Consider the following 230686-nt stretch of genomic DNA (forward strand, 5'->3'; position numbering starts at 1 on the left):
GCCCACGCGCTGCTTCTGGCCGCCTGAAAGCTGCCATATGCGCCGCTCGGCAAACTCTGCAAGGTCGACCAGGGCGAGCATCTCGCGGGCTCTGGCTTCACGTGCCGCGCGTGGCACGCCGGCCAGTTCCAGGCCGAAGGCGACATTGCCCAGCACGTTCTGCCAGGGCAGTAGGGCATCATCCTGAAAGACCACGCCACGCTCGGCCCCTGGCCCCTGCACGGGCACGCCGTCGAGCGTGATGCGTCCCGCGCTGGGGCTGACGAATCCTGCGATCAGGTTCAGCAACGAGGTCTTCCCGCTGCCCGAGGGCCCAAGCGCCACCAGCAACTGCCGCGGCCCTACGCTCAGGGTGATGTCGGCCAGCACCGGGCTCGCGGCACCAGGGTACTGTGCGCTGATGCGCTCCAGTTCGAGCAAGGCCATGTCAGGCTCCTGTCATTGGCTGCAAATTCAGTGGGGGAGGTACTGGGCACTGACGTAGGGGCTGTAGTCCGGCAGTACGGCCTCGACCTTGCCTTGCTGCTTGAGGAACGTGGCCGTGTCGGTCAGGGCCTGGGTAGTGGGCGCACCCAGGGCGCTGGCCTGGTCTGCGGCCAGCGGGTAGACGTTGCCTTGCAGCAACACCGGGATGTCCGAAGGCTTGGCGCCGGACAGCTTGGCCAACTTGGCGACGTTGTCCTGGTTCGCCAGCCAGGCTTGCGGGTCCTTTCGGTAGTCGGCATACGCCTGCAGGGTGACCTGCGCGAAGGCCCTGACCACGTCGGGGTGCTTGGATGCGAAGTCCTTGCGCACGATCCAGGCGTCGAAGGTGGGGGCCCCCGCCTTGCCCAGCTCGCCCGAGGTGATCAGCACCTTGCCGGTTTCCTTCGCCACGCCCAGCGCAGGGTCCCAGACATAGGTGGCGTCGATGTCGCCACGTTTCCATGCCGCGATGATCGCGGGCGGTGCCAGGTTCACGATCTGCACCTTGGCAGGATCGATGTTCCAGTGCTTGAGTGCTGCCAGCAGGCTGTAGTGCCCGGTTGACACGAAGGGAACAGCGACTTTTTTGCCCACAAGATCCTGGGGTGTCTTGATTTCATCGCGCACCACCAGCGCTTCGCCGGCCCCGATCTGCGTGGCGATCAGGAACGTCTCGATCGGCAGCTTGCGCGTTGCGGCGGCTGCCAATGGGCTGGAGCCCAGATAACCAATCTGCACGTCCCCACTGGCAACGGCGGTGATCACATCGGCACCATTGTCGAACTTGCGCCAGTCGATACTGGCTTTGGTCGCCGTCTCGTAGTCGCCATCGACCTGCGACACCTTGGCAGGATCGACCGTCGTCTGATACGCCACGGTCAAGTCTGACGCCTGGGCCATCCAGCTGGCGCCAGCAAGGGCTAAGGTACTGAGAATTCGCAGGGTGCGGTGCGGGTTCATGGTGAGCTCTCATCGGGTAAAGGATGCATGAGCTAAGGCTAATTGATCTAAAAAACTAAAAATAAATAACTTTTAAGAATTAGCTTAGCGCGTGTTTGGCACCCTTGGTCGATGCTTGACCACGCGCAATGGCAAAATCAGCCGACGCTGCTAGGCTCAGCGTCCCTATAGATCCAATTGGAATGAGGTTATGAGCAAACGATTGCAAATAGCCGGGGGTTATGAGAAACCCACTTGCTACAACAAAATGCAGTAATGGTTCCTTACATATTCCTTAAAAGTCTTACCGATTCACAAAACAGTCATTTTGGATTTATAGGATTGTCATTATCCTGTAGCGCAGGTTGGCGCCTTAGACCAAAGTCGCGAAACGTTTAGAAATGATTGACTAAAGGGTCACGCTTTGGGACTAAATCGCCCATCCACGGTGAGCGGGGCAACAGACCCGGCCGCCTGAGATACACAAAAATTAGAACGTAGAGGAGCAAAGCATGTACAAGTCCAGCCTGGCCATGGCCGTGGCACTGGGTGTTCTCGCCCAACAAGCAGGTGCTGCCGGTTTCGTTGAAGACAGCAAGCTGTCGGTCAGCTCGCGCACCATGTACTTCAATGGCGACAACCGTGACGGCGGCGCCGACAACCGTGAATCGGGCCAGGGCTTCAAACTGGATTACCTGTCCGGTTTCACCCAGGGCACCGTTGGTTTCGGTGTAGACGCCCAGGCTCTGTGGGGCATCCACCTCGATGGCGGCCGTGGCAAACACCCTGACAACAGCAGCTTCTTCCCAAGCGATTCCGACGGCTCCGCCGTCAGCCAGTGGGCTCGCCTGGGTGCCAACGCCAAGGCCAAGTTCTCCAAGACTGAAGTCCATTACGGCAGCGCCCTGGCGCCTAACCTGCCGATCCTGGTCTCCAACGATGGCCGTCTGCTGCCGCAGACCTTCGAAGGTGGCACCCTCCAGTCGAAGGAAATCGACAACCTGACCATCAACGCCGGTCAGCTGACCCACGCCATGGGCCGCGCCTCGAGCAACCGCACCGGCCTGTCGGTCAACGGCGCCTTCCGTGACAGCAACAAGTTCCGCTATGGCGGCCTGGACTACAAGCTCACTCCAGACCTGACCCTGCAGTACTACTACTCGAACCTGGAAGACTTCTACAAGCAGCACTTCCTGGGCGCTACCCACGTCTTCAAGATCGCTGACGACCAGTCGTTCAAGACTGACCTGCGCTACTTCAACAGCAGCAGCGATGGCCGTAACGGTGACTCGGGCTACACCTTCAACAACAACGGCGGCTTTGCCAAGACGCCTGGCGAGGTCGACAACAAGACCTGGTCGGCAATGTTCACCTACACCCTGGGCGGTCACTCGCTCATGCTCGGTCACCAGCGCGTCAACGACGACGGTGGTTTCGTCTGGTTGAACCAGGGTAGCGTGCGCAAGGACGGTTCGCGTTCCTCGCTCGAAGGCGCCGGCGGCGCCAGCTTCTACCTGTTCACCGACAGCATGATCAACCAGTTCGCCAAGGCCGGTGAGAACACCACATTCGGTCAATACGCCTACGATTTCGCGCGCCTCGGCGTACCGGGCCTGAAGGCTTCGGTTTCCTACCTCAAGGGTGAAGACGGCAAGAACGCCAGCGGCAATGGCCACTTCAGCGAGTGGGAACGTGACGCCCGGATCGACTACGTCATCCAGGAAGGCACGTTCAAAGGCCTGGGTGCGAGCCTGCGCCACGGTGTATACCGCGGCACCGGTGAAAGCTCGTTGGCCGATCAGGACCAGACCCGTTTCATCGTGAACTACACTTACAATTTCCTGTAAGCCGTAGCCACATTAAAGAGCCTCGCCTGATGCGAGGCTTTTTTGTGACCAAAATTTGTTATGCATAAAAAGCATTAACAAAGCTTTATTTATTCTTTTTAAGTTTGAAGAAATTCAGGCACATTCATTCCACAGGCACCCCAGCACAGGAGCTGCATCCCATGAGCCTCAAACTCGGCGATATCGCCCCGGATTTCGAACAGGATTCCAGCGAAGGCAAGATCCGTTTTCACCAATGGCTGGGCGACAGCTGGGGCGTGCTGTTCTCGCACCCTGCCGACTTCACCCCGGTGTGCACCACCGAATTGGGGCTCACGGCCAAGCTCAAGGATGAATTTGCCAAGCGCGGAGTCAAGGCCATTGCACTGTCGGTCGACCCGGTCGACTCGCATCACCGCTGGATCGACGACATCAACGAAACCCAGCAGACCGTGGTCAACTTCCCGATCCTCGCCGACGCCGACCGCAAGGTGTCCGATCTGTACGACCTGATCCACCCAAATGCCAGCGATACCCTCACCGTACGCTCGCTGTTCATCATCGACCCGAACAAGAAAGTTCGCCTGACGATTACCTACCCCGCCAGTACCGGGCGAAACTTCAACGAGATCCTGCGGGTCATCGACTCGCTGCAATTGACCGATTCGCACAAGGTCGCCACGCCAGGCAACTGGCAAGACGGCGACGACGTGGTGATCGTTTCTTCGCTCAAGGACGAAGAAGAGATCCGGCAACGCTTTCCAAAAGGCTACAAGGCGGTCAAACCCTATCTGCGTCTGACGCCTCAACCGAACCGAGCGTGAATACTGTGTTGCATAGCGCTTAGCCAAGCAGGGATTTTCGGGCCGTTTCGACGGCCCTTTTTTTTTGACCAAAAAACCGACCAGTAAATACCTAAATCGAATAAATAAAGAATTAAATATGATTTATAGATATATAAAGATGCTGATAATGTCGTCCTACCGTAACCCAAGGAAGCGCAGCAATGCTGGTCGTATTAATCGGTGGTAGCCCAAGTCCTCGCTCACGCTCAGGCGTGTTGCTCGAACGTTCGCGGCAGTGGCTCGAGCACCGTGGCGTTGAAGTCGTCACCTTGCAGGTGCGCGACTTTCCTGCCGAAGACTTGCTGCATGCCCGCTTCGACAGCTCGCACGTGCAGCACTTCCAACAGTTGGTGGCCCAGGCCGATGGCCTGATCGTTGCCACGCCGGTGTACAAGGCTTCGTTCGCTGGCGCGCTGAAAACCCTGCTTGACCTGCTGCCCGAGCGCGCATTGGCCAACCGGGTAGTACTGCCCATCGCAACGGGCGGCAGCATTGCCCACATGCTGGCCGTGGATTACGCCCTCAAGCCCGTGCTGTCGGCTCTCAAGGCCCAGGAGACCCTGCAAGGGATCTTTGCCGACGACAGCCAGATCGCCTATGCCGAAGGCAATAAGCCGGCCCAGCTGGCGCCTGCCCTCGAAGAGCGGCTGCACGACTCGCTGGAAACCTTCTACCTGGCCCTGGCCAGGCGCCCGCGCCCGGTAGCACCCGGTGTGCTCAATGATCGCCTGATCAGTGCTCGCTGGAGCATCTGATCCGGCAAACCCGCTGTATCACCTTACTCGCCCGTCAACGAGGCAAGCAGGTGCAACCCGAACCCCATCGCACAGGAGAGCGCCATGCGCACAATCTTCTTGCGTCGTGGTCTGGTCGCCCTGTTTGCGGCGGCTGTGTCCCTCGGCGCCATCACCCAGGCACAGGCTGAAACCCTGCGCATCGGTTATCAGAAATACGGCACCCTGGTGCTGCTCAAGGCCAAGGGCACGCTGGAAAAGCGCCTGGCCGAGCAGGGCGTGCAGGTGCAGTGGACCGAGTTCCCCGGCGGCCCTCAGCTGCTCGAAGGGCTGAACGTCGGTTCTGTCGATTTCGGCGTGACCGGCGAAACGCCTCCGGTATTCGCACAGGCCGCCGGGGCCGATTTGCTGTACGTGGCCTACGAGCCTCCCGCACCTCACAGTGAGGCCATCCTGGTGCCCAAGGACTCGCCGATCCAGTCGGTGCAGGCACTCAAGGGCAAAAAGGTCGCCCTCAACAAGGGCTCCAATGTCCATTACCTGCTCGTACGGGCACTCGAAGACGCAGGCCTGAAGTACACCGATATTCAACCGGTCTACCTGCCCCCGGCCGATGCGCGCGCAGCGTTCGAGCGTGGCAGTGTCGATGCCTGGGTGATCTGGGACCCGTACCAGGCCGCCGCCGAGCAGCAGCTGCAAGCCCGCACCCTGCGTGACGGCCAGGGCCTGGTAGACAACCATCAGTTCTACCTGGCCACGCGCAGTTATGCGAATCAGCACCCGGCCGTCATCAATACCGTCATCGAACAGGTACGTGCGGTCGGTGAGTGGTCGCAGGCCAACCCGCAGGAGGTCACCGACCAGGTCGCTCCGCTGCTTGGGCTCACGCCGGACATCACCCTGACGTCCGTCAAGCGCCAAGGCTACGGCGCAGCGCCCTTGACGCCGGACGTAGTGGCGGCCCAGCAGAAAATCGCAGACACCTTCCAGACGCTCAAGCTCATACCCAAGCCGCTGCGCATCAAGGACGTGATCTGGACACCCCCGGCCAAGGTTGCCAGTGCACCTTGATTGATCTGCCCGTGCCGGGCCTTCCCCGGCTCAGCTATCCCTTAGGAGACAACTCCAATGAGCCTCAACATCTTCTGGTTCCTCCCCACGCACGGTGATGGCAAATACCTGGGCACCGCGCAAGGCGCCCGGGCGGTCGACCATGGCTACCTGCAGCAGATTGCCCAGGCGGCCGACCGCCTGGGGTTCGGCGGCGTGCTGATACCCACCGGGCGCTCCTGCGAGGATTCCTGGCTGGTGGCCGCCTCCCTGATTCCTGTTACCGAACGGCTGAAGTTCCTGGTAGCCCTGCGCCCTGGGATCATCTCGCCGACAGTCGCCGCGCGGCAGGCCGCCACGCTCGATCGCCTGTCCAATGGCCGGGCGCTGTTCAACCTGGTAACCGGTGGTGATCCGGATGAGTTGGCCGGTGACGGCCTGCACCTCAATCATCAGGAGCGCTACGAAGCGTCTGTCGAGTTCACCCGCATCTGGCGCAAGGTGCTTGAAGGCGAAGAAGTCGACTACGACGGCAAACACATCCAGGTCAAAGGCGCGAAGCTGTTGTACCCACCCATCCAGCAGCCTCGTCCACCGTTGTATTTCGGTGGTTCGTCCGAAGCCGCCCAAGACCTGGCTGCAGAGCAGGTCGAGCTGTACCTGACCTGGGGCGAACCGCCCAGCGCGGTGGCTGAAAAGATCGCCCAGGTGCGCGATAAGGCAGCTGCTCAAGGGCGCGAGGTGCGGTTTGGCATTCGTCTTCATGTGATCGTGCGCGAGACCAATGCGCAAGCGTGGGAAGCGGCTGAAAAACTGATATCCCATCTGGACGACGACACCATCGCTCGCGCCCAGGCATCGCTTGCCCGTTTTGACTCGGTAGGGCAGCAGCGCATGGCCGCGCTGCACAATGGCAGCCGCGACAAGCTCGAAGTCAGCCCCAACCTGTGGGCTGGGGTAGGCCTGGTTCGCGGAGGTGCAGGCACTGCGCTGGTGGGCGATGGCCCGACCGTCGCCGCACGGGTCAAGGAGTATGCCGCCCTGGGCATCGACACTTTCATCTTCTCCGGTTACCCGCACCTGGAAGAGTCATACCGGGTGGCCGAACTGTTGTTCCCGCACCTGGACGTACAACGGCCTCAGCCTGCCACCGGCGGCGGCTACGTGAGCCCGTTCGGCGAGATGGTTGCCAACGACATCTTGCCCAAGTCCGTGGCCCAGCGATGAGGGGTACTGTATGAGTCGCAAAGCCTCGAATACCGTGACAGAGCGCTTGGCGCCCTGGGCGCTGCCGGTACTGCTGCTGGCCGCGTGGCAACTGGCGGTCAGCGCTGGCTGGCTGTCAACCCGCATTCTGCCAGCGCCAAGCGCCGTACTGTCAGCCGGCGTCGACCTGGTACGCAGTGGAGAGATCTGGACGCACCTGGCCATCAGCGGCTGGCGTGCCGGGCTGGGCTTCGTGATCGGTGGCAGCATTGGCCTGGTGCTGGGCTTCATCACCGGGCTGTCCAACTGGGGCGAGCGCCTGCTCGACAGTTCGGTACAGATGATCCGTAACGTGCCGCACCTGGCCCTGATCCCGCTGGTGATCTTGTGGTTCGGCATCGACGAGTCGGCGAAGATCTTTCTGGTCGCGCTGGGCACGCTCTTCCCCATTTACCTGAATACCTACCACGGGATCCGCAATGTCGACCCGGCCCTGGTGGAAATGGCGCGCAGCTACGGGCTTTCGGGGTTCAGCCTGTTTCGCCAGGTGATCCTGCCCGGTGCCTTGCCTTCGATACTGGTGGGCGTGCGCTTCGCACTGGGCTTCATGTGGCTGACCTTGATCGTCGCCGAAACCATTTCGGCCAACGCCGGCATTGGCTACCTGGCGATGAACGCCCGGGAGTTCCTGCAGACCGATGTGGTGGTGCTGGCCATCGTGCTGTACGCCGTGCTCGGCAAGCTCGCCGACCTGGCTGCCCGTGGCCTTGAGCGTGTGTGGCTGCGATGGCATCCGGCTTATCAAGTTGCCAGGAAGGAGGGCGCATGACCGTGCTCAAGGACAATCCGCCACACCTGCTGCGTGGCATTCCATTGGCCGCCAAGGGCCTGCTTAAAACCTTCGGCTCGCGCGAGGTGCTAAAAGGCATCGACCTGCATGTCCCGGCCGGCCAGTTCGTCGCCATTGTCGGCCGTAGCGGTTGCGGCAAAAGTACCTTGCTGCGCCTGCTGGCTGGGCTCGACCAACCAACGGCAGGGCAACTGCTGGCAGGTGCTGCACCGCTGGACGAGGCACGGGAAGAAACCCGCCTGATGTTCCAGGACTCGCGGCTGCTGCCGTGGAAAAAGGTCATCGACAATGTGGGGCTCGGCCTGTCCGGCGATTGGCGTGCCAGGGCGCTGGATGCGCTGGAGGCAGTGGGCCTGGCCGACCGCGCCAACGAATGGCCCGCAGCCCTCTCGGGCGGCCAGAAGCAGCGCGTTGCGCTTGCCCGCGCACTGATCCACCAACCGCGTCTGCTGCTGCTGGACGAACCGCTAGGTGCGCTGGATGCACTGACGCGCATCGAAATGCAGCAACTGATCGAGCGCCTGTGGGGCCAGCATGGTTTCACCGTGCTGCTGGTGACCCATGACGTCAGTGAAGCGGTTGCGGTGGCAGATCGCGTGATCCTGATCGAGGACGGCGAAGTCGGGCTCGACCTGACGGTCGACCTGCCACGGCCACGACCGCGCGGTTCGCACCGCCTGGCCGCGCTTGAAAGCCAAGTGCTCAACCGAGTCCTTTCTGCGCCGGGCACTGCGCCCGAGCCGGAGCCTGTTGCCCCCCTGCCCACGCAGTTGCGTTGGGCGCACTGAACCCCCAGAAGCCATCGAAAAGGAAACACCCCAATGACCATCAAAGCCATCAACGTCCGTAATCAGTTCAAAGGCACCGTCAAGGAAATCCTCGAAGGCCCGGTGCTGTCGGAAATCGACGTCCAGACCGCCTCGGGTATCGTCACATCGGTCATCACGACCCGCTCCGTACGTGAACTGGAACTGCAAGTGGGCAGCGAGGTGATTGCCTTCGTGAAGTCCACCGAGGTATCCATCGCCAAGCTGTGATCAAGCACGGGGCCGCCTTGCGGCCCCTCAGTGCGAACGCTTGACCAGAAAAGGTGGCAGGTACAAGCCCAGGTAGGCTTCGAATACCCGCTTGCCTTCTTCGGCCATGCGCGGGGTGATGGTCTCGTGCAATTGCATCGACCGGGCATACACCCGATCGCTCAATTCCATGGCCAAGGCGAACACATCCACATCCGCAGGCATCACCGGCAAGTGAAAGTGCTGGTCGAACAACCTGTGCATCAGGGCGCCGAGCTCCATGTCGTGCTGCCGGTCAGCCTGCATGACCTCGCTGAGGCCATGCTGCGCCAGGATCAACTGCCGCGCAGCGGCATCCTCGTTGTAGATATCCAGCATGCGTTGCTCGATCAACCGCGACAGCTCATGCCAGCGGGTGAGCATGCTGCTGTCGATCGGCGCGCCAAGCGCCTCGCGGAAAACCCTGTGTACATCGGCAGTCAGCGCTTCGAGCAGCGCAGGCACGCTGGCGAAGAAGTGGTAGACCGATGACGGCGGGATTTGCGCGCGCTCGGCCACGCTGTAGATCGACAGGCCAGCCATCCCGCCCTCGGCCAGGAGCTCGCGGGCAGCTGCCAGGATCGCTTCGATCCGGGCCTGGCTGCTGGCGCGTGGCTTGCGCGCTGGGATGCCGCGGGTCATCAGTTGCTGATTGCCAGGATACTGGCCTGGTAGGCGCCCACGAAGGTATCGAACTCGCCCACTTCTTCCTGTTCCAGCTGCGACTGTTTGGCCAGGGACTCGCGCGCCAGCGTTTCGAAGGCCTGCTGCTGGTCGGGGCTCAGGGGCTGCTCGCGCAGTGTCTGGGCGTGGAGACGGCTTTGTCGCAGCGAGAACGCGATGAAGCTCTCATCATGCTCGGTCATGCGCGCCAACACCTGGGCCGATGGGGTCAGCTCGGGGTCGTCGACCTTTGCCTGCTGGGCTTGCAGGGCCTTGGCGTGCTCATCCCCGCCCTGGGCCTGGTCGAGCAGGTCGGCCAATTGAGCGATCTGAGCAATCAGCTCGCTGGCCCAGTCCTTGAGCGGCACAGGCTGCCCATCACGCTGCAACTTCAGGCCTGGACGCCGGCCTTCTTTGACCACACTCAGGAAATTGCTGGTGCACTGGCTGCATTCGTTGTTGTTGAGCTGTGGGCTATCGTCCAGCGCGCAGAACAGCAAAAACGCATCGAGAAAGCGTGCTTCGGTGAGGTCGATGCCCACTGGCAGGAGCGGGTTGATGTCCAGGCAGCGCACCTCCACGTACTGCACGCCGCGCGAGGTGAGCGCCTGGATTGGACGTTCGCCGGAGTAGGTCACCCGCTTGGGACGGATGTTGGAGTAGTACTCGTTCTCGATTTGCAGAATGTTGGTGTTCAGCTGTACCCACTCGCCATCGACATGGGTGCCGACCTCCACATAAGGTGGGTACGGCGTGCCTACCGCCTTGCGCAGGCTGTCGGTGTAGCTGGACAGGTTGTTGTAGCAGGGCGTCAGGCCCGCCTGGGCATTGCTCTGGTAGCCCAGGTCGCTCATGCGCAGGCTGGTGGCGTAGGGCAGGTAGAGGGTGTCGCCATCGAGCTCTTCGAGCTGGTGGGCGCGGCCCCGCAGAAAGCCCTTGTCCAAGGCGGGCGAAGCGCCGAACAGGTACATGAGCAGCCAGCTGTAGCGACGGAAATTGCGGATCAGGGCGATGTACGCGGCCGACTGATAATCCCGTTCGTTTTCAGTGCTGCCTTCGGCTTCGCGCAGCAATGGCCACAGGGCCTCGGGCAGCGAGAAGTTGTAATGGATGCCGGCAATGCACTGCATGGTGCGGCCGTAGCGCAGGGCCAGGCCCTTGCGATAGACATGCTTGAGCTTGCCGATGTTGGAAGTGCCGTACTCGGCGATGGGAATGTCTTCTTCAGCCGGCAGCGAACACGGCATCGACGGGCTCCAGAGGTACTCGTCGCTCAACTTGGTGTAGACGAACCTGTGGATCTGCTCGAGGTTTTCCAGCACCGCAGCGGCGTCAGGCAGCGCCGGGGTGATGAATTCAAGCAATGATTCGGAGTAATCGGTGGTGATCTGTTCGTTGGTCAGCGCCGCGCCCAGTGCTTCGGGGTGCGGTGTCTGGGCCAGACGGCCACTGTCTGTCACGCGCAGGCATTCGCGCTCAATGCCGTGCAGACACTGCTTGAGCAAGGGGAGATTATCGCCGAGCAAGCTCAGGCGGCGGTTGAGGAGTGTGCTCAAGATGTATTCCTTCACGCGTCAGTCGCCCCAATATGGGGGTAGAGATGACGGTCTACAAGGGTAGGGGGAAGGGAACGGGCGTTGTCGCCTGGTTTACCGCGGCCCCAGCAGTGCGCGCGCACTGCCGAAGTTACCGCAGATAATGCTTTGTGAGCTAGAGCGCGACGAAGGTTCCTTGCGCCTTGGCAACCAGCTTGTCGTCCTGGACTACGTCAGCGTCGACCACCAGCGTGCGTCTGCCTGCGTGCAGCACCCGAGCGGTGCACAGCACCTCGCCATCGCTGACGGCGCGCAGGTAGTTGATCTTGCATTCGAGGGTGACGCTCTGCTGGTCGAAGCCGTGGCTGGACGAGCAGGCCAGCCCCATGGTGATGTCCACCAGGCTGAAGATCGCCCCGCCATGAAGCTTCTGGCCACGGTTGCGCAGGTGCGGCGCCACCGCCAGGCTCACCTCGGCAACGCCCGCTTCCAGGCGTTGCAGGCTGCAGCCCAGCAATTGGCTGAAGGCGCTTTGCACGTACTCGGGTGCCACGTCCATCACTTCTTCTTCAACTGCTTGGCGTTGGCGAACAGGGCAGCCATGGCGTTGTTGGCCGGCGCTGCAGTGGCGGTCTCGCGCTGACGGGGCGCTGGCTGCTGACGGCCACCCCCCTGGCCACGTCCGCCACCCCGGTTGCCTTCGACCTTCTCGCCCGGCGTATCGCTCATGCGCATGGACAGGCCGACACGCTTGCGCGGGATGTCCACTTCCATGACCTTGACCTTGACCACATCGCCGGCCTTGACCGCTTCGCGTGGGTCTTTGACGAACTTTTCCGACAGCGCCGAGATATGCACCAGCCCATCCTGGTGCACGCCGATGTCCACGAAGGCGCCGAAATTGGTGACGTTGGTCACTACGCCTTCCAGGATCATCCCAGGCTCCAAGTCCTTGAGGTCCTCGACCCCGTCCTGGAAGGTGGCCGTCTTGAACTCCGGACGCGGGTCGCGGCCAGGCTTGTCCAGTTCCTGCAGGATGTCGGTCACCGTGGGCAGGCCGAAGGTTTCGTCGGTGAATTTCTTTGGGTCCAGGCGCTTGAGGAAGCTGCTGTCCCCGATCAGCGAGCGGATGTCCCGGTCGGTGTTGGCGGCGATGCGCTGCACCAGCGGGTAGGCCTCGGGGTGAACGGCAGACGCGTCCAGCGGGTTGTCGCCGTTCATCACGCGCAGGAAGCCTGCGGCCTGCTCGAAGGTTTTTTCACCCAGCCGGCTGACTTTCTTCAAGGCTGCACGGGTGGCGAACGGGCCGTTGGCATCGCGATGGGCGACGATGTTCTGTGCCAGGGTCGTGTTCAACCCCGAAATACGCGTGAGCAGGGCGACCGACGCGGTGTTCACGTCCACGCCAACGGCGTTCACGCAGTCCTCGACGACGGCGTCGAGGCCGCGTGCCAGCTTCACTTGCGACACGTCGTGCTGGTACTGGCCCACGCCGATGGACTTGGGATCGATCTTGACCAGCTCGGCCAGTGGATCCTGCAGACGACGGGCAATCGAGACCGCGCCACGGATCGACACATCCAGATCGGGGAATTCCCGGGCCGCCAGCTCCGATGCCGAGTACACCGAGGCGCCGGCTTCGGAGACCATGACCTTGGTGATCTTCAGGGCAGGATACTGCTTGACCAGGTCAGCCACCAGCTTGTCGCTCTCGCGGCTGGCGGTGCCATTGCCGATGGCGATCAGCTCGACCGAATGCTTGGCGCACAGCGCAGCCATTACCGAGAGCGTGCGGTCCCATTCGTTCCTGGGTGCATGGGGATACACGGTGGTGTAGTCGAGCAGCTTGCCGGTGGCATCGACCACGGCGATCTTGCAGCCCGTGCGCAGGCCAGGGTCGAAGCCCAGCGTGGCGCGCGGGCCAGCGGGCGCTGCCAGCAGCAGGTCATGCAGGTTGTGGGCGAAGACGTTGATCGCCTCACCCTCGGCATTGTCGCGCAGTTCACCGAACAGGTCGGTCTCCAGGTGGGTGTAGAGCTTGACCTTCCAGGTCCAGCGCACCACTTCACCCAGCCATTTGTCGGCCGCGCGGCCACGGTTCTCGATGCCGACGTGCTCGCCGATCATCAGTTCGCACGGGTGCAGGGTACCCGGCAGCTCTTCGCCCACTTTCAGCGAAGCGCTGAGTACACCTTCGTTGCGCCCGCGGAAGATCGCCAGCGCGCGGTGCGACGGCGCGCTGCGCAGCAGTTCGTCATGGGCGAAGTAGTCGCGGAACTTGGCACCTTCCTCTTCCTTGCCGGGCACCACGCGTGCGCTGAGCACCGCTTCCTGCTTCAGGAAACTGCGCAGTTTGTCGAGCAGGGCTGCATCTTCGGCGAAACGCTCCATGAGGATGTACTTGGCCCCCTCCAGCGCAGCCTTGACGTCTGCCACGCCCTTGTCGGCGCTGACAAAGCGCGCCGCTTCGCTTTCCGGGACCAGGGACGGGTCGGCGAACAGGCTGTCGGCCAGCTCGCCCAGACCGGCTTCCAGGGCGATCTGGCCCTTGGTGCGGCGCTTTTGCTTATAGGGCAGGTAGAGGTCTTCGAGGCGCGTCTTGGTGTCGGCCAGCTTGATCTCGCGCGCCAGTTCCGGCGTCAGCTTGCCTTGCTCCTCGATGCTGGCAAGGATGCTGATGCGACGCTCGTCGAGCTCGCGCAAGTAGCGCAGGCGCTCTTCCAAATGGCGCAGCTGGGTGTCGTCCAGGCTACCGGTCACCTCTTTACGGTAACGGGCGATGAAAGGCACGGTAGAGCCTTCGTCCAACAGGCCCACGGCCGCCTCGACCTGTTGTGGGCGTACGCCCAGTTCCTCGGCGATACGGCTGTTGATGCTGTCCATGTAAACCACCTGACGTTCTTGAATACGGAGTCGCCGGTGGGCCTTTCGCCCGACGGCGCTGGATGAAAGCGGCGCATTATACCCATCGCAAACAGCTTGCGGTGATGGCCTGGCGCCAGTTGGAAGTGGCGTCCCGGGAAAAATCTGCTAACAATGCTCACGGCACGCGTTGTAGCGGCTACGCCATAATGCGCAGCGATACCAGAGGAGTAATTCATGACCGGCACGCCAACTACCGCTGAAGGTGAAAAAATTCTGATCGTCGATGACGATCCAGGGCTCAGCAGCCTGCTTGAACGTTTCTTCACCAGCAAGGGTTATCGTGCCCGCGCGGTCCCCAACACCGAGCAGATGGACCGCCTGCTCCAGCGTGAAGTGTTCAACCTGGTGGTGCTCGACCTGATGCTACCGGGCGAAGACGGCTTGTCCGCCTGCAAGCGCCTGCGCCAGCACAACAACCAGATTCCCATCATCATGCTCACGGCCAAGGGTGACGAGCTCAGCCGCATCAAGGGCCTGGAACTGGGCGCCGACGACTACCTCGGCAAGCCATTCAACCCCGACGAGCTGATGGCCCGGGTCAAGGCCGTGCTGCGCCGTCAGGCGCCTTCGGTACCCGGTGCGCCGGGCAGCGAGGACGAGTCGGTCACCTTCGGCGACTACGAGCTGTCCCTGGCCACCCGCGAACTCAAGCGTGGCAACGAAGTGCACATGCTCACCACGGGTGAATTCGCTGTGCTCAAGGCCCTGGTGATGCATGCCCGCGAACCGTTGACCCGCGACAAACTCATGAACCTGGCACGCGGGCGTGAATGGGATGCGCTGGAGCGCTCCATCGACGTACAGATCTCGCGCCTGCGCCGCATGATCGAACCAGACCCGTCCAAACCGCGCTACATCCAGACGGTATGGGGTGTGGGCTATGTGTTCGTACCGGACGGAAACGCCGGCAAATGACGCTGCTGCCTAGATGAAGACGCCGCTGTGGTTTCCGCAGAGTTTCTTCGCGCGCACCTTGTGGCTGGTGCTGATCGTCGTTCTGTTCTCCAAGGCGTTGACCCTGGTCTACCTGCTGATGAACGAGGACGTCTTGGTCGATCGCCAGTACAGCCACGGCGTGGCATTGACCTTGCGCGCCTATTGGGCGGCCGACGAAGAAAACCGTGACCAGATCGCCGAAGCGGCAGGCCTGATCCGGGTGACCGGTGCAGGCGTACCCGAGGGCGAGCAACACTGGCCCTATAGCGAGATTTACCAACGGCAGATGCAGGCCGAGCTTGGCGAGGACACCGAGGTACGGCTGCGTATCCATGCGCCGCCTGCCTTGTGGGTCAACGCGCCCAGCCTGGGCCCGGGCTGGTTGAAGGTGCCGTTGTACCCCCACCCGTTGCGCGGGCAGAAAATCTGGAACGTGCTGGGCTGGTTCCTGGCCATCGGCTTGCTGTCCACCGCATCGGCCTGGATATTCGTGCGTCAATTGAACCAGCCGCTCAAACGCCTGGTGTTCGCCGCGCGCCAGCTTGGCCAGGGGCGCAGTGTGCGCCTGCCGGTCAGCGACACGCCCAGCGAAATGACCGAGGTGTACAAAGCCTTCAACCAGATGGCCGAAGACGTCGAGCAAGCCGGGCGCGAGCGCGAGTTGATGCTTGCCGGCGTGTCCCACGACTTGCGCACCCCGCTGACCCGGCTGCGGCTTTCACTGTCCCTGCTCGGCAGCGACAGTGAGCTGAGCGACGACATGGTGCGCGACATCGAAGACATGGACGCCATTCTCGACCAGTTCCTGGCGTTCATTCGCGACGGGCGTGACGAACCCCTTGAAGAAGTCGATCTTGCAGCGTTGGTGCGTGAAGTGGTTGCACCCTACAACCAGCCCGAGGAGCGTGTTCGGCTGTGCCTGGAGCCCATACCGCCGTTTCCAGTGCGCCGGGTATCGCTCAAGCGCATGCTGGGCAACCTGATTGGCAACGCCCTGCACCATGCGGGCAAGGGCGTCGAGGTTGCAGCCTATGTCTCGGGGGATGAAAGCGCCCCGTACGTGGTACTGAGCGTGCTTGATCGGGGGGCAGGGATCGACGAATCCGAGCTCGAGACCATCTTCAACCCGTTCATTCGGGGTGACCGTGCGCGAGGCGGCAAAGGCACCGGGCTGGGCCTGGCCATCGTCAAGCGAATTGCCGCCCAGCATGGCGGAAACGTCGAACTGCGCAATCGTTCCGGAGGCGGTATCGAAGCGCGGGTACGGTTACCCTTGGGGTTGCTGTTGCCGCGCAACGCTGTCTGACTGCAAGCTTGGCCTGGCGTGCTTCCAAGGGGCGATCAGCCCCCGAGGAAGCCGGCGGGCCTGGCAGGCGGCCAGCGGGGTGATCAGCCCTTGCCCTTGGTCCGGGTCTGGTTGGGCCCGCCGTTCTTCTCCAGGTGTTCGAAGATCATGCCGGCGACGTCCTTGCCGGTAGTCACCTCGATGCCCTCCAGCCCCGGTGACGAGTTCACCTCCATCACCAGTGGGCCGTGGTTGGAGCGCAGAATGTCGACCCCGGCCACGCTCAAGCCCATCACCTTGGCTGCACGGATGGCCGTCATGCGCTCTTCCGGGGTGATCTTGATCAGGCTGGCAACACCACCACGGTGCAGGTTGGAGCGGAACTCGCCCGGTTTGGCCTGGCGCTTCATGGAGGCGATCACCTTGTCACCCACCACAAAGCATCGGATATCGGCACCACCGGCTTCCTTGATGTACTCCTGCACCATGATGTTCTGCTTGAGCCCCATGAAGGCTTCGATCACCGATTCGGCCGCCTTGGTGGTTTCGCACAGCACCACGCCAATGCCTTGGGTGCCTTCGAGGACCTTGATCACCAGCGGGGCGCCGTGGACCATCTGGATCAGGTCCGGAATATCATCGGGCGAATGGGCAAAGCCGGTGACCGGCAGGCCAATGCCACGGCGCGACAGCAATTGCAGCGAGCGCAGCTTGTCGCGCGAGCGTGCGATGGCGACCGATTCGTTGAGCGGGTACACCCCCATCATTTCGAACTGGCGCAGCACAGCGCAGCCATAGAAAGTGACAGAGGCACCAATGCGCGGGATGACTGCATCGAACCCTTCCAGTGGCTTGCCGCGGTAGTGAATCTGCGGCTTGTGGCTGGCGATGTTCATGTAGGCCCGCAGGGTATCGATCACCACCATCTCGTGACCACGCTGGGTACCGGCTTCGACCAGGCGGCGGGTGGAATACAGACGCGGATTACGCGAAAGCACAGCGATCTTCATGCAGCACCTGTCAAGGTAGTGTGGGTGGCCGGAAAGGCAGGTTTGTCTTGTACGTACTTCAGGCCCGGATTGACGACCAACTGGCCGTGAATCAGGGCCTTGGAACCCAGCAACAGGCGGTAACGCATGCTCTTGCGGCAAGCCAGGGTAAATTCGACTGCCCATACCCTGTCACCCAGCGCGAGCGTGGTGCGAATGACATAACGGGTTTGGGCGTGGCCATTGGAGCTTCGGATGGTTTTCATGCTCACCAGCGGCGCCTCGCAGCGGCGGTGACGCAATTGCACGATCGAACCCAGGTGCGCAGTGAATCGGACCCACGGCTGGCCATTGCGTTCGAAAGGTTCTATCTCGGTGGCATGCAGGCTGGAGGTGCTGGCGCCGGTGTCGATCTTGGCGCGTAACCCTGCCACGCCCAGCTCGGGCAAGGCTACCCATTCCCGCAGGCCAATTACAGTCAGATGATCAAATGTCTTCACGAAACGCACCCAGCGGATGAGAGAGTGAACTGTAAGCATGGCGGGGAATTTTTGCATCCGATGCTTACGGTAGTACAGTTCCCCCAATCACGGAATTCGAGGTATCGGGATGGCACAGAAAGTCGAAGATGACGACAAGGTTCGCCTGGACAAGTGGTTGTGGGCAGCGCGTTTCTACAAGACGCGTGCGCTGGCCAAGGCGGCCATCGAAAGTGGCAAGGTGCATTGCCGTGGTGAGCGATGCAAACCGGGCAAGGAGCCGCGGGTGGGCGATGAATTCGTCCTGCGTACAGGCTTCGACGAGCGCACGGTGGTGGTAAAAGCGCTGTCGGCGGTGCGCCGCGGTGCGCCTGAAGCGCAGGCTTTGTATGAAGAAACCGAAGAAAGCGTGCGCCGGCGCGAGCAGGCTGCGGCGCTGCGCAAGGCCGGTGCCACTGGTGTCACCACCGATGGGCGGCCGACCAAGAAGCAGCGCCGCCAGATACATCAGTTGCACGGAAGCTTCGAGTAGCTGTGGCCGCATGGCGGCCCAGGCCTCAGCGCAACACGGCCATTCGGCCGACCAGCGGCAACCTGCCCAACAACCTGAACAGCGGAGCGGTCCAGCGCACCAGCGCAGCACTGCTTCTGGCCGCCAGGGGCGTATACAGGCTCCAGCCCAGTGCCAGCACCGCCATCAACAGGCCGCCGATGTAGTCATCCTGGCCCCAGTGTGCGCCAGCGACCAGGCGTGGCAGCATGAACACCACAGCCAGCCCCCAGATCACCAGGTACTGCCCGACGCGGCGGCTGAAGACGCTCATGAACAACGCCCAGATGAGCAATACCGAGGCATGATCGCCCGGGAAGCTCTTGCTGGAGCGGTCCTTCAGCTCCCAGGTTGCCTCCAGGTGTGGGTAGTAGTCGCTCAGGTGAACGGCGCCATCGAGCATCATCGACGGGCTGTTGTGTTGCCAGCCGGCCGCGTCGACCCACTTGGAAAACAGTGCCCGAATCACCACTAAGAGCAGTAGCGTGACCAGAAAGCCGAAAAATGCCTGGCGAACCTGGGCAGCCTTGAACACCCAGTCGCCGCGGATCAGCGTGGCCAGCAGGATCAGGCCGACGACGATGTCGAACGGGCGCAGGCTGCCGACGGTCCAGATGTAGCGCCAGGCAGTGTTTTCAGCCAGCGGTGCATTGAGGCTGTGGAACAGCCATTCGTCGAATGCCAGGCACAGCATCTGGCCAACAGGCCATAACCAGAAACACAGTAGTGCGATGGGCAGTAGCGTACAGGCTACCAATGGCCCCCAGGACCACCTCGCTTGGAACAGTGGTCGATTGTCCATAAGATACCTCGATCTCCTAACGGGAATGAGCGCCCGAAACGCTCGACGACGGGATTGCAAATCCCGGCAATTATCTTGTCATTATTTTCAGATAGCCAGACAACCATGAGCGATTTGCCAGATACAGATTTCACCCAACGTTTCATCTTCGACGAGCGCGATGTGCGCGGCGAGTGGGTGTCTCTCGATGACAGCTACGCCGCGGTTTTGGCGCGTCACGAGTACCCGGCGCCGGTCAAGACCTTGCTCGGCGAGCTGATGGCCGCCACCGCGCTGCTGGTCGGTGCCCTCAAGTTCGACGGCCTGCTGATCCTGCAGGCGCGCTCGGCAGGGCCTATCCCCTTGCTGATGGTCGAGTGCTCCGGGGACCGCGACATCCGTGGCATGGCCCGCTACGAGGCCGACCAGATTGCAGCCGATGCCACCCTGTCCGAGCTGATGCCAGGCGGGCACCTGACGCTGACCATCGATCCGGTCAGGGGCCAGCGCTACCAGGGCACTGTCGAACTAGACGGCGCCGACCTCTCGGAATGCTTCACCAACTACTTCGTGCAATCCCAACAGCTGAACACGCGTTTCTGGCTGCACGCCGAGGCCGGCAAGGCCCGTGGTCTGCTGCTTCAGCAACTGCCGCGTGACCGTCAGCCTGATGACGAGGAACGTGAGGACAGCTGGCAGCATGTAGTGGCCCTGGCCAAGACCCTCAAGCCGCAAGAGTGGGAGGAAGCCAACGAAACCCTGCTTCACCGCCTGTACCACGAAGATGCCGTGCGGCTGTTCGACATTCAGCCCCTGCGCTTCAATTGCAGCTGCTCGCGCGAGCGTTCCGGCAATGCGCTGGTAAGCCTGGGCGAAGCCGATGCCAAGGCGCTGGTGGAGGAATGCGGCGGTACGGTGGAGATCGACTGCCAGTTCTGCAATGAGCGGTATTTCTTCGATGCCAGCGATGTCGCACAGCTCTTTGCGGGCGGCGGCACGGACTCTGCCTCAGAAACTCTTCACTGAAACGTTTCACTACAGGAGATTCTCCTGTCGAATTGCGCAAAAGCTCGGTTCTGACAGGAGGGGCCTACTTTTTTTGGGCGTTTCTGGCATAATCCGGCCACTTTTTTCGCTGTAGTAGTTTTTCTGAAACGACTACAAAACGTTTGGAGCACTCGGCCTCGGGCCGGATGGGGTATCTCATGACGCAAGCCAACAACACCGTGTACACCGACCTGAGCGTCGATGAGCTGGTAAAAGAAGCGCTGCAACGCGGTGAAGGTGTACTAGCCGACACGGGTGCACTGGTCGTGGAGACCGGCCACCGTACCGGCCGTTCCCCGGCTGACCGTTTCATCGTCGAAGAACCTTCCACTCAGGACGCCATCGCCTGGGGCCCGATCAACCGCAAGTTCCCGGCCGACAAGTTCGATGCCTTGTGGGACCGCGTCGAGGCGTTCAACAACGCCCAGGATCACTTCGTTTCCTACGTCCACGTAGGGGCGGCGGCCGAGCACTACCTGCCGGTCAAGATGACGACCCAGACGGCCTGGCAGAACCTGTTCGGTCGTTGCCTGTTCATCAACCCGGAGCAGTTCAACCCGGCTGGCCGTGGCGAATGGCAGATCCTCAACGTCGCCAACTTCGTCTGCGAGCCTGAGCGTGATGGCACCAACTCCGATGGTTGCGTGATCATCAACTTCGCCCAGAAGAAAGTGCTGATCGCTGGCATGCGTTACGCTGGCGAAATGAAAAAAGCCATGTTCTCGGTACAGAACTTCCTGCTGCCGGCTGCCGACGTACTGCCAATGCACTGCGCGGCCAACATCGGCGAAGAGGGTGATGTCACCCTGTTCTTCGGTCTGTCCGGCACCGGCAAGACTACGCTGTCGGCTGACGAGAGCCGTTACCTGATCGGTGACGACGAGCACGGTTGGGGTGAAGGTGTCGTCTTCAACATGGAAGGTGGCTGCTACGCCAAGTGCATCGACCTGTCCGAGAAGAACGAGCCGGTCATCTGGAAAGCCATCAAGCATGGCGCCGTGCTGGAAAACGTCGTGCTCGATGCCAACAAGCACGCCGACTACAGCGACGTCAGCCTGACCCAGAACAGCCGCGCCGCCTACCCGTTGGAGCACGTGGCCAAGCGCTCCGAGGCGAACCTGGGTGGCGAGCCGAACGCGGTCATCTTCCTGACCTGCGACCTGACTGGCGTACTGCCTCCCGTGTCGATCCTGAACAACGAGCAGGCGGCCTACCACTTCCTGTCCGGCTACACCGCGCTGGTCGGCTCCACCGAAATGGGCTCGGGCGGCGGCATCAAGTCGACCTTCTCCACCTGCTTCGGCGCGCCGTTCTTCCCGCGTCCTGCTGGTGAATACGCCGAGCTGCTGATCAAGCGCATCAACGGCTTCAACTCCAAGGTCTACCTGGTTAACACCGGCTGGACGGGCGGTGGCTACGGTGTGGGCAAGCGCTTCAGCATTCCGACCACCCGTGCCGTGATCGCTGCCATCCAGAGCGGCGCGTTGGTCGGTGCTGAAACCGAGCACCTGGACATCATCAACCTGGACGTACCGAAGTCGGTACCAGGCGTCGAGACTGACCTGCTCAACCCGCGCACCAACTGGGCTGACAAGGCTGCCTACGACGAAGCCGCCAAGGGCCTGGCCAACCTGTTCATCGAAAACTTCAAGAAGTTCGATGTGTCCGATGCCATCAAGGCTGCGGGTCCTCAGCTGTAAGCTGAAGCAGGTTGTAGTAAAAAAGCCGCCCTTCGAGGCGGCTTTTTGCTGGGAGCTTCAAAAAGGTTGGTTCGGTCAAACGGCTCATTTTCTGATTCACTGTGTCCATCCAATGTGAAACCGCGAGCCTGCCCGATGATCCAGCCTCCTCAGCGCACTGCCTTTTCTCACGTGCATCCGATCCTTACCCGCGCGCAAGACAACGACGTCAACAGCCATATCGCCGGCTCGACCGTGCATGCTTATTTCGAAACGTCCATTCAGGCCTTTTTGATTGAGCAAGCCGGACTGGATCTGCGCGACGGCGCATTGGCGGCGTTCGTGGTCAGCTCGGCGGCGGACTTCTATGCCCTGCCGGGCTTTCCGGACGTACTGGAGGTTGCGCTGGGTGTGACGCGTCTGGCTGGGAGCACCGTGGAGTACCGGCTGGCGCTGTATCGTCCTGGTGAAGCCCAGGCTTGTGCGGCGGGTACGGTGGTGCAAGTGTTCATCGACCGAGCCAGTGGCCAGCCGGTTGCACTGCCGGCGCAGTTGGCGGCCAGGTTAGCGGCGCTTGCAGAGCAGGCCCCATGAAAAAAACCCGCCTCAAGGCGTAATGCTGTTCATTTAGGGCCGCTCCGCGACCCATCGCGGCACAAGGCCGCTTGTGTCTTGATTAGAGATTAGAATCTGGAGTGAGAGCGGTGAATGGCAAGCTGAAGGCCGCAGGTGCCTTGAGCACGAGTGGGAGCACAAGCTGCCATTCACCGTTCCACTTTGGCGAGAGCCCGAACAGTTGGACGCGGCTCTGATCTCGAATCACAAGCGTGGGCCAAGCCAAAGTCCTCTCACAGTGTTGAGTTTAGGAGATTTAGGCGATGGTTTCCTACCTGGGTATCGATGTTTCTAGTCTTTCGCTTGATGCTGCGGTACGGCCTCAGGGCACCAGACTTCATGTAAGCAATGATCCGGCGGGATTCGAAGCGTTGCTCGATGGCCTTTGCGGTCTCAGCATAAAGCGTGTTCTGCTGGAGGCCACAGGTGGCTATGAGCGTAATATCCTGAGGTTCTTGCAGGACGCGGGCTACAAGGTCATACGCGTCAATCCCAGGCGAGCCCGAGCGTTCGCAGAATCCATCGGAGTCAAAGCCAAGACCGACGCCATCGATGCCGAAGTACTGGCCCACTACGCTGAGGTCATTCCAGACCAGCCCACCCTGCGGATCAGCCCGGAGCGTGCGCTGTTGCGAGAATTGCTGCAGCAACGTGATCGGCTGGTTCAGCAGCGTGATGACGACCGCAGGCGCCTGAAACAGGCGCAGTTCAGCGCGGTGTCCGACTTTCTGAAAGCCAACCTTCAGCACTTCAAGTCGCAGATCAAGCTGATTGAGCAAGCGATCAGCCAGCAAACGGAAGCCCTGAAAGATGAACGGGTTACTCAGCTGGTCCAGGTCAAAGGCATTGGGCTGGTAACGGCGGGCAAGCTGATAACACTTCTGCCAGAACTGGGGCGTGTAGAGTCCAAAGAAATAGCCTCGTTGGTCGGGGTGGCGCCTTTTAACCACGACAGCGGAAAATCCGTGGGCAAACGCTCTATCTCGGGCGGGCGGTTTGAGGCCAGGCGATCGTTGTATATGTCATGCCTTGTGACGATAAAGTACAACCCAGCACTCAAGGCTCGTTATGAGGCGCTGCGCGGACGCGGAAAAGTTGCCAAGGTCGCCCTCGTAGCCTGTATGCGGGTATTGATCGTACGGCTCAATGCCATGCTAAGGACGGGCAAGCCTTGGCTTGATCTGGTCTTGCCACAGCCTATGCGGACCTAGAGCAGGAAGCCGACGTAATTCATACAGGAGCGGGCTTGCCCATCAATCCAATACCGCGCTGGATGGCACGGGCTTCGCCCGTGGCCGCGCGACAAGCGCGCCCCCTGGGGGGGCGGGCTAGATTTTAAATAAATCGGGCAAGACAGTTGCTCCCACAGTGACTGCGTGACGCTTGAGTTAGCGGGCTCACTGGGCATCGTGGGAGCGGCCTTTGTGCCGCGATGGGCCGTGAAACGGCCCCAACACGCTTAAGTGAACAGCATTACGCCTCAAGACGGGGTCTTTGCGCAGCGGTTACCGCTGACCCATCAAGGGTGGCGATGACGGCCGTGCTTGCGGTGGCCGTAATGGTGACCACGGTCCCAGTGACGGCGGTCGTCGTAGTCGCGGCGGTAGCGGCGATGGTCGCGGCGATCATCCTGATCAGCCTTGTTGCCCATGTAGTTGCCCAAGGCACCGCCGGCGCCGCCGCCAGCGGCTGCACCGATGTAGCTGCCGGTGGAGCCGCCAACGGTACGGCCCACCACGTTGCCGCCTGCTGCGCCCAGCGCACCGCCGATGGCCGCTTCGCCACGCTGACGTTTGTCGGCGCCCACCGCACTGCCGGCGGCGCCGCCCAGGCCTGCGCCTATGGCGCCGCCTGTGCTACCACCGATGGACTGGCCTACGACTGAGCCCAGTACCCCACCCAATGCGCCGCCAATGCCGGCCTCGGTGGAGCCGCCTGCCATGGCAACGCCGCTGAGCAAGCTGAAAGACAACAACAGAATCGAGGAGTACTTCTTCATTCAAGAGAGCCTCAGAGTGATGACGAGGCGAATGTGCTTCTATCTGCAGCCAGTGGCAACGAATATCCGACGAATTGCACGGGTTGTACACAATTCGTCAACTCATTGATTTATAAGTGAAACTTTGTATTTTTTTTGCGGTCCTATGCTCTTGTGACCCAGCCCTGCTCCTGTATTGGACCAGGGCTTTTTCATTCAGAGTATTCGCCCGTCGTCCTCTGCGCGTTCCAGTTTGATCGCAATGAACTTGGACGTGGGTGTGTGACTACCCTCGCCAATGCTCTCCAGCGGTACCAAAGGGTTCACTTCTGGATAATAGGCCGCTGCCTGCCCTGCAGGTATGTCGAACGCCAGCAGAGTGAAGCCGCGCACGCGGCGTACATGCTCATCTCCCCACAGTGAAACGATGTCGACCTTCTGGCCAGGCTCAAAGCCCAGCCGAACAATGTCGGCTTCGTTGGCGAACAACACGTCGCGCTGGCCGCGTACGCCTCGGTAACGGTCATCCAGGCCATAGATGGTGGTGTTGTACTGATCGTGCGAGCGCATCGATTGCAGCACCAAGTCCGGCACCTGGCCGCTATTACGTACACGCTCGTCGATCAGGGAGTCTGGCAGCAGGTTGGCCTTGAAGTTGGCGCGGCCATTGGCCGTGGCCCACTCGCGCCGGGCGGCGCTATTACCCAGGTAGAACCCCCCAGGCTGGCGCATGCGCTGATTGAAATCAGCGAAGCCTGCAATAGTGTCGGCGATCAGGGCTCGAATGCGGTCGTAGTCGGCCACCAGCCATTGCCAGTCCACAGGGTGTTTGCCCAGGGTGGCGGCAGCGATGCCAGCGATGACCGCAGGTTCGGACCGCATCTGCCGGGACAGTGGCTTGAGCTGGCCGTTGGAGCCATGGACCATGCTGAACGAGTCTTCGACGGTGACCGCCTGAGGCCCGTCCGCTTGCATATCGATATCGGTGCGGCCCAGGCAAGGCAGGATAAGCGCCTGCTTGCCGTGAACCAGGTGGCTGCGGTTGAGCTTGGTGCTGATGTGCACGGTCAGTTCGCAGTTGCGCAGCGCCCGCGCGGTGCGCTCGGTGTCAGGTGTGGCCTGGGCGAAGTTGCCGCCTAGCCCGATGAACACCTTGGCGTGCCCCTGGAGCATGGCATGGATGGCTTCGACGGTGTTGTGCCCGTTCTTGCGCGGCACCGGGAAGCCGAAGCGCGCTTCGATGGCGTCGAGCAGGGCGGCAGGCGGACGCTCGTTGATACCCATGGTGCGGTCGCCCTGCACGTTGCTGTGACCGCGAACCGGGCACAATCCGGCCCCTGGCGCGCCGATGTTGCCCCGCAGCATTTGCAGGTTGACCAGTTCCTGGATGGTCGGCACCGAGTGACGGTGCTGGGTGATGCCCATGGCCCAGCACATGATCACGCGCTGGCTACGGCAATACATGCGGGCGGCCAGTTCGATGTCTTCGAGTGCCAAGCCCGACTGCTGCTGGATATGCGCCCACGGCGTGGCATCGACCACCGCCAGGTAGTCGTCCAGGCCGTGCCCGTGCTCGGCGATGAAGGCGTGGTCGAAGACCGCCGGCTCGCCCTTGGCTTGCGCTTCACGCTCCCATTGCAGGGCGAACTTGGCCATGCCGCGCAGCATGGCCATGTCGCCACCCAGCGCCGGGCGGAAGAACGCGGTATTGGTGGGGCGGTCGCTGTTGGTCAGCATCTCCAGCGGGTTTTGCGGGTGCTGGAAGCGTTCCAGACCACGCTCCTTGAGCGGGTTGATGCACACCACCTGCGCACCGCGTTTCACCGCATCGCGCAGCGGGTCCAGCATGCGAGGATGGTTGGTGCCCGGGTTCTGGCCCCAGACGAAGATGGCATCGGCGTGCTCGAAATCCTCGAACGTGACGGTGCCCTTGCCCACCCCGACGCTCTGCCCCAGCGCCACACCGCTGGCCTCGTGGCACATGTTCGAGCAGTCCGGAAAATTGTTGGTGCCGTAGGCGCGCACGAAGAGCTGGTACAGGTACGCCGCTTCGTTGCTGGCGCGCCCGGAGGTATAGAACTCGGCCTGGTCAGGGCTTGCGAGCTTGTTCAGCTCTCGGCCGATGAGGGCGAACGCGGCGTCCCAGCTGATGGGCTGGTAGCGATCACTGGTGGCGTCGTACACCATCGGTTCGGTCAGTCGGCCTTGGTACTCCAGCCAGTAGTCGCTTTGTTGCAACAACGAGGTAACGCTGTAGCGGGCGAAGAAGGCGGCGTCCACGCGGCGTTTGGTGGCTTCCCAGTTGACGGCCTTGGCGCCGTTTTCGCAGAACTTGACCATGCCGCTTTCGGGCGAGTCGCCCCAGGCGCAACCCGGGCAATCGAAGCCACCGTTCTGGTTGGTCTTGAGCAGGGCGCGGATGTTCTTCAGCGGGTTGTCGCTGCCAACCCAGGCTTTGGCCACGCTGCGCAGTGCACCCCAGCCGCCGGCAGGGCCGTGGTAGGGCTTGTAGCGAGGGGAAGAGGCTGGGGCGTTTTTCGGAATAGGCTGGTACGAGGTCACGGCTGTTACGACTCCGCCGCCGGGCTGTAGACCCGCGGTGCGCTGTGTTTGGGCAAATGAATGAGGTTGAGGTTGTGCCTGCGTGCCCATTGCAGGGCCAGGCCCGTTGGTGCCGACAGGCTGACCAGGGTCTGGATGCCGGCGCGCAGTACTTTCTGGATCAGTTCCAGGCTGCAACGGCTGGTGACGATGGCCAGGCCTCCGTCGCTGTCGATGCCCTGGCGCAGCAGTGCGCCAATGAGCTTGTCGAGGGCGTTGTGCCGGCCAATGTCTTCGCGGCCCAGCAGCAGTTCGCCATGGCGGTCCATGAACAAGGCCGCATGCACGGCGCCGCAGTGCTGGCCCAGCGGCTGGAAAGCGTCGATGCGCTGGCGCAGGCCGACCAGCCACTGTGCAGGCGGCAACGGGGCGCCGGGCAGCTTGGCCAGGTCCGGCAGCGCCTGCTCCAGGGCTTCGACGCCGCACAGGCCACAGCCGCTGGTGCCGGCCAGCTGGCGGCGTTGGTTCTTCAGGTTCCAGAAAGCGCGGCTGGAGATTTCCAGGTCCGCGTACATCGACGCGCCACTTCCCGACAGTTTGACGTCGTAGATTTCGGCGGTGCTTTCAACGATGCCGCTGCCCACACTAAAACCAACGGCAAAATCTTCCAGGTCGGTCGGGCTGACGAGCATGACGGCCTGGTTCAGGCCGTTGTACACGATCGCCAGGGCGACTTCTTCGGCCAGTGGCGTGCTGCCAGGCTGGCCATCGCCGAGCTGGACGTAATCATAGGTAGTGCTGGCGGCGGGCAGGGCTAACGGTAACGAGGCCGCACAGAACGGTGGTTTGCTGTTCATCCAGGCGTGCTCTTGATCGGCGATTGGGCGCCGGCTTACTGAGGCTACAAGCCTAGGCTTGCCCGCCGGCGACGTCTAATTGCTAGGGTCTATGCCGTGATAGACCGCGTCGATAGGTCGCAGTGCGATGACTGACTGAGTCATGGCCTAGACTTCACTGTCCAACGGTTTCACATCAACAAGGAGAGCGTCATGAGTCTATTCAGCTTTGTGAAGGAAGCAGGCGAGAAGTTGATCGATCTGCTAACCCCCGGCAATGCCAAGGCCGAGGAGCAGTTGAAAAAGCACGTTGAAAACGTCGGGTTGGGTAACCCCAACATCACCGCCACCGTGGAAGGCGACACAGTCACCCTCAAGGGCGAGGTAGCGAGCCAGGAAGAGAAAGAGAAGATCATTCTGGCAGCCGGCAACATTGAAGGTGTGGCCAGCGTCGACGATCAGATCACCGTCACCGGCCCAGTAGCCCAGGCTGCGCGCTTCGTGACCGTGGAGAAGGGCGATACCCTGAGCGCCATCTCCAAGCGGGTGTACGGCGATGCGAACAAGTACCAGAAGATCTTCGAGGCCAACAAGCCCATGCTGTCGGATCCGAACAAGATCTACCCGGGCCAGGTGTTGCGTATTCCCGAGTAACGGGTAAGCCTGTCTATAGGCTTGTCACCGCAACCCGCGCCCATGGCGCGGGTTTGCGTTCACAGTCCGTGCAGCAATTCCCGATAGTCCTCGACAGCTGCGAACTCTGCGGTATCCCGAGGCTGCGCCTGGCTGTCCGGCTGACGCACCGCCAGCAAGTGGCCCACGCCGAATTGCCGGGCACTGCGCAAGATGGGCAATGTGTCGTCGATGAACAGGCTGCGGGCAGGTTCAAAGCCGATATCGGCTTGCAAGGCATCCCAGAACTGCGGGCTTTCCTTGGGAAACCCATAGTCGTGGGAGCTGATCATACGGTCGAAGTAGGGTGCCAGTTCGATGCGCTCGAGTTTGAGCGACAGTGAATCGCGGTGTGCATTGGTGATCATGATTACCCGCTTGCCTGCCTGGCTGATCGCAGCCAGAAAGGTATCGGCATCGGGTCGCAAGGCGATCAGGTCGGCGATTTCGCGCTTGAGCTCGCGGATCGGCAAGCGCAGCTCACGGCTCCAGAAGTCCAGACAGTACCAGTTCAACGTGCCGGCGTTGCGCTCGAACAGCGGTTCGAGTTCCAGCTGCGCCATCGCCCGGCTCACGCCGTGCAGTTCTGCATAGCGCTGCGGCAGGTGCTCCAGCCAGAAGCGGTTGTCATAGTGCAGGTCGAGCAGTGTGCCATCCATGTCCAGCAGGACGGTGTCGATGGCGGACCAGGGAAGAACAGGCATGGGAAACTCTCGTTCGGTCGGCAAGCCACGGTATAGTAACCCGTTCACGCCAAGGAGCCCCCCATGCGCCAGAAACCTACCGTCCTCAGCCGCGAAATCGTCGCCAGCAGCCGCCTGTTCCGAGTCGAGGCCGTCGAGTTGCGGTTCAGCAACGGCGTGGAACGCACCTACGAGCGGCTGGTGGGCCGGGGCAACGGTTATGGCGCGGTGATGATCGTGGCCATGCTCGATGCCGAGCACGCGGTCCTGGTCGAAGAGTACTGCGGTGGAACTGACGAATATGAACTGTCCCTACCCAAGGGCCTGATCGAGCCCGGCGAGGACGTGCTGGCGGCAGCTGACCGAGAGCTCAAGGAAGAAGCCGGCTTTGGTGCACGGCAACTGGAGCACCTGACCGAGCTTTCCCTGTCTCCGGGCTACATGAGTCAGAAAATCCAGGTGGTGCTGGCCACCGACCTGTATGAGGAACGGTTGGAAGGCGATGAGCCGGAGCCGATGGGCGTGGACAAGGTCAACCTGCGGGAGCTGTCGGCCTTGGCCATGCACCCGCAGTTCAGCGAAGGTCGCGCGCTGGCTGCCTTGTACCTGGCCCGTGACCTGCTGATCCAGCGCGGGGTACTGGCACTATGAACGATCAGCAATTGATGCAGGGCGTGGTGGCGTTGGCGCTGTCGGCGGGCGAGGCGATCCTGCCGTTCTGGCGCGCCGATGTGGCCGTCGTCAACAAGGCCGACGACTCGCCTGTCACGGCTGCGGACCTGGCTGCACACCAAGTGATTGCAGAGGGCTTGCAGGCTCTGGCCCCGCACATTCCCGTTCTGTCCGAAGAAGACTGCGATATCCCACTGGTGGAGCGCCAGAAGTGGCGCCGTTGGTGGTTGGTCGACCCGCTCGACGGCACCAAGGAGTTCATTGCCGGCAGTGAGGAATTCACAGTCAACATCGCCTTGATCGATCAGGGCGAGGTGGTGTTCGGGGTGGTATCGATGCCCACTTCGGGGCGTTGCTATTTCGGCGGCAGGGCCCTGGGTGCCTGGCGAGCGGAGCGGGGTGAAACCGCGCAGGCCATCCAGGTGCGCGCCACCCCGCCTGCCGGGTCGCCTTTCACCGTGGTTGCCAGCCGCCGGCACTCCAGCCCTCGGCAAGAGGCTTTGCTGAACGGGTTGGGTGCTGCGGTGGGGCCGCTTGATTTGGTTTCGGTGGGCAGTTCGCTGAAGTTCTGCCTGTTGGCCGAAGGCAGCGCCGACTGCTACCCGCGTTTGGCGCCGACCTCCCAGTGGGACACCGCGGCTGCTCAGGGTGTGGTCGAAGGTGCCGGGGGCGAGGTGATCGAGGTCGACGGCCAACCCTTCCGGTATCCGGCGCGCGAATCGCTGCTCAATCCCTACTTCCTGGCCCTGCCGGCGGGGGCTGGTTGGCGAGAGGCCTTGCTTGCGCTTGTTTGATTCACAAGAGTCAGTGCGGCGTTGGGTGTTGAAAACTGCTCATCGTTTGAGGGCCGAAAGGGCCGCTAAGCGGCCTTAGATGCTCGCCTTCACACAAGACTGACAGTTGATCACTCGCGATCACCCCGCCGCTCACCTGTGCAACACATACTGCCCGCTGAACAGCACCGCCACTTCATCACTGCCCACGTTGCTCACTGCCGTTTCCAGCGTCAGCCGTGCCCGCCCACGCCGTTGATACATTGTCAGGAACCGCGACCAGGCCTTCTCGTCCGGTGCAGCGCAACTGGCCACGGCGGCGCCGGTAACCGGCAGCGGATAGCTGATCTGCCCCTCTTGAATGACGATATGCCCATCATCGATGCCCAACTCCTGTAGCCGCAGGTGCAACCAGCCCCAGCCGGCCAGGACCGCGGCGCAATAGAGGCTGCCACCGAACATGGTGTTCTTGTGGTTGACGTTGGCGGCCAATGGCAGTTGCAGGCGCAGGGTATGCCCTTGCCAGTCCAGCACCTCCAGGCCCATCTCCCGGGTCAGTGGAATATCGCCGTGAAGCACTGTCTGCAGCGGGTGAATCGGCTTGCTCATCAACGGGTTTCCTCATGGTCGTCGTGGCCACCGCCACCGCCCTCGAAACTCAGGCCATGCTTGCGTAACTTGTCGTGCAGCGTCTTGCGTGGAACACCCAGCGCTTCGGCCAGGCTACGCAGCGAGCCATGAGGCTGGGCCAACTCGGCAGTGATCAACGAGCGCTCGAAGTGCTCCACCTGCTCGCTCAGGTTGCCGGTGACGGGGGCGGGCGCGTTGGTTGCAGGCGGCGCCTGGCCATCGAGTGCCAGCTCCAGCCCGAGGGCAAAGCGTTCGGCCGCGTTTTGCAGTTCGCGCACATTGCCCGGCCAGTCATGGCGCAACAGCAAGGCCCGTTGCGCAGGTTGCAGCGCGTGCGGCCCCAGGCCATGGCGCTGGCTGGCCGCATCGGCGAAATGCTGGAAGAGCATCAGGATGTCGTCGCCACGTTCGCGCAGCGGTGGAATACGCAAGGGCGCCACGTTCAAGCGGTAATACAAGTCCGCACGAAAACGGCCCTGATCGGCGGCCTGGCGCAGGTCTTCCTTAGTGGCGGCGATGATGCGGATATCCAGCGGTATCAGCTGATTGCCACCCAATCGCTCGACGACGCGCTCCTGCAGCATGCGCAACAGCTTTACCTGCACATCCAGGCTCATGCTTTCGATTTCATCAAGGAACAACGTACCGCCATTGGCGAATTCGAACTTGCCAATGCGGCGTTTTTGCGCGCCCGTGAAGGCGCCAGGCTCATGACCAAACAGCTCGCTCTCGACCACCGATTCGGCCAAAGCGCCAGCGTTGATGGCCACGAAGGGCCCGTCCCGGCGGCTCGACAGGTCGTGCAGGGCGCGGGCGACCACTTCCTTGCCAGCCCCGGTCTCACCCAGGATCAATACGTCCGCTCGCGTGCCGGCCAGCGCGCCGATCTGCTCGCGCAGGCGCTGCATGGCCGCGGACTGGCCTACCAGGCGCGTGGCCAGTTGCTGGCGGTCGCTCAAGGCCATGCGCAGGCTACGGTTCTCCAGCACCAATTGGCGCAGTGCCAGGGCGCGGCGTACGCTGTCGAGCAGGGCGTCGCTGGCGAAGGGCTTTTCCAGAAAGTCATAGGCACCGGCGCGCATGGCTTGTACCGCCAGCGGGACATCGCCGTGCCCGGTGATCAACAGTACCGGCAGTTCGCTGTCCAGGCCATGCAGCTGCTCGAGCAGCTGCAGGCCGTCGATGCCCGGCATACGGATATCGCTGACGACAACCCCCGGCCAATCTGTTGGAATGCGCTCGGCCAGGCCGTGGGCATCGGCCAGTGCCACGACCTTGAGCCCGGCCAGGTCCAGCGTCTGGCTCAGGGCTTGGCGCAGGTGTGCGTCGTCGTCGACCAGGATCACCTGGGCGCGGCTGTCGATCAGTGTCTCGGGGCTCATGCCGAAGAATCCTCTGAATTGGGCAAGGTGGCACCCGGCGGGGCTACACGCATTTTCAAGGTCAGCACCGCACCGCCCTCGGGGTGGTTGGCCAGCAACAGTTCTCCCCCCAGGGTGCGCATCAGGCTGTCACAGATGGCCAGGCCCAAGCCCAGCCCCTGGGTGCGGGTCTTGGTGGTGAAAAAGGGCTCTCTGGCATGCTCCAGTGCCTGACGGGTGAAGCCGGGGCCGTTGTCGCGAATGGAGAGATAAACGCAATCGTCCTGCTGCTCTGCACTTATCCACAACCGGCGCGGGTTGGCCTTCTCGGTCAGCGCGTCCAGGGCATTGGCCAGCAAGTTGCCCAATACCTGACGCAGGCGGGTTTCGCCCGCCTGTACCCAAAGCGTCGCTTCAGGCAGGTCGCGCACCAGCTCCACCGCCATTGCCCGGCGACGTTTGGCGAGCAGGGCCAGGGCATCGTCCAGGGCCGGTTGCAGGGCTACGCTTTCCGGCGCGTGGCGGTCACGGCGGGCAAAGGCGCGCAGGTGGGCAATGATCGAGGCCATGCGCCCGGTCAGTTCGCCGATCAGTTTCAGGTTGCCGCGCGCGTCCTCGGTACGTTGATGGTCCAACAGGATCTCGGCGTTTTCCGCATAGCTGCGAATGGCTGCCAGGGGCTGGTTGAGCTCATGGCTGATACTCGCCGACATGGTGCCCAGCACCGACAGCTTGCCTGCCTGCACCAGTTCGTCCTGGGCCCTCACGGCCTCCTGCTGGGCATTTTCGCGTTCGAGCACGGCGCTTTTGAGGCGCGCGTTGAGCCCTTCGAGGTCGGCGGTGCGCTCGGCCACGCGCTGTTCGAGCTGCTGACGACCACGGGCCTCGAAGTCGATGCGGTCCATATAATGACGGCGCCGCTGCATTACCAGGCCAGTCAGCAGCACGATGACCAGCAGAGCGCCGGCACCGATGGCCGTGACCGTCTGCGCGGAGCGGTCCACCAGGATGCGCGGCGCAAGGATGCTGACCTGCCAGCCGGTCTCTGGAATGGCCCGGGTCTGGGTGATCCAGGCATCGTCACTGATCACCAGCGGCTGGGGTGCCTGGGTCGGGTACGGCTGGATGGCGATGATGGCCTGGCGCTCAGCCGCGGTCAGCGGACGGGTGGCGCGAAAACGCCACTCCGGGCGTGACGTGAGGATGACCACGCCGTTGTGATCGGTCAGCAGCAGTTGCTCGGGCGTGCGGCCCCACAAGGTCTCGGTATGATCGAGGTCGACCTTCACCACCAGCACACCGACGATGCGTTCGCCGTCGCGCACGGCGGCGGCAAAGAAATACCCCCGCTTTGCAGACGTGGTGCCCTGGCCGAAGAAACGACCGAGGTGCCCGGCCATGGCTTCGTTGAAGTAAGGGCGAAATGCGAAGTTACGCCCCACGAAGCTGTCGTGTTTGTCCCAGTTGGACGCCGCCAAGGTGTTGCCGCTGACGTCCATGAGGTACATCACCTCGGCGCCGGTCTGCTGCACGATGTTTTTCAGCAGGCGGTTGGCATTGGTGACCGCCTCCAGGCGGAACGGATCGGCCAGCACCCCGCGCAAGGCCGGCAAATCGCCAAGGATCTGCGGCAAGGTTTCATAGCGGTGCAGCGTCCCCAGCAGGTTGGCGACATAGAGGTCGAGGGTCTGCCGGTTCTGCGAGGCCAGTTCTTGCCGGTAATAGCGCTCGGCCAGGTGATGCAGCGGCCATAGCAGCGGCACCAGGCACAGCGCCAGTAAGGCCAGGCTGCGCCAACGGGGGCGGCGAGGAGGGGTGTTCTTGGCGATCATCACATCATTGCGTCAGAAAAGTCTGATGTAATTATGCGCTAGTTAAGGCAGCACTTGTGCTTCTGCCCACGACACGCCCACCTTGTCCTTGTCTGACAGCACAGGCGGCTGTTGCAGGCCCCAGTCAATGGCCAGCGTCGGGTCGTCCCAGCGGATGCAGCGGTCAGCCTGGGGATTGTAGTAGTCGGTGGTCTTGTACAGAAACTCCGCCGAATCGCCCATCACCGCAAAGCCATGGGCAAAGCCTGCTGGGATCCACAACTGACGATGGTTTTCCGCCGACAGGTGCACCGCCACCCACTGGCCGAATGTTGGCGAGTGCCTGCGCACGTCCACGGCCACATCGCGGATCTCGCCCTGTACCACGCGCACCAGCTTGCCTTGGGTATTGGCCACCTGATAATGCAGCCCACGCAGCACGCCCCGGCCGGAGCGCGAGTGGTTGTCCTGGACGAACTCGACCTCGGCGCCGGTCAGCCGGGCAAACTCGCGGGCGTTGAAGGACTCGAAAAAAAAACCTCGGCTGTCGCCGAAGACCTTGGGTTCGATGATCAGCACTTCGGGGAGGGCAGTGGGTATCACGTTCATCGGGAAACACTCTGCAGGCTATGCGTTATGACCCTAGCTGGCAGACGCGTGCTTGTCCTGTCCAGAAGAGCGCCCGACAACGCTCTGAACACTGCTAGGGTTAGGTTGCGCACGACGAGCGTCACGTATTTGCCGATTATTATCGAAATATAATCCGTATATTATGCGCCTGCTCGAACGCTATTCTGTTTAAAGATGGATTTATATCGGTTATAAACGCTTTTTACGCCCACACCCTTCCGGGCAGGGCCATGACAGAGGTCAACGATGAAAACCCTCACTTCCACGCCACGTGCCGATGGTTTCCACATGCCCGCCGAATGGGCCCCGCAAACCCAGGTCTGGATGGTCTGGCCAGAGCGGCCGGATAACTGGCGACTGGGCGGTAAGCCGGCGCAGGCGGCCCATGTCACCTTGGCCAAGGCGATCGCGCGCTTCGAGCCGGTCACCGTGGGCGTCTCGGCGGGCCAGTATGAAAACGCGCGTCGCCTGCTGGACCAGCCCAACATCCGGGTCGTTGAACTGGGCAGCGACGATGCCTGGGTGCGTGACACCGGCCCCACCTTCGTGGTCAACGACAACGGCGAAGTGCGTGGCGTGGACTGGGATTTCAACGCCTGGGGTGGCTTCGAGGGTGGACTGTATGCACCGTGGAACCGGGACGAGGCATTGGCTGGCAAGGTGCTGGAGATGGAGCGCTGCCAGCGTTATCGCACCGAAGGGTTCGTGCTCGAAGGCGGCTCGATCCATGTGGACGGCGAAGGCACGGTGATCACCACCGAAGAGTGCCTGTTGAACCACAACCGTAATCCGCACCTGAACCGCGAGCAGATCGAAACCGTGCTGCGCGACAACCTCGCGGTCGATACCGTGGTGTGGCTGCCGGACGGCCTGTACAACGACGAGACCGATGGCCATGTCGACAACTTCTGCTGTTACGTGCGCCCTGGCGAAGTGTTACTGGCCTGGACAGATGACGTGAACGACCCCAACTACGCGCGCTGCCACGCGGCCATGGAAGTGCTGCAGACCACCCGCGACGCCAAGGGGCGGGCCTTCGTCGTGCACAAGATGCCGATTCCCGGGCCGCTGTACGCCACCGAAGAAGAATGTGCCGGCGTCGACCAGGTGTCGGGCAGCCAGGAGCGTGACCCTTCGGTGCGTCTGGCAGGCTCGTACGTCAACTTCCTGATCGTCAACGGCGGCATCATCGCGCCGAGCTTCGACGACCCGGCCGATGCCGAGGCCAAGGCCATACTGTCGAGCATATTCCCTGATCACGAGGTGGTGATGATCCCTGGACGGGAATTGCTGTTGGGTGGCGGTAACATCCATTGCCTGACCCAGCAGCAGCCGGCGCCTGTGCACCGTTGATGGTTCGTGGCGCGTGGTGAGGACGAGCACGCGCACAACCGCCCAGCGACGCCTGGCACCTGCAGTGGCATAGCTTTTGTATTGTTTTTCAAGCAGATAGCCTGATGTAACCGGGTTACCTGCTTGTAACACTACTTGCGTAGGTTAGCTGCTCACGGGCCAGGAGTACGTGTAGAAATGAATGCAGCAAGTGAGTCGGCATTGCGCCCATTGGCAATAGACCAGGCATCGCTCGAGCGTTTGGCGACGTGGTTGAAGCACCATGGAAGCAGCAGGGTCAGGACGACCGACCCACGACGGCTACTTGCAGGGCGCTACCCTGAAGGACTGATCAGCGAGGCGGAGTTTCATGCGTTGATGGCGGTGTGGCGTTAGCCGCGACCCAACGTTGCTCAAACCCTGTACCACACTGGCAGGGGCAGCCCCGCAAAGGCTGCCCCTGCTGACGTTCAGAAGCTGTAGGTGCCTGTGACGACCAGGCTGCGGGGGTCGCCGACCTGGATCTGCGCTGCACTGGTCGCCGAACTGTAGTATGTCCGGTCGGCAATGTTGCTCAGCGCCGCCCGCACATCCCACGCCTGGGTGCGATACCCGGCCAGCGCATCCCAGCGGCCATAACCTGGCAGCACCGTGGTGTTCTGGTTGTCGGCATACCGCTGACCGACCAGCGTCAGGCCTGTTTCGGCGTACCAGCCCAGTTCTGGCTTCCAGGTGACGAACAGGCTGGCGTTACGCTTGGCCACGTCATTGATCCGGTTACCTTGCTGGCCGTTGTTGTCCTTGACGATGGTGGCATCCTGCAAGCCAACCCCGCCGCGCACGTACCAGTTGCCGATCACATTGCCCGTGGCGGTCAACTCAATGCCGCGCGAGCGCTGAAGGCCGCTGAGCAAGGTGATTTCCGGATTAAGCGGGTCGCGGGTACGACGGTTGTAAAGCTCCAGTTCATAGACCGCCAGGGTGGTGGTCAGGCGCTGGTCGAACCAGTCGCTCTTCACGCCAACTTCCTTTTGCCGGGTCAGCTCGGGTGCCGTCTCGTTGCTGTTGCCCGGGGCGCCCGGCGTGATGCCGATCAGGCCACCGCCTACCGGCGAGAAGGTCTTGCTCCATGATGCGTAGAACGAGTGATCCTGCGACGGGGTGTACACGATCCCTATGCGAGGGCTGGTGGTCCGGCTGCTCTGTTTTTCGGTCAGGCTGCGCACCTTGTTGGTGGTCTCCACGTCGAATTCATCGAAGCGCACGCCTGCCAGCAGCTGCCATTGATCGTTCAGGCGAAGCTGGTCTTGCAGGTACAGGCCACGGCTTTGCACCACGGTGTGGTTGTTGCTGGACATCACCATGCGACCGTTGTGCTGCTTGCTCCGGTCAGGGTCGTACAGGTCCAGCGGCGGCACGGGCCGCCCGCCGGCGTTTGCCGCAGCCGCGGTATACAAGGTAGGGTCGCGGCGTTGGCTGCCGAACTCCAGGCCCAGCAACAGCGTGTGCCCCAGGCCTAGTGTGTCAAAGGTGCCTTCGGCTTCCAGGGTGTTGAACAGGTTGCGGGTGTTCAGGTCCTGCTGCCAGCGCTGACGCGTCACCGTGCCATTGCTGGGGTTATAGGCGGTGGGGTAGGTGTTGTCGAATTCGCTGTCGAGCTTGAACAGGCTCAGGGTGTGACGCAGTTGCCACGCATCGTTGAGCTCGTAGTTCAGGCGTGAGCGCAAGGACTGCGCCCGGTCATCGATGAAGTCACGCTGTGTATCGCCGTAGGTCGTGCTGCGGCTGACGTTCGCCGGGCGGCCATCGACGCCGGGGATACCGCGGTCCGGCGTGCGGTTGAAGCGGCTGTACTCGTATTGCACCAGCCAGTTCAGCTGCGGCGTGACCTGCCAGCTGACCGAGGGTGCGAACAGCTGGCGGCTACCGTCGATACCGTCACGGAAGCTGTTGTTGTCCTGGTTACCCATGTTCAGGCGCAGGCTGACCGTGTCGCTGGGGTCTGCGCTCAGGTCGGCATACAGGCTGCGCAGATCCTCGCTGCCTGCCCGTGCCTCCAGGGTAGAGCGACGGCCTGCCTCGGGCGCCTTGCTGATGCGGTTGACGATACCCCCCTGGCCGCCCCGCCCATACAGCACGGCCGCCGGGCCTTTGAGTACATCGACCCGTTCGATGCTGTGCAGGTCGCGGATGTACTGGCTGTCATCGCGCACGCCGTCCAGATAGAAGTCATTGCCGGCTTCGAAGCCGCGAATGCGTACGCTGTCGAAGCGCGTGTCGGCACCACTGCTGACGTTGGGGATACCCTCGAGCGCTTTGCCCAGCGTGTCGCTGCCGTAGTCCAGCACCTGCGACGTCTTTATCGTATCCACCGCCTGCGGCACGGAGCGCACGGCAGTGGCGGTTCGAGTCGCGGTACCGACCTCACGCACCCGCGGGTTGTCTTTTTCCCGCTCGCTTTCGGCGGTGACGGACAGCTCAGGTAGGGTGGTGGTGGCAGCGCTTGTGGGGCTGGCAGCCAGCAGGCATGAAATGGAGAGCGTGATAGGAGCGAGGCGAGAAGGGGCAGGCATGGCGCACGTTTGACCGAGCAATAATGAAGGTGCGAATGATAATGGGTGCTATTTACTAATGCTCGCCTATTCTGAGCCCTGGATTTTTACGTTTGTATCACTTTGTAACTAATTACGAAGGCCTGCCAAGGGAACTTGTCGCTGTGATCAGGATGAGTTTTCCATATCAAGAAGGAATATCCTCCTACAGCTTTAGTTCTAAAGAAAATGCCTCATGAGCGCTCGGTTTTTAGTTATATCAACCTGAATTTCACGTTTTTTTGACATTTGTAATCGCACGCCGCTAGGATTCGGCCACGCCTGCTGGCCAATCCGTTTGGCCATGCTGTTGCCAGGCCGGCCGCGTTTACCGGCAAAGGGGCTTTTGGCAGAACCTGCATAGCGTCGAACCTACGAAGGGGCGTTGGTTCATGGCGTCATTACGCAGCGCGTTTTCGATCAAGAAATAAGGAAAATAACATGTTGAATACCAGGATCAGCCTGGTCGCCCTGGCGATGATCGCCGCGACCCAGGCCCAGGCCAATGACCAGGCCGCCAGCAACGGCTTCATCGAGGACAGCCACGCCAACGTCCTTCTGCGCAACGCCTACATCAACCGTGACAAGAAGCACGGCACCGATGACCAGATCGAGTGGGGCCAGGCATTCATCGGTAACTTCTCGTCCGGCTTCACCCAGGGCACCGTCGGGGTCGGCGTCGATGCATTCGGCCTGTACGCCTTGCGCCTGGACGGCGGCAAGGGCCACAACGGTGGTGGCGGCGTCGACTTCTTCAAGCCGCACGACACCACCAATGCCGATGGCAATGCCCGTTCGCCGCACAACCTGGCCCGTGCCGGTGCCGCCGTGAAGTTCCGCATTTCCAACACCGTGCTCAAGTACGGTGACCAGATGCCCGCCCTGCCAGTGCTCCAGTACGACGATGCGCGCCTGCTGCCGGAAAGCTTCACCGGCACCCTGATCACCTCCAAGGAAATCGAAGGCCTGGAGCTGAACGCCGGTCGCTTCACCCAGGAAGCGCGCAAGAGCGCCGAACGCCGCGATGGCGGTGGTCTGAAGTCGATCAACGTGTTGGGCGGTAGCTACAAGTTCAACGACAACTTCACCGCGTCGCTGTACACCGCCGACACCGAAGACGTGATGAAGAAGCACTACCTGGGCTTGAACTACGTCTACGCCATTGCCGAGAACCAGTCCCTGACCCTGGACTTCAACGGCTACAAGTCGAGCATCGACAACAAGTACGTGCGTGAAGCGGGCCTGAACGGCGACTCGAACACCATCTGGAGCCTGGCCGCCACCTACGCCTACGGCGCCCACTCGTTCACCCTCGCTCACCAGCGCAGCACCGGCAGTACCGGCTACAACTATGGCTGGTACCAGAACCAGGGCGGCGTGGGTGATGGTGGCTCGACCATCTTCCTGGCCAACTCCTACTGGTCCGACTTCAATGCCGAGGACGAACGTTCCTGGCAGCTGGGCTATGGCCTGGACTTCGGTGCCTACGGCATCCCTGGCCTGACCTACAAGCTGGCCTACGTGGTGGGTGACAACATCAACACCCGCAATGTCGCCAACCCACAGGGCTTCGGCGAAGGCAAGGAGCGCGAGATCTTCAACCAGATCCGCTACGTGGTACAGGAAGGCCCTGCCAAGGACCTGTCGGTCAAGCTGCGCAGCTCGTTCCTGCGTACCAACAATGCCGTGCGCCAGAACGGTTACAACGACGACGGCAACGAAGTCCGCGTATTCGTCGAGTACCCGATCAGCATCTTCTGATCCGGTCACCCACGCAGGTCACCTTCGCACCGCGTGCGCCGCTGGCCTGAGCCTACGGGCTGCCCGTCTCTAGACAGGCAGCTCAAGGGTCACGCGCAACCCGCCCCCCTCACGGTTGCGCACCCGCAATGCCCCCCCATGGCTGGTCATGATTCGCTCGACGATACTCAGCCCCAGCCCATACCCGCCGGATGCCTGGTTACGCGAGCTCTCGCCCCGTACGAACGGTTCGGTGACGGTCGCCAGCAGGTGCGGCGCAATGCCTGGGCCTCGATCCTCGACGTGAACCAGCACCCGTGCCCCTACGCGCTCCACCGACACACTCACCTGACTGGCATAACGCAATGCATTGACCAGCAGGTTTTGCAGGCAACGCTGCACCATCAGGGCATCGACGCTCACCACGCCGCCATGGCCGTGCACGGGTATGGGTTCGTCGGCAGTGGCCAGCTCGGCGCACTGGCGTATCACCAGGCGATCCATGTCGACCGGTTGCAGGTTTTGCTGTTCGCCCGCACGCAGGTAGTCCAGCACCTGGCCGATCATGTCGTCCATCTGGGCGATGTTCTGCCGCAAGCGCTGCCGGTGTTCGTCGTCGGGCATGCGTTCCAGGCGTAGGCGCATGCGCGTCAGCGGGGTGCGCAGGTCATGGGAGACAGCAGCGAGAAAGTAAGCCTTGTCGTTGACCATGGCGATCAGGCGCTGCTGCATGGCGTTGAAGGCTTGCGCGGCCTGACGAACCTCATCGGGACCATCGAGCGCCAGCGGCGGTTGTTGCAGGTTGCTGCCCAGCGCCAGCGCCGCATCCGCCAGGCGGCGTAGCGGACGCAGGCACAGGCGCACGGCAATCAGGCACACCACCAGCACGGCGACAATGCGCAACGCGTACACCCGCAGCAGGTAGTCACTGATCAGCAGCCAGGCGGATTCACCGCTCCAGCCCTGCAGTTCCTGCCCGTCGATGGTCAGCCAATGCCCGTCTGCCAACGGCACCGCAAACTGAAGATGGGCCTGGGCGGTGCGCAGCCCGAACAGGCTGCGCCAGACGATCGGCTGGCCCAGTTCGTCGGTCAACTGCACCTTCATCAAGCGCACCTGCGGCTCATGGCCAAGCTCGTATTTCAGTGCCTGATGAAGCAGCAACTCGACCCGTTTGCGCCCGCGCCGTTCGTCCTGCTGCAGTACGGGCAGCTGCTCGGCGCAGCGCAACTGGTAATGGGCCGGCACCTTGAGCACGCCGGCATGACAGCTGGCCTGCTGGATGAGCGGTGCACTGCGCGCCGCAATCAAGCGCACGGGGGCTTCGAACACCTGGGCGAAGCGCACATCGAACCAGATGCTGCTGGACATCAACTGAATGGCCAGGGTGCCGCCCACCATGATCAGCATCAGCTGCCCGAACAGCGTGCGCGGCCACAGTCGGCGAGCCCAGCGCATGTCAGGCCGTGGCCTGGGTCTGAGCAATGCTCAGCAGATAACCTTCGTTGCGGATGGTGAGGATCTGCGCCACATCGCCAGGCGCATGGCGCAGATGCTGGCGCAGGCGGCTGACGCACATGTCGACCGAGCGATCGTCCGGCAGGTGGTCGCGGCTGAAGGCACTACGTGTCAACTGGTCGCGAGACACCACACGGTTGTTGGCTTCGAGCAGTTCGCGCAGCACCCGATAATCGGAGCGCGGCAAGGTCAAGGTCTGCCCGTCGGGGCGGGTCAGCAGGCGCTTGATGTGTTCCAGGCGAAAACCTGCAAAGACATGGGCTTGGACCTGGGTTGGCTCCTGTACGGCAGCCTCCAGCCGATGGGGCCTGCGCAGCACGGCCTTGATCCTGGCAATGAGTTCCCGGGGTTCGAAAGGCTTGGCCAGGTAATCGTCGGCCCCTACTTCCAGGCCAATGATGCGGTCCAGTGCACTGCCCTTGGCCGACAGCATGATCACCGCCAGCCCCGGCAGGGCCTGCAACTGACGGCACAGGCTCAGGCCATCTTCACCGGGCAGCATCAGGTCCAGCACCACAAGGTCCACCTTTTGCCGCGCCAGGTGCTCGTGCATCTGCTTGCCGTCGGCCGCCGCCAGTACGACGTAGCCTGCATCGGTCAGGTAATCGCACAGCAGCTCGCGAATCTCGTCGTCGTCATCAACAACCAGCAGGGTTGTGCTCATCTGAAAAAACACCTGTGAGGCGGGCGTCGTCAACGCCCGTTACGTTGCATTACATCCCCGTACATGTCGGGTGTAGAGCCCGGAGGACTGATCCCTAGAATCCTAACAAAAAATCATCTGCAAATACGAAGCCTTCCCAAATGAATCCCTCAAGCATCGCCAACACCTTCACCGCGTTCACCTGTGGCGGGACCCGCCTCAAGCCAATTGCCTTCTTCGTCGGCCTCGCCATCAGCGGTGGTGTCATGGCCGCCGACAGCGCACCTCTGGTGCTCGATGCCACGCAAATCGAAGACAGTGCCCTGCTGCCCCAGGACGATGCCGGCCAGCTGGGCTACACCGTCGAACGCACGCGCAGCTCCACCGGCCTGGCGCTGACCCCACGGCAAACGCCACAGTCGGTCACCACCATCACCCGCCAGCAGATGGATGACCGCGCCATCCACAGCATCGAGCAGGCGCTGGAAACCACCCCCGGGGTAACCGCCAGCAAAGCCGAAGTGGGCGGACGCACCGATTACCGCGCCCGTGGCTATTCCATCACCAACTGGAAAATCGACGGCCTGCAGGCACCCGGCGCGTCCGACTTCAGCGGTAGCGGCAACGCCCTGAACATGGACCTGTACGAGCGCATCGACATCGTGCGCGGTGCCAACGGCCTGCTCGGCGGAACCGGTGACCCGTCCGCTACCATCGACCTGATTCGCAAGGCGCCCACCCGCACCTTCGGCGGCAGCGCCTATGCCACCTACGGCAGCTGGGACAAACGCCGCCTGGGCGCCGACCTGAACCTGCCGCTGTCCGAAGACGGCCGCCTGCGCTCGCGTTTCGTGGTGACCCAGCAGGACGCCAACTCGTTCCGCGACTACCAGTCCGACCGTTCACGCGCGGCCCTGGCCAACTTCGAGTTCGACCTGGACGACGCCACCACCCTAGGTGCCGGCTATCAGTACGAGTACAACAAGGTGGTGGGCGGTGGCTGGGGCGCGAACATCCCCATCTGGTACCGCGACGGCAGCAAGACCGACCTGCCACGCAGCTCCAACCTGGTACCGAGCTGGAGCTTTGGCGAGTACACCACCCGCACCGCCTTCGGCTCGCTGGTGCACCGCTTCGACAACGACTGGTCGCTGGACCTGAAGGCATCCCAGAGCACGACCGATGCCCTCAACCACCGAGGCCTGGGCAAGGTCAACTCGGCAGGGCGCGGCCGGTTCGGCGGCTACTGGAATCAGGACGGCAGCGGCGCGGTGCTCAACGGCCTGCACAGCTCGAGCGACACCACCCAGCAGTCGGCGCAGATCGACCTGTCCGGCCCGTTCCAGTTGTTTGGCCGTACGCACCAGGCCATGGTCGGCTACAACGACAGCCGTAGCGTGCAGTGGTCCCCGGAATACCGCTGCAGCATGGTCGGTGGCGGCAAGGCCACCGATCCAGTGGTGGGCTGCTTGTTCCGCGCCAACAATGGCCTGCCCATCAGCGACTGGCGCAATGGCGTGGACGGGGACTATGCCATGCTGGCTTCGCAGACCGGCAAGCACAGCAAGACCACCACCCGCCTGCAAGGCATGTACGCCGCGACCCGCCTGAGCATCACCGACCCACTGTCGGTGATCCTGGGCGTGCGCACCACCGACTACTCGGCCATCACCCGCAGCGTGGATGCCGTGCGCACCAGCCAGGAAGAAAACGGCGTTGTGACTCCCTACCTGGGCGCGGTCTACGACCTCAACGACACCTACTCGCTGTACGCCAGCTACACCGACATCTTCAACCCGCAAACCCAGGAAACCAGTGCCGGCAGCCGGGTCGAGCCGATCCGTGGGCAAAGCTACGAGACGGGCATCAAAGGCGCCTGGTTCGACGGTCGCCTGAACGCCTCTGCGGCGTACTTCCGCACCAAGCAGGAAAACAAGGCCGTGCTGGACGGCGGCCTGTCGACCCCGACCGGTGGCGATGCCTACAAAGCAGGCTCAGGCCAGGAAACCGACGGTATCGACCTGGAAATCGCCGGCGCCCTCACCCCGGACTGGAACGTGTACGCCGGCTACACCTACCTGCACTTCCGCCGCGTTGACAGCGACGGGCGCAGCGACCCTTCGCACCTGTTCAAGGCCTCCACCACCTACCACCTCAGCGGCCCACTCGACCGCCTGACGGTCGGCGCCGGCGTTACCGCGCAGTCCAATATCCGCGCCCTTTCCAGCCCGGCGGGCCAGCCCGTCAACGGCGTGAGCAGTGGTGCCACCGACGTGAACTGGTCCGGCTACGCCATCTGGAACGCCATGGCCAAGTACCAGGTGACCGACGACACCAGCGTGACCCTCAATGCCAACAACCTCTTCGACAAGCACTACTACACCCGCTACGGGTTCTATGCAGGCGCCGTATACGGTGACCCGCGCAGCCTGTCGCTGACCGTCAACACCAACTTCTGATCCACGTTGCAAGCACGAACACCTCACCCGCGCCCGGCGGATGAGGTGGTTCATGCAGGGCTGAGGGCGTGGTCAGAGGGTGGGGGCTTCGCGTTATCCACAGCGGGCGGCTCGAACCTGTCATCGAAGCTGTCCCAGCCCTCGCCGAACAGCTCCATCGGGTGCATGGTCCGGTCGGCACCATTGCCGCATGCCAGCGCCTTGGCTGGGCAATACAGATCGCAGCCCCAGCAAATGCGCTCGGGGTGGCTGGGGTGCTTCGGGAATTTCTTGGCCATGAGGTGCCTCCGGCAGGCGGTACATGACCTGAGCCTAACCTTCGCAGCGCTATTCGAGTTGACCGAAGTCAAACACCAGCCAATGGCATCCTGATCATCGCCTGACCGTCTGTCCCCAGAAAATTGGCAGAAACTTCTACGTCGCTTGCCTATATAGCGTAATGTGGGCGTCCCGATCCGTGAACTGTTACAGCACAAGACCCCACTAAGTCATTAGCGGGGCGATGACGCGTCGCTCAACGGCACCTTTCTGTAGGGCTTCCCTCAACTATTCTCAGCAAGGACTTGAACGGATCGTGACAGCTCAGCATGACGTTGAACGGTATTGGGGAGAGGTATGACCCTGCAAAAACGTAACAACGTCCAGGTTGCCGGAGCCGGTGACGTGACCCTCGTTCTGTCCCATGGTTTCGGCTGCGACCAATCCATGTGGCGGCTGCTGCTCCCGCACTTTCTCGAACGCTTCCGGGTCGTGACCTACGACTTGGTCGGGGCGGGGCACTCGGACCTGAGTGCCTACAAGCACGACAAGTACTCCACGCTGTGGGGCTACGCGAGCGATCTCAACGAAATCATCGACGAATACGCCCAAGGCCCGGTCATCGTGGTCGCCCACTCGGTCAGCGCCATGATCACTGCCCTGGCCGAGCGCCAGCGGCCAGGCCGCCTGATGGGGCTGGTCATGGTGGGCGGCTCGCCCTGTTACGTCGACGACGAGGCGTACACCGGCGGCTTCACCCCCGATGAAGTGCACGACCTGCTGACCACCCTCGACGAAAACTACCTGGGTTGGTCCAGCTCCATGGCCCCCGTGCTGATGGGGACCCCCGGCCAGCCGGCCCTGGAGCAGGAACTGGCCAGCAGTTTCAGCCGCACCGACGCCCAGATCGCCCGGCACTTCGCCCGCGTGATCTTCCTGTCCGACCACCGCAAGGACGTGACAGGCCTGCAGCTGCCCACCCTGATCGTGCAATGCACCGGGGACCCCGTCGTGCCTTTGGCGGTAGGCAACTACCTGCACGCCGTCATGCCCAGCAGCCAGCTGAGCATCATCGAGAACATGGGCCATTACCCCCAGCTGAGCGCGTCAGGCGCTTGTGCGGCCGCGATGGACCAATTCTTCACCCACCTTGGCCTCGACCATGGATAACACAGCGCTGCTGTCCACCCAGGCCTTCTTCGAGCACGCCCCCTGTGCCCTGGTGGTGATGGCGCCCGACGGCACCCTGGTGCGCTGCAACCAGACACTGGCCGACTGGCTGGGGTACGACAGCGCCACCCTGCACGCGATGAGCTTCGACCAACTGCTGCCCGCCGACGGCCGCGTGTTCCTGCTGACCCACTGGGGCCCACTGCTGAACATGCAGGGGTCGATCTCCGAAGTGAAGATCGCCCTGCGCCACCGCGACGGCCGCAAGCTGCCCATGCTGCTCAGCGGCGTGCGCCGCGAAAGCGATGACGGCATCCGTTACCATCTGGCGCTGTTCAGCGCGCTCGAAAGCACCAGCAGTGGCAAGGCTGCCCTTGAAGCCATGCAACGCGCCGAAGAAATGCTGGCGCAGAAGATAGAAGCCGAAAGCGCCCTGCAGCGCGCCCAGGCTGAACTCGCCGCCGCCTACCAGGAAGTCCAGCGGCGTGCCGTCTTCTCCGAACAGATGGTCGCCATTGCCAGCCACGACCTGAAGAACCCCCTGACCGCCATCCAGATGGCCGCGTCCATGCTCAAGCGCGATCTACCAAGCGACCGTGCTCGGCGCTTGTTGGCGGGCATCGATACCTCGACCGAGCGCGCGCTGCGCATGATCGTCGACCTGCTCGACTTCGCCTCGGTCAGGCTCGGCCCCGGCATGACCATCCGCCGCGAGCCAGTGGACCTGGTGCGTGCCGTGGATTATTCGGTGAGCGAGCTGAAGGTGGCCTTCCCTGATGCACAGATTCGGCATTACGCCCGCGGTTGGCGTGTGGTGCAGGTCGACCCGGATCGCTTGCAGCAGTTGATGGGTAACCTGGTGGCCAACGCTGTCGCCTATGGCGACCTTCGCTATCCCATTACCGTGACCACGGATTTCTCGGATGACGGGGCGGTGGTGACTGTGCATAACCATGGTGCTGCAATCGATGACGCGCTGCTGCCCACGTTGTTCGAGCCGATGACCCGAGGCAGCGATTGCCAGGACACGGTCCGGTCGGTGGGGCTGGGGTTGTTCATCGTGAAGAAGATCGCCGAGGCGCATGGGGGGAGTGTGAATATGTGCTCGGATGGGGTGTTGGGTACCCGGTTTGAGGTTTGGTTGGGGTGAGGGGCCTTGGGCAGGTGCATTCAATTCGCCGGGAATCCTAACCCGTATCTTGCGTAAGCGCCGTCCCATACGAGCAACCCCCCCAACACCGCATCCGGAACCGAGCGAATCCCAAGGTAGGAGCGGCCTCGCGCCGCGATGGGCTGCAAAGCAGCCCCAGCAATCCCGAACCTACACAAAAAATCCCCGGGATGACCGGCAAGCTCGATACCCCGTCCGAGCAAATAAGTCACGTGGCTGAATCTGAGTAAACTTTTAGGCGTATTCCAGCCCCAGCTCTGAAATTCTGGCTATCGAAGAAACGACTCAGCCTGCAACGGCATAGGCTTCCGTCAGCTTGTCTCCCCACGCCACTTGCCATGAGCTAAGAATTAAGTCACTGTAAAGACCATTGTCATTACAGCGAGCAACCCACCATGGCCTCCATCAACGTCCGCATCGACGACGATCTCAAAACCCGAGCCTATCGTGAGCTTGAGCGCTTGGGCGTGACGCCCTCGGAGCTCATGCGTCAGGCATTACAGTACGTGGCCGAGCGTGGACAGCTACCGTTCAGGCCTGTGCTCATGACGGAGGAGGATGAAACGCTGCTGGCGACCGTTCGCGAGCGCCTTGCCGATCCTCAGCGAGTGCGGGTTTCTCTGGATGACCTATAGCCTTGAGTTCGATGCGAGAGCGCTGAAGGAATGGCAGAAGCTTGGGGATACGATCCGGCAACAACTCAAGAAAAAACTCGCCTCGGTTTTGCTTAATCCCAGAGTCGAAGCGAACCGGCTACACAGCTTGCCGGATTGCTACAAGATCAAGCTGCGCAGTAGTGGCTACCGATTGGTCTATCAGGTGATTGATCAGGAGGTTGTTGTATTTGTGGTAGCTATCGATAAGCGCGAACGTGCACAGGCTTATCACAAGGCGGCCGAGCGAGCCTTGAGTAAAAGGCCATGACGAAAAAACCCGCTTGAAGGCGATTTTTTGAGCTTCCAAGGCATTCGGTAGAAATCGATGGAGCTGGATATGGTGCGGCACCAGGAGTCGAAAAAATCCATAAATATTTGACTTACATCAGTATTATTTCAAACCTTAAACTCACTATCTCTAAACGTACCCTTATGTGCATGCTCGATCTTACAAGGTAAATAGTGTGCTAAACTGAGAAATATTCAAATCTGCAAAGGGAGTTTGTCATGGTCCACCTACCAGGTGGGCGCGTTCATCTATTTAGGGTACATGATAAGCGTATATAAGAACATCGCCTTCTGAGGCCGAATTTAAACTGCAAACGCCCGAGCTTTATAGTTTGTTTTCTACTGATTTCCAATCGGTTAACTTGTGGGGTAAGAGTATTGGTATTAACTGGGCGTTGTGTTAGATCGCAGTAGTGTAAAGTTAAATTTTCATGGGCTCGATCTATATTTCTAGTTTGCATCAGCATTTAGCGTGGATTATTCGAAAAATAGGTGGTGGCAAGTCTTTTTTTGTCGGCGGAAGAGCACGTTTTTCTAATGGGGTGAAAGTAGTAACTCCGGGTAAGCGCATTACCGAAATAAGTACGCCATCCTGTTCTGAGATCTCAATGGAAGTATTGTCTTGGGTGCTTGCATGCAGGAGCTCTCCAGGGTTGATATAAATGATAAACCACCAACTATCACCTCGTCCGGGCCTCCGAGCAAAGTCTCGAGCCTCACTAACACGATCGGAGATTGCGATGTTATAAAAATGTTTGCCCAATTGTTCGAGTCCAATTTTCAAAAGCATTCGGACTACTGCCAGTGGCTCTGTGACTTCGGCTATCAGGTGAAATTTTGAAGTCTGGCCTTGTTCAATAGAAGTCCTAACTTGATCGTTTTGCGGATCAAGCTCAATGACTCCAGAGGTAGTGGAGGACTCTATTTGTCCGAGCTCGGTATCCATCCTAACGAAGCGTCCTTTCTTTGAGGGTATTCCGTTCATCAAGCGATAGACGATGAACGGGAAGCTTTGGAGAGCCTTAGACTCAACTTTTTGTCCGAAGTATTGATTACATCTATCGCAGGATACGCCTGGCCTGCCCGTCGGTGCATTTCTTCCACCTAGCGACTCAGGGACAATATGGGCTATAGACGACGAGGCATCATTGCTGCCGCAGAAAATACATGAAAGAGAGCCCGACATTTGCTTCCCCAGAAGTGCAGATGGATGCCTAATTAGATAATTTGTTCGAGTGACAAGGAGTTACGAGTTATTTGAGGATCCATAGTATTAATCAAGCCTAAGAAAATCAAGTTTATAGTGTATGGAGGGTGTCTAAGGTTTTTAGTTGTTCGTGTTGGGTCAGATGTGTGCACAGACAAGCCAGGAAGTATTTTCAATTTTACCCTATCCCCTATCCCCTATCCCCTATCCCCTATCACAGCTATTGCTTATAGCATAAATCTTGGTTAATTCTGTGAGTGCAACTATACTGGTAAAGGTTGTTGAGGCTGAGTGTGTGCCGACCTTATGGTCGGCATCAATGATAATTTGGTGATAAAAGTTTTGGAGTGGTTATGACGGTATTCGTGGCAGGGGTTCATGGAGTGGGTAAGAGCTTTCTCTGTGAACGGTATTCGAATGAGACATCAGTTGTACATGAAAGTGCAAGTGGGCTAATACGTAAAGAGCTAGCGATGGCGGATTGGAGTGTTGACAAAAAGGCCAAAAAAATTGAAGAGAATCAACTGGCTTTGAGGCATGCTGTTCAGAAAATTATCAAAGGAGGGCAGGCGTTGGTTTTGGACGGGCATTTTGTTCTAATCAATGCTGATTCAAATTTTGTTAAGCTGGAAGCTTCCGTTTTTCAGGGTTTAGAAATTACAGGTGTGGTGGTTTTGGAGGCTGATGTTAATACGATACAGTCACGCCTCGCTGCTAGAGATTCCTCGAAAAGTGCAGTTGATGTTGGACTGTTTTTAGAGCACGAGAGAGCGCAAGCTCGGAAAGTTTGTCACGAGCTTGGTGTTCCCTTTAAGGTTTTGTATCAGCCTGATTTCCTTGAGTTTTCAACAGTGGTCACCACTTTTTTGAAGTCTGGCTCGATGAGCGAATAAAATTGTCATTGCGGCTCATTTATCTTTATGTTTCAAACCCGAGCTTTGCCCTAAGTAGTAACTTCCCAAGATTCTCTTTGATTTCAAATATGGATTGTGGTGGATGCTCTCTGAAGATGCCAATCTCTTGCAGTTCAGATAAGCTGACAGGTGGGTCAATGTATCCTGCTAACAAATAATTTATGACCTTAATGGGATTTTCTTTAGATGCTTGCCAGCTTTCAAGTTCTTGTTCGCTGTACACAGATCGTCCGCCGGATAAAGTCATCAGTTCTTTTGTTGAATTTGCATTTGCAAGTTCTTCAAAAATTCCAACGGCAGTAATTGACTGGGACGGTTCATGTTTTGATTTGCTTTTGTAAAAAAATAGAAGTGATCCAGGTTCGCCGAGTTTTGATTTGGCCCGGCAGAGATAAACTTTTCTTATAGTATTGCCGGGGCGATTCGGCCCACCAATTAGCCCAGAGCTCTCAAATAGGTCGCCTTGAGGATCATACTTTAAATCAGGATACAACGTGTCGTGATAGCTCTCTTTAATAGGTATGCCAAACGCTCTCACGCCAGCGTCTGATACGAAGCGCGGATAGTTAATCTTGGCCGTAGTGAAAAGGTCCTGCCCCGCCTCGCGAGAGAGCCTGGTTTGGGAAAACCGCTTTTCGTAGATGAGTTCGCCATCTTTTTTTGTTGCAGTATTTTGAAAGCCGTAGTATTCGAGTAAATCAATAAGCGAGTTTTGAGTTTTATATGTGGTAACGTATACCAGGTCGTAGGCATTTTTCTGAGCAAACCAAAATACTTTTTTTAGTAATAGCTCACCAAGTTTGACTCCTCTGCTTTCGGGACGGACCTTGAACGTACAGATTTTTAGTATTTTATTGGCAGTTAATGTTGCATCCGTGTTGTCTGAGGTTTCATCCTTCCTAACGACTAAACCTGCTATGCTTTTTGTGCTGTAGTCTGAAACAATCCAGCATTGCCTATGTTCCCGAACACATTTTTCTTTCCACCATTGATCGAAAGGGGCGTAGTCTTCTCTCAGGCTGTCAAATATTTTATCGCTTAAAGGTATTGTATTTGCTGAAACTTCTTCTACAAAGCGTACAGGGCTTTCTTTTGGCTCAAACGTAGTTTGCAACAGGTCTACGGCGTCGGCAATATGAAGGACACGCCTGCCTAACTCTGATGAGTGACGTCTCGCTCTTTCATGCAGACCTCTATCTTGAGTTACCAAGAAGTCTGCTGCGCCAATATGCAATGAATGTAATAGAGTGACATCTACTACATCATTTGGCCTTCTGATTTTTCCGAACTCATCGCCAAGTGCGCTTGCATCAAAGCCACGGACTTTTTCGATGTGGCTGAATTTTTCAAGCTTACTTGCCGAGATGTTGCGGCGCTCGATGTTCTTGTCGCGCGCTATATCATCCTTTGCGGCTGCATGAATGAAGACGCCAACCTTGTTTTTTGTCGCTAGCTGTATAAATGTTGAAAATACAGGTTGAACAGTTTTGTTGTCTTCTAGGCCGATTACAATATTAGTATCAATTAGATATATTTGTCTGTTCATCCATGAGGGCCCTGCGCATTTCCTGCTTGGCATAAATAAAGGACTGAGGAGGGGTGAAGTTAAACCGCTCTCTGAGTTCCTTAAGATTCATTGGGGTCTGAAATGTTCGTGCATTTGTTAGCTCGAGTGCAAATCCCTCGGTCAAACCTTCAAAGTACACCTCGAAATCATGTTTCTTAATTAGTGCGGATTTTGAGTATTTCTTCCATATGTTTTGAATTGGAAGTTTAATGATTTCGGAAATTTCTGCGCACCCAACAATCGCCATTACAGGTGATGTTGAGTAAATGTATATCTTCGTCCCTTTCGCTGTGGATAGGGGGAATCGTCTACGAAGCTCTACGGTTTTTTGGCCTTTTAAGATTTTTTCTGAGTATTGCGGGTGGATACTTATAATTAGATCTTTGGTCGCTGATGCCGCTGGCTCGTCGCTACTGAATATCGGTAATATCAACTGCCTGTTAGAGTGTTCTTTTATATCAAGCTCTCCGCGTAGGCGAGCGGATACGTCACTGTCAGCACTGAATGCCGCCTCAATTCGTAAAGATGCGCCGAGAGTTTCAACGTACTTTTTTAGGGAGGAGATTTGGACGTCGCCCCGTGCTTCTATTTTTGAAATGGCCGCCTGACCAATTCCTAGCTTCTCTGCCATTTGGAGCTGAGTGTATCCGACAGCCTCTCTCAGGCTTCTCAACGACTGGCCTACAACCCTTCCGGCATCATGCTCTTTGCCGTATACGGCAGCGATCACTTTAGTTTTTTGAGACATATCAACCTCCATACGCGGAGTGGACCTTACCAACAGTCAACATTCCCTTCAAGGAATATCTTCGTTCTCCCCGAGCAGAGCTTCGTCAGGCTTCGCTTCCTCTGCCGTGGCGAGAGATCCATGCCTTTGCGCTATATCTTGACGACCGTTGGTCGCCACTGACGACTCGTCTGTGAACGTCGCATCGGGTCATTTTCGATCCTTACGGTGAGGATCAGATCCTTCTACAGATGGAAGGACCATGATGCGTTCAGGCGTCTAGCCAATAGCCGAACAGTGAGCAGATAGTAGTACCGCGTTGCCTCACTTCGTCCAGCGAGACAATGCTCTAGAAACCAAATTAGATGCTTTCGCCGCCAAGTCCAAGGCGTTTCTCGCTGCCAGCGGTTTGCAATCTCAGCCTGTATGATTTTCGCCTGCCGCACATGACGTTGCCGGGTTGCGTACGGGCCGGTCAGCACCCCGCTCAAGAACAGCTCCATGTCGAATGGCTTACTCATGTCCGGCTACCAATGTAGGCGGCGACCACGTCGATCCGCCCGTGCCCCAGCTCGCAGCTGATTTGCCACCGGGCCTCACGATCAAGGTTCCTATCTACCTGGCAACAAAGGCCGCCGTTGATTGGCGCGGGATGTTGGGTGATCTGCTCGTAGCGCTCACACGCATACGCCGCTCGTAGCTCATGGAAGCCTTTGAGGTCGTGTGCATGGAGGATGTCACGCGCAGGGCGCATGATCTGTCGCAGAAGATTCAGGTAGCTTTCGTGTGGCGCAATCAGGTTGCGGCTACTCGCAGGCGACACCTGCCGTGCAAACCTAAGTGCCTCGCGAATATGTTCGTCCACCGCAATCCAAAGTGGTGCCAAGGCGCCGGCGCGGCCGCCTCTGGTGCCATCTTGAATATTGATCCTGCCTAGGTCTTCAGCTTCACGGCTCAGCCGTGGTAGGTCAGCCAAGATGGCCTCCCGCAATCGCATGCCAGTGGATCGCGCCAACAGAACGATTGCGGCGGCCCGTAGCTGATGATCGCGGCAAAGCGCATCGACGATCTGCTTAACCTGTTCGCGGTCTTGGCCCTGCGGCACTGAGTGGCGAATACCGGTGCGCTGCATACCCAACGCCTTGCTCGGACTGGTCAATTTCACGCACTGATCACCGCGAAGCGCTGCCATGGTCCTGTTAACGCTGGATAGCCGGTTTTGTGCGGTGCTTACGGCGAGGTCTCCGCGCCCAACCACGTCGCGCAGGTGCGCTGCATAGTCGGCCAACACCTTCCGATCAATCTGCCGCGCATCGTTGATACCCGGCCCCCGCTCGGAGCGGCACCATTTGACGAATGCCTGCCACCGATCACAGTGTGCCTTAAACGTGCCGTAGTGGCCGCCGCCGAACATGTCTTTCAGCGCTTGCGGCCCTGCGTAGCTCAATTGCCTGCCGTAGCCGAAATTGCGGCCATCGCGTCTACCCACCAATGCCATGTCAGTCACCTCATCATCCGATCTCCGATCTTCGCCCCACGTCATCCCGCCAAGAATGTTGAGTGTTATCAGGGATCAAGGCCTCTGCGACCTGTGGGGATGTCCTCTAACGCGGGACTGGCGGCTCCTTACGTCCGGGAGCAAGGGCATCTCATGATCTGGCCTCCTGAGCACCGTTACCGGTGGGCTGGCGGAGGCCGCATTGGCTGACGAGACCAGTGCCGCGAGATCCTGAGCCGGGTGAACACAGCGATGCGATGACCGGGGCATGCCTGACTGTCAGTCAGGTGCAGTCCATTCCATGGTCTGCGGCACCATCACCTGCATGGCTGTTGCTGGTGGCATCGGCGTTTGTCACGCCAATTATCACAAGGGGAACTGCGGCTGAGCCATGTGTGATCAGGGCTGCAGCAGTGTCAGGAGCGCCCGTCTCTTTCCAGTGAAAGAGACGGGCGCAGGTTGGCGCACGCGAAATGGCCAAGCGAATAAGTTGCTGCTGAGCAGATGGGTAGGGTGGTTGCCGCAGGACCAACGATATTGAGTTGGCATCCATCACATGGGTAGTGACCGTACGAGCTGCCGGACGCGAATTGTACTTGCGGGTGAACCACCGCGGGAGCAGCGTGCCCTTTAAGGTTCGGGTCACCTGGGGTGCTGTCATCGACAGCTCTTGCGGCTCCCGGTCTACGCTTGTGGACAATATTCGTCAAGCGGCGCGATATCAGGGATTTAGCGCCTGTGCATAAAACTATCCCCCGGTGGACATCAGTGGTTTTCCACAGACGTAAGCTGTGCCAGCAGTTTTTTCTTAGGTATGGTCCTTTCAAACGGGACGGCTTTGCAGCCCCGTTTGAAAGGACCCGCGCGGAGGAGCTTCATGCGGTGCTGTGGATAACTTCACAGTGAGTTGAGGTGGTGGTGCGGCGGGTTACTCGGTTCTCTTGGCACTGCGAAGGCGCGTGACGTTCTCGCCCGTCTGCTTGGCAAACTCATGCGGCGTTACATGGTCCTCGCGGTTCGCCTCCAGAAACCGGCTTCACCAGGTCATGATCATCCGGCGCTCTTGGAGGAACTCGGTCTTGTGGGTATAAGCGGCCCGTACGTTGTAGCGTTCCTTGTGACTCATCTGCCGCTCGATAGCCGTCTCCGACCACAACCCGGACTCAACCAGCGCACTACACGCCATGGCTCGGAACCCGTGGCCGCAGATATCCACCTTGGTGTCGTAGCCCATCGTCCTGAGCGCGGCATTCACCGTGTTCTCGGACATCGGTTTCCACGGTTTGGCATCTCCCGCGAACACCAGGTCGAACTTGCCCGTGATCGCGTGGATTTGCTCAAGCAAGGCCACTGCCTGCGGCGATAAGGGTACAACGTGAATGTCTCCAGCCATTTTCGTACCCCTTGTGGAAAACGGTACGCCGTCGAGCGCCGGGCGAGTGTCGGGGATCTCCCAGATGCCGCGATTGAGGTCGAACTCGTTCCAGCGGGCGAAGCGCAGCTCACTGGAGCGTACGAACAGGTGCAGCGACAGCATCACGGTAAGGCGTGTGAGTGGACGACCTTTGTAGTCGTCGATGCGTGCTTGCAGCTCTGGCAGCCGCGATAAGGGTAGTGCGGGTCGATGTGTAACCCGTGGTGCTCTGATCGAGCCGTCGAGGTCGTGAGCCGGGTTCGCGGTGATCAGCCGCAGCCGTTTGGCTTCGCGCATGATGCTTTGCAGGTAGTTCTTGATTCTGAGCGCCACGTCGATGGTGCCGCGCTTCGTCACGGCTTCCAGTGGCTGCATGAGGTCGTGGGTGTCCAACTCAACGATTGCCCTGGCACCGAGCTAAGGGAATACGTGAGTCTTCAACCGGCTGAGCACAGTCTTGGCGTGGCCCGGCGCCCACTTGGGCACCATCCCGACATACCAATCGAGCGCAACGCTTTCGAAGGTACGGCCATTGATTACGGCCTGCACCTTGGCCTGTTGCTTGGACTGGATAGGGTCAATGCCGTTGGCGAGCTGCTGTTTGAGCTCGAAGCGCTTGCGGCGAGCGTCAGCCAGCCCGACCACTGGATAATTGCCGAGTGAGGTCAGGCCCTCGCGGCCATCGGGCTTCACGTACCTGAGCCGCCAGCCTTTGCGACCGTTGGGCTTCACGAGCAGGTAAAGGCCATCGCCGTCAAAAAGCTTGTACTCACGTTCGCGAGCCTTTGCAGTGCGGCAGGTGTTGTCGGTAAGGGGAGCCGTTGTGCGAGCCATAAGGGTACTTTCCAATGTCGAATTGGAAGGTATCCTTAAAAGTACCCTTATTAGTGCTGGCTACCCTCGGAATCCGACGGAACGCCAAAACGAAAAAACCCGCCAAAAGGCGGGTTTTTCGGGTGTTCCAGAGATTTTTAAAGCTTTCTATGGAACCTTGAATGGTGCCGGCACCAGGAATCGAACCCGGGACCTACTGATTACAAGTCAGTTGCTCTACCAGCTGAGCTATACCGGCAATGGGGCGTCATTATAACGATCGTTTGGCGTGTGTAAACCACTTCCTTGCGATTGTTTGAAAATGACCTAACTCACCGACCCAAAAGGGAAATTTTCTTACCAGCCGCGGTGGAGGGTGGTGACGTTTGGTTCGGTCTTGCCGGGGTTGAAGAACAGCTTGTCGTTGTCGCAACCGCGCTTGCGGCAGGTGTTGTCGGCGCGCAGGGGTAGACCTCGGTCGCCGCCCAGTTGCATGCCGGGGTGGTTCCAGCCGAGGTTGCCGGGGGCGGGGTGCGAGGGGCCGCTGGCGCAGGCGGTGAGGGCCAGGGCGAAGGCGAGCAGGGCGAGGGGCTTGGCTTGGGTCACGAGAGTCAGGTCCGTTGTCGAATCTGGCGCAACGCCAGATGGCCGCAGGGCTGGCAGGCAGCGCGCGACGTCACTTTTTAATGATTTGGGGGGCGCATGATACACGGTTGTGGGGGCGGGGATTAGGGGTGGGATGTTGCGGGGAGTGTGCGGTGGGTCATGGAATTGGAAGTTGAGTGGGTTTTTGGGGGAGGCGGGGGTGTGTGGGGCTGTGGATATGGGGTTTGGGGTGGAGTTACTGGGGCCGCTTTGCGGCCCATCGCGGCGCGAGGCCGCTCCCACACCGGGATACGTTGGGCTGGAGTTTTGTGTTTGATTGATGGTACGGGATGAGTGGTTTGTAGTCTGAGGGCCTTGGTTTTGTAGGAAATGTCTGGACTCTTCTGCTGGAGGCTTCTGCAAATTTACGTATCGGACGTATCCTACGCGCTCTGCCGAAGTATCGCCGTTGTCTGGGAAATACCTCACGGATACCTTTGCCCCGTCGCTCTGGCGACCGGGTGTGAGAACCCGACTTCGAATAAGCGCTACCTGCAATGGTGGCCGTGCGCGGGCAGGCTTTGGTCTGGCCGGGGTTCCTTATTCACTCGGTTTCTCACCCTGCGTACGGCTGCCACCCTATCCGTGAGAAGGTCTGCGTGGCGGCTCCTGTTTTCGAATAAGGAACCAAGCCATGGACACGAGCAATTCGGACCCTATCACCACCGCAGGCGTAGAAACCTTCCTCCAGGCCGGCACCCCGCCCGTAAACCTCCTTCGCGTACAGCCCGGCATCCCGGTGGATGCTGCGTACGAGCACGTCTCCATCCTGATGGGTTACATCAAGCACCTGGTGCGTGAGGGGGACATGGAGGATGACCACAAGCTGCTCGGTGCGGCGGATTACCTCTGTGACATGGCCAACGCTTTGCTGAATGACATCGAAATCGCCAAAGGCAAACGCCACTAGCCAACCAGAACCTCGGCGGCATGGATGACAAGGGGCCAGGGTGCCAAGCGGATAGACAAACCGTTCTCAGGCACCCGCCCAATGCTTTCATCACTGCTCAAGGAAAACAGACTTCGGAATTTCAAAGCCACACGCGAGTACTGAAGCATTCACAGTTCCGGCATGGCAGCTCGATCCCCTACGCACCAAACGTCTCTGAAATCAACAAAAAATCGCCCCTGAAAAATTGCTTATGCACAAGCGGCATCGAATGTTTGTGCCAATGGCATAACCCCGCCCGCAATAAACCAAATTTGCGCAAATGCCTGTTTTTGCTGGTCTTGAACGTCATTTTGGAATAAGCCAATCCGTCCGAATGGCCCCGTACACCAACAGGTAACCCCAAGCTTGTTCACAGACTTATCCACAGGCTTTTCTGCGGCTATCTGTCGCGCTCGGCGAGGATCATCAGGTTGCGTGGGGTGAGGGCATAGTCGCAAAACACGCCCAAACGTACGTCATAGCCCTGTTCGGTCAAAAAAAGGGCACGGTCCAGTGCCAGCCAGAGTTCGAGTGGGCGGCGGAAGAGGTTGCGCAGGCGTTCGAGGTTGCGTACCTGCGCCAGGCGATTCCATCCTGCCGATTCCAACGCCGCCCAATCGATATCACCATCCAGGTCCAGTTGCTTGAGCGCAGCCAGGTCACGGCAATACTGCTCGAAGGGCTTGGCCAACCAGGCCACCGGCAGCGATGGCGTGGGCAGGTAGTGGTCGGTCTGGCGCTGCTGGCGTTGCAGCAGGTCGAAGCCCAGGCGGCGGGCCATGGACGTGTCGCGCTGGCGGCGTACGCGGGCGCCGGCGGTGACGGTTTCGCTCAAGGGCAGGCCAAGGTCATCCAGCGACAGGTGCAAGGCCGAGGCGCGGGCAGCTGTGGATAACGCTTGGTACTGGGCGGTGGCAATGCGGTTGTAACAGCATGGGGCCACGGCCAGTTGTGGGCAATGTTGCTGGCTGGCCAGGCGCAGCAGCTGGACATGCAGGTCGCCGCAGGCGTGCAGGGCGACCACGCTGGTGTCTGCATCCAGATGCTCGGCGCTCCCAGGGGCCATCACGTCCTGATGGATGTGTTGCACGGGCAAATGGTGATGGGCACTGAGCGCCTCCCCGGCAGCCACCAGCGCCGTGTCGTACTCCAGGCAGGTCAGGCGCTGGCCGGGGTGCAGCAAACGCCGGCCCAGGTGGCCTTTGCCCGAGCACCAGTCCAGCCAGTGGCGCGAGGGCGCGCGGAAGGCGAGGTGACTGGCGAAGGCTTCGATCTGCTGCCATTTGCGGCCGGGTACATTGACGTCAAGCCGGTGAGCGGCGGCGGGGAGCGCACAGGTGGGCAGGGCACCCAGCGCGCTGAGCGCCTGGGCGGCATCAGCCAACTGTGGATAAGGTGCGGGCAGTGCGTGTGGGTCGATGTCACCTTCGGCCTCGGCCAGGCTGCTTTGACGCAGATGCCGCGCAAGTTCCGGGTAGGTGCTTTCCCAATCCAGGTGCAGATGGGTGAACGGCCTGGGTTTCCACAGCGCCTGATGCTCGGTCAAAAACCGGTCAAGCGCCTGAAAGCGTTCGAGCAAAAGGTGGCTGTGGAGGGAGGTAGGCATTGGGAGCGCTGTCGATAAAGGGTGGTCAGGCCTTGCTGCCGGCTGAACCCGCTTTCACCCAGCCGGGTAAAACGGGCCAACCGGCTGCAGCCGGTAACGGATCAGCGCCCTTGGCAGGCGTCCACGCGCAACCAGCGCTCCAGCAGCTTGAAGCCCTGCACCAGCATGAACGAGATCAGCAGGTAGAACAGGCCAGCGGCGAAGAAGATCTCCACCGGCAAGTACGTGCGGGCAATGATGGTCCGCGCCATGCCGGTTAGTTCCAGCAGGGTGACCGTACTGGCCAGCGCGCTAGCCTTGAGCATCAGAATCACTTCGTTGCTGTAGGCCGGCAGGCCGATGCGGGCAGCCCGGGGCAGCATGATGTAGACCAGCGTCTTGGCCCGGGACATGCCCAGCGCACGCGCAGCCTCGATTTCGCCCTTGGGAATGGACTGCAAGGCGCCGCGCAGGATTTCGGCGATGTAGGCGGCGGTGTGCAGTGTCATGGTCAGCACGGTGCACCAGAACGGGTCGCGCAGGTACGGCCACAGCGCGCTGGCGCGCACGGCGTCGAACTGGGCCAGGCCGTAGTACACCAGAAACAGCTGCACCAGCAGCGGGGTGCCGCGGAAGAAGAAAATGTAACTGAACGGCACGGCGCGCACGTACCAGTGCCGCGAAGAGCGGGCGATACCCAGCGGGATGGCCAGGATCAAGCCGGCCACCACCGCGATGGCCACCAGCTCCAGGGTCAGGGTGGCGCCCTGCGCCAGGCGCGGCAGCCACTTGATGATCACTTCCCAGTTCATTGTTCGGCCCTCGCGAAGCCGCGAGCGGCGCGTTGTTCCAGGAAATGCATGCCGGTCATGGCAATGACGGTCAGGCTGAGGTAGATGCAGGCCGCCACCATGTAGAAGGTGAACGGCTCCTTGGTCACGGTCACGCCAATCTGGGCATGGCGCATGATTTCCTCAAGGCCGATCACCGACACCAGCGCGGTGTCCTTCATCAGGATCATGAACAGGTTGCCCAGGCCGGGCAGGGCGATGCGCCACATCTGCGGCAGGATGATCCGCGACAGGATGCGGCCCTTGGACATGCCCAGCGCCAGCCCGGCTTCGCGGTGGCCTTTGGGGATGGCCAGGATGGCGCCCCGGAACACCTCGGTGGCGTAGGCGCCAAAACACAGGCCCAGGGCAATGACGCCTGCGGCAAAGGCGCTGAGCTCAAGGCCTGGCATGTGCAGGGCTTCGCCCAGGGCGTTCATCAGGCCCACGGTGCCAAAGTAGATCAGCAGCACCCACAGCAGTTCGGGAATACCCCGTACCAGGGTCGAGTAGAAACCGCCAAGCCACTGCAAGGGCTTGAGCGGGGAAGTCTTGGCCAGGGCGCCGAGCAGGCCCAGCACCAGCCCTAACAGCAAGGCGCACAGCGCCAGTTTTACGGTCATCAGGGTGCCGGCCATCATGGCCGGACCGAATCCGTGCAAGTCGATATTCATGGGCAGGTCATTCTAGGGAGAGGCGCGCCACCGGGGCGCGCCAATCGGGGCGGATCATTCGATGCTGAACGGGAAGTACTTGTCGTTGATCTTCTTGTACGTACCGTCGGCCTTGATTTCGGCCAGGGCCTTGTTCAGGTCGTCGCGCAGCTTGGTGTCACCCTTGCGCACGGCGATACCGATCTTGTCGCTGTCCATCACTGGCTCGCCCTTGAACTCGTAGTTCATGCCGTCCTTGCTCTTGAGCCACTCGTACTGCACGTACTTGTCGGCCAGGATGCCGTCGATACGGCCGGAAACCAGGTCCAGGTAGGCGTTTTCCTGGGTGTCGTACAGCTTGATGTCCACACCGCTGTAGTTGTCTTCCAGGTAGGTGCCGGCCAGGGTGGCGCGCTGGGTGCCGATGACCTTGCCCTTGAGCGAGTCCTTGTCAGTCTTGAAGTCGACGTTCTTCGGTGCGATGAACTGCAGCTTGTTGGAGTAGTACGGGTCGGTGAAGTCCACCGCCTGCTTGCGCTCGTCGGTGATCGACAGCGACGAGACCAGGAAGTCGAACTTCTTGGCGTTCAGGGCCGGAATGATGCCGTCCCAGTCGGAGGTGACGACCGAGCACTCGACCTTCATCTTGGCGCACAAGGCATCACCAATGTCCTTGTCGAAACCGACGACATTACCGCTGGCGTCCTTGTTGTTGAACGGTGGGTAGGCGGCTTCGATACCCATGCGCAGTTTTTCCGCGGCCATGGCATTGGCCGACATGACCAGGGTGGCAGCGGCTGCCAGGAGAAACTTCTTGTAGGTGTGCATGTATTGCTCCGTTAGCGGTGGCTGGACATGAATTGCTTGCAACGCGCCGAGGTCGGGTTCTCGAAGACCTGCTGCGGCGATCCCTGCTCTTCGACCAGGCCCTGGTGCAGGAAGACCACTTCACTGGACACCTGGCGGGCAAAGTTCATCTCGTGCGTCACCAGCAGCATGGTACGGCCTTCTTCGGCCAATGCGCGGATAACGTTAAGCACTTCCTGGACCATTTCCGGATCGAGGGCCGAGGTGGGCTCGTCGAACAGGATGACCTTGGGCTTCATGGCCAGGGTACGGGCAATGGCGGCGCGCTGCTGCTGGCCACCGGACAGCTGGGCGGGGTAGCTGTGACGCTTGTCGTAGATCCCCACCTTGTTGAGCAGCGCTTCGGCTGCCTCGACGGCCTCGGCCTTGCTTTGACCAAGTACGCGGCGTGGGGCCTCGATGATGTTGTCGAGGATCGACATGTGCGGCCACAGGTTGAAGTTCTGGAAGACGAAGCCGATTTCGCTGCGCAGTCGGTTGATCTGGCGGTTGTCGGCAGCCATCAGGTCGCCGTTCTTTGCGGCCTTGAGCTTGAGGGCTTCACCGGCCACGAGGATTTCGCCCTGGTGCGGGTTTTCCAGCAGGTTGATGCAGCGCAGCAGGGTGGACTTGCCGGAGCCGGACGACCCCAGAATGGAGATCACGTCACCGTCGCGTGCGGTCAGCGAAATGCCCTTGAGAATTTCCTGCTCGCCATAACGTTTGTGCAGGTTGCGGATTTCCAGCGCGGGCGTGGCCTGAGCCATGTGCGGTCCTCATGTGTTCGGGTGCGTTCCCAGCTGTTGGCGGCCTTCCTGGCGTGCGCCAAGCTAGCATAGCGGCATTATGACGGCCAACAGGGTCGCCGGGCACTCTGGGCATTGGTGGGGCAGTTTGTCGCATCGTTGCAGCGCAACGTCGCGCAGATGTCCACAAGGGAGGTTACCCGGCACCAGAGCCATGATGAAAAAAGGCGCGATGGTGCCAGTTTTGACGGTCTCAGGGAAGCGCTTTCGGACCATGTGCCCGTCAAACCTGACTGTCCGGGCAGCCTGTCGAGGCGGCCCGGTGCAGCCTTTTTTACCCCCGCCGCGGTCCAGGGTTGTACCGAAGGGTTGCGCCCTGTTTGCCTTGTGATGGTGCGCAGGTGTTACCGAGGGGCACCTTTGGTGCATTTGTAAGTGAGTATTTCGGTAATGAGCGCTTTTGATGGCTAATCGGCCATTTAATGGCCCTTTTTGCCGTGGCCCCCGCCGTTGTTGGCTTCGGGCGTGGTCTTGTCGAGTGCGAGTAGCACATGGCGCGGTTATTGCCAGTGTCCAATCAATGGTTGCCGCTGTGCATGCTCCAGACGCGAGCCGTGCTTGCGCAACCGATGTGATCTACTCCTTGCAAAGGTAGTTTTATGAGCGGCAACAATTCCAATGACCTCGCTCAGGGGCTTAAACAACGGCATGTGACCATGCTGTCCATTGCTGGCGTCATCGGCGCAGGCCTGTTCGTCGGTTCCGGACACGCCATTGCAGCGGCGGGCCCGGCGGTACTGCTGGCTTATGCCGCCGCCGGTACGCTGGTGGTGCTGGTCATGCGCATGCTTGGTGAAATGGCGGTGGCTTCGCCCGACACCGGTTCGTTCTCCACCTACGCCGACCGTGCCATCGGGCGCTGGGCCGGCTTCACCATCGGCTGGCTGTACTGGTGGTTCTGGGTGTTGGTGATTCCACTTGAGGCCAACGCCGCTGCAGCCATCCTGCATGCCTGGTTCCCGGCCGTTGACCTGTGGGCGTTCTCCCTGCTGATCACCTTGGCACTGACCGTGACCAACCTGTTCAGCGTGAAGAACTACGGTGAGTTCGAGTTCTGGTTCGCCCTGCTCAAGGTGCTGGCCATCATCGCGTTCATCGTGGTCGGTTGTGTGGCCATGTTCGGCCTGGTACCCAACAGCCAGGTCAGCGGTGCCAGCCACCTGTTCGATACCCAAGGCTTCATGCCAAACGGCCTCGGCGCCGTGCTGGCTGCCATGCTGACGACCATGTTCTCGTTCATGGGCACCGAGATCGTCACCATCGCCGCTGCCGAGTCCAAGGACCCGGGCAAGCAGATCAGCCGTGCCACCAACTCAGTGATCTGGCGTATCTGCCTGTTCTACCTGGTGTCGATCTTCCTGGTCGTGGCGCTGGTGCCATGGAATGACCCGGCGTTGGCCGAAGTCGGTTCCTACCAGACCGTGCTCAGCCGCATCGGTGTACCCAACGCCAAGCTGATCGTCGATATCGTGGTACTGATCGCCGTGACCAGCTGCCTGAACTCGGCGCTGTACACGTCCTCGCGCATGTTGTTCTCGCTGAGCAAGCGTGGCGATGCCCCGGCCATGGCCCAACGCACCACCAAGGCGGCTACCCCTTACGTGGCGGTGCTGCTGTCCACTGCGGCGGCGTTCCTGTGCGTCTTCGCCAACTTCCTTGCGCCAGCCCAGGTCTTCGAGTTCCTGCTGGCAAGCTCCGGCGCCATCGCGTTGCTGGTGTACCTGGTGATTGCCGTTTCGCAACTGCGCATGCGTGCCAAGCGCGAGGCCAGTGGTGAGCAGATCGCGTTCAAGATGTGGCTGTTCCCAGGGCTGACCTGGGCGACCATCGCCTTCATCGTGGCGGTACTGGGCGTAATGGCACTGCGTGAGGACCACCGCATCGAGATCATCGCGACGGCACTGCTGAGCATCGCCGTGGTGGCTGCGGGGCTGCTGGTGCACCGCAAGCGCGAAGCCGGTGGACGGGCAGCGGTGGCCAAGTAAGGCCGCCACTCCATTTGCCTGCGTGCAGGGCCGGCCATCGCGGCCGGTCCAGCGCCTCGGCAAGGCCGCTCACGCAGGTATTCGGTCGTCTTTAGGAGCGGGGCAAGTCGGCTGTTTCCAAGCCGTCAGCCCGGCCACCCTAATCAACCAAACTGCTTCTGCTGTTGCTGCTGCTTGGCTACCAGCTCGGACGCAGCCAGGTAAGCCTCCTGGAACTCATCGCTTTCCAGCCACGCCATGGTCGTGTCTTCGTCCGCGCCATCGAGCCATGCACGGTAGGCGTTGAATACCATCACGATATAGTCGGTCGCGTGTTCTTCCTTGTGGCCCTTGAGCACCAGGGCCAGCAGCGGGTCAACCAGGAACACCGAGATCATCGGCACCAGGCCGCCTTCCTGGGCTTCCTTCATCTTCTTGAACAACGGGTCGTAACTGGCCGACGCCATGGCCTTGTCGAACACCTGCTCGACGCTGGCGCTATCGCCTGCGCTGGCCTTCACGGCCTGGCCGCTGCGCACCATGCGGTTCTGCTTGGCCTTGGTGGCGGCGCGCTTGGCGCGTTTTTGTTGCTTGCTGGAGGTGGCCATGGGCAATCCTTGGGTGGGGCTTGAAAGTGCGCGTATTGAAGCGCAGTTGCCCGCGAAACCCAAGTGCCATGCACGCAGCGCCGGCTGTCAGCTGGCGATCGCGTCGTCCTCCTCGAACCCGCGCGATGCCCGCCCGACCAGCAGTGGGTCCGGCGCGTAGGCCACGCTCAAGTCCTTGTCCGGGTAGTCCAGCGAATGCAGGAAGTGGCGGATGCAGTTGATGCGCGCACGCTTCTTGTCATCGGACTTGATCACCGTCCACGGCGCGTCGGCGGTGTCGGTGTGGAAGAACATGGCTTCCTTGGCGGCGGTGTAGTCGTCCCACTTGTCCAGAGACTTGATGTCGATGGGCGACAGTTTCCAGTGCTTGAGGGGGTCGTCCCGGCGCGAGATGAAGCGGCGCAGTTGTTCCTCGCGGTTCACCGAAAACCAGTACTTGAACAGCAGTATGCCGCTGTTGCACAGCATCCGCTCAAGGTCCGGCGCCTGGCGCATGAACTCCAGGTATTGAAGGGGGGAGCAGAAATCCATCACCTTCTCGACGCCCGCGCGGTTGTACCAGGAGCGGTCGAAGAACACCATTTCCCCCGCCGTGGGCAGGTGCTGCACATAGCGCTGGAAATACCACTGGCCTTTCTCTTGTTCCGACGGCTTTTCCAGCGCAACGATGCGAGCGCCCCGGGGGTTCAGGTGCTCCATGAACCGCTTGATGGTCCCTCCCTTGCCTGCAGCGTCACGCCCTTCGAACAGAATCACCACCCGCTGGCCGGTTTCTTTCACCCAGCTTTGCACCTTGAGCAACTCGATCTGCAGGGCGTGCTTGGCCCTTTCGTACTCTTGTCGACGCAGGCGCTGCGGGTAAGGGTAGCCGGATGGCAAGCGCGCCGATGTGCTGTCTTCGCTGCTGCCCTTGGGAGCGCTGGCCACTTCAAGTGCGGTCGGTGCCTGGCTGATCGCGGTGATGGCCGGTTCGGGTTTGCGCGGGCGGGGGCGGCGAGTGCGGGGCTTGGCCGTGGGGGTAGCCTTCTTGGGGGGTGGGGAAGTCTGGAGAGGGGCGTCGTCGCTCATGGAGGTCCTTGCAAGGTGGTTCGAATGTTCACCTTGAATGCTAAGGACCACAGGGCGCTGGCTCTTTGATGTTGATCAACCCGGCCGGGATGAGTGCTGCTGACCGAAGGCTACCCACGACGAAGGGCGACCCACCAGCACTTTTCGACAGGCAACAAAAAACCCGCACTGGGCGGGTTTCTTGTGTCGCTTCGGGTAACTTTGCAACCACCAGAAGCTGAAGGTGGTGCCCAGAGACGGAGTCGAACCGCCGACACGAGGATTTTCAATCCTCTGCTCTACCGACTGAGCTATCTGGGCGACGAGGTGAATTAAATAGACTTTCAGACCGCTCGTCAACGACTTTTTGAAAAAAATATTAAATTAATTCCGTCGCTTACGTGCCCCCGGGTCATTGCGAGGGCGGTACGTAGCCTTCTGCCTGAGCGTATTCTTCGCCAGCGAAAAACTTGTCCATCTCGGCCTGGAGGAATTTGCGGTCCTCGCCATTCATCATGTTCAGGCGCTTTTCGTTGATCAGCATGGTCTGGTGCTTCTGCCAGTCGGCCCAGGCCTTCTGCGAGATGTGGTCGAAGATGTCCTGGCCCTTGGCCCCTGGATAGGGTGGGCGGTCCAGGCCGGGCAGTTCTTCGTTGTACTTGCGGCACATCACGGTGCGGGTCATCAGGCATCTCCTGCAATCAGTTCGTCGGCTGCGCGTTTGAGCAGCTTCTTCACCGGGGCGGCCAGGCCCAGGCGCGGTGGGGTGGCCAGGTTATACCAGAGCCAGTCGGCCTCGACCATGTGCTCGCCAACCGGGTCGACGTGCACCAGCCAAGGCTCGATGGCCAGCTGGAAGTGGCTGAAGGTGTGGGTCAGGTTGTCCAGGGCGCGGCTGCGGCCCAGGCGCAGGCCGTGCTGGTCGGCCAAGTCGTCAAGCTGGGCGATGTCGTCGAGCTCCGGCAAGCTCCACAGCCCGCCCCACAGGCCACTGGACGGGCGACGGTACAGCAGGATGGCGCCGTCGTCGTTGGCCAGCAGCGGCATCAGCGTGCGCCGCTGGGGCAGCGCCTTGCGCGGCTTGGGCTCGGGGTAGCGGGTTTCTTCGCCGTGCAAGTGCGCCTCGCAGCCGCGCCGGACCGGGCAGAGCAGGCAGGTGGGCTTGCTGCGGGTGCAGAGCGTCGCGCCCAGGTCCATCATCGCCTGGGTGTAGTGGTTGGCACGAACCATGGGCGTGAAACGCTCGGCAGTGGCCCACAGCTGGTTGGCCACCTTCGGCTCACCCGGGTAACCGGCCTGGGCGGTGAAGCGCGCCAGGACTCGTTTGACGTTACCGTCCAGGATCGGTGCACGGATGCCCATGCTGATGCTGGCGATGGCCCCGGCTGTAGAGCGGCCGATGCCGGGCAGCTCGGTGAGCTGCTCGACGCTGCGCGGAAACACCCCGCCATGCTGCTCGACCACGATGCGTGCAGCCTTCTGCAGGTTGCGGGCGCGGGTGTAGTAGCCCAGGCCCGTCCACAAGTGCAGCACCTCGTCCTCGGGCGCCTCGGCCAGCGCTTGCACGGTCGGCAGCGCATGCATGAAGCGGTCGAAATAGTTCAGCACGGTGCTGACCTGGGTCTGTTGCAGCATGATTTCAGACACCCACACCCGGTACGGGTTGATGCCCTGTTGCCAGGGCAGATCGTGCCGGCCGTGCGTGTCGTACCACTCCAGCACAGCGCTGGAAAACTGCTCGGGTGTCATCGCTTGAACAGCCCCTTGAGCGCGTCTTTGAGTTCCGGGCTCACTTTGTCTCCGAGTTTTTCATCGAGTTTTTCGTCGATCTTGTCTTTGAGGCGGTTGCCTGCGAGTTTGGCGGCGACCTTGCCCATGCCGTCCTTGTCCAGACGGCAGGCCTTGGCGCCCAGCTCCAGCGGGCCACGGCAGCGCAGCGGCACTTCCACGCCCACGTAGCGCTCGTTGACCTGGCAGGCCGGGTCGGGCATGGCCCGCTGATCGCCCTCGACGATAACACCCACGTTGTAGTCCATGCCCAGTACCCGCAGGTCCACGTCACCATGGCCGTTGACGGTCAGGCCTGGAATTCGCACCTTGAGGTCAGGGTTGCTGGCCACGCCATTGCGAATCACCACGCTGCCATGCAGCGCCTGGAACGGGGTGTCCTTGCCGCGCGGCTCGCCGCTGAGCGACTTGCGGTTGAGCGTGGCAATGGCCTGGCACAGCTGTTGTTCGAGGTTGGCGTTGACCAGCACACCGTCATTGATGGTGAAGTTGGCCGTGCCGTTGAGCGTGTCCACCAGCGCTTTCTGGCTGTTGCCGGTGGCGGTCAGGTCGCTGGACAGGGTCAGCAAACCCTTGACCGGCGGCGTCTTGTCCTTGTCGTCGGTCTTGATGAAATGCTCGACGGGTACTCGCTGGATGCGGGTGTTGACCCCCAGCTGTGGCACGGCGGGGCGCACGTCGACCGTACCCTTGGCCTCGAACGTGCCGTTGTACAGGTCACCGCGCAAGGTTTGCAGGGTCAGTAGCCCACCCTGGCCATTGGCCGTCAGGCGGGCGTTGCCGATGGGCAGCTTGTCCAGCGTCAGCGAACCGAAGCTCAGGTCTGCCTGCAGGTCGAGGGCGCGCAGACGGTCCACCGGCAGCAGTTTGTCAGTGCTCCAGGCGCCCTGGGTGGGGGCGTCGGGCAGGGGTGTGCTGCCTGCACCGGCCACGGCACTGGCTTCTTGCTGCTGTACCTGGGCCTTGCGCGCAGCAGTGGCGCCCTTGGCCTCTTCGCTCTTGGCCGGCAGGTACCGGTCTGCATCGAAGCTGTCGCCCTTCAGTTGCAGGCGCAGGGCTTGCTTGGCGAAATCTTCAACCGCCACGCGTCCGGTGAAGGTGCTGCTGTCCAGTTTCACCGACAGGTCTTCCAGGGCGATGCTGGCAGGCGTGCCTTGCAGGCGCGTGACCAGCTCGAGCTTGCCGAATGCAGCCGGGTCCTGAGTGGCGGGCAGCGGGTGGCCGATACCGTCCAGGAAGGTACGCAGGTCGAACTGGGCAATGGACAGGCCGCCACTTAGCTGCGGCGTCTTGTCCAGCTCGCGCAGGTTGAGTTCGCCCAGGGCGCGCAGCTGGTTGGCCGACAGTTTCAGGCCGTTCCATGACGCCACGTTGGCGGCCTGGTCGAGCAGCAACTGGCCCTGGGCGGCGAAGGTTACGGTCTTGCCGCCAGTGGGCTCTCCAGAGGTTTCGCCCGACAGGCGCATGTCTTCGAAGCTGTAGCGCTTGAGCGCACGATCCAGACGCAGCTCGCCGGCCACTTCGGTGCGCGCCTTGATGTTGGGCTGGCTGGCGCTGATGAATGCGCTGGCCTTGAGTGGAATAGTGGCGCCTTCGTGTACCGCGCCGGTGCTGAGTTGAATGCTTTCGGCGTTGTAGCTGACGCCGCTGCGTGCGTCGGTGTACTGCACGCGTGCGTTGTTCACGGTCAGGCTGTCGATATCGAGCTTGACCGGTCGGTCTGCGTTGGCAGTGCCGGAGCGCTGATCGGTGGTTTCGGGGCCTTGCGCATTGCCTGGTGCAGGGGTTTCGCCCTCGGCCGACGCAGGCAAAGGCTTGCCGATATCCTCCCAGTTGCCATGCCCTTGTTCGTCACGGGTCAGGATCAGGTTCAGCCCTTCGACGCGCACATCACTCATCTGCACCTCGCGGCGCAGCAGCGGCAGCACCCGCACCGACAGGCCCAGCATCTGCAAGTCGGCAAACGGCGCCTTGGGCGCATTCAAGGTGGCGATGCTGGCGTCATGCAGCTCAAGCCCCAGCCATGGGAACAGGCTCCAGCCAATGTCGCCGTTGAGAGTCAGCTCCACGTGAGCCTTGTCGCGCGCCAGCTGGCGAATCTCGTCTTTGTAGTCGTTGGGATCGAACAGGTGGGTCAGGGCAAAGCCCAGCGCCACGATGATCAGCAACAACCCGAGAAGCCCTAGGCCCAGGATTTTGCCGAACGCTTTCATGGGCGAGTCCTTAACTATCGGAATGTGAATTCAAGCGCGAGAGTATAGCGCCGCAGCGGCCGTCCCTGCTGATTCGGCTGGATATACCGGCCATTTCCCACGTGCTCAGTAGATGCTACGGCTTTCGACAGCGGTGATCTTGGCAGTTCAGAAAGATCGGCTACAGCGCGTTACCGTTTCAGCCGAACTAAAATAGGCGATATCAGATTGCTTTCATGTGATCGGATACTGCTACCCTTGCGCCGCTTTGCCTGCCTCCACAACTTATAAAAAAGGATCATCCCCATGAGCCGCACCATGACGGCGGATGCCTTGGCCAGTGCGCCAGGCTTCCTCTCCAAGGAACGCATCATCGCCCGGCCGGGCTTCAACCGCTGGCTGGTGCCTCCGGCTGCTTTGGCCATCCACCTGTGCATCGGCATGGCCTATGGCTTTTCGGTGTTCTGGCTGCCGTTGTCTCAAGCTTTGGGCATTACGGCGCCAGTGGCATGCGCGCCAGACATGAGCTTCGTCGCCCGATTGTTCAGCGCCGAGTGCGACTGGCCCATTTCGATGCTCAGCTGGATCTATACCCTGTTCTTCGTCTTCCTCGGCTGTTCGGCCGCCGTGCTGGGCGGCTGGCTGGAACACGCCGGCCCGCGCAAGGCCGGGCTGGTCTCGGCGCTGTGCTGGTGTGGCGGCATGCTGATCTCCGCCATCGGGGTGAAAACCCATCAGCTGTGGCTGATGTGGTTAGGTTCCGGCGTGATTGGCGGTATTGGCTTGGGCCTGGGGTACATTTCGCCCGTGTCCACCCTGATCAAGTGGTTCCCGGACAAGCGCGGCATGGCCACCGGCATGGCCATCATGGGCTTCGGCGGCGGTGCAATGGTGGGTGCACCGTTGGCCACGGCGCTGATGGGTCATTTTGGCAGCGCGCAAGAGGTGGGCGTGTGGCAGAGCTTCGTGGTCATGGCCGCGATCTACTTCGTGTTCATGACGGCCGGCGCCTTGGCCTATCGCATTCCGCCCACCGGCTGGAAGCCTGAAGGCTGGACCGCGCCGGCCAAGAAGGCGGGCAACGGCATGGTCACCGATCGCCATGTGCACGTCAGCGTAGCCTGGAAAACCCCACAGTTCGTCCTGGTCTGGCTGGTGCTGTGCCTGAACGTGTCGGCCGGTATCGGCATTCTCGGCATGGCCTCGCCGCTGTTGCAGGAAGTGTTCGCTGGCAAGTTGCTGGGCAATGAACTCACCTTCAGCCAGCTCAATGCCGCGCAATTGGCGCAGATTGCCGCCATCGCGGCGGGCTTTACCGGCTTGTTGAGCCTGTTCAACATCGGCGGGCGGTTCTTCTGGGCGTCGTTCTCCGACTACATCGGGCGCAAGAATACCTACTTCGCCTTCTTCGCCTTGGGCGTTGGCCTGTACAGCCTGATCCCGAACATGGGTCACCTGGGCAACGTGGCGCTGTTCGTGGCGGCGTTCTGCATCATCCTGTCGATGTATGGCGGTGGCTTCTCCACGGTACCCGCCTACCTGGCCGACCTGTTCGGCACACAGATGGTTGGCGCCATCCACGGGCGTCTGTTGACAGCCTGGGCGGCCGCCGGGGTGCTGGGGCCTGTGTTGATCACCTACCTGCGCGAATCTCAATTGGCGGCTGGCGTTGAACGTGCGGCAGCGTACGACATGACCCTGTACATCCTCGCCGGCCTGTTGGTGCTGGGCTTCATCTGCAACGTGCTGATCCGCCCGGTGGCCGACAAGTACTTCATGTCCGATGCGCAACTGGCCGCCGAACGTGCGTTGAGCCACGACAAGGGCGCTGACGGCGCGCGGTCCCTCGAGTGGAAGGCTGCGCCTGGCAGCCTGCCGCTGGTGCTGTTGGCCTGGGCCGTGGTGGTGGTGCCGTTGGCCTGGGGCGTCTGGGTGACCCTGCAGAAGACCGCCGTATTGTTCCACTGATCCGGGCTGGTCGAAGCCTTGCCACGGGGCCGTCGCGCCTGGCTCCGTGGCGTCGATGCTACCAGCACGTGCGACAGGGCCGCGTTGAGTGGCGGCCCTTCGGATACCCCACAAGCGATCCCCTGCTCCTGGTTGTATAGACCTGTAGTGGTATTCGAGCCCGTCATTGCTGGGCTTGCCATCTATCTTGCGCGTTCCAAGCAGCGGCCATCTGCGCCTATAATGCAGCCCTTTCGCCTAATGATTTTGCGGAGCTGGTGATGGTCGAACGTAAGGCTTCCGTCGAGCGCAATACCCTGGAAACCCAGGTCAAGTGCTCGATCAACCTCGATGGCAGTGGCAAGGCCCGATTCGATATCGGCGTGCCGTTCCTTGAACACATGCTGGACCAGATCGCTCGCCATGGGCTGATCGATCTGGATATCGAGTGCAAGGGTGACCTGCATATCGACGATCACCATACCGTCGAGGACGTCGGTATCACCCTGGGCATGGCGTTTGCCCAGGCCATCGGCGACAAGAAAGGCATCTTCCGTTATGGCCACGCCTACGTGCCGCTGGACGAAGCGCTGTCACGCGTGGTCATCGACTTCTCCGGCCGCCCTGGCTTGCAGATGCATGTGCCTTACACCCGTGCCAGCGTAGGCGGCTTCGACGTCGACCTGTTCCAGGAATTCTTCCAGGGCTTCGTCAACCACGCCCTGGTCACCCTGCACATCGACAACCTGCGTGGGCACAACACCCACCACCAGATCGAGACCGTGTTCAAGGCCTTCGGCCGCGCACTGCGCATGGCTGTTACCCTCGACGAGCGCATGGCCGGGCAGATGCCGTCCACCAAAGGGTGCCTGTAAATGCAGACGGTAGCGGTAATCGACTATGGCATGGGCAACCTGCACTCGGTAGCCAAGGCGCTCGAGCACGTCGGCGCCGGCAAGGTACTGGTCACCAGCGATGCAGCGGTGATCCGCGAAGCGGACCGGGTGGTGTTCCCAGGCGTTGGCGCCATTCGCGACTGCATGGCCGAAATTCGCCGCCTGGGCTTTGACAGCCTGGTGCGTGAAGTGAGCCAGGATCGCCCGTTTCTGGGCATCTGCGTGGGCATGCAGGCACTGCTTGAGCACAGCGAAGAAAACGACGGCGTCGACTGCATCGGCCTGTTCCCGGGCCAGGTGCGCTTCTTCGGCAAAGGCCTGCAAGAAGAGGGCGAGCACCTGAAGGTGCCGCACATGGGCTGGAACGAAGTCAGCCAGAGCGTCGACCACCCCCTGTGGCACGACATCAGCGACCGGGCGCGTTTCTATTTCGTGCACAGCTACTACATTGCCGCCGGCAAACCCACCCAGGTGGTCGGGCGCGGTCACTACGGCGTCGATTTCGCCGCGGCGCTGGCTGATGGTTCGCGCTTCGCGGTCCAGTTCCACCCGGAGAAGAGCCATACCCATGGCCTGCAGCTGCTGCAGAACTTCGTGGCCTGGGACGGGCGCTGGTAAATGAGCCGTTCGAAGACCAAGGCGCCGATCCTCACGTTGGCCCCCGAGCAGGAGCGTGAAGCGCTCGATACGCTCAAGCGCTTTCTCGAAGACCGTTTCGAGCTGGAGCTGGGGTCGTTCGAAGTCGCCGAGGTACTCGAACTGTTCACCCATCACATTGCACCCCATTACTACAACAGGGCGATCGCCGATGTTCAGCTGCACCTCAAGGAGCGGTTCGAGAGCATCGAAAGCGATCTGTGGGCGCTCGAGAAGCCCTGAAACCCCAAGAACGGACAGGTTCCCAAGATGCTGATTATCCCCGCTATCGATCTGAAGGACGGTGCCTGCGTGCGTCTGCGCCAGGGCCGTATGGAAGATTCCACGGTATTTTCCGATGACCCGGTGAGCATGGCCGCCAAGTGGGTCGAGGGCGGCTGCCGTCGCCTGCACCTGGTCGACCTCAACGGTGCCTTCGAAGGCCAGCCGGTCAACGGTGAAGTGGTCACCGCCATCGCCAAGCGCTACCCGACCCTGCCGATCCAGATCGGTGGCGGCATTCGCTCGCTGGAAACCATCGAGCACTACGTCAAGGCTGGCGTCAGCTACGTGATCATCGGCACCAAGGCGGTGAAGCAGCCTGAATTCGTGGCCGAGGCCTGCAAGGCCTTCCCCGGCAAGGTCATCGTCGGCCTGGACGCCAAGGACGGTTTCGTCGCCACCGACGGCTGGGCTGAGGTGAGCACGGTGCAGGTCATTGACCTGGCCAAGCGCTTCGAGGCCGATGGCGTCTCGGCGATCGTCTACACCGACATCGCCAAGGACGGCATGATGCAGGGCTGCAACGTGCCCTTCACCAAGGCCCTGGCAGAAGCCACGTCGATACCGGTAATCGCCTCGGGCGGCATTCACAACCTGGGCGACATCAAGGCACTGCTACAGGCCAATGCGCCTGGCATCATTGGCGCCATCACCGGCCGTGCCATCTATGAGGGCACCCTCGACGTCGCCGAGGCCCAGGCCTTCTGTGACACCTACCCGAGCATTGGCCAGCGCTAAGCATCTGCGGCAAGGGGCCCGTTCGGTGCGTATCCCTTGCCGCCCCAAGCTTGCAGTTGCTTCCCAGGAGCCCTCTCATGGCTTTAGCTAAACGCATCATCCCTTGCCTGGACGTGGACAACGGCCGTGTGGTCAAGGGCGTCAAGTTCGAGAACATCCGCGATGCCGGTGACCCGGTTGAAATCGCCCGGCGCTACAACGAGCAGGGTGCGGACGAAATCACGTTCCTCGATATCACGGCCAGCGTTGACGGCCGCGACACCACGCTGCACACCGTCGAGCGCATGGCCAGCCAGGTCTTCATCCCGCTGACCGTCGGTGGTGGCGTGCGTACCGTGCAGGACATCCGCAACCTGCTCAATGCCGGTGCCGACAAGGTGTCGATCAATACTGCCGCCGTGTTCAACCCGGAATTCGTGGGCGAGGCCGCCGACCGTTTCGGCTCGCAGTGCATTGTCGTGGCCATCGATGCCAAGCAGGTATCCGGCCCTGGCGAAACGCCGCGCTGGGAAATCTTCACCCACGGCGGACGCAAGCCGACCGGTTTGGACGCGGTAGAGTGGGCCAAGAAGATGGAAGGCCTGGGCGCGGGCGAGATCCTGCTGACCAGCATGGACCAGGATGGCATGAAGAACGGGTTCGACCTGGGCGTGACCCGTGCCATCAGCGATGCGTTGAGCATCCCGGTGATCGCCTCGGGCGGGGTGGGTAACCTTCAGCACCTGGCCGATGGCATCTTGCAAGGGCATGCCAGTGCCGTGTTGGCTGCCAGCATCTTCCATTTTGGGGAGTACACGGTGCCTGAGGCCAAGGCCTATATGGCAGCGCGCGGAATCGTCGTTCGCTGACCCGAAAAAAAAGGGGCTGCCAGGCAGCCCCTTTTGCTGATCAGCCCTGCTTCACTTCGCGCATGGGCTTGCCTTTGACCGGCGCGTCGTTGGCCACGTAGTACTTGGCAGTGCTGCGCGGCAACGGCTTGCGACCACGGATCTTGTCCGAGATTTTCTCGGCAATCATGATGGTGGTGGCGTTGAGGTTGCCGGTGATGATGATCGGCATGATCGACGCATCCACTACACGCAGGCCCTGCATGCCATGCACGCGGCCTTCGCCATCGACCACCGCCATGTCGTCGGTACCCATCTTGCACGAGCAGGATGGGTGGTAGGCGGTTTCGGCGTGCTCACGGATGAATTTGTCCAGCTCTTCATCGGTCTGCACATGCGCGCCTGGGCTGATTTCGCGACCGCGGTACGGGTCCAGCGCCGGCTGGGCCATGATTTCGCGGGTCAGGCGAATACCGTCACGGAATTCTTCCCAGTCCTGCTCGGTGGCCATGTAGTTGAACAGGATGCTCGGGTGCTGGCGTGGGTCCTTGGACTTGACCTGCACGCGGCCGCGGCTAGGCGAGCGCATCGAGCCCATGTGCGCCTGGAAGCCATGTTCCTTGACGCCCTTGGAGCCGTTGTAATTGATGGCAACCGGCAGGAAGTGGTACTGGATGTTCGGCCATTTGAATTCAGGGCGCGAGCGAATGAAACCGCCGGCCTCGAACTGGTTGCTGGCCCCGATACCGGTACCGTTGAACAGCCACTCCGCGCCGATGGCCGGCTGGTTCCACCACAGCAGCGATGGGTACAGCGATACGGGCTGGGTGCACGCGTACTGAAGGTACAGTTCCAGGTGATCCTGCAGGTTTTCGCCAACCCCTGGCAGGTCGTGAACGACCGGGATGTCCAGGCTTTCGAGCAGGGCGCGCGGGCCTACACCGGAGCGCTGCAGCAGTTGCGGCGTGGCGATGGCGCCGGAGCTGACGATCACTTCCTTGCGCGCGCGTGCTTCGACGCGCTCTTCGCTGTCGCCCACCAGGTAGCTCACACCAATGGCGCGCTTACCGTCGAACAGTACGCGGTCGCTCAGGGCGTGAGTCACGATGGTCAGGTTGGGGCGTTTCTTGGCCTGGTCCAGGTAACCGCGGGCAGTGCTGGAGCGGCGGCCATTCTTGGTCACCGAACGGTCCATCGGGCCGAAGCCTTCTTGCTGGTAGCCGTTGAGGTCTTCGGTGCGCGGGTAGCCGGCCTGTACGCCAGCTTCGACCATGGCGTTGAACAGCGGGTTGTTACCCGCCTTGGGCGTGGCCACGCTCAACGGGCCGTCGCCACCGTGATAGTCGTTGGGGCCGATGTCGCGGGTTTCGGCCTTGCGGAAGTACGGCAGGCAGTCCAGGTAGGCCCAGTCTTCCAGGCCTGGCAGCTCAGCCCAGCCATCGAAGTCCAGGGCGTTGCCGCGGATGTAGCACATGCCGTTGATCAGCGAGGAGCCACCCAGGCCCTTGCCACGGCCACATTCCATGCGGCGGCCGTCCATGTGCGGCTCCGGGTCGGTCTCGTAGGCCCAGTTGTAGCGACGGCCTTGCAGCGGGAAGGCCAGGGCGGCTGGCATCTGGGTGCGGAAGTCGAAGCGATAGTCAGGGCCGCCCGCTTCGAGCAGCAGTACGGTGGTGCCTGCGTCTTCGGTAAGGCGAGTAGCCAGGGTGTTACCGGCAGAGCCGGCACCAACGATGATGTAATCGTATTCCATGGGGAAGCTTCCTCCGGAAGCAGTTGCGCGTCTGGCGCTGCACCTGGGTGCAGCCTGGCCTCACGCGCAAATGGATGAGTGCTGCAAGGGCCGGTCGGTCAACGACCGGCGCTGTCCTGCAGCATGGGCTGGCGTGCTACGGGCGGTCAGAAGACCGACGCGTAGTCGCCCAGCTCGACCTGTACCGACTTGATGCGGGTGTATTGGGCCAGCGAGCTGATGCCGTTCTCGCGACCAACGCCCGATTGCTTGTAGCCACCCACCGGCATTTCGGCTGCGGACTCGCCCCAGGCGTTGATCCAGCAAATGCCCGCTTCAAGCTGGTGGATGATGCGGTGGGCACGGTTCAGGTCGTTGGTGCACACGCCGGCTGCCAGGCCGTATTCGGTGTCGTTGGCGCGGCGGATCACTTCTTCCTCGGTCTCGTAGCTGAGGATGCTCATGACCGGGCCGAAAATCTCTTCCTTGACGATGGTCATGTCGTCGCGGCAATCGGTGAACACGGTCGGGGCCACGAAGGCACCCTTGCCGAAGTCGCCTTCGGTCAGGCGCTCGCCGCCACACAGTACGCGAGCACCTTCTTCCTTGCCCTTGGCGATGTAGCCCAACACGCTTTCCATGTGCTGGAAGCTGACCAGCGGGCCGAAGTTGGTGTTTTCATCTTCCGGGTTGCCGGCACGGATGCGCGCCACGCGCTCGAGAATCTTGGCTTCGAAAGCGGCCTTGTGCTCGGCTGGGATGAACACGCGGGTACCGTTGGTGCACACCTGGCCCGAGCTGTAGAAGTTGGCCATCATGGCGATGTCGGCGGCCTTGTCCAGGTCGGCGTCGGCGCAGATGATCAGCGGCGACTTGCCGCCCAGCTCCATGGTCACTTCCTTGAGCGAGGAGCTCGAGGCGCTGGCCATGACCTTCTTGCCGGTGGTGGTGCCGCCGGTGAAGGAGATCTTCTCGATGCGCGGGTGCTCGGTCAGCCAGCTACCGACTTCGCGGCCGCTGCCGGTCAGTACGTTGAACACGCCGTCCGGCAGGCCGGCCTCGGTGTAGATCTCGGCCAGCTTGAGGGTGGTCAGCGAAGTGACTTCCGACGGCTTGAAGATCATCGCGTTGCCGGCAGCCAGGGCCGGTGCGGATTTCCACAGGGCGATCTGGATCGGGTAGTTCCAGGCACCGATACCTGCGGTCACGCCCAGCGGTTCGCGGCGGGTGTAGACGAAGGACGATTCGCGCAGCGGAATCTGCTCGCCTTCGATGGCAGGTACCAAGCCTGCGTAGTATTCCAGTACGTCGGCGCCGGTTACGATGTCGACGTAGCGTGTTTCGGAGTAGGACTTGCCGGTGTCCAGGGTTTCCAGCATGGCCAGCTCGTCGTTGCGTTCGCGCAAGATGTCCACGGCGCGGCGCAGGATGCGCGAGCGCTGCATGGCGGTCATGGCCGCCCACACTTTCTGGCCGCGCTCGGCGCTTTCGACAGCCTTCTCGACGTCAGCTTCGGTGGCGCGTTGCACGTGGGCAAGCACTTCGCCGGTAGCCGGGTTGATGGCTTCGAAGGTGGCATCAGTGCCAGCGTCGACATAACCGCCATCGATGTAGAGTTTTTGCGTTCCGAAACGGGCCATAGTGTCCTCGCAAGTGCAATGTGTGAGTAGGCCGGGCGTCACGCTCCTGCCGTGCTGGCAGAGGCCGTGCGCCGTTTTTCAGCAGCGGGGTCGGTGCCCAGTGTGTGCTGCTTGGCCAGTTGTAGATCCATGTATTCGTAAGCGATCCGTATCGCCTGGTCAGTGTCGAAGGCATCCCCCGACAAGGCGCCACGCAGCCACAGGCCGTCGATCAGGGCCGCCAGCCCGCGGGCTGCCTTGCGTGCATGGTAAAGCGGCAGCACGCGGCGAAACTGGCAACACAGATTGGAGTACAAACGGTGGTCATTGATCCGTTGCAATCTGTGCAGATCGGGCTGGTGCATGCTGGAAGCCCAGAAAGCCAACCAGGTTTTCATCGCCGGGCCATTCACCTGGCTGGCATCGAAGTTGCCCTCGATGATCACTTTCAGGTGGGCGCGCGGCGCATTGTCCGTCAACGCCTGGCGGCGCGCTCGCACGCCTTCGTTGAGCATGCTCATGATGTAACCCATCGTCGCTGCGATCAGGCCGTTCTTGTCCCGAAAGTAGTGACTGATGATGCCGTTCGACACGCCGGCCAAACGGGCAATGAGCGCAATGCTGGCGTCCCCCAGACCGACCTGATCGACCGCCTGTAGCGTGGCTTCGATCAACTGCTGACGGCGGATGGGTTGCATACCGACCTTGGGCATCTTGCTTTCTCCTCAGGTCTGCCAGCAGACGACAAGCGTCTGACTCGGCGAAGACCAGTCTATTTTGTTTTGATTGAACGTTCAATCAATAAAGAATAAGCTCTGCGACAATTTGTGCCATTGACAGCCCATGTGGCGGCGCCAGCGGCATCGATTAAAACCTTAGGAAATCGCGCAAACCCAGGGCCGGCAAGGCTTGTACGGGGGCGATCGATAAAGGACGCAGACGCCGTCGCAGCGTGAACAACCTGCGACATGCCTCAGGATCGGGCGATATCCCTGTGACCAATGCGCGCATGTGCAACCGTGCGCAGCAGTTTGAAGCGGTGGTAACGGCGTATGTGTTGCAGCGGATCGGTTCGAAACCGCGATTCCCAGGGTGCTTTTATAACACCTGATGCAGTGGGGGTATTCCACCAAATGCTCAGGAAGACCGATTAGCCTCCACTGCCGTTCTGCCCGGAGCCTTCTTGCAATGAGTTCTGCCTCACTAACCAAACCCCCCGCCGAGAGGGTACGGGTCAACCGCGTGGTGTTCTACACCTCGGCGCTGATGATCCTCGTTCTGACTGCCTTGCTTATCGCTGTTCCTGAAACTGCCGGCCGCGTACTGGGCGTCGCCCAGCAGTGGCTGACGCGCAGTTTCGGCTGGTACTACATGCTGGTGATCTGCGGCTACTTGCTGTTCGTCATCTACCTGGCGTTTTCCGACTACGGCAAGCTCAAGCTGGGCGGCAAGGAAGATCAGCCTGACTTCAGCTATGGCGCCTGGGCCGGCATGCTGTTCTCGTCGGGCATCGGTATTTCGCTGTTGTACTTCGGCGCATCCGAGCCACTGGATCACTATTTCAATCCGCCCGAAGGCACGCCGGCCAGCCTGGAAGCGGCGCGTCAGGGCCTGCAACTGACGTTCCTGCACTGGGGCCTGCATGGCTGGGCGATCTACGCCCTGGTGGGCTTGGCCGTGGGGTACTTCGCCTACCGTCACAACCAGCCGCTGGCACTGCGCTCGGCACTCTATCCACTGGTAGGCGAGCGCTGGGTCAAGGGCGCTGCCGGCAACGCTGTGGATATCTTCGGCATGTTCGTGACCCTGCTGGGCCTGGTCACCAACCTCGGGATCGGCTCGATGCAGGTCGCATCGGGGCTCGAATACCTGTTCGGCATGGACCACAGCAAGACCAACCTGCTGGTAGTGATCCTGGTAATGGCTGGCGTTGCCACGGTGGCGGCGGTCTCGGGTGTGGAAAACGGCATCCGCCGCCTGTCCAACCTGAACATCGCGCTGTTCAGCGGGCTGCTGATCTTCGTACTGCTGGGCGGCCAGACCCTGCACCTGCTCAACGGCTTCGTGCAGAACGTGGGCGACTACCTCAACGGCATCGTGCTGAAAACCTTCGACCTTTATGTGTATGAGGGTGAGTCGGGCAAGTCAGAGCGCTGGTTGGGCCTGTGGACAGTGTTCTATTGGGCCTGGTGGATTTCCTGGGGCCCGTTCGTGGGGATGTTCATTGCCCGGATCTCCAAGGGCCGTACCGTGCGCCAGCTGGTCAGCGGTGTGCTGTTGATCCCGCTGGGCTTCACCCTGGCGTGGCTGTCGATCTTCGGCAACACAGCCTTGGACCTGGTGATCAACCATGGCGCCGTCGAACTGGGCAAGACCGCCCTCGAGCAGCCGTCCATGTCGATCTACCAGCTGCTGGAATATTTCCCGGCCGCGAAGATCGTGATCGGCGTGGCCGTGTTCGTGGGCTTCGTCCTGTTCCTGACCCCAGCGGATTCCGGCGCAGTCATGATGGCCAACCTGTCGTGCAAAGGCGGCAAGGTCGACGAGGACGCCCCGCACTGGATGGTGGTGTTCTGGTCGGTGATCATCACCCTGGTCACCATCGGCCTGTTGTTCGCCGGCAACTTCGAAGCCATGCAGACCATGGTGGTACTGGCAGGCCTGCCGTTCTCGGTGGTGCTGGTGCTGTTCATGTTCGGCTTGTACAAGGCCATGCGGCAGGACGTGGCCATGGAGCAGGAGCGGGCCGAACTGGCCGCACGTGGCCGTCGAGGCTTCAGTGAGCGCCTGACCCAGCTCGAACTGCAACCGACCCAGGCTGTGGTGCAGCGCTTCATGGACAAGCAGGTCAGCCCTGCGCTGAAGGATGCTGCGGCTCAGTTGCAAACCCAGGGCTTCGACGTCGAGACCCGGGTCGGCCAATCGCGCAACATGATGGGCCTGCGGGTGATGATGGAAGAAGGTAACCCCTTCGTCTATGAAGTCAGCCTCGACGGCTACATGGCTGCACCGACAGAAGCCCCGGTCGAAGGTGAGCCCGAGGTACGGCAACGCTTCTACCGTGCCGAAGTGTATTTGCACGACGGTAGCCAGGAGTATGACCTGATGGGCTTTGCGCCTGAACAGATCGTGCGCGATGTACTGGACCAGTTCGAGAGCCATCGGCAAGTGTTGGGGCGGGTATACAGCTGACGCTTGGTCCTGGCCTAGCAATATGTACGGCCGATGACCACACGTGCGTGGCTACGGTGGGTCTCCCGATTCAAGGAGGCCCACCATGCCCACCGCTCGAGCCGCTTCATACGACCTCAAAGCCCAGGTCAACGCGCAATTTTCAAGCAGGCCTACATTACGGCAAGTAGCCAGCCGGCAGATCATGGGTCTGCTGATCGAGCACTACCCCCTGATCGCCGTCCATCGCCCCACGCTCAAGGATGCCAACCAGCTGAGCCTGGTCAGAGCTAACCCCGATGGGCAAAGCGTATCGACCCTTCCGCTCGTGGACGAGATCCTCAAGGCAAAGCTGCACAACCGGGTGCTGGACTTCGCGCCAGTGGCCAATTTCAACCAGTATCTGCTGCTCGACGGCAAACATTTCTTCGCCATCCCAGATCCGTTCGAGACAGCAGAGGGCGATCAAATCGATCTCTTCGCTCTGCAACCTGCCTTCGAAGACCTGCTGCTTTTACTGGATGGCTACTTCAACGCGGCGCAGGTCGAGTACTGGCGTGCTGTCGGCAGCATGGGGGTCAGCCGTGACCGCTGGCTGCAACTGGTCTTGAAGACGGCGCTGCTGCACAACCTGTCACTTCAAGGCTTGAGCGCTCGGCAGCAGGCATGTTTGCGTGGACTCTTGGGCAGCCCCAGTGAGCGGCCGACGGTGTTCATGGTGGAGATGACCCGCCCCTATCAGAACACCACCGTTAGCCGATTCCTGCCCGATCTTATCGTGCAAGGGCAGTGGGATGAGGGTGAGACAGTGCTGTGGTGCAAACCGTCCGGCGTGGTCTGGGCGTTCGACACGCTGGATGAGTTCGCGCAGGCCCTGCAGCAGGAATATCCCGGCCTTGTGGACGAGCTAGAGATGGCCTGGCATCGGCATGAGCTTGAAGGGGATCCCTTTGCGCAGCAAACGGCCATGATGCAGGAACTCATGCTGGGGCAAGTGAACGACCTGTACAAGGCGCCATTGACCGACGTCACGCAGTTGGAAAACGGCTACTTTGCATTGAGCGATCCTGCGCAATGGTTCATCGAAGGTTATGTCGACCCGTCCGATTTCAAGAAAGCGCCGGTAGGTGTATTTCGGGTGGCAGCAGCCGATAGCTTCGCTTGCCAGAGCGCCTTTTTCGAAATTGGCCTGGCCCAGGCCGACTCGGACGGGGAAGGGGCACTGTCCGGGATTCTCGATCTTCACAGCTACACCTGTCAGCAATTGCGAAAGCAGCTGTTGCAGGACCATCCGATTGATGCCAATTACTTTCCCGATGATGTGCTTCTGGAATTGAGCACTGCCTACGGGGTTCCTGGCGGGGCAGGTACGGGCGCCGGCGACGGCGTTGTGGAAAAGCGCACTATCACGTTGACGGAGTTTGCCATTGGTAACCTGAGTTCGCTCGGGCAAGCGACCATCACCGCCATCGGCCACCGTGAAGATCAGCTGATCATGGATTGGTTGACCGTTGATTACCTCAAGCAGCTTGTCTGGCGAGTAGACATCGGTGCCACTTACCCAGCGTATGTGGTCACCCATCTCGACGACGCGCAGCGCCAACCTGAGCGGGTCAAACGCTTCGCAGGAGAATGGCGAAGCGCATTCCTCAATAGCGCCTTGCTGGCGAAATTGACGCAACAGTTGAGCGAAATCGGCCTGCAGGCTATTTCCGATTATTGCGGCGGTAGGCTGGACGCAGCGCAACCGGCCAGCACACTGATGCCGTTCGCATTGCGACGTGCGCCGGACAGTGAGCAATACGATCGGGTGCATGGCATGTATGTCCTGGTCAATCAAACCCCAGGGACCGTTGTGCTGTACAGGCCCCTCTACGGCGGGAAGGCCGTGCTGGAATTCACCAGTACGGACGCTTTGATGGCTCAGGTGCGCGACGATGCTGAGCTGCAGACCAGCATCCTTGACTGGCTCACGCCTGAAGTGCGCCCGGTCTACGACCACGGCGGCTTCAGCGAGCCTCATCTGGGGCATTCGATCATCGATACCTCGATCTTGCCCGGGCGTGTAGCGCCTGCTCAGTTCTGGGCCAAGCCTTGGTTGGATGCTGTCGATCTCAAGCTGTACAGAGCCAACCGCGATTTGCTGGTCGATTTGGCCGAGCGCAGCTCGGTTTCCAACGCAGAAAGCCAGTGGGCGATTCTCACTCAAGGTGCCTGGTTGCTGTTCGATGTCGCTTCTATGGTGGTAACAGGGCCCGTCGGCGCCATAGCCTGGATGGTCCAAACGCTCAATGCCGCGGCGGCCGACGAAAAAGCCATCCGAGAAGGTACGGCGTTCGAGCGCTCGGCTGCCATTGTGGATATCGTGCTCAACCTGGTAATGGCACTGGGGCATGTGTTCGGACCAAAAACTGCCGCCAAGCCGGTAGAGTTACCCGATGCCATACGCCCTTCAACGTTGGCGCCGGGGTCGACACTCCCAGTGCTGGCCGATGCCGATATGCCCACGCAAGGCAAAGTCTACCTTCCTGGGCCGGTCACCAAGCCGCAGGCGATCATGGATTTCTCCTTCTCTGGTGGGGAAGGGTTCAATGCCTTGCCGGCCGAAATGCGCAGCAAGGTCTTGGGGTTGCGCGTTCAGATCGATCTGGAAGAGCACTCGCCCGCTTCCAGCGGGGAGGCCGCAGGTCTTTACACGGTCGATGGGCAGCGCTACGCAAAAATGCTGATGGGCACCTTTGCTGTATCGGTTGATACCGAAGGTGTGCGGATCGTTGATGCGCAGGGCCAGCCTGGCCCGTGGTTGAGGTATGTGGGGGGAGCGTGGCGTATCGACTCGGGCCAACGCTTGCTCGGCGGTATGCCCAAGAGCCGTCTTCAGCTTGTGCGCGAAGAGAACATGCGCCGCGAAGAGAGCATGCGTGAAGAGGATGCGCGCTTGACGTATGCGCGCGAAACATTGGCCGAGACCTATGACCGACATGCTTCGGAAGTGGATAAGACCACCGAAAAACTTGAGGAACTCGAGCGAGTCGAAACGCCCGATGCACAGCAGCTAGAAATGATCAGTCTATTGCGCCAAGTCAGAAGGGGGCAGCGCCAGTATGTGTGCAAAGACCTGGACGCACTCATCAAACACGACAGCGAGCACGACGCTCTGCTCATGTCGGGCGGATCGGTAAGACCTTCCAGTCAGCTCGTCTCGACCACGGTAGCGTATCAACGCAGTATTATCCGACGTGGCCTGTTGAGGTCCTGCGAGATGTATTACAACTTGCTGGCGGATATGATCAATGAGGAGTCCATAGACGCACAGCTTGAGGAAATCGCAGTCCTCCCTACCACTGAGCAGGAGCAGCAACGCTACAAGCAATTGACCGCCTCGCTCGAACGCGTGACGCAGTGGGCCAAAGACATGCTGGCCTTGGCCGCTAAACTTGATCCTCTACTTGAGAGCACCCGAGCCGACAATGACATTGTGTTCCAGGACGAGGATGGCAAGAGCGAAAACAAGCATCTTGAACTGACCCGAATCATTCAACAGCGCCAATTGAACGCCATTGATCTTGAGTTTCGACTGCTTGAAGACCTTGGCGAACTGTCAGTTGATCGTCTCCGGGGCGCCTCTGAAAAGCAGATCAACGAGTACAACGAAATGTTGGTTGGAAAGGCACTCAAGAGTGCGGGCAGTGCACATGGTGAATTGGCTGGCAGTAGCCTGTCTGGCGAAGAGCGAGTCGCTGTGCTCAATGACGTGATCGATGCGTACGAAGAGACCATTGGCAGGGCGCAATACCTGGCCGGCGCCAAACCTGAAGCTATCCGGCTCGATAAGCTCCAGCAGTATCTGGAAGAGCTACGCCGGTTGAAGCTGTTGGCCAACGAGGAAATGCAGGCCAATCTTCGTGAGGTCGAGCAGACCAAGACCTCTGCACCACGCGCTCCCGTCTATGCGCCGCGCGGCGGTGTGCGTCGAATGGTCAGGACCCAGCAGGGACGTAACGTTGTGGGTGTCGAGAGCGTCGACGACGCAGGCCTGCCCGTGGTGCAGCAAGTGGACAGTCATGCGAAGGTGTTGCGAACCTTTCGCCGGCAGAATAGCCAGTGGCAAGAGATCGAGCCCTTAGGCACGACCGAGCATTCGCCTGGCCCTGCCATAAGGCTAAGCGAACTGCGCCGACAAGCGCAGAAGCTGATCGATGGCGTTGATGCCACGGTTGCGATGGCAAGGAAATTTTTCGCCAAGAATGAGCCCCTGGGATTGACCACGATTGTCGACCAGCACGTCAAAGACCTCGAAAACAATCTGGCGCTTTTGCCCCGAACGGATGCCGAGAGTGCGTTGAGAGGGCGAATCGAGCATGCAATCACCGAGCTCGAAGACCATCGTCAGGAGCTGCTCAAGACGTATTACCTGACCTGCAAGACCCCTACCTTGAACGCGCTCAAGTTCCTTCACGGACTGGGTGAGATCAGCATTAGTCAAGCCGATCGCAGGGTGCCGTTGGGGGCAAACGATTACTTGGACACCTACGAGATCAAACGGGCGTCAGGCAAGCCTATCTGGGAGGCTCACTTTCACTACCCCGCCGTCGACACGCCGGATCGAGAATTTTCTCGAGGGCATCTGAAATTGTGGGAGCAGCGCAGGCTTGGGCATCAAGCCGTGTTGCGGGCCGCGAAGAAACAGGAAGTGCTCTCCATCTACCGTGGCCAGCTACGCAAAGGCGATGTCGAGGGCATCATTCCATTCGGGTAACGCTGTTGACTGTGATGGCCTGTGCTCTGCTCGCCGCCCGGGGGGCAGGGTCCAGACGTCACCGACGTGCCTGCGCTGGCATGAAGGCACGCGCTCGACTCGCTTCGCAGGCCCGCACGCGACGCCGCTCAACGATTGCTGTAACGGCCTTGCTTGCCGTGGGCGGGCATGGCCAGGTTGCTTCGTTCGGCAATCATCTGTTGCAGGTTGATCAGCTTCACACCCTGTCGCGCGAGGGTGGGTAGCTCGCGCTCCAGCACTTCGAGGGTTTGTGGATACGGGTGGCCAATCAGCACCGCTGACCCCTGCTTGCGCGCCAGGGCGATGCCTTGGTGCAGTTGGCGCGTGATTGCCTCTGGCGTGCGCTCGTCATCCAGAAACACATCCCTGGACACGTTCGCCGTACCCTGTGCCTGAGCTTGTGCCGCGGCCACGGTCGCGGCGCTAGTGCGGCTGTCGACGAAGAACAGGTCGCGTCGCTGTAGCTCGCCCATCAACCAGGTCATGGCGTCGCGTTGTGCAGTCATACGGCTGCCCATGTGGTTGTTCACACCAGCGGCATAAGGCACCTTGGCCAGGGCTGCATCAAGACGCCTGGCAAGCTCGGCCAGCGGCACGCCGGGGTGCCAGGCATAGGGCCCGGTGGCCGGGTCCATGGGCATGTGCAGGATGACGGTTTTACCCGCCTTGTGCGCTTGGCGGGCGAAGTCGGTGGCATGCGGGGTGTCAGGCATGATGGCCATGGTCACCGGCCCCGGCAGCGCCAGGGTTCGGCTGTCGCGTTCGGGGCTCTGACCCAGGTCATCGATGATGATGCTCATGTACGCCTGGCCGGTGGGCGCTGCGTGCGCCACGCCCGCCACCAGCCCGATCAGCAGATACAGCAAATAACGCATGGGTGGCTCAGCTGCCTTTGGTGATGTTCAGGCCCTTGAGCAGACTCAGGGCCTGGCTCAGCTGGAAGTCGTTGTCCTGGGGCCGCTCCTTGCGCTTGCTGCTGCCTGTGGGGCGGTCGGCGCCACCATTGCCGTTGCCCAGGTGCCCTTGCAGGTCGGCTTCCTTGAAGTTGTCGTTGTCCGCTTCGGCCGTAAGCTTGGCCTGGCGGACCTCGATGTCCGGCACAATACCCTGGGCCTGGATGGAGCGACCGTTGGGGGTGAAGTACAGGGCAGTGGTCAGTTTCAGCGCACGGTCGTTGGCCAGTGGCAGCACTGTCTGGACCGAGCCCTTGCCAAAACTGTCGGTGCCCATCAGCACGCCGCGCTTCTGGTCCTGCAAGGCGCCTGCGACGATTTCCGAGGCCGAGGCACTGCCGCCGTTGATCAACACCACCAGTGGCACACCTTCGCTGGCATCGGCGGGGTCAGCCGAGAAGCGCAGCTCGGAATTGGCGATCCGCCCTTTGGTGTACACGATCAAGCCCTTGGTCAGGAAATGGTCAGCCACTTCCACCGCCGACTGCAACACGCCCCCCGGGTTGTTGCGCAGGTCCAGGATCACGCCACGCAGCTTCTTGCCGTTGTCCTTGCGCAGCTTGGCCAAGGCCTTGCCCACTTCGTCGCCGGTCTTGACCTGGAACTGGGTGATGCGGATGTAGCCGTAGTCGTTCTCAAGCAGCTGGCTCTTGACGCTCTTGACCTGAATGACTGCACGGGCCAGCGTCACATCGAACGGCGTACCCCCGTCGCGCACCAGCGTCAGGGTGATCTTGTCGCCCACCTTGCCGCGCATCTTGTCCACGGCTTCGGTCATGGTCTGGCCACGTGTCGGTGCGCCGTTGATCTTGACGATCAGGTCCCCCGCCTGGACACCTGCCTTGGACGCCGGCGTGTCATCGATGGGCGAGACGACCTTGATGAAGCCGTCTTCCTGGCCGACTTCTATGCCCAGACCGCCAAATTCACCACTGGTACTTTCCTGAAGCTCCTGGAAATCTTCAGGGCCCAGGTAGGCCGAGTGGGGATCAAGGTTGCTGAGCATGCCCTTGATGGCGTTTTCCAGCAGGGTCTTGTCATCGACAGGCTCGACATAGGCCGCCTTGATGCGGTCCATGACTTCAGCGAAAGTGCGCAGCTCTTCAAGCGGCAGCGGCGCCTTGGCCGTTACCTCTGTGGCCGGCACGGCTGCCGCCTTGGTCGGCTCTGCGGCAACGGCCAGGGGTGCGCCGACCGCCAGGGCGATGGACAGGGCCAGCTGGGTAAGACGGGGCGAGTGCAGCATGTCGAACGAACTCCTGATCCTGTAGACGCTCCCTTCGGAGCATGGGCACAGCACACGCTGCGCCACATAAGTTTGACTAGCCGCGGCACCACTGGGAGGGGTCGGAAGGCCGGCCCTGCTGGCGGATGGCGAAATACAGACCGGCAGCCTCCTGGCCACCACTGTCGCCGACTGTCGAAATGGCTTCGCCTGCCTTGACGACGTCACCGGCGCTCTTGAGCAGGCTCTGGTTATGGCCATACAGGCTCAGGTAACCATTGCCATGGTCGAGAATGACCAGAAGACCGGCGCCACGCAACCAATCGGCGAACACCACACGGCCTCCATGGACAGCCCGCACCTGGGTACCGGGGTTGGCACTGATCATCACCCCGTCCCACTTGGCGCGTGAATCACCGCCGCGGGCATCCCCGAAGCGTGCCAGCAATCGACCATTGACTGGCCATGGAAGTTTTCCGCGGGAAGCAGAAAATGCACCGCCATAACTGGCACCGTCGCTCGAAACCATGGGCCCGAGGGTCGCGCGGGCCTTGCGAGGTGGCTCGACCGGCTCGGGTGCCTTGTCCCGGGCTGCGGCGGCGAGTGCCTCTTGCTGGCGGCGTTTTTCCGCTTCCTGCTGGGCCAGCAGTGCGCGTTGACGAGCCTGCTCGGCTTCACGCGCCTGGCGGGCCAGGGTTTCCTCGATGGTCTTGAGCACCTTGGAGAGGTCGGCCTGGTCCTGCTCGCGGGCGCGCAACTTCTGGTCGCGGTCTTTCACATCGCCGTTGAGTTTGGCCAGCACCTCGCGGCGCTTGCCCCGTTCGACTTCCAGCGCCTGACGGCGGGTGTCGAGGTCGGCGCGCTGGGCCAGCAATTGCGCTTGTTGACTGCCGATGTCGCGTTCCACACCGGCCAGTTGGCGCAAGGTGTCATTGAAGGCGCGCAGTTGCTCCAGGCGTGCCTTGCTGAGGTAATCGTAGTAGGTGAGCGTTCGCGCAAATTTTTCGGGGTTCTGCTGGTTGAGCAGCAGCTTGAGGTATTCCTCACGGCCGTTCTGATAGGCCGAACGGGCCTGAATGGCGATCAGCCGCTGTTGTTCAACGCGGGCGCTCTGGAGTTTTTTTTTCTCGGTATCAAGGCGCTCCAGCTCGCCTTCGGTCTTTTTTAGTTGCTGCTGCAGGGCCTCCACCTGCTTTTCCAGGTTGCCGATGTCGGTTTCGGTGGCCTTTAGGTCTTTCTGCACACCTGCCTTTTCTTCCTGGAGCTTGCCCAAGGTTTTCTTGAGTTCGGCGATGTCCTGGCGGGTGGCGTCCAGTTGCTGCTGGGTCTGTGCCCGCTCATCGGCGAACGCCGGGGTGAGCAGGCAAGACAAGGCGAGAAGGATCAGGGCGCGAAGCATGGGTTTGGCATACCGGGGATGGAGACTGGCCTAGTATGAATGAGCGGCAGGCTGCACGCTACACGCCACAGGAAGGGGCCGTGAACCGGCACGTGCTTCGTGTGGCGTGTGGCATGACCGTCAGGCGTCGATCAGGATGGAAGTGCCTGTCATCTCGGCAGGCTTCTCCAGCCCCAGCAGCTTGAGCATGGTCGGTGCCACGTCTGCCAGCACGCCGCCTTCGCGGACCTTGAGGTTGCGCTTGCCTACATAGATGAACGGTACTGGCTCGGTGGTGTGCGCGGTGTGCGCCTGGCCGGTGGATTCGTCTTCCATTTGCTCGACGTTGCCATGGTCGGCCGTGATGAGCGCTTCGCCACCGACCTTTTCAAGCGCCGCGACGATGCGGCCCATGCAACCATCCAGGGCCTCGACGGCCTTGACTGCCGCATCGAACACACCGGTATGGCCAACCATGTCACCATTCGCGTAGTTCACCACGATCACGTCGTGACGCTGCTGCTCGATGGCTTCGACGATACGGTCGGTGACCTCGGGCGCGCTCATTTCCGGCTGCAGGTCATAGGTGGCGACCTTGGGCGATGGGATGAGGATCCGCTCTTCACCTTCGAATGGCTCTTCGCGCCCGCCCGAGAAGAAGAAGGTGACATGCGCGTACTTTTCGGTCTCGGCGATGCGCAGTTGGGTCTTGCCGTTGTTCGCCAGGTATTCGCCCAGTACGTTGTGCAGGCTGGCCGGCGCGAAGGCGGCCGGCGCCGGGATCTTGGCCGAGTATTGGGTCAGGCCGATGTACGCCGCCACTTTCGGCAGGCGCGCGCGCGGGAACTCGTTGAAGTCAGGCTCGACGAACACGCGCGACAACTCGCGGGCGCGGTCGGCGCGGAAGTTCATGAAGATCACCGCATCGCCATCTTCGACCTTGACGGGCTCGCCGATGCGCGTGGCCTTGACGAACTCATCGCTCTCATCGCGGGCGTAGGCTGCTTCAAGGCCGGCCAGGGCAGTATCGGCAGTGTATTGCGCGTCACTGTCGACGATCAGGTTGTAAGCGGCGCTCACCCGGTCCCAGCGGTTGTCGCGGTCCATGGCGAAGTAGCGGCCGATGAGGCTGGCGATGCGGCCTTTGCCCAGCCGGGCGAAGGTGGCGTCAAGCAGCTCGATGGAGGATTGGGCGCTGCGCGGCGGGGTGTCGCGGCCATCGAGGAAGGCGTGCAGGTAGATTTTTTCGGCACCACGCTGCGCAGCCAGCTCGGCCATGGCAACGAGGTGGTCCTGGTGGCTGTGAACGCCACCGTCGGACAGCAGGCCGAGAATGTGCACGGCCTTGCCAGCGCCCGCCGCCGCATCGACCGCACCCGTGAGCACCGGGTTGGTGAAGAACTCGCCGTCACGAATGGCCTTGGTGACGCGGGTGAAGTCCTGGTAAACGACGCGCCCGGCGCCCAGGTTCATGTGGCCGACCTCGGAGTTGCCCATCTGGCCATCCGGCAGGCCGACATCCATGCCCGAACCGGAAATCAGGCCGTGCGGCTGGGTAGCCTGCAAGCGGTCGTACACCGGCGTGTTGGCGGCGTGGATGGCATTGTATTCAGGGCTTTCGCTGTAACCGAAGCCGTCCAGGATGATCAGGACCAGGGGTTTGGGCGTACTCGTCATCAATCAAACTCACGGTTGTTCAAAGATGATAAAGACACGCATTTTAGGGCAAATGCGCCGAGTATGGGCGAATAATCGTCCTCGAACCCGACCGGTGCACCCATGCGGCAATGTGTAACGGCGCTTGATCGGCGCTCCGGTCAGGCTTTGGTGGCACCGGGCTGGTGTGTATACTGGCCGGCATTTTCAATCGCGTGGAACACCCCAGATGGTTGCTAACCTGATTCAATTCGCGACAAACCACTACCTCCTGGTGGCGATCTTCGTCGTTCTGCTGGCGGCCTTGCTGGTCAACGAAATCCGCCGTGGCGGGCAGAGCCTGAGCAATGGGCAACTCACCGCCCTGGTCAACGCCGACAAAGGGCTGGTGATCGATATCCGCCCGGCCAAGGAATATGCTGCCGGTCACATCGTCGGTGCGCTCAGCATCCCCCAGGACAAGCTGGCCACCCGCATGACCGAGCTCGAAAAGCACAAGGACAAGACCCTGATCGTGGTGGACGCGATGGGTCAACATGCCGGCACCGTGTGCCGCGACCTGCTCAAGGCTGGTTACAACGCTGCCAAGCTCAGCGGTGGCGTTTCCAGCTGGAAAGCCGACAACCTGCCTTTGGTGAAGTGATATGAAGCCTGTCATCGTCTATTCCAGCGACTACTGCCCCTACTGCATGCGTGCCAAGTACCTGCTCCAAAGCAAGGGTGTGGCATTCCAGGAAATCAAGGTCGATGGCAAGCCGCAGGTTCGCGCTGAGATGACCCAGAAGGCCGGCCGCACCTCCGTGCCGCAGATCTGGATCGGCAGCACCCACGTCGGTGGCTGCGATGAACTGCATGCCCTGGAGGGCGCCGGTAAGCTCGACGCACTGCTGGCCGACTGATTTTTGCACTGCATTCCCAAACATTAGGATAAGGATCTGCCATGACTGACCAACAGACCACCGGCGCTGCTGCAGAAGACAACAGCCCTCAGTTCTCGATGCAGCGCATCTATGTGCGTGACTTGTCGTTCGAAGCCCCGAAAAGCCCGCAGATCTTCCGTCAGACCTGGGAGCCGAGCGTCGGGCTGGACCTGAACACCAAGCAGAAGGCCCTGGAAGGTGACTTCCACGAAGTGGTGCTGACCCTGTCGGTGACGGTCAAGAACGGTGACGAAGTCGCCTTCATCGCCGAAGTGCAACAGGCGGGTATCTTCCTGATCAAGAACCTGGATGCCGAGTCGATGAGCCACACCCTGGGTGCGTTCTGCCCGAACATCCTGTTCCCGTATGCTCGCGAAACCCTGGACAGCCTGGTGACCCGTGGTTCTTTCCCGGCCCTGATGCTGTCGCCGGTCAATTTCGACGCGCTGTATGCGCAAGAAATGCAGCGTATGCAGGAAGCCGGCGAAGCACCCACCGTGCAGTGATCGCCCGCTTCACCAAAAGCGCCCTTAGTGGCGCTTTTTGTTTGTCTGGCGTACAGCCTCACGCCGGCAGGTCCCGTAGGGCATTGCGCTGCTGCCTGACGCTAAGTCAGCTACCGGCAAACCCGTTCTGACGCCAGGCTTCGTATACCGTCACAGCTACCGTGTTGGACAGGTTCAGGCTCCGGCACCCGGGGCGCATGGGCAGTCGCAGTCGTTGTTCGGCGGGCAGGCTGTCCAGCACATCCGTCGGCAGGCCGCGGCTTTCGGGGCCAAACAGAAATGCGTCGCCAGGCTGGTAGGCCACTTCATGGAAAGGGTGCGAACCCTTGGTCGTGAAGGCGAAGAGCCTTGGCTGGCCCAGGCTTTCCAGGCAGTGCGCCAAGCTCGGGTGGCGCTTGAGCGTGGCATACTCGTGGTAATCGAGGCCTGCGCGGCGCAAGCGCTTGTCGTCCAGTTCGAAGCTGATGGGCTCGATCAAGTGCAGCGCGCATCCGCTGTTGGCGCACAGGCGAATGATGTTGCCCGTATTGGGTGGAATTTCGGGTTGAAAAAGGATGACGTGAAACATGCACGGCTCCAAGCATGAAGATGGTGAGCATTCTACCCCTGAACCGGACGTGCGATCGAAAGCCTTCCCCAGGGTGATGCTTTCACTGGCAATCGTGGGCGTGATGATCGGTTTGATGATTGGCCGTCTGACCGCGCCCGTGGAGCGCGAGCTGCAGCAGGTGAGCGTGGCGCAAGATGGGTTGGTGTTGTGGTTCAACGCAGAACCCAAGCTGCATGGGGAGAACGTGGAAGGTACCGTGGCGTTGCTGTTTCAGGCCAAGGGCCGCCCCCAGCGAGGGCAGTTGACCGTGCGTGGCAAGCCGGTCAGCTGGCGGGTGCAGGACAGCCAGGAGGGCCTGCTGTTGACGGTGGTGGCTGCGCGTACGCTGCAGGGCCACTGGTCCAGTGAAGAAGTGTCTGGACGCTGGCGGGTGCAGGTGGACCTGCGCGAATAAAAGAGGGGATTCCCGGCCTGCCTGTACCAAGGTCCCCGAAACGTGTGCGTGAGCGAATAAAAGAGGGGTCACCTGGCCTGCCTGTACCAGGGCCCCCGAAACGGATGTTATCTGTCCTGTTGCAGGTGCCGTGCCAACTTCTGAGCCCCGCTATAACAGGGTGAAAAGGGGAAAACGGCCAGTGTTTGCGGCCATTTGTGCCTTCGGGCGGTGCGTCTGGCACAGAAACGGTGCAACCATGCGCCTAAATGAAAAAGGGCCGCGAAGCGGCCCTTTTCAGGTGTTCTGCAGTCGTCTACGCCTGGTGGTCTTCACCTTCCTCTTCATCACCACCGGCTACGTTCATGCCTAGTTCCTTGATCTTGCGCGTCAAGGTATTGCGACCCCATCCCAGCAACAGTGCCGCATCTCGGCGCCGCCCGGCAGTGTGCTTGAGGGCCGTCTCGATCATGATGCGCTCGAAACTCGGAACGGCGCTGTCAAGCAGGCTGGTCTGCCCGCGCGCCAGTGCCTGGTCCGCCCACTGGCGCAGTGCTTGCTCCCAGTTGGTAACCGGTGCGGCATCCTGTGGCAGGTTCAACAACTCAGGTGGCAGGTCGCCGATCAATACCTCACGGCTCGAAGCCATTACCGTGATCCAGCGGCAGGTGTTTTCCATCTGTCGCACGTTGCCCGGCCATGGCAGGTTGCGGATGAACTCCTCGGTCTCTGGCTTGAGTACCTTGGGTTCTACCGATAGCTCCTGGGCCGCCCGGGCCAGGAAGTGGCGGGCAAGGGCGGGAATGTCTTCACGGCGGTCCGCCAACCGAGGGATATGAATGCGGATGACGTTCAGGCGATGGAACAAGTCCTCGCGGAACTTTCCGGCCTGCACCAGCGCTTCTAGGTTCTGATGGGTAGCAGCAATGATGCGCACGTCGACCTTGACCGGAATGTGGCCGCCTACGCGATAGAACTCGCCGTCGGCCAACACACGCAGCAGGCGCGTCTGGGTATCGGCCGGCATGTCGCCGATCTCATCGAGAAACAGCGTGCCGCCGTCCGCTTGTTCGAAGCGCCCTCGACGCAGGTTGGCCGCGCCGGTGAAAGCGCCTTTTTCATGGCCAAACAGCTCCGACTCCATCAGGTCCTTGGGGATCGCCGCCATGTTCAGGGCGATGAAGGGGGCGGCTGCGCGCGGGCTGTGCCGATGCAGCGCGTGGGCGACCAATTCCTTGCCCGTACCGGACTCGCCATTGATCAGCACGGTGATGTTGGAATGGCTCAGACGGCCGATGGCGCGGAACACCTCCTGCATCGCCGGCGCTTCACCGATGATTTCAGGGGTGCGCGCCAGGTTTTGTGGCACTTCCAACCCTTGCTGCTCCTGGGCGTGCTGGTTGGCACGCTTGACCAGGGCAACCGCTTCATCCACATCGAAAGGTTTGGGCAAGTACTCGAAAGCACCGCCCTGGTACGACGCCACGGCGCTGTCCAGGTCCGAGTGCGCGGTCATGATGATGACCGGCAGGCGCGGGTGCTGGTCGCGTATCTGCGCCAACAGCTCCAGGCCACTGGAGCCAGGCATGCGGATGTCGGAAATGATCACGTCTGGCTGCTGACGGGCCAGTCGGCCCATGACGCCCTCGGCGCTGTCGAAGCTCTGGGTGGTCATCCCTTCCTGTTGCAGGGCTTTTTCAAGGACCCAGCGAATGGAGCGATCATCGTCGACGATCCATACGGTTTCACTTCGGCTCATGAGGCGGTGGCTCCTTGTTCCAGGGGCAGATAGATAGAGAAGGCGGTGTGACCTGCGTGGCTTTCACACTCGATCAGCCCCTGGTGCTGACTGATGATGTTTTGGGTAATGGCCAGGCCCAGGCCGGTACCGTCCGGGCGACCACTGACCATGGGATAGAAAAGGGTGTCCTGCAGCTCGGCAGGGATGCCGGGGCCGTTGTCGATGATCTCGACGCGCGCCACCAGGCGATGGCGCACGTGACCGATGGTGAACTGGCGCAGTGCCCGGCTGCGCAAGGTGATGCGGCCCAGGCGCAGCTCATTTTGCGAGCTGATGGCCTGCATGGCGTTGCGCACGATGTTGAGCACAGCCTGGATCATCTGTTCGCGGTCGATCAGCACGTCCGGAAGGCTAGGGTCATAGTCACGCGCCAGGGTGATGCAGCCCTGGCTCTCGGCCTCCACCAGGCTGCATACCCGCTCCAGCACCTCGTGGATGTTGGTCATGGCCAGCGATGGCAGCTTGTTCGAGCCCAGCATGCGATCGACCAGGTTACGCAGGCGGTCAGCTTCTTCGATGATCACGTTGGTGTAATCGCGCAAGCTCTCTTCGGGTAACTGACGCGCCAGCAATTGTGCTGCACCGCGGATGCCGCCCAAGGGGTTCTTGATCTCATGGGCCAAGCCGCGCACCAGCATCTTGGTGGTCTCCTGCTTGCTTAGCTGGGCTTCTTCCTTGGTGATGCGCAGGAGGCGATCGCGTGGGTGGACCTCCAGCAGCAGCAGGGTCTGGCTCAGGTGCAGGATCGGTGTAACGGCATAGTCCACCGTGATGGTCTGCCCCGTCAGCGAGGTCAACTGGGCTTCACGCTTGGTAAAGGGGTGTGCCTGCTCCACGGCCTGGCGCAGCGAGCTCAACGCTTCGGTGGACTCGGTGAACAGCTCGCTGATGAACTGCCCGTGGCTGCGCTGGCCACTGACGGCCAGCAGCATTTCGGCGGCCGGGTTCATGTATTCCAGCCGCAGCTCGGCGTTGAGCAGCAGCGTGGCCGTGGTCAGGTTGTCCAGAAGCAGACGGTGTTGTGCATCACTGATGGTCATGGTGCGGCGTCGACCTCTTTCGGTGCTTGCTGGCAAAGGAGCCGCGCTGTGCGCGACACATCCAGTGGTTGCTGTTGGTCTGGAAATGCAAGAAACAAACCAAGGCGCCGAAAAGAGGCAGATTCGACAGGATCCTGTAACTTTTCGCCCAGATTCGCACCAGAAGACGCTGCATTAACGTTTCAGGTGCTTCATTTTGGAATAAATAACGGTGCAACCAGGAAATTGCTGCACCATTTTGGAGCATAGGGCTTTTACGAGGGATCGCAAAGCTGGCCAGTTGCCCTGATCATGCCCTGCTTCATCAGCGGTGCATTTGGCCGGCTTGCAATAGCGCTAGCCACGCGCTGCGCACAGGCCCGCCCGTCCTGACGCCTGAATGCCGCAAGCTGTTCAAGCAATTGATTTTCGAGCCTGTCCAGCTGCGGGCGAATGACCGTTTGCAGGTCCTCCCGCAGGTGGTGCGGCGCTTGTCCTGCCAAGCGCCATTGGTGCAGCAGGGTGTACTGCACAAGCTTGTTGGCTTCCATCTGGTCGGCAAAAAAGGCTTTGGTATCGTGCGGGGCCAGGCCAAACACAGGTGCAGCCACCTGCACGCGCATCAGGACCTCTTGCTCGCGTTCAGTGGCTTGCACGGGTTGCCCTTTGTCCCACTTGTGCAAGGCAACGGCCTGCGCAATGGCCAGGCGCTGCTCAATGGTAGCTAACAACGGCTCAAGAGCAGGGTGTTGCGGTGCAGCAGCAGTGCAGCCAGTCAAGCTGAACGCTGTAAACAGACAAAGCAGTCGATTGCGCATACAGGGTGCCTCCTAGGGATGGAGGTCTGATTCTGAGAGGGATGGGCAACTCACCGAGGTAGGTAACTTCCGAAATGCCTGAAGTCCAAAACGCAAACGGCCTCCCAAGGGAGGCCGTTTCGATCCAGTCATCGGCGCCAGGCGCCGATCAGATCAGCAGCTGTAGTACAGCTCGTATTCCAGCGGATGGACGAAGGTACGGACCTTGATTTCTTCTTCGCTCTTGAGCTCGATGAACGCGTCGATGAAATCATCGGAGAACACGCCGCCCTTGGTCAGGAACGCACGGCCCTTGTCCAGCTCTTCCAGGGCTTCCTTCAGGCTGCCGCACACCTGTGGGATGTCCTTGGCCTCTTCAGGCGGCAGGTCATACAGGTTTTTGTCGGCTGCATCGCCTGGGTGGATCTTGTTCTGGATACCGTCCAGGCCAGCCATCAGCAAGGCCGCGAAGGCCAGGTACGGGTTAGCCGATGGGTCTGGGAAGCGCGCCTCGATACGGCGGGCTTTCGGGCTGCCGACATAAGGGATACGGATCGAAGCCGAACGGTTGCGTGCCGAGTAGGCCAGCATCACGGGTGCCTCGAAACCTGGGACCAGACGCTTGTACGAGTTGGTCGACGGGTTGGTGAAGCCGTTCAGGGCCTTGCCGTGCTTGATGATGCCGCCGATGAAGTACAGGGCGGTGTCGGACAGGCCGGCATAGCCTTCACCTGCGAAGGTGTTCTTGCCGTCTTTCCAGATCGACATGTGCACGTGCATACCCGAGCCGTTGTCGCCGTACAGCGGCTTCGGCATGAAGGTAGCGGTGCGGCCGTAGGCGTCGGCAACGTTGTGCACGACGTACTTGAGGGCCTGGACTTCGTCGGCCTTCTTCACCAGGGTGTTGAACTTGACGCCGATTTCGTTCTGGCCGGCAGTGGCCACTTCATGGTGGTGCACTTCGACCAGCTGGCCCATCTCTTCCAGTGCGTTGCACATGGCAGTACGGATTTCGTGGTCGTGGTCGAATGGCGGTACTGGGAAGTAGCCACCTTTGACGCCTGGGCGGTGGCCTTTGTTGCCGCCTTCGATATCGGCACCGGTCATCCACGAGCCTTGCTCGGAGAAGATCTTGAACATCGAGCCGGAGATGTCCGACTGGAACTTCACTTCGTCGAAGATGAAGAACTCAGGCTCCGGGCCGGCGAACACGGTGTCACCGATGCCAGTGCTCTTGAGGTATTCCTCGGCGCGCTTGGCGATCGCACGTGGGTCACGGTCGTAGCCCTGCATGCTCGACGGGTCGACGATGTCACAGGTAATGATCAGCGTCGGCTCTTCGGTGAACGGGTCCAGAACGGCAGTCTCGTCTACCGGCATCAGGATCATGTCGGAGGCTTCGATGCCTTTCCAGCCAGCGATGGAGGAGCCGTCGAACATCTTGCCGACTTCGAAGAAGTCTTCGTCCAACGCATCACGCGCCGGCATGGTCACGTGGTGCTGAGTACCTTTGGTGTCCGTGAAACGCAGATCAATCCACTTGACGTCATGATCTTTGATGAGCTGAACCGACTTCGACATGTTGTCCTCCGGATGGTCTAGGGCACGGTTGGCCGCCGCCCTGGAAAAAGGGTGTTGCCGGGCGCGGATAGTCGGCCAAGCTTACCTGCCTCACAAGGGAGCAAATTGCATGCCAGTGCCCGAAAATGGCGAGGTCGGGACAGAAGGGGGCGTTTGTGGGCATCTGGCTGGGGCTGCAGGGAGAAATGTGCACCCTTACGATGCGATTTTTTTAATTGTCGCACCAATAAGGTGCATTGGGTCGAATGGCGTTGAATGGGATCGTACTCGACGTATTAGGCCGACTGGATGCAATGGGCCGTCTGCTCAAGATCACAGATACCGCCTTCAAGCCCCGACGTGCGGTGTCTCAAGTTGGCTTCCTGCATTTTTCTGCAAGCTTCTGCTCAAAAGTTGGTCAAATCCTGAGCAATTTCCGATATAATTCGCGCCCCTCATTTTCGGCAGGCCCTGCGCGCGCTGTAAACCAATGAAACTTATCGTCAAAGTCTTCCCAGAGATCACCATCAAGAGCCGGCCGGTGCGCAAGCGCTTCATCCGTCAGCTCGCCAAGAACATCCGCAACGTGCTCAAGGATCTGGATCCTGAGCTCGTGGTCGATGGTGTCTGGGACAACCTCGAGGTAATCACCCGCATCGAGGACGAGAAGGTTCAGCGCGAGATCGTCGAGCGCCTGACCTGTACACCGGGTATTACCCACTTCCTGCAGGTCGAGGAGTACCCCCTGGGCGACTTCGACGACATCGTCGCCAAGTGCAAGCAGCACTTCGGCCACCTGCTGGCCGGCAAGCACTTTGCGGTGCGTTGCAAGCGCGGTGGGCACCACGACTTCACGTCGATGGACGTCGACCGCTACGTGGGCAGCCAGCTGCGCCAGCAGTGCGGTGCGGCCGGCATCACGTTGAAGAACCCGGAAGTGCTGGTACGCATCGAAATCCGCAACCAGCGCCTGTTCGTGATCCACAACCAGCACCAAGGGATTGGCGGCTACCCGCTGGGCGCCCTGGAGCAGACCCTGGTCCTGATGTCCGGCGGGTTCGACTCTACCGTGGCCGCCTACCAGATGATGCGTCGCGGCCTGATGACGCACTTCTGCTTCTTCAACCTCGGCGGACGTGCCCACGAACTGGGCGTGATGGAAGTGGCACACTTCCTTTGGAAGAAGTACGGCAGCAGCCAGCGCGTGCTGTTCATCAGCGTACCCTTCGAGGAAGTGGTCGGCGAGATCCTCAACAAGGTCGACAACAGCTACATGGGCGTCACCCTCAAGCGCATGATGCTCCGTGCCGCGGCGCGAATGGCCGAGCGCCTTGAGATCGACGCGCTGGTGACTGGCGAAGCCATATCCCAGGTATCCAGCCAGACCCTGCCGAACCTGTCGATCATCGACTCGGCCACCGACAAGCTGGTGCTGCGCCCTCTGCTGGCGACCCACAAGCAGGACATCATCGACCAGGCCAACGCCATCGGTACCGCCGATTTCGCCAAGCACATGCCCGAATACTGCGGCGTGATTTCGGTGAACCCGACTACCCATGCCAAGCGTCACCGCATGGAGCACGAAGAAAAGCAGTTCGAGATGCAGGTACTCGAGCGCGCCATCGAGCGCGCCAAGTTCATCTCCATCGACCATGTGATCGATGAGCTGGGCAAGGACATCGAGATCGAAGAAGTGGCCGAGGCATTGCCGGGCCAGATCGTCATCGATATCCGCCACCCCGACGCCCAGGAGGACGAGCCTCTGGCGATCGACGGTATCGAAGTCCAGGCGCTTCCGTTCTATGCCATCAACAGCAAGTTCAAGCACCTGGACCCCACGCGCCAGTACTTGCTGTATTGCGACAAAGGTGTGATGAGCCGTCTGCACGCACACCACCTGCTCAGTGAGGGACATGCCAATGTGCGTGTTTATCGTCCGGCATAAGACGCCAGGGCTGTATGGCGGCAGCATCCGCCATCGCCCTCCCGACCTGCGGGCCCGCTGAGCCTCAAACGTACTTATTCGCCGCCTACACTGGCGGCAACCGAATCCTCTGATCGAGATACAGTTGTGATCGAAAATCTGCGTAACATCGCCATCATCGCCCACGTTGACCATGGCAAAACCACCCTGGTAGACAAACTCCTGCGCCAGTCGGGCACGCTCGAGCGTAACGAGCTCAACGACGAGCGCGTGATGGACTCCAACGACCAGGAAAAAGAGCGCGGCATCACCATTCTGGCGAAGAACACCGCCATCAACTGGAACGGCTACCACATCAACATCGTCGACACCCCCGGCCACGCCGACTTCGGTGGCGAGGTTGAGCGTGTGATGTCGATGGTCGACTCCGTGCTGCTGCTGGTCGATGCCCAGGACGGCCCGATGCCACAGACCCGCTTCGTGACCAAGAAGGCCTTCGAAGCTGGCCTCAAGCCAATCGTGGTCATCAACAAGGTCGACCGCCCGGGCGCGCGTCCTGACTGGGTTCTGGACCAGATCTTCGATCTGTTCGACAACCTGGGCGCCACCGATGAGCAGCTGGACTTCAAAGTCGTCTACGCCTCGGCCCTGAACGGCATTGCCGGCCTGGACCACACCGACATGGCCGAAGACATGACCCCGCTGTACCAGTCGATCATCGACAACGTACCTGCGCCTTCGGTTGACCGTGACGGCCCGTTCCAGATGCAAATCTCGGCACTGGACTACAACAGCTTCCTGGGTGTGATCGGCGTTGGCCGCATCGCCCGTGGTCGCGTCAAGCCGAACACCCCGGTTGTCGCCATCGACACCAATGGCAAGAAGCGTAACGGCCGTATCCTCAAGCTGATGGGCCACCACGGTCTGCACCGCGTCGACGTTGAAGAAGCCCAGGCTGGCGACATCGTCTGCATCAGCGGTTTCGACGAGCTGTTCATCTCCGACACCCTGTGCGACCCAACCGCCGTCGAAGCGATGAAGCCACTGACCGTTGACGAGCCAACCGTGTCCATGACCTTCCAGGTCAACGACTCGCCGTTCTGCGGCAAGGAAGGCAAGTTCGTCACCAGCCGGAACATCAAGGACCGTCTGGACAAGGAACTGCTGTACAACGTAGCCCTGCGCGTTCAGGAAACCGATTCTCCTGACAAGTTCAAGGTATCGGGCCGTGGCGAGCTGCACCTGTCGGTGCTGATCGAAACCATGCGTCGCGAAGGCTTCGAGATGGCCGTGGGCCGTCCGGAAGTGATCATTCGTGAAGTCGACGGCGTCAAGCAAGAGCCGTTCGAAAACGTCACCATCGACATCCCTGAAGAATCCCAGGGCAAGGTCATGGAAGAGATGGGCCTGCGTAAGGGCGACCTGACCAACATGGTTCCGGATGGCAAGGGCCGTGTGCGCCTTGAGTACAACATCCCGGCCCGTGGCCTGATCGGCTTCCGTAACCAGTTCCTGACCCTGACCAACGGTGCAGGCATCCTGACCTCGATCTTCGATCGCTACGACACCATGAAGTCGGGCCAGATGTCCGGCCGTCTGAACGGTGTACTGGTGTCGGTCGAAACCGGCAAGGCCCTGACCTACTCCCTGGAAACCCTGCAAGCGCGCGGCAAGCTGTTCGTCGAGCACGGTCAGGAAATCTACGGTGGTCAGATCATCGGCCTGAACAGCCGCGACAACGACCTGGGTGTGAACCCGACCAAAGGCAAGAAGCTCGACAACATGCGTGCTTCGGGCAAAGACGAAGTCATCGCCCTGGTACCGCCAGTGCGTCACACCCTGGAACAGGCCCTGGAATTCATCCAGGACGACGAGCTGTGCGAAGTCACGCCGAAGTCGATCCGTCTGCGCAAAAAGATCCTGGACGAAGGCGAGCGTACCCGCGCTGCCAAGAAAGCCAAGAACTGAGTTAGCTCAGGCTGAATGAAAACGCCCCCGGCCGAAAGGCCGGGGGCGTTTTTGTTTGTCTGGCGACTCGTTGTCCTGTCGGTGGCCAGCTAGGCTCCAGCGGTATGCAAATACCGACAGGTTATCGACCCCTATTGGGTCTTAGCGCCCAACCACCTTCGGCTTGTACGCACAATACCCCGGCCGTGGCCCGACCTTCGGATGGTTGCGGCAGGTGTCGGGGCGCTTGTCATAAATGGTGCACAGGCGGCTCTTACGATCCAGGTACATGCAATCGTCGTTGCTCATGCGCGTCAGGGTGAAGATGCCCGACTTCTGGTTGAAGCGCTCGATGATGCCTTCTTTCTGCAAACGCTTGGCCACGTTTTTAGGCGGCTCGTCTTTTTCGAATTCATCCACCACGCCGATGCGGATCAGGTCCTTGATCTTGACCTCCACCGGCAAGGTACAGCAAGTTGAATGGCAGCCGCCGCACATGTGGCTGGCATAGCGCTGCCAAGTCTCCAGGCGGTCGACTTCGGCAGCGGCGATCAGGGTCGTTTTCATCGTTTTATGAGGCGGATCACGGTATAGGGCGCGCGATGATACCGGAATTGCTCAATTTATGAACAATTTTATGATCGGTTGCATGCGGCCACGCAAATACTCGAACACTGGTGATTGCGGCCGGTCGAAGCGTCTAGGCTCAACATTTGCTTTCTGCTCTTGTCCATTTGCCCCGAGGATGACGCATGTCCCAGGAACCCAAAGCGCGTGACGCTGAAGTCGCGGATTTTCGCGCTGCAGTGCTGGATAAACTTACCTATGCCGTCGGCAAGGACCCGGAGCATGCTTTCGACCATGACTGGTTCGAAGCCATCGCCCTGGCTGCGCGCGACCATATGGTCGATCACTGGATGGACCATACCCGGCAATCCTACCGACGCAGTCAGAAGCGGGTGTATTACCTCTCCCTGGAGTTCCTGATCGGTCGGCTGCTGTATGACAGCCTGAGCAACCTGGGCTTGCTGGACATCGCGCGCGACGCGCTGGATGGCCTGGACGTGGACCTGGAGCGCATTCGCTTGCTTGAGCCCGACGCGGCGCTGGGCAACGGCGGTTTGGGCCGGTTGGCAGCGTGCTTCATGGAAAGCATGTCAACGCTGGGCATTGCCGCGCATGGTTACGGTATCCGCTACGAGCACGGTCTGTTCCGGCAGGCCATGGTGGACGGTTGGCAGCAGGAACAGACGGAAAACTGGCTGGATTTCGGCAACCCATGGGAATTCGAGCGGGCCGAAGTCATCTACCCCATCAGTTTTGGTGGCAGCGTCGAAACGGTCAGCGACACGCATGGCAACCAGCGCCAGGTGTGGTCTCCCAGCGAAACCGTCCGGGCGGTGGCGTACGACACGCCGGTCGTTGGCTGGAGAGGCTCCAGCGTCAATACCTTGCGCCTGTGGCGTGCACGGGCGCTGGAGGAACTGCACCTGGAGCGCTTCAACGCAGGGGACCACCTGGGCGCCGTTGCCGAGGTGGCGCGCGCCGAAAGCATCTCCCGCGTACTGTACCCGGCCGACAGTACCGAGGCTGGCCAGGAGCTGCGCCTGCGCCAGGAGTACTTCTTCGTGTCGGCATCGCTGCAAGACCTGCTGCGTCGGCACCTGAACATGCATGACAGCTTGCTCAACCTGCCCGACGCGGCGGCTATCCAGCTCAACGATACCCACCCCTCCATCGCCGTGGCCGAGCTGATGCGGTTGCTGGTCGACGAACATCAAATCCCCTGGGACACCGCCTGGGAAGTGACCGTGGGCACCTTGGCCTACACCAACCACACCTTGCTGCCCGAGGCCCTGGAAACCTGGCCGGTGGCCCTGATGGAGCGCATGCTGCCCAGGCACATGCAGATCATCTACCTGATCAACGCCTACCATATCGATTCGTTGCGTGCCAAAGGCATGCATGATTTCGACCTGCTGCGTGCCGTGTCCTTGATCGAAGAAGACAACGGCCGGCGGGTGCGCATGGGCAACCTGGCGTTCCTTGGCTCGCACAGCGTCAATGGCGTATCGGCGCTGCACAGCCAGTTGATGAAGAGCACGGTCTTTTCCGAGCTGCACAAGCTGTACCCCCAGCGGATCAACAACAAGACCAACGGCATCACCTTCCGCCGCTGGCTCTATCAGTCCAACCCCCAACTGACCGGCATGCTGGTGGAGGCGTTGGGCCCCGAGCTGCTGGACGACCCTGAGCGCCTGCTGACCGGGCTGGTTCCGTTCGCCGACAAAGCCAGTTTCTGCAAGCAGTTCGCAGCGCAGCGGCTGCACAGCAAGCGTGCATTGGCGAGCATCATCCAAGATCGCGTGGGCGTTACGGTGAACCCGGAAGCGATGTTCGACGTGCAGGTCAAGCGCATCCACGAGTACAAGCGGCAACTGCTCAACCTGCTGCACACCGTAGCGTTGTACCAGGCTATTCGCCACGACCCGGGTACGCACTGGGTACCCCGGGTCAAGATCTTCGCGGGCAAGGCAGCGGCCAGCTACCATCAGGCCAAACTCATCATCAAGCTGACCAACGACATCGCCCGGGTGGTCAACAACGATCCCACCGTGCGCGGCCTGCTCAAGGTCGTGTTCCTGCCCAATTACAACGTAAGCCTGGCCGAAAGCATCATCCCGGCGGCGGACCTTTCCGAGCAGATATCCACGGCCGGCTACGAGGCCTCGGGTACCAGCAACATGAAGTTCGGCCTCAATGGCGCCCTGACCATCGGCACCCTCGATGGCGCGAACGTGGAGATGAGCGAGCAGGTCGGCCCCGACAACATGTTCATCTTCGGCTTGACGGCGCAGCAAGTGGAAGCGCGCAAGCGCGCCGGCGATTTCGGCGCCTCGGCTGCCATCGCGGCCTCCGGGCGCTTGAACGACGTGTTGCAGGCCATCCGCAGTGGTGTGTTTTCCTCGGACGACCCTTCGCGTTACACCGGTCTGATCGATGGCCTGATTGGCTACGACCGCTTCATGGTCTGTGCCGATTTCGATGCCTACTGGGACGCTCAGCAGCGGGTGGAAGACCTGTGGCACAAGCCGCAGCAGTGGTGGCGTATGGCAGTGCTGAACACGGCACGCATGGGCTGGTTCTCGTCGGACAGGACCATCCGCGAATACGCGACCGAGATCTGGAAGGCGCTGGACTGACACAGGGCAGGCCAGGTGGGCACCGCCACCTGGCTCGTCGACGTTGCCAGCAGCAGCGATCACAGGCCGCCCGGCGCCAGCATGGGGCCGGGCAGCCCTGTGCCGACCGTCGGCCTGGCGAGCGCTGAACTCCCGATCCATTGTGCCGTCTGACAGCCGTGGCGAGTCTCATCGCTCGCTAGCCCGCCGCTCTCCCTGTAAACTGCGTGGGTTTTCCATCCCCAATCCTGTTGGAGCCATACATGTCCCGCGTTACCCTGAGTCGCTATCTGATTGAGCAGACCCGCAGCAACAATACCCCTGCCGATCTGCGCTTCCTGATCGAAGTGGTGGCGCGTGCGTGCAAGGAAATCAGCCATCACGTGTCCAAGGGCGCCCTTGGCGGTGTGCTGGGCAGCATGGGCACCGAAAACGTCCAGGGCGAAGTCCAGAAGAAGCTGGACGTCATCTCCAACGACATCCTGCTCGAAGCCAACGAATGGGGCGGTCACCTGGCCGGCATGGCGTCCGAGGAAATGGACAACGCCTACCAGATTCCGGGTCGCTACCCCAAAGGTGCCTACCTGCTGGTCTTCGACCCGCTCGACGGCTCCTCCAACATCGACGTCAACGTGTCTGTCGGTACCATCTTCTCGGTACTGCGTTGCCCTAACGAGTACCTGAGCCAGAACGAAACCCTGAACGAAAATGCCTTCCTGCAGCCGGGCACCGAGCAGGTTGCGGCCGGCTACGCCATCTATGGCCCGCAGACCATGCTGATTCTGACCCTGGGCAACGGCGTCAAGGGCTTCACCCTGGACCGCGAACTGGGTAGCTTCGTGCTGACCCACGAGAACATCAGCATTCCGGAAACCACCGCCGAATTCGCCATCAACATGTCCAACCAGCGTCACTGGGAAGCCCCGGTACAGCGCTACGTGGGCGAGCTGCTGGCAGGCGAGACCGGCCCGCTGAAAAAGAACTACAACATGCGTTGGATCGCCTCGATGGTGGCCGACGTACACCGTATCCTCACCCGTGGCGGCCTGTTCATGTACCCGCGCGATGCCCGTGAGCCGAGCAAGCCGGGCAAGCTGCGCCTGATGTACGAAGCCAACCCGATGTCGTTCATCATCGAACAGGCCGGTGGCGCGTCCACCAACGGCTACGACCGCATCCTCGACATTCAGCCAGAGAGCCTGCACCAGCGTGTGTCGGTGATCCTGGGCTCGAAGGAAGAGGTTGAGCGCGTCACCGCCTACCACAAGGAGTAAGTCATGCTCGCACCTTGGCAGCCTTTGCTGGAATGGTGGTTCGGTTGGGGCACCAGCGCCCAGGCCGTGGCTGACGAGAAGAGCGCCCAATGGTTCGGCAAGCATCACGACGCCGAGGCCCAGGCGCTGTTCGGTGAGCTTGTCGACCAGGCCTTGGCAGGTGGGCTCGACGAGTGGCAGCAGAGCCCTCAGGGCTGGCTTGGGCTTCTGCTACTGCTCGATCAGCTGCCACGCATGATCTACCGCGACACGCCACGTGCGTTCGAGGGTGATCGGCGTGCGCAAGTGGTCGCCCTGCAGGGGTTGCAGAAGGACTGGGATTATCAGTTGCTCCCGATCCAGCGGGTATTCGTGCTGCTGGTGCTCGAGCATGCCGAAGTGCTGGACTGGCAGAACATGTCCGTCGAGCGCTACCAGGTGCTGCTTGACGAGCAACCTGAAGCCAACCGTCGGTTGTTCGAAGGCTTCCTGGATTATGCCCAGCAACACCAGCGGGTAATCGAGCGGTTTGGCCGGTTCCCGCACCGCAACCTCGTGCTGGACAGGCCCAGTACCAGTGAAGAGATGGATTTTCTGCTCGAGCCGGGTTCCAGGTTCTGAAGCAGCCCTCTACGTCCAATGACTGAGGCCGCCCTCCATGGGCTAATGCGATTGACTTGACACCATTGGGGCCGCACAGCGGCCCCATTAGTGTCTGCTGTTTCAGACCCGGCCCAGGCACGTAAAACCCCATATTGAACACACCAAGCCCCGGGCGGCTCATTCGAATAAGTCATTTTCCCGATCAGCGGTAGCGGTCTTGGGCAGGTCCAACAGGGAACCTGGGAGGCATTTTCCCGTCGAAGGGCACTGCAGGCCACTCGCCTGCTCCCTCGTTCAGGAGTGTCTTCATGTCGTTGCGTTCCCTCGCCCTGTTGTCGCTGTGTGTCGTGCTCGCCGCCTGCAGCAAGATCAATCAGGAAAACTATTCCAAACTCAAAGCCGGCATGAGCAAGGCCGAGGTCGAGCAATTGCTCGGCACGCCGACCGAGTGTTCTGGCGCCTTGGGCATGAGCAGTTGCACGTGGGGGGACGAGCGGAGCTTCATCAGCGTGCAGTACGCGTCGGACAAGGTCTTGATGTATTCGGGGCAGGGTCTCAAATGAGGGCTGCCGGTCTACTGTTGGGCCTGTGCCTGACCCTCTTGCTCGGCGGGTGCGCGGGGTCGATGAACGACCCGCTTGCACCGAAGACCGCGGGGCAGGTGGATCTCAAGCGTTACCAGGGCAAGTGGTACGAGCTTGCACGCTTGCCCATGCGCTATCAGGCCGGCTGCGAACAGTCGGAGGCCCATTACAACCTCAAACCCGATGGGTCATTCGGTTTGCTGAACCGCTGCCGCACCCTGGATGACGAGTGGCTGCGTGCCGAAGGCCGTGCCTACATCGAGGCGCCAGGGCATACCGACAGGCTGTGGGTGGAATTCGACAACTGGTTCACACGGCTGGTCCCTGGCGTAGCCAGGGGCGAATACTGGATCTTGTATGTGGACGAGCGCTACCGCACCGCGGTTGTCGGCAGCCCGGACCGCAAGTACTTGTGGATTCTGTCACGCACGCCCAGCTTGCCGGCCTGGGAGCGCGAACACTTGCTGGCCAAGGCCCGCCAGCAGGGCTACGACACCAGCCGGTTGATCTGGCGAGCTTCCGACCAGCAGATCGTCAAGATGCACTGAGTGGGTTGCAGGCGTGGTGGGCGGAAGCGAACGTCATGCCTACCCGGGGCCTGCTGTAGCGCCTCAGCTCGAATCGCGGCCGCCGCTAAGCGGCCTTGATAGGGTCATCCCAAAAGCTGCCGCAGTACCTGAGCGAATGCCGCGCGGCTTTGCTCCTCTTGCAGGTGATGGCCTTGGCGTACCACCCATTGGCCATTGACCATCACGTCGCGAACCTGCCGGTCACCGCCGGCAAACAGCCACCGATTGAGAATGCCATCACCGTCGGCCATGGCGATGTAGGGGTCCTGATCATCAAGCACCAGCCAGTCGGCGCGCTTGCCTACAGCCAGTTCGCCAATGGGCTGACCCAGCGCCTGTGCACCCCCTGCCCACGCAGCGTCGAGCAAGGTGCGCCCGACCATCGGTTGGTCGCGGCGATGCAAGCGGTTGCGTCGCTGGTCGCGCAGGCGCTGGCCGTACTCCAGCCAGCGCAGCTCTTCAACCACGCTTAGCGAGACATGGCTGTCCGAACCAATCCCCAGGCGCCCGCCCTGTGCCAGGTAGTCCGTGGCCGGGAAAATGCCGTCGCCCAGGTTGGCTTCGGTCGTCAGGCACAATCCCGCCACGGCGCCGCTGCGGGCCATGGCTGTCACTTCGTCCGGCTGGGCGTGTGTGGCGTGCACCAGGCACCAGCGCTCGTCCACGGCCACGTGCTCATACAGCCATTGCAAGGGTCGCAGGCCGCTCCAGGCCAGGCAATCATCGACTTCCCGTTGCTGCTCGGCAATATGAATGTGCACCGGGCATTTGTCGTCACTGGCCGCCAATACCTCGGCGATCTGCCCAGGCGTCACGGCCCGCAGCGAGTGAAAGCACAAGCCCAGCCCCTGCGCCGGTTGCGCGGCCAGCAGCGGCGCCAATTGCGCCTGCAAACGCAGGTAGTGGTCGGTGGACTGGATGAACCGGCGCTGGCCATCGCTTGGCGTTTGGCCGCCAAACCCTGCATGGCTGTAGAGTACCGGCAGCAGGGTCAGGCCGATGCCGCTCTGCGTGGCCGCTGCGCTGATCCGGCGAGACAACTCGGTCGGGTCTGCATACGCATTGCCTGCCTGGTCATGGTGCACGTAATGGAATTCCGCCACCGCGGTATAGCCCGCTTTGAGCATCTCGATGTAGAGCTGGCGGGCGATGACCTGCAGCTGCTCAGGCGTGATCTGCGCGACCAGCCGGTACATGAGGTCGCGCCAGGTCCAGAAGCTGTCATTGGGGTCGCCGACGACCTCGGCAAGCCCGGCCATGGCCCGCTGGAACGCGTGGGAGTGCACATTCGGCATACCGGGAAGTAGGGGGCCCGCCAGACGCTCTGCGCCGTCGGCGCAAGCGCCGGCTTCAATGCGTGTCAGGAACCCGTCCGTACCGACGTCTAAGCGCACGTCTCGGGCCCACCCCGTAGGCAACAAGGCGCGTTGGGCAAAATAGGCGGGCATTGCAAGCTCCTGTTCTTGTTAGCTTGTATATACATATACAGGCGTTTGCCTGCCGGGTAAACTCCGGCAAGCTAACGCTCATTTCTTATGCACAAGGATTTCTGGCCGTGCCGACACCTCCTGCCAACGCGCTGGTTGCCCCCATGGGCGAAGGCCCGGCGCCGCTGTACGCGCGGGTCAAACAGATGATCAAGCAGCACATCGACGACGGTAGCTGGCCGCCGCATCACCGTGTGCCCTCGGAAAGCGAACTGGTCAGCCAACTGGGCTTCAGCCGCATGACCATCAATCGCGCCCTGCGCGAGCTCACAGCCGAGGGGCTGTTGGTGCGCATGCAAGGTGTCGGCACCTTCGTAGCCGAGCCCAAAGGCCGCTCGGCGCTGTTCGAAGTGAACAACATCGCCGACGAAATCGCCGCACGCGGGCACCGGCATAGCTGCCAGGTCGTGGTGCTTGCCGAGGAAGCTGCAGGTTCCGAGCGAGCGCTGGCCTTGAACATGCGCGAAGGTCAGCGGGTATTTCATTCACTGATCGTGCATTTCGAGAACGATACCCCGGTGCAGATCGAAGATCGCTACGTCAATGCGGCCGTGGCGCCCGAATACCTTCTGCAGGACTTCACCCGTCAGACGCCTTATGCCTATCTGTCCCAGGTAGCTCCGCTGACAGAGGGCGAGCATGTGGTCGAGGCGATTCTGGCAGAGCCTGAAGAATGCCAGCTCCTGCAAATCGAACGCGGCGAGCCATGCCTGCTGATCCGCCGCCGTACCTGGTCCGGGCGCCAGCCGGTCACGGCCGCGCGCCTGATTCACCCCGGTTCGCGCCATCGCCTGGAAGGACGTTTTGGCAAATGAGCCGATTGCATGTGTTGCAGGCGCGGGACTATCCGCGCATGCCCTGGAAAAACGGCGCTGGCTTCACCGAGGAAATCGCCCGTGACCACGGCAACGGCCTGGACGGTTTTGGCTGGCGCTTGTCGATTGCCGATATCCAGGCGTCGGGCGCTTTTTCGAGCTTCGCCGGCTACCAGCGGATCATCACCGTGCTGCAGGGCGATGGCATGCGTCTGTGGGTAGACGGCCAACTCAGCCGGCCGCTGCTGCCATTCGACGGGTTTGCCTTCGACGGCGCAAGCGAGGTCGATTGCCACCTTATCGGCGGGCCGATTCGTGATTTCAACCTCATCTACGCACCGCAGCGCTATCGGGCGCGCTTGCAATGGCTGGAAGGTTTCAACCGTTTGCACACCTCGGCCTCGACCGTGCTGCTGTTTGCCGCCAGCCAAGCGGTAGAAGTGGCGGCGGGGCACCAGGCCCTGCAATTGGGGCGTCATGACTGCCTGCAACTGGAAGGTAACGAAGCGTTGCTGGCGTTGGACGTACAGGGGCAGTGCTGCCTGATCGAACTCGATCCCCGTTGAGCTGACCCTGGGCTGGCATCGCTTGCGGCGTCAAGGTCTGCGAATTTCACTTGTCCATGCTTGTACATACAAGTAAAGATGTGTTTGTATTGTTCCACGACACATCTGCTGCAGCCGACCGCAAAGGACATTCCCGTGACCGACAACAACAAATACCGTGACGTTGAAATCCGTGCCCCGCGTGGCAATACGCTCACTGCCAAAAGCTGGCTGACCGAAGCGCCACTGCGCATGTTGATGAACAACCTCGACCCGCAGGTCGCCGAGAACCCCAAGGAACTGGTGGTGTACGGTGGCATCGGCCGGGCCGCGCGCAACTGGGACTGCTACGACAAGATCGTCGAAACCCTGACCCGTCTGGAAGACGACGAAACCCTGCTGGTCCAGTCCGGCAAGCCGGTCGGCGTGTTCAAGACTCACAGCAACGCACCACGCGTGCTGATCGCCAACTCGAACTTGGTCCCTCACTGGGCCAGCTGGGAGCACTTCAACGAGCTGGACGCCAAAGGCCTGGCCATGTATGGCCAGATGACCGCTGGCAGCTGGATCTACATCGGCAGCCAGGGCATCGTCCAAGGCACTTACGAAACCTTCGTCGAGGCGGGTCGCCAGCACTACGGCGGCAGCCTCAAGGGCAAGTGGGTGCTGACCGCAGGTCTGGGTGGCATGGGTGGGGCCCAGCCATTGGCCGCGACCTTGGCCGGGGCTTGTTCGCTGAACATCGAGTGCCAGCAAAGCCGTATCGATTTCCGCCTGCAAACCCGCTACGTCGATGAGCAGGCCACTGACCTGGACGATGCCCTGGCGCGCATCGCCCGTTACACCGCCGAAGGCAAGGCTATTTCCATCGCCTTGCATGGCAATGCGGCCGACGTATTGCCTGAGTTGGTCAGGCGCGGGGTGCGGCCAGACATGGTCACCGACCAGACCAGCGCGCATGACCCGCTCAATGGCTACCTGCCCGCCGGCTGGACGTGGGAGCAGTACCGCGACCGCGCACAGACCGACCCGGTGGCCGTGGTCAAGGCTGCCAAGCAGTCGATGGCCGTGCATGTACAGGCCATGCTCGATTTTCAGCAGCAGGGCGTGCCCACCTTCGACTACGGCAACAACATTCGCCAGATGGCCAAGGAAGAAGGCGTGGCCAATGCGTTCGATTTCCCAGGTTTCGTGCCGGCTTACATCCGTCCACTGTTCTGCCGGGGCATCGGCCCCTTCCGCTGGGCAGCGTTGTCCGGCGAAGCCGAAGACATCTACAAGACCGATGCCAAGGTCAAGGAATTGATCCCCGACGACGCCCACCTGCACCGCTGGCTGGACATGGCCCGCGAGCGCATCAGCTTCCAAGGCTTGCCGGCCCGCATCTGTTGGGTAGGGCTGGGGCTGCGGGCCAAGCTGGGCCTGGCGTTCAACGAAATGGTGCGCAGTGGCGAGCTGTCGGCACCGATCGTGATCGGGCGCGACCATCTCGATTCGGGCTCGGTCGCCAGCCCCAACCGCGAAACCGAAGCCATGCGCGATGGCTCCGATGCGGTCTCCGACTGGCCATTGCTCAATGCCCTGCTCAATACCGCCAGTGGTGCCACCTGGGTGTCGCTGCACCATGGCGGCGGTGTCGGCATGGGCTTCTCCCAACACTCGGGCATGGTCATCGTCTGTGACGGCAGCGACGAGGCGGCGGCTCGTATCGCTCGCGTGCTGGCCAATGACCCAGGCACCGGTGTCATGCGTCACGCCGATGCCGGTTACGCTATCGCCATTGAGTGCGCGCAAGCGCAGGGGCTGGACCTGCCGATGATCACCGGCTGATCACCTCCCTCTGCAACGCACCCCACAAGGGTGATACTCGACAACAAGAAGAGGCGGGCTGGCGCTGCCGGTCATGCCTCGCGAACTGGAGTAGCAACGTGACCGAACTTACCCTCAAGCCCGGCTGCCTGACCCTGGCGCAACTGCGCACTGTGCATGCAGGCCCTGTACGGCTTCAACTCGACGCCAGCGCCGGCCCGGCCATCGATGCCAGCGTGGCCTGCGTCGAGCAGATCATCGCGCAGGACCGTACCGCCTACGGCATCAACACCGGTTTCGGACTGCTGGCGTCGACCCGTATCGCCAGCCACGACCTGGAAAACCTGCAGCGTTCGCTGGTGCTGTCGCATGCCGCCGGGATCGGTGCGCCGCTCGATGACGCGCTGGTCCGATTGATCATGGTGCTGAAGATCAACAGCCTGAGCCGCGGCTTCTCCGGTATTCGCCGCAAGGTCATCGACGCGCTGATCGCGCTGGTCAACGCCGAGGTCTATCCCCACATCCCCCTCAAAGGCTCGGTCGGCGCCTCCGGTGACCTCGCGCCGCTGGCCCACATGTCCCTGGTACTGCTGGGCGAGGGCAAGGCGCGCTACAAGGGCCAGTGGCTTGCGGCTACCGAGGCCCTGGCCATCGCCGGTCTTGAGCCGTTGACCCTGGCCGCCAAAGAGGGGCTCGCCCTGCTCAATGGTACCCAGGCCTCCACGGCCTATGCCCTGCGCGGGCTGTTCCATGGCGAAGACCTGTTCGCCGCCGCGGTCACCTGCGGCGCGCTCAGCGTGGAAGCCGCCCTTGGTTCGCGCTCGCCCTTCGATGCCCGTATCCATGCAGTGCGCGGCCAGCGCGGACAGATCGACACCGCTGCCTGCTTCAGGGCCCTGCTGGGGGACACCAGCGAGGTATCGCTTTCGCACCAGAACTGCGACAAGGTCCAGGATCCTTACTCGCTGCGCTGCCAGCCACAAGTGATGGGCGCCTGCCTCACCCAACTGCGTCAGGCTGCCGAGGTACTCGGCGTCGAGGCCAATGCCGTGTCGGACAACCCTTTGGTGTTCGCCGCCGAAGGCGATGTGGTTTCCGGCGGTAACTTCCATGCCGAGCCGGTGGCGATGGCCGCCGACAACATCGCCCTGGCCATCGCCGAAATGGGCGCACTGAGCGAGCGCCGCATCTCGCTGATGATGGACAAGCACATGTCCCAGTTGCCGCCCTTCCTGGTGGAGAACGGTGGGGTCAACTCGGGCTTCATGATCGCCCAGGTCACCGCCGCCGCACTGGCCAGCGAGAACAAGGCCCTGTCCCACCCGCACAGCGTCGACAGCCTGCCGACCTCCGCCAACCAGGAGGACCATGTCTCAATGGCCCCGGCTGCCGGCAAGCGCCTATGGGAAATGGCTGAAAATACCCGGGGCGTGCTGGCGATCGAGTGGTTGGGCGCCTGCCAGGGCCTGGACCTGCGCAAGGGGCTCAAGACCTCCGCCAGGCTCGAACAGGCGCGCCAGGCATTACGCCGTGAAGTGCCGCACTACGACCGCGACCGGTTCTTTGCACCGGACATCGAAAAGGCCGTGCACCTGCTGGCCGAAGGCAGTCTGACCGCGCTATTGCCAGCGGGCGTGCTACCAAGTCTGTAATGCGCTCGGGGGCCTTTGGTGGCGGCCCCCGTATCTCACGACCACAAAAACAATTCAAGGACGTGACATGCAACCTGCACAAGGTCTCAAGCGCGGGCTGACTGCCCGCCACATTCGTTTCATGGCCCTCGGCTCTGCCATCGGTACCGGCCTGTTCTACGGCTCGGCATCGGCCATCCAGATGGCCGGCCCGGCGGTATTGCTGGCCTATCTGATCGGCGGCGCTGCGGTATTCATGGTCATGCGGGCATTGGGCGAAATGGCCGTACACAACCCCGTGGCCGGCTCATTCGGTCACTACGCCAGCACCTACCTGGGCCCCATGGCCGGCTTTATCCTCGGCTGGACCTATGCGTTCGAGATGGTCATCGTCGCCATCGCCGATGTGACGGCGTTCGGCATCTACATGGGCTTCTGGTTCCCAGAGGTCGCCCGTTGGACATGGGTGCTGGGCATCGTCTTGGTCATCGGTGCGCTCAACCTGTGCAACGTCAAGGTATTCGGCGAACTGGAATTCTGGCTGTCCTTGCTCAAGGTGGGCGCGATCGTGGCCATGATCCTGGCGGGCCTTGGCATCATGGTCTTCGGCTTCAGCCAGGTGGGCAGCGGGCAGGCCGTGGGCGTGGGCAACCTGTTCGAGCATGGCGGTTTCATGCCTAACGGTGTCGCCGGGTTGATCGCCTCGTTTGCAGTGGTCATGTTCGCCTTTGGCGGCATCGAGATCATCGGGGTGACCGCAGGCGAGGCCAAGGATCCGCAACGGGTGATTCCCAAGGCGATCAACGCCGTGCCCCTGCGCATCCTGCTGTTCTATGTGCTCACCCTGTTCGTGCTGATGTGCCTGTACCCCTGGCCGCAGATTGGCAGCCAGGGCAGCCCTTTTGTGCAGATCTTCAGCAATCTGGGGATCGGCTCTGCGGCTGCGGTGCTGAACGTGGTGGTGATCTCTGCGGCCGTTTCTGCCATTAACAGCGATATCTTCGGTGCGGGCCGCATGATGTATGGTCTGGCCCAGCAGGGGCATGCCCCCAAGGGCTTCAGCCGGCTGTCCAGGTATGGCGTGCCGTGGATGACGGTGGTGGTGATGGGGGCAGCACTGCTGGTTGGGGTACTGCTCAATTACCTGATCCCTGAAAACGTGTTTCTGCTGATCGCCTCGATCGCTACCTTCGCCACCGTCTGGGTCTGGCTGATGATCCTCATCACTCAGGTGGCGATGCGGCGGCGCATGAGCCGTGAGCAGATGGCCGAGCTCAAGTTCCCGGTACCGTTCTGGCCCTGGGGCCCGGCATTGGCCATCGCCTTCATGGTCTTCGTCTTCGGTGTGCTTGGCTATTTCCCGGACACCCAGGCGGCGTTGTTGGTCGGCATGGTCTGGCTGGTCTTTCTGGTGGCGTCCTACCTGTTGTGGTGCAAGCCGCGCACAGGGCAGGGCGCGTCGGTGGCCGAAGCCGCCGAGTTGCATCGCTAGCAAAGGAGAACCTGCATGAAAACCCTCTGGCAACACTGCCACGTGGCAACCATGGCCCAAGGCCGTTATTCGATCATCGAAGACGCCGCCATCGTGACCGGTGGTGGGCGGATCCTGTGGATCGGCCCACGTGCCGACTGGCAAGTCGAAGGGACCGAGCAGACGGTGGACCTGGGCGGCACTTGGGTGACCCCCGGGCTGATCGATTGCCACACGCACGCGGTATTCGGCGGCAACCGCAGCGGCGAGTTCGAACAGCGGCTGCAAGGTGTGAGCTATGCCGAGATCGCCGCGCAGGGCGGGGGCATTGCCAGCACCGTGAGGGCCACCCGCGCCGCCAGTGAAGACATGCTGTTCGCCAGCGCCCGGCAGCGCGTCCGGGCGTTGATGCGCGACGGTGTGACCACCCTGGAGATCAAGTCCGGTTACGGCCTGGACTTGGTCAACGAGCGCAAGATGCTGCGTGTAGCCCGGCGTCTGGGTGACGAGCTGGGTATCACGGTTCGGGCCACGTGCCTGGCGGCTCACGCCTTGCCGCCGGAATACGCCGAACGCAGCGACGACTTCATTGCCCACATCTGTGATGACATGCTGCCGGCATTGGCAGCAGAAGGGCTGGTGGATGCGGTGGATGCCTTCTGCGAACACCTGGCCTTCTCACCCGTCCAGGTTGAACGCCTGTTCATCAAGGCACAGCAACTGGGTTTGCCGGTCAAGCTGCACGCTGAACAATTGTCTTCCTTGCACGGCTCCAGCTTGGCCGCCCGCTACCAGGCACTGTCGGCCGATCACCTGGAATTCATGACAGAAGAAGATGCCGTGGCCATGGCAACGGCTGGCACCGTGGCCGTCTTGCTGCCCGGCGCGTTCTACTTTCTGCGCGAGACCCAAGTTCCGCCGATGGAGGCCCTGCGTCGGCACGGCGTGAAAATCGCCCTGGCCAGCGACCTGAACCCGGGCACCTCACCGGGCCTGTCACTGCGGCTGATGCTGAACATGGGCTGCACCTTGTTCCGCATGACGCCGGAAGAGGCCCTCGCCGGTGTCACCACCCATGCGGCGCAAGCGCTGGGCATGGGAAGCAGCCATGGCACTCTTGAAGCGGGCAAGGCCGCCGACTTCGTTGCCTGGCAAATAGAACGCCCTGCCGACCTGGCCTACTGGCTTGGCGGCGACCTGCCCAAGCGCGTCGTGCGCGGCGGCCATGAACTGGATATCTGAGCGAGGCGAGATGGACAAGGTACTGAGCTTTCACCAGGGTCAATTGCCGCTGTTGATCAGCATTCCCCATGCGGGCCTGAAGCTGACCCCGGCAGTGGCCGATGGCCTGGTCGATCAGGCGCGCAGCTTGCCCGACACGGACTGGCACATTCCCCGTCTGTACGATTTCGCCCAGGCGCTGGGCGCCAGTGTACTGACGGCCGAGTATTCGCGCTTCGTCATCGACCTCAATCGCCCAGAGGACGACAAGCCGCTGTATGCCGGGGCCACCACGGGGCTTTATCCGGACACGCTCTTTGAAGGTGAACCTTTGTTCAAGGAGGGGCTGGCGCCAAGCCCGGCAGAGCGCAAGCACTACCTTGAGCACATCTGGCACCCTTATCACAGGGCAATCAGGCATGAGCTGGCACGTTTGCGTGAGACGTTCGGCTATGCCCTGCTCTGGGACGCCCATTCCATCCGCTCGCACATTCCTCGGTTGTTCGACGGCAAGCTACCGGACTTCAACCTCGGGACCTTCAATGATGCGAGTTGCGACCCCAGCCTGGCCCAGCGGCTAACGCACGTCTGTCAACAGGCGCACGGTTACGATCATGCGCTCAATGGGCGCTTCAAGGGCGGGCACATCACCCGTCATTACGGCAACCCAGCCGCGCACGTTCACGCCGTCCAGCTCGAGCTTGCGCAAAGCACCTACATGCTAGAGCGTGAACCTTTCAGCTACCGTGAAGATTTGGCAGGCCCCACCCAGACGGTGCTCAAGCAGCTTCTGCAAGCACTGCTAGCCTGGGGCCAGGCGCATTATCGCAACTGAAGGCAATCGGCCAGGCAGCGCGGGGTATGCGCGCCGCCCGGTCAATCGTCAGCCTTTGGCGACCTCCTTGAGCGTGAGTTCGCGCAGCAGTGCCTGCTCCTCGAGTTCCCGATCCATCTGCAAGCCTTGTTGCAAGATCACCTCTTCCTGCAGCGAATGGCTGGTGTTGGCCAGTTCCAGTACCCGCTGGCGGTACCGGTTTTCAACCTCCTCGAACCGCTCGGCGTATTCACCGCGAAGGCGCTGGGTCCAGTCCTGGTTGGACAGCAGATAGTCGATGAACGCTTCGCTGTGTTCGCGCTTGCGCACGTGTTCGAGCACGCTCGAAAGCTCATCGGCCGCCAGGTTGGCAGCACTTCGGAAACGCATGCGGTCGGCGATGGGCAGCTCGAGTTCCTTGGCCAGTTCGCGGCGATAAGCCAGGCGCACCGAAACCAGATCCCCCGGTATCGAGCGGTGCTGGGCAAGGTGTTCGAGTTCCTCTACCCGGAACAGCTGCAACAGCCTTTGGCGCATCTGCTGCAGGCTATCTCCTGCATCGATCACGACACGTTGATGCATCAGGTACAACTCGATGTTGTTGAACGCCTGAAGCGCGCCGTCATGACAGGTTTGTGCGCCATTTTCGTCAGGCAGCGCCGCTACAGCGATGCTTTCCAGCAATGGCCGCTCGGTCGGGTTGCTGACCGCCGCGACCAGCATCAGTCGCACCCGTTCGCAGAACCTGCCCCGAGTAGCGGGCTCCACGTAAGGGGCTGCGTTTTGCAGACGGCCCACCAGGCGCAGCAAGTCACTGCCTGCAAGCGCGTCCCAGCATACCTGCAGGGATTCATTTTGCAGTGCATTTCCCAACATCCACGATTCCATCCGTGGGGTATCGTCACCGGACACCGGAAAGTGCGGGTGGTCCAGAGAGCCATCACTGGAACCATCGGTGAGCAGGTCGGTGGGAATGTCCAAGGCGAAGGAGAAGCTGTGATGGCTGTCGGAAAACGTGCGGACCCGCTGGATGGTTTCGGCTGGCAGCGGGTTGTCCAACAGGGACACAGAAGAAATCGGAATGGTGCTATCCAGGTTCGACAGGACACGGTCCGGCAGTTCGGTGATGTTGTTCGAACTGAGGTCGAGCAACTCGAGCGGCAGCAACAGGTCGCACCAGTGCGGCCAGCCCTGCAGGTCCATGTTGCTCAGCACCAGGGACTGGAGATTCGCTGCAAGCTGTGCAGGAACACGATTGATGGTGCCCACCCGGTTGCCCGAAAGGTCCAGCGAAGTAAGGTGGGCCAGGCGGCCAAAAATCTCGAACATAGGCTCATCGATTTCCAAACCCATGTTGCGCAACTCCAGGTACTCCAGCTCCGGCAAGCGCAGCAAGGCGGTAGGCAGTGTCGATTGCGGCGCTTGATGACCGTCTATGGTCAGGCGCGTGATACCCGGAAACCGACTGAGCAGCTCATCAAGCTGCGCAGTCGTGCCTCGCAAGCGGGTCAAGGCCAAGGCGCGAACACGCTCGCCAAAGAAGGGGGGCAGGCGCCTCGGGAAGTGCTCGATCGATACGTCTTCCAGATGCAGCCTGAGGTATCGATGGCCCTGTTCCTGATATGTCCAGAAATCATTGATCGCCGTTTCAATGCGTTGACGCTCGGCCAGGGCGGTTTGTGTCAGGGGGTTGCTGGAGCTCGATGCCTGCGCCCAGCCCTCCAGCGCTTCTCGTACCTGCGAGCGCTCGGTGCGCAGGCGCGTGATTCCCTCGATAAGCGACGGCGGCTGGTCCACGCGAATACCAGAAGTATCCAGCTGCTCGTTCATGAGCAAACGCTGCACGTGAATTTCGTTGATCGGGTTGCCTTCAAGGTTGATGACCGGCGGGAGTCGCAGTGATTCGGCTTCGTGCAGCAGGAACGATGGCAGCGTGAGCAGGTTATTGGCGCGCAGGGACAGCTCACCGATGCGGCTCAAGGCATCGCTGTCGATGCCCATCGGCCATTGCGACAGATGCATGCGGTCGAGCCCGAGGTAATCGAGTGTGAGCGCGTGGAAGCTCGGACGGTTGCCTTGTGCCAAGCGATTTCCGGAAAGGTCCAGATGACGCAGCTGCCGGGCACCGGTGAGCATGTCCAGGTCACCGGAGGACAAGGCAATGTTCTGGTTGGTCAGTACCAAGCGCTGCAGCTGTGGCAGGTTTTCCAGAATGGTGGGAATGCTGAATATGAATGCCGAGGGTGTTGCCCGCGGTGTGTAGGGCCGGTCAATTTCCAATGCCTGGAGTTGCGGCATCTGACGGAGCAGGCGTTGCAGCAAACGCTCGTTCTGCGCCCAGCTGGCCATCGCGCCTGAGGGCAGGTCATAGAGGGTCAGGCTGCGCACTCGCTGGTAGAAGAACTCGGGTAAGTTCAACGGAATATCGGCCAGAGAGATCAGCGCCAGGCGTAACACGGACGTGCTCCGGTCGCCTTCGTCCAACGCCGTGTCATACCAGAACTGCACGATAGCCTCGCGCAACGCATCGTAGTTGCGTGCTGCCGCATCGGTCGACGGCGAAATGGCCTCGCTCCAGTCATCGAGCCTGCTTTGCAGTTCGGTGCGCTGCTCGGCCAAACGTTGCAGGTGTTCGAAAATCTGCAGGCGCGTGCGGCCACTGCTGGCCAGCGTATTGATCACCTGATCGGCAGAGCGGCCGGTACGCTGCGCCAACTCCAATGCCTCGACCTCTGCAAGGAGCTGCGAATAAGAGACCGCATGGGCTTGCGGGCCACCGCCGCTCAGCGGATACCCCAGGCGGCCCTCGGCAAGGCGCATGGGTGACCGATAGCCGGGGCGCACCGGCCGCATGCCCAGGGCCCTGCGCAAGGCTGGGCGAGGCAGCAACGGACTTTCCTGCATCAGGTGCCGCAGGGCCGCAGCGTCAGCCGCGCCGAGTTGTGCCATGACGTCTGGCAGCGCCTCGTGAAGCGCGGTAAAGAGGTCCGGGTGTGCCGTTACCAACCGAGATGACTCGGCTTGATCCTGGACGATGTACCCTGCAGGGGCATGGATGATGGTTACGCAGGGGTTACCTTGCTTGGGGCCGATTGCCTCGGCTTGAGTGGGCCAGAACCCACCTCGCAGGATTTGTAGCCTGGTACCGGTAGGCCATTGCCTGAGTGTCGGCAAGGTATGCAGCACGAGTCGATCGCTGTCCCAGCTCTGAGCCCCTACCAGAAACAGCCCCTCGTAAGCCCGCGCCAGACGGACCTGTTGCAGATAAACACGAATTTCCTCGCTCAGGCGTAGCGGTACCCTACCGCTTGCCAGCAGGCCCCGTTCGTTGGCAGTCGCGCTGCGTACCAGCTCGTCGGCAATGGCGGCTGGAAGACCGGGGTATGCCCGCATGACCGGTTCGGCGTCGGGTAGCTGGGCCGATGCCATGCGCCTGTAGGCTCTGAAAAATTCGGTTGAGCGGTTTGCCGTGACGGGCAACTGGCTGATCGACTGGTCAAGCTTGAACCGCTGGAGGGTGTCTTGCAGCAACGCCGGCAATCGCTCGCTCTCCACCAGCGCCCTGCGCAAGGTATCTTCGTCCGTGTCACTGATCTGCAGCATCCGTTGCAGCGTCGGCTCATCGAAGTCAGCACTCAGGTGCCCCATTCGTTGCAACAAGGTCGAACCTGTCCAGGTAGCGGGGCGGTCGGTGACCTGTATCCACGCGCCAGCGCCGTTGTAGCGCAGCGGTGGCTGATAGCGATGCTCGCCCCGTGGGTGCTGCAGCCGGTATTGGCCAGTGTCGGCGTCTGACACGACCTGATACTGGCGACCCTGCAGCACCAGCCGTTGCTGACCCTCATGCAACAACAGGCCCCGCTCATCCGGTGCCAATGACTGTGGCAGTGGGTCCTGGATTTGATAGGGCGTCAGATCAGGTTTCCACAGGCTTACCTGCCCATCAGGCATGTCCACGTCTTCCAGCTCTTCGATGAATGACGGGGTCTCGACGGGAATGCGCGCACCACCCGATTCGTCGTCGGGTTCTTCGACGATGGGTTCGTCGCCCCCTGGGATTTGCGGCGCGCCTTTGAGCGCATGGCCGGCAGCTGTCAGCGCAGCCATGACCGCCACGTTCTCGACGACATCGATCAGGTAATCGTAAGCTGTGTCGCGCTCGTCTGCCTCCCAGGCTTCGATCCCCTCATACACCTCATGGGCCAGCTGGATGATGCCCACCAAAAGCATGGCCTCCCCAAGGCCAGGCACGAAGAAGCCGGCGATGTTCAATGCCAGTAACGCGCGCCCGGCAATGAGCTCGCGGTGAGCCTGGGCCGTACGCCGGTCCACGATCTGGGTTGGGACAGCGTGGAAGAGCACGTCCTGTTCATGACGTTCCACCTTGCGAAAGGCCATGAGCCCCTGGAACGCGTGGGTGAAAGGCGTTTGAACGGGGTAGAGCCTGGCATGTGGATCGCGTACGGGCTCGTGCAGGCCGCGGGTACTCCAGCCCGGTGGTGTCAGACGCGCTTGCAGGCGCTGTCGAACCATCCCCTTGTCGCGCTCGGGCACATGCTTGTCCAGGTAGCCCATGTCAGCCTGGAGCCGATCCCGCAGTGCGTCATGCATGGCCTGCGTATCGGCGAACGCCTTGAGGGGTGTTTCCTCGTCGTCGGGGATATACAGCGCAATGCGGCTATCGGCACCCGATTGCCTCTCGATGACCACTACTCCCGTCAGTACGCAGCCCCAGAGTTGCAGCTCGCTGAACCTGAACCCCGACGCGAGAGGATCCAGCTTTTGATCGAGCGGTACTTCCAGCGCGGCGGTGTAGAACGTCTCGCTGATATCGCCCTTCAAGCGAGCGTAGTGCAGGGACTGTCGCCAAGCCGATTCCTCCGCCCGCCCCAGTGTTTGATACACCTCCAGGGCCACCTCGTCCGCACTGCGGTCAGCCGTTGCGGCCGGGTAGTAGATTGCGTGTATCAGGTCGTGATATTTCCCACCAATGTCCAACGTCCGACACAGGTCGGCGAAGGCTTCTGCCGGGATGTCCAGTGCATTGGTGATAGGCACGGTGCCCATGAAACGCCGGTGGTCGAGAATCACCGATTTTTTCAGGAGCCCATCGGGTGCATCCATGCCACCTTCAACGGCGGCGGACGCCTCGAAGTTATGCAGGGCTGCCTGAAGCAGTGAACGGGTCGCCCGCTCCACGGCCTGCCGCCCGTCCAGGGCGTTGTGCTCCTCGATCAGGCGCGCGTCCACCAGGTAGCTCTTGTCGACATCGACCTGTAGACCAAAGCGTTCGGCAATGGCTTCGGTCAACGCCTTTCTGGCATAGATCTCCAGCTCTGCAACCTGCTCGAACAGCGCCGCGACCTGCGCTTGGTGCTGACGGTGCTGTGCGTGTTCGATGCTCCAGGCACGCGCGACGGCCGGTTGCTCCGTGATCGCTGACGCCAGCCAGGCAGGTGCCTGCCGCCAATTGCGCATGGCCTGGTGCGTGTGGGTCGGGCTTTTTTTCAGCCACTGGGGGATGCGCTTGGCAATGGTGGAGTAATGGACACCTTGTGGGGGTAGGGTGTCGCTGGTGGGTGTTGGCATTTAGCAGTCCTCTGCACGATGAGGTGAAGGACTCTGTAGGGCCGGGGAAGGAGAAAGGAGGTAGATATATCTGCCCGGCAACTGTACCGGGCCAGGCATGGAGTTGATGTACAAGCATGCTCTGCGCTCAATTCAGGTTTATGATGGCTCACGGTCGAACAACCTTCACACGGAGTGCGCAATGCAGACCCTCTACCCGCAGATCAAACCCTACGCCCGGCACGATCTGGCCGTGGAAGCGCCACACGTGCTGTACGTCGATGAAAGTGGCTCACCCGAAGGTTTGCCAGTGGTCTTCATTCACGGCGGCCCGGGTGCAGGCTGCGACGCCCAGAGCCGGTGCTATTTCGATCCCACCCTGTACCGCATCATCACCTTCGACCAGCGCGGCTGTGGCCGCTCCACCCCCCATGCCAGCCTGGAAAACAATACCACCTGGCACCTGGTGGAGGACATGGAGCGCATCCGTGAACACCTGGGTATCGACAAGTGGGTACTGTTCGGCGGCTCATGGGGCTCCACGCTCGCGCTGGCCTATGCCCAGACTCACCCCGAACGCGTGCATGGTCTGATCCTGCGCGGCATCTTCCTGTGCAGGCCCCAGGAGATACAGTGGTTCTACCAGGAAGGTGCCAGCCGCCTGTTCCCCGACTACTGGCAGGACTACATTGCGCCCATCCCACCGGAGGAGCGCGGCGATATGGTCAGCGCGTTCCACAAGCGCCTGACCGGCTCCGACCAGATTGCCCAGATGCACGCGGCCAAGGCATGGTCCACTTGGGAGGGCCGCACGGCCACACTGCGGCCCAACCCCCTGGTAGTGGACCGGTTCTCCGAGCCGCAGCGGGCCTTGTCCATCGCCCGCATCGAATGCCACTACTTCATGAACAACGCCTTCCTGGAGCCGAACCAGCTGGTGCGCGACCTGCCCAGCATCGCCCACCTGCCGGCGGTGATCGTGCACGGGCGCTACGACGTGATCTGCCCACTGGACAACGCTTGGGAACTGCACCAGGCGTGGCCGAACAGTGAACTGAAGGTCATTCGCGATGCCGGGCATGCCGCATCCGAGCCGGGCATTACCGATGCTCTGGTGCGCGCAGCCGACCAGATGGCCAGGCGCCTGCTCGACTTGCCACTGGAAGAAGCATGAAGGGCCTGCTGCAACGGGTGCGCAACGCGCGGGTGGAAGTGCAGGGCCAGGTCATCGGCGCTGTCGAGCAAGGCCTGCTGGTGCTGGTGGCCGTGGAGCCGGACGACACCCGCGAGCATGCTGACAAGCTGCTGCACAAGCTGTTGAACTACCGCGTGTTCAGCGATGAGCAGGGCAAGATGAACCTGTCGTTGAAAGAAGTGGGGGGCGGGCTGCTGCTGGTCTCGCAGTTCACATTGGCGGCCGACACCCGCAACGGCATGCGCCCCAGCTTTTCCACGGCGGCGCCGCCGGCCTTGGGCGCCGAGCTGTTCGACTACCTGGTGACGCAAGCCAGAGACCGCCACGCCGACGTCGCTACCGGTCAGTTCGGTGCCGACATGCAGGTCCACCTGGTCAATGATGGCCCTGTAACATTGCTGTTACAAATTTAAGGTTAAAAAAAGCCGCTTTCTTGAATAAATAAGCGGTTCTATACCATAAATAGTTGTTGCAGCCTGATGCGTTGTCACGCGACCTGCTGGATAATCGCGCGCTGCATGAGGCCTGCGTTCGCAGGTCCGTTTCACTCTGACTCGAGCATTGTCCGTAGCCGTTTGGGGAATCATTACGCCCTTACGGGGTCCGAACAGTGCTCGCCAACCCGGCATTTGTCGCTGGCCGTTGGTTTCATGATCTGTTTTCGGCGAGGGTTGCTCGTGATTGTTAGTCCCCAAAAAGCATCAAGAATCCCCGGCGTCAGGCTGCGCAAGGCGCTGATGGCCAGCATGGCAATCGTTGGCCTGATGAGCGCGGGCCAGCTGTGGGCATTCAATCTTGACGATGTTGCAGCCAAGGCAAAGGATCTGGCCGGCCAGAAGTACGAAGCGCCCAAAAGCAACCTGCCGGCCGTGTTCCGCGACATGAAGTTCGCGGACTACCAGAAGATCCACTTCCTGCAGGAAAAGGCCGAGTGGGCCAACGACAAGACACCGTTCAAGCTGTCGTTCTACCACCAGGGCATGCACTTCGATACGCCGGTGAAAATCAACGAAGTCACCGCCACCAAGGTCCAGGAAATCAAGTACGACCCGAGCCGCTTCGAGTTCGGCGACGTGCCGCATGATGCCGATGCCACCAAGAACCTGGGCTATGCGGGCTTCCGCGTGCTGTACCCGATCAACAAGGCCGACAAGCAGGACGAAATCATGACCCTGCTTGGCGCCAGTTATTTCCGCGTCGTGGGCAAGGGCCATGTGTATGGCCTGTCGGCCCGTGGCCTGGCCATCGACACGGCGCTGCCTTCGGGCGAAGAATTCCCACGGTTCACCGAGTTCTGGGTCGAGAAGCCACAGCCGGCCGACAAGCACCTGGTGATCTACGCGCTGCTGGACTCCCCGCGCTCAACCGGCGCCTACAAGCTCACCCTGCGTCCGGGCAACGACACGGTCGTTGACGTGCAGTCGCGCGTGTACCTGCGCGATCATGTCAGCCGCCTGGGCGTCGCGCCGCTGACCAGTATGTACCTGTTCGGCCCGAACCAGCCGTCCAAGGTCCTCAACTACCGTCCTGCGCTGCACGATTCCGAAGGCCTGTCCATCCATGCCGGCAACGGCGAGTGGCTGTGGCGCCCGCTGAATAACCCCAAGCACCTGTCGGTCAGCAATTTCAGCGTCCAGAACCCGCGCGGCTTCGGTCTGATGCAGCGCCAGCGCGCCTTCAGCGACTATGAAGACCTGGATGATAACTACCAGAAGCGCCCAAGTGCCTGGATCGAACCCAAAGGCGACTGGGGCAAGGGCTCCGTCGACCTGGTGGAAATCCCGACGGCCGACGAAACCAACGACAACATCGTTGCTTTCTGGAGCCCGGAAAAGCTGCCCGAGCCTGGCGAGGCGGCCGAGTTCGCCTACCGCCTGCATTGGACCATCGACGAACCCAAGTTCCAGGCGCCTGAGTTGGGCTGGGTCAAGCAGACCCTGCGCTCCACTGGCGACGTCAAGCAGTCCAACCTGATCCGCCAGCCTGATGGCAGCGTGGCTTTCCTGGTCGACTTCGCGGGCCCGGCACTTGCCGCCCTGCCTGAAGACACCCCGGTGCGCAGCCAGATCAGCGTGGGCGACAACGGTGAGGTGGTCGAGAACAACCTGCGCTACAACCCTGAAACCAAGGGCTGGCGCCTGACGCTGCGTCTGAAGGTCAAAGAAGCCAACAAGTCGACCGAAATGCGTGCAGCGCTGGTGCGCGATGTGCCCGTAGAGGCTCCAGCGCCTGCCACGGACGCCAAGCAGGACAAGGCGTCTGCCAAGCATGCCAAGGCCGAGAAAACTGCCAAGGCCGAACAACCTGCCGCCGACGCGGCGCCCACCGCCGAGGCTGCGGCCACCACCGAAAAGGTGCTGACCGAAACCTGGACCTATCAGTTGCCTGCCGATGAGTAACTCGAGCCCAAAGCCGGTATCGCTTGGCGAGTACCTGGCCCACCTTCCAATGAGCGATGAGCAGCGCGCGGAACTGGCCAATTGCGCATCGTTCAGTGAGCTGCACCAGCGCCTGGCGGCCAACTCGCACGCCAGCCCAGCCGAGGCCGTGCAGGCCTCGGTGGGCTCGCGCCTGACGGTCGGCACCGCGGGTGAACTTGAAGAGGCCGAGATGCTCGGGGTGGACGGTAACGGGCGCCTGTGCCTGAAGATCGCGCCGCCCATCACCCGTACCAAGGTCGTTCCCGAGCCATGGCGTACCAACCTGCTGGTGCGGGTATGGCGGCGCCTGACCGGGCGTACCAACGCACCGCAGCCACCCAAGCGTGAGTTGCCGGCGGCCCGCTGGCGCACTGTCGGCTCGATCCGCCGATACATCCTGCTGGCGCTGATGATCGGGCAGACACTGGTCGCTGGCTGGTACATGAAGAGCATCCTGCCCTATCAGGGCTGGTCGTTCGTCGATCTGGACGAAATCTTCGCGCAGCCGATCTGGGATACGGTGGTGCAGGTATGGCCGTACGCCTTGCAGACGTCCATCCTGATTCTCTTCGGGATTCTGTTCTGCTGGGTGTCGGCCGGCTTCTGGACTGCCCTGATGGGCTTCCTTGAGCTGCTGACCGGGCGCGACAAGTACAAGATTTCCGGCAGCAGTGCCGGCAACGAACCCATCGCGCCCGATGCACGTACTGCGCTGGTCATGCCGATCTGCAACGAAGACGTGCCGCGGGTGTTTGCAGGCCTGCGTGCAACGTTCGAGTCGGTAGCAGCCAGCGGTAACCTGGACCGTTTCGACTTCTTTGTGCTCAGCGACACCAACGACACCGACATTGCCGTTGCCGAGCAGCAGGCATGGCTGGACGTGTGCCGTGAAACCAAGGGGTTCGGCCGTATCTTCTACCGCCGTCGCCGGCGTCGGGTGAAGCGCAAGAGTGGTAACCTCGACGACTTCTGCCGCCGATGGGGCAGCGAATACAAGTACATGGTGGTGCTGGACGCCGACAGCGTCATGAGCGGCGAATGCCTGAGCAGCCTGGTGCGCCTGATGGAGGCCAACCCTGATGCCGGCATCATCCAGACCGGGCCCAAGGCGTCGGGCATGGATACCCTGTATGCGCGCATGCAGCAGTTCGCCACGCGCGTATACGGCCCATTGTTCACGGCCGGCCTGCACTTCTGGCAGCTGGGTGAGTCGCACTACTGGGGGCACAATGCGATCATTCGCATGAAGCCGTTCATCGAACACTGCGCATTGGCGCCATTGCCAGGCAAGGGTGCGTTCGCTGGGGCCATTCTTTCCCACGACTTCGTCGAAGCCGCGCTCATGCGCCGCGCCGGTTGGGGCGTATGGATCGCCTATGACTTGCCGGGCAGCTACGAAGAACTGCCGCCCAACCTGCTCGACGAACTCAAGCGCGACCGTCGCTGGTGCCATGGCAACCTGATGAACTTCCGGCTGTTCCTGGTCAAGGGCATGCACCCGGTGCACCGTGCCGTGTTCCTGACGGGTGTCATGTCCTACCTGTCTGCGCCGTTGTGGTTCCTGTTCCTGGTGCTGTCCACGGCGTTGCTGGCGACCAACACCCTGATGGAGCCCCAGTACTTCATCGAGCCGTACCAGCTGTATCCGCTGTGGCCTCAATGGCACCCGGAAAAAGCCGTGGCGTTGTTCTCCACCACCATCGTGCTGCTGTTCCTGCCCAAATTGCTCAGCGTCATCCTGATCTGGGCCAAGGGCGCCGTCGAGTACGGCGGGCGGATCAAGGTCACCTTGTCGATGCTCATGGAAATGCTGTTCTCCATGTTGCTGGCGCCGGTGCGCATGATCTTCCACACCCGCTTCGTGCTTGCCGCGTTCCTGGGCTGGGCCGCCACCTGGAACTCCCCGCAGCGCGACGACGATTCCACACCCTGGAGCGAAGCGGTCAAGCGTCATGGTCCGCAGACCTTGCTGGGCGTGGCATGGGCAGGTCTGGTAGCCTGGCTGAACCCCAGTTTCCTGTGGTGGCTGACGCCGATCGTGGGCTCGTTGATGCTGTCCATTCCGGTCTCGGTCATTTCCAGCCGTACCCGCCTGGGTCTGGCCGCCAAGGACGAGAAGCTGTTCCTGATTCCTGAGGAATACGCCACACCGCAGGAGCTGCTGGCCACGGACCAGTACACCCACGAGAATCGCTGGCACGGCCTGCGCGACGGTTTTGTGCGCGCGGTAGTGGACCCGCGGCAGAATGCTCTGGCGTGTGCCATGGCCACTGCCCGGCACGGTCAGGCAGCGCCCATCGAGGCCATGCGTGCCGAACGCATCGTCAAAGCTCTGGAAGTTGGCCCCCATGGACTCGACCTGGGCACGCGCCTGGCATTGCTGAGCGACCCCGTGGCGCTGACCCGCCTGCACGAGCAGGTATGGTCGCAGCAGCACGCGGCATGGATCGATGCCTGGCGCGCCTCGATCAAGGGCGACCCGCATTCACCGTTGTTGCCGCTGCATCCTGAACATGAGGGTCAACCGGCACTCGCAGGCTCCTGACCTGCGCCATTGGCGGGCCAGCCCGTTCCGACCTACCCTGCAGCCGACGTTTGCAGGGTAGCGCCGGACTGGGTTGGCCCGCGACGCTTTTACCCTTCGGGCCGATTTAGGCCAACAAAGTCCCCCCCGATGCTATATCGCCAGCGCGCCATGCGTTAGCATCCCTCTCCGATAGCTCATGGCGGCCCGCACGGCCGTACCAATAAGAAAACGCGCTACTTCTACTTTCAGGGGACTTGGTGATGTTCAAGAAATACCTTTCGCGGCTGCTGGTGGGCATGACCGCTCTGGTGGCGGTGTCCGCCGCCCAGGCCGGGGCCATCGACGAGGCCGTCAAGCGTGGCACGCTGCGTGTGGGCATGGACCCGACCTACATGCCGTTCCAGATGACCAACAAGCGTGGCGAGATCATTGGTTTTGAGGTCGACATCCTCAAGGCCATGGCCAAGTCGATGGGCGTCAAGTTCGAAGCGGTATCCACCGCCTACGACGGCATCATCCCCGCCCTGCTGACTGACAAGTTCGACATGATCGGCAGCGGCATGACCTTGACCCAGGAGCGCAACCTGCGCCTGAACTTCAGCGAGCCTTTCATCGTCGTGGGCCAGACCCTGCTGATCCGCAAGGACCTGGCCGGCGAGATCAAGTCGTACAAGGACCTGAACAACGAGAAGTACCGCCTGACCTCCAAGCTGGGTACCACCGGCGAGATGGTGTCCAAGAAGCTGATCGGCAAAGCCAAGTACCACGGCTATGACAATGAGCAGGAAGCGGTCATGGATGTGGTCAACGGCAAGGCAGACGCCTTTGTCTATGACGCGCCGTACAACGTAGTGGCCGTTGAGAAGGCCGGTGCTGGCAAGCTGCTGTTCCTCGAAGAACCCTTCACCTACGAGCCGCTGGCCTTCGGCCTGAAGAAAGGCGACTACGACAGCATCAACTTCATCAACAATTTCCTGCACCAGATCAAGCATGACGGGACCTACGATCGTATTCACGACAAGTGGTTCAAGAACAAGGACTGGCTCAAGGACATGGAATAAAAGGCAACTTCAGGCCGCAAGCTGCAGGCCGTAGCCAGTGACCGACCTTGTGGGGTCGGCTACAGGCTGCGGCTTGCGGCTTGCGGCCTGCCGTTTTCCGGAGTATCCAAAGTGATCAAACACAAGAAGGCCCAGTGGCCCTGGCATGGGCTGACTGCACTGGTCCTGGTAGGCCTGGCCGTCAGCCTGTACATGGCGACCTCGATGATTTCCTACGAGTGGCGCTGGAACCGCGTCCCTCAGTATTTCGCTTACCAAGCCGAAGACGTACAGCGCGCGACCGACTATGGCACCGTGCAGGAAATCGTCATCTCCGGTGATGAAGCCCGCGTCACCCTGAAGGATGAAAGCGGGGAGCTTCAGGTCCTGGACGTGGCCAAGGACAGCCTGCAACTGAGCCGCGGCGACGATGTGGCCGAAGGGGACCAGATTGGCGTGACCCGGCACTGGGCCGCAGGTCCACTGGCCTGGGGGTTGTGGACCACCCTGTGGATTTCGGTGGTGTCCGGTGCGCTGGGGCTGGTGATCGGGCTGGTGGCCGGCCTGTGCCGGTTGTCGACCAACCCGACGCTGCATGACCTGTCGACCGTGTATGTCGAACTGGTGCGCGGTACGCCGTTGCTGGTTCAGATCTTCATCTTCTACTTCTTCATCGGCACGGTCCTGAACCTGTCCCGGGAGTTCGCCGGTGTCGCCGCCCTGGCGCTGTTCACAGGCGCCTATGTGGCCGAAATCGTGCGTGCTGGCGTGCAGTCCATCGCCAAGGGGCAGAACGAAGCGGCGCGCTCGCTGGGCCTCAATGCCGGCCAGTCGATGCGTCACGTGATACTGCCCCAGGCATTCAAGCGTGTACTGCCGCCGCTGGCCGGTCAGTTCATCAGCCTGGTCAAGGACACGTCGCTGGTGTCGGTGATCGCCATTACCGAACTGACGAAAAGCGGACGTGAAGCCATCACCACCTCGTTCTCGACCTTCGAGATCTGGTTCTGCGTGGCAGGTTTGTACCTGCTGATCAACCTGCCGCTGTCGCACATTGCCAGCCGGCTCGAGCGGAGGCTTGCGCAAAGTGATTGAAGTCCGTGACCTGCTCAAGGTATTCGACACCCGTGGCCATGTGGTACGGGCGGTCGACAACGTCACCACGCACGTGGCAAAAGGCGAAGTGGTCGTGGTCCTCGGCCCTTCGGGCTCTGGCAAGTCGACCTTCTTGCGTTGCCTCAACGGCCTGGAGCATTTCGATGAGGGCCATGTGGCCATCGCCGGCCTGGATCTGGCGCACCCCAAGACCGACATCAACGCCTATCGCCGCGAAGTCGGCATGGTGTTCCAGCATTTCAACCTGTTCCCGCACATGACCGTGCTGGAAAACCTGTGCCTGGCGCAGAAGGTGGTGCGCAAGCGCAGCAAGGCCGACCGCGAGGCCAAGGCTCGGGCCTTGTTGCAAAAGGTGGGGATCGCGGAGAAAGCCAACGAGTATCCGTCACGGTTGTCGGGCGGTCAGCAGCAACGGGTCGCGATTGCCCGCGCGTTGGCCATGGACCCGAAAGTGATGCTGTTCGACGAGCCCACCTCGGCGCTGGACCCGGAAATGGTAGGGGAGGTGCTGGATGTGATGAAGACCCTGGCCCTGGAAGGCATGACCATGGTCTGCGTCACCCATGAAATGGGCTTTGCACGAGAAGTGGCCGACCGCGTGCTGTTCTTCGACCATGGCAAGCTGCTGGAAGACTCGCCGCCCGCGGAATTCTTTGCCGCACCGAAAGACCCACGTGCGCAGGCGTTTTTGCGGCAAGTGCTCTGAAAGTGAAGGCTACCCTCGCGCAGTGGGTAGCCTTCGGATTGTGCGCTACAGGGCTCCCAAACCAAGCGCTCAGATGTTGAACCGCCTTACCATCCCCCGCAGTTGCTGCCCCAACTGCTCCAGCTCACCACTCGATGCTGCAGTCTGTTCGCTGGCTGCACTGGTCTGATCGGACGCATCACGCACATTCAGCACGCTGCGATTGATCTGTTCGGCCACCACGCTCTGCTGTTCGCTGGCCGTGGCAATCTGCTGGTTCATGCCTTGGATGCTCGAGACCGTCCCTGTGATCTGGCTCAGCGCATCGCCTGCCCTGCGGCTCAACTCCACGCTTTGCTCTGTGAGGTTCTTGCTGCTGTCCAGCAAGCGCGTGACTTCGTCGGTGCCGTTGTGCAGGCTGTCGATCAGTTGACCGATTTCTTCGGTGGCGGTGGAGGTGCGCTGGGCCAGGCCGCGCACTTCATCGGCCACTACCGCGAAGCCCCGCCCGGCTTCACCCGCCCGCGCCGCCTCGATCGCGGCGTTGAGTGCCAGCAGGTTGGTCTGTTCGGAGACCGACTTGATCACGTCCAGAATACTGCCGATGCGCTGACTCTCGCCGGCCAGATGCTGCATGGCTGCCAGGCAATGGTCCATCTGCCCGGACAACTGTTCAATGCGGCCAATCGCTTCGGTCACCACCTGATCGCCCACCTGCGCCTGTTGGTCGGCATTGGTGGCGGCCATCGATGCCTGCTCTGCGTTCTGCGCCACCTCCTGGACCGTGGCGCTCATCTGGTTCATGGCAGTGGCAACCTGGTCGGTTTCTTCTCGCTGCTGGCTGATGCGCACCTTGGTGTCTTCGCTGCTGGAGGCCAGTTGCGACGCGGCTTGCGAGAGTTGCCCGACACCGTGGTCGATGCCGCCGATCAGTTCGCGCAAACTTATCGTCATCTCACGCATGCTGGCCTGGAGCTTGCCCATCTCGTCGCGGCGCTGCACCGGTTCGACCTGGCTCAGGTCCCCTTTGGCGATACGTGCCGCCACATCCAGGGTCTGGCGCAGCGGTTGGGTGATCTGCAATGTGATCAGCCACCCGGCGATCACACCGACCACTAGCGCCAGCAGCGCCACGGTGGTCAACAGCGAGCGGGCGGCCAGTGCTTCCCTGTCGCGTTGTTCGACTTTGCGCTTGCCAAGCTCCAGGCTCACCGAGCGCAACTCGTCGCCGCGGCGCTCCATCGTGTTTTGCAGTTGCTCGGCCTTGACGGCGACCTGGCGGTACTGGTCCAGGGTCGCGCGGTATCGAGCCAATTCGGTGCCTGGTTGCTCGATCACCGTGCGCGGCAGCCCGAGAGGCGCCAGGCCCTTGACCAGTTGAGCCAGGCTGGTACTTGCGGCCTCCAAGGCGCTTTCACCGACTTTGGCGAAGTCTTCGACAGGGGAGAAGGTGTAGGCCGGTACCAGGCTTTGCTGGTTGGCGCTCTCCACATGCCGGCTCAGTGTGTCCATCATGCCCAGCACGTTGGTCTGCTGCCCATCGGCAGGCATCTTCAACAGGGCCTGGGTTTCAAGTTCATCGATGGCCGTGCTGAGTTTCTGCCCCTGAACGAGCAGGGCCTGGCGCAAGGTGGTGCGGCTGTTGGCAGTGCGCTGCAGTTCGGCAAAATCATCGCGCAATTGCTGCAGCAAACCCAGTTTTTCGGTCAGCATCTGCCGTGACTCTTCGACATTGCTGCGCTGCTGCAGCGTAGTCAGCATGTTGCTCAATTGCTCGAGGATGCGGCCGATCCGAGTCTTGCTCTGCTCATCGTCGAGCACACGGTACGTGATGCGCTCAGCGCGCAGGTCCTTGGTCAGGTCATTGATTTCGCCAATTTCACTCAGTTGCTGCGAACGAACGATGGCGCCGTCCAGGGCGCGCCAGCCACTGATCGTGGTGACCAGCGTGAGCAGCAGGACCACGGCGAAACCGAGGGCCAACTTGGCGGCGACGCTGATGTTGCCGAGCTTGCGGTTGAGGTAACCGAGCATGGGGATTCTCCGTGCAAGTGGAAGGAATGAAGAGCACGCGCAATGCGTGCAAGCCATCCCTGCCCATCGGCGGAGGACCTGTAGGACTTGACCTGAAACCCGCGTAGGAAAATTCGGACCATATGGTCAGATCTTTTACGGTTACATAAGCCTTTCGAGCGCAACCGCACGTCTTTCAAAGAGGCTGCGTGGCAGCCTCAGTCTGAATGCGCCGATTGACCGGCACTGTCATTGGTCGTGTCGACAGGCCTGCCCGTCAGAGCTTGAAACGCCTCACCAAACCCTGCAAATGAGTGCCTAGGCGTGCCAGCTCCACACTGGAGCTGGCAGTCTGTTCGCTGGCCGCCGAGGTCTGGTCGGAAATGTCCCGTACGTTGATCACGCTGCGGTTGATCTCTTCGGCCACCGCCGTCTGCTCCTCGGCTGCCGTGGCGATCTGCTGGTTCATCGCCTGGATGGAGGAGACGGTGCGGGTGATGTTTTCCAGCGAACTACCTGCACGGCGGGTCAGTTCGACGGTGCTGTCGGTGAGTTGCCGGCTGCTGTCCATCACGCTCGCTGCGCGCTGTGTGCCGCTTTGCAAACCGGCGATCAGTTCCTCGATCTCCTCGGTGGATTGCTGTGTGCGTTGTGCCAGGCTGCGCACCTCGTCAGCCACCACTGCAAACCCGCGCCCGGCTTCGCCTGCACGGGCCGCTTCGATCGCCGCGTTGAGCGCCAGCAGGTTGGTCTGCTGGGCCACCGACTTAATCACATCCAGTACGCTGCCGATCTTGTCGCTTTCACCCTTGAGCTGGCTCATGGCCTCGCTGGAGTTGGCCACCTCGCTGGCCAGCCGCTCAATCTGCGCCACCGCTTCGCTGACCACACGATCGCCCTCACGGGCCTGCTGGTCGGCCATGACGGCTGCTTCCGAGGCCTGCTCGGCGTTGCGTGCCACGTCGTGAACGGTCGCTGTCATCTGGTTCATCGCCGTGGCAACCTGGTCTGTCTCGACTTTCTGGTTGGTAACGCCTGCGCTGGTCTGCTCGGTCACCGCCGAGAGCTCTTCGGCGGCACTGGCAATCTGGGTTACACCATCGCCGATGCCGCCAATCAGCTCGCGCAGGCCTTGGGTCATGCGCTGCATGCTGGCCTGCAACTGGCCAAGCTCGTCTCTACGCAACGAAGGTTCATGCAGGGTGAGGTCGCCGTTGGCCACCCGTTCAGCTCCACGCAGCGCCTCGCGCAGCGGCAGGATGATCTGACGGGTGATCACCCAGGCCGCCAGCAGGCCCAGCAAGACGGCCAGGCCAGTGGCCAACCCCAGCAACGCTTTTGCCTGGGCAGCGGCGGTGTCACGCACCTGGGTCTGCGATGTGGTCATGGCCTGGCTGGTCTGCATCAAGGTCACGCCTTGATCGGCCATTTGCTGCAACGCCTGGGCGCTGGCGCTCTGCGCTTCGCCGAACTGCATCACGGCGTCGCGGTAGCCGCCCATGGCGGTACTGGCGTCGGTCAGGCCGGCGGCGAATTCGGCAGGCAGCTTGGCGGGCAGCCCTCGCAACTCGTCCAGCGCCTGGTCGATGGCCTTGAGTGCGGTCTGCTGATAATCGGCATTACCGCTGTAGGTGTAACCACGCACCTGGAATCGCGCTTGCTGGAGCAGGCTGTTGACGGTGACGGCATATTGGTACTGGGTGATATCGCCCGCTTGAAGCAGGCGCTGCTGAACGCGCCCTACCAGTTCGACTGCCTTGTCCGCGCTGTCCCCCAGCACGCCGCGGCTGGCCTCGCGTCGCACATTCGCCTGCTTGAGCTGCGCGAAGGCCTGCTGGTAGGCCGCTACTGCATCGCGCTGCTGTTCGAGTCGCTGGTGATCGGCGGGTTCGTCGATCTGGCCGAGCATCAGCTGAACCTGACGATCCAGAGTGCCAAGCGCCTTCTCCATCTCACCGATCGAGGCGTCGTCGCGCTGGCGCTCATAATGCTGACGTGCAATGCGCAGCTCCTGGGCGTACTGCTGGATGACCGAGATGTTGCCCAGCTTGTCACCCCTGGCTGTGATGCTGTTCATGCCGTGCCAACCGGTCAGGGTGATGATCAGCGTCAGCAGCAGTACCAGGCCAAAGCCCAGCGCCAGTTTGCGGGTTACACTCACGTTGCCCAAAAGCTGGGCTAACCATCGATTCATAGAAACTCCCTGGCGGCTTGGCAGCACGATTCGTTGTTGTTGCCAATGCCATCGGCCAGGGAAGCGGAAACTTGATGGGGAAAAGCTGACCAGGTCGTCAGAATATGCGTGAGAGCAAGGCCGTGACGGCCGTTTCCACACGCAGGATGCGCGCACCTAGCTGCACCGGGGCCAAACCCGCCTTGCCCAGCAGATCGACCTCGTAGGGGATCCACCCGCCTTCCGGGCCAATGGCCAAGGTGACTGGCTGTTCTACAGCGCGAGGGCAGGCAGGATAATCACCTGGGTGACCAACCAGCCCAAGGGTGCCTTCAGCGATGGCGGGCAGACGGTCCTCGACGAACGGCTTGAAGCGTTTTTCGATGATGACTTCCGGCAGCACCGTGTCACGTGCCTGCTCCAGCCCCAATATCAGGTTTTCACGGATGACGTCGGGCTGAAGGAAGGGGGTCTGCCAGAAGCTCTTTTCCACCTTGTAGCTGTTGAGCAGGATCAGGCGAGGCACCCCAAGGGTGGCGACGGTCTGGAACAGCCTGCGCAGCATCTTGGGCCGTGGCACCGCCAGCACCAGGGTCAACGGCAGCTTGGCCGGTGGCGCCTGGTCGAAGCTGACGTGAAGCTCGGCTTCATGACGCTCCAGGCGCTGCACCGTCGCCAGGCCCATCAGGCCGTTGATGCGGCCTACGCGCAGGGTGTCGCCGACGGCGACCCCGTGCACATCCTGCATATGGACGAAGCGCCGATCAGCCAATACGACGCGGTCGGCCGCGATGAAATCGGCCTCCTCCAGCAGCAGCAGGTTCACGACTGCGTCGCGGGTGGTTGGTCTTGATCATCGGCAGGCTGTTCGTCGCTGCCACGCTTGCTAATCAGGCTGCCGCACAGCACGCCGACCTCGAACAGCAGCCACATGGGGACGGCCAACAGGGTCTGGGAGAAGATGTCCGGAGGCGTCAGCACCATGCCGACCACGAAGCAGCCAATGATCACGTAGGGGCGGATCTTCTTCAGGTACTTCACATCGACCACGCCAATCCAGACCAACAGCACCACGGCCACCGGAATCTCGAAGGCCACGCCGAAGGCGAAGAACAGCGTCATCACGAAGTCCAGGTAGCTGGCGATGTCGGTCATCATCGAGACGCCCTCGGGCGTTGCGCTGGCGAAGAAGCCGAAGATCAACGGGAAGACCAGGAAATAGGCAAAGGCCATGCCGGCGTAGAACAGCACGATGCTCGACATCAGCAGCGGTATGGCGATGCGCTTTTCATGGCGGTACAGGCCCGGCGCGATGAAACCCCAGATCTGCTGCAGAATGAAGGGGATCGCCAGGAACAGCGAAACGATCATGGTCAGCTTGAACGGCGTCAGGAAGGGCGAGGCCACGTCGGTGGCAATCATGGTCGCATTGGCGGGCAGATGATCACGCAGCGGCGCCGAGACCAGGGTGTAGATCTGCTGGGCGAAGGAAAACAGCCCGGCAAAGATCAGGAAGATGACGGCAACGCAACGCAGCAAGCGGGTGCGCAGTTCGGTCAAGTGCGAAACCAGCGGCATGGGCTGGTCGTGTTCCGGATTCTCGCTCATGGGGCTCGCGGCGGCTCGGGCGGTACGGGAGTAGGGTGCGCAGTGGCATCGGTTTCGGCTGATGTGGCTGGCAGGCCGGCAGGCGGCTGCACGGTTGCCGTGGTCACCGGAGGCTGGGCAGGCGGCGCATTGGGGTTGAGGATGCGCTTGGCCTGCTCTTCCATGTGCATGATGTGCTCGTTGTGCAGCTGGCGGCGGATGTCATCGGCGCCGATTTCACGCTCGACTTCCATCTTGATGCTGTTGAAGCTGCGTTTGAGCCGACCGATCCACAAGCCTGCCGTGCGGGCGGCGCCCGGCAGGCGCTCGGGGCCGAGCACCAGCAGGGCGACGAGGCCGACGAGCAGCAGCTCGCTGAAACTGATGCCGAACATAAGTCAGTCTTTCCGCTGCGGCTCTTGGACCGGTTGGGCCTGGCCTTCGATGGTGTGGCCCTGGCTGGCTTGGGCGGTGGTGTGCACCGGTTGCACAGGGGGTACGGGCTGGGCCGGAGGAGGGGTAGGTTCAGCTGGCTTGGTTTCCTCTTCGTTCATGGCCTTGCGAAAGCCCTTGATCGATTCGCCCAGGTCGCTGCCCAGGTTCTTCAGCTTCTTGGTGCCGAACACCAGCACGACCACGACCAGCAGGACGATCCAGTGTTTCCAGTCAAAGATACCCATTTCGTACTCCCGAAAATTGTGTGAAGGTCACCGGGCGTCAGCCCTGAACATACATCAGGCCGAAGGCTGGCGGGCGGCTTTTTCGTCATGGCCCGACAACCCGAAGCGCCGGTCGAGTTCATCGAGCACGGCCTGCGGGTGCTGACCCAGGGCGCTGAGCATCACCAGGCTGTGAAACCACAGGTCGGCCGTCTCATAGATGACGTCGCTGCAGTCCTTGCTAAGCGCAGCATCCTTGGCGGCAATGATGGTTTCGACCGACTCTTCGCCGAGCTTTTCCAGAATCTTGTTGAGGCCCTTGTGGTACAGACTGGCCACATAGGAGCTGTCCGGCGCTGCCTGCTTGCGTTCTTCGAGCACGGCGGCCAGCCGGTTGAGGGTGTCACTCATGTCAGTGTCCTGCGTCGTAGATGGCGTGCGGGTCTTTCAGAACCGGGTCGACGGTGGCCCATTGGCCATTCGAATAGACGCGGTAGAAGCAGCTTTCCCGGCCGGTATGGCAGGCAATGTGGCCCACCTGTTCGACCATGAGGATGATCACGTCGGCGTCGCAGTCCAGGCGCATTTCGTGAAGCTTTTGCACATGGCCCGACTCTTCGCCCTTGCGCCACAGTTTGCCACGCGAGCGCGACCAATAGATGGCGCGTTGCTCAGCAGCGGTCAACGCCAGTGCTTCACAGTTCATCCACGCCATCATCAGCACGCGTCCGGTCTTGTGGTCCTGGGCGATGGCAGGCACCAGGCCATCGCTGTTCCACTTGATCTCGTCCAGCCAGTCTTTCATCGTCGACTCCAAAACGGGCCCGTCTGCGTCGCGGGCCTTTTGCGCTAGTGTGCCAGCCACGGGCGCGGCTGGCTATTGGCGCACGATCAGGTAAAGGCCTGCGGCCAGCATCAACCAGGCCGGCCACGCAGTGGCTGCCGCCAGGCTACCGGCCTGCAGGGCGACACCGCCCAGGATCACGCCCCCGCCCAGCAAGCCGGCACCGAGCAGGCGCAGGGCCCAATGATCGCCATGTCGGCGCTCGGGCATCTTGGGGTCGTGCAGGTGCGGTTGCGACAGGCGTTCGAGCAAGTCCCGGGTCATGTTGGCCAGGTGAGGCAACTGCTCAGCCTGGCTGTGCAGGTTGCCCAGCAACGCCTTGGGGCTCATGCGCTGACGCATCCAGCGCTCAAGATAAGGCTTGGCCGTGCTCCACAGGTCCAGCTCGGGGTACAGCTGACGCCCCAGGCCTTCGATGTTGAGCAGGGTCTTCTGCAGCAGCACCAGTTGAGGTTGCACTTCCATGTTGAAGCGGCGCGCGGTCTGGAACAGGCGCATCAGCACCTGGCCGAAGGAAATGTCCTTGAGGGGTTTTTCGAAGATCGGCTCGCACACGGTGCGAATGGCCGCTTCGAACTCATTGACCTTGGTATTGGCCGGCACCCAGCCCGAGTCGATGTGCAGCTGGGCGACGCGGCGATAGTCGCGCTTGAAGAAGGCAATCAGGTTGCGCGCGAGGTAATCCTGGTCTTCATCGGTAAGGCTGCCGACGATGCCGCAGTCGATGGCAATGTATTTGGGGCTCCACGGCTTGACCGTGCTCACGAAGATGTTGCCCGGGTGCATGTCGGCGTGGAAGAAGCTGTCGCGAAACACCTGCATGAAGAACACTTCGACGCCGCGTTCGGCCAGCATCTTCATGTCGGTGCGCTGATCGGCGAGGGTGGCCATGTCGGTCACCGGTACGCCATAGATACGCTCCATCACCAGCACTTTCTGCCGGCACCAGTCCCAGTAGACCTGGGGCACGTACATCAGCTCGGAATCCTCGAAATTGCGCCGCAGCTGGCTGGCATTGGCCGCCTCGCGAAGCAGGTCGAGTTCGTCGTAGATGGTTTTTTCGTAATCGCCGACAACGTCCACCGGGTGCAGGCGGCGTGCATCGGCAGAGATGCGTTCGGCGCCCTTGGCGATCAGGAACAGCCAGGCGATGTCGGCAGCGATGATCGGCTTGAGCCCCGGTCGGACCACCTTGACCACCACTTCTTCACCGCTTTTCAGGCGTGCAGCGTGCACTTGCGCCACCGATGCGGAGGCCAGGGGCTCCACGTCGAAGCGGCTGAACACCTCACTCACCTTGGCCCCAAGCTGGGCTTCGATCAGCGCCACGGCCTTCTGCGGATCGAACGGCGGTACGCGGTCCTGCAGCAGCATCAGTTCGTCGGCAATATCGGTGGGCAGCAAGTCGCGCCGGGTAGACAGCAGCTGGCCGAACTTGATGAAGATAGGCCCCAGGTCCTGCAGCGCCATGCGCAACCGCGCACCGCGGCTCAGCTCGGAGGCCCGACGCGGCAGCCAGCGCCACGGCAACAGCAGGCGCAGGCTCATCAACCACCAGGGCAGAGGGTAGTCGAACAGCAGGTCATCGAGCCGGTAGCGGATGACGACGCGCTGGATGCGGAAAAGGCGGCGGAAGGCGAGCAGCTTCATGCGTTATCGCTGGAATCAAGGGATCGGGAAAGGCGCAGGATGCGCGCCTCGAGGCGTTCTGTATCGACCTTCATGGCATCGAGTTCGCTGAAGGCGGCCTCGGCTTCGCGCTTGCCTACCAGCGTACGCGATTCTTCCGCCAGGTACTCGGACAGGCTCTGGCTCAAGCGCGCCAGGCCTTGGCGGGTCCAGCGGGTGCGCAGGCGAATGTGCCCTGCGATCAGGGACGTGGGCACCGGGCCCAGCCACTTCTGCAGCTCATGCTCCCAGTCCAGCTCGAGGTCCTGGAGAATGCCGAACAGATCGAGCAGGGCCGCGGTGTCGCCATGCAATTGCACCTGTGGGCTGTGCAGGACTGCTGTCTTGTCCCGCGATAACGCCAGGTGTGCCAGGCTCGCTGCCGGTGCACGCAGCCGACAGTCGACCTCGCCTTCCCAGGCACTGGCCAGCATCAGGCCCTGTTCGTCGGGCAGGATGAAGACCTGCATGGCCGGTTGGCGGCAGTCGATCTCGATGACCTTGCCTTCCAGCGCCGCCAGCCTTGGCAATGCCGTGCTGTCCATGCGCAGGACGCGGTTCAGGCCATGTTCGGCGCTGGCGAGCAGACCGGCCATGAGCATCAGGGCTTGATCCCCCGGTGCACGGCCACGATGCCGCTGGTCATGTTGTGGTAGGTCACCCGGTCGAACCCGGCTTGCACCATCATGGCCTTGAGGGTTTCCTGGTCAGGGTGCATGCGGATCGATTCGGCCAGGTAGCGGTAGCTCTCGGAGTCGTTGGTGATGAGCTTGCCGGCCAGGGGCATGAAGGCGAACGAATAGGCGTCGTAGGCCTTGGACATCAGCTTGTTGGTCGGCTTGGAGAACTCCAGCACCAGCAGGCGGCCGCCCGGCTTGAGCACGCGCAGCATGGAACGAATGGCGTCTTCCTTGTGGGTGACGTTGCGCAGGCCGAAGGCGATGGTCACGCAATCGAAATGGTTGTCCGGAAACGGCAGCTTCTCAGCGTCGGCCTGGACGAACTCGATGTTGCCGGCCACGCCACGGTCCAGCAGGCGGTCGCGGCCGACCTTGAGCATGGACTCGTTGATGTCGGCCAGCACCACGTGCCCGGTCGGGCCCACCAGGCGCGCGAACTTGGCTGCCAGGTCGCCCGTGCCGCCGGCGATGTCGAGCACACGGTTGCCGCTGCGAACGCCCGACAGCTCGATGGTGAAGCGCTTCCACAGGCGGTGCATGCCGCCGGACAGCACGTCGTTCATCAGGTCGTATTTGGCCGCCACCGAGTGGAACACTTCGGCGACTTTGCGCGCCTTCTGGCTCTCAGGCACGTCCTGGTAGCCAAAATGGGTCGTGGGTTCGGCGTGGTCGCCTTTGCGCTGGTCGTTCATATCGCTTCACCGAAATTAATTGACGCCATTCTAGGGCGAACGAGCGGATTTGTCTTGGCGGGGTGTACCGCCAGGCGGGGGCGGGCATAATGTCGATTATGTCTACATGTTCAGGAACACCCGCATGACCCAGATCAGCGTCGAACGCAAACACACCCTTGGGCGCGACGCCGCCCGTGCCAAGGCCCAGGCGCTGGTGGATCGCCTCAGCCGCGAGTATGACCTCAAGGCCTCATGGGATGGCGACCGCGTCGATGTGGCACGCAGCGGTGCGAACGGCAGCGTCCACATCGGCCAGGACAGCATCCGTGTCGATCTCAAGCTCGGCATGATGATGTCGATGATGAGCGGCACCATCAAGGGCGAAATCGAACGGGCGCTGGACAAGGCGCTTGCCTGAATCTGGACACCGGCCATTCGGCCCGGTTCGCCGGGTGATGGCGAACGGGGCGTTTCAGGTGGGCTCGGCAAGAAATTTCATGATGACCGGCGCGATGGCGTGCGGCCGGGTGATCAGAAACAGATGACCATCATCGATGATGTGCAACTGCGCGTTGGGAATACGCCAGGCCAGCAGACGCATGTTCACCAGCGGAATCAACGGATCGTCATCCCCGGCCAGCACCAGGGTGGGCTGGCGGAGCTTGTGCAGCCAGTGGATGCTGGTCCAGCCAACTGCTGCGAACAGTTGCCAGTAATAACCCAGCTTGCCAGCCGAGCGTGCCGTGGCCGCGTGCTTTAGCGCCAGGTGCGGATCCCGGCGAAACCCGCCGCCATACACCAGCGGCGCGATGCGCATGACATGCGCCGGGTCTACGTACCGGCGGGGGCTGGCCATGCTCCACAGCACCTTGGGCTTGCCAGGCACCATCACCGCCCCTGCCGCCGTGGCGGCCAGGATGAGTTTTCGGCAGCGCTGCGGGTAGTCATGGGCGAATTGCTGAGCCAGCCCACCTCCCCACGACACACCGATGACGTTGACCTGGCCGTAATTTAGCGCGTCGAGCAGCCGAGCGGCGAGCCGGGCAAGCCCTGAAAACCGATAGGGCCGCTGCGGCGTGGATGAACCGCCCACACCCGGGGCATCGAAGGCGATGACCTGCAGGTCGGGGTCCAGCGCCTCGATGAACGGAAATATCAGCTCGAAGTTGGCCCCGATGCCGTTGAAGATCAGCAAGGGCGCCAGGGTCGACTGACCTGGCCGCACGACGGTACGGATGGACAGGCCATCGAGCTCGACCGTTTTGAACACGTAGGGTGACGGCATGCGCATGGCTCCTGGAGCAGGTAGACGCCTTGGCACCGCGCAGGTGGCCACGGCGCAGGGGTTCAACGCTGGTGCACGTAGCGGCCTGGCGCAGACTCGGCTGCAGGATGACTGGGGCACCCCAGGTGGCCCGGCGCCTCGATCAATGCCCCGGCCCGCTCGACCAGCCAGCCCTGCCAGTGCAGCCACCATGAATCGACATGCCTGACGGCGTCCTCTTGCCACGCCAGCGGATCGTCATGCTGGCCACCGCCGGCCTGAAAGCGCGCCTTCGGGTTGCCTGGCGGGTTGATGATGCTCTGGATGTGCCCGCTGTTGGAGAGCACGAACTCGACCTTGCCGCCGAACAGTCGCGCCGAGCGGTAGCAAGCCTGCCAGGGCGTAATATGGTCGGCATTGCCCGCCACGCTGAAGAGATCGCACTTGACCTGCTTGAGGTCGATGGCGGTACCGCAAACGGTGATGCCACCGGGACGGGTGAGCGGATTGCCCCTGTACATCTCGATCAGGTCGGCATGGAATGCGGCGGGCAAGCGCGTGGTGTCGTTGTTCCAGTACAGGATGTCGAACGCTGGCGGCTCGTTGCCGAGCAGGTAATTGTTGACCCAGTAGTTCCAGATCAGGTCGTTGGGACGCATCCAGGCAAACAGCCGGGCCAGATCGCTGCCCTCGAGCACCCCCGCCTGCTGGGATTGACGCTTGGCCGCATCCAGCGCCTGGTCGTCGACGAACAACGCCAGCGCGTTGTCGAGCGTGGCGTCCAGCACGCTGACCAGCAAGGTCAAGGCATTGACCTTGGTTTCATGGCGCGCCGCAAGGTGGCCCAGCAGCGCGGTGCAGGTGATGCCCCCTGAGCATGCACCGAGCATGTTCAGGGTCGCACTGCCGGTGATGCTCAGCACGGCGTCCACTGCCTCGCCCAGTGCTCGCACATAGGTGGACAAGTCCCAATCGCGCTGCGCCCTGGTCGGGTTGCGCCAGCTGACCATGAAGGTCTGTTGGCGGGCGTCCAGGCAGAAGCGCATCAGGCTTTTTTGCGGGCACAGATCAAAGATGTAGAACTTGTTGATCTGTGGGGGCACCACCAGTAATGGCCGTTCATGCACCTGCTCGGTGAGGGGGCTGTACTGGATCAATTCCAGCACCTCGTTACGGTACACGACCGCGCCGCGACTGCTGCCCAGGTCCTTGCCCACCTCGAAAGCATCCATGTTCACCTGGCGGGGCATGCCGCCGTTGTGGACCACATCCCTGGCCAGGTTCGACAGGCCATCAAGCACGCTTTTGCCGCCGGTCTCGAAGAAACGCTTGAGTGCGGCAGGATTGGACAGGTTGTTGGTAGGCGCCAATGCTTCGGTCATGAGCTGGATGACGAACTGCCCACGGCTGATGTCCTCAGGGGGCAGGTCACTGCTGCTGATCCACGCCTGGAGTTCGTTACGCCATGCCAGGTAGCCTTGCAGGTAGCGTCGGTAAAGCGGGTTCTGTGACCAGGTCGGGTCGCTGAAGCGGCGGTCATCGCTGGCAGGGGCGAGGCTCGATTTGCCCAGCACCACATTCTTCAGTTCGAGCCCGAAGGCAAGCGCGTGCTTGGCACTGTGCAAGGGCTGGCGTACGGCCTGGCGCAGCACGGTCTGGGCCGTGCCCAACAGGTCCTTGCGTTGAACGCCGACCATCGGGTTCAGGCCCGCGGCGCGTTGCGGGGCCTGCTGCTGATCTTCATTGTTTTTGTTACTCATCCGCGACGCTCCGTTGTCTGAGACGAGTACCGGCTGCCGAGGGGTGCACCGACGTGTCCCCGATACCGCTACTCGGGTAATCCGTGACCACGTCCTGCACTGCTACGGGCGATCAGGCGCCTGCCGCGCCATGCTGGTAAATGGCCACCTCTATTGGTTACCCGAGTTTCAGGCGCGAAGCAACCTGGCGCTGTCGTATGTTCCTTTCACTGTCAGTTGGGTCGGCATGGCGGGCGAAGGCGTTAGCCAGGAGAACAGTTAAAGCATCAGCTTGACCACGGATTCCGAAGGGTCTCGCGTCTTGCCGGCCTTGTGCAGTGCCTCAAGGTATTCGGCCCACAAGACGTCCTGACGCAGACACAACTGTTCCAGGTATTCCCAGGTGAACAGACCACTGTCATGGCCATCGTCGAAGGTGAGTTTCAGGGCGTATTGCCCAGCCGGTTCCAGCCCGACGAGGCCGACGTTGACCTTGCCAAACTGCAGGATGGGGTTGCCGTGCCCCTGGACTTCGGCCGAGGGGGAGTGCACGCGCAGGAATTCGGCGGGCAGGTGGTAGACCTCATCGGGCCCATAGGTGAGGCGCAGGGTCTTGGAGGCTTTGTGCAGGTTGATGGCGGTAGGCATGCGAGCCATGGGCGTGATCTCTGTTTGAGTTACACACCGCACGCTACCCGCTGCACGAAATGCTCGCCAGCTTCTTGAGCAAAAAACCTGTTTCGCCAGGCTGCAAGCGTCGCACGGGGCGCTTGCAGCCTGGCGCGGGCCCGTTACAGGATGTAGCGGGACAGGTCTTCGTTCTGGGCCAGCTCGCCCAGGTGGCTGTTCACATAGGCTGCGTCGATCTGGATCGGCGCTTCGTCATGGGCACTGGCCAGGTCGCCGGCGCTGAACGACACCTCTTCGAGCAGGCGCTCAAGCAAGGTGTGCAGGCGACGGGCACCGATGTTCTCGGTTTTCTCGTTGACCTGGTAGGCGATTTCGGCCAAACGCTTGATGCCATCCTCGACGAACTCGATGTTCAGCCCTTCGGTCTTGAGGAGTGCCTGGTACTGTTCGGTCAGCGAGGCATGCGGCTCGCGCAGGATGCGCTGGAAGTCTTCCGGGGTCAGGGCCTTGAGTTCCACGCGGATCGGCAGACGACCTTGCAGCTCAGGCACCAGGTCGCTCGGCTTGCTCAAGTGGAACGCGCCCGAGGCGATGAACAGGATGTGGTCGGTCTTGACCATGCCCAGCTTGGTGTTGACCGTGCAGCCTTCGATCAGCGGCAGCAGGTCGCGCTGTACACCCTCACGGGAGACATCGGCGCCGCCGACATTGCCGCGCTTGGCGACCTTGTCGATCTCATCGATGAACACGATGCCGTGCTGTTCGACCGCTTCCAGCGCCTTGGCCTTGAGCTCTTCTTCATTGACCAGGCGACCGGCTTCTTCGTCGCGCACCATTTTCAGCGCTTCGCGAACCTTCAGCTTGCGCGACTTGCGTTTGCCCTTGCCCATATTGGCGAACAGGCTCTGCAACTGGTTGGTCATTTCTTCCATGCCAGGGGGCGCGGCGATTTCGACGCCCACGGCATCGGCCACCTCGATTTCGATTTCCTTGTCGTCCAGCTGGCCTTCGCGCAGGCGCTTGCGGAACAGCTGGCGGGTATTGGAATCGGAACTGGTCTGGGCGGCTTCCTCGCTGAAGCTGCTGGCCCGTGCCGGTGGCAGCAGGGCGTCGAGGATGCGCTCTTCGGCGGCATCCTCGGCGCGGTGGCGCACACGGATGATTTCCTGCTCACGCAGCATCTTCAGAGCAGCGTCGGCCAGGTCGCGGATGATGGATTCCACATCGCGGCCCACATAGCCCACTTCAGTGAACTTGGTGGCTTCGACCTTGAGGAACGGGGCATTGGCCAGCTTGGCCAGGCGCCGGGCGATCTCGGTCTTGCCCACGCCGGTGGGGCCGATCATCAGGATGTTCTTGGGCGTCACTTCGGCGCGCAGCTCGGCAGGGAGCTGCATACGGCGCCAGCGGTTGCGCAGGGCGATGGCCACGGCGCGCTTGGCGTCGTCCTGGCCGATGATGTGACGGTTGAGCTCGTGGACGATCTCGCGGGGGGTCATGGACATGATCAATAGGGTCCTCGTACGAATGATTCAGCGTGGAAAAGCCCCGTCACCGAGACGGGGCGCCAAAGCAGCTGATCACTCGGCCAGGTCCTGCTCCTCGATGGTCAGGTTGTGGTTGGTGAACACGCAGATGTCACCGGCGATGTTCAGCGCGGTCTCGGCGATTTCGCGGGCCGAGAGGTCGGTCTTGTTCAGCAGTGCACGGGCTGCGGCCTGGGCGTAGGCGCCGCCGGAACCCATGGCGATCAGGCCGTCTTCGGGCTCGACCACGTCACCGTTGCCGGTGATGATCAGCGAGGCATCCTTGTTGGCCACCGCCAGCATGGCTTCGAGGCGGCTCAGGGAGCGGTCGGTACGCCATTCCTTGGCCAGTTCCACGGCCGCGCGGATCAGGTGGCCCTGGTGTTTCTCCAGTTGGCCTTCGAAGCGTTCGAACAGGGTGAAGGCATCGGCAGTGGCGCCGGCAAAGCCCGCGATGACCTGACCGTGGTACAGGCGACGCACTTTCTTGGCGTTGCCTTTCATCACGGTGTTGCCGAGGGATACCTGGCCGTCGCCGCCCATGACGACTTTGCCATTGCGGCGGACTGAAACGATGGTGGTCAAGGGAGAGTCTCCACGCAGCGGGGCGAAAATGCCTGTTGCAAACTCATATGGGGGTGCAGGACGGGATTTCAACCGCGGGGGATGAACGGTTCGAGGGGTGGGGGTTCAGAATGGGTGACGAGGTTTTTGTGCCAGGTATGGCGAAACACCCTATGGCGAAACACCTCGATGCGGTAAGCGGCAGCCCAGGATCCTGGCTTCGCAACCCGTAGGTTGGGGCCGCGGTATTCCTACCCCACACACAGATGCCACTCAATCAGGTCAGCAAGCTCGAAGCCATGAAGTAAAACGACTGAGCAGCTCCTCCGAACGCTCTTCGCAAACCCTGCCCGTGAAAGCTGGTCGGCATCTAATCGATGAGGAAGTTTTCAGGTTGAAAACTCCCTAACGAATATTTAAGGGCAAAACGCCAGTACGCGATAATTAAATAATTAAGTAGCAATACCTTGCCAGAAGATTGCATGGTTTGAGGAACGAGTGCAGGTCTGCATATGGGGTATATCTGGGCGGGACGAGGGGTTAGGATTTGAATGTGTCAGCAAGTACATGATCCCTTGATAAGCACGGAGTGTTAACATGTCAGAGCTCGCTGCTGTTAAACAAGATCTGGAACAAGCCAAGGATATACTCGACTCAGACCCTTTCGCAGGTCGAGATTTCTTCTGGGAACAGCATAGGTTTGCCAGGGATGGATATTTGAAGATCAATCATCTGGTTGATGCAGGTGTGCGTGACCGTATTGCTGAAGATGTAAAGTTCTTATTGGCAAACTTCTCCAAGCGCCGAGATTTTCTAATCGAGTCGACAGGTAATACACCGCGTTACTTGAGCAATGTACCTCAAGAAAAGATCGAGGCTCATGGGCGATACATTCCGCGTGCCTATCGGTCTCGTTACCTGATGAGCTTGATTGCTCATATAGTCAAGGAGGAAGTCATCCCGACACCATGGAAATGGGATAACTTTATCATCAACAACCAGCACAAGTCAGGCGATACGCACGGCTGGCATTGGGGAGATTACCCCTACACGATCATCTGGATTGTCGATGCACCGGCACTCGAGGCTGGTGGCTTGCTGGAGTGTGTGCCCCACACCAATTGGGATAAGCAGAACCCCCGCGTAGAAAATCTGCTGGTGGAAAACAAGATCGATTCATACTTCCATCTCACTGGTGATGTCTACCTACTCAAAGCTGACACCACACTGCATCGAGTCAAACCACTGACCCAAGATGTTAGCCGTATCATTCTCAACACTACGTGGGAAAGAGCGAGAGACAAGGATCGGAAAGTCGAGCATGAGACGTTTGTCTTCCGGGACTGAGTGTGAGGGTCTGTGCATGACCAAGTTCAAGTATTCCCACACAAACCTGGTTGCCTCCGATTGGAAAAAGATAGCAAAATTTTACATTGATGTCTTTGGCTGTGTTCCAGTTGGCCCCGTTCGTCGACTTTCAGGGCAGGCGGTGGCAGATGGCACCGGCTTGATCGAGCCGGAGATCGAAGGTGTTCATCTTCGGTTACCCGGCTACGAGGAGGGCGGTCCGACACTGGAAGTCTTCCAGTATCGCCGCTGCCGTGACGAACCGGAAAAATTTGCCAATTCATGTGGATTTACCCATATCGCATTTGAAGTTTCTGATTTGGAGACTGCTTGCGCCAAAGTAATCAGCGCAGGTGGGTGGCTGCTAGGAAGATTGGCGAGTCAACCTGTCGAGGGAGTGGGGGTTTGCACGTTTGTATATGTTCGTGACCCTGATCGGAACATTATCGAAGTCCAAGGCTGGGAGACACCATGACACGCAAACTTGCACAGTTCGATTTGGTAAAACCCAAGTTCGCCAAGGGGGACGCCAGAATGGAAGAGTTCTATTCCTCTGTCGGGTATGTGAACCGCCTAGCGGAACAGCATCCGGGATTCATTTGGCGCGAGAGCGATGAGGACCAGCCGCTGCTGGATCAACTGTGGGGTGAGGGCTACTTGTACACGCTCTCGCTTTGGCGAGATGTCGAATCGCTCAAGGACTTTCTCTATAACACTCCGCATAAGACGCTCATGCGCCGTGGGGGGGAGTGGTTCGACCCCATCTCCCGACCCCGTGTGGTGTTGTGGTGGGTCGAAGAGGGCCATGTCCCGACCCTGCGGGAGGCCCATGGGCGTCTCACACGCTTGTACGAAGTTGGTCCGTCTCTGCATGCTTTCGACCTGCGCTCCAGTGGGTTACCAACCGTTCTGTACTGAGGAAGTGCACATGACCCAATTGGCTCGTGATACGCAACAGCAACTCGCCGACTATTACCGCTGCTTTCTCGGCGATCCGGCACAGCTTGTGGCCGCGCAACAATCAGTGAGGTCATCCCGCAAGATCGTGGAGTTTCTGGAAGATGAGTGGACCGTTGCCGAGGAGCGTCTGGTTGATCGGCGCGAGCTGCCCGCCACGCGAGAGGCGTTTCTTCCGTGGTACCTGATGTGCGAAAAGAAGATCAATGAAGATATTCGCTTCTTCGTAGACTTCCTACGCTTTCAGGCCAGTGTGGAACAAGTCGCTTACTACATCTGCATGGAGGAAATGGTCGATGGCTCATTCGACGATCTGATGGCCTTGGCCCAGCTGGGTATGCCAATTCGTTGCAAGATGATCGCTGCGGAAAACTATTGGGATGAAATGGGTAATGGCGACTTCGCCGCCGTGCATACCACGATGTTTCGCACCTCGTCTAGCTACATGCGGGATGTGTTGGTCAATGCGGGAATCAATGTTGAGGCACCTCCTCTCGAATGCTTGATGAACGGCAACATCTTGCTTATGTGGGCCATACGCCGTGAGTACAACATGCGCCTTATTGGAGCGATGGGCCTAGTGGAGGGGTCGGCGCCGGTACGCTTCGGTGCCACCACTGCGGCGATGGAGCGCTTGGGCTTGCCGAAGGATGTGATCGCCTATCACAAGGCCCATATCAGCATCGATACGCGACATAGCGCTGCCTGGTACGGAACAGTGTTAGAGCACTACGCGACGGGTGGCGAGGATGTGGTGCGCGAGCTCTCGTTGGGCGTGATGATTCGCTACAACGTCGCGCTGCGGTATTACCACTTCATGTACAAAACCATGCGGAGTCTGGGATGAGTGCTCAACGACAAACGGTGGTCGTCATCGACCCGATCAGTTCGGGTCGGCGTTATGGACTGAATATTCGCAACAAGGGATACCGAGCGTTGGCGCTGGTTACTCGCAAGCAATTTCCGGGACGTCTGCATAAGCTGCATGGCGTCGATGGTTTCGACGAGGTGGTGCATGTAGAGAGCTTAAAGCAGGCTAAGGCCAGCATGGCAGGAAGGGAGGTGCATGCGGTCATCCCTGGTTCCGATTCGGCATTGCGAATCAGTGACCGTTTGGCCGCTCATCTGGGGTTGGTCGGGAACCCTGTCCAAACCTGTATGGCCCGGATGAATAAGTTTGAGATGAAGCTTCGATTGCAACACGAAGGCGTTCCGGTAATACCTGCGTTCAAGCTGACTATGGATGAATTGGCCAACGGATATGATCCGGGTGTTGCGTTCCCCGTGGTGGTCAAACCAACTCAGGGTACGGGAGCGAAGAATGTGAGGGTCTGTGAGTCCTTGGGCGACATTTACAGGGCACTGGCGGCTATCGAAAGTGATGACGAGCCTGGAGGGCAGGAGGAGAGGCATGCACTGGTGGAAGCGTATATCGACGGCCCTGAATACTTCATCGTTACGGCGAATCTGGGAGTGGCGGCGCGACAGATTCTCTGCTTTGCAGAGTACGAAAAGATCCGAATCGGCGACTGCCCTAGCGTTTATCGCAATATTCGATCCCTTTCGCCCGTAAGCGATCAGGCGCGCCAGGCATTTGCCTACCTATGCGAGGTCAACTCTGCTATCGAGGCCAACATTGGCATCAACGATATTGAGTTCAAGATCAACTCGTCAGGACACTTCATCATTGAACAGAACGGTCGCCTGCCTGGGGCGAATGTACCTTCACTGATTGAGTTGTGCACCGGGTTGAATTGCTACGACCTCAACATCGATATCTACCTGGGGCATGCGCCACTCACCTTGGCAGTTCCGCACTACAACAGGCATTTTTGTATCTGTTGCCTGATTTCTGAACAGAGCGGCAAGGTGACGGAGATTGAAGGCATTGAGTTGGTCAAGGAGCTCGAGTCATTTCATGAGCTTGCCTTTCTCGTGGCGAAAGGCGAAGTCATTGAGGCGACACAGGACTTCCTATCGACCTGGGGTTTTGTCTACCTCATCCATAAGGATCCTGACGTCCTGCGTAGGCATGCGGAAACTGTCCATGAGTGTATGAAGCTGGCGCTTTCCTAGCCAAAGGATTGATGGCAGGTCTTAGGTGAGGGGAAAGCCATGTCGAACTGGATAGTGCTGGTGTGTCTGATTTTGCTTGCCTGTGCAGTCTGCGGGCGTCTGGCAACGATGCTTGGTCAGAGTCGAGTAATTGGGGAGATCGTTGCCGGTATAGTGCTGGGCCCCACGTTGCTGGGAACTTGGTTTCCACAAGTGTCGGCAAGAGTGCTGACACCCGAATCGATGGATGTTGTTCGAGCGCTTGCCGAATTGGGGCTGATTATGCTGATGGTTGAGGTGCCTTGGCATGCCGCAGGAGGCGGAAAACACCCCGGAGAGCAGCGTGCGTCGGCCTTGATCGCAAGCTGTGGAATTGTGTTGTCGTTTTTTCTGGGGTGTGTCGTGGGCGCTTGGTCAAAGGCGTCCATCGCACCAACGCAGCCTTATTGGCCGTACGTGATCTTCTGTGGTGTCGCAATGTCAGTGACTGCACTGCCTGTCTTGGTGAGGATTATCCAGGAGCATGGAGGCATTGATGAGCAAGCGAGTCGATTGGCGCTCTCGGCGGCGGTGTACACCGATGTGTTCGCCTGGTGTGCACTGGCGCTGGTCCTGACTTTGCACATCAGTGGTGCGGCAGGCCCGTTCAAGAGTCTGTTCAGGCTAAGCGGTCTCGCGGTTTATGCCAGCCTGACGGTCCTGGTTCTCCGTCCTTGGCTGAGAAACCGGATTAGCCACACTGCGCTGAGTGAACGCTCCCGTGTCGCGACTGCCTTTTTTTACTGTCTGCTATCAGCGCAGGTTACCGCGATGCTCGGTTTCCACTAGGCTATCGGTGCGGTCATGGCGGCGTACGTGTTTCACGATCTGTTCTCGATGGAGCATGCATGGCGTCGATGGATCGGCAGATTTGCTCATCTGTTTCTTACTCCGATCTTCTTTGCCTGCTCGGGTATCCAGGTTTCGCTGAGCGCTTTGAATGAGCCAACCCTCTGGCAGTGGCTGTTGTGGTTCCTGCTGGGGGGTACGGTTGGCAAGGTGCTGGGCTCATATATCGGTGCAAGAATATATGGATTGAAATCAATTGATTCCATTGAGGTTGGGGTGTTGATGAACACGAAAGGCCTCGTGGAATTAGTACTGCTTGGTGTAGGACTTCAGGTGGGAGTGTTGTCTGAAAGTTCCTACAGTGTTCTGTTGATGCTGGCCCTTGCTTCGACAGTGTTAACTAATCCGTTAATTTCGCTTTTGAGTAAGTGTTCTGGCAAGAATGCCGTCGTGGATAAAGCGCCGTCGCGTAGAGGTGTTTGATTTTTGGCGTGAGTCCGATTATCGTCTGGAGCAGCGTAGGAGCACTCATAATAAGGAAGGCTGCTTTGGACGTATTAATGGGTTTGTTAGCGGCGGTATGTTGGGGGGCGACAGACTTTTTGGTTGGCGTTAACGCTCGAGCGGTTGGGGTAAAGCGGGCGGTGTTTTTCGGGCAGTGTTTAGGGCTTTTATTAATGGGCATGATTGTTGTAATTTCAGCCAGTCAGTGGGAGAAGCTCATTTCTGCGCCCTGGCGTGCGATAGGGATGGGGGTAGTTGCTTCTTTGTGTACTGTGGTGGGAGCACTCGCGCTGTCGAAATCTTTTGCTATCGGCAAAACTGCGGTTGTAGCACCTTTGGTCACCTCCTATGGCGTTTTCACCACACTGTTGGCGTGGCTGAGCGGTGATGCCCTGTCAGTCTGGCAGGTGAGTGGTATCTTCGTTTGCTTCTTTGGGGTTTTACTGGCCAGTCGCAGTGATCATGGAGGTGATTTCGAACGCAAGACCACCAGCACGACCTCAGTAGGGTTCGCTTTGCTGGCGGCCATGCTTTACGGCATGAGCTTCTGGATTCAGGGCAAGTTCGCCTTGCCGGTTCTGGGCCCTGTGAACATGCTGGCGCTGGGCTATGCAGTGGGGGTCATGTTCCTCATTCCTGAGGCTTTCAGGCTGCTGCGGCACCGCGCAACGATCAGGTTCAAGACCTTTGGCTCCCTATGTGGCGCCAGCCTGTTCAACCTAGGGGGATTCTCCGCTTTTTCCTGGGGAGCACTCAGTGGTTCGGTTTCTGTTGTTACCGTGATCAGCACCCTGTCGGGCGGGATTGCCGCGGTTCTGGGGTATTTCTTTTACCGCGAGCGGCTGTCGGCCATTCAGCTTGGCGGGATCAGTCTGGTGTTGTTAGGGGCTGTGCTTCTACATCTTTATGGTTGAGATTTTTCGACGATACAGACGATTGCGGCGATTTTTGGACTTTTGGGGGCCCAATGCCAAGGGCTTATGTTTTCGTTGTTGGTCTGTAGATATGAGTGGTCATAATAATGGACTATCGAGGCTACCTTCCGAAAAGCCATGTGGATATGTTGCCCTGCATGGCGGCTTTTGCAGTTGTTGTAGAAACGGGGAGTTTTGTTCATGCATCAGCCCGTCTAGGTTTGACCGCGTCAGCAGTCAGCAAACAAGTGTCCAAGCTTGAGAGCGCCCTTTCGATTCGATTGCTGGAACGCAGTACGCGTAGGTTGAAGGTTAATGCCGAGGGCGCGCAAATATATTCGCACTGTAAAGAGTTGCTGGAATCTTCGGCCAATGTATTTAGGTTGAAGGAAAGCTTTCTCGAAAGCCCGCAAGGGCTTATTCGTATCGCGGTGCCGCGCTCATTGTATGGAAGATGTCATCAACTAATCCCAGGTTTTCTAGAGCAATATCCGGATATCAATGTTCAGCTCATTTCCAATGAGGGTGCGTTGGACTTCATCGCGGAAAGCATCGACATCGGCATCAGGATTACCGACGCTCCACCGCTGGGGTTGGTAGCGCGTAAGTTGTTCCCTGTCGACTTTGTGGTCTGCGCTGCAGATAGCTACCTGGAAAAGTACGGTCGTCCGGTCCACCCTTCAGCGTTGGTGGAGCACAGTTGTATACCTTTTTCCGATACCAGCGAGATCCAAACCTGGAAGTTGGCATCGGTGCAAGGGGTTTATGAAGTCAGTGTTTCAGGACGCTACGTTTCAGACAGTCCAGAAGCTGTGCTGAATGCCACCCTCTCGGGTCTTGGTATTTCCTGTCTGCCTGCCAGCCTTGCCGGTGAAGCAATTGCCGCCAACGACCTGGTGAAAGTGCTGCCCGAGTGGAAGTACGTGGGGGCGTTGCAGGGGATGGCTTGGATCCTCCATCAACCTGGGCGGCATGTATCACAGAAGATCAAGGTGATGGTCGATTACTTGGTCGGCGCATTACGAAGTACAGGTCGAGCATAAGGGATCACAGGGTTTGGAGGGGGCGTGATGACGACAACGATAGCCGGATACTATTGTGAAAAATGTTGGTATGTATACGATCCTGCACAAGGCGATCCGGAACATGGCATCAAGCCGGGTACGGTATTCGAAGACATTCCGCAGCAGTGGCGCTGTCCCGATTGTGGCCTGAGCAAGGAGGCTTTCGTCCTCAGGAGCGATGGGCCGCACAGCGGCCCCAACGCTACAAGCTGTAAAGCTGAAACCCTAAACCGCAACACAACTCATTGATCGGCCGGCCCCTGGCTCACGCCTCGTGACAGACGCGCCCATCGACCAACGTATAGCGCACAGCACCCGGCAGGCAGTGCCCGATGAACGGGCAGTTGTCGCCACGGGAGTACCAATGCTCACCCGCCACGGTCGAGGCCTGTGGATCGAATACCACCAGGTCAGCCGCTGCCCCCACCTGCAACTGGCCAGCCGGCAGCCGCATCGCTCCAGCAGGACCACAGGTCAGGCGCGCCAGCAACGTGGGCAGGTCGAGCAAGCCATCCTGTACCAGCGTCATGGCCAATGGCAGCAACACTTCCACGCTGCTGATACCCGGCTCCGTGGCGCCGAACGGGGCCAGCTTGGCATCGCGCTCATGAGGCTGGTGATGGCTGGCGATCGCCTGGATCACGCCGGTTTTCACCGCCTCGCGCAGGCCATCGCGGTCGGCAGCGCTACGCAGTGGCGGTTGCACGTGGTACAGGCTGGAAAATTCACGCAGCGATTCGTCGGTCAGGATCAGCTGGTACAACGCGACATCGGCAGTCACCGGCAGGCCAAGGCTTTGCGCCTGGGCGATCAACCGGGCGCCACGGGCGCTGGTGATCTGGGTGAAGTGAGCGCGAACACCTGTCTGCTCCACCAGCAGCAGGTTGCGCGCCAAGGCCACGGTTTCGGCAGTTTCAGGGATGCCGGGCAAACCCAGGAAGCTGGCCATGGCCCCTTCGTGGGCAAGGCCGCCCTGGGCCAGGTCGCGGTCCTGGGAGTGGAACACCACCGTCAGGTCGAACGTGGCGGCGTACTCCAGCGCACGGGCCAAAGTGCGGTTGTTGGGTATTTCCTTAAGGCCATTGCCAAAAGCGACGCAGCCGGTGTCGCGCAGGCCTACCAGTTCGGCCAGCTGCTCCCCCTCCAGGCCCTTGGTCAGCGCACCGATCGGGTAGACCTTGCTGTTGCCCGCCTCGCGGGCGCGGTCCAGGATCAGCTCGGCCACTGCCGAGGTGTCCAGGGCCGGGCGGGTCTGCGGCGGGCAGCACAGGCTGGTCACGCCGCCGGCCACGGCCGCGCGGGTCTCGCTGGCGATGGTGCCTTTGCGGCTGTAGCCGGGCTCGCGCAGTGACACGCCCAGGTCCACCAGGCCAGGGGCGACGACCAGGCCATCGGCCTGAAGGGTGCGGCTGGCAGCAAAGCCAGCGGGCGCGGCGCCCATGGCGGCAATGCGGCCACCCTCCAGGTGCAGGTCGGTGACCTGGTCAAGGCCGCTTTGAGGGTCGATGACTCGGGCGCCAAGAATGCTGATGCTCACTGGGCGATCTCCTGGTCGAGTTGACGTTGTACGTTTTGCCCGCTCATGGCCATGGACAACACGGCCATGCGCACGGCGATCCCGTAGGTAACCTGGTTCAGGATCACCGAATGCTTGCCATCGGCCACGGCCGATTCGATTTCCACCCCACGGTTGATCGGGCCGGGATGCATGACGATGGCGTCCGGCTTGGCGCCTGCCAGGCGGGCGGTGGTCAGGCCGAACAGACGGTAGAACTCGCCTTCGCTGGGCAGCAGGCCACCGGTCATGCGCTCACGTTGCAGGCGTAGCATGATCACCACGTCCACATCCTTGAGGCCTTCTGCCAGGTCGGTGTACACCTTCACGCCATACTGCTCGATGCCGACGGGGATCAGGGTTTTGGGGCCGATCACGCGAATGTCCGGGCAACCCAGCGCCTTGAGCGCCAGCATGTCCGAACGCGCCACGCGCGAATGAAGGATATCGCCGACGATGGCAACCGATAGGTTCTCGAAGCCGCCCTTGTGACGGCGAATGGTGAGCATGTCGAGCATGCCCTGGGTCGGGTGCGCATGGCGGCCATCACCGCCGTTGATCACGGCAACCTCCGGGCACACGTGCTCGGCAATGAAGTGCGCCGCGCCCGAATCCGAGTGGCGCACCACGAACATGTCGGCCGCCATGGCTTCAAGGTTGCGCAAGGTATCGAACAGCGTCTCGCCCTTGCTGGTCGAGGAGGTCGACACGTTCAGGCTGATCACGTCGGCCGACAGGCGCTGGGCGGCCAGCTCGAACGTGGTCCGGGTTCGGGTCGAGTTCTCGAAGAAGACGTTGCACACCGTCTTGCCACGCAGCAGCGGCACTTTCTTCACGGCGCGGGCGCCGACTTCCAGGAAGGAATCGGCAGTGTCGAGAATTTCGGTCAGCAGTTCGCGGGGCAAACCGTCAAGCGAAAGGAAATGGCGCAGCTGGCCCTGATCATTGAGCTGCAGCGGGCGCTTGGCGTCGATTGGCGTCATCGCGGGGGACTCTTAAAGGGCGGTAGCGGGGGCGAGGTCCTGGCGCTCGAGGGCGAGCGGCGTGGGTCCGGTCAATTTTACCCGTTCATGGGCCGCCAATGACAAGGTGGCGCCGAGCACATTCGGGCGGATGGGCAGCTCGCCTGCATCCAGGTCCAGCAGGCAGACCAGGGTGACGCTGGCCGGACGGCCATAGTCGAACAGTTCGTTGAGGGCGGCACGAATGGTTCGACCGCTCATCAGCACGTCGTCTACCAGCACCAGGTGCTGGCCTTCGATTTCGAACGGCAGCTCCGAGGGGCGCACCTGCGGGTGCAGGCCATTCTGGCTGAAGTCGTCTCGATAGAACGACACGTCAAGCGTACCCATGGGGCTGGTGTCGTCCATGGCCTGTTGCAACGCCTGGGCCACCCACACACCGCCGGTGCGAATGCCGATGTAGCGTGGCTCGGCGATGGCGCGGCGGGCCAGATGGGCGCGAAGGTCGACAGCCATCTGCCGGATCAGCGCGGCAGGATCAGGTAGGCTCATTGCAGGTTCCTCGGAAGGGTGCGCCGGAGGCATCCGGCCGCGAAGATGATCAGGTATTGGCCTCCAGCCAGCTTTGCAGCAGCAGGGCGGCGGCGATAGCGTCGACCGGGTTGTCCCGGTACGTGCCGCGCTGGCCGCCACGGGCCATGCGCTCACCCTTGGCCTCGAACGTGGTCAGGCGTTCGTCATGGGTATGCACCGGCAGGTTGAAGCGCCCATTGAGGCGGCGGGCGAATTTTTCGGCGCGGGCGCTCATGTCGCTGGGGGTGCCGTCCATGTTCAGCGGCAGGCCGACGACAATGGCGTCAGGTTTCCATTCGGCGATCAGGCGCTCGACCTGGGCCCAATCCGGCACGCCATTCTGGGCGCGCAGCGTACACAGTTCACGGGCCTGGCCGGTGACCGCCTGGCCGACGGCAACGCCAATCTGCTTGGTGCCATAGTCGAAGCCCAGCAGCAGCCGGGGTGCGGCAAGTGCGTCGGCCATCAGGCGTGGCCCGCTTGGCTGGTCAGCAGGTGAAGGTTGATGCCAAGGCTTGCGGCCGCCGCTTCCAGGCGCAGCTCGCTGGTCATGGCAAACAGGATATCCGGGTCGAACGCACAGTTGAGCCAGGCGTTATCGGCCAGTTCGGCCTCCAGCTGGCCCGCTTCCCAGCCGGCGTAGCCCAAGGTGATCAGGCTCTTTTCCGGGCCCACGCCTTCCGCGATGGCGAACAGCACGTCCTGGGACGTGGAGAGCGAGAGGCCCTGGAGTTCCACCGTGGCCTGGTAGCTGCACTCGCTGGTGTGCAGCACGAAGCCGCGGTCGGTCTGCACCGGGCCGCCTTGGTAGATGGGCACCTGCAGGGTGCTGGCCGACGGGGTTTCGTCCGGGCGCAACTGCTCGAGGATGTCGGCCAGGTTCAGTTCCTGCGGCTTGTTCACCACAAGCCCCATCGCGCCATGAGCATTGTGCTCGACGATGTACGTGAGGGTCTGGGCGAAGTTCGGGTCGGCCATGTGCGGCATGGCGATCAGGAACTGGTGCTTGAGGTAGCTCGGCGTGAGGTTCTTCATGGGGGATAGTGTGGCGCCACCCGGCCACAGCTGCAAGCGTGCCGGCTCAGTTGCTGGACAACCGATCGCCTCTGGCGAAGCGCCAGGTGCGGATGATTTCCAACCGGTCGTACTCGGCCAGGTCACCGGTGAACGGTGCGAACGGTGCAGCCAGGCGCACAATGCGCTGGGCCGCCTGGTCCAGCACGGGCTGACCGGAGGATTCGAGCACCAGCACTTCGTAGAGTGACCCGTCGCGGTTGATCGAGACCATCATGCGCAGGTTGCCGTAGATCTGCTGCCGGCGTGCCTCGTCCGGGTAGTTCAGGTTGCCCACGCGTTCGACTTTCTTGCGCCACTCCTCCTTGTACCAGGCGCCCTTGTCGCGCATGGTCGAGGCCGCATTCAGGCGATGGATACGCGGGCGCTTGGCATATTGCTGCTGCTCATTGGCAAGCTCGGCTTCAAGGCTGGCGATCTGGCTGGACAGCTGCGAGCTGTCGAACTCCCGCACGGGCGTGCTCGGCTTGGGCTGGGGCTTGCTTTCCCGGGGCTTGGGCTCGACCTTCTGGGCCTTGGGGGCCTTGGTCGCGACCGCCGACTTCTGTGGAGGCGGCGGTACCTCGGGCCTGGCGGCAGGAGGCGGCGTGATCTTGTTGATCTTGGTGTCCTGGAAAGGCGCAAGCTCGGTGGTCTTGGGCACGGCCTTCTTGTCCAGGGTGCCGCTGCCTTGCTGGTTGTCCTGCGCCTGGAAATCAGCCTTTTCCGGCGGCTTTTCGCTCTTGAACGTGGCCAGGGTGATGTCCATGGTGCGGCTGATCTGCGCCGGCTTGACCACGGTAAAGCCCACTCCGAGGATCAACGCCAGGTGCACCAGCGCCGCCAGAAACAGCGTGAAGCCCAGCCTGTCCACCGGGCGAACGCGGGGCGGCAACAGGTCGGCGGGGATGTCAGCGGGCAGCGTCATCAGGTATCCAGGGGCATCGTCGAGCTACAAACGGCACGCGACAGTCAGCAGAAGCACGGGGCGGCCGTGCCGGGCTTGCAGCCTGTCGCTTGCGGGTGAGCATGATACCCCACGCCAGCCCGTTACCGAATGTCCGTGGTCAACGCGCCTTGAGCTGGCGATCAATGGCATCCATCAGCTGGCCGCCGATGTCGGTGCCGTAGGCGGCGTCGATTTCGCGGATGCAGGTGGGGCTGGTCACGTTGATTTCGGTGAGGTAGTCGCCGATCACGTCCAGGCCGACGAACAGCAGGCCTTTCTCGCGCAGTGTCGGGCCCACCTGGGCCGCGATCCAGCGGTCGCGCTCGCTCAAGGGGCGTGCCTCGCCGCGACCACCGGCTGCCAGGTTGCCACGGGTTTCGCCGCTGGCCGGAATACGGGCCAGGCAGTAGTCGATCGGCTCGCCGTCGATCATCAGGATGCGTTTGTCACCGTCCTTGATCGCCGGCAGGTAGGCCTGGGCCATGATCTGTTGAGTGCCCAGCAGGGTCAGGGTTTCGAGGATCACCGACAGGTTTGGGTCGCCCGCCCGGTGACGGAAGATCGACGTGCCGCCCATGCCATCCAGGGGCTTGAGGATCACATCGCCATGCTCGGCGGCGAATGCGCGGATGATGTCCGGGCGGCGGCTGACCAGGGTAGGCGGGGTGCACTGCGGGAACAGCGTGGCGAACAGCTTTTCGTTGCAGTCACGCAGGCTCTGGGGGCGGTTGACCACCAGCACGCCTTCGCTTTCGGCCTGTTCGAGCAGGTAGGTGCTGTAGACGAATTCCAGGTCGAAAGGCGGGTCCTTGCGCATCAGGATCACGTCCAGTTCGGCCAGGGCGCTGTCCTGCTCCTCGCCCAGCTCGAACCAGCGGGCCGGGTCTGCGAACACCGTCAATGGGCGCATGCGCGCACGGGCCTTGCCTTCGCCTTGATACAGGTCGCGCTGCTCCATGTAGAACAGGCTCCAGCCGCGTGCCTGGGCAGCCAGCAGCATGGCCAGCGAACTGTCCTTCTTGTAGGAGATGGACGCAATAGGGTCCATGACAATGCCGAGGCGAACGCTCATGGGGTGGTTCCTCTTGGCGGCGTGGCCGCGATGGATCGAAAGAAAAGTGGCTCAGGGTGGCGCCGCCAACGCCGCCGGTCAAGGGGCGCGGCAGATGGAATGGCTACCCGGACTGTGCTAAAAATGCAGCTTCAAGCCTTTGGCTACACGCCTCAAGCGAAAAGCGGCCATGGGCCCATGGGGCTTTCCTGTCGCGTGCCGCTTGCACCATGCAGCTCAATTCCCCCGGGTAGGCGTCTATGGAACAACCCCTGAAAGTGATGGTGATCGACGATTCACGCACCATTCGCCGCACGGCGCAGATGCTGCTCAGTGAGGTGGGCTGCGAGGTCATCACTGCCAGCGATGGCTTCGATGCCCTGGCCAAGATCGTCGATCACAACCCGGCCGTGATCTTCGTCGATGTCTTGATGCCGCGCCTGGACGGCTACCAGACGTGCGCGGTGATCAAGCAGAACAGCACCTTCAAGGACGTCCCGGTGATTCTGTTGTCGTCGCGCGACGGTTTGTTCGACAAGGCCCGCGGGCGTGTGGTCGGTTCTGATCAGTTTCTGACCAAGCCGTTTACCAAGGAAGAACTGATCGAGGCAATACAGGCCCATGTGCCTGGGTTTGCCACAGCCCAACAAACAGCACCCTGACCGTGCCCTGCCCTGGCACGGTCTTACGAATCCTGATGGGGAACCAGTATGGCCCGCGTTCTGATTGTCGACGATTCGCCGACAGAAATGTATAAGTTGACCCAATGGCTGGAAAAGCACGGGCACGAGGTACTCAAGGCCAATAACGGCGCCGATGGCGTGGCCCTTGCCCGGCAAGAGAAGCCGGATGCAGTGCTCATGGACATCGTGATGCCAGGCATGAACGGCTTCCAGGCCACTCGCCAGCTCAGCAAGGACCCGGAGACCAAGGCCATTCCGGTCATTGTGGTGACCACCAAGGACCAGGAGACCGACCGCATCTGGGCGACGCGCCAGGGCGCACGTGACTTCCTGACCAAGCCCGTGGAAGAAGATGCGCTGGTGCAAAAGCTCCAAGAGGTGCTGGGGGCTTGACCACACGCCCGCAGGGGGCGTCGCTGACCGCCTTCGAACTGTTGCTGGATATCGATCGCCGCTGCCGGCTGCTGGTGGCCGACCAGCCAGCTTCGGGTGACAGGTTGCAGCAGTGGAGCGGCATCGGTTTTCGTGTAGCCGGGCAATGGTTCGTCGCCCCCATGGGCGAGGTGGCCGAAGTGCTGCGTGAGCCCCGCAGTAGCCGAGTACCCGGTGTACAACCCTGGGTATGCGGGGTGGCCAATCTGCGTGGCCGGCTACTGCCCGTGATGGACCTGGGCCGTTTCCTCGGCCTGGGCAGTGCCGTGCCAGGCAAGCAGCGCCGCGTCCTGGTGCTCGATCACGAGGCGCTTTTCGTTGGTCTGCTGGTGGACGAAGTGGTGGGCCTGCAGCACTTTGCTATCGACAGCCTGCAACCTGCGCTGCCAGTGACCGATGCTGCCGGGCCCTTCGTTCAGGGGCGCTTCGAACGCGACCACGACTACTGGGCGATCTTCAGCCCCTTTGCCCTGGCCCAGGCACCGGGCTTTCTCGATGTGGCGTTATAGGACCTTGCAAACGTGAACCAGCCTGCTCCCCCCGTCACCGCCACCACCGTGAGCCCCCGCACCCGCAGCATTGCGCAGATCACCGTGCTGTTCCTGATCCTGATCCTCTCGATCATTCTGCTGTTCGCCAATTTCGCCTACCTCAACACCCAGTCCAACTACGACAAGCAGTACATCGGCCATGCCGGCGAGCTGCGCGTGCTGTCCCAGCGCATTGCCAAGAACGCCACTGAAGCGGCTGCCGGCAAGGGTGTGGCCTTCAGGCTGCTGTCCGATGCGCGCAACGACTTCGAGCGTCGCTGGGGCTACCTGCGCGAAGGCGACAAGGCCACTGGCCTGCCCGCAGCGCCACCCTCGGTGCGCGAAGAAATGGAAGCGGTGCGCGATGACTGGGAGAGCCTGCGCAAGAGCACCGACACCATCCTGGCCAGCGAACAGACCGTGCTGTCCTTGCACCAGGTGGCGGCAACCCTGGCCGAAACCGTCCCGCAGTTGCAGGTCGAATACGAAAAAGTGGTCGAAATTCTGCTGCAAAGTGGCGCCCCGGCCAGCCAGGTCGCCGTGGCTCAGCGCCAACTGCTGTTGGCCGAACGTATCCTGGGGTCGGTCAATACCGTACTGGCCGGCGATGCGGCGGCGGCGCAGGCCGCCGATGCCTTCGGCCGTGATGCCGGCCGCTTCGGCCAGGTGCTCGAGGGCATGCTCAAGGGCGACGCTGGCATTGGCGTTACCCGTGTCGAGGACGCCGATGCCAGGGCGCGGCTGGCGGAAATCGCCGAGCTGTTCCAGTTCGTGGCCGGCTCGGTCGATGAAATTCTCGAAACCTCGCCGGAGCTGTTCCGGGTGCGGGAGGCGGCCGGCAGCATCTTCAGCCTGTCGCAGACCTTGCTCGAGGAAGCCTCGCACCTGGCCAACGGGTTCGAAAACCTGGCCAGCGGGCGCACGCTCGATACCGTTGGGGGGTATGCACTGGGCTTGTTGGCGCTGGCCTCGATCATCCTCATCGGCCTGGTCATGGTGCGCACCACCAACCGTCAGTTGCGTGAGACCGCCGAAAAGAACGAACGCAACCAGCAGGCGATCATGCGCCTGCTCGATGAAATCGAAGAGTTGGCAGATGGCGACCTGACGGTGACCGTGTCGGTGACCGAAGACTTCACCGGCGCCATTGCCGACTCCATCAACTATTCCGTCGACCAATTGCGCGACCTGGTCGCCACCATCAACCACAGCGCGGTGCAGGTCGCCTCGGCGGTGCAGGATACGCAGAACACGGCCCGCCAGTTGGCCAAGGCATCCGAGCAACAGGCCGAGCAGATCAGCGAGGCCTCCGAGGCAGTCGGGGACATGGTCGAGTCGATCGACCGTGTTTCGGCCCATGCCTACGAGTCGGCCAAGGTCGCCGAGCGGTCCGTGGCCATTGCCAACAAGGGCAATGAGGTGGTGCACAACACCATCGATGGCATGAACAACATTCGCGAGCAGATCCAGGACACCGCCAAGCGCATCAAGCGCCTGGGCGAATCGTCCCAGGAGATCGGCGATATCGTGAGCCTGATCGACGACATTGCCGACCAGACCAATATCCTGGCCTTGAACGCCGCGATCCAGGCCTCGCTGGCGGGTGAGGCAGGGCGGGGGTTCGCCGTGGTCGCGGATGAGGTCCAGCGCCTGGCCGAGCGCTCGTCCTCTGCCACGCGGCAGATCGAAGCCCTGGTGCGGACCATTCAGGCCGACACCAACGAAGCGGTCATTTCCATGGAACAGACCACGGCCGAAGTCGTGCGCGGCGCCAGGCTGGCGCAGGACGCCGGCGTGGCGCTGGCTGAGATCGAAGGGGTTTCGCAGAACCTTGCCGACCTTATCCACAGCATTTCCGATGCGGCCCAATTGCAGACGTCCTCGGCGGGGCAGATCTCACACACCATGGCCGTCATCCAGCAGATCACCGCCCAGACGTCCGCAGGTTCCAGCGCCACCGCCGACAGCATTCGTCACCTTGCGCGCATGGCCAGCGAGATGCGCCGTTCGGTCTCCGGATTCACCCTGCCGGCACCTGCCGAGCCCCATTGAGAAATGCCCATGTCCACGCCCATGCCCGGCCCCATTGCTGGCCCTGCCCGCCACGATACCGTGGGCCTGGCCTGGACCAAGGCTGCCCTGCTCGATTGCCTGGGGCAGGGGCGCCAGGCGCTGGAACGTTTTGCCGGCGAGCCTGAAGACCTGTCGTTACTCACCTTCGTGGCGGACAACCTGCACCAGGTACACGGTTGCCTGGTGATGCTGGAGTTGCCTGGGGCAACGCGCCTTGCCCAGGAGCTGGAGATGCTCGTGACCGACCTGGCCAACGGTAAGGTCACCCCGCGAGGCGACTGCCTGGGGGCGCTGTTCAAGGGCCTGGAGCTGTTGCCTTCCTACCTGGAACGTCTGCGCGGTGCACGCCATGACTTGCCACTGGTGATGTTGCCGCTCCTGAACCAGCTGCGTGCCTGCCGGGGCGCGGAACCGGTGGTTCATGGCCGCCTGCTCGGCAATGCAGGCCAGCGTCTGGCAGGTGCCCAGGACCTGGCGAACCTTGACGTGTCATTGGGCAACTGGCGCGAGCAGTTGCAGGCTGGGGAGGGCCGCGACGCGCTAAGGTCGGTAGTGGCGGCATTGTGTGACGACCTCATGCGCATCAAGGACCGCCTGGACCAGTTCGTGCGCAGCGACCGGCAGCACAATGAACAACTGGAGGTGTTGCTCGCGCCCCTGCGCCACGTGGCCGATACCCTGGCCGTGCTGGGTTTCCAGCAGCCGCGTCGGGTCATCATCGATCAAGTGATGACGCTGCAAGGGCTGGCCGAGGGCGATCGGGCCGTGGATGACGCGGTGCTGATGGATGTGGCGGGGGCCTTGTTGTACGTGGAAGCCACGCTCAACGGCATGGTCGGGCCACTCGAAGAAGGGGGGGAGCCAGGCCTGCCGGGCGCCGATGTCGCCGAGATTCGCCTGGTCGTGCTGCGAGAGTCGCTGAACGTGTTGCAGCAGGCCAAGGACCTGATGGGCGATTGCCTGGAGTCGGGCTGGCCCCGTCAGCACCTGCAGGCCTTGCCAGGCTTGCTCCAGCAGGTGCGCGGCGCCCTGGCCATGCTGATGTTGCCGGCCGCTGCCGAGGTGTTCGCGCGCTGCACGGTGTTTGTCCAGGGCTGGGTACAACAGGCGCAGGCCGACCCCTCGTCCGAGGAACTGACGCTGCTGGCCGAAGCCTTGAGCGCTGGCGAATGCTATCTGCAATGGCGCGTGGCCGACCCGCTGGCCGACGCTCAGCGCTTCATCGTCATGGCTCGCGAGCGCCTGGGGGCGTTGGGCGTGCACTGTTCCACCGTTGAAGAGCATGCCGATCTGGAAGAGGCGGATGGCCTTCAGGACGAATTGCGTGGCGTATTCATCGAAGAAGCCCAAGCATTGCTTCAGGACATTGAGCGGCACTGGTTGACTTGGCGTGCCGACCACCAGCAGCACAACGCGCTGATCGAAGTGCATAGGGCATTGCATACGCTCAAGGGCGCAGGCCGCCTGGTGCATGCCCAGGCGTTGGCAGAGCTGGCCTGGGCCGCCGAGCACTTGCTCAACCGTGTGCTTGCCGGCCGCAACGTGCTTGGTGCGGACGGGCAGATGGCGCTTGAGCAAGCGTTCGCGCAACTGCCCGAGGTGCTCGCCGACTTCGCCGCGGGGCACCTGCCGCATGTGAGCGCCGTACAGCAACTGGTGGGCCACCTGCATGCCCTTGCCGAGCGCGACCTGCCAGCCGCGGCCAGCGCGCAGGGGCTCGACCCGCAGTTACTGGACATCTTCCGTGGCGAGGCCCAAGGCCACCTGGCCAGCCTCGACGGGTTCCTGGCAAATGCCCAGCACGGCGTCCCTGTAGACGACGCCCTGCAGCGGGCCTTGCACACCCTCAAGGGCAGTGCGGCCATGGCCGGAGTTGTGCCCATCGCCGAACTTGCCACCGTGTTCGACCGACTGGTGCGCGAGTACAAGGCGCACGACCTGCTGCTCGATGAAACGGAGCTGCACTGGCTCAAGTCCGCCGCCTCGATGTTCGGGCAGGGCCTGGCGCAGTTATCCACCACCCCGTTCGAGCCACTGCCTGGTGCGGCCCAATTGATCGAGCAGGTCGAGTTGGCCATCGATACGCGCATCGCCGCCCTGGGCGGCGATGCGCATGCCTCGACCGGCAACGCCCGCGACCCGCAACAGGTCGCAGCTTTCCTGTCGCAAGCCATGGATCGTTTGCTGGACGCCGAGTCGTTGCTGGCCGACTGGCAGCGGCGCCCGGCTCAACGGGCGGCCTTGGAGACACTGCTCGATGACATGACCGAGCTTGCCCATGCCGCCCATTCGGCCGATCTGTGGCAGGTCGATGAGGTGTGCGAAGCCTTGCTGGACCTGTACGGTGCAGTGGAGGAGGGCAGCCTGCCTGCCGATGCGCAGTTCTTCACCCATGCCCAGCACGCCCACGAGGCGCTGCTGGACATGCTCGACGAGCTGGCTGCCGGCCAGGACGTCGTCCCGCGTACGCCGCTGGTGGCTCGCCTGCGCGAACTTCAGGGGCAAGGGCTTGCACCCGATGCCACCGGGCGCGTGGGCCTCGACAGCGTCACACCGCTGCACCCGGACATGGACGTGCAACTGATCGACACGCCAGCCCCAGACCTGGCCCTCGACCCCGCGCCAGTGCCGCCGTCACAAGCTCCGGAAAGCGCCGGGGAAGAGCTGATGGAGGTTTTCCTCGAAGAAAGCTCGGACATCGTCGAGAGCGCCGCTGCAGCGCTGGCGCGATGGCAGGCCGACCCGCGCAGCACGGTGGAGGTGGACAACCTGATGCGCGACCTGCACACCCTCAAAGGGGTGGCACGCATGGTCGAAATCGGCCCCATCGGTGACCTGGCCCATGAGCTGGAATTTTTGTACGAGTTGCTCGCGGCAGGGCGCCTGCCACCGAGCGGGGCCCTGTTCTCGCTGTTGCAGAACTGCCACGACCGCCTGGCGCACATGCTCGATGCGGTGCGCCTGGGGCAACCGCTGCACGCCGCCACGGCGCTGATCGATTACATCCGCAACTTCAGCAGCGCAGGCCTGACCGACAGCGCGGCCGGCACCAGCCCGGTCGAAACTGCCGCCAGCGAAGGTCCGGCAGTAACCCCCGAGCGAGTGCCGGGGGACATGGTCAAGGTCGATGCCGAATTGCTGGACGACCTGGGCAACCTGGCCGGTGAGCACTCGATCATCCGTGGACGCATCGAGCAGCAGGTCAATGACGCCCAGTTCACCCTCAACGAAATGGAAACCACGCTCGAGCGCATGCGTGACCAGCTGCTGCGCCTGGATATCGAAACTCAGGGGCGGATCTCCAGCCGCCAGCAGCTGGAGGGCGATGTCTATGAAGACTTCGACCCACTGGAAATGGACCGCCACTCCCAGCTGCAGCAGTTGTCGCGGGCGCTGTTCGAGTCGGCCTCGGACCTGCTGGACCTGAAGGAAACCATGGCCCAGCGCGCCCAGGAAGCCTACGGCCTGCTCCAGCAGCAGGCGCGGGTCAACAGCCAGCTTCAGGAAGGCCTGACGGCAACGTTGATGGTGCCTTTCGAACGCCTGGTGCCGCGCTTGCAGCGCGTGGTGCGGCAGGTGGCGAGCGAGCTGGGCAAGCAGGTCGAGCTGGTGGTGGGCAACGCCGAGGGCGAGCTGGACCGCAGTGTGCTGGAACGCATGGTGGCGCCGCTTGAACACATGTTGCGCAATGCCGTCGACCATGGCCTGGAAAGCCGCGAAGCCCGATTGGCTGCGGGTAAGCCTGAGCAGGGCACGATCCACCTGAACCTGCTGCACGAGGGGGCGGACATCGTCATCGAGATGACCGACGATGGCGCCGGCGTACCCCTACAAGCCGTCCGACTCAAGGCGATCAAGCGCGGCCTGCTCGACCCGCAGGCACAGCTGAGCGACCACGAGATACTGCAGTTCATCCTCAGGCCGGGCTTTTCCACGGCCGAAAAGATCACGCAGATCTCAGGGCGAGGCCTGGGCATGGACGTGGTCCACGAGGAGGTCAAGCAGTTGGGCGGCTCGATGACCATCGAGTCGGCCCAGGGCAAAGGGGCGCGTTTTCAGATTCGCCTGCCGTTCACGGTGTCGATCAACCGCGCGCTGATGGTGCACCTGGGCGACGAGCAGTACGCCATCCCGCTCAACACCATCGAAGGCATCGTGAGGGTACCGCCCGCTGAGCTGGCAGGTTGCTACGAGCAGGAGCCGCCGCGCTACACCTACGCAGGCCATCAGTACCAGCTGCGCTACCTGGGCGAGCTGGTGCAGGGCGCGCCGCGTCCTACGCTGCTGGGCCAGAGCGTGCCGCTGCCCTTGTTGCTGGTGCATTCACAGGAGCAGTCGTTCGCCATTCAGGTCGACAGCCTGTCGCCCAGCCGGGAGATCGTGGTCAAAAGCCTGGGCCCGCAGTTTGCGGCCGTTGCCGGCCTGTCGGGTGCAACGCTGCTGGGGGATGGGCGCGTCGTGTTGATTCTCGACCTGTTGGGGCAATTGCGTGGCCAGCAACGGCGGCTTGCTCGTTTGCCTGGAGGCACGCCGCGTGGGTTGCTGCCGGCAGCGACCCCGGACCGCACCTTGCTGGTGATGGTGGTAGACGATTCGGTCACGGTGCGCAAGGTCACCAGCCGCCTGCTTGAGCGCCATGGCATGAGCGTGATCACCGCCAAGGACGGGGTGGATGCCATGGCGGTGCTGGAAGGGCACCGGCCCGATGTGTTGCTGCTGGATATCGAAATGCCGCGCATGGACGGTTTCGAAGTGGCGACCCGCATTCGTCAGGACGCCCGCCTCAAGGCGCTGCCCATCATCATGATCACCTCGCGTACGGGGCACAAGCACCGCGACCGAGCCATGGCCATCGGGGTCAACGAATACCTCGGCAAGCCTTATCAGGAGTCGGTCTTGCTGCACAGCATCCTCCGGTGGAGCCAGTCCCATGCTTGAACTGATAGCCGGGCAGCGCAGCAGCCTTACCGGGCTGTTGCTGCCATTGGGCGACCGTACGTTGGTGCTGCCCAATGTGGCCGTAGCCGAACTCAGTGGGCTGCGCAATGTAGCGTGTCAGCGCGGTGACCTGCCCTGGCACCTGGGCTGGGTCGACTGGCGCCAGCAGCGCTTGCCCCTGATCGGCTTCGAAGCGGCCTGTGACAGCCATACGCCCTGTGGAGAACGGGCCCGTGTGGTGGTGCTCAACGCACTGGGCGACACGGGGTTGCGTTACCTGGCCTTGTTGCTGCAAGACATACCGCGCTCGTGCAAGCTCGACAGCCAGCTCAACTACGTTGACGTGGCGTTGGCACCCCTTGAGTTGGCCGCTGTCCAGGTAGGGGATCAGGTGGCGCGCGTGCCTGACCTGGTCGGGCTCGAGCGCCTGGTCAGGGACGCACAGCGCAGCGGCAGGCTGCAAACGCCGGGTTAGAGCGTGCCGCCGGTACGCGTCGAGTGTCGTGGCTGAAACTAGCTGGGTTTCGAAAGGTCTTTAAGTGCATGTATTACGGTGAACGCTTCAATGCCTGGACCCACTTGGTGGGTGCGTTGCTGGCAGGCCTCGGTGCCCTCTGGCTGATCATCGGCGCCATCTTGCAGGGGGACCCCTGGAAGATCGTCAGTTTCTCCATCTACGGTGGCACGCTGCTGTTGCTGTACAGCATTTCCACGCTGTATCACAGCACGCGAGGGCGGGCGAAGGTGATCATGCGCAAGCTCGATCACCTCTCCATCTACCTGCTGATCGCCGGGAGCTACACGCCCTTCTGCCTGATCAGCCTGCGCGGGCCCTGGGGCTGGAGCCTGTTCGGCATCGTCTGGGGGCTGGCCGTACTGGGCATGTTGCAGGAAATCAAGCCCCGCTCCGAAGCACGCGTCTTGTCCATCGTGATCTACGCCGTGATGGGCTGGATCGTGCTGGTCGCGGTCAACCCGTTGCTGGAGGCGCTGGGTACGGCCGGTTTTGCCTGGTTGGCCGCAGGGGGCGTGTTCTACACCGTGGGCATCATATTTTTCGCATTCGACCGGCGCTTTCGCCACTGGCATGGCATCTGGCACCTGTTCGTGATTGCCGGCAGCCTGATGCATTTCGTGGCAGTGTCGCACTACGTGCGCTGATGAACCCAGCCTGTGAGCAGCCTCTGCTCCCCTGAGAAGGCTTAGAAATCGCCCCAGAGCTGTTGCGCCACCGAAAGGGCTACCACCGGCGCAGTTTCAGTGCGCAATACCCGCGGGCCAAGGCGCGCTGCATGAAAGCCCGCTGCCTTGGCCTGTTCGACCTCGGGTTCGCTCAAGCCGCCTTCGGGACCGATCAGAAAAGCCAGGCTTGCCGGTCTGGCATGGCTGACCAGCGGTTCGGCCACCGGGTGCAACACCAGCTTGAGCTGCGCCTGGGTTGCGGCCAGCCACTCAGTCAAGGTGATGGGTGGGTGGATGATCGGCAGGCTGGAGCGGCCACACTGTTCGCAGGCGCTGATCGCCACTTGCCGCCAGTGGGCCAGGCGTTTGTCGGCACGCTCGTCCTTCAGGCGCACCTCGCACCGCTCGCTGACGATCGGGGTGATTTCATTGGCGCCCAGCTCAGTGGCTTTCTGGATGGCCCAGTCCATACGCTCGCCCCGCGACAGCCCTTGACCCAGGTGCACCTGCAGGGGGGAATCGGCCTGGCCAGCGAATGCCTGGTCCAGGCTCACACGCACGGCCTTCTTGCCCACCTCCAGCAACTGCCCACGGTATTCCTGGCCGCTGCCGTCGAACAGCTGCACGGGGTCACCCGCCGCCATGCGCAATACGCGGCCGATGTAGTGGGCCTGTGCCTCGGGCAGGTCGTGTTCCCCAAGGCTCAGGGTAGCGTCGATGAAAAAGCGGGACAGTCTCATGGGTAAGCTCTGAAAAGGTAAGGACAACCGGAAGGCCCGCGCTGGCATGACGCATGCGCAGCGCAGGTTCCGGCGCGGTCGAAGGCCTGGCCTTCGCCCCGTAATCAGCCCGGATCGCGAAAATCCGGGTGGAAGGTGCTGGGCACCGTCACGCAGGTGCTGTCGCGGGTGGCGATGTCGATGCCTTCGCTGGCCACTTCGGCCAGGAAGTCGATCTGTTCGGGCGTGATGATATACGGTGGCAGGAAATACACCACACTGCCCAGCGGACGCAGCAGCGCGCCACGGGTCAGGGCATGCTCGAACACTTTAAGGCCGCGTCGCGCCTGCCAGGGGTAGGGCACTTTGCCGGCTTTGTCCTGGACCATTTCGATGGCCAGGACCATGCCGGTCTGGCGAATCTCGGCCACGTGGGCATGGTCGGCCAGATGCGCGGTGGCGGTGGCCATGCGCGTGGCCAGCGCCTTGTTGGCCTCGATCACGTTGTCCTGCTCGAAGATGTCGAGGGTGGCCAATGCGGCCGCGCACGCCAGTGGGTTACCCGTGTAGCTGTGCGAATGCAGGAACGCGCGCAAGGTGCGGTAGTCGTCATAGAACGCCTGGTACACCTTGTCGGTGGTCAGGCAGGCGGCCAGGGGCAGATACCCCCCGGTCAGGGCCTTGGACAGGCACAGGAAGTCCGGGCGAATACCTGCCTGCTCGCAGGCGAACATCGTGCCCGTACGACCGAAGCCAACCGCGATCTCGTCATGGATCAGGTGCACGTCGTAGCGATCGCAGGCTTCGCGCAAAAGCTTGAGATAGACCGGATGGTACATGCGCATGCCACCGGCGCCCTGGATCAACGGCTCGATGATGACCGCGCTGATCGAGGCATGATGCTCGGCCAAGGTCTGCTCCATGACTTGGAACAGGGTGCGCGAATGCGCCTCCCAACTGACGCCCTCCGGACGCAGGTAGCAATCGGGGCTTGGGACTTTCAGGGTGTCGAGCAGCAACGCCTTGTAGGTTTCGGTGAACAGCGGGACATCACCGACGGACATGGCCGCGATGGTTTCACCGTGATAGCTGTTGGTCAGGGTGACGAACCGCTTCTTGTCCGGCTTGCCGACGTTCTGCCAGTAGTGGAAGCTCATCTTCAGCGCCACTTCGATGCACGAGGAGCCATTGTCGGCGTAGAACACCCGGTCGAGCCCAGTCGGTGTCATGGCCACCAGGCGTTCGGACAGCTCGATCACAGGCTGGTGGCTAAAGCCTGCCAGAATCACGTGCTCAAGCTGGTCGACCTGCTCCTTGATGCGCTGATTGATACGCGGGTTGGCATGGCCGAACACGTTGACCCACCAGCTGCTCACGGCATCCAGGTAGCGCCGGCCCTCGAAATCCTCGAGCCACACGCCTTCCCCGCGCTTGATCGGTATCAGCGGCAGTTGCTCGTGGTCTTTCATCTGGGTGCAGGGGTGCCAGAGGACCTTGAGGTCGCGCTGCATCCACTGATCATTGAGGCCCATGAGCATTTCTCCTGGCTTGGCGGCGTGGGGGCGTAAGCCTAAGCAATGGCACGGGTGAGAACAACCCGCCAGAAAATGTCATTTAGCCAGACCACTTGATGTCACTACGCTGGCAGCCCTGGCAGCGGTGACGTATTCTAGCGCCTCTCTCGGGGCATCCCGCCTCTCTCTGTTTTCTGCAACCTTTGACTCGGAGTTCGCCAACATGGCTGCTGCTTGGGTGCGCCTGTGCGCGTTGGTATTGATTGGTGTTTCCAGCGGTGCCGCGCTGGCGAGTGACAAGATGCCCACGGCAATCGTCGTGGGTGGCGGCATGGCAGGCCTGACCGCAGCTTATGAGCTGCAGAACAAGGGCTGGCAGGTGACCTTGCTCGAAGCCAAGGCAGGCATGGGCGGCCGCTCGGGCCTGGCCACCAGCGAATGGATCGGCAATACCAAGGCGCAGCCTGTACTCAACCAGTACGTTGATCGCTTCAAGCTCGACACGCTGCCAGCGCCGGAATTCGTGCGCACCCCTGGCTACCTGATCGATGGCGAGTATTTCAGCGCCGCAGACCTGGCCCTCAAGCAGCCGGCCACGGCCGAAGCCCTCAAGCGCTACGAGAAAACCCTGGACGACCTGGCCCGTTCGATCGACGATCCGCTCAACCCCCAGGCGACCAGCACCCTGTTCGCCCTGGACCAGATCAACGTATCCTCCTGGCTGGACAAGTTGCAGCTGCCTGCCACCGCCCGTCAGCTGGTCAACCAGCAGATCCGCAGCCGCTACGACGAGCCATCGCGCTTGTCGCTGTTGTATTTCGCTCAGCAGAACCGCGTCTACCGTGACGTGAGCGACCGTGACCTGCGTGCAGCGCGGCTTCCTGGCGGCAGCCCGGTGTTGGCGCAGGCATTCGTCAAGCAACTGAAGACCATCAAGACCGACTCGCCGGTAAGTGCAATCGTTCAGGACAAGGATGGCGTCACCGTGAAAGTCGGCAGCGTGGGTTATCGCGCCGATTACGTGGTGATGGCCGTGCCCCTGCGCGCACTGGCCAAGATCCAGATGACACCTGGCCTGGATAACCAGCATGTGGCGGCGCTCAAGGGCACCAACTACGGCTGGCGCGACCAGGTCATGCTCAAGTTCAAGAAACCGGTGTGGGAAAGCCGGGCGCGCATGTCGGGCGAGATCTTCAGCAATACCGGCCTGGGCATGTTGTGGATCGAGCCGGCCCTCAAGGGCGGTGCCAATGTGGTGATCAACCTTTCCGGCGACAACGCCCGCCTGCTGCAGGCCTTTGGCGACAAGCAAATGGTCGACCAGGTGCTCATTCGCCTGCACACCTTCTATCCTCAGGCCCGCGGCGCCTTCACCGGCTATGAAGTCAAGCGCTACAGCGCCGATGCCGGCACCGGGGGTGCCTACCTGGCCTATGGACCTGGCCAGATCAGCAAGTACTGGCGTCTTTGGGAGCGCCCGGTGCAACGCATCGCGTTTGCCGGTGAGCACACCGATGCCCTGTACCCAGGCACGCTTGAAGGCGCACTGCGTAGCGGTCAACGGGCTGCCGGCCAAGTGCAGGACCTGCTGGCCGGCAAGTCGTTCGACCCAGTCAAGGCCGTGCCGGCTGCCGCGACAGCCGCAGCAGGTGCGGCAGCGGCCAAGAGCAAGGGCAATTTCTTCACCAACCTCTTCGGCGGCGCGTCCAACAAAGACAAGGCAGGCGACCAAGCGCCGGCCAAGCCTGAGGCCCAATCAACCGACGCGACGGGTCAGAAGAAGCCAGGGTTCTTCGCTCGGCTGTTCGGCGCCAAGGAAACCCCAGCGCCAGAGCCTCAACCGGCGGCAAAGGCCGCTGACGTAGCACCTGTAGCACCCCCCGTCGCGCAGCCTGCAGCGCAAGCGCCACAACAGGCACCGGCCAGCCCGGCGCCCGCCGTCAAGGCAGCAGCCACCAAGGCCGCCCCGGTCAAGCAGGCGCCGGCCCACAAGCCAGCGGCCAAATCGGCCCACAAGCCAGCTCACAAGCCTGCCGACAGCAAAAAAGCGGCTACCAAGCCGGCGCCAGCCAAGAAGCCTTTGACCGATAGCCAGGCCAAAGCGAGCTGATACCGCCGGCCTGCCCGGCACCGCCCCGGCGGCGCCTAACCGCAGGGCTCAGCCACTCGACTGAGCCCTGTGCCATGCGCATTGATCGAAGCGCTCGCTGCCTGATATCGGCGTTAACGTTTCCTTAATAGCCTTCTATGAAAATTGCTATCGGATTTGTTGATAATCCAAAGCAAGTTTTTCCGCTTTTATTCGATACGTTTGACGCTAGTCTTTGCATAGCTTTCACGGGGAAGAACGCCAACATGCAAGTGCGCAATTCATCTTCACGTTACGGCGCTGTCAGCATTCTCATGCACTGGGGCGTGGCGCTGACCGTCTTCAGTCTTTTCGGCCTCGGGTTGTGGATGGTCGGGCTCGACTACTATGACCCATGGCGCAAGGCCGGCCCAGACCTGCATAAAAGCATTGGTCTGATGCTGCTGGCGGTGATGCTGTTGCGCGTGCTGTGGCGTTTTGTGAGCCCGCCGCCGCCGGCACTTGCCAGTTATGGCCCGCTCACCCGATTGGGTGCCAAGCTGGGGCATCTGGCCCTGTACCTGGGGTTGTTCGCCGTGATGATTGCCGGTTACCTGATTTCCACCGCCGACGGCGTGGGGATCCCGGTGTTTGGCCTGTTCGAGGTGCCTGCCCTGGTCAGCAATCTGCCAGACCAGGCGGATCTGGCCGGTGTCATCCACCTGTGGCTGGCGTGGGGGGTGGTGGTTTTTGCGGGGTTGCATGCCCTGGCCGCACTCAAGCACCATTTCATCGACCGTGACGCGACCCTCATGCGTATGCTGGGCCGCAAAGCTTGACGCTCAACCTCAATCGCAAAGGAAGGAAGTAACGATGTTGAAAAAGACTTTTGCCGCTCTGGCGCTCGGTACTGCTCTGTTCTCCGCTGGCCAGGCCATGGCAGCCGAGTACAAGATCGACAAGGAAGGCCAGCACGCTTTCGTGGACTGGAAGATCAGCCACCTGGGCTACAGCTTCATTCACGGTACGTTCAAGGATTTCGACGGTAACTTCACGTGGGACAGTGCCAAGCCTGAAGCCAGCAAGATCAGTGTCGACCTGAAAACCGCCAGCCTGTGGTCGAACCACGCCGAGCGTGACAAGCACATTGCCAGCCCCGACTTCCTGGACGTTAAGAAGTATCCGGATGCCAAGTTCGTGTCCACCAGCGTCAAGTCCACCGGTGACAAGACCGCTGACGTCATGGGTGACCTGACCCTGCACGGCGTGACCAAGCCGGTGACTTTCAAGGCCACCTTCAACGGTGAAGGCAAGGACCCATGGGGCGGTGAGCGCGCTGGCTTCAATGCCACCACCACCTTGAACCTGAATGACTTCGGCATCAAAGGCCCAGGCCCAACCTCGCAGACGCTGGATCTGGATATCAGTGTCGAAGGCGTGAAGCAGAAGTAATACGTGTCAGCCGAATGAAAAACGGGGCCGCTTGCGGCCCCGTTTTCGTTTACGACCCCTTGCGGGTCAGCAGTGCCGGGCGTTCGCCCCGCGGACGGCTTGGTAGATCGTCCAACTGCTCGGGGGTCGGATAACGGTCCAGCTTGGATTCCTTGCGGATGATCACAGGCTGATGCTGTGGCTGGCGCGTGTTGCCTACGGCCGGTTCCTGGCGGGCAGCTGCGTCACGCGGTGGGCGACCACCACGCGCGCCGCCGTCACGACGAGCAGTGCCGCCATTATTGGCACGAGGCGGGCGTTTCTCACCACCGCCAGTACGGGGTTGACCGTTGTTGCGGCCTTGACCACCGGCATTGGTACGCGGCGTACCTCCTTGCGGTTGACTACCATTACCGGCTGGGCGACGGTTGCGGCCTTGGCCCTTGCCATTCTGGTACGGGCTCACGTAGTCAGCCCGGTTACCGAAGTTATCCACATCGTCATCCAGAAACTCTTCCGGATCGCGGTTGGGCTGCATGGCCGGAGGGGTCGCGTTGCTGGCCTGTTGCTGACGAGGCTTCTTGTCACGTGGCTTGCGCGGCTGTTGCTGCCTGTCGCCGGACTTTTCCTTGTCAGCGGGTTTGTCCGCAGCCTGCTGGCGGGTTTTGCCCTTGTCCTTGCCCTTATCCTTGCGGCCACCGTTGGCGTCCTTGCTGCCCTCGCCGCGGGCCTGCTGACCACGACCGCCACGGCCATTGGGCTGCTGGCGTTCGCGGACTTCAGGCTTCTCGGCCTCGACCTGGCTGGCATCGAAGCCCATCAGGTCGCCGTCAGCGATCTTCTGACGGGTCACGCGCTCGATACTCTTGAGCAGTTTCTCCTCGTCAGGTGCCACCAGGGAAATGGCCTCGCCAGAGCGACCGGCGCGGCCAGTACGGCCAATGCGGTGCACGTAATCTTCTTCGACGTTGGGCAGCTCGAAGTTGACGACGTGGGGCAGTTGGTCGATGTCCAGGCCACGGGCGGCGATGTCGGTGGCGACCAGCACGCGAATGTTGTTGGCCTTGAAGTCAGCCAAGGCCTTGGTGCGTGCGTTCTGGCTCTTGTTGCCATGGATGGCTGCGGCAGTCAGGCCGTGCTTTTCCAGGTACTCGGCCAGGCGGTTGGCGCCATGCTTGGTACGGGTGAAGACCAGTACCTGCTCCCACGCACCCAGGGTGATCAAGTGCGCCAGCAGGGCACGCTTGTGGCTGGCCGGCAGGCGGTAGACACGCTGCTCGATGCGCTCGACGGTGGTGTTTGGCGGGGTGACCTCGATGCGCTCCGGGTTGTGCAGGAGCTTGTCGGCAAGGTCAGTGATGTCCTTGGAGAACGTGGCCGAGAACAACAGGTTCTGGCGTTTGGCAGGCAGGCGGGCCAGCACTTTCTTGACGTCGTGGATGAAGCCCATGTCGAGCATGCGGTCAGCTTCATCCAATACCAGAATTTCTACATGGGCCAGGTCGACCTTGCCTTGACCGGCCAGATCGAGCAGGCGACCAGGGCAGGCAACCAGGACGTCGACGCCCTTGGCAATGGCCTGCACCTGCGGGTTCATGCCGACGCCGCCGAAGACGCACGCACTGACCAGCGGCAGGTCGCGGGCATACAGCTTGAAGCTGTCGTGCACCTGGGCCGCCAGTTCGCGGGTAGGGGTCAGTACCAGGACCCGTGGCTGACGGGGGCCATGGCGCTGGGATTTGTCCGGGTGACCTGCCGGGAACAGACGTTCGAGAATCGGCAGGGCGAAACCGCCGGTCTTACCGGTACCGGTCTGTGCGGCGACCATCAGGTCGCGGCCTTGCAACACGGCGGGAACTGCCCGCTGTTGCACGGGGGTCGGCTGGGTATAGCCCGCGGCTTCAATGGCGCGGACAAGAGCCTCGGAGAGACCGAGGGAAGCAAAGGACATGGGCAATCCTGTTCTCGTGTGGGCTGGGCCCGTAGGGATGTTCTGCCTGGCGCGACGGGCATCGGCATGATGCGATCGCGTCCGGTCCAGCTGGGCTTTCACTGCACATCCGGGAAACGGAGGGCTGACGCCAGAGTGCGTCGATGCCGATCGGGATGCCTGTTGCGAGGCCGAGCGTCCGGGCGTGAGCCGGGCGGGAAGGCCCGAGTATAACAGAGCTAGCGCGCTGTGCTGCTTTCCTGCTGCTCAACGGCGTTCGCAAGGTTCTCAGGGTCGTGTGTGTAGTGGTCCATGATGGCCGCGTAGGCCGGTTCCTGCTTGAATCGCCGCAGTTCCTCGGCAAAGGCCTGGGCCAGTACCTCACGCCCAGGCTTGCGGGCCAGGCCCAGGTACTGGGGCTGGCGACTGACGACAAGCGGCAAGGCTTCGATCTGCTGCTCCAGACCCATGAGCCGGATGACATGCAGGCCGACCCTGCGGTCGGTAATCGCAAGGTCTATGCGCCCCAGCGCCAGCTTGCCAAAGTTCGCTTCATGGGTCGGCGCCGCTTCGCGCTTGAAGAAGGTAGCCTCATTGAACGCCGCACTGTAGTTGTAGCCTGGCGAGGTGCCCACGGTCAGGCCGGCCAGCGCATCCAGGCTCGATACCTCATGGCGGCGAGCCTTGGTCTGGAACAGGATCAACTCGGCCGTGGACATGGGTTCCGGGACATACAGCAAATAAGGGTGGCGGGACTCGACCTGGAAGACATCCATGATGCCGTCGGCCTGGCCCTGCTCGATCATTGCCAGGCACCGCTTGAAGGGCATGAACTGCCATTGGACCTCGTACCCAAGACGACGCAATACCTCGGTCGTGACCTCGTAGTCGATGCCACGCGGCTGGCCGTTTTGCTGGTAGACATAGGGTGCCCAGTCATCGCTTACCAGGCGCAAGCGCTCGCCCAGCGCGAACGGGCTGAGGCAAAAAAGCAGCAGGATCCAGATCAGACGGGCGGAGATTGGCATGCCCGGAGATTACGCGCTCGGCCAGGTCAAGACCAGTGCCGGATTGGGCGAGGCAGGGCGCCGCAGGTGGGGCCTGCGACACGTGCGTATGAACCAGGCGCCGGTCAGCTACCAGCACGTGGTCCATCGGGCTTCAACGAGACGGCTGGAGGTTGTTCCAGATCGCCATGCTCGGTTCTGCCTGGTTCAAGGTGTAGAAGTGCAGGCTCGGTGCACCGCCTTGCAGCAGCTCCTCGCACATGCGGGTGATGACTTCTTCACCGAAGGCCTGGATGCTGGCCGTATCGTCCGCATAGGCTTCGAGCTGTTTGCGAATCCAGCGTGGAATTTCGGCGCCGCAAGCGTCGGAGAAACGCGCCAGCTTGCTGTAGTTGGTGATCGGCATGATGCCGGGCACCACGGGGATGTCCACGCCCAGCTTCTGGGCTCGCTCGACGAAGTAGAAGTAGCTGTCGGCGTTGAAGAAGTACTGGGTGATGGCGCTGTCGGCACCGGCCTTGACCTTGTGCGCGAAATTGGCCAGATCGGCTTCGAAGTTGCGTGCCTGTGGATGCATCTCGGGGTAGGCGGCGACTTCGAGGTGGAAATGGTCACCCGTTTCCTGACGGATGAACTCGACCAGGTCACTGGCATAACGCAGCTCGCCACTGGCCATGCCCATGCCCGAAGGCAGGTCACCGCGCAGTGCGACGATACGCTTGATGCCGACTTGCTTGTACTCGGCCAGCAGCGCGCGCAACTCGGCCTTGGTATCGCCTACGCACGAGAGGTGGGGCGCAGCCGGCACCTGCACTTGGCTTTCCAGCTGCAATACCGTGTTGAGCGTGCGGTCGCGGGTGGAACCGCCGGCGCCGTAGGTGCAGGAGAAGAAGTCAGGGTTGCAGGCGGCCAACTGGCGCGCCACGCCCATCAGCTTTTCATGACCTGCGTCGGTTTTGGTCGGGAAGAACTCGAAACTGTAACGGCGTTCTTGTGACATCACTCGTTCCTCTAACAGCAAGCCCAAAGCTGCAAGCTGCAAGTAGAAGCCAGGTCGGTGATGGCCGACCTGGCCTGGCATCGTTCACGTTTCTTTCAGGCGTGCACTTCAAGCGGCAATGCCACGGTCTGGCACTGCCTGGCGCTTGAAGCGTACCGATCAGTAACGGTAGGCGTCTGGCTTGAACGGGCCTTCAACGGTTACGCCGATGTAGTCGGCCTGCTGCTTGGTCAACTGGGTGACCACGCCGCCGAAACCGCGGACCATTTCCAGGGCCACTTCTTCGTCGAGCTTCTTGGGCAGCACTTCGACCGTCAGGCGCTCGGCTTTCTTCTCGGCCGACAGGTCGGCGTACTTCTGCTCGAACAGGAAGATCTGTGCCAGGACCTGGTTGGCGAAGGAGCCATCCATGATGCGGCTTGGGTGGCCAGTGGCATTGCCCAGGTTGACCAGGCGGCCTTCGGCCAGCAGGATCAGGTAGTCGTCGTTCTGAGGATCGAAGCTGCCGGCGCCGGTACGGTGGATCTTGTGCACCTGCGGCTTGACCTCTTCCCATGCCCAGTTCTTGCGCATGAAGGCCGTGTCGATTTCGTTGTCGAAGTGACCGATGTTGCAGACAACGGCACGCTTTTTCAGGGCCTTGAGCATGTTGGCGTCGCAGACGTTCACGTTACCGGTGGTGGTGACGATCAGGTCGATCTTGCCCAGCAGCGCCTTGTCGACACTGGCTTCGGTGCCATCGTTCAGGCCATCGAGGAAGGGCGATACCACTTCGAAACCGTCCATGCACGCCTGCATCGCGCAGATGGGGTCGACTTCGGTGACCTTGACGATCATGCCTTCCTGACGCAGCGACTGAGCCGAGCCCTTGCCCACGTCACCGTAGCCGATCACCAGCGCCTGCTTGCCCGACAGCAGGTGGTCGGTACCGCGCTTGATGGCATCGTTCAGGCTGTGACGGCAGCCGTACTTGTTGTCGTTCTTGCTCTTGGTGACCGAGTCGTTGACGTTGATGGCCGGAACCTTCAGCTCGCCTTTGGCCAGCATGTCCAGCAGGCGGTGCACGCCGGTGGTGGTTTCTTCGGTCACGCCGTGGACGCGCTCGAGCACCTGTGGGTACTTCTTGTGCAGCAGTTCGGTCAGGTCGCCACCGTCGTCCAGGACCATGTTGGCGTCCCAGGGCTGGCCGTCCTTGAGGATGGTCTGCTCCAGGCACCATTCGTATTCCTGCTCGGTTTCACCCTTCCAGGCGAAGACCGGGATACCGGCGGCTGCGATGGAGGCGGCGGCCTGGTCCTGGGTGGAGAAGATGTTGCACGACGACCAGCGCACTTCGGCACCCAGGGCGACCAGGGTTTCGATCAGCACGGCAGTCTGGATGGTCATGTGGATGCAGCCCAGGATCTTGGCACCCTTGAGCGGTTGCTCGGCTTGGTACTTGCGGCGCAGGCCCATCAGCGCAGGCATTTCCGATTCGGCGATGATGGTTTCGCGACGGCCCCAGGCGGCCAGGGAGATGTCGGCAACTTTGAAATCGGTAAAACCAGCAGGCATGTTTGCAGCGCTCATCAGAGCCTCCATTCGTAGTGTGCGAATGGGCGCCGTTGTGCGTTGAGCGTCCGCGGGAGCGGACAACGCCCCATCCGAGCCTGACAGGTCGAGCCTGCTGCAGCGCCCCTCGGACAGGTGGCGGGCATGGCGCCGCTGTGGACGGCCATGTAAAACGGCCACGATTATAGCCGGGTGCGGCACCATCCCCAAGGTTTTCTGTCGATTAATCGAGACGATAGTCGATGTTGGGTGGAGCGGCGCTGGCCGCTCTGCCATCATCGTTTTACGCAAGCCAGGATGCTCAGGAGTCCCGATGAACTTCCACACCCGCAAATGGGTTAAACCCGAAGACCTCAACCCCAACGGCACGCTGTTCGGTGGCAGCCTGCTGCGCTGGATCGACGAGGAAGCGGCCATCTATGCCATCGTGCAGCTGGGCAACCAGCGCGTGGTGACCAAGTACATGTCCGAAATCAATTTCGTCAGTGCCTCGCGCAAGGGCGACATCATCGAACTGGGCATCACCGCCACCGAGTTCGGCCGCACCTCGATCACGCTGCGCTGCGAAGTGCGCAACAAGATCACGCGCAAGAGCATCCTGACCGTCGAACGCATGGTCTTCGTGAACCTGGGCGAGGACGGGCTGCCTGCGCCCCACGGGCGTACCGAAATCAAGTACGTGCAGGACCAGTTCCCCGACTCCGCCGTGGAGTGACGGTCTGGGGGCTGCAGGGTGCAGCCCCGCTTCTTTCAGGGTTGTACGCTGACCCTGCGTACCACCTTGCCGATGCTCAGGCCCTGCACCAGGATCGAGGACAGCACCACGATGTAGGTGATCGACAGCAGCAGGTCACGCTCTTCACCCAAAGGCAACGACAGCGCCAGGGCTACCGATACTCCACCACGCAGGCCACCCCAGGTCAGCACCCGCACCGTGCCCTTGGGCACCGGGCGCCAACGCCGCAGCAACACGATGGCCGGCGCCACGGTCAGCAGGCGCGAGAGCAGCACGGCCAGCGCCAATACACTGCCGGCGGCCATGTGCAGCCAGTTGAAAGGCAGCAACAGCAGCTCCAGGCCGATCAACGCGAACAGCAGCGCGTTGAGCATATCGTCGATCAACTCCCAGAAACCGTCCATGTAGCGACGGGTCATGTCGTTCATCGCCAGGTTGCGCCCCAGGTTGCCGATGATCAGGCCCGCCACCACCATCGCGATAGGGGCCGAGACGTGCAACTCATAGCACATCGCCGAGCCACCGATCACCAGCGCCAGGGTCAGCATGACCTCGACCTGGTATTGCTCCACACTCTTGATCATGCGGTAGGTGGCGTAGCCGATCACACCGCCAAACAACACGCCACCGATGGCCTCGCGAACGAACAGCAGCGCCGTGTCGGCGACACTCGGGGTTTCACCGAGCTGGATGATGCCAAGCAGCACGGTGAAGACCACAACGGCAGTACCGTCGTTGAACAGCGACTCGCCGACGATGGTGGTCTTCAGGGGTTTAGGAGCATTGGCCGTACGCAGGGCGCCCAACACCGCAATCGGGTCGGTCGGCGAGATGAGCGCGCCGAACAGCAGGCAGTAGATCAGCGGCACCTGCCAGCCGAACATCGCGAACACCCAGTGCGACAGGTAGCCGATGACCACGGTGGCGATCAGCACGCCCACGGTCGCCAGCAGGCCGATGGGCCAGCGGTAGCTGCGCAGGTCGGACAAGTTCACGTGCAAGGCACCGGCGAACAGCAGGAACGCCAGCATCCAGTGCATCAGCAGGTCATTGAAGTCGATCTGGTTCATCAGCGCTTCGACGCGGGCTTCCAGGCCAGGAAAGCCGATCAGGCTCAATGCCTGAAGCATGAGCGAGAACAGCAAGGCCGTGACCATCACGCCGATCGCAGGTGGCAGGCCGATGAATCGGTAGTTCACATAGGTGAGAAGGGTGGTAAGGCAGATAAACGCGGCAACTAATTCAAGCATCCCGATTCCTGTAACAGTGGCTTCCAAGTCGTCACCCGAATGACTCGGGCAGCTCTTTGATGACCTGACGAGGGGTTCGGGGCACAGGGTTTGACCGATTTTGCATTAATCGTTCCCATTAGCGCCCTGCCAAAGGCGGTGGGCGGGCTGTAACAGGGGGTGGCGAGGCCGCTTCGTGATTGACGCGCTCACCTGGCCAGGGCTTATAGTCTGCGTCCGGTAACCCCTTGAGGACCCACCGCGTGTTGGCCACGTCTCTGGTGCTGATCGCTGCCTTGCTTCATGCGACCTGGAACACCCTGATCAAATTCAGCGGCGAGCGCCTGCTGGTCATTGCCAGCATGGACACGGTGGCCCTGGCCCTGGTGATGCCTGCGGTGGCTTTCGTCGACATCCCGCCTGCCGGTATCTGGCCCTGGTTGCTGGCTTCGGCGTTTGCCGAGCAGCTGTACCGCTGGCTGCTGATCAAGGCGTACCGCGTGGGTGACCTGGGCCTGGTCTACCCGCTGATGCGTGGGCTGTCGCCTCTGGTCGTACTGGCGCTGACCCTGGCGTTTGCCGGAGAACCCCTGAGCCAGCAGCAGATCATCGGCATTCTGCTGATTCCCTGTGGCATGGCCTGCCTGTTGTGGCAGGGCGGTGGCGGAGACCGGCTGCCGTGGTCGATGTTGCCGGTGGTGGCCCTGATCGGGCTGTGCATCGGGTGCTATACCTGGTTCGACGGTCAGGCCGTGCGCGAATGGGGCAAGCCATGGGACTACTTGGTGTGGCTGACGCTGCTCAGTGCCTGGCAATTCCCCGCGCTGGCCGCAGTGGCGCGACGGGCACCGTTCGTGCTGTTCTGGAAAACCCAGTGGCGGCTGGGCCTTGCCGTCGGCCTGTGCGTGCTGTTCAGTTATGCCCTGGTGCTCTGGGCGATGCACCTGGGGTCGGTGGCCGAGGCAGCGGCGCTGCGCGAGCTGAGCGTGATCCTTGTGGTGTTGCTGGGGATGCGCTACCTCAAAGAACCTTTCGGCGGGCCAAGACTCCTAGCTTGCGGGCTGGTACTGGCAGGTATGCTGGTAATGAAGCTCTGACCGAATGACAAATGAGGAACCCTGTCCATGACCGTTGCCCTGTGGTGCATCCTGATCGCGCTGATCCTGCCGCCGCTCTGTGCGCTGATCGCCAAGCTGGCGAGCGGCCGGTTCGGCTTGAAGCACAACCATGACCCGCGCGCCTTCCTCGATACCCTGTCGGGGCTGCCGCGCCGCGCGCACTCAGCCCAGCAGAACGGTTATGAAGCCTTTCCGGCATTCGCCGCCGCTGTGCTGGTGGCAGACATCGTCGGCAACGCCGAACAGGTGACCCAGGATGTGCTGGGTGTGATGTACATCACCAGTCGGCTGCTCTACATCATCTGCTACCTCGCCGACTGGGCGGCACTGCGCTCGCTGGTCTGGTTCGCTGGCCTTGCGATCATCGTGGCGTTCTTCGTGGTCTCGGCCTGACCGCATCGCCCGGTGCCGAGGCCCCCGTCACGGGACCTTGGGCACTTCAGGCAGCGGTTGGCCCTTGGGCCACAGCATCCAGATCTGGCCCTGCTGCTTCATGTTCCCGGCCAGGTCTCCGGCTGCCTGGCCGGTCCCCCAGAACAGGTCGGCGCGAACCTCGCCTGCGATAGCGCCCCCAGTGTCCTGGGCCGCGACCGGGCGCACAACGGGGCTGCCGTCCGGTCGGGTGGTCGATAGCCACAGCAGGCTGCCAAGCGGGATGACCTTGCGGTCGATAGCCACGCTGTAGCCTGCCGTCAGTGGAACGTTGAGCGAGCCACGTGGCCCTTCGTTGCTGTCGGGGCGCGTGCTGAAGAACACGTAGCTGGGGTTGCTGGCCAGCAATTCGGGAACCCGTGAAGGGTTGGACTGGGCCCACGCATGAATGGCGCCCATGCTCACATCTTCTTTTTTCAGCTGCCCTTGCTCGACCAGCCAGCGGCCAATCGGACGATACGGATGACCGTTCTGGTCAGCGTAACCCAGGCGCAGCTGGCGCCCGTCCTCCAATTGGACGCGACCAGAGCCCTGGATCTGCAGGAACTGCAAGTCCATCGGGTCGGTCAGCCAGGCCAGTACCGGGGCCTTGGCGCCGTTGCGGTTGATGACCTCAGCAGTGTCGTAGGGCTTGAGCACGCGCCCTTCGAGGCGACCACGCAGGCGCTTGCCCTTGAGTTCGGGGTACACGCTGGCCAGGTCCACCGTGATCATGTCTTCGGGAGGGCCGTAGACCGCCACATCATAGGTGGCAGAGGGGGTCAGGCTGCCAGGGTAGACAGGTTCGTAATAGCCGGTGATCAAGCCGTTGGCACTGTTGTCAGCCGAACGCAGGCCATAGACCTCCAGGTTCTGCTCGAGAAAGGTGCGCACCTGTGCAGCGCTTGCCGGCTGGCTCCCAGCGGCTTCACAGGTGGCCGCCCAGACCGGGTCGCGCTTGAGCTTTTCGCAGCCGCTGCGCCAGGCATAGAAACCGGCGAGCAGGTCTTCGTCGCTGACCGTGGGCAGGTCTTTCCAGGTACCAGGCGCGTAGGTTGCGATGGCGTGGGGCTCGGGCTTTGCCGTCTGGTCGTTGTCGCAGCCGGCCAGCAAGGCCAGTAGCGGGAGTGTCCAGGCCAGGTGGCGCAAGGCATGTTTCATCGGTGTATTCCTGTCATGGACGAACACGCAGTTCACCCTTGTTTTTTATGTGGCTATTGGTCTTTCGCCTATTGGCAGCGATACTGGCCGGCCCTTTTTCCAGGCATGGGTAGGCGAGATGTTTAAGCGGTTGGGCGTTGTGGTGCTTGCAGCATTGACCTTGGGTAGTGGCCTGACAGGTTGCGGGGGCGTTGACCCCAACTCCCCACTGGGCAAGCGCAAGGCCATCTTCAAGGACATGCTCAAGACAAGCGAGGACCTGGGCGGCATGTTGCGTGGTCGACTGCCGTTCGACGCCGGTCGCTTCGCCCAAGGGGCGGACACCCTGGATACGCTGTCTCACCAACCCTGGCAGCACTTTGCGCAGGTACCCGAGGGCGAAGGCAGCGCGGCGCGACCCGAGGTGTGGCAACGGCAGGCGCGCTTTCAAGACCTGGCCCGGCAGCTGGAGGCAGCTACCGGAGCGCTGGTGCAAGCGACCCGCCAGCCGTCGCTGGACGCTGCGCAGTTGAAGGCACCCATGGACAAGGTCGAAAACGCATGCCGGGCGTGCCACAGCGAATTTCGTAACCATTGAATGACGCGGCAGGCGGCGGCTGGCCCGTGCGCCGCCTCAGGCGCTGGCCTCAGCGGTCAAGGTCGTCTACCGCGTCCTGCAGTTCCTTGCGGGACTCGGCGAGCTTGTCCTTGCGCTTGTTGATTTTTTCGGCGTCGCCTTTCTTCTCGGCCTTTTTCAGGTCCTTCTCCCGCTGGGCCACCTCATGGCGCGCATCGAGCACCTTCTGCTCACGCTCTTTGCGCAGGCTGGCCTCGGTGCAGTTGGCCACGCCACGCAAGGCCTCCTCCAGCCCGGCCGCCTGCGCGGCATTGCCGTGCTCACGGGCGATCTTGAGCTGGTTCTCGATCGCGCTGCGCTTGGCATCGCAACCGGTCAGGCCGGCATCGGGCGCGGCTGCCTGTGCAGCGCCTGCGCCCAGGCCCAAGGCCGCGAGCAGAAAAAGGGAAGAAAAGCGTTTCATGAAAAGCCTCCTGGACGGGGCAGGGCAACGAGAAAAATTCTGGATGGAAATCCTGCCTTGGTTTTGGCCATTTAGGAACCCTTGATAAGACTGGGCCGCTAAATCTCCGGCTTTTCCTACAGTTTTTTTGGTAAATAATCATTGCTCAGGCCTGAGCGGCTGCTCCGAGAACCCGTCTACACCTTGCCCGGCCAGATGTGACCCAATGGCTTGCACCTCGGCGCTGGCGAAGAATCGCGCAAGTTCGTCCGCCCGTTTCGAGCCGATGCCAGGCTGGGCTTGCCACTGCCCACGCGTCTGGGCAACCACCGTCGGCCAGTCACCGGGCAGCGCCACCCCCTTGCCGATAGGTGTCCCGATACCGCGAACCCATTGTGTGAATGGACGCAAGCGGGCCTGTTCGAAGGCGGCCAGCAACTGGGCTGCCCTCAGGGTGCTGATGCCTGGCACCTGTTGCAGGCGCCCGGCATCGAGCTCCAGCCAGTCGGTCATCGTCGAAACCAGGCCTGCCTCGACCAGCCGTCGCCAGGTTCCTGGGCCCGTTCCTGGCAGGGCCAGGCCTTGTTTGCCGGCCAGCCAGCTGAGGCGAGCGATGAACTGCTCATTACAGCCTTCTCCGGCACGCCAGCAGCTGTGGGCATGGTATTGGTCGACTGCCGGTGCAGTGACTGGCTGGCGCTCGACCGAGTAATGCACGATCTGGTCGAAACGGGGGATGGTCAGCCCTGCCAGGCTGATGGCTATCTGGTCGCCTGGACGAACGTCCAATGCCTGCCAGCGTGACAGCGAGCCCAGGCTGACACGGGTCACGCGCCGGTCATCGAGGGTCACCGGCTCGACGTGAACGATGGGGGTGACCTTACCTGTGCGTCCGATTTGGAAGCGCACCTCGCGCACCTGCGCCAATTTTTGTGCGTAGGGGTATTTCCAGGCTGCGATCCAGTACGGCGCCTTGGCCTGCCAGCGTTGGGCAGGCGGGCGTTCGCCCTGGCGCAGGATCACCCCATCGCTGGCGAAGGGTAGCGGCGTGCCGAACCAGTGGTCCCGCCACCGCGCAGCTTCTTCGGGGGTGTTTATCGCAACGCTGTAGCGCTGACTGTCCGCAAAGCCCAGTTGGGCCAGCTGCGACAGGCGCTCGGTTTGCTGTTCAGGCCCCTTGGGCCACTCCCAGACGAACAGACCGAGGCGGGCGCCTTGTTCCTCGTCGATCTGGTGGCGAGCGAGCAGGCCGGCGACCGTGCCACGGGCATTGAGGCCCCCTGCGCTTGCCTGTATGTGGCCTTCAAGGCGCAAGTAGAGCTCGCCTTGCAGCGACAGATCGAGCGGGCGGGGCAGCTGCCGGACAATCCCTTCGAGTTGTGGGATATGGCGGCTCCAATCGTGCCCCCGGACCCCGTCGCCTCGGCTGATCAACTGGGTCAGCCGGCCCTGGCGGTAGATCAGTGACACCGCCACGCCATCGACCTTTGGCTGTACCCACAGGTCGGTCTTGCCAGTCATCCAGCCGGCAACCCGCCGGAAGTCGGCCAGCTTCTGCACGCTGGTGTGCGGCACGGGATGGACGACCGGACCGCCCGCCCTGGCCAGCGGCGAGGCCTCGGTCGCAAGGCCAACGCAGCGCTGCAACATGGCCAGGTGATCGCGGCTCTGGTCATACAGCTCATCGGCCACCAGTGCCACGCCGTCACGGTGATAACGTTCGTCCCAATGGGCGAGCGTTGCGCTCAGTTGGGCGATCTGTGCGTGTGAGCGTGCCGGTGTCCAGTCCGGGCACGGGTTGGCCCAGGTCGGCGGCAGGTGCAACACCACCATGATCAGCAGCAATACGATTGGCATGGCCCGCTTCCTTGCGTGGCTTGAAGTGTGCCGAGCCTATGGGGTTTTCACGGTGTTCGCCTCGGGCGGTTTGTCAGGCGATATGTCACAAAAAAGCCCCTGCCGATTGCTCGGCAGGGGCTTTCGCTCAGCGCTGTAGGAAATTACAGGCCGGCAGCGTCACGCAGCGCTTCAGCGCGGTCAGTGCGTTCCCAAGTGAAGGTGGTGAAGGTGTCGTCACCCACGGTTTTCTGCTGCGGGGTGCGACCGAAGTGGCCGTAAGCAGCGGTTTCCTGGTACATCGGGTGCAGCAGGTCGAGCATGGTCGTAATGGCGTATGGACGCAGATCGAAGCACTCGCGCACCAGCTGGATGATCTTCTCGTCCGACACCTTGCCAGTGCCGAAGGTATTGATCGAGATGGAGGTCGGTTGGGCCACGCCGATGGCATACGAGACCTGGATCTCGCAGCGCTCGGCCAGGCCGGCGGCGACGATGTTCTTGGCCACGTAGCGGCCGGCATAGGCGGCGGAACGGTCGACCTTGGACGGGTCCTTGCCCGAGAACGCGCCGCCGCCGTGGCGGGCCATGCCACCGTAGGAGTCGACGATGATTTTGCGACCGGTCAGGCCGCAGTCACCGACCGGGCCGCCGATGATGAAGTTGCCCGTCGGGTTGATGTGGTACTGGGTACCTTTGTGCAGCAGTTCGGCAGGCAGCGTGTGCTTGACGATCAGCTCCATGACCGCTTCCTGCAGGTCTTTCTGCGACACCTCGGGGTTATGCTGGGTGGACAGCACCACCGCATCGATACCCACGACCTTGCCACCTTCGTAACGGCAGGTGACCTGCGACTTGGCATCCGGGCGCAGCCAGGGCAGCAGGCCGGACTTGCGTGCTTCGGCCTGACGCTCGACCAAGCGATGCGAGAAGCAGATCGGCGCTGGCATCAGCACTTCGGTCTCGTTGCTGGCGTAGCCGAACATCAGGCCCTGGTCACCGGCGCCTTGGTCTTCTGGCTTGGAACGGTCGACGCCTTGGGCAATGTCCACCGACTGCTTGCCGATGATGTTCATCACGGCGCAGGTGGCACCGTCAAAGCCGACGTCGGAGCTGTTGTAGCCGATGTCGATGATGACCTTGCGTACCAGGTCCTCGAGGTCGACCCAGGCCGAGGTGCTCACCTCGCCGGCAATGATCGCCACGCCGGTCTTGACCAGCGTTTCACAGGCGACGCGGGCGTACTTGTCCTGGGCGATGATCGCGTCCAGCACGGCGTCCGAAATCTGGTCGGCGATTTTGTCCGGATGCCCTTCGGACACGGACTCGGAGGTGAAAAGGGAGTATTCGCTCATCTCGAAGGTTCCTGAAATTTACCGATGGTGTATGTCGCCAGCCGTCCGCTGGAAATGGCGGACCTGGATCTGGAAACCGTTACGCAGGCCTACGTACAGGCTATCCCCGTGGGACAGGCCTGCCGCGTTGGCCCAGCGGGCCAAGTCGTCCTGTTCGAAGCCGAGCCACAGGTCGCCGCAGGCTTCCCGCGCCCACCCCTGGTCATGGCTGCACAATTCGGTGATCAACAGGCTGCCGCCTGCCTTCACCCGTTTGGCCAGCTGGCACAACGCCAGGGCCGGATCGCTGAAATGATGCAGGACCATGTTCAGCACAACGCAGTCGGCGACCACATCCGTTGCACCCAGTGCATCGGCCAACTGCAGGTTCACGTTGTCCAGCCCTTCGCGCTGACAGACCTGGCGGGCGAGTTCGAGCATGGTCGGGCTGTTGTCAAGCGCGGTAACCTGCGCAAAACGCCGAGCCAGGTCCGGAAGGAACCCCCCATCGCCGGGGCCGACCTCAAGCGCGCTGGCGCTTGGGTCGAAATGCAGCTTGTCGAGCAGCGCCAGCAGGCTCTCGCGATATTGCGGCAAGCCTGCGATCAGGTCCTGCTGGGCGCGAAAGCGCTCTTCCACGCGCAGGAAGAAGTCCTGGCTGGTTGCCGCGCGGCGCTGCTGCACCTGGGCGATGCGGCCTTGCACCTCGGCGGGCAAGGCCAGGTCATCAACCTCGTCGAGCAGCGCGGCGTGCAAGCGTCCGCCCAAGCGCAAGCTGTCGGGCAGGGCGCGGCGATAGAAAATGGCGTTGCCTTCCCGACGGGTGGCTACCAGGTCGGCCTGGGCCAGCACCTTGAGGTGGTGGCTCATGCCCGACTGGCCGATGTCGAAGATCTGCGCCAGCTCCAGCACGCCGAAGGAATCGTTGGCCAGGGCGCGCAGCACATTCAGGCGCAACTCGTCGCCACTGGCCTTGCACAGGGCGGCCAGTGCCTCGCGTTGTTCCGGTATTGCTTGCGCACGAAGGTTCATGGTGCGGGAGTCTAGACAGGCATCGTTGCCCTAGCAAGGCCTATATCAAAAAGTTTTGATATTGCAGGTCCGTTGCCCATTAGCCATTACCCTTGTGTTGCCATTGCGGTCGATGATCGGACCAATGCACGCCGCCTGCTGCTTAAATGTTTGCCCCAAGCGCCCCAGTGGGCGAAAATGGACGCCTTTTTCGTATCACCACCTATTCAAGCCCCCAGGAGATCAGCGATGCCCAGCCGTCGTGAACGTGCCAACGCCATTCGTGCCCTTAGCATGGATGCCGTGCAAAAGGCCAACAGCGGCCACCCCGGTGCCCCCATGGGCATGGCGGATATCGCCGAGGTTCTTTGGCGCGACTACCTCAAGCACAACCCGAGCAACCCGGCATTTCCCGATCGCGACCGCTTCGTGCTGTCCAACGGCCACGGTTCGATGCTTATCTATTCGCTGCTTCACCTGACCGGCTACGACCTGTCGATCGACGACCTCAAGGGCTTCCGTCAACTGCACAGCCGTACCCCTGGCCACCCGGAGCACGGTTACACCCCTGGCGTCGAGACCACCACCGGCCCGCTCGGCCAAGGCATCGCCAACGCCGTGGGCTTCGCCCTGGCCGAAAAAGTCATGGCGGCCCAGTTCAACCGTGACGGCCACACCATCGTCGACCACAACACCTATGTGTTCCTGGGCGATGGCTGCATGATGGAAGGCATTTCTCACGAAGTGGCCTCGCTGGCCGGTACCTTGGGGCTGAACAAGCTGGTTGCCTTCTACGACGACAACGGCATTTCCATCGACGGTGAAGTGCATGGCTGGTTCACCGACAACACCCCGGCGCGCTTCGAAGCCTACAACTGGCAGGTGATCCGCAACGTCAACGGCCACGACGCCGAAGAGATCAAGACGGCCATCGAGACCGCCCGCAAGAGCGACCGTCCGACCCTGATCTGCTGCAAGACCACCATCGGTTTCGGCTCGCCGAACAAGCAGGGCAAGGAAGAGTCCCACGGCGCGCCGCTGGGCAACGACGAAATTGCCCTTACCCGTCAGGCACTGGGCTGGAACCACGGTCCGTTCGAAATCCCCGCCGACATCTATGCCGAGTGGGACGCCAAGCAAGCCGGTGCCAAGGCCGAAGCCGAGTGGAACCAGCGTTTCGACGCCTACGCTCTGGCGCACCCGGAGCTGGCCGCAGAGTTCAAGCGCCGCATGGCCGGTGACCTGCCTGCCGATTTCAGCGAAAAGGCCCAGGCCTACATCGAGGAAGTGGCGGCCAAGGGCGAAACCATCGCCAGCCGCAAGGCCAGCCAGAATGCCCTGAACGCCTATGGCCCGATGTTGCCCGAGTTCCTCGGCGGTTCGGCGGACCTGGCCGGTTCCAACCTGACCCTGTGGAAGGGCTGCAAGGGCGTGGAAGCTGGCGATGCCAGCGGCAACTACGTGTTCTACGGCGTGCGTGAATTCGGCATGACCGCCATCATGAACGGCGTGGCCCTGCACGGCGGCCTGGTGCCTTACGGCGCGACGTTCCTGATGTTCATGGAATACGCCCGCAACGCCGTGCGCATGTCGGCGCTGATGAAGCAGCGCGTGATCCATGTCTACACCCACGACTCCATTGGCCTGGGCGAAGACGGCCCGACCCACCAGCCGATCGAGCAGCTGACCAGCCTGCGCACCACGCCGAACCTGGACACCTGGCGCCCGGCGGATGCCGTTGAGTCGGCCGTGGCCTGGAAGAACGCTCTGGAGCGCAAGGATGGTCCATCGGCGCTGATCTTCTCGCGCCAGAACCTGCAGCACCAGGCCCGCGATGCGCAGCAACTCGCTGCCATCAGCCGTGGCGGCTACGTGCTCAAGGATTGCGCTGGCGAGCCTGAGCTGATCCTGATCGCCACCGGCTCCGAAGTGGGCCTGGCCGTTCAGGCCTACGACAAGCTGACCGAGCAAGGCCGCAATGTACGCGTGGTGTCCATGCCGTCGACCAGCGTGTTCGATGCCCAGGATGCTGCCTACAAGCAGTCGGTGCTGCCACTGGAAGTCAGTGCCCGTATCGCCATCGAAGCCGCACATGCCGACTTCTGGTACAAGTACGTCGGCCTCGAAGGCCGCGTCATCGGCATGACCACCTACGGTGAGTCGGCGCCGGCCTCGGCACTGTTCGAAGAATTCGGCTTCACCCTGGAGAACATCCTCGGTACCGCCGAAGAGCTGCTGGAAGACTGATGTATCAGGGAGGGCAGGATGCCCTCCTGGTCGTGCGAGGGGAGGGCGTCGCCCTCCATCGCGCCATGAGGCCGCTTCCACAGGTACTGTCGCCAGCCACGGCGTAGTACCTGTGGAAGCGGCCTTGTGCCGCGATAGGCCGCCATGCGGCCTCGAAGCCATCACGCTTAGCGAGTCAACGAATGTCCCACTTGCGTCCCTATAAAGTTGCACTCAACGGTTATGGCCGTATCGGCCGCTGTGTTCTGCGCGCGCTGTTCGAGCGGGGCAGCAGGGCCGATTTCGAGATCGTCGCACTCAACGACTTGGCCGACCAGGCCAGCCTGGAATACCTCACCCGCTTCGACTCCACCCATGGGCGCTTTCCCGGCGAGGTCAAGGTCGATGGCGATTGCCTGCACATCAATGGCGATTGCGTGAAGGTGATGCGCAGCGCCACGCCCGAAGGCATCGACTGGGCGGCCCTGGACGTGGACCTGGTCCTGGAGTGTTCCGGCGCCTACAACACCCGTGCCGATGGCCAGCGCTTTCTCGAGGCCGGTGCGCCAAGGGTGTTGTTCTCCCAGCCCATGGCCAGCGAGGCTGACGTCGATGCCACGGTGGTGTACGGCATCAACCAGCACTGCCTGACCGGCACTGAGCGGCTGGTCTCCAATGCTTCGTGCACCACCAACTGCGGTGTACCGCTGCTGCGGGTGCTGGATCAGGCATTTGGCATCGACTATGTACAGATCACCACCATTCACTCGGCCATGAACGACCAGCCAGTGATCGACGCCTATCACCATGAAGACCTGCGCCGTACCCGTTCGGCGTTCCAGTCGGTGATTCCGGTGTCCACCGGCCTTGCGCGCGGCATCGAGCGTCTGCTCCCGGAACTTGCCGGGCGAATCCAGGCCAAAGCGGTACGCGTGCCGACGGTCAACGTCTCGTGCCTGGACATCACCTTGCAGACCGCTCGCGACACCACCGCAGCCGAGGTCAACAGGGTACTGCGCGAGGCGGCGCTGACCGGGCCGCTCAAGGGGCTGCTGGCCTACACCGAGCTGCCCCACGCCAGTTGTGATTTCAACCACGACCCGCATTCGGCCATCGTCGATGCCAGCCAGACCCGTGTATCAGGCCCGCGCCTGGTCAACCTGCTGGCCTGGTTCGACAACGAATGGGGGTTTGCAAACCGTATGCTCGACGTTGCCGGACATTTTCTGCACGTCGTCCACCCAACCCGCAACAAACAGCCCTGAAGGACCGCATTCATGACCGTGTTGAAGATGACCGACCTGGACCTGCAAGGTAAGCGCGTACTGATTCGCGAAGACCTGAACGTGCCTGTCAAGGACGGTGTGGTGACCAGCGATGCGCGCATCCAGGCAGCGCTGCCGACCATCAAGCTGGCCCTTGAGAAGGGTGCGGCGGTGATGGTCTGCTCGCACCTGGGCCGCCCCACTGAAGGTGAATTCTCTGCCGAGAACAGCCTTGAACCGGTTGCCAAGTACCTGAGCAAGGCGCTGGGCCGCGACGTGCCGCTGGTGGGTGACTACCTGGGTGGCGTCGAGGTCAAGGCAGGCGAGCTGGTGCTGTTCGAGAACGTGCGCTTCAACAAGGGCGAGAAGAAGAACGCCGATGAGCTGGCCCAGCAGTACGCGGCGCTGTGCGATGTGTTCGTGATGGACGCCTTCGGCACGGCTCACCGCGCCGAGGGTTCCACCCACGGCGTTGCCAAGTTCGCCAAGGTCGCGGCGGCTGGCCCGTTGCTGGCAGCTGAGCTGGATGCCCTGGGCAAGGCGCTGAAGGCTCCGGCCAAGCCAATGGCCGCCATCGTCGCCGGCTCCAAGGTGTCCACCAAGCTGGACGTGCTCAACAGCCTGAGCTCGGTATGCGATCAGCTGATCGTCGGTGGCGGTATCGCCAACACCTTCCTAGCGGCTGCCGGGCACCCGGTCGGTAAGTCGCTGTACGAGCCCGATCTGGTCGAAACGGCCAAGGCCATTGCCGCCAAGGTCAGCGTGCCGCTGCCTGTCGATGTGGTGGTTGCCAAGGCCTTCGCCGAAGACGCCGAAGCGACCGTCAAGGCCATTGCCGATGTTGCGGCCGACGACATGATCCTGGACATCGGTCCGCAGACCGCCGCCCAGTTCGCCGACTTGCTCAAGTCCTCCAAGACCATCCTGTGGAATGGCCCGGTTGGTGTATTCGAGTTCGATCAGTTCGGCAATGGCACCCAGGTGCTGGCCAAGGCAATCGCCGACAGCGCCGCGTTCTCCATCGCCGGTGGCGGTGATACCCTGGCAGCCATCGACAAATATGGCGTCAGCCAGGATATCTCCTACATTTCTACCGGTGGCGGCGCCTTCCTCGAGTTCGTCGAAGGCAAGGTTCTGCCAGCGGTGGCCATGCTCGAAGAGCGGGCCAAAGCCTGATGAACACGGCGCCTGGCAAAAGGAGTGGCCTGAAGGCCAAGCAGTTGCCTGTGTTGCTGCTGGTCGGGCTGCTGAGCGCCTGCGCCGGCAGCCCGGATGCTCAGGACGACCCGGCGCAACCGCCCAAGGGCGGTTGCTATCAGTCCGAATGGCAAGCCGAAACCGTGCCAGTGATCAGCAAGCGCGTAGGCCCGGAAGGGCTGGAAAAGTACGACGAAGAGCACCAGCGCAAGGCGCCCGGCTGCCCTTGATCGGGCCGCTGGCAACCTGCAGGCCGGTTTGTGGTCTTGGAGAAGGGCCGTGTGCTGCCCATCGAGGTAACTGAATGAAAGCGCTCTTGGCCGTAATGGCCCTGGCGACACTGGCAGGATGTTCAATGCTGCAACCGGCGCAGACCGCGCCGGCGGACAACTGGACCCGGTGGGTCTGCGATACCCAGGCCGAAGTGCTGTGGCGGTTTGCCGACCCCCAGCGTGACCAGGTTGACGTACGCCTTGGCGGCGGCGACCAGGTGTACCGGCTCAAGGCCGAGCCCGGCGCCTCCGGCGCGCTGTACAGCGACGGCATGCTGGCGTTTCACACCAAGGGCGAAGAAGGCCTGGTGTACTGGGTGGCGACCAACGATCTGATAGGGCGGGGCTGCAAGGCACCGTGACTGGCCGGGCCGCTAGGTGGCCCACACTACTTGAACAGCAACTGCCCCTGCGGCAGGCTTGCACGAAACAACGACGCTTGTCGGGAGAGAGATACACAATGGCACTCATTAGCATGCGCCAGATGCTGGACCACGCCGCCGAGTTCGGTTATGGCGTACCGGCTTTCAACGTCAACAACCTTGAGCAGATGCGCGCCATCATGGAAGCGGCTGACAAGACCGACTCCCCTGTGATCGTCCAGGCCTCGGCCGGTGCGCGCAAGTACGCAGGTGCGCCGTTCCTGCGTCACCTGATCCTGGCGGCCATCGAAGAATTCCCGCACATCCCGGTGTGCATGCACCAGGACCACGGCACCAGCCCGGATGTCTGCCAGCGCTCCATCCAGCTGGGCTTCAGCTCGGTCATGATGGACGGCTCGCTCGGCGAAGACGGCAAGACCCCGACCGATTACGAATACAACGTGCGCGTCACCCAGCAGACCGTTGCCATGGCCCATGCCTGTGGTGTGTCGGTAGAAGGCGAACTGGGCTGCCTGGGCTCGCTGGAAACCGGCATGGCCGGTGAGGAAGACGGTATCGGTGCCGAAGGCGTGCTCGACCACAGCCAGATGCTGACCGACCCTGAAGAAGCTGCCGACTTCGTCAAGAAGACCCAGGTCGATGCCCTGGCCATCGCCATCGGCACCAGCCACGGTGCTTACAAGTTCACCAAGCCGCCTACCGGTGACGTGCTGGCCATCGACCGCATCAAGGAAATCCACAAACGCATTCCCGACACCCACCTGGTGATGCACGGCTCCTCCTCGGTACCGCAGGAGTGGCTGGCGATCATCAACCAGTACGGCGGCGACATCAAGGAAACCTACGGTGTGCCGGTCGAGGAAATCGTCGAAGGCATCAAGTACGGCGTGCGCAAGGTCAACATCGACACCGACCTGCGTCTGGCGTCCACCGGTGCCATCCGTCGTCACATGGCCATGAACCCGAGCGAGTTCGACCCGCGCAAGTTCTTCGCTGAAACCGTAAAAGCCATGCGCGACGTGTGCATCGCCCGTTACGAAGCATTCGGCACTGCCGGCCATGCCTCGAAGATCAAGCCGATCTCCCTGGAAGGCATGTTCCAGCGCTACGCCAAAGGCGAGCTGGCCGCAAAAGTCAATTAAGCAAACCGGCCCCCGGAAAACCCGCAGCGATGCGGGTTTTTCGTTTCTGGCGGTGGCTGCGAAAGCGTTCTGCCATTGCATGTCACAGAATGTCAGCGAAACCGCGATCGGTCGGCTACCTTCAGTCAGTGGCTGATGGTTTTTGGCTTGTGATGCGTGCTATCAGCTCATGCCTGGGGTAAAACTGGATCCAACGGCCAGTTTGTAGTCGGTCATATAACAGAGATGCAGCATGGATGGCGCTCACCTTCAACTCATGCCACAGGATGGCAGCTCGGTGCTTCTGGTAGTCGACGATTACCCAGAGAACCTCATCAGTATGCAAGCCTTGTTGTCGCGCCAGGATTGGCTGGTGCTGACGGCAAGTTCGGGCCGAGAAGCCCTGAGCGCATTGCTGGAAAACGATGTCGACCTGGTTTTACTGGATGTGCACATGCCTGAGATGGACGGCTTCGAAGTCGCTCGCCTGATGCGCGGCAGCCAGCGAACCCAACTCACGCCCATCATCTTCCTGACAGCCAACGAGCAGTCCCAGGCCGCCGTGTTGAAAGGCTACGCCAACGGCGCCGTGGACTACATGTTCAAGCCGTTCGACCCGCGGATTCTCAAGCCCAAGGTGCAGGCCCTGCTCGACCAGCAGCGCAATCGGCGGCGCCTGCAGGCGCTGACCCGTGAACTCGACGAGGCCCGCGCCTTCAATGCATCGATTCTGGACAATGCGGCCGAGGGTATTCTGGTGGTGGATGCCGGGGGCATCATCCGCTTCGCCAACCCGGCTATTTGCTCCCTGCTGGCAACGCCTATCGAACAGTTGCAGAACGTCGATCTGCTGGGGCTGTTGCAGCTGAGCACGCCGAGTACGTGGCAGGATTCGACGTTCCACCAAAGCTATCTGGCCAGGCGCATCCACCGCATGCATGACGCCCAGTTGCGTCGCCCGAGCGGCGAGCTGCTGCCGGTGGCCCTGTCATGTGCGCCCCTGCCTGCCGAGCAACAGGCGATGGTGGTAACCGTGCTGGACATGTCGGCGGTGCACAACCTGCACCAACAGCTCGAATACCAAGCCATTACCGACCCGCTCACCGGTCTGCTCAATCGCCGTGGGTTCTACCAGGCGGCCGAAGGGGCGTTGCTGCGCAATGAGCGTTCGGACCGGGCGCAGGCCTTGATGTACATGGACCTCGATGGCTTCAAGCGTATCAACGACTCCCTTGGTCATGATGCCGGTGACCGGGTCCTGCGCTGGGTGGCCGAGCAACTCAAGGATTGCCTGGGCAGTGAAGCGCTGTTGGCACGCATGGGCGGGGACGAATTCACCGCGCTGTTCGACGGCTTGCCCTATGCCGAGCAAGCCGGGCGCTACGCCGAGCGGCTGCTCGAGCGCATTGCCATCAGCCATCAGATCGATGGGCTGGACGTGTGCCTGGGCGTGAGCATCGGTATCGCCACGTACCCTGACTGCGGTGGCAACGTAGAAGGCTTGCTGCGCGCAGCCGATGCGGCCATGTACGCTGCCAAGCAGGCAGGGCGCCAGCAGTATCGCTTCTACGACCAGGAGCTCAATGGCCGCGCCCGCTCCCGCCTGATGCTCGAAGACGGCGTGCGTACAGCCATCGAGCAGCAGGATTTCACCCTGGTGTACCAGCCGCAAGTGGCCTTCGCCGATGGTCGCCTGCGCGGCTTCGAAGCCCTGCTGCGTTGGCAGCACCCCAGCGTTGGCGATGTGCCGCCAGGCCTGTTCATCCCCCTGCTTGAGGAGGCGCGGCTGATCAACCGCCTGGCCGGCTGGATCTACGGTCAGAGTGCTGCCCAGCGCCAGGCCTGGTATCAACGCTTTGCGACCGACATCGTGTTGGGCATCAGCCTGAGCCGGGCCCAGTTCGTCTCGCCAAGCCTGGTCGAGGAGCTGCAACGGGTCATCCAGCGCTATGGCCTGCAGCCGGCGCACCTGGAAGTGGAAGTGGCCGAAACCTCGCTCATGTACAACATCGATGCGGCGGTCAAGCAGGTCGACCGGTTGCGTGCGCTGGGTGTGCGGGTGGCGTTGGACGATTTCGGCGCCGGTGACTGTTCGCTGCGCATGCTGCGCGATTTGCCCATCGACACCCTGAAACTCGATCGCCACCTGGTGGCGCGCTTGCCGGACGCGTCGACCGATGCGGCGCTGGCACGCAGCGTCATCGGGCTGTGTGCCGATTACGGGATCACCGTGATTGCCGAGGGCGTTGAAACCCAGGCTCAGGCTCAATGGCTTAAAGCCGCAGGCTGCGAATACGTTCAGGGCTTTCTGGTAGCGCACCCCATGACAGCTGCCGATGCCGGCAACTTCCCGGCAATTTTCCCCTGGCCTGATCCGCTGGCGGGTTAGAATTGGCGCTCGTTACGCCGACCGTACTGCCATGACCGTCCTACGCTACCTGCAAGCCTACCCACCGCACCTGCAACAGCAAGTGCGGCAGATGATCGACAGCGACCGCCTTGGCGAGTACCTGCACAAGCGCTATCCAGAGCGCCACGAGGTACAAAGCGACAAGGCCCTGTACGGCTACGCCCAGGAACTGCGCCAGCGTTTTCTGCGCAGTGCACCGCCGCTGGACAAGGTGCTGTTCGACAACCGCCTGGACCTGACCCACCGGGCGCTGGGCCTGAACACTGCTGTCTCTCGCGTGCAGGGCGGCAAACTCAAGGCCAAGAAGGAGATCCGCATCGCCTCGCTGTTCAAGGAGGCCGCGCCGCAATTTCTACGCATGATCGTGGTGCACGAGTTGGCGCATTTGCGCGAGCGTGACCACAACAAGGCGTTCTACCAGCTCTGTCAGCACATGGAGCCGGACTACCATCAACTGGAATTCGACCTGCGCGTCTACCTGACCTATCGGGAATTGCCGGGCAACGCTTGAGGACCCCGCAGCATGGAAGTGAGCAAGACAAAAAGCAGTTTCTACCGCCGTCTTTACGTCGCCTGGCTGATCGACAGCCAGACCGCTACCAGCGTGCCTGCGCTGATGCAGGCTACGGGCATGCCCCGGCGCACGGCCCAGGACACCCTTGCGGCGCTGGCCGATCTGGACATCGTCTGCACCTTCGAGCAGCAGGAAGGCGCGCGCAATCACGCAGGTCACTACCGTATACAGGACTGGGGGGCCATCGACCGGCAGTGGATCGAGCTTCACCTGAATCAGGTACGCCAGGTACTGGGTTATCCCTGACCTGTACCCGCTAAGGCCGCTGCAATAAAAATCGCAGGTTCGGCCAGAATAGAGGCTAGATGACACTATTGGCCGCTGCCCCGGCCAGAGCCTTTGTGTAAGCTCATTCGCAGTGTACGTTTCTTCACCGCACAAGGGCTTGGGCATGCGGTTGATGCTTTGTGTTCTCGGGTTACTGGCCACTGTCATGGTGCCCCCGGCCGCAGCCGCCGCCAAGCTGCGGCTGGTATCGGACCATTGGCCGCCCTTCACTGACGCCAGCATGCCTGGCGGCGGTTTGGCCATCAGCATCGTGACCACGGCGCTGACGCGGGCGGGCTACAGCAGCAGCTTCGAGGAGGCACCCTGGGCGCGGGCCCTGGCAGGCGTCGGTGACGGCCGTTACGACATACTGATCAACGCCTGGCACAACGACGCGCGCGCACGCATCGGGCAGTTTTCCAGCGCCTACCTGAGCAACCGCATCCGCCTGCTGCAGCGCAAGGACGCGGGCCTGCATTACGAGCACCTCTCGGACCTGTACCCCTACAGCATCGCCGTGGTGCGTGATTACGCCTACTCGAGCGCGTTCGACGGCAATACCCGCTTGCACAAGGTTGCGGTCAGTACCTTTTCGTCCGCCGTGCGCATGCTGGCGGCGGGGCGTGTAAGCTTGGCCGTGGAGGACGAGTACGTGGCCCGCTATCACCTGCAGCGCGAGCCGGACAATGTGCGTGACAAGGTAGAGCTGATGGAGCCTGTACTGGGCGAGAACCCGCTGCACATCCTGGTCAGCCTGAAGCATCCGGACCACCAGTCGATCGTCGCGCGCTTCGATGCGGCCATCGCCGCCATGAAGGCCGATGGCAGTTATGACCGGTTACTGCATCAGTATGGGTTCTAGGCGAGCGGGTGGCGTTCCCAGGCGCCGGCTTGGCAGTGGCTTCGGATTTGAGCTTCGCAGCTGATCATGGCCGGTCCGCAGCGCCTGGAGATTTGCCCGTCTTCGTAGGCAAAACAGGCTATATACCCTCGCGCCAGACCTAACGCGAGGCGTCACCTGCCGAAGCATCCTTCTTGATCAAATGCGCCGCCAACGTGCGCAAAGGGGCCAACTGGCGGCAGATCAATGCCAGTTGCGTCTGTACCAGGCGCTGATGTTCATCCACCTCCTCGGGCATCTGTTCAAGAGCGGTGGCGAGCGCTTCTTCGGCATCACTGTGAATCGCTACCGGTGAACGCGCCGCCAGGCCATTGGCTATCTCCTCAAGGCTGTTCGCCAGGCGGCTGCCCGCACCCTCGATCAAGTGCTCCCGTGCCTCGGCCGGCAGGGCCGTGTCGCGGTGGGCGCCCAGTCCCGACAGGTAGCTGAGCAGGGTGTGCGACAGCACCAGGAAGCGGAAGCCCACATCGGCCTCCTTGCGAAAGTGGCCAGGCTCCATGAGCATGTTGGCCAGGGTCGTCGACAGCGCTGCATCGGCATTGTGGGCATTGCGCCGCGCCAGGCGATAGGCCAGGTCGTCGCGCTTGCCGTAGGCATATTGCTGCATGATCTGGCGCAGGTATTCGCTGGCGCAGATCAGTGTGTTGGCCAGCGCCTTGTTCAAGCGGCGGCCTTGCCAGTCGGGCAGGAACAGGAACACGGCAAGGATGGCGATCAGGCTCCCGATCAGGGTATCGAACAGCCTTGGCAGGAACAGCCCGTAGCCATCGCCGATCTGGTTGAAACAGAACAGCACCATCAGTGTGATCGCGGCCGTGGCCAGGGTGTAGCGCGTGGTCCGGTTGACGAAGAACACCACCCCCGCCACGACCGCGAACAGCGACTGGATGACCGGGTTGGGGAACAGGTCGAACAGCGCCCAGCCAACGGTCAGGCCTACGGCGGTGCCGATGATGCGCTGCACCAGTTTACGCCGGGTCGCCCCGTAGTTGGGTTGGCACACGAACAGGGTGGTGAGGATGATCCAGTAGCCCTGGGTTGGGTGGATCAGGTGCACCATGCCGTAACCGATGGACAGGGCCAGCGGCAGGCGCAGAGCATGGCGGAACAGCAGCGAGGTGGGCGTCAATTGCGTGCGCAGGCGCTTGCCCATGTCCCTGAGCGAGCGCGGCGAGCGGTCCAGCAGGCTGCTGTCGCTGGCATCGGCCAGGCTGTCGGGATTGCTTGCAGCACCGAGCAGGCGATCGAGCGTGGCCAGGTTGGCCGCCAGTGCACGCAATGAGCGCAGCAGCCCGCGCCAGGCCGGGTTGTTCTGGCCGCGCAGGTGTTCGAGCGAAGCGTTGAGGTCTTCGAGTGCCTCGGTAAAGCCGCTGGCCAGCACGAAAGGTTGTCGCAGCCGAATCGAGCGTGCCAGCTCCTGGCACGAGGCGCCTTGCTTGCGCAGCAGGCGCTGGCACCGGAACATCACATCGCTGTGGAAGAAGGCTTCGGCCAGTGCATTGTAGGGGTAGTGGGAGGCGCTGACCCGCTCATGGATATCCTGGGCCAGGAAGTAGAGTTTCAGGTAGCGGCTGACCTTGGAGTTGGGTTGGCTGTTGCCCACCCGGTGCAGGATGATTTCCTTCGCCGCATTGAGGGCCGCCACCACCTTGCCATTTTGCTGGGCCAGTTCAAGCCGACGTGCCTCGACGTCCAGGGTGCGGACAGGCTCGAACAGGCTGGCCTTGAGCTTGAGGTAGCTGCCCAGTTCGAAGAACAGTTTCGCCAGGCTTTGCTGCACCGGCTGGTTGGAAAACAATGCCTGCCACAGCACCGAGAGCAGCCCATACCAGGCCGCACCCGCCACCAGCAGCATGGGTTCGTGCCAGAAGTCCGTCACCTGCCCGCCGCGCTGGTCCACACCGATCATCGTGTACACCGCTGTGATCAGCGTTGCCGATGCGATGGCGCCGTAGCGCTCGCCCAAAGCGCCCAGCATGGTCAAGGCAAACGCTGCCAGGGCCAAGGCGCAGACGAAGATCAGGGGGTAGGGGAACAGCAGTTCGACCGCGAGCGCCGCGATGGCAAAACACACCAGGGTGACCGCCAGGGCGCTGAGGCGGCCTTGCCAGCTGTCATCGGTTTCAGCCAGGGCACTGGCGATGATGCCCAGAAACAGCGGGATCAACAGGGCCATTTCGTTCTGGTGCCAGCACAGGGCAAGGCTGCCGGTAAGGGCAATGGTCACCCGGATGCTGTAGCTGAACTTGTCCTGGCCCCACAGGCGACGCAATGAATGACGTAACGAGCTCGATGACATGATGGCCTGCCGGGCAGTGATCGTAGAAATACCGTAGCGATGAGCGGGCAGCCAGATGCCCCGCCACCCGCTATTGAGCACGTGCCAGCAAGAAGCGTTCCGTGCTGCGCGTTGGATTCTACCCTAGACGAACTGCGCCGCGGCGTTGGCCGATGCCCAGGCCCACTGGAAGTTGAAGCCACCAAGGTGCCCCGTCACGTCCAGCACTTCACCGATGAAGTAAAGCCCAGGGCTCTTGAGCGACTCCATCGTCTTGGACGAGACCTCACGGGTGTCCACGCCGCCCAGGGTCACTTCGGCGGTGCGGTAGCCTTCGGTGCCGGCAGGCACCAGTTGCCAGCGTGCCAGCTTGTCGGCGATCAGGGCCAGTTCGGCCGGTGTGTACTGCTTCATCGGCTTGGATTCGAACCACTGCTCGGCCAGCAAAGTGGCCAGCTTGCGCGTGAACACCTCGCCCAGTACGGTCTTGAGTTCAGCATTGCCGCGCTCGGTTTGCTGGGTGTGCAACCAGTCCAGCGCATCGCGGTCAGGCAACAGGTTGATCTCAAGCGTATCGCCAGCTTCCCAGAATGAAGAAACCTGCAAGATCGCCGGGCCGCTCAGGCCCCGGTGGGTGAACAGCAGATTTTCACGGAAGCTGGTGCCGTTGCAACTGGCGGTGCAGTCCAGCGAGGTGCCGGACAGTTCGGTGCACATGGCCTTGAGCTGGGGCTCGGTGATGGTGAACGGCACCAGGCCCGCGCGGGTTGGCAGCAAGGTATGGCCAAACTGTCGGGCCACCTGGTAGCCGAAACCGGTCGCACCCAACGTCGGGATGGACAGGCCGCCCGTCGCGATCACCAACGACTGGCAAGCGAATGGGCCAGCGCTGGTGCGCAGCAGGTAGCCGCTGTCGGTCTTGTCGATCTGCTCGATGCTGGTGTGCATGCGGATTTCGGCGCCGGCTTCGTCGCACTCGGCCAGGAGCATGTCAAGGATGTCACTGGCCTTGTTGTCGCAGAACAGCTGGCCCAGCTTTTTCTCGTGGTAGGGCACGCCATGCTTGCACACCAGCTCGATGAAGTCCCACTGGGTGTAACGCGCCAGGGCCGACTTGCAGAAGTGCGCGTTGTGCGAGAGGAAATTGCTCGGCTCGGTGTACAGGTTGGTGAAATTGCAGCGCCCGCCGCCGGACATCAGGATCTTCTTGCCTGGCTTGTTGGCGTGGTCGAGCAGCAGGACCCGGCGGCCCCGGCGGGCGCTGAGCTGGGCACACATCAGGCCGGCAGCGCCTGCGCCCAAGATGATCACGTCGGTGGAGTGCACGGTGTTACCTCATCAATAGCCGCGGCCGTGTTGCAGCCCATCGCAGGCAAGCCAGCCCCCACAGGGACGGCACCGGCTTGAGGCCTGTGATGACCCTGTGGGGGCTGGCTTGTTTGCGACAGGCTGCAACGCGGCCCGAAATAAATGTCAGACGATGCGGACTTTCAGGGAGCGGCCCTTGATCTTGCCGCTATTCAAGCGCTGCATGGCCTGCTTGGCCAGTGCCCGCTCAACTGCCACAAATGCCTGGAAATCAAAGATCGCGATCTTGCCCACCTGCTTGCCGGGGATGCCGGCATCACCGGTCAGCGCACCGAGGATATCGCCCGGGCGCAGCTTGTCCTTGCGCCCGGCTGCGATGCACAGTGTGCTCATGACCGGCAGCAGTGGCTCGCCGCCTTTGTTCTTGAGGCTGTCCAACAGGTCCCAGCGCAGCGGGCTCTTCTGCAAGGCTTCGATGGCCTGGGCGCGATGGCCTTCGGCAGGCGCGACCAGGCTGACTGCGATACCCTTCTCGCCAGCGCGGCCCGTGCGGCCCACCCGGTGCACGTGGATTTCGGCATCACGCGCCAGTTCCACGTTGATGACCATGTCCAGGCCGTCGATGTCCAGGCCACGGGCGGCCACATCGGTGGCCACCAGCACCGAGCTGCTGCGGTTGGCGAACATGGTCAGCACCTGGTCGCGGTCACGCTGCTCCAGGTCACCGTGCAGCGCCTGGGCCACGATGCCCTTGGCCGTGAGGTGGGCCACCACGTCCTCGCACTGCTGCTTGGTGAAGCAGAACGCCACGCAGGACTGGGGACGATAATGGGCCAGCACACGGGTCACCGCCTCAAGGCGCTGCTCGGGGGCGATTTCGATGAAGCGCTGCTCGATCTGGTTGTCGGTATGCAGGCTCTCGACCCTGACCTGCTGCGGGTCGCGCATGAAATCGGCCGCCAGCTGCTTGATGCTGGAGGGGTAGGTGGCGGAGAACAGCAAGGTCTGGCGGCGCGCTGGGGTCTTGGCGATGATGCTGGCGATGGCATCGAAGAAACCCATGTCGAGCATGCGGTCGGCTTCGTCGAGGATCAGCGTGTTCAGGCCGCCCAAAACCAGCGTGCCCTTGTCCAGGTGCTGCTGGATGCGGCCCGGGGTGCCGACGATGATGTGCGCACCGTGCTCCAGGGAGGCGATCTGAGGGCCCAGCGACACGCCGCCACACAGCGTCAGGATCTTGATGTTGTCTTCGGCACGGGCCAGGCGACGCAGTTCCTTGGCCACCTGGTCGGCGAGCTCGCGCGTGGGGCACAGCACCAGCGCCTGGCAGCCGAAGTACCGAGGGTTGATCGGGTTGAGCAAGCCGATACCAAAGGCGGCGGTCTTGCCGCTCCCGGTCTTGGCCTGGGCGATCAGGTCCTGGCCCTTGAGAATGACCGGCAGGCTCTGGGCCTGGATCGGCGTCATCGAGGTGTAGCCGAGGGCGTCCAGGTTGGCCAGCATGGCGGCGGACAACGGCAAGGTGGCAAAGGCGGTGGAATCGGTGGTCACGAGGCGGGCCTACGGTGCGAAGCGAAAAATGCTGCACAGTCTACCAGCCCCGACGCCATTCGCCCTAAGACTCCACGTGCTCTTCCGGACGACGGGCACGCCTTCCGTCCGTCGGCGCCAGTTGCAGGAAGATGGCCGCCGCCAGCATGGCCATGATGCCAATGGTGAAGAACGTCAGCTGGAACGCACCCAGGGTGGTTTCCACGCCTTCGGCGCTGCCTGCTGCCGTGAAACCGCCCAGCAGCGCACCGGCACAGGCCACCCCCAGGCTCAGCGACAGCTGGGCGACCACCGACAACAAGCTGTTGCCGCTACTGGCGCTGGCATCGTCCAGGTCGATCAGCGTCACCGTGTTCATGGCAGTGAACTGCAGGGAATTCACGGCGCCCAGCAGGCCAAGTTGCACCAGCAGCAGCCAGTACGGGGTCTGCTCGTCCACCAGGCCCAGGCCGGCCAGCAGTACGCCCAGCAGCACCGTATTGCCGGTCAGGATGATGCGATAACCAAGGCGTTCGATCAGCGGCCTGGCCACGGACTTGGCGACCATGGCCGCCGCCGCCAAGGGGATCATGCTCATGCCCGCCTGTGCCGGTGAATAGCCAAGCGCTACCTGCAGCAGCAGCGGTACCAGGAACGGCAGTGCCCCGCTGCCCAGGCGGGCGAACAGGTTGCCCAAGATACCGATGGCGAAGGTACGTACCCGGAACAGGCTGGGAGAGAACAACGGCTCCGGGTCGCGCCCGGCCCGCAGCCAGTAGGCCGCCAGGCAGGCCATGCCGGCGAACAGCAGCAACATGACGCGCAAGTGCGGCAGGTGCAGCTCGCCCAGGCCTTCCATGGCGATAGTGATCAGCACCATCGCGGCGCCGAACAGCAAAAAGCCCGGCCCGTCGAACGTAGTGCGCTCGGCGCCGCGCAGGTCGGGTATGAACTTCCAGACGGCGTAGCAGCCCAGCAGGCCGACCGGCAAGTTGAGCAAGAAGATCCAGTGCCAGCTCAGGATCTCCACCAGCCAGCCACCTACCGTCGGGCCCAGCAATGGCCCGAGCAGACCGGGGATGGTGATGAAACTCATGATGCGCACCAGTTCGGTGCGAGGGTAGGCACGCAGCACCACCAGCCGGCCGACTGGCAGCATCAGCGCCCCGCCGAGCCCCTGCACGATCCGCGCGAAGATCAAAAAGCCCAAGCTGTTGGCCACCGCGCACAGCAACGAACCGAAACTGAACAGCAAGATGGCACTGAAAAAGATGCGCTTGGTGCCGAAGCGGTCGGCGATCCAGCCCGAGGCGGGGATCAGCAAGGCCACGGTGAGCATGTACGAAATGATCACACCCTGCATGCGCAGGGGGTCTTCGGCCAGGGAGCGGGCCATGGCGGGCAGGGCGGTGTTGAGAATGGTGCCGTCCAGCGACTGCATGAAGAAGGCGATCGCCACCACCCATGGCAGCCAGCGGGCGGTGATGGGGTCGAGCGGGGTGCGTTCGGGCATGACGTCCTCGTCTGTCTGTACTGGCCTCTTCACGGCGAACGCCGCGCCTACGGGGCAAGGCAGGCGTGGCGACCGCCATGAAGGGGCCGGCAAATTCCAATCACAATGTCAGCGTCAGCGCTTTGACCAGCGCGCCCGGCAAATGACTCGATCCGGTACTGCGTTGCCCATAGGTACTGGTGGAGAGGATCAGCTCCCGCTCGCACGTCAGCGCCTCCAGTTGGTCGCCCAGCAGGTTGTACAGGCTGTCATCGAAGCGCATCGTGTTGACCGGCCCCTGGATCTGCCCGTCCTGCACCCAGAACGTGGCGAAGCGGGTCAGGCCGGTCATGCGCGCTGCGGGCAGGTCGGAGTAGTTCAAGTACCAGAGGTTACTGATGTAAAGGCCGGTGCCTAGCCGCGCCAGGACCTGTTCCCGGGGTAATTGGCCGGGTGCGAGGCTGAGTGCGCAGGGCGACTCGTAGCTGTCGGCACCATTGGCCAACACCCCGAATTCGGCTGCGCTGCGCGCGCAGGCCAGGCGTTGTGCTGGTTTGCCCTGCTCGATCAGCGCCACGTCCAGGCGCGGTGAACCTTCGTCGGAGAACGCCGGGCTCAATGAGCCGCTGACCTGCTCGGTGAAGCTGATCAGTGGGCTGAGTGTGGCATCACCGCTGTACAAACGCTGCAAGGCACTGCTGCCGGTCGCCAGGGCCTGCGCCGAGAAACCGCCCCAGCACAGCATGCCGGCGATTTCGTCCATGGCCGCAGGCGCCAGGTAGGCGCGGTAGCTGCCGGGTTGGAGTACCACCGGCGCACGCCCCAAGTGGCCCAACTGCGCCCGAGCCTGGCGCAGGCGAGCGGTAAAGTCGTCGGCGCGCCATACCTGCCCGGCATAGTTGGCCTTGACCGCCTGGCCGCTCTCGTGGAACAGGCTCCAGTCGATGTTGAAGCTATTGGCCTGGTGCCAGCCAAAGGCGCCGAATGAGCTGGCGAAACCGCGCCAGATCGGGCCTGCGGCATAAATGCCGACCAGGTCTAGGTCACCGGCTTCCTGTTCCAGCAGGGCCAGCACCTCATTCAGGTCGGGCAGGGCCTGCGTCTGTTGGCTGTCACTGCGCCAGGCACTGTCATCCAGGCTCAGGTACGGGTCTGCTGCCAGCAGTGGCAGGATCTGGCGCAGTTGCGACAGGGCGTCGAGCAAGCGCTGACGGTCCAGGTGCCTATCACCGCTAAGGGTCAGCTGTTGCTCGGCCTGACGACCGGCGTGGATCAGACGCAGGTGAGCACTGGCCTGGCTTACCTCGCCCGCCTGACGGACCTTGGCGTGGTTCAAGCGCACGAACTGCGACTGCTCGGCGCTCAACCCCAGGGTGTAGTGTTCGCCTGCCTGAAGGGCAGAGCCCAGGGTGTCGATGAGGGATTGGAAGGCCTGTTTCATCATGCATCTCCTCCAAACACGTCGATGGCGCTGAACACGCAAGCCGGCGAGGCGTGGCCGACCCGGATCACCTGGTTGGGCTCGCCCTTGCCGCAATTTGGGGTACCCAGGACCTGGAAGGTGCTGCGGTCGCCGACGGCGGCCAGGTTGCGCCAGAACCGTGCGGAGATGCCGCGGTAGTTGGGGTTCTTCACGATGCCCTTGAGTTCGCCATGTTCGATCAGTTGGCCCCATTCGCAGCCGAACTGGAACTTGTTGCGCGCATCGTCGATGGACCAGGACCGGTTGGTGCGCATCAGGATGCCATGCTCGATTCCTGCGATCAGTTGATCCAGGGACTGATCACCCGGCTCGATGTTCAGGTTGGCCATGCGGTCGATCGGCGCCCGGTTCCAGCCGCAGGCGCGGCTGTTGGCCACGCCGCCCAGACCAGAGCGGAACTGGGAAAGGGCACCGCCCAGCGGGCGCAGCAGCACGCCGTTCTGAATGAGAAATTGCTTGCTGGCCGGCGTGCCATCGTCGTCGTGGCTGTAGCTGGCCAGCTCTTCGCTCAAGGTCGGGTCGAAGGTTACGTTCAGCAGGGAGGAACCATATTGCAACCGGCCAAAGTCGGCGGCTTTGACGAAGCTGGTCCCGGCGTAGTTGCGCTCGTCGCCCAGGATGCGATCCATCTCCAAGGGGTGGCCGATGGACTCGTGGATCTGCAGCATCATCTGGTCAGGCATCAACAACAGGTCGCGCACGCCGCTGGGCGTGTTCGGCGCCTGCAGCAATTGCAGGGCCTGGTCGGCAACCTGCCGGGCAGCGCCCCTCAGGCCGCAGCGCTCGATGATTTCGAAGCCACCCTGCTGACCGAAGTTCTCCCTGCCCAGGCTGCGGCTCTGGCTGTCCTGGCCATCGCTGGCCGTCACCGCCAGGCCAGGGAACAGAAAGCGCTGGGCCTGGCGCAGTTCGGCACCGGCCGAGTTCAGGTACGTCTGCTCCACCAGGCTCATGCCAAGGCTCGCCTGCCAGTCCACCAGGCGTGAGTCCGACGGCACGCTGGCCGATTCTTCGGCGAGCAGGCCAAGGCAGTCGGCAAGGCCCGGCATGGGCTGGTCGAAATGAGGCGAGAGGTAATCGTGACGCCCGGTGGGCACAGGCTGATCGCGCAGGTCCAGCAGGCTGTAGCGGGCAATCTGTCGAGCGAGGTTTTCAGCCTGCTCCAATGCGCGCTGAAGGCCGCTTTGGGACAGATCGGCCGTGGCAGCGTAGGCCTCCACCCCGTTGATGCGCACGGTCAGCATGGCGCCCTCGTCCTGGCTCAAGGCAGGCGGTTCGGCAACGTTACGGCGCACGGACAAGGCCTGGTGCGACTGTCTGACATGGCGCAAGGAAAACAGATCGGCCGTGCTGCGCAGGGCGGCGAAGCGCTGGCGCAGCAGGGTGCTGGAATCGAACATGGACAAGCCTCCGGATACACGGTGGCCCCCTGGAACCACGCGCTGGGCAATGCCAAGGCGGGCCGCGCTACGGGCTCGGGCAATGCCGGGTCATTATGGCAGCCTGCTGATGTGCTGGTCAGGCATTAACGGTCGTTTGCGTTGCTGCGAACCCCTAGTCGGCTTCTTTTTGTATGGCAGCCTTGAGCAGTGCGTGCAAGTGCACTGCCACAGGGTGCGCGGTGTCCGTCAACAGGTAGATGCCGTGCGGGGGAAGCGCCGGCAGATCCTGGTCTTGCAAAAAGACGAGCGCGTCGTCGGCTTCGAGCGCCTCGATGATGCCAACTGCCAGGCCACTTTTGACGCAGGCCAGTACCGCATGCCAGTTGGCACTTTCCAGCAGGATACGGTACGCGATGCCTTTGGCTTTCAATGCCTGGAGCGCTGCCTCCCGGTATGGACAGCCCTTTAATTGCAATGCCAGGGGTAGCGGGCGGCTGTCATCGCGGATGAAGCCCTTCGCGGCAGCCCAACGGGGTCCTGTGGAGCGCAGCCAGTCACCCTGCTGGATCTGCTCGCTGCTGACCGCCACGGCCAGGTCCAGCTGCTGCCTGGCAAACAAGTCCAGCAACTGCGCGCTGGAGCACGCCACAGCTTCCAGCTCCATCTTCGGATTACTGGCAACGAACACCGGCAGACACTCACTCATGAGCGTGGCGGCATAGCCGTCCGGTACTCCTAGACGGACTTTGCCGGTCAGCTGCCGGGGAGACAGCGTCGCCAGCAGCTTGTCGTGGGCGATCAGAAAGCGTGTCGCCTCGCCCAGCAGATGCCGGCCTGCGGGCGTGAGCGCCACCGCCTGGTTGCTACGCGCAAACAGCTGTTGGCCAACCTGCTCTTCGAGCTTTTGTATCTGCGTGGTCACCGCTGAAGGGCTGCGATGGACATAGTCTGCCGCTGCGTTGAAACGACCGAGTCGAGCCACGGCCTGGAAAGTTCTCAACACATTGATATCTAGACCTTTGCCCATGAAACCACCTGATTTGGCTGGATCGAATCAGCACTTCGATTTAATCAACTGTACAGGCTTTATAGCCCCTCTTAACGTGAGGTCAAAGCGTGCGCCACTGCCGAAATGCAAAGGAATGATACGGATGAGCCTGAACGACTTTGTTGTAGACGCTCTTGTGCATACCCCTTCCTATCAACGGGCACGGTTATGGTCCGTCGAAAACCACGAGAAATACTCAACCCTCGCGCCGCCTGAACAGGGCACTCAAGACACCTACCGCTTCAACCACGAGATATTTTTGCTCATGCGCGCCCTCAACGAGCAGGGCTTGAATGAACCTGGCTTGTGCGCCGATGCGCAAGGCAGGGGACCACTGCGCAGCGTTATTGGTGATGTAGCACAACGACTGGCTGCTCTAGGCCGCGACCGCAGTGCTCATTACGTTGAACTAGGGCCGGAACCGGTCAAGAGTGCTTGTTTGCTCAAGCATATGGCTGACACCTGTACGGCCGTTCGCTACACCGCCATCGACATCAATCAGACTTCCGAACCGGCCATGAGGGATGCCCTGTGTCCGATCCTGAGCGCCCAGGGCAGCTTCAACTATATCGCTGCCGACTATCGCACCGTGACCCGCGAAGCGTTGCATCCTGATGAGGACATCACACTGATTACCTTGCTGGGCTTCCAGGAAGGCAATGAATGGCCGGTCAGTACGGGCAGACTGATTCGTACATTGGCCTGCAAAGGGACCTACGTTCTTTCTGAAATGCAGGTATACGAGCCTGGCCTGGAGCAAACCATTCTCGGTTTCTACGCCAATGCCAATATGGTTCAGTTCTCCCGTTTGGTTGCCCTGCAACAAGGTTTCTGCCCCATGGCTGAGCATGAAGCCTTGCTGGTGCCCCTGCGCATACTCGACGAAACCGTTTATGTGGCAGTCACCTTGCAGCCTGTCCTACACGGGCAAACAGAGGGGTTTCTGTTGACCAACATCTGTCTGAAATTCACCCCGGAGCAGTTTCGCCGCACCCGGGCTCGGCATTGCAACTGCAGGGTGGTCGATGAATTTGCCAGCGGTGATGGTTCGGTGCGCTATCAGATCGCTGAATACCTCCAATAGCGTGATCAAACGGAGATAGACGTCATGAGCCATTCGAATACCTTGCCCTTGTTCGAACGCGGCCTGGGCCGAATCAAGCTGGCGCTCAAGTCGACCTTCAAGGGCGCGCCTCGGCCATCAACGGCCTGTTCTGACGGTCACGCTTGCTGGCGGGACGATCTGCTGCAGCCAGTGGGGCCTGCTATTGCAGACATCCGTACGCTGGGCGAACTGGGATACAGCCAGAGCCCACATGCGAGCTTGGCCGTTGATACGATCACAGGGGTTGCGGCGGTTCATCGGCTGTTCACACCTGAGTGCGTCACCATTTTGCAAGACATCTGCGCACGCCTGGAGCACGTGGCAGGTGACAGTGACTGGATCATTTCCCGGCGCACGCGGGGGGTGACGGCACGCTCGCCGTTTATCAACGACATGATGAGCAGCCGTGCATTTCTGTTGGCTGTCTCGCGCATCGCGGGCGTGCCACTGGTGCCTTATCCGATGCTCAATGCCCGCTCGCAGGTCAACTATTACTACCCGAAACCGCCCGAGCAACAGCAGCAAAGGGGCATGTGGCACACCGACGGCACGAACTATGTGTTGAACATCGTGTTAACGGGACCGGCCAGTTATACCGGCGGCGAATTCCTGTATCACAATGGCACAGTCGATACGTTCGACGCCTTGGACTACCGGACCTTCGAAACGGCGCATCTGAACGCATCGGGCGATGCGCTGTTCATCTTCGGCAGTCGGTTGTTCCACGGTGTGCGACCGGTACTCAGTGGGCGACGAATGTCGCTCGTGTTGTCCTTTCATTGCCCTTACTTCAACGACGATTCCAACCGCTTCTGGCACTTGGCGTCGGATGACGGCATCCCTCGAACACTCCCCAATTGGTTAGCCTTGCGATGGGCGCTCCATCGATCGGCAGCCCGTCACTACGCCAGGCTGGGTATCGAACCCATCACCTTCGAAGAATTACGTCAGACAGGGGCGTGACCATGCCTTCGAGTGCGCTCTACATGCTGGTCTTGCAAGTTGTCTTTGTCCTGTCCTGGAGTTCCGGTTTCATTGGCGCACGGCTCGGCACGCAGGATGCAGGCGCGGTGAACTTGCTGTTCTGGCGCTTCCTGTTGGTCAGTTGCTGTCTGTTGCCGTTTGTATGGCATCGATTACGCAACCTGTCCTGGGCGCAAGTTCGCTACAACGCGGTCATCGGATTTCTGGCCCAGTTCGCGTACTTGATAAGTGTCTACATTGCCATACGCGGTGGCTTGCCGGCGGGGATAGCCGCAATCATTTGCGCGCTGCAGCCCCTGATCACGGCGGCGATGGGCAGCGCGGATCAGCAGGAGCGAAGCGGCAGGCAGGAGTGGCTTGGGCTGGTACTTGGGTTTGCCGGTGTCAGTGTGGTGATTCTTGGTGAATACCGCCTGTCTTCCACCCGGCTCGAACCCTGGCTGTATGCGCTACCGCTGATTGCCGCGATCACGTTATCAATTGCCACCGTCTACCAACGGCGACAGTCGGTCATGGGCACGGATCACAGTAAAGAAGGCTTGTTGATGCCGCTCTTCCTGCAATCGAGCGCGACGCTGGTACTGCTCAGCGTCACGGGAGTGCCGTTGCGCCTGATTGAGCTGCCCGGCAGCGCTCAGGTCTGGGTGGCGGTGGCGTGGTTGACGTTGTTTTCGACCTTCATCGCCTACCTGAGCCTGTGGATACTTTTGACCAAACTGTCTGCCACACGGGTGTCCGCGTTGGTTTACCTGGAACCCCCTGTAACGCTCATTTGGGCGGCGTTGATGTTCGGCGATGCCATTCACTGGACGACCTATCTGGGTATCGCGATAGTCGCCACAGGCATTGCCATCACCCCCACCGCTCGACGTGTGCGGTCGTCAGGGGAGTGCCCGCAACGATGAGCGGGTTTGGGCCACCTTCTAGAACCACCCTGGTTGCATGTTCAAGCTGGTGTCATCGCGCGCCTCGAGCAAAGCCAGGTCTGCATGGCAGCCCGGTATTTCGCAGGTAAGGAAATACCGGGCTGCCTGCAGCTTGCCGAGGTAGAAGTCGCGGTCAGTGGCGCAGCACTGAAGCAGACCGAGTTCGGCATGAATCGCCTGTTGCAGCCAGCGCCAGCCAATCACGCAATGGCCGAAGACCTTGAGGTACAGGGTCGAGTTGGCCAGGGCGCCGGCAACCTTGCCTTGGGCCAGGTCGCCGAGCAGGGCCAGGGTGACACCTTGCAAGCGGTTGACCAGCTGCTCCAGGGGATGGCGCAGCGGGTCGAGGACGGGATGATGGCTGGCGCGCTCGCCAGTGACAGCGATCAGGCGCATCAAGTGTTTGAGCCCGGCCCCCCCGTTCTGGGCCAACTTGCGGCCCAGCAGATCGAGCGATTGGATGCCCTCGGTCCCTTCGTGGATGGGGTTCAGGCGGTTGTCACGGTAATACTGCTCGACCGGGTACTCCCGGGTATAGCCGTGCCCACCGAGAATCTGGATGGCCAGTTCGTTCGCTTTCAGGCAATACGCCGAGGGCCAGGATTTGACGATGGGCGTCAACAGGTCGAGCAACGCCTGGGCCTGCTGGCGAGTGTTTTCATCGGGTGCGGTGTGGGTGTCGTCGAACAGCCGCGCCGCATACAAGCCCAGGTCGAAAGCGCCTTCCACATAGGCCTTTTGCGCAAGCAGCATCCTTTTGACATCGGTGTGCTCAATGATCGGGATGGCCGGGCTTTGCGGGTCCTTGTTGTCGGCTGATCGGCCCTGTGGACGCTGACGCGCATAGTCCAGCGAGTACAGGTAACCGGCGTAACCGAGCATCACCGCGCCCATGCCGACGCCGATGCGTGCTTCGTTCATCATCTGGAACATGCAGGCCAGGCCCTGGTGTGGCTGGCCGATCAGATAGCCCACGCACTGGCCGTTGTCGCCGAAGTTCAGCGCAGTGGACGTGGTGCCGCGCCAGCCCATTTTGTGAAACAGCCCCGCAAGCGCTACGTCGTTGCGCGAGCCCCGGCTACCGTCGGGCCCGACCAGGTACTTGGGCACGATGAACAGCGAGATGCCTTTGACCCCCGGTGGGGCGTCCGGCAGTTTGGCCAGGACCATGTGCACGATGTTTTCCGACAGCTCATGGTCACCGCCGGAAATAAAAATCTTGTTGCCCCTGAGCCGGTAGCTGCCGTCACCGGCAGGTTCTGCGCGGGTGCGGATATCGGCCAGCGAAGACCCTGCGTGGGGTTCGGTCAGCGCCATGGTGCCGAAGTAGCGGCCCTCGATCATCGGCTGCAGGTACAGGCGCTTTTGTTCTTCGCTTCCGAAGCTCTCGATCAGGTTGGCCGCGCCCATGGTCAGGAACGGGTAGGCGGTGGTGCCGGCGTTCGCAGCCTGGAAATGCGCAAAGCAGGCTTGTGACACAAGGCTGGGCAACTGCATGCCTCCGACCTCGAAGTCGCGGTTGGCGTTGAGGAACCCGGCTTCAAGAAAGGCATCGACGGCAGGCTTGACCTCTGGGATCAGCTCAGCGCGGCCGTCTACATAGCGCGGCTCGTTTTCGTCAGCTTTGCGGTTGTGGGGCGCGAAGTATTTTTCGGCGATGGTGCGCGCAGTGGTCAGCGCAGCGTCGAAGGTTTCACGGCTGTGCTCGGCAAAGCGAGGGCGCTGTATGAGGCTTTCGGCGTCGAGGACTTCATAGAGTTCGAATGCCAGGTTTCGGGTGCTAAGCAAGGTCTCGGGCATGACGGCGGTCCTGGGGCACAATGCTGCGAGTGTAGAAGCGGGTTGGATGGCGAGGACAGGTTAATAGGTCTGGGTGATATGGCGTGAGAAAAGTAAAGCCCGTGGTGCCGCAAGCCACTTGCGATACCACGGGTCACACCACCGCTATTGGACGGGCGCCGCTGCTTAGCCAGGTTGTCACTGCGGCAAGATGGCGACCATAAAAAAGGGAGAGCCCGAGCTCTCCCTTTTCTTCGACCTTCAGCGTTAGCCGATGGTCATCAAGCTGGCGTTACCCCCAGCCGCCGCAGTGTTCACACTCACCGCACGCTCGATGACCAAGCGCTCCAGTGCAATCTGATGATCGCCGCTGGACAAGCCGTGTACCCCGACGATGGCACCGGCACGCTTGGCCACCTGCTGGCAGACGCTGCGCAGCTGGTCCGAATCGCCGTGATGGATCACGGCATCGAACGCCACTTCGTCCTTGTTCCAGTCGGGTACCAGCTTCACCTTGGCCTGCAAGTCACGGGGCAGTCGGGCGCGCAGGGCCTTGCCCGGTTCGCCGTCGGCCCACACCGCCGAGCTGCCTACCGCGAGCACCGCAGCGAACTGCGCCAGCAGGTCGGCTTCGTTGTCAGCCAGGCACAGCACGTGTTCGCGCGGCAGGATGGTGTAGGTGTTGCGCTCGCCGGTCGGGCCTGGCAGCAGACGGGCGATACCGCTCTGCGACTGGCTGGCGAACTGGCTGCACAACACGGCAAGGTCGGACAGCTGATTGCTCTCGGCCCACGCCTTCAGCGCGTGGAGCGGCTTGACCAACTGCTCGTGCAGTGCGCGGTCTGGCTTGGCTTCGCCGTCCTGGTGCTGGAAGTGGCTGCCGATGGCGTCCGCCGGGCGGGTCGACAGCAGGCGGTACAGGTACAGCGGACCGCCGGCTTTCGGGCCAGTGCCCGACAGGCCTTCGCCACCGAACGGCTGTACACCTACGACGGCGCCGACGATGTTGCGGTTGACGTACATGTTGCCGGCATGGGCCGACTCGACCACCTTGGCGATGGTTTCGTCGATACGCGTGTGCACACCCAGGGTCAGGCCGTACCCCGAATTGTTGATCTGCTCGATCAACTGGTCCAGGTTGCGGCGGTTGTAGCGCACCACGTGCAGGACGGGGCCGAAGATCTCGCGCTTGAGCTCGTCGAGGCTGTCCAGTTCGATCAGGGTTGGCATCACGAAGGTGCCACGCTTGATCTCGGCACTGTCGGCAATCGCCACCTGATAGACCGAGCGGCCTTTCTCGCGCATGCCCTGAATGTGCTTCTCGATGCCAGCCTTGGCTTCAGCGTCGATCACCGGGCCGATGTCCACGGCCAGCCGGTCCGGGCAACCGAGCCGGCTTTCGGCCATGGCGCCCTTGAGCATCTCGATCACGCGGTCGGCGGAGTCTTCCTGCAGGCACAGTACGCGCAGGGCGGAGCAACGCTGGCCGGCACTGTCGAAGGCCGAGGACACGACATCGATCACCACCTGCTCGGTCAGGGCCGAGGAGTCGACGATCATCGCGTTCTGGCCGCCGGTTTCGGCGATCAATGGCACTGGGCGACCCTGGTTATCCAGGCGACCCGCCACGTTGCGTTGCAACAGGCGCGCCACTTCGGTGGAGCCTGTGAACATCACGCCTTTGACGCGCTCGTCACCCACCAGCCCAGCACCGACGGTTTCGCCGCGGCCCGGCAGCAGTTGCAGGACACCTTCCGGAATGCCGGCTTCGAGCAGCAGGCGCACCGCCTGGGCGGCGATCAGCGGGGTTTGCTCGGCAGGCTTGGCCAGTACCGGGTTGCCGGCGGCCAAGGCTGCGGCTACCTGGCCGGTGAAGATCGCCAGCGGGAAGTTCCAAGGGCTGATGCACACCACAGGGCCCAATGGGCGGTGGGCATCGTTGCTCAGGTCGTTGCGCGCCTGGACGGCGTAGTAGCGCAGGAAGTCGACGGCTTCGCGCACTTCGGCGATGGCGTTGGCGAAGGTCTTGCCGGCTTCGCGGATCAACAGACCCATCAGGGGCTGGATCTCGGCTTCCATCAGGTCGGCCGTGCGTTCCAGGATGGCGGCGCGCTCGGCTGGCGGGGTGGCCTGCCAGATGGGCGCTGCGTTGAGTGCGCACTGGATGGCATTGTCGACGTCTGCAACGGTCGCTTCCTGAACGTGGCCGACCACATCGCGGTGATCGGCAGGGTTCAGAACCGGCGTTGCCGCACTGTCACTGGCGGTGCAGGCCAGCAGCGGGCCGGCTTTCCAGTCGTTGTTGGCGGTGGCCAGCATGGCGCAGGACAGCGAAGCCAGACGGTGCTCGTTGGCCATGTCGATGCCGGCGGAGTTGGCCCGCTCGGTGCCGTACAGGTCACGCGGCAGTGGAATGCGGGGGTGTGGCAAGCCGATGCGGCCTTCCTGGGTACCCATGCGCTCGATGCTGGTGACCGGGTCGGCGACCAGTTCCTGGATGGAAATGGATTGGTCGGCGATGCGGTTGACGAACGAGGTGTTCGCGCCGTTTTCCAGCAGGCGACGAACCAGGTAGGCCAGCAGGGTTTCATGGGTGCCGACCGGTGCATACACGCGGCAAGGGCGGTTCAGCTTGCCATCGGCGATCTTGCCGACCACCTGTTCGTACAGCGGCTCACCCATGCCGTGCAGGCACTGGAACTCGTACTGGCCGGGGTAGTAGTTCTGCCCGGCGATCTGGTAGATGGCCGACAGGGTATGGGCGTTGTGCGTGGCGAACTGCGGGTAGATGGCCTCGGGTACGGCCAGCAGCTTGCGGGCGCAGGCGACGTAGGACACGTCGGTGTAGACCTTGCGCGTGTAGACCGGGTAGCCCTCCAGGCCTTCGACTTGGGCACGCTTGATTTCGCTGTCCCAGTAGGCGCCTTTTACCAGGCGGATCATCAGGCGGTGGCGGCTGCGCTTGGCCAGGTCGATCACGTAGTCGATCACATACGGGCAGCGCTTCTGGTACGCCTGGATGACGAAACCGATACCGTTCCAGCCGGCCAGTGCAGGCTCGAAGCACAGGCGCTCGAGCAGGTCGAGGGACAGCTCAAGGCGGTCGGCTTCCTCGGCATCGATGTTCAGGCCGATGTCGTATTGCTTGGCCAGCAGGGTCAGCGACAGCAGGCGCGGGTACAGCTCTTCCATCACCCGCTCGTACTGGGCACGGCTGTAGCGTGGGTGCAGGGCCGAGAGCTTGATCGAGATGCCCGGGCCTTCATAGATGCCGCGGCCGTTGGATGCCTTGCCGATCGAGTGGATGGCTTGCTCATAGGATGCAAGGTACTTCTGGGCATCGTGCTCGGTGAGTGCCGCTTCACCGAGCATGTCATAGGAATAACGGAAGCCCTTGGACTCGAAACGCGTGGCGTTGGCCAGTGCTTCGGCAATGGTTTCGCCCGTGACGAACTGCTCGCCCATCAGGCGCATGGCCATGTCCACGCCCTTGCGGATCATCGGCTCGCCGCTCTTGCCGATGATGCGGGTCAGCGAGGAGGTCAGGCCCGATTCGTTGTGGGTGCTTACCAGCCTGCCCGTTAGCAACAGGCCCCAGGTGGCGGCATTGACGAACAGCGACGGGCTGTTGCCCAGGTGCGGCTGCCAGTTGCCGGTGCTGATCTTGTCGCGGATAAGGGCGTCGCGGGTGCCTTTGTCGGGAATGCGCAGCAGCGCTTCGGCCAGGCACATCAGCGCCACGCCTTCCTGCGACGACAACGAGAATTCCTGCAGCAGGCCTTGAACGATGCCGGCCCGGCCCCCGGTGCTCTTCTGGTTGCGCAGCTTCTCGGCGATGCCGGCAGCCATCTTGTTGGCCGCATCGGCAAGCGGAGCGCTCAGGCGCGCCTGCTCCAGCAGCATCGGCACCATCTCCTGCTCGGGCCGACGGTAGGCGGCGGTAATGGCCGAGCGCAGCACCGACTGCGGCAGGATGCTTTCGGCGAACTCCATGAAGCTCTGGTGACCCTGCTCGGGCTGCACGTCGCCGGCTTCATCGTTCAGGCCGAGGGTCTGGCCATTGATTTCGGTCAGGGTCGCGCCACCCTCGAGCTTCTCCAGGTAGCTGAAGATCGCTTGCTTGATCAACCAGTGCGGCGTGCGGTCCACGGACAGCGCAGCGGCCTTGAGTCGTTCACGGGTAGGGTCGTCGAGTTTGACCCCAAGGGTGGTCGTCGCCATTTCTTATCCTCATTATTGCCACGAGTGTGGCTTAAGCTGGCGACAAGATTATCTTCAGGAAAACGCGGGTGCAACCAGGTGCAACCCTAAAATGTCGTGAATAAGGTGCAACTCGTCAGGCTGTCGTTTTCAGTGAGGGTCAAAGCGTCAGGCGAGGAAGGATTTGTTCTAAAAAAGAGCCTCATCTGCCCCATTAGGGAGCAAAAACGAGGCTTTGTCTGAAAATGCATACTTGGGTGCAACTTCACAGTGAAAAATGGTTGCACCGGATTTACGTTGTTGAATAGCATCTGCCGCCTGGGTGCAACCACCAACGATGTGGGTGCGCATGAGATAACAACAAACGCCAGGGCCAACACATGGGTAATCCCTTAACGATCACATTCGTGGTCTACATCGCAGCAATGGTGCTGATCGGCTTCGCTGCCTACCGCGCCACCAAGAACCTTTCCGACTATATTCTCGGCGGCCGCAGCCTCGGCAGCGTGGTCACCGCATTGTCGGCCGGTGCATCCGACATGAGTGGCTGGCTGCTGATGGGCCTGCCCGGCGCCATCTACTTCGCGGGTCTGTCAGAAGTCTGGATTGCCATCGGCCTTACCGTCGGCGCCTACCTGAACTGGCTGTTCGTCGCCGGGCGCCTGCGCGTGCAGACCGAGCACAACGGCGATGCGCTCACCCTGCCGGACTACTTCTCCAGCCGTTTCGAGGACAAGAGCGGCCTGCTGCGGATCATCTCGGCCATCGTCATCCTGGTGTTCTTCACCATTTATTGCGCCTCTGGCATCGTGGCCGGTGCTCGCCTGTTCGAGAGCACCTTCGGCATGTCTTATGAGACAGCGCTGTGGGCAGGGGCAGCCGCCACCATCATCTACACCTTCGTCGGAGGCTTCCTGGCCGTGAGCTGGACCGACACGGTCCAGGCGTCGCTGATGATCTTCGCGCTGATCCTGACCCCGGTGATCGTGCTGATCTCCACCGGCGGCTTAGACCAGACCTTCGCCGCGATCGAGGCCGTCAACCCGGCCCACTTCGACATGCTCAAGGGCGCCAGCTTCATCGGGATCATTTCGCTGATGGGCTGGGGGCTGGGCTACTTCGGTCAGCCACATATCCTGGCGCGCTTCATGGCGGCCGATTCGGTGAAGTCCATCGCCAAGGCGCGCCGTATTTCCATGACCTGGATGATCCTGTGCCTGGCCGGTACCTGCGCCGTTGGGTTCTTCGGCATCGCCTATTTCTCGGCCCACCCTGAGGTGGCCGGGCCGGTGAACGAAAACCACGAGCGCGTGTTCATCGAGCTGGCGAAGATCCTGTTCAACCCTTGGGTCGCCGGTGTCCTGCTGTCGGCCATCCTGGCGGCGGTGATGAGTACCCTGAGCTGCCAGCTGCTGGTGTGCTCGAGTGCGCTGACCGAAGACTTCTACAAGGCCTTCCTGCGCAAGAATGCCTCCCAGCGAGAATTGGTGTGGGTCGGTCGTCTGATGGTACTGGCCGTGGCCCTGATCGCCATCGCCATGGCTGCCAACCCTGAAAACCGCGTGCTGGGCCTGGTGGCCTACGCCTGGGCGGGCTTCGGTGCTGCGTTCGGCCCTGTCGTGCTGATCTCGGTGCTGTGGAAGGGCATGACGCGCAATGGCGCGCTGGCCGGTATCGTGGTGGGTGCACTGACCGTGATCCTGTGGAAAAGCTTCGACACCATGGGGCTGTACGAAATCATCCCTGGCTTCCTGTTCGCCAGCATCGCCATCGTCCTGGTGAGCAAGCTGGGCCGTCCTTCGCAGGCGATGGTGAGCCGCTTCGAGACGGCTGATGCGGCGTATCACGCTGACAAGTGACAGCGCCAAGGCGCGCTGCTAGCTGAAAGACGGGCCCGCTCCTGCAGTGTCCGCACGGCCTTCAAGGGTTCGTGCTGCACTGCGGTAGCGGGTTCGTTGTTTTCTGACGACCGTCAGGCCTGACGTCGTTTGCCAGGCAGGGTAAACTTGCGCTCTGCGCAGGAGTTGCCATGAACTATCGTCACGCCTTCCATGCCGGCAACCATGCCGACGTTCTCAAACATATCGTGCTGACCCGCCTCATCGCCCTGATGTCGCGCAAGGAGCAACCGTTCGCCTACCTCGACACCCATGCCGGGCTGGGGCTGTACGACCTCAAGGGTGACCAGGCGAGCCGGACCGGTGAGTACCTCGAGGGGGTCGCGCGGCTGTGGAACCGTGACGACCTGCCGGCCATGACCGCCGATTACCTGCGCGTCATCAAGCGTCTGAACGCAGACGGCGAGCTGCGCTACTACCCAGGTTCACCTGAATTGGCGCGTCGCCTGATGCGTCAGCAGGACCGCGCCTTGCTCAACGAGAAGCACCCGGAGGACGGGCCGCTGCTCAAGGAAAACATGAAGAAGGATCCGCGCGTGTTCGTGCACCTGGGCGAGGGCTGGCACGTGCCGCGCGCCTTGTTGCCCGTGCAGGAAAAACGCGCGGTCATGCTCATCGATCCGCCGTTCGAGCAGGCCGATGAACTCAAGCGTTGCACAGCCGCGATGAAGGAAGCCATTGGTCGGATGCGCCAGACGGTGGCGGCCATCTGGTACCCCATCAAGGACCAGCGCTCGCTGACCCGTTTCTACCAGGACCTTACCAGCACTGGGGCGCCCAAGCTGCTGCGCGTCGAGCTGTATGTGCATCACCAGGACAGCCCGCAAGGCCTCAATGGATCTGGGCTTGCCATCGCCAACCCGCCTTGGGGGCTGGAAGATGAACTCAAGGAGCTGCTGCCCTGGCTCGCCCGGGAGTTGGCGCAGACCGAAGGCAGCTATCGCATGGACTGGCTGATCGCCGAATAAGGCCGCCCCGGCGAGGCTGCTCCACACAGGCCGCGTGACGCCTGAGTGAGTAGCCCCACAGAGCGTGGAGCGGCCTAGTCAGCGATGGGCCGCAAAGTGGCCCCAGGGTTTCAGCTTCGCAGCGCGTAGTGCAGGGGCCGCTTTGCGGCCCATCGCGGCGCTAGGCCGCTCCCACAGTGACCGCGTGATGGACAAGTTGCGCGGTTGCCGTGCTTGTGGAGTTTGTGCCGTGGCCGAAGGCGTAGCCTTTGCAGAGGCATGCGTACGCTGCGCTTTGCGTTATAATCCCGCCTTTTAGCCGCCACCCGCCCACCGGGCCGCTGGCGCATCTCTACCGAATGAAGAGGCCTATCCCTTGGCATTGACGATTCTTGGCCTGTCCGGCGCCCTCAGCCATGACCCTTCCGCGGCCCTGTACATCGACGGCAAGCTGATTGCCGCCGCCGAAGAAGAGCGTTTCGTGCGCGACAAGCATGCGAAAAACCGCATGCCCTACGAATCGGCGAAGTTCTGCCTGGAACAAGCCGGCATCAAGCCCGCCGACGTCGATGTCATTGCCATCCCGTTCGCGCCCATCAGCCTGTTCGGCAAGGCGCGCTGGCACTACGCCAAGCGCTACTGGTACGCACCGGACCGCGCCCTCGACGCGATCCTGATGGGCAACCGCCGCTACAAGCGCTACCGCAAGAAGATCGTCTGGTGTCTGGAGCAGCTGGGCTTCGACCCGAAAAAGGTCAAGATCGAGCCCGTGGAACATCACTTGGCTCATGCCTCCAGCGCCTACCACTGCTCGGGCTTCAAGGAAAAGACCGCGATCCTGGGCATCGACGGCAAAGGCGAGTACGCCACCACCTTCTTCGGCTACGGCGAGAACGGCAAGATCCACAAGATCAAGGAGTTCTTCGATCCGGATTCCCTGGGTGGCCTGTACGGCGCTATTACCGAATTCCTCGGTTTCGAAATGCTCGACGGTGAGTTCAAGGTCATGGGCATGGCGCCGTACGGCGATGCCAGCAAATATGACTTCTCGCGCCTGGCCAGTTTCGAAAACGGCGAGTTGGTGATCAACACCGATTACGCCAACGTCATCGGCTTGCGTCGCTACAAGGAAAAAGGCAAGGGCTTCTACTTCTCGCCCAAGCTGATCGAGTGGCTGGGGCCCAAGCGCGAAGGCGACATCGCCGACGAGCCGTACATCCATTACGCAGCCAGCATGCAGGCGCTGTTCGAGAAGATCGCCCTGCAGATGATCGACCACTACCTGGGCGATACCCTGCGCGAAACCGGCAAGCTGGCGTTCGCCGGCGGTTGTGCGCTGAACGTGAAACTCAATCAGAAGATCATTGCCCGTTCCGATGTGAAGGAGCTGTTCGTGCAGCCGGCCTCCGGTGACGCCGGTACGGCAGTGGGCGCGGCAGCCTACGTGTCCCACGCCCGCGGCGTGCCGGTCGAGAAGATGGAGCACGTCTACCTCGGCCCGTCCTACTCCAACGAAGATGTGATCGCGGCCTGTGCTCGTCATCCCAACGCCCCGAAATGGCGCAAGCTCGACGACATGCCGCAGCGCATCGCCAAGATCATGGTCGATGGCAACCCGGTGGCCTGGTTCCAGGGCCGCATGGAGTTCGGCCCGCGTGCCCTGGGTGGTCGCTCGATCATTGGCTGCCCGAGCGTGCCGGGCGTGGCCAACCGCATCAACGAGCAGATCAAGTTCCGTGAGCGCTGGAGACCCTTCTGCCCGTCCATGCTCGATACGGTCGCCCCGCAAATGATCAAGGTCGACCATCCGGCGCCATTCATGACCTTCACCTTCGAAGTGGCTGAAGAATGGAAAACCCGCGTGCCAGAAGTGGTCCATGAGGACGGCACCTCCCGTGCCCAAGTGCTCAAGCGCGAATACAACCCGCGCTACTACGACATGATGAAGGCGCTCGAAGACCTGACCGGCAATGGCGTCTCGCTGAATACCTCGCTCAATCGCCGGGGTGAACCGATGATCTGCTCGCCGACCGATGCCCTGAACATGTTCTTCGGCTCGGATCTGCAGTACCTGATCATGGAAGACATCCTTGTCGTCAAGGACGGCGCTGCCGCCTATGAACAGCCGCTCTGAACCGCGCATCCTGCAGTTCTGCCATGGCTATGACGGGCCTTTCCTGGATTGTGCCCGTCAATACGCCAGCCTGTTCGAGGGCAGCGGCTACAAGGTTACGACCGTGTTTCTGACCGG

197 protein-coding genes, 2 tRNA genes, 5 pseudogenes and 1 riboswitch (2 of these 205 only partly in view) are annotated in these 230686 nt (G+C 61.8%); of the genes and pseudogenes, 102 read left to right on the top strand and 102 right to left on the bottom strand.

The window, feature by feature from the left end:
* Together tauB and tauA are read right to left on the bottom strand one after the other, a co-directional pair.
* Positions 1-426: the 5' portion of a taurine ABC transporter ATP-binding subunit gene (gene tauB, locus NMB38_RS00945; RefSeq protein ID WP_028688184.1), read on the bottom strand. Its footprint begins 360 nt before the window's first position; 426 of the gene's 786 nt are visible here — the first part of the coding sequence; it begins with the start codon at positions 424-426; the stop codon falls past the left edge of the window.
* Positions 427-453: 27 nt separating this feature from the next.
* Positions 454-1425 (bottom strand): taurine ABC transporter substrate-binding protein, encoded by a 972-nt coding sequence (gene tauA, locus NMB38_RS00950; RefSeq protein ID WP_028688183.1) that lies wholly within the window; start codon positions 1423-1425, stop codon positions 454-456.
* 491 nt (positions 1426-1916) lie between these two features.
* Here tauA and NMB38_RS00955 point away from each other — a divergent pair, with 491 nt between their 5' ends.
* The 8 genes from NMB38_RS00955 to NMB38_RS00990 all read left to right on the top strand — a co-directional run bounded on the left by NMB38_RS00955 (position 1917) and on the right by NMB38_RS00990 (position 8952).
* Positions 1917-3251, top strand: coding sequence for an OprD family porin (locus tag NMB38_RS00955; protein ID WP_027914131.1), 1335 nt, complete (start codon positions 1917-1919; stop codon positions 3249-3251).
* Positions 3252-3412: 161 nt separating this feature from the next.
* A complete protein-coding gene (locus NMB38_RS00960) occupies positions 3413-4054 on the top strand; it encodes a peroxiredoxin (RefSeq protein WP_049696777.1) in 642 nt (213 codons plus the stop codon).
* Between the two features lie 182 nt (positions 4055-4236).
* Positions 4237-4830, top strand: a complete 594-nt coding sequence (gene ssuE / locus NMB38_RS00965; protein WP_494354872.1) for an NADPH-dependent FMN reductase — start codon at positions 4237-4239, stop codon at positions 4828-4830.
* An 84-nt stretch (positions 4831-4914) separates the two neighbouring features.
* Positions 4915-5880, top strand: coding sequence for a sulfonate ABC transporter substrate-binding protein (locus NMB38_RS00970; protein ID WP_027914129.1), 966 nt, complete (start codon positions 4915-4917; stop codon positions 5878-5880).
* A gap of 57 nt (positions 5881-5937) precedes the next feature.
* Positions 5938-7086, top strand: a complete 1149-nt coding sequence (gene ssuD, locus NMB38_RS00975; RefSeq protein ID WP_027914128.1) for an FMNH2-dependent alkanesulfonate monooxygenase — start codon at positions 5938-5940, stop codon at positions 7084-7086.
* A gap of 10 nt (positions 7087-7096) precedes the next feature.
* Positions 7097-7894 carry an aliphatic sulfonate ABC transporter permease SsuC gene (gene ssuC / locus NMB38_RS00980; RefSeq protein ID WP_027914127.1) on the top strand — a complete coding sequence of 266 codons (798 nt, stop codon included), beginning with the start codon at positions 7097-7099 and terminating at the stop codon, positions 7892-7894.
* Entirely contained in the window at positions 7891-8703 is an 813-nt protein-coding gene (ssuB, locus tag NMB38_RS00985; RefSeq protein ID WP_028688181.1) for an aliphatic sulfonates ABC transporter ATP-binding protein, read from the top strand. Before ssuC ends, ssuB begins: the two co-directional genes overlap by 4 nt.
* 33 nt (positions 8704-8736) lie before the next feature.
* Positions 8737-8952 (top strand): TOBE domain-containing protein, encoded by a 216-nt coding sequence (locus tag NMB38_RS00990; protein WP_003255829.1) that lies wholly within the window; start codon positions 8737-8739, stop codon positions 8950-8952.
* Positions 8953-8979: 27 nt separating this feature from the next.
* Here the strand turns inward: NMB38_RS00990 and NMB38_RS00995 are convergent, their stop codons facing one another.
* From NMB38_RS00995 to NMB38_RS01010, 4 genes are all read right to left on the bottom strand, one after another.
* Complete coding sequence (locus NMB38_RS00995; protein ID WP_028688180.1) at positions 8980-9612, bottom strand: TetR/AcrR family transcriptional regulator; 633 nt, start codon at positions 9610-9612, stop codon at positions 8980-8982.
* Positions 9612-11189 (bottom strand): glutamate--cysteine ligase, encoded by a 1578-nt coding sequence (gene gshA, locus NMB38_RS01000; protein ID WP_241194868.1) that lies wholly within the window; start codon positions 11187-11189, stop codon positions 9612-9614. The genes NMB38_RS00995 and gshA overlap by 1 nt, the downstream gene beginning before the upstream one ends.
* Positions 11190-11343: 154 nt before the next feature.
* A complete protein-coding gene (locus tag NMB38_RS01005) occupies positions 11344-11727 on the bottom strand; it encodes a PaaI family thioesterase (protein ID WP_033694972.1) in 384 nt (127 codons plus the stop codon).
* Entirely contained in the window at positions 11727-14051 is a 2325-nt protein-coding gene (locus NMB38_RS01010) for a Tex family protein (protein WP_027914122.1), read from the bottom strand. Before NMB38_RS01010 ends, NMB38_RS01005 begins: the two co-directional genes overlap by 1 nt.
* Positions 14052-14267: 216 nt before the next feature.
* Here NMB38_RS01010 and ompR point away from each other — a divergent pair, with 216 nt between their 5' ends.
* Entirely contained in the window at positions 14268-15008 is a 741-nt protein-coding gene (gene ompR, locus NMB38_RS01015; RefSeq protein ID WP_027914121.1) for an osmolarity response regulator transcription factor OmpR, read from the top strand.
* A gap of 13 nt (positions 15009-15021) precedes the next feature.
* Complete coding sequence (locus NMB38_RS01020; protein WP_027914120.1) at positions 15022-16335, top strand: ATP-binding protein; 1314 nt, start codon at positions 15022-15024, stop codon at positions 16333-16335.
* Positions 16336-16418: 83 nt separating this feature from the next.
* On the opposite strand, the gene rimK is transcribed toward NMB38_RS01020, so the two are convergent.
* Together rimK and rimB are read right to left on the bottom strand one after the other, a co-directional pair.
* Positions 16419-17324 (bottom strand): 30S ribosomal protein S6--L-glutamate ligase, encoded by a 906-nt coding sequence (gene rimK, locus NMB38_RS01025; protein WP_027914119.1) that lies wholly within the window; start codon positions 17322-17324, stop codon positions 16419-16421.
* Positions 17321-17803, bottom strand: a complete 483-nt coding sequence (rimB, locus tag NMB38_RS01030) for a retropepsin-like aspartic endopeptidase RimB (RefSeq protein WP_023535750.1) — start codon at positions 17801-17803, stop codon at positions 17321-17323. Before rimB ends, rimK begins: the two co-directional genes overlap by 4 nt.
* 109 nt (positions 17804-17912) lie before the next feature.
* Between rimB and NMB38_RS01035 the strand changes: the two genes are divergently transcribed.
* On the top strand, positions 17913-18314 hold the full coding sequence (locus NMB38_RS01035) for an RNA-binding S4 domain-containing protein (RefSeq protein ID WP_027914118.1): 402 nt from the start codon (positions 17913-17915) through the stop codon (positions 18312-18314).
* Positions 18315-18339: 25 nt separating this feature from the next.
* Here NMB38_RS01035 and NMB38_RS01040 read toward each other — a convergent pair whose 3' ends face one another.
* A complete protein-coding gene (locus NMB38_RS01040) occupies positions 18340-19134 on the bottom strand; it encodes a phosphatase PAP2 family protein (RefSeq protein WP_027914117.1) in 795 nt (264 codons plus the stop codon).
* Between the two features lie 105 nt (positions 19135-19239).
* Here NMB38_RS01040 and hslO point away from each other — a divergent pair, with 105 nt between their 5' ends.
* From hslO to NMB38_RS01060, 4 genes are all read left to right on the top strand, one after another.
* Positions 19240-20139 carry an Hsp33 family molecular chaperone HslO gene (gene hslO / locus NMB38_RS01045; protein WP_028688178.1) on the top strand — a complete coding sequence of 300 codons (900 nt, stop codon included), beginning with the start codon at positions 19240-19242 and terminating at the stop codon, positions 20137-20139.
* Between the two features lie 179 nt (positions 20140-20318).
* The gene (locus NMB38_RS01050) at positions 20319-21860 is read left to right on the top strand and encodes a phosphoenolpyruvate carboxykinase (protein WP_023535742.1); all 1542 of its coding nucleotides are present in this window, start codon (positions 20319-20321) and stop codon (positions 21858-21860) included.
* Positions 21861-21995: 135 nt separating this feature from the next.
* A complete protein-coding gene (locus tag NMB38_RS01055) occupies positions 21996-22433 on the top strand; it encodes an acyl-CoA thioesterase (protein WP_345956489.1) in 438 nt (145 codons plus the stop codon).
* 284 nt (positions 22434-22717) lie between these two features.
* Positions 22718-23665 (top strand): IS110 family RNA-guided transposase, encoded by a 948-nt coding sequence (locus NMB38_RS01060; RefSeq protein ID WP_494354873.1) that lies wholly within the window; start codon positions 22718-22720, stop codon positions 23663-23665.
* A gap of 308 nt (positions 23666-23973) precedes the next feature.
* Here NMB38_RS01060 and NMB38_RS01065 read toward each other — a convergent pair whose 3' ends face one another.
* The 3 genes from NMB38_RS01065 to fdhD all read right to left on the bottom strand — a co-directional run bounded on the left by NMB38_RS01065 (position 23974) and on the right by fdhD (position 27830).
* Positions 23974-24453 carry a glycine zipper domain-containing protein gene (locus tag NMB38_RS01065; protein WP_345956490.1) on the bottom strand — a complete coding sequence of 160 codons (480 nt, stop codon included), beginning with the start codon at positions 24451-24453 and terminating at the stop codon, positions 23974-23976.
* Positions 24454-24648: 195 nt separating this feature from the next.
* Complete coding sequence (locus NMB38_RS01070; protein ID WP_049696772.1) at positions 24649-26994, bottom strand: FdhF/YdeP family oxidoreductase; 2346 nt, start codon at positions 26992-26994, stop codon at positions 24649-24651.
* Positions 26995-26999: 5 nt separating this feature from the next.
* On the bottom strand, positions 27000-27830 hold the full coding sequence (gene fdhD, locus NMB38_RS01075; RefSeq protein WP_049696771.1) for a formate dehydrogenase accessory sulfurtransferase FdhD: 831 nt from the start codon (positions 27828-27830) through the stop codon (positions 27000-27002).
* Positions 27831-28022: 192 nt separating this feature from the next.
* On the opposite strand from fdhD, the gene lysM reads away from it, so the two are divergent.
* A complete protein-coding gene (lysM, locus tag NMB38_RS01080) occupies positions 28023-28463 on the top strand; it encodes a peptidoglycan-binding protein LysM (protein ID WP_027914110.1) in 441 nt (146 codons plus the stop codon).
* 59 nt (positions 28464-28522) lie between these two features.
* Here lysM and yrfG read toward each other — a convergent pair whose 3' ends face one another.
* Positions 28523-29185 carry a GMP/IMP nucleotidase gene (gene yrfG, locus NMB38_RS01085; RefSeq protein ID WP_028688175.1) on the bottom strand — a complete coding sequence of 221 codons (663 nt, stop codon included), beginning with the start codon at positions 29183-29185 and terminating at the stop codon, positions 28523-28525.
* Positions 29186-29248: 63 nt separating this feature from the next.
* Between yrfG and nudE the strand changes: the two genes are divergently transcribed.
* Positions 29249-29815, top strand: a complete 567-nt coding sequence (gene nudE, locus NMB38_RS01090) for an ADP compounds hydrolase NudE (RefSeq protein WP_023535727.1) — start codon at positions 29249-29251, stop codon at positions 29813-29815.
* Positions 29812-30630: a 3'(2'),5'-bisphosphate nucleotidase CysQ gene (gene cysQ / locus NMB38_RS01095; RefSeq protein ID WP_028688174.1), complete on the top strand. Its 819-nt coding sequence runs from the start codon at positions 29812-29814 to the stop codon at positions 30628-30630. The genes nudE and cysQ overlap by 4 nt, the downstream gene beginning before the upstream one ends.
* 132 nt (positions 30631-30762) lie before the next feature.
* Here cysQ and NMB38_RS01100 read toward each other — a convergent pair whose 3' ends face one another.
* From NMB38_RS01100 to rfbC, 4 genes are read right to left on the bottom strand one after another with little or no spacing between them, the layout of a single operon-like run.
* Positions 30763-31218 carry a thioesterase domain-containing protein gene (locus NMB38_RS01100; protein ID WP_027914106.1) on the bottom strand — a complete coding sequence of 152 codons (456 nt, stop codon included), beginning with the start codon at positions 31216-31218 and terminating at the stop codon, positions 30763-30765.
* Positions 31218-32621, bottom strand: a complete 1404-nt coding sequence (locus tag NMB38_RS01105) for a sigma-54-dependent transcriptional regulator (RefSeq protein ID WP_027914105.1) — start codon at positions 32619-32621, stop codon at positions 31218-31220. The genes NMB38_RS01100 and NMB38_RS01105 overlap by 1 nt, the downstream gene beginning before the upstream one ends.
* A complete protein-coding gene (locus NMB38_RS01110; protein WP_027914104.1) occupies positions 32618-34432 on the bottom strand; it encodes a sensor histidine kinase in 1815 nt (604 codons plus the stop codon). Before NMB38_RS01110 ends, NMB38_RS01105 begins: the two co-directional genes overlap by 4 nt.
* Before the next feature lie 42 nt (positions 34433-34474).
* On the bottom strand, positions 34475-35020 hold the full coding sequence (rfbC, locus tag NMB38_RS01115; protein ID WP_023535751.1) for a dTDP-4-dehydrorhamnose 3,5-epimerase: 546 nt from the start codon (positions 35018-35020) through the stop codon (positions 34475-34477).
* Positions 35021-35287: 267 nt separating this feature from the next.
* On the opposite strand from rfbC, the gene aguA reads away from it, so the two are divergent.
* Positions 35288-36394: an agmatine deiminase gene (aguA, locus tag NMB38_RS01120; RefSeq protein ID WP_027914102.1), complete on the top strand. Its 1107-nt coding sequence runs from the start codon at positions 35288-35290 to the stop codon at positions 36392-36394.
* Positions 36395-36843: 449 nt separating this feature from the next.
* Here aguA and NMB38_RS01125 read toward each other — a convergent pair whose 3' ends face one another.
* Positions 36844-38946 (bottom strand): TonB-dependent receptor, encoded by a 2103-nt coding sequence (locus NMB38_RS01125; protein ID WP_345956491.1) that lies wholly within the window; start codon positions 38944-38946, stop codon positions 36844-36846.
* A 459-nt stretch (positions 38947-39405) separates the two neighbouring features.
* On the opposite strand from NMB38_RS01125, the gene NMB38_RS01130 reads away from it, so the two are divergent.
* Positions 39406-40725, top strand: a complete 1320-nt coding sequence (locus NMB38_RS01130; protein ID WP_023535821.1) for an OprD family porin — start codon at positions 39406-39408, stop codon at positions 40723-40725.
* A gap of 69 nt (positions 40726-40794) precedes the next feature.
* Here NMB38_RS01130 and NMB38_RS01135 read toward each other — a convergent pair whose 3' ends face one another.
* Both NMB38_RS01135 and NMB38_RS01140 read right to left on the bottom strand, forming a co-directional pair.
* Positions 40795-42162, bottom strand: a complete 1368-nt coding sequence (locus NMB38_RS01135) for an ATP-binding protein (protein WP_028688171.1) — start codon at positions 42160-42162, stop codon at positions 40795-40797.
* A 1-nt stretch (position 42163) separates the two neighbouring features.
* Positions 42164-42886, bottom strand: coding sequence for a response regulator (locus NMB38_RS01140; RefSeq protein WP_027914099.1), 723 nt, complete (start codon positions 42884-42886; stop codon positions 42164-42166).
* Positions 42887-43026: 140 nt separating this feature from the next.
* Between NMB38_RS01140 and NMB38_RS01145 the strand changes: the two genes are divergently transcribed.
* Positions 43027-45324: a TonB-dependent siderophore receptor gene (locus NMB38_RS01145; RefSeq protein ID WP_345956492.1), complete on the top strand. Its 2298-nt coding sequence runs from the start codon at positions 43027-43029 to the stop codon at positions 45322-45324.
* Positions 45325-45374: 50 nt separating this feature from the next.
* On the opposite strand, the gene NMB38_RS01150 is transcribed toward NMB38_RS01145, so the two are convergent.
* On the bottom strand, positions 45375-45602 hold the full coding sequence (locus NMB38_RS01150; protein WP_345956493.1) for a DUF3079 domain-containing protein: 228 nt from the start codon (positions 45600-45602) through the stop codon (positions 45375-45377).
* A gap of 337 nt (positions 45603-45939) precedes the next feature.
* On the opposite strand from NMB38_RS01150, the gene NMB38_RS01155 reads away from it, so the two are divergent.
* From NMB38_RS01155 to NMB38_RS01170, 4 genes are all read left to right on the top strand, one after another.
* The gene (locus tag NMB38_RS01155) at positions 45940-46752 is read left to right on the top strand and encodes an alpha/beta fold hydrolase (protein WP_027914097.1); all 813 of its coding nucleotides are present in this window, start codon (positions 45940-45942) and stop codon (positions 46750-46752) included.
* On the top strand, positions 46745-47902 hold the full coding sequence (locus tag NMB38_RS01160; protein ID WP_110607259.1) for a PAS domain-containing sensor histidine kinase: 1158 nt from the start codon (positions 46745-46747) through the stop codon (positions 47900-47902). Before NMB38_RS01155 ends, NMB38_RS01160 begins: the two co-directional genes overlap by 8 nt.
* Before the next feature lie 416 nt (positions 47903-48318).
* Positions 48319-48558, top strand: coding sequence for a type II toxin-antitoxin system RelB/DinJ family antitoxin (locus tag NMB38_RS01165; protein WP_345956494.1), 240 nt, complete (start codon positions 48319-48321; stop codon positions 48556-48558).
* Positions 48548-48847 carry a type II toxin-antitoxin system RelE family toxin gene (locus NMB38_RS01170; protein ID WP_345956495.1) on the top strand — a complete coding sequence of 100 codons (300 nt, stop codon included), beginning with the start codon at positions 48548-48550 and terminating at the stop codon, positions 48845-48847. The genes NMB38_RS01165 and NMB38_RS01170 overlap by 11 nt, the downstream gene beginning before the upstream one ends.
* 480 nt (positions 48848-49327) lie before the next feature.
* Here NMB38_RS01170 and NMB38_RS01175 read toward each other — a convergent pair whose 3' ends face one another.
* Both NMB38_RS01175 and NMB38_RS01180 read right to left on the bottom strand, forming a co-directional pair.
* Positions 49328-49813 (bottom strand): hypothetical protein, encoded by a 486-nt coding sequence (locus tag NMB38_RS01175; protein WP_345956496.1) that lies wholly within the window; start codon positions 49811-49813, stop codon positions 49328-49330.
* Positions 49814-49885: 72 nt separating this feature from the next.
* Positions 49886-50053: pseudogene (locus NMB38_RS01180) on the bottom strand (HNH endonuclease); the annotation flags it as partial.
* 374 nt (positions 50054-50427) lie between these two features.
* On the opposite strand from NMB38_RS01180, the gene NMB38_RS01185 reads away from it, so the two are divergent.
* On the top strand, positions 50428-50967 hold the full coding sequence (locus tag NMB38_RS01185; RefSeq protein ID WP_345956497.1) for an ATP-binding protein: 540 nt from the start codon (positions 50428-50430) through the stop codon (positions 50965-50967).
* 25 nt (positions 50968-50992) lie between these two features.
* Here the strand turns inward: NMB38_RS01185 and NMB38_RS01190 are convergent, their stop codons facing one another.
* From NMB38_RS01190 to NMB38_RS01220, 7 genes and pseudogenes are all read right to left on the bottom strand, one after another.
* Positions 50993-52534 carry a GNAT family N-acetyltransferase gene (locus NMB38_RS01190; RefSeq protein ID WP_345956498.1) on the bottom strand — a complete coding sequence of 514 codons (1542 nt, stop codon included), beginning with the start codon at positions 52532-52534 and terminating at the stop codon, positions 50993-50995.
* The gene (locus NMB38_RS01195; RefSeq protein ID WP_345956499.1) at positions 52509-53303 is read right to left on the bottom strand and encodes a DUF365 domain-containing protein; all 795 of its coding nucleotides are present in this window, start codon (positions 53301-53303) and stop codon (positions 52509-52511) included. The genes NMB38_RS01190 and NMB38_RS01195 overlap by 26 nt, the downstream gene beginning before the upstream one ends.
* A gap of 224 nt (positions 53304-53527) precedes the next feature.
* The gene (locus tag NMB38_RS01200; protein WP_345956500.1) at positions 53528-53803 is read right to left on the bottom strand and encodes a hypothetical protein; all 276 of its coding nucleotides are present in this window, start codon (positions 53801-53803) and stop codon (positions 53528-53530) included.
* Positions 53800-54780, bottom strand: coding sequence for an integrase domain-containing protein (locus NMB38_RS01205; RefSeq protein ID WP_345956501.1), 981 nt, complete (start codon positions 54778-54780; stop codon positions 53800-53802). Before NMB38_RS01205 ends, NMB38_RS01200 begins: the two co-directional genes overlap by 4 nt.
* 928 nt (positions 54781-55708) lie before the next feature.
* Positions 55709-57028 (bottom strand): annotated as a pseudogene (locus NMB38_RS01210) (tyrosine-type recombinase/integrase).
* 162 nt (positions 57029-57190) lie between these two features.
* Positions 57191-57266 (bottom strand) — tRNA-Thr (locus NMB38_RS01215).
* A gap of 98 nt (positions 57267-57364) precedes the next feature.
* On the bottom strand, positions 57365-57613 hold the full coding sequence (locus tag NMB38_RS01220) for a hypothetical protein (RefSeq protein ID WP_023535804.1): 249 nt from the start codon (positions 57611-57613) through the stop codon (positions 57365-57367).
* A gap of 673 nt (positions 57614-58286) precedes the next feature.
* On the opposite strand from NMB38_RS01220, the gene NMB38_RS01225 reads away from it, so the two are divergent.
* Positions 58287-58562, top strand: coding sequence for a DUF3077 domain-containing protein (locus tag NMB38_RS01225; protein WP_027914094.1), 276 nt, complete (start codon positions 58287-58289; stop codon positions 58560-58562).
* A 421-nt stretch (positions 58563-58983) separates the two neighbouring features.
* On the opposite strand, the gene NMB38_RS01230 is transcribed toward NMB38_RS01225, so the two are convergent.
* From NMB38_RS01230 to NMB38_RS01250, 5 genes are all read right to left on the bottom strand, one after another.
* On the bottom strand, positions 58984-60189 hold the full coding sequence (locus tag NMB38_RS01230) for a methyltransferase (protein WP_494354874.1): 1206 nt from the start codon (positions 60187-60189) through the stop codon (positions 58984-58986).
* A gap of 101 nt (positions 60190-60290) precedes the next feature.
* A complete protein-coding gene (locus tag NMB38_RS01235; RefSeq protein ID WP_023535781.1) occupies positions 60291-60980 on the bottom strand; it encodes an ABC transporter permease in 690 nt (229 codons plus the stop codon).
* A complete protein-coding gene (locus NMB38_RS01240) occupies positions 60977-61672 on the bottom strand; it encodes an ABC transporter permease (protein WP_023535794.1) in 696 nt (231 codons plus the stop codon). The genes NMB38_RS01235 and NMB38_RS01240 overlap by 4 nt, the downstream gene beginning before the upstream one ends.
* Before the next feature lie 54 nt (positions 61673-61726).
* Positions 61727-62479, bottom strand: coding sequence for an ABC transporter substrate-binding protein (locus tag NMB38_RS01245; RefSeq protein ID WP_023535762.1), 753 nt, complete (start codon positions 62477-62479; stop codon positions 61727-61729).
* A gap of 11 nt (positions 62480-62490) precedes the next feature.
* On the bottom strand, positions 62491-63264 hold the full coding sequence (locus NMB38_RS01250) for an ABC transporter ATP-binding protein (RefSeq protein WP_023535748.1): 774 nt from the start codon (positions 63262-63264) through the stop codon (positions 62491-62493).
* Between the two features lie 638 nt (positions 63265-63902).
* Here NMB38_RS01250 and gabP point away from each other — a divergent pair.
* Positions 63903-65288 carry a GABA permease gene (gene gabP / locus NMB38_RS01255; protein ID WP_023535725.1) on the top strand — a complete coding sequence of 462 codons (1386 nt, stop codon included), beginning with the start codon at positions 63903-63905 and terminating at the stop codon, positions 65286-65288.
* 143 nt (positions 65289-65431) lie between these two features.
* Here the strand turns inward: gabP and NMB38_RS01260 are convergent, their stop codons facing one another.
* The 6 genes from NMB38_RS01260 to NMB38_RS01285 all read right to left on the bottom strand — a co-directional run bounded on the left by NMB38_RS01260 (position 65432) and on the right by NMB38_RS01285 (position 70923).
* A complete protein-coding gene (locus NMB38_RS01260) occupies positions 65432-65875 on the bottom strand; it encodes a hypothetical protein (RefSeq protein WP_027914092.1) in 444 nt (147 codons plus the stop codon).
* Between the two features lie 87 nt (positions 65876-65962).
* Entirely contained in the window at positions 65963-66943 is a 981-nt protein-coding gene (gene ppk2 / locus NMB38_RS01265; protein ID WP_028687282.1) for a polyphosphate kinase 2, read from the bottom strand.
* A gap of 224 nt (positions 66944-67167) precedes the next feature.
* Positions 67168-67243, bottom strand: a tRNA-Phe gene (locus NMB38_RS01270).
* Positions 67244-67334: 91 nt separating this feature from the next.
* Complete coding sequence (locus tag NMB38_RS01275; RefSeq protein WP_027914090.1) at positions 67335-67607, bottom strand: oxidative damage protection protein; 273 nt, start codon at positions 67605-67607, stop codon at positions 67335-67337.
* The gene (mutY, locus tag NMB38_RS01280; RefSeq protein WP_027914089.1) at positions 67607-68671 is read right to left on the bottom strand and encodes an A/G-specific adenine glycosylase; all 1065 of its coding nucleotides are present in this window, start codon (positions 68669-68671) and stop codon (positions 67607-67609) included. The genes NMB38_RS01275 and mutY overlap by 1 nt, the downstream gene beginning before the upstream one ends.
* Positions 68668-70923, bottom strand: a complete 2256-nt coding sequence (locus NMB38_RS01285) for an AsmA family protein (protein WP_490805794.1) — start codon at positions 70921-70923, stop codon at positions 68668-68670. The genes mutY and NMB38_RS01285 overlap by 4 nt, the downstream gene beginning before the upstream one ends.
* Before the next feature lie 285 nt (positions 70924-71208).
* Between NMB38_RS01285 and NMB38_RS01290 the strand changes: the two genes are divergently transcribed.
* The 6 genes from NMB38_RS01290 (at position 71209) to hisF (ending at position 76249) form a co-directional block, all read left to right on the top strand.
* Positions 71209-72870 (top strand): OFA family MFS transporter, encoded by a 1662-nt coding sequence (locus NMB38_RS01290; protein ID WP_049696743.1) that lies wholly within the window; start codon positions 71209-71211, stop codon positions 72868-72870.
* 260 nt (positions 72871-73130) lie between these two features.
* Positions 73131-73724, top strand: a complete 594-nt coding sequence (gene hisB, locus NMB38_RS01295; protein ID WP_023532883.1) for an imidazoleglycerol-phosphate dehydratase HisB — start codon at positions 73131-73133, stop codon at positions 73722-73724.
* A complete protein-coding gene (gene hisH, locus NMB38_RS01300) occupies positions 73725-74363 on the top strand; it encodes an imidazole glycerol phosphate synthase subunit HisH (RefSeq protein WP_028687279.1) in 639 nt (212 codons plus the stop codon). It abuts the gene before it with no gap.
* Positions 74364-74624: a DUF2164 domain-containing protein gene (locus NMB38_RS01305; protein WP_027914086.1), complete on the top strand. Its 261-nt coding sequence runs from the start codon at positions 74364-74366 to the stop codon at positions 74622-74624. It abuts the gene before it with no gap.
* A 27-nt stretch (positions 74625-74651) separates the two neighbouring features.
* The gene (gene hisA / locus NMB38_RS01310; protein ID WP_023533011.1) at positions 74652-75401 is read left to right on the top strand and encodes a 1-(5-phosphoribosyl)-5-[(5-phosphoribosylamino)methylideneamino]imidazole-4-carboxamide isomerase; all 750 of its coding nucleotides are present in this window, start codon (positions 74652-74654) and stop codon (positions 75399-75401) included.
* A gap of 77 nt (positions 75402-75478) precedes the next feature.
* Positions 75479-76249, top strand: a complete 771-nt coding sequence (hisF, locus tag NMB38_RS01315) for an imidazole glycerol phosphate synthase subunit HisF (protein WP_027914085.1) — start codon at positions 75479-75481, stop codon at positions 76247-76249.
* Positions 76250-76289: 40 nt separating this feature from the next.
* Here hisF and betA read toward each other — a convergent pair whose 3' ends face one another.
* The 3 genes from betA to betI form a co-directional block, all read right to left on the bottom strand.
* Positions 76290-77981 (bottom strand): choline dehydrogenase, encoded by a 1692-nt coding sequence (gene betA / locus NMB38_RS01320; protein WP_023532909.1) that lies wholly within the window; start codon positions 77979-77981, stop codon positions 76290-76292.
* A 146-nt stretch (positions 77982-78127) separates the two neighbouring features.
* The gene (gene betB / locus NMB38_RS01325) at positions 78128-79600 is read right to left on the bottom strand and encodes a betaine-aldehyde dehydrogenase (protein ID WP_023532870.1); all 1473 of its coding nucleotides are present in this window, start codon (positions 79598-79600) and stop codon (positions 78128-78130) included.
* Positions 79601-79638: 38 nt separating this feature from the next.
* Positions 79639-80292 (bottom strand): transcriptional regulator BetI, encoded by a 654-nt coding sequence (gene betI / locus NMB38_RS01330; protein ID WP_027914083.1) that lies wholly within the window; start codon positions 80290-80292, stop codon positions 79639-79641.
* A 553-nt stretch (positions 80293-80845) separates the two neighbouring features.
* Between betI and NMB38_RS01335 the strand changes: the two genes are divergently transcribed.
* Positions 80846-82771: a BCCT family transporter gene (locus NMB38_RS01335; RefSeq protein WP_373682152.1), complete on the top strand. Its 1926-nt coding sequence runs from the start codon at positions 80846-80848 to the stop codon at positions 82769-82771.
* A gap of 184 nt (positions 82772-82955) precedes the next feature.
* A complete protein-coding gene (locus tag NMB38_RS01340; protein WP_494354875.1) occupies positions 82956-87509 on the top strand; it encodes a dermonecrotic toxin domain-containing protein in 4554 nt (1517 codons plus the stop codon).
* A gap of 128 nt (positions 87510-87637) precedes the next feature.
* Here NMB38_RS01340 and NMB38_RS01345 read toward each other — a convergent pair whose 3' ends face one another.
* The 4 genes from NMB38_RS01345 to gpmI form a co-directional block, all read right to left on the bottom strand.
* Positions 87638-88405 carry a divergent polysaccharide deacetylase family protein gene (locus NMB38_RS01345; protein WP_027914080.1) on the bottom strand — a complete coding sequence of 256 codons (768 nt, stop codon included), beginning with the start codon at positions 88403-88405 and terminating at the stop codon, positions 87638-87640.
* Positions 88406-88412: 7 nt separating this feature from the next.
* Positions 88413-89729, bottom strand: coding sequence for a S41 family peptidase (locus NMB38_RS01350; protein WP_023533072.1), 1317 nt, complete (start codon positions 89727-89729; stop codon positions 88413-88415).
* 76 nt (positions 89730-89805) lie between these two features.
* On the bottom strand, positions 89806-91107 hold the full coding sequence (locus tag NMB38_RS01355) for a murein hydrolase activator EnvC family protein (protein ID WP_028687277.1): 1302 nt from the start codon (positions 91105-91107) through the stop codon (positions 89806-89808).
* A gap of 120 nt (positions 91108-91227) precedes the next feature.
* Positions 91228-92763 carry a 2,3-bisphosphoglycerate-independent phosphoglycerate mutase gene (gene gpmI, locus NMB38_RS01360; RefSeq protein WP_027914078.1) on the bottom strand — a complete coding sequence of 512 codons (1536 nt, stop codon included), beginning with the start codon at positions 92761-92763 and terminating at the stop codon, positions 91228-91230.
* Between the two features lie 208 nt (positions 92764-92971).
* On the opposite strand from gpmI, the gene NMB38_RS01365 reads away from it, so the two are divergent.
* Genes NMB38_RS01365 through secB form a run of 3 tightly spaced genes read left to right on the top strand, consistent with a single transcriptional unit; the run spans position 92972 to position 94168 of the window.
* Complete coding sequence (locus NMB38_RS01365) at positions 92972-93385, top strand: rhodanese-like domain-containing protein (RefSeq protein WP_023532978.1); 414 nt, start codon at positions 92972-92974, stop codon at positions 93383-93385.
* Between the two features lies 1 nt (position 93386).
* Complete coding sequence (gene grxC, locus NMB38_RS01370) at positions 93387-93641, top strand: glutaredoxin 3 (protein WP_027914077.1); 255 nt, start codon at positions 93387-93389, stop codon at positions 93639-93641.
* A 41-nt stretch (positions 93642-93682) separates the two neighbouring features.
* Complete coding sequence (gene secB / locus NMB38_RS01375; RefSeq protein WP_023532907.1) at positions 93683-94168, top strand: protein-export chaperone SecB; 486 nt, start codon at positions 93683-93685, stop codon at positions 94166-94168.
* 106 nt (positions 94169-94274) lie between these two features.
* Here secB and trmL read toward each other — a convergent pair whose 3' ends face one another.
* Positions 94275-94736, bottom strand: coding sequence for a tRNA (uridine(34)/cytosine(34)/5-carboxymethylaminomethyluridine(34)-2'-O)-methyltransferase TrmL (gene trmL, locus NMB38_RS01380; RefSeq protein WP_027914076.1), 462 nt, complete (start codon positions 94734-94736; stop codon positions 94275-94277).
* On the opposite strand from trmL, the gene NMB38_RS01385 reads away from it, so the two are divergent.
* Positions 94735-95172, top strand: coding sequence for a hypothetical protein (locus NMB38_RS01385; protein WP_027914075.1), 438 nt, complete (start codon positions 94735-94737; stop codon positions 95170-95172). The two genes, trmL and NMB38_RS01385, sit on opposite strands and share 2 nt — an antisense overlap.
* A 295-nt stretch (positions 95173-95467) precedes the next feature.
* Here NMB38_RS01385 and ntrC read toward each other — a convergent pair whose 3' ends face one another.
* From ntrC to glnA, 4 genes are all read right to left on the bottom strand, one after another.
* Complete coding sequence (gene ntrC / locus NMB38_RS01390; protein WP_027914074.1) at positions 95468-96910, bottom strand: nitrogen regulation protein NR(I); 1443 nt, start codon at positions 96908-96910, stop codon at positions 95468-95470.
* Entirely contained in the window at positions 96907-97992 is a 1086-nt protein-coding gene (gene glnL, locus NMB38_RS01395) for a nitrogen regulation protein NR(II) (protein WP_027914073.1), read from the bottom strand. The genes ntrC and glnL overlap by 4 nt, the downstream gene beginning before the upstream one ends.
* Before the next feature lie 254 nt (positions 97993-98246).
* Positions 98247-98789 (bottom strand): chorismate mutase, encoded by a 543-nt coding sequence (locus tag NMB38_RS01400; RefSeq protein ID WP_080992927.1) that lies wholly within the window; start codon positions 98787-98789, stop codon positions 98247-98249.
* 153 nt (positions 98790-98942) lie between these two features.
* Complete coding sequence (gene glnA, locus NMB38_RS01405) at positions 98943-100349, bottom strand: type I glutamate--ammonia ligase (RefSeq protein ID WP_023532915.1); 1407 nt, start codon at positions 100347-100349, stop codon at positions 98943-98945.
* Between the two features lie 469 nt (positions 100350-100818).
* On the opposite strand from glnA, the gene thiI reads away from it, so the two are divergent.
* Together thiI and typA are read left to right on the top strand one after the other, a co-directional pair.
* Positions 100819-102273 (top strand): tRNA uracil 4-sulfurtransferase ThiI, encoded by a 1455-nt coding sequence (gene thiI / locus NMB38_RS01410; RefSeq protein ID WP_027914071.1) that lies wholly within the window; start codon positions 100819-100821, stop codon positions 102271-102273.
* 126 nt (positions 102274-102399) lie between these two features.
* Positions 102400-104220, top strand: a complete 1821-nt coding sequence (gene typA / locus NMB38_RS01415; protein WP_023532979.1) for a translational GTPase TypA — start codon at positions 102400-102402, stop codon at positions 104218-104220.
* 141 nt (positions 104221-104361) lie between these two features.
* On the opposite strand, the gene NMB38_RS01420 is transcribed toward typA, so the two are convergent.
* Positions 104362-104766 (bottom strand): YkgJ family cysteine cluster protein, encoded by a 405-nt coding sequence (locus NMB38_RS01420; protein WP_016712459.1) that lies wholly within the window; start codon positions 104764-104766, stop codon positions 104362-104364.
* Between the two features lie 185 nt (positions 104767-104951).
* Between NMB38_RS01420 and NMB38_RS01425 the strand changes: the two genes are divergently transcribed.
* The 5 genes from NMB38_RS01425 to NMB38_RS01445 all read left to right on the top strand — a co-directional run bounded on the left by NMB38_RS01425 (position 104952) and on the right by NMB38_RS01445 (position 110369).
* Positions 104952-107402 carry a glycogen/starch/alpha-glucan phosphorylase gene (locus NMB38_RS01425; RefSeq protein WP_028687273.1) on the top strand — a complete coding sequence of 817 codons (2451 nt, stop codon included), beginning with the start codon at positions 104952-104954 and terminating at the stop codon, positions 107400-107402.
* A gap of 242 nt (positions 107403-107644) precedes the next feature.
* Positions 107645-108655 (top strand): class 1 fructose-bisphosphatase, encoded by a 1011-nt coding sequence (locus tag NMB38_RS01430; RefSeq protein WP_023532920.1) that lies wholly within the window; start codon positions 107645-107647, stop codon positions 108653-108655.
* Between the two features lie 3 nt (positions 108656-108658).
* On the top strand, positions 108659-109255 hold the full coding sequence (locus NMB38_RS01435; RefSeq protein ID WP_027914069.1) for a DUF924 family protein: 597 nt from the start codon (positions 108659-108661) through the stop codon (positions 109253-109255).
* A gap of 290 nt (positions 109256-109545) precedes the next feature.
* Complete coding sequence (bamE, locus tag NMB38_RS01440) at positions 109546-109800, top strand: outer membrane protein assembly factor BamE domain-containing protein (protein ID WP_027914068.1); 255 nt, start codon at positions 109546-109548, stop codon at positions 109798-109800.
* Complete coding sequence (locus NMB38_RS01445) at positions 109797-110369, top strand: lipocalin family protein (RefSeq protein WP_490805797.1); 573 nt, start codon at positions 109797-109799, stop codon at positions 110367-110369. Before bamE ends, NMB38_RS01445 begins: the two co-directional genes overlap by 4 nt.
* A gap of 104 nt (positions 110370-110473) precedes the next feature.
* Here the strand turns inward: NMB38_RS01445 and NMB38_RS01450 are convergent, their stop codons facing one another.
* Complete coding sequence (locus NMB38_RS01450) at positions 110474-111838, bottom strand: formimidoylglutamate deiminase (RefSeq protein ID WP_049696740.1); 1365 nt, start codon at positions 111836-111838, stop codon at positions 110474-110476.
* 143 nt (positions 111839-111981) lie between these two features.
* Here NMB38_RS01450 and hutC point away from each other — a divergent pair, with 143 nt between their 5' ends.
* The 7 genes from hutC to hutG all read left to right on the top strand — a co-directional run bounded on the left by hutC (position 111982) and on the right by hutG (position 120204).
* The gene (gene hutC / locus NMB38_RS01455; RefSeq protein WP_173645899.1) at positions 111982-112692 is read left to right on the top strand and encodes a histidine utilization transcriptional repressor HutC; all 711 of its coding nucleotides are present in this window, start codon (positions 111982-111984) and stop codon (positions 112690-112692) included.
* Complete coding sequence (locus NMB38_RS01460; RefSeq protein WP_345956505.1) at positions 112689-113258, top strand: HutD/Ves family protein; 570 nt, start codon at positions 112689-112691, stop codon at positions 113256-113258. Before hutC ends, NMB38_RS01460 begins: the two co-directional genes overlap by 4 nt.
* A gap of 135 nt (positions 113259-113393) precedes the next feature.
* Positions 113394-115067, top strand: coding sequence for a urocanate hydratase (gene hutU, locus NMB38_RS01465; protein ID WP_027914063.1), 1674 nt, complete (start codon positions 113394-113396; stop codon positions 115065-115067).
* A 98-nt stretch (positions 115068-115165) separates the two neighbouring features.
* Complete coding sequence (gene hutH / locus NMB38_RS01470; protein WP_049696738.1) at positions 115166-116698, top strand: histidine ammonia-lyase; 1533 nt, start codon at positions 115166-115168, stop codon at positions 116696-116698.
* 67 nt (positions 116699-116765) lie between these two features.
* Positions 116766-118169: an amino acid permease gene (locus NMB38_RS01475; RefSeq protein ID WP_494354876.1), complete on the top strand. Its 1404-nt coding sequence runs from the start codon at positions 116766-116768 to the stop codon at positions 118167-118169.
* Positions 118170-118184: 15 nt separating this feature from the next.
* Positions 118185-119390 carry an imidazolonepropionase gene (gene hutI / locus NMB38_RS01480; protein ID WP_049696736.1) on the top strand — a complete coding sequence of 402 codons (1206 nt, stop codon included), beginning with the start codon at positions 118185-118187 and terminating at the stop codon, positions 119388-119390.
* 10 nt (positions 119391-119400) lie between these two features.
* Entirely contained in the window at positions 119401-120204 is an 804-nt protein-coding gene (gene hutG / locus NMB38_RS01485; protein WP_027914059.1) for an N-formylglutamate deformylase, read from the top strand.
* 48 nt (positions 120205-120252) lie between these two features.
* Here hutG and NMB38_RS01490 read toward each other — a convergent pair whose 3' ends face one another.
* Complete coding sequence (locus tag NMB38_RS01490) at positions 120253-125772, bottom strand: dermonecrotic toxin domain-containing protein (protein ID WP_490805798.1); 5520 nt, start codon at positions 125770-125772, stop codon at positions 120253-120255.
* 181 nt (positions 125773-125953) lie between these two features.
* Here NMB38_RS01490 and pip point away from each other — a divergent pair, with 181 nt between their 5' ends.
* The 7 genes from pip (at position 125954) to NMB38_RS01525 (ending at position 134755) form a co-directional block, all read left to right on the top strand.
* Entirely contained in the window at positions 125954-126925 is a 972-nt protein-coding gene (pip, locus tag NMB38_RS01495; RefSeq protein WP_027914057.1) for a prolyl aminopeptidase, read from the top strand.
* Positions 126922-127359: a D-aminoacyl-tRNA deacylase gene (dtd, locus tag NMB38_RS01500; protein ID WP_028687265.1), complete on the top strand. Its 438-nt coding sequence runs from the start codon at positions 126922-126924 to the stop codon at positions 127357-127359. Before pip ends, dtd begins: the two co-directional genes overlap by 4 nt.
* Before the next feature lie 264 nt (positions 127360-127623).
* Positions 127624-129345, top strand: a complete 1722-nt coding sequence (locus NMB38_RS01505) for a glucan biosynthesis protein G (RefSeq protein WP_490805799.1) — start codon at positions 127624-127626, stop codon at positions 129343-129345.
* Positions 129338-131911 carry a glucans biosynthesis glucosyltransferase MdoH gene (gene mdoH, locus NMB38_RS01510; RefSeq protein WP_490805800.1) on the top strand — a complete coding sequence of 858 codons (2574 nt, stop codon included), beginning with the start codon at positions 129338-129340 and terminating at the stop codon, positions 131909-131911. The genes NMB38_RS01505 and mdoH overlap by 8 nt, the downstream gene beginning before the upstream one ends.
* Positions 131912-132153: 242 nt before the next feature.
* Positions 132154-132954: a transporter substrate-binding domain-containing protein gene (locus NMB38_RS01515; RefSeq protein ID WP_023533017.1), complete on the top strand. Its 801-nt coding sequence runs from the start codon at positions 132154-132156 to the stop codon at positions 132952-132954.
* Positions 132955-133065: 111 nt separating this feature from the next.
* On the top strand, positions 133066-134028 hold the full coding sequence (locus tag NMB38_RS01520; RefSeq protein WP_027914053.1) for an amino acid ABC transporter permease: 963 nt from the start codon (positions 133066-133068) through the stop codon (positions 134026-134028).
* A complete protein-coding gene (locus NMB38_RS01525; protein WP_027914052.1) occupies positions 134021-134755 on the top strand; it encodes an amino acid ABC transporter ATP-binding protein in 735 nt (244 codons plus the stop codon). Before NMB38_RS01520 ends, NMB38_RS01525 begins: the two co-directional genes overlap by 8 nt.
* A 69-nt stretch (positions 134756-134824) precedes the next feature.
* Here NMB38_RS01525 and NMB38_RS01530 read toward each other — a convergent pair whose 3' ends face one another.
* The 13 genes and pseudogenes from NMB38_RS01530 to ubiE all read right to left on the bottom strand — a co-directional run bounded on the left by NMB38_RS01530 (position 134825) and on the right by ubiE (position 145050).
* The gene (locus NMB38_RS01530) at positions 134825-135718 is read right to left on the bottom strand and encodes a methyl-accepting chemotaxis protein (protein WP_371923610.1); all 894 of its coding nucleotides are present in this window, start codon (positions 135716-135718) and stop codon (positions 134825-134827) included.
* A gap of 9 nt (positions 135719-135727) precedes the next feature.
* Positions 135728-136825: pseudogene (locus NMB38_RS01535) on the bottom strand (methyl-accepting chemotaxis protein); the annotation flags it as partial.
* Between the two features lie 199 nt (positions 136826-137024).
* Positions 137025-137897, bottom strand: coding sequence for a methyl-accepting chemotaxis protein (locus NMB38_RS01540; protein WP_371920202.1), 873 nt, complete (start codon positions 137895-137897; stop codon positions 137025-137027).
* 30 nt (positions 137898-137927) lie between these two features.
* Positions 137928-138941: pseudogene (locus NMB38_RS01545) on the bottom strand (methyl-accepting chemotaxis protein); the annotation flags it as partial.
* Positions 138942-139038: 97 nt separating this feature from the next.
* A complete protein-coding gene (locus NMB38_RS01550; RefSeq protein WP_028687261.1) occupies positions 139039-139746 on the bottom strand; it encodes a 16S rRNA (uracil(1498)-N(3))-methyltransferase in 708 nt (235 codons plus the stop codon).
* Positions 139743-140528, bottom strand: coding sequence for a twin-arginine translocase subunit TatC (gene tatC / locus NMB38_RS01555; RefSeq protein WP_345956508.1), 786 nt, complete (start codon positions 140526-140528; stop codon positions 139743-139745). The genes NMB38_RS01550 and tatC overlap by 4 nt, the downstream gene beginning before the upstream one ends.
* Positions 140525-140902 (bottom strand): Sec-independent protein translocase protein TatB, encoded by a 378-nt coding sequence (gene tatB, locus NMB38_RS01560; RefSeq protein ID WP_027914047.1) that lies wholly within the window; start codon positions 140900-140902, stop codon positions 140525-140527. Before tatB ends, tatC begins: the two co-directional genes overlap by 4 nt.
* Before the next feature lie 3 nt (positions 140903-140905).
* A complete protein-coding gene (locus NMB38_RS01565) occupies positions 140906-141187 on the bottom strand; it encodes a twin-arginine translocase TatA/TatE family subunit (protein ID WP_027914046.1) in 282 nt (93 codons plus the stop codon).
* A gap of 54 nt (positions 141188-141241) precedes the next feature.
* On the bottom strand, positions 141242-141577 hold the full coding sequence (locus NMB38_RS01570) for a phosphoribosyl-ATP diphosphatase (protein WP_023532983.1): 336 nt from the start codon (positions 141575-141577) through the stop codon (positions 141242-141244).
* Position 141578: 1 nt separating this feature from the next.
* Entirely contained in the window at positions 141579-141971 is a 393-nt protein-coding gene (gene hisI, locus NMB38_RS01575) for a phosphoribosyl-AMP cyclohydrolase (protein ID WP_345956509.1), read from the bottom strand.
* A 72-nt stretch (positions 141972-142043) separates the two neighbouring features.
* A complete protein-coding gene (ubiB, locus tag NMB38_RS01580; protein ID WP_236166051.1) occupies positions 142044-143660 on the bottom strand; it encodes a ubiquinone biosynthesis regulatory protein kinase UbiB in 1617 nt (538 codons plus the stop codon).
* On the bottom strand, positions 143657-144280 hold the full coding sequence (locus NMB38_RS01585) for a ubiquinone biosynthesis accessory factor UbiJ (protein WP_027914044.1): 624 nt from the start codon (positions 144278-144280) through the stop codon (positions 143657-143659). Before NMB38_RS01585 ends, ubiB begins: the two co-directional genes overlap by 4 nt.
* Entirely contained in the window at positions 144280-145050 is a 771-nt protein-coding gene (gene ubiE / locus NMB38_RS01590) for a bifunctional demethylmenaquinone methyltransferase/2-methoxy-6-polyprenyl-1,4-benzoquinol methylase UbiE (protein ID WP_027914043.1), read from the bottom strand. The genes NMB38_RS01585 and ubiE overlap by 1 nt, the downstream gene beginning before the upstream one ends.
* A gap of 124 nt (positions 145051-145174) precedes the next feature.
* Here ubiE and NMB38_RS01595 point away from each other — a divergent pair, with 124 nt between their 5' ends.
* A complete protein-coding gene (locus NMB38_RS01595; RefSeq protein ID WP_023533042.1) occupies positions 145175-145450 on the top strand; it encodes a polyhydroxyalkanoic acid system family protein in 276 nt (91 codons plus the stop codon).
* 54 nt (positions 145451-145504) lie between these two features.
* Here the strand turns inward: NMB38_RS01595 and phaZ are convergent, their stop codons facing one another.
* The 5 genes from phaZ to hslV form a co-directional block, all read right to left on the bottom strand.
* Complete coding sequence (gene phaZ / locus NMB38_RS01600) at positions 145505-146317, bottom strand: poly(3-hydroxyalkanoate) depolymerase (RefSeq protein WP_042139516.1); 813 nt, start codon at positions 146315-146317, stop codon at positions 145505-145507.
* 62 nt (positions 146318-146379) lie between these two features.
* Positions 146380-148056, bottom strand: a complete 1677-nt coding sequence (phaC, locus tag NMB38_RS01605) for a class II poly(R)-hydroxyalkanoic acid synthase (protein ID WP_027914042.1) — start codon at positions 148054-148056, stop codon at positions 146380-146382.
* A gap of 258 nt (positions 148057-148314) precedes the next feature.
* Positions 148315-148692, bottom strand: coding sequence for a gamma-butyrobetaine hydroxylase family protein (locus NMB38_RS01610; protein WP_023532890.1), 378 nt, complete (start codon positions 148690-148692; stop codon positions 148315-148317).
* A gap of 134 nt (positions 148693-148826) precedes the next feature.
* Positions 148827-150170: an ATP-dependent protease ATPase subunit HslU gene (gene hslU / locus NMB38_RS01615; RefSeq protein ID WP_023533050.1), complete on the bottom strand. Its 1344-nt coding sequence runs from the start codon at positions 150168-150170 to the stop codon at positions 148827-148829.
* Between the two features lie 75 nt (positions 150171-150245).
* Positions 150246-150776: an ATP-dependent protease subunit HslV gene (gene hslV, locus NMB38_RS01620; RefSeq protein ID WP_023533032.1), complete on the bottom strand. Its 531-nt coding sequence runs from the start codon at positions 150774-150776 to the stop codon at positions 150246-150248.
* 576 nt (positions 150777-151352) lie between these two features.
* Here hslV and NMB38_RS01625 point away from each other — a divergent pair.
* The 9 genes and pseudogenes from NMB38_RS01625 (at position 151353) to NMB38_RS01665 (ending at position 158673) form a co-directional block, all read left to right on the top strand.
* Positions 151353-152102, top strand: coding sequence for a HalD/BesD family halogenase (locus tag NMB38_RS01625; protein ID WP_028687259.1), 750 nt, complete (start codon positions 151353-151355; stop codon positions 152100-152102).
* Positions 152103-152118: 16 nt separating this feature from the next.
* Positions 152119-152577, top strand: a complete 459-nt coding sequence (locus NMB38_RS01630) for a VOC family protein (RefSeq protein WP_081783947.1) — start codon at positions 152119-152121, stop codon at positions 152575-152577.
* Positions 152574-153020 carry a DUF3291 domain-containing protein gene (locus tag NMB38_RS01635; protein ID WP_028687258.1) on the top strand — a complete coding sequence of 149 codons (447 nt, stop codon included), beginning with the start codon at positions 152574-152576 and terminating at the stop codon, positions 153018-153020. Before NMB38_RS01630 ends, NMB38_RS01635 begins: the two co-directional genes overlap by 4 nt.
* Positions 153021-153030: 10 nt before the next feature.
* Positions 153031-153906, top strand: coding sequence for an iron-containing redox enzyme family protein (locus tag NMB38_RS01640; RefSeq protein WP_042139517.1), 876 nt, complete (start codon positions 153031-153033; stop codon positions 153904-153906).
* Positions 153903-155135 carry an ATP-grasp domain-containing protein gene (locus NMB38_RS01645; protein ID WP_125922203.1) on the top strand — a complete coding sequence of 411 codons (1233 nt, stop codon included), beginning with the start codon at positions 153903-153905 and terminating at the stop codon, positions 155133-155135. Before NMB38_RS01640 ends, NMB38_RS01645 begins: the two co-directional genes overlap by 4 nt.
* 108 nt (positions 155136-155243) lie before the next feature.
* Positions 155244-156425, top strand: a pseudogene (locus NMB38_RS01650) (cation:proton antiporter).
* 65 nt (positions 156426-156490) lie between these two features.
* Positions 156491-157360 carry a DMT family transporter gene (locus tag NMB38_RS01655; RefSeq protein ID WP_028687255.1) on the top strand — a complete coding sequence of 290 codons (870 nt, stop codon included), beginning with the start codon at positions 156491-156493 and terminating at the stop codon, positions 157358-157360.
* Positions 157361-157467: 107 nt separating this feature from the next.
* On the top strand, positions 157468-158403 hold the full coding sequence (locus NMB38_RS01660; RefSeq protein WP_345956511.1) for a LysR family transcriptional regulator: 936 nt from the start codon (positions 157468-157470) through the stop codon (positions 158401-158403).
* A 27-nt stretch (positions 158404-158430) separates the two neighbouring features.
* Complete coding sequence (locus NMB38_RS01665) at positions 158431-158673, top strand: rubredoxin (protein WP_494354877.1); 243 nt, start codon at positions 158431-158433, stop codon at positions 158671-158673.
* Positions 158674-158689: 16 nt separating this feature from the next.
* Here the strand turns inward: NMB38_RS01665 and NMB38_RS01670 are convergent, their stop codons facing one another.
* From NMB38_RS01670 to gshB, 7 genes are all read right to left on the bottom strand, one after another.
* Positions 158690-159961 carry a dihydroorotase gene (locus NMB38_RS01670; RefSeq protein WP_027914041.1) on the bottom strand — a complete coding sequence of 424 codons (1272 nt, stop codon included), beginning with the start codon at positions 159959-159961 and terminating at the stop codon, positions 158690-158692.
* Positions 159958-160962, bottom strand: a complete 1005-nt coding sequence (locus NMB38_RS01675) for an aspartate carbamoyltransferase catalytic subunit (RefSeq protein ID WP_027914040.1) — start codon at positions 160960-160962, stop codon at positions 159958-159960. The genes NMB38_RS01670 and NMB38_RS01675 overlap by 4 nt, the downstream gene beginning before the upstream one ends.
* A 12-nt stretch (positions 160963-160974) precedes the next feature.
* Positions 160975-161493, bottom strand: coding sequence for a bifunctional pyr operon transcriptional regulator/uracil phosphoribosyltransferase PyrR (gene pyrR, locus NMB38_RS01680; RefSeq protein WP_023533003.1), 519 nt, complete (start codon positions 161491-161493; stop codon positions 160975-160977).
* A gap of 49 nt (positions 161494-161542) precedes the next feature.
* On the bottom strand, positions 161543-161980 hold the full coding sequence (gene ruvX / locus NMB38_RS01685; RefSeq protein ID WP_028687253.1) for a Holliday junction resolvase RuvX: 438 nt from the start codon (positions 161978-161980) through the stop codon (positions 161543-161545).
* Positions 161980-162549 carry a YqgE/AlgH family protein gene (locus tag NMB38_RS01690; RefSeq protein ID WP_027914039.1) on the bottom strand — a complete coding sequence of 190 codons (570 nt, stop codon included), beginning with the start codon at positions 162547-162549 and terminating at the stop codon, positions 161980-161982. Before NMB38_RS01690 ends, ruvX begins: the two co-directional genes overlap by 1 nt.
* Before the next feature lie 46 nt (positions 162550-162595).
* Entirely contained in the window at positions 162596-163495 is a 900-nt protein-coding gene (locus NMB38_RS01695; RefSeq protein WP_027914038.1) for an energy transducer TonB, read from the bottom strand.
* A gap of 139 nt (positions 163496-163634) precedes the next feature.
* The gene (gshB, locus tag NMB38_RS01700; RefSeq protein ID WP_027914037.1) at positions 163635-164588 is read right to left on the bottom strand and encodes a glutathione synthase; all 954 of its coding nucleotides are present in this window, start codon (positions 164586-164588) and stop codon (positions 163635-163637) included.
* Between the two features lie 239 nt (positions 164589-164827).
* On the opposite strand from gshB, the gene NMB38_RS01705 reads away from it, so the two are divergent.
* The 7 genes from NMB38_RS01705 (at position 164828) to trhA (ending at position 174384) form a co-directional block, all read left to right on the top strand.
* On the top strand, positions 164828-165229 hold the full coding sequence (locus NMB38_RS01705; RefSeq protein ID WP_027914036.1) for a response regulator: 402 nt from the start codon (positions 164828-164830) through the stop codon (positions 165227-165229).
* A 48-nt stretch (positions 165230-165277) separates the two neighbouring features.
* Positions 165278-165643 (top strand): twitching motility response regulator PilH, encoded by a 366-nt coding sequence (pilH, locus tag NMB38_RS01710; protein WP_027914035.1) that lies wholly within the window; start codon positions 165278-165280, stop codon positions 165641-165643.
* Positions 165640-166191 (top strand): chemotaxis protein CheW, encoded by a 552-nt coding sequence (locus NMB38_RS01715; RefSeq protein WP_027914034.1) that lies wholly within the window; start codon positions 165640-165642, stop codon positions 166189-166191. Before pilH ends, NMB38_RS01715 begins: the two co-directional genes overlap by 4 nt.
* A 48-nt stretch (positions 166192-166239) precedes the next feature.
* A complete protein-coding gene (locus tag NMB38_RS01720; protein WP_225806697.1) occupies positions 166240-168264 on the top strand; it encodes a methyl-accepting chemotaxis protein in 2025 nt (674 codons plus the stop codon).
* A gap of 9 nt (positions 168265-168273) precedes the next feature.
* On the top strand, positions 168274-173223 hold the full coding sequence (locus NMB38_RS01725) for a hybrid sensor histidine kinase/response regulator (protein ID WP_225806668.1): 4950 nt from the start codon (positions 168274-168276) through the stop codon (positions 173221-173223).
* Complete coding sequence (locus NMB38_RS01730) at positions 173216-173698, top strand: chemotaxis protein CheW (RefSeq protein WP_023532942.1); 483 nt, start codon at positions 173216-173218, stop codon at positions 173696-173698. Before NMB38_RS01725 ends, NMB38_RS01730 begins: the two co-directional genes overlap by 8 nt.
* A 68-nt stretch (positions 173699-173766) precedes the next feature.
* Positions 173767-174384: a PAQR family membrane homeostasis protein TrhA gene (gene trhA, locus NMB38_RS01735; RefSeq protein WP_027914031.1), complete on the top strand. Its 618-nt coding sequence runs from the start codon at positions 173767-173769 to the stop codon at positions 174382-174384.
* 41 nt (positions 174385-174425) lie between these two features.
* Here the strand turns inward: trhA and NMB38_RS01740 are convergent, their stop codons facing one another.
* Positions 174426-175145 carry a 16S rRNA (uracil(1498)-N(3))-methyltransferase gene (locus NMB38_RS01740; RefSeq protein WP_027914030.1) on the bottom strand — a complete coding sequence of 240 codons (720 nt, stop codon included), beginning with the start codon at positions 175143-175145 and terminating at the stop codon, positions 174426-174428.
* Between the two features lie 104 nt (positions 175146-175249).
* Entirely contained in the window at positions 175250-176656 is a 1407-nt protein-coding gene (locus NMB38_RS01745; RefSeq protein WP_027914029.1) for an adenosylmethionine--8-amino-7-oxononanoate transaminase, read from the bottom strand.
* Between the two features lie 205 nt (positions 176657-176861).
* Here NMB38_RS01745 and NMB38_RS01750 point away from each other — a divergent pair, with 205 nt between their 5' ends.
* The 3 genes from NMB38_RS01750 to NMB38_RS01760 all read left to right on the top strand — a co-directional run bounded on the left by NMB38_RS01750 (position 176862) and on the right by NMB38_RS01760 (position 180158).
* Positions 176862-178748: a flavin monoamine oxidase family protein gene (locus NMB38_RS01750; RefSeq protein WP_494354878.1), complete on the top strand. Its 1887-nt coding sequence runs from the start codon at positions 176862-176864 to the stop codon at positions 178746-178748.
* A gap of 245 nt (positions 178749-178993) precedes the next feature.
* Positions 178994-179545: a cytochrome b gene (locus NMB38_RS01755; protein ID WP_027914027.1), complete on the top strand. Its 552-nt coding sequence runs from the start codon at positions 178994-178996 to the stop codon at positions 179543-179545.
* Positions 179546-179579: 34 nt separating this feature from the next.
* Positions 179580-180158: a YceI family protein gene (locus tag NMB38_RS01760; RefSeq protein WP_027914026.1), complete on the top strand. Its 579-nt coding sequence runs from the start codon at positions 179580-179582 to the stop codon at positions 180156-180158.
* A 49-nt stretch (positions 180159-180207) separates the two neighbouring features.
* Here the strand turns inward: NMB38_RS01760 and rhlE2 are convergent, their stop codons facing one another.
* The 4 genes from rhlE2 to ahcY form a co-directional block, all read right to left on the bottom strand.
* Positions 180208-182088, bottom strand: a complete 1881-nt coding sequence (gene rhlE2, locus NMB38_RS01765) for an RNA helicase RhlE2 (protein ID WP_027914025.1) — start codon at positions 182086-182088, stop codon at positions 180208-180210.
* Between the two features lie 218 nt (positions 182089-182306).
* Positions 182307-183095, bottom strand: coding sequence for a substrate-binding periplasmic protein (locus NMB38_RS01770; RefSeq protein ID WP_027914024.1), 789 nt, complete (start codon positions 183093-183095; stop codon positions 182307-182309).
* Between the two features lie 133 nt (positions 183096-183228).
* A complete protein-coding gene (metF, locus tag NMB38_RS01775) occupies positions 183229-184074 on the bottom strand; it encodes a methylenetetrahydrofolate reductase [NAD(P)H] (protein WP_027914023.1) in 846 nt (281 codons plus the stop codon).
* A gap of 159 nt (positions 184075-184233) precedes the next feature.
* The gene (gene ahcY / locus NMB38_RS01780; protein ID WP_027914022.1) at positions 184234-185643 is read right to left on the bottom strand and encodes an adenosylhomocysteinase; all 1410 of its coding nucleotides are present in this window, start codon (positions 185641-185643) and stop codon (positions 184234-184236) included.
* 20 nt (positions 185644-185663) lie between these two features.
* Positions 185664-185760, bottom strand: a riboswitch (S-adenosyl-L-homocysteine riboswitch).
* Positions 185761-185938: 178 nt separating this feature from the next.
* Here ahcY and NMB38_RS01785 point away from each other — a divergent pair.
* The gene (locus NMB38_RS01785; protein WP_023533000.1) at positions 185939-186340 is read left to right on the top strand and encodes an acyl-CoA thioesterase; all 402 of its coding nucleotides are present in this window, start codon (positions 185939-185941) and stop codon (positions 186338-186340) included.
* Positions 186341-186375: 35 nt separating this feature from the next.
* Here the strand turns inward: NMB38_RS01785 and NMB38_RS01790 are convergent, their stop codons facing one another.
* Positions 186376-187611 carry a cation:proton antiporter gene (locus NMB38_RS01790; RefSeq protein WP_049696726.1) on the bottom strand — a complete coding sequence of 412 codons (1236 nt, stop codon included), beginning with the start codon at positions 187609-187611 and terminating at the stop codon, positions 186376-186378.
* Positions 187612-187853: 242 nt separating this feature from the next.
* On the opposite strand from NMB38_RS01790, the gene NMB38_RS01795 reads away from it, so the two are divergent.
* Both NMB38_RS01795 and NMB38_RS01800 read left to right on the top strand, forming a co-directional pair.
* Positions 187854-188687: an EamA family transporter gene (locus NMB38_RS01795; RefSeq protein WP_028687247.1), complete on the top strand. Its 834-nt coding sequence runs from the start codon at positions 187854-187856 to the stop codon at positions 188685-188687.
* 27 nt (positions 188688-188714) lie between these two features.
* Positions 188715-189101 (top strand): MAPEG family protein, encoded by a 387-nt coding sequence (locus tag NMB38_RS01800; protein WP_023533046.1) that lies wholly within the window; start codon positions 188715-188717, stop codon positions 189099-189101.
* 27 nt (positions 189102-189128) lie between these two features.
* Here NMB38_RS01800 and mltA read toward each other — a convergent pair whose 3' ends face one another.
* Positions 189129-190280, bottom strand: a complete 1152-nt coding sequence (gene mltA, locus NMB38_RS01805) for a murein transglycosylase A (protein WP_027914019.1) — start codon at positions 190278-190280, stop codon at positions 189129-189131.
* A gap of 118 nt (positions 190281-190398) precedes the next feature.
* Between mltA and NMB38_RS01810 the strand changes: the two genes are divergently transcribed.
* Positions 190399-190857, top strand: coding sequence for a c-type cytochrome (locus NMB38_RS01810; RefSeq protein WP_027914018.1), 459 nt, complete (start codon positions 190399-190401; stop codon positions 190855-190857).
* Positions 190858-190906: 49 nt separating this feature from the next.
* Here the strand turns inward: NMB38_RS01810 and NMB38_RS01815 are convergent, their stop codons facing one another.
* The 4 genes from NMB38_RS01815 to NMB38_RS01830 form a co-directional block, all read right to left on the bottom strand.
* Entirely contained in the window at positions 190907-191299 is a 393-nt protein-coding gene (locus NMB38_RS01815; RefSeq protein WP_027914017.1) for a DUF1090 domain-containing protein, read from the bottom strand.
* A gap of 138 nt (positions 191300-191437) precedes the next feature.
* A complete protein-coding gene (ligB, locus tag NMB38_RS01820) occupies positions 191438-193135 on the bottom strand; it encodes an NAD-dependent DNA ligase LigB (RefSeq protein ID WP_494354879.1) in 1698 nt (565 codons plus the stop codon).
* Positions 193136-193278: 143 nt separating this feature from the next.
* Positions 193279-194469 (bottom strand): methionine adenosyltransferase, encoded by a 1191-nt coding sequence (gene metK / locus NMB38_RS01825; protein ID WP_023532964.1) that lies wholly within the window; start codon positions 194467-194469, stop codon positions 193279-193281.
* 18 nt (positions 194470-194487) lie between these two features.
* Positions 194488-195480, bottom strand: coding sequence for an ArsR/SmtB family transcription factor (locus NMB38_RS01830; RefSeq protein WP_027914015.1), 993 nt, complete (start codon positions 195478-195480; stop codon positions 194488-194490).
* A 228-nt stretch (positions 195481-195708) separates the two neighbouring features.
* Between NMB38_RS01830 and tkt the strand changes: the two genes are divergently transcribed.
* The 10 genes from tkt to NMB38_RS01880 all read left to right on the top strand — a co-directional run bounded on the left by tkt (position 195709) and on the right by NMB38_RS01880 (position 206036).
* The gene (gene tkt, locus NMB38_RS01835; protein WP_125922198.1) at positions 195709-197706 is read left to right on the top strand and encodes a transketolase; all 1998 of its coding nucleotides are present in this window, start codon (positions 195709-195711) and stop codon (positions 197704-197706) included.
* A 182-nt stretch (positions 197707-197888) separates the two neighbouring features.
* The gene (epd, locus tag NMB38_RS01840) at positions 197889-198950 is read left to right on the top strand and encodes an erythrose-4-phosphate dehydrogenase (RefSeq protein WP_027914013.1); all 1062 of its coding nucleotides are present in this window, start codon (positions 197889-197891) and stop codon (positions 198948-198950) included.
* A gap of 12 nt (positions 198951-198962) precedes the next feature.
* Positions 198963-200126, top strand: a complete 1164-nt coding sequence (locus NMB38_RS01845; protein ID WP_027914012.1) for a phosphoglycerate kinase — start codon at positions 198963-198965, stop codon at positions 200124-200126.
* Positions 200126-200377, top strand: a complete 252-nt coding sequence (locus tag NMB38_RS01850) for a hypothetical protein (protein ID WP_132578007.1) — start codon at positions 200126-200128, stop codon at positions 200375-200377. The genes NMB38_RS01845 and NMB38_RS01850 overlap by 1 nt, the downstream gene beginning before the upstream one ends.
* Before the next feature lie 74 nt (positions 200378-200451).
* The gene (locus NMB38_RS01855) at positions 200452-200781 is read left to right on the top strand and encodes an MliC family protein (protein WP_049696721.1); all 330 of its coding nucleotides are present in this window, start codon (positions 200452-200454) and stop codon (positions 200779-200781) included.
* 98 nt (positions 200782-200879) lie between these two features.
* Positions 200880-201944: a class II fructose-bisphosphate aldolase gene (fba, locus tag NMB38_RS01860; protein WP_023533056.1), complete on the top strand. Its 1065-nt coding sequence runs from the start codon at positions 200880-200882 to the stop codon at positions 201942-201944.
* A gap of 232 nt (positions 201945-202176) precedes the next feature.
* Positions 202177-204312: a putative bifunctional diguanylate cyclase/phosphodiesterase gene (locus NMB38_RS01865; protein WP_027914008.1), complete on the top strand. Its 2136-nt coding sequence runs from the start codon at positions 202177-202179 to the stop codon at positions 204310-204312.
* A gap of 31 nt (positions 204313-204343) precedes the next feature.
* Entirely contained in the window at positions 204344-204844 is a 501-nt protein-coding gene (locus tag NMB38_RS01870; protein ID WP_023532914.1) for a M48 family metallopeptidase, read from the top strand.
* A 12-nt stretch (positions 204845-204856) separates the two neighbouring features.
* A complete protein-coding gene (locus NMB38_RS01875) occupies positions 204857-205153 on the top strand; it encodes a winged helix-turn-helix domain-containing protein (RefSeq protein ID WP_027914007.1) in 297 nt (98 codons plus the stop codon).
* Positions 205154-205298: 145 nt separating this feature from the next.
* A complete protein-coding gene (locus NMB38_RS01880) occupies positions 205299-206036 on the top strand; it encodes a substrate-binding periplasmic protein (protein ID WP_027914006.1) in 738 nt (245 codons plus the stop codon).
* A 139-nt stretch (positions 206037-206175) separates the two neighbouring features.
* Here the strand turns inward: NMB38_RS01880 and yccS are convergent, their stop codons facing one another.
* The 7 genes from yccS to NMB38_RS01915 all read right to left on the bottom strand — a co-directional run bounded on the left by yccS (position 206176) and on the right by NMB38_RS01915 (position 216575).
* Positions 206176-208374 (bottom strand): YccS family putative transporter, encoded by a 2199-nt coding sequence (gene yccS, locus NMB38_RS01885; RefSeq protein WP_028687242.1) that lies wholly within the window; start codon positions 208372-208374, stop codon positions 206176-206178.
* 123 nt (positions 208375-208497) lie between these two features.
* Positions 208498-209679, bottom strand: a complete 1182-nt coding sequence (locus NMB38_RS01890) for a BaiN/RdsA family NAD(P)/FAD-dependent oxidoreductase (RefSeq protein ID WP_027914004.1) — start codon at positions 209677-209679, stop codon at positions 208498-208500.
* 147 nt (positions 209680-209826) lie between these two features.
* Entirely contained in the window at positions 209827-211164 is a 1338-nt protein-coding gene (gene dbpA, locus NMB38_RS01895) for an ATP-dependent RNA helicase DbpA (protein ID WP_230396040.1), read from the bottom strand.
* 112 nt (positions 211165-211276) lie between these two features.
* The gene (mdtD, locus tag NMB38_RS01900) at positions 211277-212704 is read right to left on the bottom strand and encodes a multidrug transporter subunit MdtD (protein ID WP_023533030.1); all 1428 of its coding nucleotides are present in this window, start codon (positions 212702-212704) and stop codon (positions 211277-211279) included.
* 100 nt (positions 212705-212804) lie between these two features.
* Positions 212805-214124 carry a TldD/PmbA family protein gene (locus tag NMB38_RS01905; RefSeq protein ID WP_049696720.1) on the bottom strand — a complete coding sequence of 440 codons (1320 nt, stop codon included), beginning with the start codon at positions 214122-214124 and terminating at the stop codon, positions 212805-212807.
* Positions 214124-215566, bottom strand: a complete 1443-nt coding sequence (locus tag NMB38_RS01910; protein WP_028687239.1) for a TldD/PmbA family protein — start codon at positions 215564-215566, stop codon at positions 214124-214126. Before NMB38_RS01910 ends, NMB38_RS01905 begins: the two co-directional genes overlap by 1 nt.
* A 154-nt stretch (positions 215567-215720) precedes the next feature.
* Positions 215721-216575 carry a LysR family transcriptional regulator gene (locus NMB38_RS01915; protein WP_027914000.1) on the bottom strand — a complete coding sequence of 285 codons (855 nt, stop codon included), beginning with the start codon at positions 216573-216575 and terminating at the stop codon, positions 215721-215723.
* Positions 216576-216699: 124 nt separating this feature from the next.
* On the opposite strand from NMB38_RS01915, the gene NMB38_RS01920 reads away from it, so the two are divergent.
* From NMB38_RS01920 to NMB38_RS01930, 3 genes are read left to right on the top strand one after another with little or no spacing between them, the layout of a single operon-like run.
* Positions 216700-217680 (top strand): hypothetical protein, encoded by a 981-nt coding sequence (locus NMB38_RS01920; protein WP_490805804.1) that lies wholly within the window; start codon positions 216700-216702, stop codon positions 217678-217680.
* 24 nt (positions 217681-217704) lie between these two features.
* Positions 217705-218664: a hypothetical protein gene (locus tag NMB38_RS01925; RefSeq protein WP_027913998.1), complete on the top strand. Its 960-nt coding sequence runs from the start codon at positions 217705-217707 to the stop codon at positions 218662-218664.
* 2 nt (positions 218665-218666) lie between these two features.
* Positions 218667-219590 (top strand): DMT family transporter, encoded by a 924-nt coding sequence (locus NMB38_RS01930; protein ID WP_345956518.1) that lies wholly within the window; start codon positions 218667-218669, stop codon positions 219588-219590.
* An 18-nt stretch (positions 219591-219608) separates the two neighbouring features.
* On the opposite strand, the gene NMB38_RS01935 is transcribed toward NMB38_RS01930, so the two are convergent.
* Entirely contained in the window at positions 219609-221411 is a 1803-nt protein-coding gene (locus NMB38_RS01935; protein WP_236166019.1) for an acyl-CoA dehydrogenase, read from the bottom strand.
* Positions 221412-221657: 246 nt separating this feature from the next.
* Positions 221658-225611, bottom strand: coding sequence for a trifunctional transcriptional regulator/proline dehydrogenase/L-glutamate gamma-semialdehyde dehydrogenase (gene putA, locus NMB38_RS01940; RefSeq protein WP_027913995.1), 3954 nt, complete (start codon positions 225609-225611; stop codon positions 221658-221660).
* Between the two features lie 359 nt (positions 225612-225970).
* Here putA and putP point away from each other — a divergent pair, with 359 nt between their 5' ends.
* The 4 genes from putP to NMB38_RS01960 form a co-directional block, all read left to right on the top strand.
* Complete coding sequence (gene putP, locus NMB38_RS01945) at positions 225971-227449, top strand: sodium/proline symporter PutP (protein WP_027913994.1); 1479 nt, start codon at positions 225971-225973, stop codon at positions 227447-227449.
* Positions 227450-227619: 170 nt separating this feature from the next.
* A complete protein-coding gene (locus tag NMB38_RS01950; RefSeq protein ID WP_027913993.1) occupies positions 227620-228456 on the top strand; it encodes a 23S rRNA (adenine(2030)-N(6))-methyltransferase RlmJ in 837 nt (278 codons plus the stop codon).
* A 355-nt stretch (positions 228457-228811) separates the two neighbouring features.
* The gene (locus NMB38_RS01955) at positions 228812-230569 is read left to right on the top strand and encodes a carbamoyltransferase family protein (protein ID WP_027913992.1); all 1758 of its coding nucleotides are present in this window, start codon (positions 228812-228814) and stop codon (positions 230567-230569) included.
* Positions 230553-230686: the start of a glycosyltransferase gene (locus tag NMB38_RS01960; protein ID WP_345956519.1), read on the top strand. Its footprint extends 994 nt past the window's final position; only the first 134 of its 1128 coding nucleotides appear in the window; it begins with the start codon at positions 230553-230555; its stop codon lies beyond the right edge, outside the window. Before NMB38_RS01955 ends, NMB38_RS01960 begins: the two co-directional genes overlap by 17 nt.

The organism is Pseudomonas sp. FBCC-B35, from assembly GCF_059133755.1.

Bases quoted from the DNA above. Each gene is read 5' to 3' on its own strand.
- tauA (WP_028688183.1), bottom strand. From the start codon at position 1,425: ATGAACCCGCACCGCACCCTGCGAATTCTCAGTACCTTAGCCCTTGCT.
- NMB38_RS00955 (WP_027914131.1), top strand. From the start codon at position 1,917: ATGTACAAGTCCAGCCTGGCCATGGCCGTGGCACTGGGTGTTCTCGCC.
- NMB38_RS00960 (WP_049696777.1), top strand. From the start codon at position 3,413: ATGAGCCTCAAACTCGGCGATATCGCCCCGGATTTCGAACAGGATTCC.
- ssuE (WP_494354872.1), top strand. From the start codon at position 4,237: ATGCTGGTCGTATTAATCGGTGGTAGCCCAAGTCCTCGCTCACGCTCA.
- NMB38_RS00970 (WP_027914129.1), top strand. From the start codon at position 4,915: ATGCGCACAATCTTCTTGCGTCGTGGTCTGGTCGCCCTGTTTGCGGCG.
- ssuD (WP_027914128.1), top strand. From the start codon at position 5,938: ATGAGCCTCAACATCTTCTGGTTCCTCCCCACGCACGGTGATGGCAAA.
- ssuC (WP_027914127.1), top strand. From the start codon at position 7,097: ATGAGTCGCAAAGCCTCGAATACCGTGACAGAGCGCTTGGCGCCCTGG.
- ssuB (WP_028688181.1), top strand. From the start codon at position 7,891: ATGACCGTGCTCAAGGACAATCCGCCACACCTGCTGCGTGGCATTCCA.
- NMB38_RS00990 (WP_003255829.1), top strand. From the start codon at position 8,737: ATGACCATCAAAGCCATCAACGTCCGTAATCAGTTCAAAGGCACCGTC.
- NMB38_RS00995 (WP_028688180.1), bottom strand. From the start codon at position 9,612: ATGACCCGCGGCATCCCAGCGCGCAAGCCACGCGCCAGCAGCCAGGCC.
- NMB38_RS01005 (WP_033694972.1), bottom strand. From the start codon at position 11,727: ATGGACGTGGCACCCGAGTACGTGCAAAGCGCCTTCAGCCAATTGCTG.
- NMB38_RS01010 (WP_027914122.1), bottom strand. From the start codon at position 14,051: ATGGACAGCATCAACAGCCGTATCGCCGAGGAACTGGGCGTACGCCCA.
- ompR (WP_027914121.1), top strand. From the start codon at position 14,268: ATGACCGGCACGCCAACTACCGCTGAAGGTGAAAAAATTCTGATCGTC.
- NMB38_RS01020 (WP_027914120.1), top strand. From the start codon at position 15,022: ATGAAGACGCCGCTGTGGTTTCCGCAGAGTTTCTTCGCGCGCACCTTG.
- rimK (WP_027914119.1), bottom strand. From the start codon at position 17,324: ATGAAGATCGCTGTGCTTTCGCGTAATCCGCGTCTGTATTCCACCCGC.
- NMB38_RS01035 (WP_027914118.1), top strand. From the start codon at position 17,913: ATGGCACAGAAAGTCGAAGATGACGACAAGGTTCGCCTGGACAAGTGG.
- NMB38_RS01040 (WP_027914117.1), bottom strand. From the start codon at position 19,134: ATGGACAATCGACCACTGTTCCAAGCGAGGTGGTCCTGGGGGCCATTG.
- hslO (WP_028688178.1), top strand. From the start codon at position 19,240: ATGAGCGATTTGCCAGATACAGATTTCACCCAACGTTTCATCTTCGAC.
- NMB38_RS01050 (WP_023535742.1), top strand. From the start codon at position 20,319: ATGACGCAAGCCAACAACACCGTGTACACCGACCTGAGCGTCGATGAG.
- NMB38_RS01055 (WP_345956489.1), top strand. From the start codon at position 21,996: ATGATCCAGCCTCCTCAGCGCACTGCCTTTTCTCACGTGCATCCGATC.
- NMB38_RS01060 (WP_494354873.1), top strand. From the start codon at position 22,718: ATGGTTTCCTACCTGGGTATCGATGTTTCTAGTCTTTCGCTTGATGCT.
- NMB38_RS01065 (WP_345956490.1), bottom strand. From the start codon at position 24,453: ATGAAGAAGTACTCCTCGATTCTGTTGTTGTCTTTCAGCTTGCTCAGC.
- fdhD (WP_049696771.1), bottom strand. From the start codon at position 27,830: ATGAACAGCAAACCACCGTTCTGTGCGGCCTCGTTACCGTTAGCCCTG.
- lysM (WP_027914110.1), top strand. From the start codon at position 28,023: ATGAGTCTATTCAGCTTTGTGAAGGAAGCAGGCGAGAAGTTGATCGAT.
- yrfG (WP_028688175.1), bottom strand. From the start codon at position 29,185: ATGCCTGTTCTTCCCTGGTCCGCCATCGACACCGTCCTGCTGGACATG.
- nudE (WP_023535727.1), top strand. From the start codon at position 29,249: ATGCGCCAGAAACCTACCGTCCTCAGCCGCGAAATCGTCGCCAGCAGC.
- cysQ (WP_028688174.1), top strand. From the start codon at position 29,812: ATGAACGATCAGCAATTGATGCAGGGCGTGGTGGCGTTGGCGCTGTCG.
- NMB38_RS01100 (WP_027914106.1), bottom strand. From the start codon at position 31,218: ATGAGCAAGCCGATTCACCCGCTGCAGACAGTGCTTCACGGCGATATT.
- NMB38_RS01105 (WP_027914105.1), bottom strand. From the start codon at position 32,621: ATGAGCCCCGAGACACTGATCGACAGCCGCGCCCAGGTGATCCTGGTC.
- NMB38_RS01110 (WP_027914104.1), bottom strand. From the start codon at position 34,432: ATGATCGCCAAGAACACCCCTCCTCGCCGCCCCCGTTGGCGCAGCCTG.
- rfbC (WP_023535751.1), bottom strand. From the start codon at position 35,020: ATGAACGTGATACCCACTGCCCTCCCCGAAGTGCTGATCATCGAACCC.
- aguA (WP_027914102.1), top strand. From the start codon at position 35,288: ATGAAAACCCTCACTTCCACGCCACGTGCCGATGGTTTCCACATGCCC.
- NMB38_RS01125 (WP_345956491.1), bottom strand. From the start codon at position 38,946: ATGCCTGCCCCTTCTCGCCTCGCTCCTATCACGCTCTCCATTTCATGC.
- NMB38_RS01130 (WP_023535821.1), top strand. From the start codon at position 39,406: ATGTTGAATACCAGGATCAGCCTGGTCGCCCTGGCGATGATCGCCGCG.
- NMB38_RS01135 (WP_028688171.1), bottom strand. From the start codon at position 42,162: ATGCGCTGGGCTCGCCGACTGTGGCCGCGCACGCTGTTCGGGCAGCTG.
- NMB38_RS01140 (WP_027914099.1), bottom strand. From the start codon at position 42,886: ATGAGCACAACCCTGCTGGTTGTTGATGACGACGACGAGATTCGCGAG.
- NMB38_RS01145 (WP_345956492.1), top strand. From the start codon at position 43,027: ATGAATCCCTCAAGCATCGCCAACACCTTCACCGCGTTCACCTGTGGC.
- NMB38_RS01150 (WP_345956493.1), bottom strand. From the start codon at position 45,602: ATGGCCAAGAAATTCCCGAAGCACCCCAGCCACCCCGAGCGCATTTGC.
- NMB38_RS01155 (WP_027914097.1), top strand. From the start codon at position 45,940: ATGACCCTGCAAAAACGTAACAACGTCCAGGTTGCCGGAGCCGGTGAC.
- NMB38_RS01160 (WP_110607259.1), top strand. From the start codon at position 46,745: ATGGATAACACAGCGCTGCTGTCCACCCAGGCCTTCTTCGAGCACGCC.
- NMB38_RS01165 (WP_345956494.1), top strand. From the start codon at position 48,319: ATGGCCTCCATCAACGTCCGCATCGACGACGATCTCAAAACCCGAGCC.
- NMB38_RS01170 (WP_345956495.1), top strand. From the start codon at position 48,548: ATGACCTATAGCCTTGAGTTCGATGCGAGAGCGCTGAAGGAATGGCAG.
- NMB38_RS01175 (WP_345956496.1), bottom strand. From the start codon at position 49,813: ATGGATACCGAGCTCGGACAAATAGAGTCCTCCACTACCTCTGGAGTC.
- NMB38_RS01185 (WP_345956497.1), top strand. From the start codon at position 50,428: ATGACGGTATTCGTGGCAGGGGTTCATGGAGTGGGTAAGAGCTTTCTC.
- NMB38_RS01190 (WP_345956498.1), bottom strand. From the start codon at position 52,534: ATGAACAGACAAATATATCTAATTGATACTAATATTGTAATCGGCCTA.
- NMB38_RS01195 (WP_345956499.1), bottom strand. From the start codon at position 53,303: ATGTCTCAAAAAACTAAAGTGATCGCTGCCGTATACGGCAAAGAGCAT.
- NMB38_RS01200 (WP_345956500.1), bottom strand. From the start codon at position 53,803: ATGAGTAAGCCATTCGACATGGAGCTGTTCTTGAGCGGGGTGCTGACC.
- NMB38_RS01205 (WP_345956501.1), bottom strand. From the start codon at position 54,780: ATGGCATTGGTGGGTAGACGCGATGGCCGCAATTTCGGCTACGGCAGG.
- NMB38_RS01225 (WP_027914094.1), top strand. From the start codon at position 58,287: ATGGACACGAGCAATTCGGACCCTATCACCACCGCAGGCGTAGAAACC.
- NMB38_RS01230 (WP_494354874.1), bottom strand. From the start codon at position 60,189: ATGCCTACCTCCCTCCACAGCCACCTTTTGCTCGAACGCTTTCAGGCG.
- NMB38_RS01235 (WP_023535781.1), bottom strand. From the start codon at position 60,980: ATGAACTGGGAAGTGATCATCAAGTGGCTGCCGCGCCTGGCGCAGGGC.
- NMB38_RS01240 (WP_023535794.1), bottom strand. From the start codon at position 61,672: ATGAATATCGACTTGCACGGATTCGGTCCGGCCATGATGGCCGGCACC.
- NMB38_RS01245 (WP_023535762.1), bottom strand. From the start codon at position 62,479: ATGCACACCTACAAGAAGTTTCTCCTGGCAGCCGCTGCCACCCTGGTC.
- NMB38_RS01250 (WP_023535748.1), bottom strand. From the start codon at position 63,264: ATGGCTCAGGCCACGCCCGCGCTGGAAATCCGCAACCTGCACAAACGT.
- gabP (WP_023535725.1), top strand. From the start codon at position 63,903: ATGAGCGGCAACAATTCCAATGACCTCGCTCAGGGGCTTAAACAACGG.
- NMB38_RS01260 (WP_027914092.1), bottom strand. From the start codon at position 65,875: ATGGCCACCTCCAGCAAGCAACAAAAACGCGCCAAGCGCGCCGCCACC.
- ppk2 (WP_028687282.1), bottom strand. From the start codon at position 66,943: ATGAGCGACGACGCCCCTCTCCAGACTTCCCCACCCCCCAAGAAGGCT.
- NMB38_RS01275 (WP_027914090.1), bottom strand. From the start codon at position 67,607: ATGACCCGCACCGTGATGTGCCGCAAGTACAACGAAGAACTGCCCGGC.
- mutY (WP_027914089.1), bottom strand. From the start codon at position 68,671: ATGACACCCGAGCAGTTTTCCAGCGCTGTGCTGGAGTGGTACGACACG.
- NMB38_RS01285 (WP_490805794.1), bottom strand. From the start codon at position 70,923: ATGAAAGCGTTCGGCAAAATCCTGGGCCTAGGGCTTCTCGGGTTGTTG.
- NMB38_RS01290 (WP_049696743.1), top strand. From the start codon at position 71,209: ATGAGCCGCACCATGACGGCGGATGCCTTGGCCAGTGCGCCAGGCTTC.
- hisB (WP_023532883.1), top strand. From the start codon at position 73,131: ATGGTCGAACGTAAGGCTTCCGTCGAGCGCAATACCCTGGAAACCCAG.
- hisH (WP_028687279.1), top strand. From the start codon at position 73,725: ATGCAGACGGTAGCGGTAATCGACTATGGCATGGGCAACCTGCACTCG.
- NMB38_RS01305 (WP_027914086.1), top strand. From the start codon at position 74,364: ATGAGCCGTTCGAAGACCAAGGCGCCGATCCTCACGTTGGCCCCCGAG.
- hisA (WP_023533011.1), top strand. From the start codon at position 74,652: ATGCTGATTATCCCCGCTATCGATCTGAAGGACGGTGCCTGCGTGCGT.
- hisF (WP_027914085.1), top strand. From the start codon at position 75,479: ATGGCTTTAGCTAAACGCATCATCCCTTGCCTGGACGTGGACAACGGC.
- betA (WP_023532909.1), bottom strand. From the start codon at position 77,981: ATGGAATACGATTACATCATCGTTGGTGCCGGCTCTGCCGGTAACACC.
- betB (WP_023532870.1), bottom strand. From the start codon at position 79,600: ATGGCCCGTTTCGGAACGCAAAAACTCTACATCGATGGCGGTTATGTC.
- betI (WP_027914083.1), bottom strand. From the start codon at position 80,292: ATGCCCAAGGTCGGTATGCAACCCATCCGCCGTCAGCAGTTGATCGAA.
- NMB38_RS01335 (WP_373682152.1), top strand. From the start codon at position 80,846: ATGATCCTCGTTCTGACTGCCTTGCTTATCGCTGTTCCTGAAACTGCC.
- NMB38_RS01340 (WP_494354875.1), top strand. From the start codon at position 82,956: ATGGGTCTGCTGATCGAGCACTACCCCCTGATCGCCGTCCATCGCCCC.
- NMB38_RS01345 (WP_027914080.1), bottom strand. From the start codon at position 88,405: ATGCGTTATTTGCTGTATCTGCTGATCGGGCTGGTGGCGGGCGTGGCG.
- NMB38_RS01350 (WP_023533072.1), bottom strand. From the start codon at position 89,729: ATGCTGCACTCGCCCCGTCTTACCCAGCTGGCCCTGTCCATCGCCCTG.
- NMB38_RS01355 (WP_028687277.1), bottom strand. From the start codon at position 91,107: ATGCTTCGCGCCCTGATCCTTCTCGCCTTGTCTTGCCTGCTCACCCCG.
- gpmI (WP_027914078.1), bottom strand. From the start codon at position 92,763: ATGACGAGTACGCCCAAACCCCTGGTCCTGATCATCCTGGACGGCTTC.
- NMB38_RS01365 (WP_023532978.1), top strand. From the start codon at position 92,972: ATGGTTGCTAACCTGATTCAATTCGCGACAAACCACTACCTCCTGGTG.
- grxC (WP_027914077.1), top strand. From the start codon at position 93,387: ATGAAGCCTGTCATCGTCTATTCCAGCGACTACTGCCCCTACTGCATG.
- secB (WP_023532907.1), top strand. From the start codon at position 93,683: ATGACTGACCAACAGACCACCGGCGCTGCTGCAGAAGACAACAGCCCT.
- NMB38_RS01385 (WP_027914075.1), top strand. From the start codon at position 94,735: ATGCACGGCTCCAAGCATGAAGATGGTGAGCATTCTACCCCTGAACCG.
- trmL (WP_027914076.1), bottom strand. From the start codon at position 94,736: ATGTTTCACGTCATCCTTTTTCAACCCGAAATTCCACCCAATACGGGC.
- ntrC (WP_027914074.1), bottom strand. From the start codon at position 96,910: ATGAGCCGAAGTGAAACCGTATGGATCGTCGACGATGATCGCTCCATT.
- glnL (WP_027914073.1), bottom strand. From the start codon at position 97,992: ATGACCATCAGTGATGCACAACACCGTCTGCTTCTGGACAACCTGACC.
- NMB38_RS01400 (WP_080992927.1), bottom strand. From the start codon at position 98,789: ATGCGCAATCGACTGCTTTGTCTGTTTACAGCGTTCAGCTTGACTGGC.
- glnA (WP_023532915.1), bottom strand. From the start codon at position 100,349: ATGTCGAAGTCGGTTCAGCTCATCAAAGATCATGACGTCAAGTGGATT.
- thiI (WP_027914071.1), top strand. From the start codon at position 100,819: ATGAAACTTATCGTCAAAGTCTTCCCAGAGATCACCATCAAGAGCCGG.
- NMB38_RS01420 (WP_016712459.1), bottom strand. From the start codon at position 104,766: ATGAAAACGACCCTGATCGCCGCTGCCGAAGTCGACCGCCTGGAGACT.
- NMB38_RS01425 (WP_028687273.1), top strand. From the start codon at position 104,952: ATGTCCCAGGAACCCAAAGCGCGTGACGCTGAAGTCGCGGATTTTCGC.
- NMB38_RS01430 (WP_023532920.1), top strand. From the start codon at position 107,645: ATGTCCCGCGTTACCCTGAGTCGCTATCTGATTGAGCAGACCCGCAGC.
- NMB38_RS01435 (WP_027914069.1), top strand. From the start codon at position 108,659: ATGCTCGCACCTTGGCAGCCTTTGCTGGAATGGTGGTTCGGTTGGGGC.
- bamE (WP_027914068.1), top strand. From the start codon at position 109,546: ATGTCGTTGCGTTCCCTCGCCCTGTTGTCGCTGTGTGTCGTGCTCGCC.
- NMB38_RS01445 (WP_490805797.1), top strand. From the start codon at position 109,797: ATGAGGGCTGCCGGTCTACTGTTGGGCCTGTGCCTGACCCTCTTGCTC.
- NMB38_RS01450 (WP_049696740.1), bottom strand. From the start codon at position 111,838: ATGCCCGCCTATTTTGCCCAACGCGCCTTGTTGCCTACGGGGTGGGCC.
- hutC (WP_173645899.1), top strand. From the start codon at position 111,982: ATGGGCGAAGGCCCGGCGCCGCTGTACGCGCGGGTCAAACAGATGATC.
- NMB38_RS01460 (WP_345956505.1), top strand. From the start codon at position 112,689: ATGAGCCGATTGCATGTGTTGCAGGCGCGGGACTATCCGCGCATGCCC.
- NMB38_RS01475 (WP_494354876.1), top strand. From the start codon at position 116,766: ATGCAACCTGCACAAGGTCTCAAGCGCGGGCTGACTGCCCGCCACATT.
- hutI (WP_049696736.1), top strand. From the start codon at position 118,185: ATGAAAACCCTCTGGCAACACTGCCACGTGGCAACCATGGCCCAAGGC.
- hutG (WP_027914059.1), top strand. From the start codon at position 119,401: ATGGACAAGGTACTGAGCTTTCACCAGGGTCAATTGCCGCTGTTGATC.
- NMB38_RS01490 (WP_490805798.1), bottom strand. From the start codon at position 125,772: ATGCCAACACCCACCAGCGACACCCTACCCCCACAAGGTGTCCATTAC.
- pip (WP_027914057.1), top strand. From the start codon at position 125,954: ATGCAGACCCTCTACCCGCAGATCAAACCCTACGCCCGGCACGATCTG.
- dtd (WP_028687265.1), top strand. From the start codon at position 126,922: ATGAAGGGCCTGCTGCAACGGGTGCGCAACGCGCGGGTGGAAGTGCAG.
- mdoH (WP_490805800.1), top strand. From the start codon at position 129,338: ATGAGTAACTCGAGCCCAAAGCCGGTATCGCTTGGCGAGTACCTGGCC.
- NMB38_RS01515 (WP_023533017.1), top strand. From the start codon at position 132,154: ATGTTCAAGAAATACCTTTCGCGGCTGCTGGTGGGCATGACCGCTCTG.
- NMB38_RS01530 (WP_371923610.1), bottom strand. From the start codon at position 135,718: ATGGGCAAGCTCCAGGCCAGCATGCGTGAGATGACGATAAGTTTGCGC.
- NMB38_RS01540 (WP_371920202.1), bottom strand. From the start codon at position 137,897: ATGCAGCGCATGACCCAAGGCCTGCGCGAGCTGATTGGCGGCATCGGC.
- tatC (WP_345956508.1), bottom strand. From the start codon at position 140,528: ATGAGCGAGAATCCGGAACACGACCAGCCCATGCCGCTGGTTTCGCAC.
- tatB (WP_027914047.1), bottom strand. From the start codon at position 140,902: ATGTTCGGCATCAGTTTCAGCGAGCTGCTGCTCGTCGGCCTCGTCGCC.
- NMB38_RS01565 (WP_027914046.1), bottom strand. From the start codon at position 141,187: ATGGGTATCTTTGACTGGAAACACTGGATCGTCCTGCTGGTCGTGGTC.
- NMB38_RS01570 (WP_023532983.1), bottom strand. From the start codon at position 141,577: ATGAGTGACACCCTCAACCGGCTGGCCGCCGTGCTCGAAGAACGCAAG.
- hisI (WP_345956509.1), bottom strand. From the start codon at position 141,971: ATGAAAGACTGGCTGGACGAGATCAAGTGGAACAGCGATGGCCTGGTG.
- ubiB (WP_236166051.1), bottom strand. From the start codon at position 143,660: ATGAAGCTGCTCGCCTTCCGCCGCCTTTTCCGCATCCAGCGCGTCGTC.
- NMB38_RS01585 (WP_027914044.1), bottom strand. From the start codon at position 144,280: ATGCTCATGGCCGGTCTGCTCGCCAGCGCCGAACATGGCCTGAACCGC.
- ubiE (WP_027914043.1), bottom strand. From the start codon at position 145,050: ATGAACGACCAGCGCAAAGGCGACCACGCCGAACCCACGACCCATTTT.
- NMB38_RS01595 (WP_023533042.1), top strand. From the start codon at position 145,175: ATGACCCAGATCAGCGTCGAACGCAAACACACCCTTGGGCGCGACGCC.
- phaZ (WP_042139516.1), bottom strand. From the start codon at position 146,317: ATGCCGTCACCCTACGTGTTCAAAACGGTCGAGCTCGATGGCCTGTCC.
- phaC (WP_027914042.1), bottom strand. From the start codon at position 148,056: ATGAGTAACAAAAACAATGAAGATCAGCAGCAGGCCCCGCAACGCGCC.
- NMB38_RS01610 (WP_023532890.1), bottom strand. From the start codon at position 148,692: ATGGCTCGCATGCCTACCGCCATCAACCTGCACAAAGCCTCCAAGACC.
- hslU (WP_023533050.1), bottom strand. From the start codon at position 150,170: ATGTCCATGACCCCCCGCGAGATCGTCCACGAGCTCAACCGTCACATC.
- NMB38_RS01625 (WP_028687259.1), top strand. From the start codon at position 151,353: ATGTCAGAGCTCGCTGCTGTTAAACAAGATCTGGAACAAGCCAAGGAT.
- NMB38_RS01630 (WP_081783947.1), top strand. From the start codon at position 152,119: ATGACCAAGTTCAAGTATTCCCACACAAACCTGGTTGCCTCCGATTGG.
- NMB38_RS01635 (WP_028687258.1), top strand. From the start codon at position 152,574: ATGACACGCAAACTTGCACAGTTCGATTTGGTAAAACCCAAGTTCGCC.
- NMB38_RS01640 (WP_042139517.1), top strand. From the start codon at position 153,031: ATGACCCAATTGGCTCGTGATACGCAACAGCAACTCGCCGACTATTAC.
- NMB38_RS01645 (WP_125922203.1), top strand. From the start codon at position 153,903: ATGAGTGCTCAACGACAAACGGTGGTCGTCATCGACCCGATCAGTTCG.
- NMB38_RS01660 (WP_345956511.1), top strand. From the start codon at position 157,468: ATGGACTATCGAGGCTACCTTCCGAAAAGCCATGTGGATATGTTGCCC.
- NMB38_RS01665 (WP_494354877.1), top strand. From the start codon at position 158,431: ATGACGACAACGATAGCCGGATACTATTGTGAAAAATGTTGGTATGTA.
- NMB38_RS01675 (WP_027914040.1), bottom strand. From the start codon at position 160,962: ATGACGCCAATCGACGCCAAGCGCCCGCTGCAGCTCAATGATCAGGGC.
- pyrR (WP_023533003.1), bottom strand. From the start codon at position 161,493: ATGAGCCTACCTGATCCTGCCGCGCTGATCCGGCAGATGGCTGTCGAC.
- ruvX (WP_028687253.1), bottom strand. From the start codon at position 161,980: ATGGCCGACGCACTTGCCGCACCCCGGCTGCTGCTGGGCTTCGACTAT.
- NMB38_RS01690 (WP_027914039.1), bottom strand. From the start codon at position 162,549: ATGAAGAACCTCACGCCGAGCTACCTCAAGCACCAGTTCCTGATCGCC.
- NMB38_RS01695 (WP_027914038.1), bottom strand. From the start codon at position 163,495: ATGACGCTGCCCGCTGACATCCCCGCCGACCTGTTGCCGCCCCGCGTT.
- gshB (WP_027914037.1), bottom strand. From the start codon at position 164,588: ATGAGCGTTCGCCTCGGCATTGTCATGGACCCTATTGCGTCCATCTCC.
- NMB38_RS01705 (WP_027914036.1), top strand. From the start codon at position 164,828: ATGGAACAACCCCTGAAAGTGATGGTGATCGACGATTCACGCACCATT.
- pilH (WP_027914035.1), top strand. From the start codon at position 165,278: ATGGCCCGCGTTCTGATTGTCGACGATTCGCCGACAGAAATGTATAAG.
- NMB38_RS01725 (WP_225806668.1), top strand. From the start codon at position 168,274: ATGTCCACGCCCATGCCCGGCCCCATTGCTGGCCCTGCCCGCCACGAT.
- NMB38_RS01730 (WP_023532942.1), top strand. From the start codon at position 173,216: ATGCTTGAACTGATAGCCGGGCAGCGCAGCAGCCTTACCGGGCTGTTG.
- trhA (WP_027914031.1), top strand. From the start codon at position 173,767: ATGTATTACGGTGAACGCTTCAATGCCTGGACCCACTTGGTGGGTGCG.
- NMB38_RS01740 (WP_027914030.1), bottom strand. From the start codon at position 175,145: ATGAGACTGTCCCGCTTTTTCATCGACGCTACCCTGAGCCTTGGGGAA.
- NMB38_RS01745 (WP_027914029.1), bottom strand. From the start codon at position 176,656: ATGGGCCTCAATGATCAGTGGATGCAGCGCGACCTCAAGGTCCTCTGG.
- NMB38_RS01750 (WP_494354878.1), top strand. From the start codon at position 176,862: ATGGCTGCTGCTTGGGTGCGCCTGTGCGCGTTGGTATTGATTGGTGTT.
- NMB38_RS01755 (WP_027914027.1), top strand. From the start codon at position 178,994: ATGCAAGTGCGCAATTCATCTTCACGTTACGGCGCTGTCAGCATTCTC.
- NMB38_RS01760 (WP_027914026.1), top strand. From the start codon at position 179,580: ATGTTGAAAAAGACTTTTGCCGCTCTGGCGCTCGGTACTGCTCTGTTC.
- rhlE2 (WP_027914025.1), bottom strand. From the start codon at position 182,088: ATGTCCTTTGCTTCCCTCGGTCTCTCCGAGGCTCTTGTCCGCGCCATT.
- NMB38_RS01770 (WP_027914024.1), bottom strand. From the start codon at position 183,095: ATGCCAATCTCCGCCCGTCTGATCTGGATCCTGCTGCTTTTTTGCCTC.
- metF (WP_027914023.1), bottom strand. From the start codon at position 184,074: ATGTCACAAGAACGCCGTTACAGTTTCGAGTTCTTCCCGACCAAAACC.
- ahcY (WP_027914022.1), bottom strand. From the start codon at position 185,643: ATGAGCGCTGCAAACATGCCTGCTGGTTTTACCGATTTCAAAGTTGCC.
- NMB38_RS01785 (WP_023533000.1), top strand. From the start codon at position 185,939: ATGAACTTCCACACCCGCAAATGGGTTAAACCCGAAGACCTCAACCCC.
- NMB38_RS01790 (WP_049696726.1), bottom strand. From the start codon at position 187,611: ATGCTTGAATTAGTTGCCGCGTTTATCTGCCTTACCACCCTTCTCACC.
- NMB38_RS01800 (WP_023533046.1), top strand. From the start codon at position 188,715: ATGACCGTTGCCCTGTGGTGCATCCTGATCGCGCTGATCCTGCCGCCG.
- mltA (WP_027914019.1), bottom strand. From the start codon at position 190,280: ATGAAACATGCCTTGCGCCACCTGGCCTGGACACTCCCGCTACTGGCC.
- NMB38_RS01810 (WP_027914018.1), top strand. From the start codon at position 190,399: ATGTTTAAGCGGTTGGGCGTTGTGGTGCTTGCAGCATTGACCTTGGGT.
- NMB38_RS01815 (WP_027914017.1), bottom strand. From the start codon at position 191,299: ATGAAACGCTTTTCTTCCCTTTTTCTGCTCGCGGCCTTGGGCCTGGGC.
- ligB (WP_494354879.1), bottom strand. From the start codon at position 193,135: ATGCCAATCGTATTGCTGCTGATCATGGTGGTGTTGCACCTGCCGCCG.
- metK (WP_023532964.1), bottom strand. From the start codon at position 194,469: ATGAGCGAATACTCCCTTTTCACCTCCGAGTCCGTGTCCGAAGGGCAT.
- NMB38_RS01830 (WP_027914015.1), bottom strand. From the start codon at position 195,480: ATGAACCTTCGTGCGCAAGCAATACCGGAACAACGCGAGGCACTGGCC.
- tkt (WP_125922198.1), top strand. From the start codon at position 195,709: ATGCCCAGCCGTCGTGAACGTGCCAACGCCATTCGTGCCCTTAGCATG.
- epd (WP_027914013.1), top strand. From the start codon at position 197,889: ATGTCCCACTTGCGTCCCTATAAAGTTGCACTCAACGGTTATGGCCGT.
- NMB38_RS01845 (WP_027914012.1), top strand. From the start codon at position 198,963: ATGACCGTGTTGAAGATGACCGACCTGGACCTGCAAGGTAAGCGCGTA.
- NMB38_RS01850 (WP_132578007.1), top strand. From the start codon at position 200,126: ATGAACACGGCGCCTGGCAAAAGGAGTGGCCTGAAGGCCAAGCAGTTG.
- NMB38_RS01855 (WP_049696721.1), top strand. From the start codon at position 200,452: ATGAAAGCGCTCTTGGCCGTAATGGCCCTGGCGACACTGGCAGGATGT.
- fba (WP_023533056.1), top strand. From the start codon at position 200,880: ATGGCACTCATTAGCATGCGCCAGATGCTGGACCACGCCGCCGAGTTC.
- NMB38_RS01865 (WP_027914008.1), top strand. From the start codon at position 202,177: ATGGATGGCGCTCACCTTCAACTCATGCCACAGGATGGCAGCTCGGTG.
- NMB38_RS01870 (WP_023532914.1), top strand. From the start codon at position 204,344: ATGACCGTCCTACGCTACCTGCAAGCCTACCCACCGCACCTGCAACAG.
- NMB38_RS01875 (WP_027914007.1), top strand. From the start codon at position 204,857: ATGGAAGTGAGCAAGACAAAAAGCAGTTTCTACCGCCGTCTTTACGTC.
- NMB38_RS01880 (WP_027914006.1), top strand. From the start codon at position 205,299: ATGCGGTTGATGCTTTGTGTTCTCGGGTTACTGGCCACTGTCATGGTG.
- yccS (WP_028687242.1), bottom strand. From the start codon at position 208,374: ATGTCATCGAGCTCGTTACGTCATTCATTGCGTCGCCTGTGGGGCCAG.
- dbpA (WP_230396040.1), bottom strand. From the start codon at position 211,164: ATGCTGGCCAACCTGGACGCCCTCGGCTACACCTCGATGACGCCGATC.
- mdtD (WP_023533030.1), bottom strand. From the start codon at position 212,704: ATGCCCGAACGCACCCCGCTCGACCCCATCACCGCCCGCTGGCTGCCA.
- NMB38_RS01905 (WP_049696720.1), bottom strand. From the start codon at position 214,124: ATGAAACAGGCCTTCCAATCCCTCATCGACACCCTGGGCTCTGCCCTT.
- NMB38_RS01910 (WP_028687239.1), bottom strand. From the start codon at position 215,566: ATGTTCGATTCCAGCACCCTGCTGCGCCAGCGCTTCGCCGCCCTGCGC.
- NMB38_RS01915 (WP_027914000.1), bottom strand. From the start codon at position 216,575: ATGGGCAAAGGTCTAGATATCAATGTGTTGAGAACTTTCCAGGCCGTG.
- NMB38_RS01920 (WP_490805804.1), top strand. From the start codon at position 216,700: ATGAGCCTGAACGACTTTGTTGTAGACGCTCTTGTGCATACCCCTTCC.
- NMB38_RS01925 (WP_027913998.1), top strand. From the start codon at position 217,705: ATGAGCCATTCGAATACCTTGCCCTTGTTCGAACGCGGCCTGGGCCGA.
- NMB38_RS01930 (WP_345956518.1), top strand. From the start codon at position 218,667: ATGCCTTCGAGTGCGCTCTACATGCTGGTCTTGCAAGTTGTCTTTGTC.
- NMB38_RS01935 (WP_236166019.1), bottom strand. From the start codon at position 221,411: ATGCCCGAGACCTTGCTTAGCACCCGAAACCTGGCATTCGAACTCTAT.
- putA (WP_027913995.1), bottom strand. From the start codon at position 225,611: ATGGCGACGACCACCCTTGGGGTCAAACTCGACGACCCTACCCGTGAA.
- putP (WP_027913994.1), top strand. From the start codon at position 225,971: ATGGGTAATCCCTTAACGATCACATTCGTGGTCTACATCGCAGCAATG.
- NMB38_RS01950 (WP_027913993.1), top strand. From the start codon at position 227,620: ATGAACTATCGTCACGCCTTCCATGCCGGCAACCATGCCGACGTTCTC.